This window comes from Staphylococcus massiliensis (assembly GCF_043186315.1).
Lineage (GTDB): Bacteria > Bacillota > Bacilli > Staphylococcales > Staphylococcaceae > Staphylococcus > Staphylococcus massiliensis.
In genome coordinates this window covers 1,210,960-1,441,645 of sequence record NZ_CP171119.1, presented here as the reverse complement: position 1 = coordinate 1,441,645, position 230,686 = coordinate 1,210,960, and the positions used below count along the sequence as shown (strand labels likewise).

General features: G+C 36.7%; 205 protein-coding genes, 35 tRNA genes, 3 rRNA genes, 3 pseudogenes and 2 riboswitches (2 of these 248 running past the window's edge). Of the genes and pseudogenes, 75 read left to right on the top strand and 171 right to left on the bottom strand.

The features are described from left to right. Together ACF3N8_RS07040 and ACF3N8_RS07035 are read left to right on the top strand one after the other, a co-directional pair. Window positions 1-99: the final stretch of a Xaa-Pro peptidase family protein gene (locus ACF3N8_RS07040; protein WP_238101819.1), read on the top strand. 954 nt of this gene lie to the left of the window's left edge; only the last 99 of its 1,053 coding nucleotides appear in the window; the start codon falls outside the window, past its left edge; it ends in the stop codon at window positions 97-99. Continuing rightward, the gene (locus ACF3N8_RS07035) at window positions 96-725 is read left to right on the top strand and encodes a copper homeostasis protein CutC (RefSeq protein ID WP_238101820.1); all 630 of its coding nucleotides are present in this window, start codon (window positions 96-98) and stop codon (window positions 723-725) included. Before ACF3N8_RS07040 ends, ACF3N8_RS07035 begins: the two co-directional genes overlap by 4 nt. 178 nt (window positions 726-903) lie before the next feature. On the opposite strand, the gene ald is transcribed toward ACF3N8_RS07035, so the two are convergent. After that, a complete protein-coding gene (gene ald, locus ACF3N8_RS07030; RefSeq protein WP_009381928.1) occupies window positions 904-2,019 on the bottom strand; it encodes an alanine dehydrogenase in 1,116 nt (371 codons plus the stop codon). Between the two features lie 136 nt (window positions 2,020-2,155). Between ald and ACF3N8_RS07025 the strand changes: the two genes are divergently transcribed. Continuing rightward, window positions 2,156-2,656 (top strand): universal stress protein, encoded by a 501-nt coding sequence (locus tag ACF3N8_RS07025; RefSeq protein ID WP_392449779.1) that lies wholly within the window; start codon window positions 2,156-2,158, stop codon window positions 2,654-2,656. Between the two features lie 1,308 nt (window positions 2,657-3,964). Here the strand turns inward: ACF3N8_RS07025 and ACF3N8_RS07020 are convergent. From ACF3N8_RS07020 to ezrA, 8 genes are all read right to left on the bottom strand, one after another. Beyond that, on the bottom strand, window positions 3,965-5,164 hold the full coding sequence (locus tag ACF3N8_RS07020; RefSeq protein ID WP_009381930.1) for an acetate kinase: 1,200 nt from the start codon (window positions 5,162-5,164) through the stop codon (window positions 3,965-3,967). 89 nt (window positions 5,165-5,253) lie between these two features. Beyond that, complete coding sequence (locus ACF3N8_RS07015) at window positions 5,254-6,195, bottom strand: class I SAM-dependent methyltransferase (protein WP_009381931.1); 942 nt, start codon at window positions 6,193-6,195, stop codon at window positions 5,254-5,256. Between the two features lie 157 nt (window positions 6,196-6,352). Next, the gene (tpx, locus tag ACF3N8_RS07010) at window positions 6,353-6,853 is read right to left on the bottom strand and encodes a thiol peroxidase (protein WP_009381932.1); all 501 of its coding nucleotides are present in this window, start codon (window positions 6,851-6,853) and stop codon (window positions 6,353-6,355) included. A gap of 73 nt (window positions 6,854-6,926) precedes the next feature. Then, a complete protein-coding gene (locus ACF3N8_RS07005; protein ID WP_009381933.1) occupies window positions 6,927-7,472 on the bottom strand; it encodes an RDD family protein in 546 nt (181 codons plus the stop codon). Window positions 7,473-7,483: 11 nt separating this feature from the next. Next, window positions 7,484-8,479 carry a signal peptide peptidase SppA gene (sppA, locus tag ACF3N8_RS07000; protein WP_009381934.1) on the bottom strand — a complete coding sequence of 332 codons (996 nt, stop codon included), beginning with the start codon at window positions 8,477-8,479 and terminating at the stop codon, window positions 7,484-7,486. A gap of 147 nt (window positions 8,480-8,626) precedes the next feature. Next, window positions 8,627-9,847: a tRNA uracil 4-sulfurtransferase ThiI gene (gene thiI / locus ACF3N8_RS06995; protein WP_009381935.1), complete on the bottom strand. Its 1,221-nt coding sequence runs from the start codon at window positions 9,845-9,847 to the stop codon at window positions 8,627-8,629. Then, complete coding sequence (locus ACF3N8_RS06990) at window positions 9,844-10,983, bottom strand: cysteine desulfurase family protein (RefSeq protein ID WP_238093322.1); 1,140 nt, start codon at window positions 10,981-10,983, stop codon at window positions 9,844-9,846. Before ACF3N8_RS06990 ends, thiI begins: the two co-directional genes overlap by 4 nt. Before the next feature lie 261 nt (window positions 10,984-11,244). After that, window positions 11,245-12,948, bottom strand: a complete 1,704-nt coding sequence (ezrA, locus tag ACF3N8_RS06985; RefSeq protein ID WP_238100985.1) for a septation ring formation regulator EzrA — start codon at window positions 12,946-12,948, stop codon at window positions 11,245-11,247. Window positions 12,949-13,086: 138 nt separating this feature from the next. Between ezrA and ACF3N8_RS06980 the strand changes: the two genes are divergently transcribed. Both ACF3N8_RS06980 and rpsD read left to right on the top strand, forming a co-directional pair. Further along, window positions 13,087-13,542 carry a GAF domain-containing protein gene (locus ACF3N8_RS06980; RefSeq protein WP_238101821.1) on the top strand — a complete coding sequence of 152 codons (456 nt, stop codon included), beginning with the start codon at window positions 13,087-13,089 and terminating at the stop codon, window positions 13,540-13,542. 212 nt (window positions 13,543-13,754) lie between these two features. Next, window positions 13,755-14,357, top strand: a complete 603-nt coding sequence (gene rpsD, locus ACF3N8_RS06975) for a 30S ribosomal protein S4 (RefSeq protein WP_009381939.1) — start codon at window positions 13,755-13,757, stop codon at window positions 14,355-14,357. Between the two features lie 179 nt (window positions 14,358-14,536). Here the strand turns inward: rpsD and ACF3N8_RS06970 are convergent, their stop codons facing one another. After that, window positions 14,537-14,893: a hypothetical protein gene (locus tag ACF3N8_RS06970; RefSeq protein ID WP_238101822.1), complete on the bottom strand. Its 357-nt coding sequence runs from the start codon at window positions 14,891-14,893 to the stop codon at window positions 14,537-14,539. Window positions 14,894-15,183: 290 nt separating this feature from the next. On the opposite strand from ACF3N8_RS06970, the gene ACF3N8_RS06965 reads away from it, so the two are divergent. Next, on the top strand, window positions 15,184-16,134 hold the full coding sequence (locus tag ACF3N8_RS06965) for an ornithine cyclodeaminase family protein (protein WP_009381941.1): 951 nt from the start codon (window positions 15,184-15,186) through the stop codon (window positions 16,132-16,134). Window positions 16,135-16,246: 112 nt separating this feature from the next. Here ACF3N8_RS06965 and ACF3N8_RS06960 read toward each other — a convergent pair whose 3' ends face one another. Continuing rightward, a complete protein-coding gene (locus ACF3N8_RS06960; RefSeq protein WP_009381942.1) occupies window positions 16,247-16,993 on the bottom strand; it encodes a glycerophosphodiester phosphodiesterase family protein in 747 nt (248 codons plus the stop codon). A gap of 81 nt (window positions 16,994-17,074) precedes the next feature. Here ACF3N8_RS06960 and ACF3N8_RS06955 point away from each other — a divergent pair, with 81 nt between their 5' ends. From ACF3N8_RS06955 to serA, 3 genes are all read left to right on the top strand, one after another. Further along, the gene (locus ACF3N8_RS06955; RefSeq protein WP_009381943.1) at window positions 17,075-17,515 is read left to right on the top strand and encodes an SACOL1771 family peroxiredoxin; all 441 of its coding nucleotides are present in this window, start codon (window positions 17,075-17,077) and stop codon (window positions 17,513-17,515) included. Between the two features lie 102 nt (window positions 17,516-17,617). Next, on the top strand, window positions 17,618-18,778 hold the full coding sequence (locus ACF3N8_RS06950; RefSeq protein ID WP_238101823.1) for an alanine--glyoxylate aminotransferase family protein: 1,161 nt from the start codon (window positions 17,618-17,620) through the stop codon (window positions 18,776-18,778). Then, window positions 18,768-20,366 carry a phosphoglycerate dehydrogenase gene (gene serA, locus ACF3N8_RS06945; protein WP_238101824.1) on the top strand — a complete coding sequence of 533 codons (1,599 nt, stop codon included), beginning with the start codon at window positions 18,768-18,770 and terminating at the stop codon, window positions 20,364-20,366. The genes ACF3N8_RS06950 and serA overlap by 11 nt, the downstream gene beginning before the upstream one ends. 178 nt (window positions 20,367-20,544) lie before the next feature. Here serA and ACF3N8_RS06940 read toward each other — a convergent pair whose 3' ends face one another. From ACF3N8_RS06940 to ACF3N8_RS06930, 3 genes are all read right to left on the bottom strand, one after another. After that, entirely contained in the window at window positions 20,545-21,666 is a 1,122-nt protein-coding gene (locus ACF3N8_RS06940) for an HAD family hydrolase (protein ID WP_238100981.1), read from the bottom strand. A 105-nt stretch (window positions 21,667-21,771) separates the two neighbouring features. Then, window positions 21,772-23,238, bottom strand: coding sequence for an N-acetylglucosamine-specific PTS transporter subunit IIBC (gene nagE / locus ACF3N8_RS06935; protein ID WP_238101825.1), 1,467 nt, complete (start codon window positions 23,236-23,238; stop codon window positions 21,772-21,774). A gap of 95 nt (window positions 23,239-23,333) precedes the next feature. Then, window positions 23,334-23,942: a 1-acyl-sn-glycerol-3-phosphate acyltransferase gene (locus tag ACF3N8_RS06930; protein ID WP_238093315.1), complete on the bottom strand. Its 609-nt coding sequence runs from the start codon at window positions 23,940-23,942 to the stop codon at window positions 23,334-23,336. Window positions 23,943-24,102: 160 nt separating this feature from the next. Here ACF3N8_RS06930 and ACF3N8_RS06925 point away from each other — a divergent pair, with 160 nt between their 5' ends. The 6 genes from ACF3N8_RS06925 to ACF3N8_RS06900 all read left to right on the top strand — a co-directional run bounded on the left by ACF3N8_RS06925 (window position 24,103) and on the right by ACF3N8_RS06900 (window position 29,609). Continuing rightward, on the top strand, window positions 24,103-25,287 hold the full coding sequence (locus tag ACF3N8_RS06925) for a S1C family serine protease (RefSeq protein WP_392449778.1): 1,185 nt from the start codon (window positions 24,103-24,105) through the stop codon (window positions 25,285-25,287). A 149-nt stretch (window positions 25,288-25,436) separates the two neighbouring features. Continuing rightward, the gene (locus tag ACF3N8_RS06920) at window positions 25,437-25,949 is read left to right on the top strand and encodes a DUF4242 domain-containing protein (RefSeq protein WP_009381950.1); all 513 of its coding nucleotides are present in this window, start codon (window positions 25,437-25,439) and stop codon (window positions 25,947-25,949) included. 138 nt (window positions 25,950-26,087) lie between these two features. Continuing rightward, a complete protein-coding gene (locus ACF3N8_RS06915; protein WP_238101827.1) occupies window positions 26,088-26,828 on the top strand; it encodes an ABC transporter ATP-binding protein in 741 nt (246 codons plus the stop codon). A 19-nt stretch (window positions 26,829-26,847) separates the two neighbouring features. Next, a complete protein-coding gene (locus ACF3N8_RS06910) occupies window positions 26,848-27,789 on the top strand; it encodes an ABC transporter substrate-binding protein (RefSeq protein ID WP_238100978.1) in 942 nt (313 codons plus the stop codon). Window positions 27,790-27,792: 3 nt separating this feature from the next. After that, on the top strand, window positions 27,793-28,551 hold the full coding sequence (locus ACF3N8_RS06905; protein ID WP_009381953.1) for an ABC transporter permease: 759 nt from the start codon (window positions 27,793-27,795) through the stop codon (window positions 28,549-28,551). A 14-nt stretch (window positions 28,552-28,565) separates the two neighbouring features. Beyond that, the gene (locus tag ACF3N8_RS06900; protein ID WP_238093310.1) at window positions 28,566-29,609 is read left to right on the top strand and encodes an acyl-CoA dehydrogenase family protein; all 1,044 of its coding nucleotides are present in this window, start codon (window positions 28,566-28,568) and stop codon (window positions 29,607-29,609) included. Between the two features lie 338 nt (window positions 29,610-29,947). Here ACF3N8_RS06900 and tyrS read toward each other — a convergent pair whose 3' ends face one another. Continuing rightward, a complete protein-coding gene (gene tyrS / locus ACF3N8_RS06895) occupies window positions 29,948-31,210 on the bottom strand; it encodes a tyrosine--tRNA ligase (RefSeq protein ID WP_009381955.1) in 1,263 nt (420 codons plus the stop codon). Window positions 31,211-31,590: 380 nt separating this feature from the next. Between tyrS and ACF3N8_RS06890 the strand changes: the two genes are divergently transcribed. Continuing rightward, a complete protein-coding gene (locus ACF3N8_RS06890; RefSeq protein ID WP_017176454.1) occupies window positions 31,591-32,472 on the top strand; it encodes a transglycosylase domain-containing protein in 882 nt (293 codons plus the stop codon). Between the two features lie 202 nt (window positions 32,473-32,674). Beyond that, window positions 32,675-33,988, top strand: coding sequence for an ISL3 family transposase (locus ACF3N8_RS06885; protein WP_009385730.1), 1,314 nt, complete (start codon window positions 32,675-32,677; stop codon window positions 33,986-33,988). Between the two features lie 267 nt (window positions 33,989-34,255). Here ACF3N8_RS06885 and ACF3N8_RS06880 read toward each other — a convergent pair whose 3' ends face one another. Both ACF3N8_RS06880 and acsA read right to left on the bottom strand, forming a co-directional pair. Next, window positions 34,256-35,923 carry a formate--tetrahydrofolate ligase gene (locus ACF3N8_RS06880; RefSeq protein ID WP_238100977.1) on the bottom strand — a complete coding sequence of 556 codons (1,668 nt, stop codon included), beginning with the start codon at window positions 35,921-35,923 and terminating at the stop codon, window positions 34,256-34,258. A gap of 450 nt (window positions 35,924-36,373) precedes the next feature. Beyond that, window positions 36,374-38,072: pseudogene (gene acsA, locus ACF3N8_RS06875) on the bottom strand (acetate--CoA ligase). A gap of 172 nt (window positions 38,073-38,244) precedes the next feature. Here acsA and ACF3N8_RS06870 point away from each other — a divergent pair. After that, entirely contained in the window at window positions 38,245-38,877 is a 633-nt protein-coding gene (locus ACF3N8_RS06870) for an N-acetyltransferase (protein ID WP_392449777.1), read from the top strand. Window positions 38,878-38,891: 14 nt separating this feature from the next. Then, window positions 38,892-40,055 carry an acetoin utilization protein AcuC gene (locus ACF3N8_RS06865; protein WP_009381959.1) on the top strand — a complete coding sequence of 388 codons (1,164 nt, stop codon included), beginning with the start codon at window positions 38,892-38,894 and terminating at the stop codon, window positions 40,053-40,055. A 42-nt stretch (window positions 40,056-40,097) separates the two neighbouring features. On the opposite strand, the gene ccpA is transcribed toward ACF3N8_RS06865, so the two are convergent. The 10 genes and pseudogenes from ccpA to ACF3N8_RS06815 all read right to left on the bottom strand — a co-directional run bounded on the left by ccpA (window position 40,098) and on the right by ACF3N8_RS06815 (window position 53,149). Next, complete coding sequence (gene ccpA, locus ACF3N8_RS06860; RefSeq protein ID WP_238100975.1) at window positions 40,098-41,090, bottom strand: catabolite control protein A; 993 nt, start codon at window positions 41,088-41,090, stop codon at window positions 40,098-40,100. A gap of 399 nt (window positions 41,091-41,489) precedes the next feature. Beyond that, the gene (locus ACF3N8_RS06855; protein ID WP_009381961.1) at window positions 41,490-42,581 is read right to left on the bottom strand and encodes a bifunctional 3-deoxy-7-phosphoheptulonate synthase/chorismate mutase; all 1,092 of its coding nucleotides are present in this window, start codon (window positions 42,579-42,581) and stop codon (window positions 41,490-41,492) included. Window positions 42,582-43,005: 424 nt separating this feature from the next. Continuing rightward, window positions 43,006-44,112 carry a hypothetical protein gene (locus ACF3N8_RS06850; RefSeq protein ID WP_009381962.1) on the bottom strand — a complete coding sequence of 369 codons (1,107 nt, stop codon included), beginning with the start codon at window positions 44,110-44,112 and terminating at the stop codon, window positions 43,006-43,008. Window positions 44,113-44,350: 238 nt separating this feature from the next. After that, window positions 44,351-44,806: pseudogene (locus ACF3N8_RS06845) on the bottom strand (DUF948 domain-containing protein); the annotation flags it as partial. A gap of 83 nt (window positions 44,807-44,889) precedes the next feature. Continuing rightward, window positions 44,890-46,203 carry a UDP-N-acetylmuramate--L-alanine ligase gene (gene murC / locus ACF3N8_RS06840; RefSeq protein WP_238093303.1) on the bottom strand — a complete coding sequence of 438 codons (1,314 nt, stop codon included), beginning with the start codon at window positions 46,201-46,203 and terminating at the stop codon, window positions 44,890-44,892. A 28-nt stretch (window positions 46,204-46,231) separates the two neighbouring features. Beyond that, on the bottom strand, window positions 46,232-50,062 hold the full coding sequence (locus ACF3N8_RS06835; protein ID WP_392449776.1) for a DNA translocase FtsK: 3,831 nt from the start codon (window positions 50,060-50,062) through the stop codon (window positions 46,232-46,234). Between the two features lie 17 nt (window positions 50,063-50,079). Further along, window positions 50,080-50,679, bottom strand: coding sequence for a YtpR family tRNA-binding protein (gene ytpR / locus ACF3N8_RS06830; protein ID WP_009381966.1), 600 nt, complete (start codon window positions 50,677-50,679; stop codon window positions 50,080-50,082). A 12-nt stretch (window positions 50,680-50,691) separates the two neighbouring features. After that, window positions 50,692-51,558 carry a DUF1444 domain-containing protein gene (locus ACF3N8_RS06825; protein ID WP_392449775.1) on the bottom strand — a complete coding sequence of 289 codons (867 nt, stop codon included), beginning with the start codon at window positions 51,556-51,558 and terminating at the stop codon, window positions 50,692-50,694. 191 nt (window positions 51,559-51,749) lie between these two features. Further along, complete coding sequence (locus ACF3N8_RS06820; protein WP_009381968.1) at window positions 51,750-52,061, bottom strand: thioredoxin family protein; 312 nt, start codon at window positions 52,059-52,061, stop codon at window positions 51,750-51,752. An 8-nt stretch (window positions 52,062-52,069) separates the two neighbouring features. Then, window positions 52,070-53,149 carry a M42 family metallopeptidase gene (locus tag ACF3N8_RS06815; protein ID WP_238101834.1) on the bottom strand — a complete coding sequence of 360 codons (1,080 nt, stop codon included), beginning with the start codon at window positions 53,147-53,149 and terminating at the stop codon, window positions 52,070-52,072. Window positions 53,150-53,231: 82 nt separating this feature from the next. Between ACF3N8_RS06815 and ACF3N8_RS06810 the strand changes: the two genes are divergently transcribed. Further along, window positions 53,232-53,549: a hypothetical protein gene (locus ACF3N8_RS06810; protein WP_009381970.1), complete on the top strand. Its 318-nt coding sequence runs from the start codon at window positions 53,232-53,234 to the stop codon at window positions 53,547-53,549. A gap of 50 nt (window positions 53,550-53,599) precedes the next feature. On the opposite strand, the gene ACF3N8_RS06805 is transcribed toward ACF3N8_RS06810, so the two are convergent. The 8 genes from ACF3N8_RS06805 to ACF3N8_RS06770 all read right to left on the bottom strand — a co-directional run bounded on the left by ACF3N8_RS06805 (window position 53,600) and on the right by ACF3N8_RS06770 (window position 61,794). After that, window positions 53,600-54,433 carry an MBL fold metallo-hydrolase gene (locus ACF3N8_RS06805; RefSeq protein ID WP_392449774.1) on the bottom strand — a complete coding sequence of 278 codons (834 nt, stop codon included), beginning with the start codon at window positions 54,431-54,433 and terminating at the stop codon, window positions 53,600-53,602. Between the two features lie 173 nt (window positions 54,434-54,606). Next, window positions 54,607-55,248 (bottom strand): tRNA (guanosine(46)-N7)-methyltransferase TrmB, encoded by a 642-nt coding sequence (gene trmB / locus ACF3N8_RS06800; protein ID WP_009381972.1) that lies wholly within the window; start codon window positions 55,246-55,248, stop codon window positions 54,607-54,609. A gap of 12 nt (window positions 55,249-55,260) precedes the next feature. Further along, entirely contained in the window at window positions 55,261-56,052 is a 792-nt protein-coding gene (locus ACF3N8_RS06795) for a phosphotransferase family protein (protein WP_009381973.1), read from the bottom strand. A gap of 227 nt (window positions 56,053-56,279) precedes the next feature. After that, window positions 56,280-57,128, bottom strand: a complete 849-nt coding sequence (gene dat, locus ACF3N8_RS06790) for a D-amino-acid transaminase (protein WP_009381974.1) — start codon at window positions 57,126-57,128, stop codon at window positions 56,280-56,282. A gap of 2 nt (window positions 57,129-57,130) precedes the next feature. Beyond that, the gene (pepV, locus tag ACF3N8_RS06785; RefSeq protein WP_009381975.1) at window positions 57,131-58,540 is read right to left on the bottom strand and encodes a dipeptidase PepV; all 1,410 of its coding nucleotides are present in this window, start codon (window positions 58,538-58,540) and stop codon (window positions 57,131-57,133) included. A gap of 315 nt (window positions 58,541-58,855) precedes the next feature. Further along, window positions 58,856-59,266, bottom strand: a complete 411-nt coding sequence (locus ACF3N8_RS06780; RefSeq protein ID WP_009381976.1) for a YtxH domain-containing protein — start codon at window positions 59,264-59,266, stop codon at window positions 58,856-58,858. A gap of 192 nt (window positions 59,267-59,458) precedes the next feature. Further along, entirely contained in the window at window positions 59,459-60,160 is a 702-nt protein-coding gene (locus tag ACF3N8_RS06775) for a pseudouridine synthase (RefSeq protein ID WP_009381977.1), read from the bottom strand. Beyond that, window positions 60,160-61,794: a polysaccharide biosynthesis protein gene (locus ACF3N8_RS06770; protein ID WP_009381978.1), complete on the bottom strand. Its 1,635-nt coding sequence runs from the start codon at window positions 61,792-61,794 to the stop codon at window positions 60,160-60,162. Before ACF3N8_RS06770 ends, ACF3N8_RS06775 begins: the two co-directional genes overlap by 1 nt. A gap of 122 nt (window positions 61,795-61,916) precedes the next feature. Between ACF3N8_RS06770 and ACF3N8_RS06765 the strand changes: the two genes are divergently transcribed. Then, window positions 61,917-63,176, top strand: coding sequence for an NAD(P)/FAD-dependent oxidoreductase (locus ACF3N8_RS06765; protein WP_238101835.1), 1,260 nt, complete (start codon window positions 61,917-61,919; stop codon window positions 63,174-63,176). A gap of 45 nt (window positions 63,177-63,221) precedes the next feature. On the opposite strand, the gene ACF3N8_RS06760 is transcribed toward ACF3N8_RS06765, so the two are convergent. The 6 genes from ACF3N8_RS06760 to ACF3N8_RS06735 form a co-directional block, all read right to left on the bottom strand. Continuing rightward, complete coding sequence (locus ACF3N8_RS06760; RefSeq protein ID WP_009381980.1) at window positions 63,222-64,400, bottom strand: DUF418 domain-containing protein; 1,179 nt, start codon at window positions 64,398-64,400, stop codon at window positions 63,222-63,224. A 341-nt stretch (window positions 64,401-64,741) separates the two neighbouring features. Beyond that, window positions 64,742-66,592 (bottom strand): Rib/alpha-like domain-containing protein, encoded by a 1,851-nt coding sequence (locus tag ACF3N8_RS06755; protein WP_392449773.1) that lies wholly within the window; start codon window positions 66,590-66,592, stop codon window positions 64,742-64,744. 121 nt (window positions 66,593-66,713) lie between these two features. Then, window positions 66,714-67,988 carry a putative Ig domain-containing protein gene (locus tag ACF3N8_RS06750; RefSeq protein ID WP_238100967.1) on the bottom strand — a complete coding sequence of 425 codons (1,275 nt, stop codon included), beginning with the start codon at window positions 67,986-67,988 and terminating at the stop codon, window positions 66,714-66,716. 300 nt (window positions 67,989-68,288) lie between these two features. Continuing rightward, window positions 68,289-68,600: a rhodanese-like domain-containing protein gene (locus ACF3N8_RS06745; protein ID WP_009381983.1), complete on the bottom strand. Its 312-nt coding sequence runs from the start codon at window positions 68,598-68,600 to the stop codon at window positions 68,289-68,291. Window positions 68,601-68,618: 18 nt separating this feature from the next. Then, complete coding sequence (leuS, locus tag ACF3N8_RS06740; RefSeq protein ID WP_238093294.1) at window positions 68,619-71,036, bottom strand: leucine--tRNA ligase; 2,418 nt, start codon at window positions 71,034-71,036, stop codon at window positions 68,619-68,621. A 268-nt stretch (window positions 71,037-71,304) separates the two neighbouring features. Continuing rightward, window positions 71,305-72,489, bottom strand: coding sequence for an MFS transporter (locus ACF3N8_RS06735; RefSeq protein ID WP_009381985.1), 1,185 nt, complete (start codon window positions 72,487-72,489; stop codon window positions 71,305-71,307). A 99-nt stretch (window positions 72,490-72,588) separates the two neighbouring features. Here ACF3N8_RS06735 and ACF3N8_RS06730 point away from each other — a divergent pair, with 99 nt between their 5' ends. Further along, window positions 72,589-73,542: a TIGR01212 family radical SAM protein gene (locus ACF3N8_RS06730; RefSeq protein WP_238101838.1), complete on the top strand. Its 954-nt coding sequence runs from the start codon at window positions 72,589-72,591 to the stop codon at window positions 73,540-73,542. Then, complete coding sequence (locus tag ACF3N8_RS06725) at window positions 73,539-74,099, top strand: class I SAM-dependent methyltransferase (protein WP_009381987.1); 561 nt, start codon at window positions 73,539-73,541, stop codon at window positions 74,097-74,099. Before ACF3N8_RS06730 ends, ACF3N8_RS06725 begins: the two co-directional genes overlap by 4 nt. Window positions 74,100-74,164: 65 nt before the next feature. Here ACF3N8_RS06725 and ACF3N8_RS06720 read toward each other — a convergent pair whose 3' ends face one another. The 3 genes from ACF3N8_RS06720 to ACF3N8_RS06710 all read right to left on the bottom strand — a co-directional run bounded on the left by ACF3N8_RS06720 (window position 74,165) and on the right by ACF3N8_RS06710 (window position 76,624). Continuing rightward, on the bottom strand, window positions 74,165-74,575 hold the full coding sequence (locus ACF3N8_RS06720; protein WP_009381988.1) for a MarR family transcriptional regulator: 411 nt from the start codon (window positions 74,573-74,575) through the stop codon (window positions 74,165-74,167). Between the two features lie 123 nt (window positions 74,576-74,698). Beyond that, window positions 74,699-75,652 (bottom strand): L-lactate dehydrogenase, encoded by a 954-nt coding sequence (locus ACF3N8_RS06715; RefSeq protein ID WP_238100964.1) that lies wholly within the window; start codon window positions 75,650-75,652, stop codon window positions 74,699-74,701. A 156-nt stretch (window positions 75,653-75,808) separates the two neighbouring features. After that, the gene (locus tag ACF3N8_RS06710; protein ID WP_009381990.1) at window positions 75,809-76,624 is read right to left on the bottom strand and encodes an alpha/beta fold hydrolase; all 816 of its coding nucleotides are present in this window, start codon (window positions 76,622-76,624) and stop codon (window positions 75,809-75,811) included. A gap of 328 nt (window positions 76,625-76,952) precedes the next feature. Here ACF3N8_RS06710 and ACF3N8_RS06705 point away from each other — a divergent pair, with 328 nt between their 5' ends. Continuing rightward, window positions 76,953-78,266, top strand: coding sequence for an ISL3 family transposase (locus ACF3N8_RS06705; protein WP_009385730.1), 1,314 nt, complete (start codon window positions 76,953-76,955; stop codon window positions 78,264-78,266). Between the two features lie 163 nt (window positions 78,267-78,429). Here the strand turns inward: ACF3N8_RS06705 and ACF3N8_RS06700 are convergent, their stop codons facing one another. After that, window positions 78,430-78,765 carry a hypothetical protein gene (locus tag ACF3N8_RS06700; protein ID WP_009381991.1) on the bottom strand — a complete coding sequence of 112 codons (336 nt, stop codon included), beginning with the start codon at window positions 78,763-78,765 and terminating at the stop codon, window positions 78,430-78,432. Window positions 78,766-79,298: 533 nt separating this feature from the next. Here ACF3N8_RS06700 and ACF3N8_RS06695 point away from each other — a divergent pair. Then, window positions 79,299-80,432, top strand: coding sequence for a proline dehydrogenase family protein (locus ACF3N8_RS06695; protein ID WP_238101839.1), 1,134 nt, complete (start codon window positions 79,299-79,301; stop codon window positions 80,430-80,432). A 428-nt stretch (window positions 80,433-80,860) separates the two neighbouring features. Here the strand turns inward: ACF3N8_RS06695 and ribE (ACF3N8_RS06690) are convergent, their stop codons facing one another. The 8 genes from ribE (ACF3N8_RS06690) to ACF3N8_RS06655 all read right to left on the bottom strand — a co-directional run bounded on the left by ribE (ACF3N8_RS06690) (window position 80,861) and on the right by ACF3N8_RS06655 (window position 88,453). Next, a complete protein-coding gene (gene ribE / locus ACF3N8_RS06690) occupies window positions 80,861-81,328 on the bottom strand; it encodes a 6,7-dimethyl-8-ribityllumazine synthase (protein WP_009381993.1) in 468 nt (155 codons plus the stop codon). 12 nt (window positions 81,329-81,340) lie between these two features. Next, window positions 81,341-82,522, bottom strand: a complete 1,182-nt coding sequence (locus tag ACF3N8_RS06685; protein ID WP_009381994.1) for a bifunctional 3,4-dihydroxy-2-butanone-4-phosphate synthase/GTP cyclohydrolase II — start codon at window positions 82,520-82,522, stop codon at window positions 81,341-81,343. Window positions 82,523-82,533: 11 nt separating this feature from the next. Then, on the bottom strand, window positions 82,534-83,166 hold the full coding sequence (gene ribE / locus ACF3N8_RS06680) for a riboflavin synthase (RefSeq protein ID WP_009381995.1): 633 nt from the start codon (window positions 83,164-83,166) through the stop codon (window positions 82,534-82,536). Window positions 83,167-83,171: 5 nt separating this feature from the next. Further along, window positions 83,172-84,215: a bifunctional diaminohydroxyphosphoribosylaminopyrimidine deaminase/5-amino-6-(5-phosphoribosylamino)uracil reductase RibD gene (gene ribD, locus ACF3N8_RS06675; protein WP_238101840.1), complete on the bottom strand. Its 1,044-nt coding sequence runs from the start codon at window positions 84,213-84,215 to the stop codon at window positions 83,172-83,174. 118 nt (window positions 84,216-84,333) lie between these two features. Continuing rightward, window positions 84,334-84,463: riboswitch (FMN riboswitch) on the bottom strand. A 163-nt stretch (window positions 84,464-84,626) separates the two neighbouring features. Continuing rightward, on the bottom strand, window positions 84,627-86,351 hold the full coding sequence (locus ACF3N8_RS06670) for an FAD/NAD(P)-binding protein (protein ID WP_009381997.1): 1,725 nt from the start codon (window positions 86,349-86,351) through the stop codon (window positions 84,627-84,629). Window positions 86,352-86,705: 354 nt separating this feature from the next. Continuing rightward, the gene (locus ACF3N8_RS06665; protein WP_238093286.1) at window positions 86,706-87,584 is read right to left on the bottom strand and encodes an N-acetylglucosaminidase; all 879 of its coding nucleotides are present in this window, start codon (window positions 87,582-87,584) and stop codon (window positions 86,706-86,708) included. Between the two features lie 183 nt (window positions 87,585-87,767). Continuing rightward, window positions 87,768-87,989: a hypothetical protein gene (locus ACF3N8_RS06660; protein ID WP_009381999.1), complete on the bottom strand. Its 222-nt coding sequence runs from the start codon at window positions 87,987-87,989 to the stop codon at window positions 87,768-87,770. Window positions 87,990-88,213: 224 nt separating this feature from the next. After that, complete coding sequence (locus ACF3N8_RS06655; RefSeq protein WP_009382000.1) at window positions 88,214-88,453, bottom strand: hypothetical protein; 240 nt, start codon at window positions 88,451-88,453, stop codon at window positions 88,214-88,216. A 339-nt stretch (window positions 88,454-88,792) separates the two neighbouring features. On the opposite strand from ACF3N8_RS06655, the gene ACF3N8_RS06650 reads away from it, so the two are divergent. Next, complete coding sequence (locus tag ACF3N8_RS06650; RefSeq protein ID WP_009382001.1) at window positions 88,793-89,263, top strand: sigma-70 family RNA polymerase sigma factor; 471 nt, start codon at window positions 88,793-88,795, stop codon at window positions 89,261-89,263. Window positions 89,264-89,268: 5 nt separating this feature from the next. After that, window positions 89,269-89,712 (top strand): competence protein ComK, encoded by a 444-nt coding sequence (locus ACF3N8_RS06645; RefSeq protein ID WP_009382002.1) that lies wholly within the window; start codon window positions 89,269-89,271, stop codon window positions 89,710-89,712. Here the strand turns inward: ACF3N8_RS06645 and ACF3N8_RS06640 are convergent. Further along, window positions 89,702-90,142: a hypothetical protein gene (locus tag ACF3N8_RS06640; protein ID WP_009382003.1), complete on the bottom strand. Its 441-nt coding sequence runs from the start codon at window positions 90,140-90,142 to the stop codon at window positions 89,702-89,704. The two genes, ACF3N8_RS06645 and ACF3N8_RS06640, sit on opposite strands and share 11 nt — an antisense overlap. 147 nt (window positions 90,143-90,289) lie before the next feature. Here ACF3N8_RS06640 and ACF3N8_RS06635 point away from each other — a divergent pair, with 147 nt between their 5' ends. Together ACF3N8_RS06635 and ACF3N8_RS06630 are read left to right on the top strand one after the other, a co-directional pair. Then, complete coding sequence (locus ACF3N8_RS06635) at window positions 90,290-90,700, top strand: YolD-like family protein (protein WP_009382004.1); 411 nt, start codon at window positions 90,290-90,292, stop codon at window positions 90,698-90,700. Between the two features lie 133 nt (window positions 90,701-90,833). After that, entirely contained in the window at window positions 90,834-91,178 is a 345-nt protein-coding gene (locus tag ACF3N8_RS06630) for a hypothetical protein (RefSeq protein ID WP_009382005.1), read from the top strand. Between the two features lie 73 nt (window positions 91,179-91,251). On the opposite strand, the gene ACF3N8_RS06625 is transcribed toward ACF3N8_RS06630, so the two are convergent. Next, a complete protein-coding gene (locus tag ACF3N8_RS06625) occupies window positions 91,252-91,962 on the bottom strand; it encodes a transaldolase (RefSeq protein ID WP_392449772.1) in 711 nt (236 codons plus the stop codon). Between the two features lie 195 nt (window positions 91,963-92,157). Here ACF3N8_RS06625 and ACF3N8_RS06620 point away from each other — a divergent pair, with 195 nt between their 5' ends. The 3 genes from ACF3N8_RS06620 (at window position 92,158) to ACF3N8_RS06610 (ending at window position 93,348) form a co-directional block, all read left to right on the top strand. Continuing rightward, complete coding sequence (locus ACF3N8_RS06620; RefSeq protein ID WP_009382007.1) at window positions 92,158-92,463, top strand: hypothetical protein; 306 nt, start codon at window positions 92,158-92,160, stop codon at window positions 92,461-92,463. Window positions 92,464-92,627: 164 nt separating this feature from the next. Beyond that, window positions 92,628-92,999, top strand: a complete 372-nt coding sequence (gene crcB / locus ACF3N8_RS06615; RefSeq protein WP_238101841.1) for a fluoride efflux transporter CrcB — start codon at window positions 92,628-92,630, stop codon at window positions 92,997-92,999. After that, complete coding sequence (locus ACF3N8_RS06610; protein ID WP_009382053.1) at window positions 92,992-93,348, top strand: CrcB family protein; 357 nt, start codon at window positions 92,992-92,994, stop codon at window positions 93,346-93,348. Before crcB ends, ACF3N8_RS06610 begins: the two co-directional genes overlap by 8 nt. A 59-nt stretch (window positions 93,349-93,407) precedes the next feature. On the opposite strand, the gene ACF3N8_RS06605 is transcribed toward ACF3N8_RS06610, so the two are convergent. Further along, entirely contained in the window at window positions 93,408-94,313 is a 906-nt protein-coding gene (locus tag ACF3N8_RS06605; protein ID WP_009382054.1) for an NERD domain-containing protein, read from the bottom strand. A gap of 176 nt (window positions 94,314-94,489) precedes the next feature. Continuing rightward, entirely contained in the window at window positions 94,490-95,692 is a 1,203-nt protein-coding gene (gene metK / locus ACF3N8_RS06600; RefSeq protein ID WP_009382055.1) for a methionine adenosyltransferase, read from the bottom strand. Between the two features lie 111 nt (window positions 95,693-95,803). Next, window positions 95,804-95,917: riboswitch (SAM riboswitch) on the bottom strand. A 157-nt stretch (window positions 95,918-96,074) separates the two neighbouring features. Here metK and pckA point away from each other — a divergent pair. After that, the gene (pckA, locus tag ACF3N8_RS06595) at window positions 96,075-97,664 is read left to right on the top strand and encodes a phosphoenolpyruvate carboxykinase (ATP) (protein ID WP_009382056.1); all 1,590 of its coding nucleotides are present in this window, start codon (window positions 96,075-96,077) and stop codon (window positions 97,662-97,664) included. Between the two features lie 44 nt (window positions 97,665-97,708). On the opposite strand, the gene ACF3N8_RS06590 is transcribed toward pckA, so the two are convergent. Together ACF3N8_RS06590 and ytkD are read right to left on the bottom strand one after the other, a co-directional pair. Further along, entirely contained in the window at window positions 97,709-98,479 is a 771-nt protein-coding gene (locus tag ACF3N8_RS06590; protein ID WP_009382057.1) for a S9 family peptidase, read from the bottom strand. Continuing rightward, window positions 98,460-98,927 carry an RNA deprotection pyrophosphohydrolase gene (gene ytkD, locus ACF3N8_RS06585; protein ID WP_009382058.1) on the bottom strand — a complete coding sequence of 156 codons (468 nt, stop codon included), beginning with the start codon at window positions 98,925-98,927 and terminating at the stop codon, window positions 98,460-98,462. Before ytkD ends, ACF3N8_RS06590 begins: the two co-directional genes overlap by 20 nt. A gap of 64 nt (window positions 98,928-98,991) precedes the next feature. On the opposite strand from ytkD, the gene yidD reads away from it, so the two are divergent. Continuing rightward, a complete protein-coding gene (gene yidD / locus ACF3N8_RS06580) occupies window positions 98,992-99,225 on the top strand; it encodes a membrane protein insertion efficiency factor YidD (protein ID WP_009382059.1) in 234 nt (77 codons plus the stop codon). Here yidD and menC read toward each other — a convergent pair. Next, window positions 99,222-100,217, bottom strand: coding sequence for an o-succinylbenzoate synthase (gene menC / locus ACF3N8_RS06575; protein ID WP_009382060.1), 996 nt, complete (start codon window positions 100,215-100,217; stop codon window positions 99,222-99,224). The two genes, yidD and menC, sit on opposite strands and share 4 nt — an antisense overlap. After that, complete coding sequence (gene menE / locus ACF3N8_RS06570; RefSeq protein WP_009382062.1) at window positions 100,207-101,610, bottom strand: o-succinylbenzoate--CoA ligase; 1,404 nt, start codon at window positions 101,608-101,610, stop codon at window positions 100,207-100,209. The genes menC and menE overlap by 11 nt, the downstream gene beginning before the upstream one ends. Before the next feature lie 223 nt (window positions 101,611-101,833). Here menE and ACF3N8_RS06565 point away from each other — a divergent pair. The 11 genes from ACF3N8_RS06565 (at window position 101,834) to ACF3N8_RS06515 (ending at window position 104,554) form a co-directional block, all read left to right on the top strand. After that, a tRNA-Glu gene (locus tag ACF3N8_RS06565) sits at window positions 101,834-101,905 on the top strand. Window positions 101,906-101,987: 82 nt separating this feature from the next. Then, window positions 101,988-102,061 (top strand) — tRNA-Met (locus ACF3N8_RS06560). Window positions 102,062-102,071: 10 nt separating this feature from the next. Continuing rightward, a tRNA-Asp gene (locus ACF3N8_RS06555) sits at window positions 102,072-102,147 on the top strand. 10 nt (window positions 102,148-102,157) lie between these two features. Further along, window positions 102,158-102,230: transfer RNA gene (locus tag ACF3N8_RS06550), tRNA-Phe, on the top strand. 14 nt (window positions 102,231-102,244) lie between these two features. Beyond that, window positions 102,245-102,320, top strand: a tRNA-His gene (locus ACF3N8_RS06545). Between the two features lie 17 nt (window positions 102,321-102,337). Continuing rightward, window positions 102,338-102,411, top strand: a tRNA-Gly gene (locus tag ACF3N8_RS06540). Between the two features lie 11 nt (window positions 102,412-102,422). Next, window positions 102,423-102,497, top strand: a tRNA-Asn gene (locus ACF3N8_RS06535). Window position 102,498: 1 nt separating this feature from the next. Next, a tRNA-Glu gene (locus ACF3N8_RS06530) sits at window positions 102,499-102,570 on the top strand. Between the two features lie 43 nt (window positions 102,571-102,613). Then, a tRNA-Ser gene (locus ACF3N8_RS06525) sits at window positions 102,614-102,703 on the top strand. Between the two features lie 546 nt (window positions 102,704-103,249). After that, window positions 103,250-103,645, top strand: coding sequence for a hypothetical protein (locus ACF3N8_RS06520; protein ID WP_392449771.1), 396 nt, complete (start codon window positions 103,250-103,252; stop codon window positions 103,643-103,645). A gap of 21 nt (window positions 103,646-103,666) precedes the next feature. Then, on the top strand, window positions 103,667-104,554 hold the full coding sequence (locus ACF3N8_RS06515; protein WP_392449770.1) for a TrkH family potassium uptake protein: 888 nt from the start codon (window positions 103,667-103,669) through the stop codon (window positions 104,552-104,554). Between the two features lie 42 nt (window positions 104,555-104,596). On the opposite strand, the gene ACF3N8_RS06510 is transcribed toward ACF3N8_RS06515, so the two are convergent. Genes ACF3N8_RS06510 through hemE form a run of 4 tightly spaced genes read right to left on the bottom strand, consistent with a single transcriptional unit; the run spans window position 104,597 to window position 108,607 of the window. Then, window positions 104,597-105,148: an alpha/beta hydrolase gene (locus tag ACF3N8_RS06510; RefSeq protein WP_009384115.1), complete on the bottom strand. Its 552-nt coding sequence runs from the start codon at window positions 105,146-105,148 to the stop codon at window positions 104,597-104,599. 59 nt (window positions 105,149-105,207) lie between these two features. Further along, window positions 105,208-106,608 carry a protoporphyrinogen oxidase gene (gene hemY / locus ACF3N8_RS06505; RefSeq protein ID WP_238093275.1) on the bottom strand — a complete coding sequence of 467 codons (1,401 nt, stop codon included), beginning with the start codon at window positions 106,606-106,608 and terminating at the stop codon, window positions 105,208-105,210. A 16-nt stretch (window positions 106,609-106,624) separates the two neighbouring features. Then, window positions 106,625-107,548 (bottom strand): ferrochelatase, encoded by a 924-nt coding sequence (gene hemH / locus ACF3N8_RS06500; protein WP_238100959.1) that lies wholly within the window; start codon window positions 107,546-107,548, stop codon window positions 106,625-106,627. Window positions 107,549-107,572: 24 nt separating this feature from the next. Continuing rightward, window positions 107,573-108,607: a uroporphyrinogen decarboxylase gene (gene hemE, locus ACF3N8_RS06495; RefSeq protein ID WP_009384119.1), complete on the bottom strand. Its 1,035-nt coding sequence runs from the start codon at window positions 108,605-108,607 to the stop codon at window positions 107,573-107,575. Window positions 108,608-108,867: 260 nt separating this feature from the next. On the opposite strand from hemE, the gene ACF3N8_RS06490 reads away from it, so the two are divergent. Further along, on the top strand, window positions 108,868-109,371 hold the full coding sequence (locus tag ACF3N8_RS06490) for a hypothetical protein (RefSeq protein WP_009384121.1): 504 nt from the start codon (window positions 108,868-108,870) through the stop codon (window positions 109,369-109,371). Window positions 109,372-109,444: 73 nt separating this feature from the next. Here ACF3N8_RS06490 and ecsB read toward each other — a convergent pair whose 3' ends face one another. Then, window positions 109,445-110,659: an ABC transporter permease EcsB gene (gene ecsB, locus ACF3N8_RS06485; protein WP_009384123.1), complete on the bottom strand. Its 1,215-nt coding sequence runs from the start codon at window positions 110,657-110,659 to the stop codon at window positions 109,445-109,447. Continuing rightward, the gene (gene ecsA, locus ACF3N8_RS06480) at window positions 110,656-111,393 is read right to left on the bottom strand and encodes an ABC transporter ATP-binding protein EcsA (RefSeq protein WP_017176443.1); all 738 of its coding nucleotides are present in this window, start codon (window positions 111,391-111,393) and stop codon (window positions 110,656-110,658) included. The genes ecsB and ecsA overlap by 4 nt, the downstream gene beginning before the upstream one ends. A gap of 127 nt (window positions 111,394-111,520) precedes the next feature. Between ecsA and ACF3N8_RS06475 the strand changes: the two genes are divergently transcribed. The 5 genes from ACF3N8_RS06475 (at window position 111,521) to ACF3N8_RS06455 (ending at window position 114,879) form a co-directional block, all read left to right on the top strand. Next, window positions 111,521-111,943 (top strand): HIT family protein, encoded by a 423-nt coding sequence (locus ACF3N8_RS06475; protein WP_009384126.1) that lies wholly within the window; start codon window positions 111,521-111,523, stop codon window positions 111,941-111,943. Between the two features lie 56 nt (window positions 111,944-111,999). Further along, window positions 112,000-112,386 carry a hypothetical protein gene (locus ACF3N8_RS06470; protein ID WP_009384127.1) on the top strand — a complete coding sequence of 129 codons (387 nt, stop codon included), beginning with the start codon at window positions 112,000-112,002 and terminating at the stop codon, window positions 112,384-112,386. Between the two features lie 195 nt (window positions 112,387-112,581). Beyond that, on the top strand, window positions 112,582-113,115 hold the full coding sequence (locus ACF3N8_RS06465) for an HTH-type transcriptional regulator Hpr (RefSeq protein ID WP_009384128.1): 534 nt from the start codon (window positions 112,582-112,584) through the stop codon (window positions 113,113-113,115). Between the two features lie 54 nt (window positions 113,116-113,169). Further along, a complete protein-coding gene (locus tag ACF3N8_RS06460; RefSeq protein ID WP_009384129.1) occupies window positions 113,170-113,709 on the top strand; it encodes a DUF3267 domain-containing protein in 540 nt (179 codons plus the stop codon). Window positions 113,710-113,856: 147 nt separating this feature from the next. Continuing rightward, entirely contained in the window at window positions 113,857-114,879 is a 1,023-nt protein-coding gene (locus ACF3N8_RS06455; protein ID WP_009384131.1) for a foldase protein PrsA, read from the top strand. Between the two features lie 780 nt (window positions 114,880-115,659). On the opposite strand, the gene yhaM is transcribed toward ACF3N8_RS06455, so the two are convergent. From yhaM to ACF3N8_RS06410, 9 genes are all read right to left on the bottom strand, one after another. Further along, window positions 115,660-116,598 carry a 3'-5' exoribonuclease YhaM gene (gene yhaM / locus ACF3N8_RS06450; RefSeq protein WP_009384132.1) on the bottom strand — a complete coding sequence of 313 codons (939 nt, stop codon included), beginning with the start codon at window positions 116,596-116,598 and terminating at the stop codon, window positions 115,660-115,662. Continuing rightward, entirely contained in the window at window positions 116,595-119,531 is a 2,937-nt protein-coding gene (locus tag ACF3N8_RS06445) for an AAA family ATPase (protein WP_392449769.1), read from the bottom strand. The genes yhaM and ACF3N8_RS06445 overlap by 4 nt, the downstream gene beginning before the upstream one ends. Beyond that, the gene (locus ACF3N8_RS06440; RefSeq protein WP_009384135.1) at window positions 119,528-120,718 is read right to left on the bottom strand and encodes a DNA repair exonuclease; all 1,191 of its coding nucleotides are present in this window, start codon (window positions 120,716-120,718) and stop codon (window positions 119,528-119,530) included. The genes ACF3N8_RS06445 and ACF3N8_RS06440 overlap by 4 nt, the downstream gene beginning before the upstream one ends. A 719-nt stretch (window positions 120,719-121,437) precedes the next feature. Continuing rightward, window positions 121,438-121,782, bottom strand: coding sequence for a YlbF/YmcA family competence regulator (locus tag ACF3N8_RS06435; RefSeq protein WP_009384137.1), 345 nt, complete (start codon window positions 121,780-121,782; stop codon window positions 121,438-121,440). Window positions 121,783-121,853: 71 nt separating this feature from the next. After that, window positions 121,854-122,984, bottom strand: a complete 1,131-nt coding sequence (locus ACF3N8_RS06430) for a DUF445 domain-containing protein (protein ID WP_009384139.1) — start codon at window positions 122,982-122,984, stop codon at window positions 121,854-121,856. A 174-nt stretch (window positions 122,985-123,158) separates the two neighbouring features. Continuing rightward, window positions 123,159-123,623, bottom strand: coding sequence for a helix-turn-helix transcriptional regulator (locus ACF3N8_RS06425; protein ID WP_009384141.1), 465 nt, complete (start codon window positions 123,621-123,623; stop codon window positions 123,159-123,161). Window positions 123,624-123,958: 335 nt separating this feature from the next. Then, on the bottom strand, window positions 123,959-125,230 hold the full coding sequence (locus tag ACF3N8_RS06420) for a dicarboxylate/amino acid:cation symporter (RefSeq protein WP_238093271.1): 1,272 nt from the start codon (window positions 125,228-125,230) through the stop codon (window positions 123,959-123,961). 212 nt (window positions 125,231-125,442) lie between these two features. Next, window positions 125,443-126,066 carry a response regulator transcription factor gene (locus ACF3N8_RS06415; RefSeq protein WP_009384142.1) on the bottom strand — a complete coding sequence of 208 codons (624 nt, stop codon included), beginning with the start codon at window positions 126,064-126,066 and terminating at the stop codon, window positions 125,443-125,445. A 1-nt stretch (window position 126,067) separates the two neighbouring features. Further along, window positions 126,068-127,189, bottom strand: coding sequence for a GAF domain-containing sensor histidine kinase (locus ACF3N8_RS06410; RefSeq protein ID WP_009384143.1), 1,122 nt, complete (start codon window positions 127,187-127,189; stop codon window positions 126,068-126,070). Window positions 127,190-127,326: 137 nt separating this feature from the next. Between ACF3N8_RS06410 and ACF3N8_RS06405 the strand changes: the two genes are divergently transcribed. Continuing rightward, window positions 127,327-128,157: an RluA family pseudouridine synthase gene (locus tag ACF3N8_RS06405; protein WP_017176440.1), complete on the top strand. Its 831-nt coding sequence runs from the start codon at window positions 127,327-127,329 to the stop codon at window positions 128,155-128,157. Window positions 128,158-128,503: 346 nt separating this feature from the next. Here the strand turns inward: ACF3N8_RS06405 and ACF3N8_RS06400 are convergent, their stop codons facing one another. From ACF3N8_RS06400 to ACF3N8_RS06385, 4 genes are all read right to left on the bottom strand, one after another. Further along, on the bottom strand, window positions 128,504-130,681 hold the full coding sequence (locus tag ACF3N8_RS06400) for an RNA degradosome polyphosphate kinase (RefSeq protein WP_009384147.1): 2,178 nt from the start codon (window positions 130,679-130,681) through the stop codon (window positions 128,504-128,506). Between the two features lie 84 nt (window positions 130,682-130,765). Beyond that, window positions 130,766-132,298 carry an exopolyphosphatase gene (ppx, locus tag ACF3N8_RS06395; protein ID WP_238101845.1) on the bottom strand — a complete coding sequence of 511 codons (1,533 nt, stop codon included), beginning with the start codon at window positions 132,296-132,298 and terminating at the stop codon, window positions 130,766-130,768. Window positions 132,299-132,308: 10 nt separating this feature from the next. Continuing rightward, window positions 132,309-133,694 (bottom strand): class II fumarate hydratase, encoded by a 1,386-nt coding sequence (gene fumC, locus ACF3N8_RS06390; protein WP_238100956.1) that lies wholly within the window; start codon window positions 133,692-133,694, stop codon window positions 132,309-132,311. Between the two features lie 108 nt (window positions 133,695-133,802). Further along, entirely contained in the window at window positions 133,803-134,210 is a 408-nt protein-coding gene (locus ACF3N8_RS06385; RefSeq protein ID WP_009384152.1) for a hypothetical protein, read from the bottom strand. Window positions 134,211-134,454: 244 nt separating this feature from the next. Here ACF3N8_RS06385 and ACF3N8_RS06380 point away from each other — a divergent pair, with 244 nt between their 5' ends. Beyond that, complete coding sequence (locus tag ACF3N8_RS06380; RefSeq protein ID WP_238101846.1) at window positions 134,455-136,017, top strand: M4 family metallopeptidase; 1,563 nt, start codon at window positions 134,455-134,457, stop codon at window positions 136,015-136,017. 387 nt (window positions 136,018-136,404) lie between these two features. Here the strand turns inward: ACF3N8_RS06380 and ACF3N8_RS06375 are convergent, their stop codons facing one another. The 46 genes and pseudogenes from ACF3N8_RS06375 to ACF3N8_RS06150 form a co-directional block, all read right to left on the bottom strand. Further along, a complete protein-coding gene (locus ACF3N8_RS06375) occupies window positions 136,405-136,581 on the bottom strand; it encodes an SAS053 family DNA gyrase inhibitor (protein ID WP_009384155.1) in 177 nt (58 codons plus the stop codon). Between the two features lie 17 nt (window positions 136,582-136,598). After that, window positions 136,599-137,195 carry a 6-phosphogluconolactonase gene (locus ACF3N8_RS06370; RefSeq protein WP_009384156.1) on the bottom strand — a complete coding sequence of 199 codons (597 nt, stop codon included), beginning with the start codon at window positions 137,193-137,195 and terminating at the stop codon, window positions 136,599-136,601. A gap of 38 nt (window positions 137,196-137,233) precedes the next feature. Next, entirely contained in the window at window positions 137,234-138,388 is a 1,155-nt protein-coding gene (gene nagA / locus ACF3N8_RS06365; RefSeq protein ID WP_238100955.1) for an N-acetylglucosamine-6-phosphate deacetylase, read from the bottom strand. A gap of 12 nt (window positions 138,389-138,400) precedes the next feature. Further along, window positions 138,401-138,871 carry a tRNA (uridine(34)/cytosine(34)/5-carboxymethylaminomethyluridine(34)-2'-O)-methyltransferase TrmL gene (trmL, locus tag ACF3N8_RS06360; protein ID WP_009384159.1) on the bottom strand — a complete coding sequence of 157 codons (471 nt, stop codon included), beginning with the start codon at window positions 138,869-138,871 and terminating at the stop codon, window positions 138,401-138,403. A 4-nt stretch (window positions 138,872-138,875) separates the two neighbouring features. Next, window positions 138,876-140,003 (bottom strand): tRNA epoxyqueuosine(34) reductase QueG, encoded by a 1,128-nt coding sequence (queG, locus tag ACF3N8_RS06355; protein WP_017176439.1) that lies wholly within the window; start codon window positions 140,001-140,003, stop codon window positions 138,876-138,878. Between the two features lie 360 nt (window positions 140,004-140,363). Further along, entirely contained in the window at window positions 140,364-140,648 is a 285-nt protein-coding gene (locus ACF3N8_RS06350) for a hypothetical protein (protein ID WP_392450435.1), read from the bottom strand. Between the two features lie 3 nt (window positions 140,649-140,651). After that, window positions 140,652-141,085: pseudogene (locus ACF3N8_RS06345) on the bottom strand (amino acid ABC transporter ATP-binding protein); the annotation flags it as partial. After that, window positions 141,078-142,544, bottom strand: a complete 1,467-nt coding sequence (locus tag ACF3N8_RS06340; protein ID WP_392449768.1) for an ABC transporter substrate-binding protein/permease — start codon at window positions 142,542-142,544, stop codon at window positions 141,078-141,080. The gene ACF3N8_RS06340 and the pseudogene ACF3N8_RS06345, both read right to left, overlap by 8 nt. A 191-nt stretch (window positions 142,545-142,735) precedes the next feature. Beyond that, a complete protein-coding gene (locus tag ACF3N8_RS06335; RefSeq protein WP_238093265.1) occupies window positions 142,736-143,791 on the bottom strand; it encodes a PTS transporter subunit IIC in 1,056 nt (351 codons plus the stop codon). A 100-nt stretch (window positions 143,792-143,891) separates the two neighbouring features. Continuing rightward, on the bottom strand, window positions 143,892-144,155 hold the full coding sequence (locus ACF3N8_RS06330; protein ID WP_009384165.1) for a hypothetical protein: 264 nt from the start codon (window positions 144,153-144,155) through the stop codon (window positions 143,892-143,894). An 85-nt stretch (window positions 144,156-144,240) separates the two neighbouring features. Next, window positions 144,241-144,323: transfer RNA gene (locus tag ACF3N8_RS06325), tRNA-Leu, on the bottom strand. Window positions 144,324-144,819: 496 nt separating this feature from the next. Beyond that, the gene (locus tag ACF3N8_RS06320; protein WP_009384169.1) at window positions 144,820-145,086 is read right to left on the bottom strand and encodes a hypothetical protein; all 267 of its coding nucleotides are present in this window, start codon (window positions 145,084-145,086) and stop codon (window positions 144,820-144,822) included. Between the two features lie 202 nt (window positions 145,087-145,288). Beyond that, window positions 145,289-145,552: a hypothetical protein gene (locus ACF3N8_RS06315; protein ID WP_009384170.1), complete on the bottom strand. Its 264-nt coding sequence runs from the start codon at window positions 145,550-145,552 to the stop codon at window positions 145,289-145,291. Between the two features lie 189 nt (window positions 145,553-145,741). Next, window positions 145,742-146,902 (bottom strand): MFS transporter, encoded by a 1,161-nt coding sequence (locus tag ACF3N8_RS06310; RefSeq protein ID WP_238100954.1) that lies wholly within the window; start codon window positions 146,900-146,902, stop codon window positions 145,742-145,744. A gap of 172 nt (window positions 146,903-147,074) precedes the next feature. Beyond that, on the bottom strand, window positions 147,075-147,542 hold the full coding sequence (locus ACF3N8_RS06305; protein WP_238093261.1) for a hypothetical protein: 468 nt from the start codon (window positions 147,540-147,542) through the stop codon (window positions 147,075-147,077). Between the two features lie 291 nt (window positions 147,543-147,833). Next, window positions 147,834-147,908, bottom strand: a tRNA-Gly gene (locus tag ACF3N8_RS06300). 14 nt (window positions 147,909-147,922) lie between these two features. Further along, window positions 147,923-147,997: transfer RNA gene (locus tag ACF3N8_RS06295), tRNA-Gly, on the bottom strand. 11 nt (window positions 147,998-148,008) lie between these two features. After that, window positions 148,009-148,083 (bottom strand) — tRNA-Cys (locus ACF3N8_RS06290). Window positions 148,084-148,088: 5 nt separating this feature from the next. Next, window positions 148,089-148,160: transfer RNA gene (locus ACF3N8_RS06285), tRNA-Gln, on the bottom strand. Between the two features lie 12 nt (window positions 148,161-148,172). Next, a tRNA-His gene (locus ACF3N8_RS06280) sits at window positions 148,173-148,245 on the bottom strand. A gap of 2 nt (window positions 148,246-148,247) precedes the next feature. After that, window positions 148,248-148,321, bottom strand: a tRNA-Trp gene (locus ACF3N8_RS06275). An 11-nt stretch (window positions 148,322-148,332) separates the two neighbouring features. Then, a tRNA-Tyr gene (locus tag ACF3N8_RS06270) sits at window positions 148,333-148,413 on the bottom strand. A gap of 4 nt (window positions 148,414-148,417) precedes the next feature. Then, window positions 148,418-148,493 (bottom strand) — tRNA-Thr (locus ACF3N8_RS06265). 5 nt (window positions 148,494-148,498) lie between these two features. Then, window positions 148,499-148,571: transfer RNA gene (locus tag ACF3N8_RS06260), tRNA-Phe, on the bottom strand. A gap of 10 nt (window positions 148,572-148,581) precedes the next feature. Next, window positions 148,582-148,657: transfer RNA gene (locus ACF3N8_RS06255), tRNA-Asp, on the bottom strand. 11 nt (window positions 148,658-148,668) lie between these two features. After that, window positions 148,669-148,742, bottom strand: a tRNA-Met gene (locus tag ACF3N8_RS06250). 21 nt (window positions 148,743-148,763) lie between these two features. Continuing rightward, window positions 148,764-148,856: transfer RNA gene (locus tag ACF3N8_RS06245), tRNA-Ser, on the bottom strand. Between the two features lie 10 nt (window positions 148,857-148,866). Next, window positions 148,867-148,940: transfer RNA gene (locus tag ACF3N8_RS06240), tRNA-Ile, on the bottom strand. Between the two features lie 26 nt (window positions 148,941-148,966). Then, window positions 148,967-149,040 (bottom strand) — tRNA-Met (locus tag ACF3N8_RS06235). A 32-nt stretch (window positions 149,041-149,072) separates the two neighbouring features. Further along, window positions 149,073-149,148: transfer RNA gene (locus tag ACF3N8_RS06230), tRNA-Ala, on the bottom strand. Between the two features lie 18 nt (window positions 149,149-149,166). Continuing rightward, window positions 149,167-149,240, bottom strand: a tRNA-Pro gene (locus ACF3N8_RS06225). Window positions 149,241-149,250: 10 nt separating this feature from the next. Beyond that, window positions 149,251-149,324: transfer RNA gene (locus ACF3N8_RS06220), tRNA-Arg, on the bottom strand. A gap of 18 nt (window positions 149,325-149,342) precedes the next feature. Further along, window positions 149,343-149,431 (bottom strand) — tRNA-Leu (locus ACF3N8_RS06215). Window positions 149,432-149,438: 7 nt separating this feature from the next. Further along, a tRNA-Gly gene (locus ACF3N8_RS06210) sits at window positions 149,439-149,513 on the bottom strand. Between the two features lie 3 nt (window positions 149,514-149,516). Then, window positions 149,517-149,598: transfer RNA gene (locus tag ACF3N8_RS06205), tRNA-Leu, on the bottom strand. Window positions 149,599-149,603: 5 nt separating this feature from the next. Next, window positions 149,604-149,679 (bottom strand) — tRNA-Lys (locus ACF3N8_RS06200). Window positions 149,680-149,685: 6 nt separating this feature from the next. Then, window positions 149,686-149,761, bottom strand: a tRNA-Thr gene (locus ACF3N8_RS06195). Window positions 149,762-149,772: 11 nt separating this feature from the next. Next, window positions 149,773-149,848: transfer RNA gene (locus ACF3N8_RS06190), tRNA-Val, on the bottom strand. Between the two features lie 11 nt (window positions 149,849-149,859). Next, window positions 149,860-149,974: ribosomal RNA gene (gene rrf / locus ACF3N8_RS06185) — 5S ribosomal RNA — on the bottom strand. A 73-nt stretch (window positions 149,975-150,047) separates the two neighbouring features. Then, window positions 150,048-152,971: ribosomal RNA gene (locus ACF3N8_RS06180) — 23S ribosomal RNA — on the bottom strand. 146 nt (window positions 152,972-153,117) lie between these two features. Next, window positions 153,118-153,193, bottom strand: a tRNA-Ala gene (locus tag ACF3N8_RS06175). Between the two features lie 9 nt (window positions 153,194-153,202). Beyond that, window positions 153,203-153,279: transfer RNA gene (locus ACF3N8_RS06170), tRNA-Ile, on the bottom strand. 104 nt (window positions 153,280-153,383) lie between these two features. Beyond that, window positions 153,384-154,933: ribosomal RNA gene (locus ACF3N8_RS06165) — 16S ribosomal RNA — on the bottom strand. The 16S, 23S and 5S rRNA genes sit together here with 25 tRNA genes alongside, the layout of an rRNA operon. A gap of 643 nt (window positions 154,934-155,576) precedes the next feature. Next, window positions 155,577-156,029: a peroxide-responsive transcriptional repressor PerR gene (gene perR, locus ACF3N8_RS06160; protein ID WP_009385257.1), complete on the bottom strand. Its 453-nt coding sequence runs from the start codon at window positions 156,027-156,029 to the stop codon at window positions 155,577-155,579. Window positions 156,030-156,123: 94 nt separating this feature from the next. Then, the gene (locus ACF3N8_RS06155) at window positions 156,124-157,077 is read right to left on the bottom strand and encodes a phosphoglycerate dehydrogenase (RefSeq protein ID WP_009385259.1); all 954 of its coding nucleotides are present in this window, start codon (window positions 157,075-157,077) and stop codon (window positions 156,124-156,126) included. Window positions 157,078-157,081: 4 nt separating this feature from the next. Beyond that, on the bottom strand, window positions 157,082-157,540 hold the full coding sequence (locus tag ACF3N8_RS06150; protein WP_009385261.1) for a peroxiredoxin: 459 nt from the start codon (window positions 157,538-157,540) through the stop codon (window positions 157,082-157,084). Between the two features lie 80 nt (window positions 157,541-157,620). Between ACF3N8_RS06150 and ACF3N8_RS06145 the strand changes: the two genes are divergently transcribed. Together ACF3N8_RS06145 and ACF3N8_RS06140 are read left to right on the top strand one after the other, a co-directional pair. Continuing rightward, window positions 157,621-158,907 (top strand): glutamate-1-semialdehyde 2,1-aminomutase, encoded by a 1,287-nt coding sequence (locus tag ACF3N8_RS06145; protein ID WP_392449767.1) that lies wholly within the window; start codon window positions 157,621-157,623, stop codon window positions 158,905-158,907. Between the two features lie 66 nt (window positions 158,908-158,973). Continuing rightward, window positions 158,974-160,071, top strand: coding sequence for an aromatic acid exporter family protein (locus ACF3N8_RS06140; protein WP_238101240.1), 1,098 nt, complete (start codon window positions 158,974-158,976; stop codon window positions 160,069-160,071). Between the two features lie 180 nt (window positions 160,072-160,251). Here ACF3N8_RS06140 and ACF3N8_RS06135 read toward each other — a convergent pair whose 3' ends face one another. Beyond that, window positions 160,252-161,877 (bottom strand): FMN-binding glutamate synthase family protein, encoded by a 1,626-nt coding sequence (locus tag ACF3N8_RS06135; protein ID WP_238101241.1) that lies wholly within the window; start codon window positions 161,875-161,877, stop codon window positions 160,252-160,254. Window positions 161,878-162,073: 196 nt separating this feature from the next. Between ACF3N8_RS06135 and ACF3N8_RS06130 the strand changes: the two genes are divergently transcribed. Then, window positions 162,074-163,408, top strand: a complete 1,335-nt coding sequence (locus tag ACF3N8_RS06130) for an IS1182 family transposase (protein WP_103370597.1) — start codon at window positions 162,074-162,076, stop codon at window positions 163,406-163,408. A gap of 198 nt (window positions 163,409-163,606) precedes the next feature. Here ACF3N8_RS06130 and ACF3N8_RS06125 read toward each other — a convergent pair whose 3' ends face one another. The 3 genes from ACF3N8_RS06125 to mutY all read right to left on the bottom strand — a co-directional run bounded on the left by ACF3N8_RS06125 (window position 163,607) and on the right by mutY (window position 167,097). Next, complete coding sequence (locus ACF3N8_RS06125) at window positions 163,607-165,346, bottom strand: ABC transporter ATP-binding protein (protein WP_392449766.1); 1,740 nt, start codon at window positions 165,344-165,346, stop codon at window positions 163,607-163,609. A gap of 83 nt (window positions 165,347-165,429) precedes the next feature. Beyond that, on the bottom strand, window positions 165,430-165,972 hold the full coding sequence (locus tag ACF3N8_RS06120; RefSeq protein WP_009385401.1) for a DUF402 domain-containing protein: 543 nt from the start codon (window positions 165,970-165,972) through the stop codon (window positions 165,430-165,432). Window positions 165,973-166,056: 84 nt separating this feature from the next. Then, window positions 166,057-167,097 carry an A/G-specific adenine glycosylase gene (gene mutY, locus ACF3N8_RS06115; protein WP_009385399.1) on the bottom strand — a complete coding sequence of 347 codons (1,041 nt, stop codon included), beginning with the start codon at window positions 167,095-167,097 and terminating at the stop codon, window positions 166,057-166,059. Between the two features lie 89 nt (window positions 167,098-167,186). On the opposite strand from mutY, the gene ACF3N8_RS06110 reads away from it, so the two are divergent. After that, window positions 167,187-168,161 carry a metal-dependent hydrolase gene (locus ACF3N8_RS06110; protein WP_238102057.1) on the top strand — a complete coding sequence of 325 codons (975 nt, stop codon included), beginning with the start codon at window positions 167,187-167,189 and terminating at the stop codon, window positions 168,159-168,161. Between the two features lie 607 nt (window positions 168,162-168,768). Here ACF3N8_RS06110 and ACF3N8_RS06105 read toward each other — a convergent pair. The 5 genes from ACF3N8_RS06105 to sgtB form a co-directional block, all read right to left on the bottom strand. Further along, window positions 168,769-169,539: a sugar ABC transporter permease gene (locus tag ACF3N8_RS06105; RefSeq protein WP_392449765.1), complete on the bottom strand. Its 771-nt coding sequence runs from the start codon at window positions 169,537-169,539 to the stop codon at window positions 168,769-168,771. A 9-nt stretch (window positions 169,540-169,548) separates the two neighbouring features. After that, window positions 169,549-171,081, bottom strand: a complete 1,533-nt coding sequence (locus ACF3N8_RS06100; RefSeq protein ID WP_238101032.1) for an ATP-binding cassette domain-containing protein — start codon at window positions 171,079-171,081, stop codon at window positions 169,549-169,551. 14 nt (window positions 171,082-171,095) lie between these two features. Continuing rightward, the gene (locus ACF3N8_RS06095) at window positions 171,096-171,410 is read right to left on the bottom strand and encodes a YfhH family protein (protein ID WP_039990825.1); all 315 of its coding nucleotides are present in this window, start codon (window positions 171,408-171,410) and stop codon (window positions 171,096-171,098) included. Beyond that, the gene (recX, locus tag ACF3N8_RS06090; protein WP_009384021.1) at window positions 171,400-172,203 is read right to left on the bottom strand and encodes a recombination regulator RecX; all 804 of its coding nucleotides are present in this window, start codon (window positions 172,201-172,203) and stop codon (window positions 171,400-171,402) included. The genes ACF3N8_RS06095 and recX overlap by 11 nt, the downstream gene beginning before the upstream one ends. Before the next feature lie 146 nt (window positions 172,204-172,349). After that, on the bottom strand, window positions 172,350-173,162 hold the full coding sequence (gene sgtB / locus ACF3N8_RS06085; protein ID WP_009384022.1) for a monofunctional peptidoglycan glycosyltransferase SgtB: 813 nt from the start codon (window positions 173,160-173,162) through the stop codon (window positions 172,350-172,352). 249 nt (window positions 173,163-173,411) lie between these two features. Between sgtB and ACF3N8_RS06080 the strand changes: the two genes are divergently transcribed. Then, window positions 173,412-175,151, top strand: coding sequence for a pyruvate oxidase (locus tag ACF3N8_RS06080; protein ID WP_238094248.1), 1,740 nt, complete (start codon window positions 173,412-173,414; stop codon window positions 175,149-175,151). 57 nt (window positions 175,152-175,208) lie between these two features. Here the strand turns inward: ACF3N8_RS06080 and ACF3N8_RS06075 are convergent, their stop codons facing one another. The 3 genes from ACF3N8_RS06075 to ACF3N8_RS06065 all read right to left on the bottom strand — a co-directional run bounded on the left by ACF3N8_RS06075 (window position 175,209) and on the right by ACF3N8_RS06065 (window position 177,910). After that, window positions 175,209-176,960: a 5'-nucleotidase C-terminal domain-containing protein gene (locus ACF3N8_RS06075; RefSeq protein WP_238094247.1), complete on the bottom strand. Its 1,752-nt coding sequence runs from the start codon at window positions 176,958-176,960 to the stop codon at window positions 175,209-175,211. Between the two features lie 194 nt (window positions 176,961-177,154). Continuing rightward, window positions 177,155-177,673 (bottom strand): type 1 glutamine amidotransferase domain-containing protein, encoded by a 519-nt coding sequence (locus tag ACF3N8_RS06070; protein ID WP_009384025.1) that lies wholly within the window; start codon window positions 177,671-177,673, stop codon window positions 177,155-177,157. 72 nt (window positions 177,674-177,745) lie between these two features. After that, on the bottom strand, window positions 177,746-177,910 hold the full coding sequence (locus tag ACF3N8_RS06065; RefSeq protein ID WP_009384026.1) for an SE1561 family protein: 165 nt from the start codon (window positions 177,908-177,910) through the stop codon (window positions 177,746-177,748). Between the two features lie 113 nt (window positions 177,911-178,023). Between ACF3N8_RS06065 and yfkAB the strand changes: the two genes are divergently transcribed. Then, window positions 178,024-179,166 (top strand): radical SAM/CxCxxxxC motif protein YfkAB, encoded by a 1,143-nt coding sequence (gene yfkAB, locus ACF3N8_RS06060; protein ID WP_193765465.1) that lies wholly within the window; start codon window positions 178,024-178,026, stop codon window positions 179,164-179,166. A gap of 78 nt (window positions 179,167-179,244) precedes the next feature. Here yfkAB and ACF3N8_RS06055 read toward each other — a convergent pair whose 3' ends face one another. From ACF3N8_RS06055 to ACF3N8_RS06045, 3 genes are read right to left on the bottom strand one after another with little or no spacing between them, the layout of a single operon-like run. Next, window positions 179,245-179,769 (bottom strand): acyl-CoA thioesterase, encoded by a 525-nt coding sequence (locus tag ACF3N8_RS06055; RefSeq protein ID WP_238101031.1) that lies wholly within the window; start codon window positions 179,767-179,769, stop codon window positions 179,245-179,247. 30 nt (window positions 179,770-179,799) lie between these two features. After that, complete coding sequence (locus tag ACF3N8_RS06050) at window positions 179,800-181,029, bottom strand: aminopeptidase (protein ID WP_238101030.1); 1,230 nt, start codon at window positions 181,027-181,029, stop codon at window positions 179,800-179,802. Window positions 181,030-181,041: 12 nt separating this feature from the next. Then, window positions 181,042-181,245, bottom strand: a complete 204-nt coding sequence (locus tag ACF3N8_RS06045; RefSeq protein ID WP_238094244.1) for a DUF1128 family protein — start codon at window positions 181,243-181,245, stop codon at window positions 181,042-181,044. Between the two features lie 143 nt (window positions 181,246-181,388). Here ACF3N8_RS06045 and ACF3N8_RS06040 point away from each other — a divergent pair, with 143 nt between their 5' ends. The 4 genes from ACF3N8_RS06040 to ACF3N8_RS06025 all read left to right on the top strand — a co-directional run bounded on the left by ACF3N8_RS06040 (window position 181,389) and on the right by ACF3N8_RS06025 (window position 183,956). Next, a complete protein-coding gene (locus ACF3N8_RS06040; protein ID WP_009384031.1) occupies window positions 181,389-181,862 on the top strand; it encodes a low molecular weight protein-tyrosine-phosphatase in 474 nt (157 codons plus the stop codon). Then, entirely contained in the window at window positions 181,847-182,146 is a 300-nt protein-coding gene (locus ACF3N8_RS06035) for a YtxH domain-containing protein (RefSeq protein ID WP_009384032.1), read from the top strand. The genes ACF3N8_RS06040 and ACF3N8_RS06035 overlap by 16 nt, the downstream gene beginning before the upstream one ends. A gap of 116 nt (window positions 182,147-182,262) precedes the next feature. Continuing rightward, window positions 182,263-183,369 carry a YihY/virulence factor BrkB family protein gene (locus tag ACF3N8_RS06030; protein WP_009384033.1) on the top strand — a complete coding sequence of 369 codons (1,107 nt, stop codon included), beginning with the start codon at window positions 182,263-182,265 and terminating at the stop codon, window positions 183,367-183,369. Window positions 183,370-183,383: 14 nt separating this feature from the next. After that, window positions 183,384-183,956 (top strand): beta-class carbonic anhydrase, encoded by a 573-nt coding sequence (locus tag ACF3N8_RS06025; protein ID WP_392449764.1) that lies wholly within the window; start codon window positions 183,384-183,386, stop codon window positions 183,954-183,956. Between the two features lie 665 nt (window positions 183,957-184,621). Here ACF3N8_RS06025 and ACF3N8_RS06020 read toward each other — a convergent pair. The 5 genes from ACF3N8_RS06020 to map form a co-directional block, all read right to left on the bottom strand. Further along, window positions 184,622-185,251 carry a response regulator transcription factor gene (locus ACF3N8_RS06020; RefSeq protein ID WP_009384035.1) on the bottom strand — a complete coding sequence of 210 codons (630 nt, stop codon included), beginning with the start codon at window positions 185,249-185,251 and terminating at the stop codon, window positions 184,622-184,624. Beyond that, a complete protein-coding gene (locus ACF3N8_RS06015; protein ID WP_009384036.1) occupies window positions 185,241-186,284 on the bottom strand; it encodes a sensor histidine kinase in 1,044 nt (347 codons plus the stop codon). Before ACF3N8_RS06015 ends, ACF3N8_RS06020 begins: the two co-directional genes overlap by 11 nt. Beyond that, a complete protein-coding gene (gene liaF, locus ACF3N8_RS06010; RefSeq protein WP_238101028.1) occupies window positions 186,281-186,982 on the bottom strand; it encodes a cell wall-active antibiotics response protein LiaF in 702 nt (233 codons plus the stop codon). The genes ACF3N8_RS06015 and liaF overlap by 4 nt, the downstream gene beginning before the upstream one ends. A gap of 14 nt (window positions 186,983-186,996) precedes the next feature. Then, on the bottom strand, window positions 186,997-187,383 hold the full coding sequence (locus tag ACF3N8_RS06005; RefSeq protein ID WP_017176866.1) for a hypothetical protein: 387 nt from the start codon (window positions 187,381-187,383) through the stop codon (window positions 186,997-186,999). Window positions 187,384-187,485: 102 nt separating this feature from the next. Then, a complete protein-coding gene (gene map, locus ACF3N8_RS06000) occupies window positions 187,486-188,244 on the bottom strand; it encodes a type I methionyl aminopeptidase (RefSeq protein ID WP_009384039.1) in 759 nt (252 codons plus the stop codon). A 186-nt stretch (window positions 188,245-188,430) separates the two neighbouring features. Between map and ACF3N8_RS05995 the strand changes: the two genes are divergently transcribed. After that, complete coding sequence (locus ACF3N8_RS05995; protein ID WP_009384040.1) at window positions 188,431-189,459, top strand: aromatic acid exporter family protein; 1,029 nt, start codon at window positions 188,431-188,433, stop codon at window positions 189,457-189,459. Window positions 189,460-189,641: 182 nt separating this feature from the next. Here the strand turns inward: ACF3N8_RS05995 and ACF3N8_RS05990 are convergent, their stop codons facing one another. Next, window positions 189,642-190,364 carry a type 1 glutamine amidotransferase gene (locus ACF3N8_RS05990; protein ID WP_009384041.1) on the bottom strand — a complete coding sequence of 241 codons (723 nt, stop codon included), beginning with the start codon at window positions 190,362-190,364 and terminating at the stop codon, window positions 189,642-189,644. Window positions 190,365-190,370: 6 nt separating this feature from the next. After that, entirely contained in the window at window positions 190,371-191,678 is a 1,308-nt protein-coding gene (locus ACF3N8_RS05985) for a Mur ligase family protein (RefSeq protein ID WP_009384042.1), read from the bottom strand. Between the two features lie 360 nt (window positions 191,679-192,038). On the opposite strand from ACF3N8_RS05985, the gene ACF3N8_RS05980 reads away from it, so the two are divergent. Together ACF3N8_RS05980 and ACF3N8_RS05975 are read left to right on the top strand one after the other, a co-directional pair. After that, on the top strand, window positions 192,039-192,542 hold the full coding sequence (locus tag ACF3N8_RS05980) for a ferritin (RefSeq protein WP_009384043.1): 504 nt from the start codon (window positions 192,039-192,041) through the stop codon (window positions 192,540-192,542). A gap of 249 nt (window positions 192,543-192,791) precedes the next feature. Next, window positions 192,792-193,349: a 3'-5' exonuclease gene (locus ACF3N8_RS05975; protein ID WP_238094239.1), complete on the top strand. Its 558-nt coding sequence runs from the start codon at window positions 192,792-192,794 to the stop codon at window positions 193,347-193,349. On the opposite strand, the gene dinB is transcribed toward ACF3N8_RS05975, so the two are convergent. The 6 genes from dinB to gatC all read right to left on the bottom strand — a co-directional run bounded on the left by dinB (window position 193,346) and on the right by gatC (window position 200,691). Further along, window positions 193,346-194,416: a DNA polymerase IV gene (gene dinB, locus ACF3N8_RS05970; RefSeq protein ID WP_009384045.1), complete on the bottom strand. Its 1,071-nt coding sequence runs from the start codon at window positions 194,414-194,416 to the stop codon at window positions 193,346-193,348. The genes ACF3N8_RS05975 and dinB overlap by 4 nt on opposite strands. A gap of 123 nt (window positions 194,417-194,539) precedes the next feature. After that, window positions 194,540-195,907: a 23S rRNA (uracil(1939)-C(5))-methyltransferase RlmD gene (gene rlmD / locus ACF3N8_RS05965; protein ID WP_238101027.1), complete on the bottom strand. Its 1,368-nt coding sequence runs from the start codon at window positions 195,905-195,907 to the stop codon at window positions 194,540-194,542. A 33-nt stretch (window positions 195,908-195,940) separates the two neighbouring features. Further along, window positions 195,941-196,861, bottom strand: coding sequence for a diacylglycerol kinase (locus ACF3N8_RS05960; RefSeq protein ID WP_009384047.1), 921 nt, complete (start codon window positions 196,859-196,861; stop codon window positions 195,941-195,943). A 630-nt stretch (window positions 196,862-197,491) separates the two neighbouring features. Then, a complete protein-coding gene (gene gatB, locus ACF3N8_RS05955; protein WP_009384048.1) occupies window positions 197,492-198,919 on the bottom strand; it encodes an Asp-tRNA(Asn)/Glu-tRNA(Gln) amidotransferase subunit GatB in 1,428 nt (475 codons plus the stop codon). 12 nt (window positions 198,920-198,931) lie between these two features. Continuing rightward, on the bottom strand, window positions 198,932-200,389 hold the full coding sequence (gene gatA, locus ACF3N8_RS05950) for an Asp-tRNA(Asn)/Glu-tRNA(Gln) amidotransferase subunit GatA (protein WP_238102053.1): 1,458 nt from the start codon (window positions 200,387-200,389) through the stop codon (window positions 198,932-198,934). Next, window positions 200,389-200,691 (bottom strand): Asp-tRNA(Asn)/Glu-tRNA(Gln) amidotransferase subunit GatC, encoded by a 303-nt coding sequence (gatC, locus tag ACF3N8_RS05945; protein ID WP_017176864.1) that lies wholly within the window; start codon window positions 200,689-200,691, stop codon window positions 200,389-200,391. The genes gatA and gatC overlap by 1 nt, the downstream gene beginning before the upstream one ends. A gap of 477 nt (window positions 200,692-201,168) precedes the next feature. Here gatC and putP point away from each other — a divergent pair, with 477 nt between their 5' ends. Continuing rightward, the gene (gene putP, locus ACF3N8_RS05940) at window positions 201,169-202,710 is read left to right on the top strand and encodes a sodium/proline symporter PutP (protein ID WP_009384051.1); all 1,542 of its coding nucleotides are present in this window, start codon (window positions 201,169-201,171) and stop codon (window positions 202,708-202,710) included. 982 nt (window positions 202,711-203,692) lie between these two features. On the opposite strand, the gene ACF3N8_RS05935 is transcribed toward putP, so the two are convergent. The 10 genes from ACF3N8_RS05935 to ACF3N8_RS05890 form a co-directional block, all read right to left on the bottom strand. Next, window positions 203,693-204,904, bottom strand: coding sequence for a CamS family sex pheromone protein (locus ACF3N8_RS05935; protein ID WP_392449763.1), 1,212 nt, complete (start codon window positions 204,902-204,904; stop codon window positions 203,693-203,695). Between the two features lie 11 nt (window positions 204,905-204,915). Further along, window positions 204,916-206,919 (bottom strand): NAD-dependent DNA ligase LigA, encoded by a 2,004-nt coding sequence (gene ligA / locus ACF3N8_RS05930; RefSeq protein WP_392449762.1) that lies wholly within the window; start codon window positions 206,917-206,919, stop codon window positions 204,916-204,918. A 3-nt stretch (window positions 206,920-206,922) separates the two neighbouring features. Continuing rightward, entirely contained in the window at window positions 206,923-209,106 is a 2,184-nt protein-coding gene (gene pcrA / locus ACF3N8_RS05925) for a DNA helicase PcrA (RefSeq protein ID WP_009384054.1), read from the bottom strand. A gap of 5 nt (window positions 209,107-209,111) precedes the next feature. Then, the gene (locus tag ACF3N8_RS05920) at window positions 209,112-209,795 is read right to left on the bottom strand and encodes a heptaprenylglyceryl phosphate synthase (protein WP_009384055.1); all 684 of its coding nucleotides are present in this window, start codon (window positions 209,793-209,795) and stop codon (window positions 209,112-209,114) included. Window positions 209,796-210,326: 531 nt separating this feature from the next. Beyond that, window positions 210,327-210,629: a YerC/YecD family TrpR-related protein gene (locus ACF3N8_RS05915; RefSeq protein WP_009384056.1), complete on the bottom strand. Its 303-nt coding sequence runs from the start codon at window positions 210,627-210,629 to the stop codon at window positions 210,327-210,329. Window positions 210,630-210,700: 71 nt separating this feature from the next. Then, on the bottom strand, window positions 210,701-211,996 hold the full coding sequence (purB, locus tag ACF3N8_RS05910) for an adenylosuccinate lyase (RefSeq protein WP_009384057.1): 1,296 nt from the start codon (window positions 211,994-211,996) through the stop codon (window positions 210,701-210,703). A 212-nt stretch (window positions 211,997-212,208) separates the two neighbouring features. Beyond that, complete coding sequence (locus ACF3N8_RS05905) at window positions 212,209-212,379, bottom strand: NETI motif-containing protein (protein WP_009384058.1); 171 nt, start codon at window positions 212,377-212,379, stop codon at window positions 212,209-212,211. Beyond that, window positions 212,369-212,938 carry a DUF2179 domain-containing protein gene (locus ACF3N8_RS05900; RefSeq protein WP_009384059.1) on the bottom strand — a complete coding sequence of 190 codons (570 nt, stop codon included), beginning with the start codon at window positions 212,936-212,938 and terminating at the stop codon, window positions 212,369-212,371. The genes ACF3N8_RS05905 and ACF3N8_RS05900 overlap by 11 nt, the downstream gene beginning before the upstream one ends. Window positions 212,939-213,014: 76 nt before the next feature. Continuing rightward, a complete protein-coding gene (nadE, locus tag ACF3N8_RS05895) occupies window positions 213,015-213,860 on the bottom strand; it encodes an ammonia-dependent NAD(+) synthetase (protein ID WP_392449761.1) in 846 nt (281 codons plus the stop codon). Beyond that, window positions 213,853-215,322 (bottom strand): nicotinate phosphoribosyltransferase, encoded by a 1,470-nt coding sequence (locus ACF3N8_RS05890; RefSeq protein ID WP_009384061.1) that lies wholly within the window; start codon window positions 215,320-215,322, stop codon window positions 213,853-213,855. Before ACF3N8_RS05890 ends, nadE begins: the two co-directional genes overlap by 8 nt. Before the next feature lie 178 nt (window positions 215,323-215,500). Between ACF3N8_RS05890 and ACF3N8_RS05885 the strand changes: the two genes are divergently transcribed. Both ACF3N8_RS05885 and pheA read left to right on the top strand, forming a co-directional pair. Continuing rightward, on the top strand, window positions 215,501-216,571 hold the full coding sequence (locus ACF3N8_RS05885; RefSeq protein ID WP_392449760.1) for a nitric oxide synthase oxygenase: 1,071 nt from the start codon (window positions 215,501-215,503) through the stop codon (window positions 216,569-216,571). Window positions 216,572-216,583: 12 nt separating this feature from the next. Beyond that, window positions 216,584-217,393: a prephenate dehydratase gene (pheA, locus tag ACF3N8_RS05880; protein ID WP_238094232.1), complete on the top strand. Its 810-nt coding sequence runs from the start codon at window positions 216,584-216,586 to the stop codon at window positions 217,391-217,393. A 52-nt stretch (window positions 217,394-217,445) separates the two neighbouring features. On the opposite strand, the gene ACF3N8_RS05875 is transcribed toward pheA, so the two are convergent. Together ACF3N8_RS05875 and ACF3N8_RS05870 are read right to left on the bottom strand one after the other, a co-directional pair. Beyond that, window positions 217,446-218,999 carry an SLC13 family permease gene (locus ACF3N8_RS05875; protein WP_392449759.1) on the bottom strand — a complete coding sequence of 518 codons (1,554 nt, stop codon included), beginning with the start codon at window positions 218,997-218,999 and terminating at the stop codon, window positions 217,446-217,448. A gap of 87 nt (window positions 219,000-219,086) precedes the next feature. After that, on the bottom strand, window positions 219,087-220,217 hold the full coding sequence (locus ACF3N8_RS05870) for a hypothetical protein (protein WP_009384065.1): 1,131 nt from the start codon (window positions 220,215-220,217) through the stop codon (window positions 219,087-219,089). A 76-nt stretch (window positions 220,218-220,293) separates the two neighbouring features. Between ACF3N8_RS05870 and ACF3N8_RS05865 the strand changes: the two genes are divergently transcribed. From ACF3N8_RS05865 to ACF3N8_RS05850, 4 genes are all read left to right on the top strand, one after another. Next, on the top strand, window positions 220,294-220,845 hold the full coding sequence (locus tag ACF3N8_RS05865) for a cysteine hydrolase family protein (protein WP_009384066.1): 552 nt from the start codon (window positions 220,294-220,296) through the stop codon (window positions 220,843-220,845). Window positions 220,846-220,903: 58 nt separating this feature from the next. After that, entirely contained in the window at window positions 220,904-221,839 is a 936-nt protein-coding gene (locus ACF3N8_RS05860) for a manganese-dependent inorganic pyrophosphatase (protein ID WP_009384067.1), read from the top strand. A gap of 30 nt (window positions 221,840-221,869) precedes the next feature. Further along, window positions 221,870-222,151, top strand: a complete 282-nt coding sequence (locus tag ACF3N8_RS05855) for a GNAT family N-acetyltransferase (RefSeq protein WP_009384068.1) — start codon at window positions 221,870-221,872, stop codon at window positions 222,149-222,151. A gap of 126 nt (window positions 222,152-222,277) precedes the next feature. After that, window positions 222,278-223,657, top strand: a complete 1,380-nt coding sequence (locus ACF3N8_RS05850) for an aldehyde dehydrogenase (protein WP_009384069.1) — start codon at window positions 222,278-222,280, stop codon at window positions 223,655-223,657. A gap of 1,722 nt (window positions 223,658-225,379) precedes the next feature. Here ACF3N8_RS05850 and ACF3N8_RS05845 read toward each other — a convergent pair. The 3 genes from ACF3N8_RS05845 to ACF3N8_RS05835 all read right to left on the bottom strand — a co-directional run bounded on the left by ACF3N8_RS05845 (window position 225,380) and on the right by ACF3N8_RS05835 (window position 227,320). Further along, on the bottom strand, window positions 225,380-226,420 hold the full coding sequence (locus ACF3N8_RS05845; RefSeq protein WP_017176858.1) for a lactonase family protein: 1,041 nt from the start codon (window positions 226,418-226,420) through the stop codon (window positions 225,380-225,382). Window positions 226,421-226,483: 63 nt separating this feature from the next. Beyond that, window positions 226,484-227,053: a hypothetical protein gene (locus tag ACF3N8_RS05840; protein ID WP_009385044.1), complete on the bottom strand. Its 570-nt coding sequence runs from the start codon at window positions 227,051-227,053 to the stop codon at window positions 226,484-226,486. 93 nt (window positions 227,054-227,146) lie between these two features. After that, on the bottom strand, window positions 227,147-227,320 hold the full coding sequence (locus ACF3N8_RS05835; protein ID WP_017176857.1) for a hypothetical protein: 174 nt from the start codon (window positions 227,318-227,320) through the stop codon (window positions 227,147-227,149). Between the two features lie 178 nt (window positions 227,321-227,498). Here ACF3N8_RS05835 and ACF3N8_RS05830 point away from each other — a divergent pair, with 178 nt between their 5' ends. Together ACF3N8_RS05830 and ACF3N8_RS05825 are read left to right on the top strand one after the other, a co-directional pair. Next, window positions 227,499-227,786: a hypothetical protein gene (locus ACF3N8_RS05830; protein ID WP_009385040.1), complete on the top strand. Its 288-nt coding sequence runs from the start codon at window positions 227,499-227,501 to the stop codon at window positions 227,784-227,786. Window positions 227,787-228,191: 405 nt separating this feature from the next. After that, window positions 228,192-229,232 (top strand): C45 family autoproteolytic acyltransferase/hydolase, encoded by a 1,041-nt coding sequence (locus ACF3N8_RS05825; RefSeq protein WP_009385038.1) that lies wholly within the window; start codon window positions 228,192-228,194, stop codon window positions 229,230-229,232. Window positions 229,233-229,287: 55 nt separating this feature from the next. Here the strand turns inward: ACF3N8_RS05825 and ACF3N8_RS05820 are convergent, their stop codons facing one another. Together ACF3N8_RS05820 and ACF3N8_RS05815 are read right to left on the bottom strand one after the other, a co-directional pair. Beyond that, window positions 229,288-230,130 carry a DUF4097 family beta strand repeat-containing protein gene (locus ACF3N8_RS05820; RefSeq protein ID WP_009385036.1) on the bottom strand — a complete coding sequence of 281 codons (843 nt, stop codon included), beginning with the start codon at window positions 230,128-230,130 and terminating at the stop codon, window positions 229,288-229,290. Continuing rightward, a protein-coding gene (locus ACF3N8_RS05815) for an HAAS signaling domain-containing protein (protein WP_238102087.1) crosses the window boundary here: on the bottom strand, window positions 230,127-230,686 show its 3' portion. 1 nt of this gene lie beyond the right edge of the window; only the last 560 of its 561 coding nucleotides appear in the window; the start codon is cut by the window's right edge — 2 of its three bases fall inside, at window positions 230,685-230,686; the stop codon is at window positions 230,127-230,129. The genes ACF3N8_RS05820 and ACF3N8_RS05815 overlap by 4 nt, the downstream gene beginning before the upstream one ends.

The following is a 230,686-nucleotide window of genomic DNA, read 5'->3' as shown; positions in this document are numbered from 1 at the left end:
CCAGGTATTTATAAACCAGGTGTTGCTGGCGTTCGAATTGAGGACGATATTCTCGTAACGAAAGATGGTTACGAATCTTTAACAAGGTACGCGAAATGATTAAAGAAGCCGTTGTAACGTCAATAGAGTCGGTAAAGTATGCGATAGAACACGGTGCTGATCGAATCGAATTATGCGACAACCTTGATGTTGGAGGCACGACCCCGAGCTACGGTATGGTTCAAACTTGTATTTCTTTGTGTCACATGGAAGGTGTTGAGGTAGCGGTTATGATTCGCCCTCGTGGTGGTAACTTTGTCTATGACCTTTATGACTTCGAAGTGATGCAACAAGATATTAAAGCGTTACGTCAACTTGATGTCGATTACTTCGTCTTTGGTTGCCTTACGAGAGACCATACGATAGATAGATGGCAAATGGAGACGCTTAAGGATTTATGCGTTGATATCCCTGCTGTGTGTCATATGGCGTTTGATGAGGTGCATGTGCATCAGCAGCAAAAGGCCTTACAAACCTTAATCGAGCTTGGGTTTAGACGAGTTCTAATGCATGGTGGACCTGCATCTTCAAGCGTATTTGATAACTTGAATCACATAGCGAAGCTCGTGATGTTTGCTAAAGGTGCTATTGAAATTATGCCAGGCGGCGGTATTACGAAAGATAACTTAGATGCCCTACTAGATGCCTTTCCATTTCAAGAGGTACATGGTAGTAAAATCGTGTAAAGATTGAGTGGTTGTCGCGTGGGTGAAGCGTGCCTCCCCTATTAAGGGCGTACGGCTTTTAAAGGGCTTTTCAAGAAGAGGAAGAAATGAAGGTATAATGACTTGAGAAAAAGTTGAATAGATATAAAAAAAACGTGAGATTCGTAAATGGTCTCACGTCTTAATGATTGAATATCGATTAGTTCAGTACTTCGAATACTGGCTTATATTCGTAACCAAATGTTTCTGCTACTGCTTTGTTTGTCACTTGGCCTTCAAATGTATTTAAACCTAAAGAAAGTGGTTGGTTATCTTTTAACGCTTGACGATAACCTTTGTTCGCAAGTTGAACTGCGTAAGGTAGTGTTGCGTTATTTAAAGCGATCGTTGACGTTCTTGGTACTGCACCAGGCATGTTCGCTACCGCGTAATGAACGACACCGTGTTTGATGTAAGTTGGGTCGTCGTGTGTTGTGATGCGGTCTGTTGTTTCGAAAATACCACCTTGGTCGATTGCGATATCAACGATTACTGAACCATTCTTCATTTGCTTGATCATGTCTTCAGTAACTAATTTAGGCGCTTTAGCACCAGGAATTAATACGGCACCGATAACTAAGTCACTTTCTTTTACTTGCATTTCAATGTTTAATGGATTTGACATAATTGTGTGTACGCGTCCATCGAATAAATCTTCTAATTCTTGTAAACGTTTAGGGTTTACGTCTAGGATCGTAACATCTGCGCCTAACCCAAGGGCGATTTTAGCAGCGTTTGTACCCGCTTGGCCGCCACCAATGATTGTTACTTTACCTTTAGATACACCAGGTACGCCTGCTAATAGGATACCCATACCACCGTTTAATTTTTGTAAGAATTGTGCACCAACTTGTGCTGACATACGTCCAGCTACTTCACTCATTGGTGTTAATAGTGGTAATGAACCATCAGGTAATTGTACTGTTTCATAAGCAATTGAAGTTACGTTATTTTCTGTTAATGCTTGTGTAAGCTTCTCTTCGTTTGCTAAGTGTAAGTACGTGAATAAAATTAAATCTTTCTTGAAGTATTGAAATTCTTCCTCTAGTGGTTCTTTAACTTTAATCACCATGTCAACATCCCAAACTGAAGCGGCATCGTCTAAAATTTTTGCCCCTTGAGCTTCGTAATCTTTGTCTTCAAAGTAAGAACCGATTCCAGCTTGTGTCTCAACAAGTACTTCATGACCTTGCTCAATAAGCGCATGAACACCACTTGGTGATAAACCTACTCTGTTCTCGTTATTTTTAATCTCTTTTGGAATTCCAATTCTCATTTATCCCACCTCCAGTATTCAGTTTAACGCATACGGGCATGTAAGCGCAATCATATTTAATTTTTATGTAAAAGTATTTTATAAAATATCTAAAAAATGTGATATAATAGAATTGAATAGAAAAGGGGGAATTGCGATGTTTTCTTATAAAAATATATTAATCGCAGTCGATGGTTCACATGAAGCAGAATGGGCTTTTAATAAGGCAGTAGCTGTCGCAAAACGTAATGATGCGAAGCTTACTGTAGTTAATGTTGTTGATTCAAGAACGTATACATCTTATGAGTTTTATGACTCTCAATTTACGGAACGTTCTCGCGAATTTGCGACAAAACTTTTAGATGGTTATGAAAAAGTTGCTAAAAATTCTGGTGTTACTCAAGTAGAAACACGCTTAGAATTCGGTGCTCCAAAAACGATTATCCCTAAACAACTTGCGAATGAAATTGAAGCGGACTTAATTATGTGCGGTACATCAGGCTTAAATGCGGTAGAACGCTTTATCGTAGGATCTGTGTCTGAAGCAATTGTAAGACACGCTGAATGTGACGTGCTTGTAGTACGTACTGGCGAGATTCCAGAGCACTTCGAACCAGAAGTTGCAACGAAAGAATTCTTAAAAGATTATCAAATTTAATATGTAGTTGTGCGATTTGTAGATGGAGAGGTACTCAGGTACCTCTTCTTTTTTATGGGGTGTGTAGAGTGGGAAGATTTAAGGAGGGTTTGTGCGAGAGGTTCTTTACGGTCGGCTGGCGGATTTATGGGTTAGCGTCGGTGTCAAAGGTGCATTCCGATGTTAATCGGCTTTTGCGTCGGTTTCAGTGTTCCATTCCGAGGCTATTTAGATTTTGCATCGGTTTCGATGATCCATTCCGACACTATTTGACTTTTACGTCGGTTTCGTTGCTCCATTCCGACGCTATTTGCCATTTGCGTCGGTTTCAGTAATACAAACCGATGTAATATGTACAACCTAATAAAATATTTCGTGAATGAGACCACTTTTAACAACTTGTCGTTTAATCACTAGTTGGCGACGGCGCTCTTAACAACTTGTCGTTTAATCACTAGTTGGCAACGGTGCTCTTATCAACCTGTGGCTTCGTCACTAGTTGGCAACGGTGCCCTTAGCAACTTGTGACATCTTCACTAGTTGGCAACAAGCCTCTTAGCAACTTGTAACAATTGGACTAGTTGGTATGGTTGAATAATCACTTATTCTTACTTATCAATTATATCCATGTGATAGGCTCACATGGATATTATTTCTGTTTTAGAGCCATGTCGCATCTTCATTTGGCTCTTATCATCGTTTTACAGCCATGTCGCGAATTCACTTGGCTCAAATCAACGTTTTACAGCCATGTCACCACTTCACTTGGCTCTTATTCCTGTTTTAGAGCCATGTCACCACTTCACTTGGCTCTTACTCCTGTTTTAGAGCCATGTCGCCTCTCCACTTGGCTCTTATCACCGTTTTATAGCCATGTCGCCTCTCCACTTGGCTCTTATCGCCGTTTTACAGCCATGTCGCGACTCCACTTGGCTCTTATCACCGTTTTATAGCCATGTCGCCTCTCCACTTGGCTCTTATCGCCGTTTTAGAGCCATGTCGCGTCTTCACTAGGCTCTTATCATCGTTTTACAGCCATGTCGCGACTCCACTTGGCTCTTATCACCGTTTTACAGCCATGTCGCCTCTTCACTTGGCTCTTATCACTGCTATACTATCATACACACCGGTAATTATAACTATATTTCAACAATCCCCTAACAAGTAGTATCGCACATAATCAATCTAGCTAAATCGACGAGTCTCCTCTATCTCGACACCGTACCCAATGGCAAGACTAAACCGACGAACCCCCGCCACACCGACTCCGTACCCCTCAAACCACAAAAAAGCTAGGGCCATGCCCTAGCTTCATTTTCAAATAAGGAATTATTTTAATTCACCGAATTTCATTACGTCGCGAGCGATCATAACTTCTTCGTTTGTTGGAACTACTAATACTTTAACTGGTGAATGTGGGTAGTTTAAGAACGCTTCTTTACCTCTTAAACCTTCGTTCTTCTTAGGATCCCAGTATACGCCCATGAATTCTAAGCCTGTTAATACTTTTTCACGAACAACGTCTGAGTTTTCACCAACACCAGCAGTGAATACGATTACGTCAACACCGTGCATACGAGTAGCATATGAACCCATGTATTTGTGGATACGTGATGCAAATACGTCTAATGCTAATTGTGCACGTTCGTTACCTTCAGCAGCGTCTTCTTCGATGTCACGAAGGTCGCTTGAAGTGCCAGTGATACCTAGTAAACCTGACTCTTTATTTAATGTGTTTAAAACTTCGTCAGCTGTTTTACCAGTCTTTTCCATGATGAATGGGATTAATGCAGGGTCAATGTTACCTGAACGAGTACCCATTGTTACACCAGCTAATGGTGTGAAGCCCATTGAAGTATCAACTGATTTACCGTTTTCAATCGCTGCGATTGAAGCACCGTTACCAATGTGGCAAGAGATGATACGTAAGTCTTCGATTGGTTTGTCTAAGATTTCAGCTGCACGTTGTGATACGTATTTGTGGCTTGTACCGTGGAAACCGTATTTACGTACGCCGTAATCTTCGTAGTATTGGTAAGGTAAGCTGTAAAGATAAGATTCTTCTGACATTGTTTGATGGAATGACGTATCGAATACCGCAACATGTGGAATGTTTGGTAATAATTTTCTGAATGCGCGGATACCCATTAAGTTAGCTGGGTTGTGTAAAGGCGCTAAGTCAGTTAATGATTCGATTTGTTTTTCTGTTTCATCTGTAACTAATGCTGAAGATGGGAATAATTCACCGCCATGTACAACACGGTGACCTGTACCATCAATGTCGTTAATGTCATTGATAATACCATGTTTTTGTAAGCTATCTAACATGATATCAACCGCTTCAACGTGATCTTTGATATCTTTCGTTTCTTTAACTTTTTCACCATTTACTTCAATTGTAAATACTGAATCGTTAAGACCGATTCTTTCGATTAACCCTTTAGTTACTAATTTTTCTTCTGGCATTTCGATTAATTGGAATTTTAATGATGAACTACCAGCATTAATCGCCAAAATTAATTTTGACATAACATACGTCCTCCAGTATAAATATTTATTGATTTCAATACTATTTAACCATTAATACAGTTCGATTTCAAGTGTATAACAGATTAATTTTATGAATGATTTTTGTCATACCATTCCGTTAATTCTGCTAAGAAATTTTGGAATAATTGAGGGCTTTTGAAATCAGGAATATTAGCTAGAAATACTTCTACTGCTCTTGTTTTGCCAGGTGTCTTTTTCTGAAGAATAAGAATTGATTTCTGTGCGCGCTCACTCTTGAAAAGCGATTTAGGTAAATGTAGAAAAGCTTGCATTTCGGTTTCTGTTGCAATGTATTTTTCTAACTGTTTCACATTCTCCCCTTCGAAAAGCTGACTCGGAACTACTAAGAATGCATAGCCTTCGTCGCGTAACGTATCGATAGCTTGTTCGATAAACAGATAATGCGCATAACTATGCCCTTCTTCAAAACCGAGCTTATAATCTTGACTGCGCTCATCAACAGGATAGTAGCCAATCGGTAAATCACCGATAACCATGTCCGCCTCTTCGAATGGAAGTGGCATTAAAACATCTTGCGGATAAACATCGAATGGAATTTCTAAGAAGTTCGCAAGGTGCACACTTACACGTGACAATACAGGGTCAACCTCAACTAAGTGATGCATGATCGTTGTTTCAGTTAAAATTTCATGAACCGCAGCACTTAAATGACCTGAACCAGCTCCTAAGTCTGCAATGTGAAGTTCGTCTCGATCTTTAGAGAATTGCTTCACGAGATAACCAAGAATTAAGCCAATAGAATCAGGCGTAATTTGATGATTCGCTTGAATTTCCTCTTCTTGCATTAAACTTAAGTAAGCGAATTGGAAAGCTTTACGACGATCCTGTAGTGTCGCTTGTTCTAACATATCACGATGGTTCTTATATACATCTTCCATCGCTAAGCCTAAGTTCTCCATAAAACTTTGACCGTTCTCTTTATTATAAGCCTTCGTTCTATCATCTAAATGTTGAAATAATCGTTCCATTATTGTTTTCTCTTGTGACATCTATAAAATCCTTTCGTTAAAAAAACTGCCCATGTATTCAGAATTTAAGTTCACGTGTCACTTATGGTATACCCATAAACACATCATTGCATCTATTCTGAAAGTTACATGGACAGTATGATCTCTATTTTTTAAAAATCAATCATATTTAAAATGATTATTTAATGTTGTTATAAGCTTCTAGTGCTTTATCGAAATCTGGGAAATCTGTACCTTCTGATACGATTTCAGCGTGAACGATTTCGTTGTTTTGATCTAAAACAAATACTGAACGTGCTAATAAACGTAATTCTTCCATAACAACACCATAGTTCATACCGAAGTCTAGGTCTTTATGGTCACTTACTGTTAATACGTTGTCTAAGCCGCTTGCTGCACACCATCTTTTTTGAGCGAATGGTAAGTCAGCAGAAATTGTTAATACAACACCATTTTCGTCAGTTGATGCTTCTTCATTAAATTTACGTGCTTGTTGATCGCAAACTGGCGTATCTAAAGAAGGTACTACGTTAAGAATTTTTTTCTTACCATCAAAGTCTTTTAAAGTAACTTCTGATAAATCATTGCCTAAAACTTTAAAATCTGGCGCAGTGTCACCTTGTTTAACTTCTTCACCTTTTAATGTGATAGGTTCTTGTTTAAATGTTACTTTTGCCATTTATAATGCCTCCTTAAAAGTTTACGTTATACAATGTCTCACCTAAAATACTACCATTTAGGTCAACTTTCTATCAACGATTTTGTAATTGCTTCAAATATTTTTGTTTCACCACTACGGTATCCGCGAAGAAGTCATGAATACCTTCATGTCGATGAGTAAATAATACTACAAGATACGGCAATCCTAAAAAGATATTGCTTATAATACGACCAGGCCATTCACGTATGAGTACATCGCCCCATTTAAGCTTTCTAAAATCTTTGCGTTGTACAGATATACCGAGAATCATTTTACCAATCGTTTGCTTAAAGAAGTATGTCATGAGTATAAAATAAAGAAAATAGAATAAGGCATCCATAATATGATCAACACTTAAATAATCAATGAAAAACTTCGCTTCGTTGACTTTCGTAAGGCTATATATCGGTTTTAAGATAATCGATGTGATACCCCATAACATCAATAAATCTATGATATAGCTTAAAAAGCGTAAACCAAAGCCTGCATAATAAATAGATTCAACTTCACGCTCGAAGTCTGATTGGGTGTTTTTAGGTTTAGAAGATGAATGCGCAGTAGGATTATAATTTGGAACTTCTGTTTGTGAATCGTACATCTTCATCACACCTACCCTTCATATAAATACATTGGCTGTGTTTTCGTATCATTTTTAAGGATTGAACGCACGTCATTAAACGTTGCTTTAATTGAATCGAACGTTGCATCTAAACCGAATAATGACCCTAAGCCTTTACCTGACTCTTCAAATGAAACAACTTGTGCATTTTTAGATTTAACTTCTTTCTTTAAGTCTTTTATGATTTTATCTTCTAATGCGATCTCATCAATTAAACCGTTCTTTTCAGCTTGTTGAGCTGAATAAATGCGACCATCTGCAAGTTTACGAACTTTCTTCTCAGGCATGTTACGTCCTTCTTTAACCACATCTACAAAACGGTCGAAGCTGTCATCAATCACGGATTGCATAATGTCCTTCTCTTCATCAGACATCGGACGACTAGAGCTTAAGATATCTTTATGTTCACCTGACTTAATGGTGTTCGATTTAACGCCTAGTTTCTTTTGTAAACCTGAATAATCCATGCCGTGCATAATAACACCGATTGAGCCTGTTAGTGTTTGAGGACCAGCATAAATTTTGTCTGCAGGTGCTGAAATATAGTAACCACCTGAAGCTGCCATAGATTTCATATTCACGTAGACTTTCTTACCTTTGGCTTTTAACTTAAGAATCTCTTCGTGGATTTCATCAGTTGGGTACGTTGCCCCACCCGGTGTATTAACGTTAATTAATACACCTTTAATTGATTTGTCTTTCTCAATGGCTTTTAAATAAGACATGAAAGCTTTGTGATTATATGTATTTCCTCCACCAAAAGCGCTTGGCGCGGCGCTGTCCATAATTTCACCATTTAAGTTTAATTTCGCAATCTGCTTCTGTGTATTACCACTTTTAACAACTGTTGGCGTAGGTTCCATAAGCGTCTCTTTAGATTTATCGGCATTCATAAATGACCCTATCATGAAGGAGCCGATGCTAACTAATAAGCCACCAAATACGATGACAACTGCGAGAATTATCGCGACGATACGTTTAGACATAACCTCATTCCTTCCTAAAAGATATATCTTCATGATAACAAAAAAATTTTAAAATTTGTTTTAATTGTAATAAAAAAACGTTGATGAACTGATTTTTTCATCAACGTTTAAAGTCAAAATTAAATTGTATATCATCGACCCACACTACTAGAATAAATCGGACATCCAGTCTGCTTTCTCATCCTTATTGACATCATAATCTTTGTCGATTTCAAGTGTTTCAATGTTGTCCACTGCGCGGTCGATCATTTCATCAAAGTTATACACTGATTCATACTGAACTACTTTATCAAACTGAGGCTCTGTTACAGGGTTTTTAGGCGTAAAGATTGTACAACAATCTTCAAATGGTTGAATTGACGTCTCGAACGTACCAATGGCTCTCGCCTTTTCAACGATTTCATCCTTATCTAAAGTAAGTAACGGGCGTAACACAGGTGTAGACGTCACGTTGTTGATCGCGTACATACTCTTAAGGGTTTGACTCGCAACTTGGCCTAAGTTCTCACCATTAACAATCGCATCCGCTTCAATTTGATGCACGACTTTATCAGCGATGCGCATCATCATTCTACGCGTCGAAGTCATTGTATAACGCTCGTGTACCACTTTATGGATTTGTTTCTGCACCTCAGTAAAAGGCACGATGTGCAGTTTAATCGGTCCTACACGAGATGCCATAATTTTCGTAAGTTCAATGACTTTCTCCTTAGCCTTTTCACTGGTGAATGGTGGACTATGGAAATGAATCGCTTCAATCGTCACGCCACGACGCATAACTTCCATACCAGCAACAGGTGAATCGATACCGCCTGAAAGCATTAATAACGTCTTACCGCCAGTACCCACAGGTAAGCCACCTACACCTTTAACAATCGTGTCATACATGTAAATTGCATCAAGTCGAACTTCAACCTTTATCGCATGATCAGGGTTCTTAACGTCAACGGTTAAATTTTCATTAGCCTTTAAGACTGCGCCACCTACTTGACGCTGAATTTGAAACGTATCGAATTCAAAGTTTTTGTCTGAACGCTTTACCTCAATCTTAAACGTATCTCCAGCATTAAACGTTTGAGAAAAGGCAACCGCTTGCTCATACACCGCATCCATCGTCTTTTCAAGTTTGACAACCGGGCTCGCCGAACGCACACCATATACGTTTGTCACACGGTTAATCATTTCATCAACATCTACATTGTCATCGATTTCAATGTACATGCGGTCACGGTTCGCTTTAACTTCATAGCCCTTCAAAGGGATGAGAGCTTGTCTGACATTTGAACGTAATTGATTCACAAACATTTTACGATTATTTTGCTTTAACGTCAGTTCACCGTAACGCACTAATATGTGGTCGTACTTCATTTTCTTAACAACTCCTCTACTTCTTCATATATTTCTTCAAAGGCCTTTTTAAATGGTTCAAGTTCTGCCATCGTGTTGAGTGAACCGAATGATAACCGAATACTACCTTCAATGTTCTTCTCATCGATACCCATCGCTAATAACACTTCATTAAGACTGCTATGTTTAGATGAACATGCACTTGTTGTTGAGATCATGACATCCCTCTTTGAAAAGGCATTCACGAGGACTTCGCCTTTAACGCCAGGAAATGAAAGGTTTAAAATATGTGGTGACGCACTTTCGTCCGAATTGATGACAATACCTCTAAATTGCGATACATAATCACGAATCGCTTGATTTAGTTCAGAAAGCGTATGTGATAGCTCGGCTTGGTTTTCTAATGCGAGTCGAATCGCTTTAACCATAGCTACATTAGACGGCACATTCACAGTTCCACTTCGTAAGTTTAATTCTTGACCCCCACCATGAATAATAGGTTCAAGTTGATGGTAATTTTGCGTGATAAGCAAGCCTTGACCTTTTAAACCGTTAAATTTATGGCCGCTGACACTTAAAGTATCTACACCTTCCGTAATAAGCGGTACTTTACCTAGCGCTTGAACGGCATCAACATGAAAATGCACTTTAGGATATTGTTTTAACATAGATGCTATCTGTGCAACTGGTTGAATTTGACCCGTAATATTATTAACGTGCATGCATGAAACAAGAATGACATCTTGCGTTAACAAGCTTTCAAGATGCTCAAGGTCAATGCGCCCTTCCTTCGTAACGTTCACAAATTCTAAGTTAAACCCTTCATCAGCGAGCGCGCGCATCACTTCGAGTACCGAAGGATGTTCTAGCTTCGACGTAATAATCGTTTTACCAAATGCTTGTTTATGACGCGCGATGCCTTTTAATGCCATATTATTCGATTCAGTGGCACCACTCGTAAAGATCACTTCAGTTTGGTCGTTTAATTGAAGTAATGATTTAATTTGTGCTTTAGACTGGGTCATGAGACGTGCAGTTTGGTCACCATTTTGGTGCGGACTATTCGGATTAAAATATAAATGTTCATTAACTTTGACAAACGTGTCTAAAACCTCACGATTAGGCTTTGTTGTCGCAGCATTATCGAAATAAATCATCCATGTCACTCCTCGATTTCTCAATTATACTATTCTAACATACACCGATTGATTTGGTGTAGACCCTTTTGAAAAGACACAAAAAAAGAGCTTAGGACATATTAAACAATTCCCTTAAAACAGCATGCTTTCCTGGGGCGTGGCCTGAGCCTGTAGTCTCAGGACGCACGCTACTCCCCTAGGAGTCAGCTGTTTTTGAGAATTGTGTGAAATAAAGTTTAAAAACTCTATGCCACAATATATGTCTCAAGCTCATGTTCATTAGAATGATTGTTGCTTATGAACTTCGTCTTCAAGTTGTGCACAAACACCTGGCTCAACTTGTTCTAACGATTGTTCAGCTATTTCAATAGCACGTTTATAGCGATTATTCTTAAATAAGCGTTCTGCTTCATTAAGACTTTTATCTACGCTTGCATCGTCCTTACGATAACGGTTACCATATTGAATTAACTTCTCAGCGTAAACCGCGTTTACAAGCACATCCGTTGCTTCGTCTTCAAATTTATTCATTTGAAGTACGATTTTATTTACTTTATCTTTTAAGTGTTGAACATTGATTGGACGTTCACTAAATTGTGCGTTCACATCACGAACTTCATAATCAATTTCATTCTTCATAATAATGAAGCGTTCTGGTACACTTTGTAAGTTAGAAGCTAGTAAACGACGATAAACTTCTTCTTTCTTAGATTGAACACGTAGGATGTTTTCTTCAGCCTCTGCTTCGTCTTCACGAAGTGAAATCAAGTGATTTTGTAGTTTCTCTTGCTTCTCGTTAATCACTTTCACATGATCTTCGATGTATTTTAAGTTATCTTGAACTTCACTATAACGTACAGCTGATTTGGCCATTTCTCTAAGAATTTCGTCATAAACTGAAATCAAGCTTTGAATTTCATTTTCAAATTGGCGAACACTTTGAATGTCACTTTCATTGATGTAGTAATTCTCTTTAACGTACTCGATTTCAGTTTGTAGCGTATAGTTCATATCTTTCGCTCTAAATAAATCATCTGTAATGACTTCTTTAGATTCTTCTACTTTATTTTTAGACTTAACTTCATGTTCAATTAAATCATACATTTCATCTAACTTATCATTAATTCCATTTAATTGTTGGTTCGCATTATTTAATTCAAGACGACTAATCATAGGTTCAACGAAACTTAATTCTGCTTTTAAATCTTGTAGCGTATGCTCCACTTTAACGTGGTCAAGGTCATAACCTTCAACTTTTAAATCACGGCAACCGTATTTTAAATCTTGGAATTGACCTGGTAATTCTTTTTGCGCTTCACGGATTAAATCAGGAATCTCTTTCATATCTTTTTTAAGGTAATCCATGTCACCATGTAATGTAGAGATATGTTCATGCGCTTCTCTGTAGTTACCTTCTGCTTTAAGTTCTTCGTAACGTTTCATTTCAGGTTCGAACATTTCAATTTCTTGTTCAAGTGATGGTGCTGCTTCACCAAACTGATGGCGGTTGGCTAAAACATCACGTTTCATTTCACGATAGTCGTTCTGACATTTTTTATACTTACGGTCACTATCGTTATGTATTGAAACCATTTCTTCAGCATCACTTGAAAGTTTCTCATGTTGTTGTTCATATTTATCCATTAAAGCATGCGCATCATCAATTTCCGTTTGAGCCTTAGAAAATTTGAATTTATCTAAGTTAACTTCAGCTTCGTGAATCTTGTCTTCAACTGGTGATAAGTTTTTTTGTTTGTTCTCATCCCATGAACGTTTTAACGAATCATATGTAGACTTTGTTTCACCAGTTAAGTTTAAGTGTTCTAATTGGGATAAGCTTTCTCTAGAAGATAGTCCTTCAATCTTTTCTTTTCTTGCTTCGGCTTCATCTACAATCGAGCGCTTTTTCGAACGAATGAAGAATAGAATACCGATCGCAATCAAAATTAGTAATATAATACCTACAACGATATACAAAATCATGCGTCTTCTCCTCCTAATTACTCATAGTTATTATAACGTACTTTAGTCAAGCTTTAAAATGAAAATATGAGATAAATTGAATGATTTTGCAATTTTGTTTATAATAGCTTTTAATTTTAAATATATAAAGGGGTAATCATGGTGACGAATTATAAAATTTTAAATCAACAACTTACTGCACTTATCGAAGATGAACCAAATATCATCGCAAACTTAAGTAACGCAGCTGCCCTGCTTTTCACTACTTTAAAAGACATTAACTGGGCTGGCTTTTATATATTAGATGAAGAAACGCTCATTCTTGGTCCTTTTCAAGGGAATCCGGCATGCGTGCGTATCAAGGTTGGTTCAGGTGTGTGTGGTACTGCTATAGAAAAAGGCACGACGATGCGCGTAGAAGATGTAAATCAATTTGATGGCCATATTGCGTGTGATGCAAATAGTAAATCAGAAATAGTGATTCCGATAAAAGGAAAAAATGGCTATTATGGCGTACTTGATATTGACGCGCCTATCACAAAGCGCTTTTCAGAGGAAGACCAACGTGGACTTGAAACATTTGTAGACCTCTTAGAACAACATTTGAAATTCTAACTTGACTTTATCTACCAGAATGATATAATGCTCTTTGTGTGAATAAACGAAAATAGCAGTTGAATATTGTCTAGCTCTATACTGTTCCCAAAGTGGACGTGTCGCGTAACCGTAGCTATGAGGTGAAGACACATAAAACTTTATATCTAGATGAGCATTCAACACTCTTTTTTGTTTTTTCATAACAACAAAAAAGAAAAGGAGGAGTCATTATGGCTCGATTCAGAGGTTCAAACTGGAAAAAATCTCGTCGTTTAGGTATCTCTTTAAGCGGTACTGGTAAAGAATTAGAAAAGCGCCCTTACGCGCCTGGTCAACACGGACCAAACCAACGTAAAAAATTATCAGAGTATGGTTTACAATTACGTGAGAAACAAAAATTACGTTACTTATATGGTGTAACTGAAAGACAATTCCGTAACACATTCGAAATTGCTGGTAAACAACACGGTGTTCATGGTGAAAACTTCATGGCATTATTAGCAGGTCGTTTAGACGCTGTTGTTTACTCATTAGGTTTAGCACGTACTCGTCGTCAAGCACGTCAAATCGTTGGCCACGGTCACGTTGAAGTTGATGGTGTTCGTACAGACATCCCATCTTACCAATTAAAACCAGGTCAAGTTGTTTCAGTACGTGAAAAATCAAAAGACTTAAACATCATCAAAGAATCAGTTGAAATCAACAACTTCGTACCAGAATACTTAGAATTCGACGAAGAAAACTTAAAAGGTACTTTCGTACGCGTTCCAGAACGTAGCGAATTACCAGCTGAAATCAACGAACAATTAATCGTTGAGTACTACTCAAGATAATAGCATTTATACGTGTAGTAAGAACGGGATCCTTAAATTTAAGGGTCCCGTTTTTTTGCTCTTTGTCAAATTCGTTTGGTAATACGAATATAAATGTGCTTAATCAAACCAATTTAATGCAAGCTTTTAACGCTCAAGTTGAAGATAACATTCATACCTAATCATCTATTTATCCCAACTTATTTAATCATGCCTGCACGGATTAGAAGTGCTCGTAATGTTTCGTCATCCGTTTTATCTAAAACTTCTTTAAATTTCTCATAGTCTTCTAACTCTTTAGCTCTTTGCTTGATCAGACGTTTAAGCTCATTTTGTCGTTCATCTTTTTTCATATTTTCCAAATATTGATCGATATCATGCTCTATATTCGCAACAATGTATTTGTTAATACCTTCAAATTTAATTTCGTTTAAATCCTTGCCTTCAATAAATTCATCAATATTCTTAAAGACTTTCTCAACAGCAACAGTTTTAAGCCTGCTCGCTACGATATGCTTGTTAACATGTTCATCGTTACTATGAACTGAAACGAGCACTTTATCCCTTTTTTAAATGTTTCAAGCGCAGAAGCTTTGTAATAATAAACGCGTTCATCAAGATCATTGTTAGATATACTAATAAAAAAGCGCACCCCTAGTATTTGATCGTTATACATGTTAATTCCCCCTTTTCTAGCAATAGGACGCTGCATCGTGGCCATTACGATATTTGTATAATGGATTAAAATAATCGTACACTTTTTATTCACAATTAGTCAATTAAACATAGATTTTGAGCCACCTTAATAAACGTGCTAAAGTTAGAATTAAATTAAGGAGGTTATGTCATGCTTATTTTATCTGAACATGAAGTTCAAGAAAGATATAAGATGTCTAACGCGATTGAAGACATTGAAAACGTATTTAAAACCTTAAATAACGATAAGATTAAACTTGAACAACGTACAGTCATTCCTACTGGCGAAGATTCAAAGTCCATGCTTTATATGCCAGCTGTGAATTTAGAAGCACAGCTTGGAATGATTAAAATTACATCAATCACACCCAATAACCCTAAACATCAACTACCTACGACTCAAGCTAAAATCGTGATAACAGATTTAGAGTACGGTGAACATAAAGCTGTGATCGATGGTAGTTACCTTACGCGCTTACGAACAGGTGCTTTAAGCGGTATCGCAACTAAATATTTAAGCCGTGAAGATAGTCATACGCTAGGTATGATTGGTACGGGTGGCATGGCTTTTGAACAATTATTAGGTATCTTGGAAGTAAGAAATATCACAACGTTACTACTTTACAATCGTACGACAGAGAAAGCGGATGCCTTTAAAGAAAAGGTTCAAGAATCGTTCCCAAATTTAGATATTCAAGTGGTTGAAGATACGGATGAATTATTAGAACATGCCGACATCATTAACTGCCAAACACGTTCTGACGTAGCGGTCTTTAACGGTGAACATGTTAAACCCGGCACGCATATTAACGGCATCGGCTCATACCAGCCGGAGATGAGAGAAATTGATGTTAAAGCGATAGAGCGCGCGTCGAAAGTTGTATTTGACGACGTTGATGGTGTTTTAGAGGAAAGTGGCGAAATGATTGAAGCCATGGATCAAGGTGTCTTCAACGTTTCTGATTTATACGCAAGCTTAAACGAATTATCAACGAAACAACTGAAACGAGATAATGATGAGGAAATTACAGTATTTAAATGTGTGGGCGCTGCATATTATGATCTTGCTGTAGCGCTAGGTGTTTATCAGAACGAAGCTTAGTTTTGAAAAGCCCTTTAAATTTAACAAGGATGAAGCTCGCATCACTCGAGTTTCATCCTTAATTTATAGCTATTATGTATTTTTCATTGATATTCCTAATAACCTAGCCAAATTAAATATCAAAAAGTGCTTCTGGTCGGTCGGATATGACCCCATCAACCCCGCATTTAATAACACGTTTGACATCTTTAGGTAAATTAACCGTATAAGGCATCACTTTTAATTGATGTTCATGCGCTTTTTTTACGAAACGTTTATTAATCATCGTAAATCTCGGATTAACGTAATCGGCATATTGACTAATTGACTCAAAGTCTGGCATTGAGAATATATGATTACTTGCACTAATAAGGACGCCTAGTCGAAACGTTGGATCAAGCTCTCTCACCTTTCGTATCGAATCCGCGTTAAATGATTGAATAACAACTTGATCTTTATTAAAATCGCATGCTTCAATATCCTTAATGATTTCAGCCTCGATACCTGGATATAGACGTGGTTTCTTAATCTCAACCAAGATGGATTTATTATATAATTTGAATATAGCTAAGATTTCCTTAAAAGTTAGGATGCGTTCATTTTTAAACGTTTCATTCTTCCAACTTCCAATATCCATATCCTTCAATTCTTCAAGCGAATACGTAGAAATTTGACCACTATGCGCTGTAGTACGATCAACATCTTCATCATGCATCGCAACAAGCACACCATCTCTAGATAAATGTAAGTCTATTTCTACAAAATCTACATCACGCATGAGTGCCGCTTTGTAACTGATACCTGTATTTTCAGGAAAAGCTTCTGACAACCCTCGGTGGGCTACGATTTTAAAATCCTCATGTGGTTTCGACAATTTCATGTGAGACTATCACCTTTCTTTATTATTGGTCCTTAATCAACTAAACTTAATTTAACACACTTATAACGGAGGTTCATATTTATGATAACACATGATTTTCATATTGAGACGAAATGGTCTGGCGGTCGTAATAAAATCGGATCATTTAAAAGCGAACATCTTGATGGCAATATATCAATCCCTACAGAACTTGGAGGCGTAGGCGAAGCCTCAAATCCAGATGAATTATTGATTTCAGCTGCCAGTTCTTGCTATATCATATCATTAGCTGCGGCTTTAGAGCGCGCACGCTTTGAACAGGTAGAGATACACATGAAATCAATTGGCACGGCCACTTTAAATCACGGTGAATTTCGTATGAAAAGCATCACTCACTACCCTAGTATCAAGGTGGATGCATCAAATCATGACCGTTTAGAAAAGCGTTTACCATCTTTAATTGAAATTGCAGATAAACATTGTATGGTCTCACAAGCCATAAAAGGTAACGTTGAAATTCAAATAGATCCACAAATCGATTAAATTACAATATGTAAACGTTTACATATCAAAACTTATCATTTCCACTGTTAATTTTTCTGAATATTTGCTAAAATTGAAAATCATACAACTGGAGGTTTTGATATGTATTTGCACCACAATTTATTGTTAACACCTGGCCCTACACCTGTTCCAAAAGAAATAGAAAATGCTATCAACTCGCCCCTTCTCGGTCACCGTTCTAAGGACTTCGAAACATTAGCTGACCAAGCTTTTAAAGCAATGAAACCTATATTTGGTACGGAAAATGATGTCCTGATTTTAACGTCCAGTGGTACTAGCGCGCTTGAAGCAAGTATGCTTAACATCGTTAATCCAGATGATCACTTTGTAATCATTGTATCTGGCGCATTTGGTAATCGCTATAAACAAATTGCTGAAACGTACTATGAACATGTTCATGTTTATGACGTTGAATGGGGTCAAGCCGTAGACGTGAACGCGTTCAAATCCTATTTAGAAAGTTTAGACGTCGAAATTACGGCTGTGTTTACTCAATTTTGCGAAACCTCGACAACCGTTTTACATCCAGTTAAAGACCTTGGCCAAGCTATCAAAGATTTCAACGATTCGATTTACTTTGTAGTTGATGGCGTAAGTTGTATCGGAGCGGTTGATATCAACATGGCTGATAGTCAAATAGACGTATTAGTATCTGGTAGCCAGAAAGCAATTATGTTACCACCTGGTATTGCGTTTGTCGCTTATAACGACCGTGCTAAAGCACGTTTTAATGACGTTACAACCCCTCGCTTTTATTTAAATTTAGATAAATATATTAAGTCTCAAGATAAAAGTTCGACACCATTTACGCCTAGTGTATCCCTCTTCCAAGCCGTCATTAAATATGCAGAAATCGTAGAACGAGAGGGCTTTTCAAAAACGATCGCACGCCACAACACGATTAAAGATGCGGTTCGTAAAGCTCTAACTGCGCTCGATTTACCATTACTTGTGGAAGATGCTTACGCTTCTCCAACGGTTACCGCCTTTATTCCAAAGGATAAAGATGAACTCAACTTTATTAAGAATGAGCTTAAATCGCGCTTTAATATCACGATTGCTGGCGGACAAGGTAAGTTGAAAGGCGAAATTTTGCGTGTAGGTCACATGGGTAAAGTGAATCCATTTGATATTTTAACGTTTGTCGGCGCGTTAGAAATACTCTTAACAGAATTCCGTAACACGTCTTATTTAGGTAAAGGTACTCAATCATATCTGGAGGTTATACAAAATGACTTATAATGTTCTCGTAAGCGACCCGATTTCAAAGGAAGGTTTAGAAAGTTTACTACAAGATTCAGATTTTAACGTCGATGAAAAGACTGGTCTATCTGAAGCTGAAATTGTCGATATTATTGGTGACTATGATGCATTAATCGTCCGTAGTCAAACGAAAGTTACAGAAAATATCATCAAGCATGCTTCAAAATTACGCGTGATTGCGCGAGCTGGTGTTGGTGTTGATAATATCGATGTTAATAGCGCTACCAAACAAGGTATCATCGTCATCAACGCTCCTGATGGCAATACGATTTCGGCGACCGAACATTCTATGGCGATGTTATTGTCGATGGCACGTAATATTCCATACGCACATCAATCCCTTCAGAACGGCGAATGGGACCGTAAAACATACCGCGGTACAGAACTTTATCAGAAGACTTTAGGTGTTATTGGTGCGGGTCGTATCGGTTTAGGTGTTGCGAAACGTGCTCAAAGTTTTGGCATGAAGATCCTAGCATTCGACCCCTACCTTTCTCAAGATAAAGCTAGGAAATTAAATGTAACGCTAGCTTCAGTTGATGAAATTGCAGAACAAGCCGACTTTGTGACGGTTCATACGCCACTTACTGAGAAGACGAAAGGTATCGTTGGCGAATCATTTTTCAACAAGGCAAAGCCAAACTTACAAATCATTAACGTTGCGCGTGGCGGTATTATCAATGAGGCTGCTTTGTTAAAAGCCCTTGATGAAGACAAAATCCTTAAAGCTGCGCTTGATGTGTTTGTAGACGAACCTGCGACAAATTCTCCGTTAACGAAACATAAGAAAGTCATTGTAACTCCGCATTTAGGTGCTTCTACAGTTGAAGCTCAAGAAAAAGTAGCGGTTTCAGTGTCTGAAGAAATCATTGATATCTTTAAGGAAAATGATGTTAAACATGCGATTAATGCACCTAAGATGGTATTTGATGATAATGAAGAAGTTCGCCCATTTGTAGAATTAAGTCGTATCACAGGTGAAGTTGGTATTCAACTCATTCAAAAAGTACCTCGTAAATTAAAGATTAAATACAAAGGTGATATCGCATTAGATGATACGAGTATCATCACGCGTACACTTGTTCAAGGTGTGTTACAACCTGAAATGGGTGATCACGTGAACTTAATAAACGCGTTAGTGCTTTTAAATGAGCAAGGCGTGACTTATACGATTGAGAAGGATTCTAAAAAACGTGGCTTTAGTAACTACATTGAGTTAGAACTTGTAAATGATGACGAGTCTGTAAAAATTGGTGCGACGGTATTGAATGGCTATGGTCCAAGAATTGTGCGTATTAATGACTATCCTTTAGACTTTAAGCCAGAAAAGTATCAACTTATTATTAACCATACGGATAAACCAGGCATCGTAGGTCAAACTGGCCAAATTTTAGGTAACCATCAAATCAATATCGCTTCGATGTACCTTGGACGTACGAACGAAGGTGGTAAAGCGATTATGGCTTTAACAGTTGATAATCAAGTAACGGATGCGGTCATTGAAGATTTAATGCAAATTGAAGGCTTTAGACGTGTTCAACCTGTAACATTAGATAATTTAAATTAAATAGAAGGGTCTTAGACATAAATCGTGAAATAGAGCATTAAAGCTTTATTTCATACAATTCTTAAAACAGCTGACTCCTAGGGGAATAGCATGAGACCGGAGACTACAGGCTCCGGCCATGCCCCAGGAAAGCATGCTGTTTAAGAGAATTGTAGTAATATGTCCTAGACCCTTTATATTAGTCTAATATGCGCTCTAGTTCGCCCACATTGTTGATAATGTGGTCTGCCCCATTTTCAACGAGTTCGGCTTTAGCGTCTTGGCCTTTTAATCCTGTTAACGGACCAATGAATGTCGCATTAATTTTTTTAGCACTTAATAAATCAGCTAATGAATCACCGACGATGAATACGTCGTGTTTAGAAACACGATTTTCTTGGTTTGTACTATATGCGTGATATTGAGATTCATCATTACCATTTAAAGCCGCTAAATAACTAAATGGATTAGGTTTACCTAAAGGTTTTAGTTCTGGATAAGCCGCTTCAACCTTCATCACTTCACTCGCCGTAACAATATGATGCTCATCAAAGTACTCAAGTAATCCTGCATCCTTGAAAGGCACAATCGTTTCTGTACGCGAACGTCCAGTCGCTATCGCAATCATATAGCCTTTATCTTTTAAACGCTTTAATAAAGCCTTAATTTCTTCTAAAGGGATGATAAATGTTTCATCATAAATAAAGCCCTCTTTAAAAGATGTCTTACGCGGCTTTTGCTCGATTTCTTCGAATAACGCGACACCTAAATACCACTCTTGATAAATCTCTTGCGCTAGGTGCCATAACGGGCTATGAATATCAAATAGCGCTACATCCTCAATATGTAATACTTGTATAGCATAATCCTTTAATGCGGTATAGATATTTTCTTTACCACTTGGCACTGTTTGTAAGAATTCTAAAGGCAACTTATGATCAATTGTTACTTCATTCACATCTTGATGCACGTGCTTTAAAGTTTCTAAGTCGAATAATGTGCTATCTGTGTATCTTTTGATTTGATCATCTTTTAGCGTTTTAAGTATTTGTATAAAATGAATTGAAAAGACAACAAATAACATATCCCAGTTAGAATTTAATCCTAAAGATTTTAATTGGTTTAAAGTTTGATCCTTTTCAAATAATTCATTACGAATTGATGTCATATCTTCATTCGTTAATGTATGTAATGGTTTAATATCTTTTAAATTTAAATAATCTTCACTATATAAAAGTTCGTGTACCGTAAGCGCTGATACATCAAAGCATCGCTCCTCACTTAAGAATACACCATCTACATCAAATAAAATTGATTTCATTGTGTTCACACTCCATGCCCCTGATAGTCTTATTTCCTATATTATAATCAAAAAAAGACGTTCTTACCATTTAGTCTAATCACTATTGATAAGAACGTCAAAACTTTATTCTTCTAATTTACGCTCCATCGCATCGCTAACTTGTTGAACTTGTGGTCCAATAATAACTTGCGTTTGATGCGCGCCACTTTGTTGAACACCTATGGCTCCTGTTGACTTAATCTTAGTTTCATCAACTTTATTGTTATCTTTTAATTCCAAGCGTAAGCGTGTCGCGCAATTTGTAAGCACAGTAATATTAGATTTACCACCTAATCCTTCAATGATATTTATAGACATTTGATCGTATTTTGATTTTTTGTCAGTACCCTCAACACTTTGACTATCATTGGCTGGCGTATTAACTTTAGCTTTGCCTCGACCTGGTGTATTTAGGTTGAAGATTTGAATCGCAAATCTGAATACGAGGTAGTAAATCACAAAGAACACTAGCCCTTGGACAATTAACATCCATGGCTTATTTGCGACGGGATTAAGTAACGACATGATCATATCTAATAACCCTGCGCTAAACGAGAAACCTGCAGTCCATTGAAACGATGCTGCGATAAACATGGATAAGCCTGTTAATACAGCGTGAACAACGAATAATGCTGGCGCCGCGAACATGAATGCAAATTCGATCGGTTCTGTAATACCTACAACAAATGCAGAGATACTACCTGCTAACATTAAACTCGCGACTTGTTTCTTTTGTTTAGATTCAGCTGTATGGTACATTGCGAGTGCCGCTGCTGGAATACCAAACATCATTACAGGATAGAAACCTGCCATATAACGTCCTGTTTCCCCTTTTACAGCACCATCACCAGATAAGAACTTATTAATATCATCAACACCTGCAACATCAAACCAGAACACAGTGTTTAAAGCATGGTGTAATCCAGTAGGAATTAATAATCGGTTGAAGAAACCATAGATACCCGCGCCAATAGGACCGAAGTTAAGAATCCATTCTCCGAAATGAACAAGACCTGTAAATAAGTATGGCCATATAAAGAAGAACAGTATTGCTAATCCCATTGAGAAGAACGCTGTTAAAATCGGAACTAAACGCTTGCCACTAAAGAATGAAAAGGCTGTAGGTAGTTCCGTTTCGCTAAATTTATTATAAGTAAATGCGGCGATTAAACCGACAAAAATACCAAGTAAGACGTTACCGTTATTTATCTTTTCAAAACCAGGATTTATTAAATCTACTTTAGTTTGAAGTAATTTCGCTAAACTTTCAGGGTCAAGTATGGACGTTACCATGAAGAACCCAACCACTGCAGCAAGTGCTACGGCACCATCATTCTTCTTGGACATTCCAATCGCAATACCAATCGCAAACAATAATCCTAGTTGGCCAAGTATCGCGTTGCCACCGTTTTTAAAGAATTCGTACACAACTGGGGGAACCATACTTGTATATTCGAGCCCGTTACCTATAGCCATAATAAGTGCAGCAGCTGGTAATACTGCTACTGGAAGCATCAAGGAACGACCTAATCGTTGAATAAAATTGTACATCTTATCACTCCTCTTTCTCTTATCATTACATAAAAAATACTGAAATAAAGGTTCTAGTCCCCTTATTCCAGTACCTTACGTTTATTCAATACAATTTAAGCTAAACGTTCATTTAATTCTCTTTGTAAACGACGCGTCTCACTTTCAACTTGCTTCATAATATAATCAATTTTTTCAGCACGTTTTAAATCTTTAGGTAAGTTCGTTGTATCAATCGGTTCACCAAAACTGATATAACTCTTATCTGTAATAAGTCCTTTAATCGTATTCGGACCAACGTATGCTGCTGGTAAGATTTGAGCTTTTCCTAACATCGCAATCGTAGCAGCGCCACGCTTTAGAGGAACTTCTTCCTTAGTACGATGACCTGACGGAAACATACCAACAGTGCGATCTTGATTTAAATGTTTAACTGGAATTTTTAAAGTACTTGGTCCTGGATTTTCACGATTTACTGGGAAAGCATTTAAGTTTCTAAAGAACTTATCAGCCCACTTATTTTCGAAAAGTTCTTTTTTAGCCATGAAATGAATCTGATTCGGATGTAGTGCCATGGCTAACATAATAATTTCATTATAACTTTCATGCGTACATGTCACGACATAACGGTTATGTTTCGGAATGTTTAAATTTCCAAATACAACAAGATTCTTTCTCATTTTAACTAAAAATTTGAATAAAACCGTACTTACAATTTTATACATGGTCACACCTGCTTTAATCTCTAGTTTAATCAGTTTAAATTCTATCACTAACTTTCGTTTTGAACAAGATAACGCGCGAAGTTCTTCATTATCAAATTATTGGAAAAACTCTGTGTATGATTGCATAATATATTTAGCAGTCATATAAGGGAGGTAACATATGTATAATCGAGATAATCAACGGCATTATTATCGCCCAAGATTTCCTTGGTTTCGTGTCTTTCTAATTGCCTTGATTGCCGGTATCATTGGAACAATGCTTGTGTTAGGTGTCTCTCGCCTTTTCCAAGCGGCAACAAGTTCTAATGAAGGTGGCGAAACGGTTAACGAAACACAGAACCAAAAAGGCGGCAATGTGTTTGATGGCAAAAGTGAAAAATATGATTCAGTCAATCAAATGATTAATGATACGTCACCTGCTATCGTTGGTGTGATTAACCAACAACGCGCACAAGGTTTAGGTGATTTACTTCAAGGTCGCACGGGTCATGAGGAACAATCAGGCATCGGTTCAGGTGTCATTTATCAGAAGAATGATGATAACGCATTTATCGTCACAAATAATCATGTTATTGAGGGTGCGTCTTCTTTAAAAGTCCAATTACATAATTCAAAACAAGTAGACGCTAAGTTAGTTGTTAAGGACGCTCTAACAGATCTAGCGGTACTAAAGATTAAGAATCGTGAAGATATAAAAGAAATGAAATTTGCTGACTCTGCAAAAGTTAAAACTGGGGATAGCGTGTTTGCTATGGGTAATCCCCTAGGTTTAGAGTTTGCGAATACGGTTACATCAGGAATTATTTCAGCTAATGAAAGAACAATTGAAACAGACACGTCAGCTGGTAGTAATGAGGTCAAAGTACTTCAAACTGACGCAGCAATTAACCCTGGTAACTCAGGTGGCGCCCTGGTTGATAAAGACGGTAATCTCATCGGTATCAACTCTATGAAGATATCAAGCCCACAAGTAGAAGGTATTGGTTTCGCGATTCCAAGTAATGAAGTGAAACTTGTTATCGAACAACTTGTGAAACATGGTGAAGTTGAACGCCCTTCTCTTGGTATCGGTATGATTAATTTAGATGATATTCCACCTCACTACAGAGATCGCTTAGGTATTGAAGACGAAGAAGGCGTTTATGTCGCACGTATTTCACGCCCAGGTCTCAAGCTAAAAGAAGGCGATATCATCAAAGAAGTAGATGGTAAACGTGTTAAAAACGATGCTACGTTACGCGACATCATTTATAAAAAGTCACCAGGTGATACTGTAGACATTAAAGTACTTCGCGATCACGAAGAAAAGACGGTTACAGTAGAATTAACTGGTAAAGCGAGATAATAACAAAGACTTAAGTAAGCATGAACGACTATGCCTTACTTAAGTCTTTTTTGATTAAAGTAAATATTCTAAATTTTTAGGCTAAATCCCTTGTATTCCAATATGAATTATAATATTATTTAAGCAACACAAATTTGGAGGTAATTTAAATGACATTATTTTTACTCGAAACGCGCAACAACCAAATTGCTAAAGATAAACAAGAACTTGAAGCTAAAGCTCAAGAATTAAAAACTAACGACTTCCCAACATTAATAGAAGTCCAAGCAACGGAAGATTTAAACCATGCGTACTTCATCGTTGAAGCAGATTCAGAAGATGACGCGAAACAATTTTTAGATGCTCAAGATATCCAAATCGACCTTATCAAAGAAGTTCGTTTAGTTGGAAAGGACCTAGACGAAGTTAAATCATCTCAACAAGGTGTAGATTATCTTGTAACTTGGAATATTCCAGAGGGTATTACAATGGATCAATATTTAGCACGTAAGAAGAAAAATTCAGTGCACTATGAGGAAGTACCTGAAGTTACATTCCAAAGAACATACGTATGTGAAGATATGTCTAAATGTATCTGTTTATACGATGCTCCTGACGAAGATGCAGTTAAGCGTGCACGTAAAGCAGTAGATACACCAATTGATGAAATCGAAAAACTATAATCTATAGTAAAGATTGAAATAGCCAAAGCAACAATGCAGGGTGTGACAAGCAACACTTTTCCCAAAGTCGAGCGCCCACACCCTCATTTTTTAATATGAAATCATAGTAACTTAGTAGGAATAAGGTGGTGTCTTACCTTGATTCAACTTGAAGATATATCGCATCAATTTAATGAACATCGAGTTATCGAAAATTTTAATCTATCCATTCCTAAAGGGAAGATTGTGAGCCTTATTGGTAAAAGTGGTTGCGGGAAATCAACGTTACTTAACATCGTTGGAGGTTTTATTCAACCTACTCACGGTAAAGTTATGATAAACGAACAACTAAAGCTAAAACCCTCACCTGATTGCTTAATGTTATTCCAACATCATAACTTATTGCCTTGGAAGAATATCTATAAGAACTTAACCATTGGCTTGAATCAAACGATGTCGAGAAAAACGCTAGATACATACTTACAATCTGTCGACTTAGGTCAAATTGGTACGCATTTTCCAGACCATTTATCAGGCGGTATGAAACAGCGTGTCGCGATTTGTCGTGCATTGATTCATAAACCTCAGGTCATTCTTATGGATGAACCTTTAGGTGCTTTAGATACATTCACGAGATATAAACTACAAGATGCGCTACTTACTTTAAAGTCTAATGCCGCTTCTACGATTCTACTCGTAACACATGATATCGACGAAGCGCTTTATCTATCTGATGAAATTATTTTACTTGGTGATAAGGGCTCTATCATCAATCAATATCAAGTTACAGAACCTCACCCTAGAAATCGAAACCATTCGACATTAATTCATCTCAGACAACAGATCATGGAAGATTTTTCACTGCTTCATCAATCCGTTGAACCAGAATATTATATTTAAGCGATGTGACTTTTAACAAATGAGACGTATCATAACACTATTAATCACAATAAGTTTAATTCTAACCATGGCAAGTTGCGATTCTGAAGGTCCTCACAAATCTAAGAAACAAACGATAAAGATTGGTTATCTACCCGTCACACACGCCGCGAATCTCATGATGACGAAGCAACTTAACGAAGCGCGTGATTCGAACTACCGAGTTGAACTTGTAAAATTTAATAACTGGCCAGATCTTATGGATGCCTTGAATAGTGGCAAGATCGATGGCGCGTCTACACTGATTGAACTCGCGATGAAATCAAAGACTAAGGGTTCAAATATCAAAGCAGTTGCCCTATCGCATCACGAAGGTAACGTCATTATGGGTAAAGATGATACATTCCCATACCCGAACCAATCTTCTTACAATTTTGCGATTCCGCATACGTATTCGACACATTATCTCCTCATTGAAAAGCTACGCCAGAAACATCATATTGCTAAGGATGATGTAAGTTATCGTGAAATGGCACCTGGCGAAATGCCTGCAGCTTTAAATGAAGGTCGCATCGACGGCTATTCTGTAGCTGAACCATTTGGTGCACTTGCAACTAAGTTGAAAAGAGGTCACTTAATCAATCATGGACATGATGTCATGCCTGATGCGTATTGCTGTGCGCTCGTGCTTAGAGAGGATCTCATAAATCAACATTCAAGTTCCGTGAAATCTTTTATGAAGGATTATAAACAAGCTGGATTTGAAATGAATGATAAGGATAAGAGTGTGGCTATTATGAAAAAGCACTTTAAGCAAGATGAAGCTGTCTTAAGGCAGTCGGCTGAGTGGACGAGTTATGGAGATTTAACGATTCGTAAACAGAAATATCAATCTTTATCAGATGAAATCCGAAAGCAAGATCTATTCAATCCCCCATCTTTCGAACATTTCATCGATACATCTTTTTATAAGGAGGCTTAATTTATGACGAAATCTATCACTAAAATCACATACCCTATTATCGCACTTGTGATACTTGTAGCAATATGGCAACTTATTGTCGTCATTGGAAATTATCCTCCTATTTTATTACCTAGTCCGATATTAGTCGGCAAACGCATTATTACGATGTTGTTAAACGGTGAAATCATTCAACATATCGGTATCAGTTTATTTAGGTTCGTGATTGGCTTTATTGTGGCGCTTATCGTTGCGATATTAAGCGGATTTCTATTAACACGCTCAACGATACTCATGAAAATGATTGAACCATTGCTACAAATCATTCGCCCAATATCTCCAATTGCTTGGGCACCTTTTATCGTGCTTTGGTTCGGTATCGGAAACTTACCAGCTATAGTCATCATATTTATCGCAGCATTCTTTCCAATTGTATTCGCGACAATTAAAGGCTTGAATAATGTAGATGCACATTACCTACAAATTGCAGATAACTTAAATATTAAAGGTTGGCAACTTTATAAAGATTTCTTATTTCCAGGGGCTTTTAAACATATGATGAGTGGTATTCATGTTGCAGTTGGTACGAGTTGGATATTCTTAGTATCTGGCGAAATGATTGGTGCTCAATCCGGACTTGGCTTTTTAATCATGGACTCAAGAAACATGCTAAACCTAGAAGATGTTCTTGTAGCAATATTTTATATCGGTATTATTGGCTTTATCATTGATCGTTTAATTACATTAATTGAGAATCAAACTTTAAAACATTTTGGCGAATAAAGGAGTTTAATACGATGACACAAGATACATTAACGCAACTGATTGAATCTGATTTAGAACCATATGTAAAAGAAATTGATAACGGCTCATATTACCCTGAGTCATTTATTAAATCTTTATTTAAAGCACAACAATTTACTGCAGACGATTTCGTTCATAACTTGAAAGTAATTGAAAAGGTTGGAGAGACCTGTTTAACGACAGCATTTTGTATTTGGTGTCAATGGGCGTTCACCACTTATTTAAAACATTCGAGTCATAATAGTGAAGCTCGAAAACTTTATGATCAGGTCTTCAAAGGCGATATTATTGGTGCAACAGGCTTATCTAATCCAATGAAATCGTTTAGCGATTTAGAAAAAGTAAATTTAAACCATTACTATAAAGACGGCGAATTATATGTAAACGGCACCCTTCCTGCGATAAGTAATATTCAAAGTGATCATTACTTCGGTGCTATTTCACAAGATGACGAAACAAATGAAACAGTGATGATGATTCTAAAAGCTGATCAAGAAGGTGTTTCTATATCAGAAATGTCTAATTTCTTAGGCGTCAACGGTTCTGCGACATACCGTGTTAACTTAGATAACGTACAAGTTCCATCTAATAGAGTACTCTCTAAAGACGCGAAAGCCTTTGCGAGCGCGATTCGACCAGAGTTCATATTGCTTCAGATACCGATTGCTTTAGGCGCCATTCAATCATCTTTAAATCATATTGAATCGTTTAAAGACCAAACGGCTCAATCACATGTATTTATCGAATATAACGTTGAAAAATTTCATAAGCAGTTTGAACAGTTACACCAAGAATTTTATGAGAAAGTGACAGCTCATCTTGATAATCTAGACCAAATTTTACTAGATGCTGTACGCATTAAGAAAGAACTAGGTTATTTATTACTTGAGATCAATCAGGCAGCAATGGTTTATGGTGGTTCTCGCGCTTACATTGAAGACAGTAAACCTGCGATCAAATTAAAAGAAGGATTCTTCTTCGCTGCTTTAACACCTACCCTTCGTCACTTAGGTAAATTAGAACAAGAATTAGGATAAAGAAAAACCTGTGCAGTTAGCGTTTTCTGCACAGGTTTTGTTTAGTTCGGATTTTTTAACGTAGAAAGTTATGGTGCTAATTGTAATGTAGTATAGAGTCGGTTTCAGTCTTTCATTCCGACGCTATTCGGGTTTAGCATCGGTTTCAATCTTCCATTCCGACGCTATTCAGGTTTTGCGTCGGTTTCAGTCTTTCATTCCGACGCTATTCGACTTTAGCATCGGTTTCGTCCTTTCATTCCGACGCTATTCTCATTTTACGTCGGTTTCGTCCTTTCATTCCGACGCTAACCACATACAATGCCTGTTTGAACCTCTCACATTGCACTAACCAACAATTACTTATAATTCACCATAAAGTATTTCTTCTTACCGCGACGAATAATCGTAAAGCTACCTTCATATTTATCTTCATCAGATAAATCATATTTTAATTCCTGAACACGTTCACCGTTAATGTAAATCGCACCGTTTTGGATATCTTCACGTGCTTGACGTTTAGAAGAAGAAATTTTAGTTTCTACGATTGCTTCAACTAAGTTCGTTGTATTCGCATCTAGTTCAACTTGAGGTACATCTTTAAAGCCAGCTTTAATTTCTTCAGCCGTTAATGATTTTAAATCACCACTAAATAAAGCTTGTGAAATACGCTTTGCTTCTTCTAATGCTTGTTCACCATGAATAAATGACGTCACTTTTTCAGCTAAAGCTTTTTGGGCTTTTCTTAAATGAGGCTCATCTTTAACAGATTGCTCAAGCTCAGCGATTTCATCTTCTTTAAGGAATGTGAAGTATTTAAGGAACTTGATTACATCTTCATCGCTCGTATTGATCCAGAATTGATAGAACTCATAAGGGCTTGTTTTCGTTTCATCTAACCAAACAGCGCCTGATTCTGATTTACCAAACTTCTTACCGTCAGCTTTCGTAACAAGTGGAATCGTTAAACCATACGCTTCTGTTTGACCATACATTCTGCGCATTAGTTCAATACCACTCGTAATATTACCCCATTGATCAGAACCACCTACCTGCACTTTACAATTGTAATTTTGGTTTAAGAAACCAAAGTCAATCGCTTGTAAAATTGTGTACGTAAATTCTGTATAAGAAATACCATGTTCTAAACGAGTTTGAATGGAATCCTTACCTAACATATAGTTCACGCCAACATGTTTACCATAGTCACGTAAGAATGAAATTAACGAAATTTCGCCTAACCAATCTTTATTGTCTACAAGTACAGCGCCTTCGTTACCTTCAAAGTCGAACAATTTATGCATTTGATTTTGAATACCTTTAACATTCGCTTCAACTTGAGCTTCAGTTTGAAGTTGACGCTCTTCAGATTTACCAGACGGGTCTCCGATCATTCCTGTTGCTCCACCGACTAACACGATTGGACGATGACCAAACTCTTGGAAACGACGTAACGTTAAGAAAGGTAATAAGTGACCGATGTGTAGACTATCTGCCGTTGGATCCGCACCACAATAAAGTGTTACTTGTTCCTTATTTAAAAGTTCTTCAATACCAGCTTCATCTGTTTGTTGGTAAATTAAACCTCTCCATTTAAGTTCTTCAATAAGTTGATTTGCCATGATTTTCCCTCCTATTAAAATAAAAAAAGCACCGCTTACTCATGTAAGGGTGCGATTTATGTATGATATCACCACTTACATACGTAAGGGCGCAAATGTGCACGGTACCACCATACTCTAAACTCTATTGATGAAACGTTCACCAATTAAAACGTAGGATCCTTTATAAAAAGGTGTATTCGCTATACATTGAATATTAGTTCTCAGCACCACTAACTCTCTTAAATTCAAACGATATAACTACTTCTCCTTCAATCCTAAAATATGAAGATTTGCTTTAATTATAGAAAAGCCTATATCACTTGTCAAATATCATTTTTTAACTACTCACGCACTTATAAAATTGTGTGATATACTACAATTATTATTGGAGGAAGCATATGAACACGAAACTATCATGGTCTCAATTTATCAAAACCTTCGAACGCATCTACAATATCATTAAACGTGTTGTCTTCTATTCAACAGTCGGCCTATGTTTGATTCTTTCACTAAGCTTCGGTATCGGCATTGGTTACTTTGTAAGCTTAATTTCAACATCACAACCCGTGAGTGACCAAGAACTGAAGACACACATTTTAAATATTCCTGATCATCATAAGCTTGATTTAAAGCATCGCACACTAATTGAGGCATACAACGAAGCCGATAGTACAGTTATCGCAGGGCCCGAAAACGTTAGTCCATACGTACCGAAAGCCTTAACCGCTTCGGAGGATTCAGACTTCTACCGTCATAACGGCATTTTACCAAAGGCCATTTTACGCGCGATGTATCAAGACATATTTAACTTACAATATGGAACCGGTGGCAGCACGATTACGCAGCAACTTGTTAAGAACCAACTTTTAACAAATGAACAAACGTATAATCGTAAGGCTCAAGAGATTACACTTGCGCTCCGCACTGAAAAGCTCTTTTCTAAGGATGAAATCATGTTCACATATTTGAATATTGTACCGTTCGGACGTGATACAAATGGCGCACATATTACAGGTATTTCAGCCGCAGCGTATGGTATCTTTGGTAAGTCATCTCAATATATCAATTTAGCTGAATCCGCGTATCTCGTTGGTTTACTTCAGAGTCCTTATTTCTATACGCCGTATTTAGAAGATGGTTCATATAAGCCAAAGAGCGCTATTAAGATGGGTATTTATCGCCAACATTATGTGCTGAAACGTATGCGTGTTGAAAAGCTCATTACTAAAGCAGAGTACGAAGCAGCTATGGCTTACGACATTGAAAGCGCAATTCGTTAAACTGACCTTTTAGCCACTGAATTAACCAATATGCCCTCCCACTATACGACCACACCTCCACATCACAAAAATAGGGCTCTATAATAAATTCGGTTGGTGACCTCATTCGAGGTCATTAGCCGAATTATTTTTTGTACTAAAAGAGCGCATTTATCTCTATAATTGTAAGTGACCAAACTAACAAAAAGGAGATAATGCGCCTGTGAATAATTTTATAACAGAACTCTTAAGATTGAAAGAACCAAATTTAGTCATCGAGGAAAAGACTGATGAAAAAGAAATAAAAGGAAGAATCTATATAATGCTTTATGGGGTTCTCTCTTCCAAAGCTGATAAGTGTCAACACTGTGGTATCACTAATCATCAACGCACTATTATAAAGCATGGATTTCGAGTAATTAATGTTAAATTACCACGCCTAAGTGGGTTTCCATGTCTACTAGAATTAAAGAAGCAACGCTATTTGTGTCACAATTGTAATCGAACTTTTGTAGCTGAAACATCTATAGTAGATAAGTATTGTTGCTTATCTAACAACTTGAAAATGTTTATAGCTGACAAAGTTAGAGAAGTACGTTCCATTAAATCTGTTGCCGAATCTTGTTGTGTATCATCACCTACGGTGGTTCGAATCATTAAACAAACCGTTGATGAAATTAGACATAAAGTAGGTTCGCATTTGCCTGAGCACATTATGATGGATGAGTTCAAAAGCGTTAAAAATGTTGATGCTTCAATGAGTTTCATCTATTGTGACAGTACTTCTCATCAAATTATTGACATTGTCAGTGATAGAAGAAAGTTTAACCTCAAAAACTACTTCATGAAGTTTGATCTTTACGCAAGAAAGCGCGTTAAGACAGTATGTATAGATATGTATGAACCATACATGGATCTAATATCAGATGTTTTCCCTAATGCTTTAGTTATTATTGATAGATTTCATATCGTTCAGGCAATTAATCGTGAGATTAACCGTACCCGAGTTAAAGTCATGAATCAAGCTAGACGTAATAGGCGCCCACTTTACAATAAATATAAACGGTATTGGAAACTACTTTTAAAACCTAAGTTAAATCTTAACGCTATAAACTATAAATATCATCGATTATTCAAAACTTTAATTACTGAAAAAGACATCGTTTCGTACTTATTATCTAACGATAATACGCTCAATAACACTTACGAGATAGGACAAGAATTAATACTGGCATTGAAGCATAATGATATTGATTTATTTCGATCAGTACTGTATAAATCTCGTCAAAACCACATTTCAGAAGGTTTAATGAGAGTACTGCGATCATTTATGAAGTATTTACCCTTCATATGTAATACTTTAAATCACCCTATGATAACTAACGGTCCGATTGAAGGCATAAATAATAAAATAAAATTACTTAAAAGAAATGCTTATGGTTATAGAAATTACGCAAACTTTAGAGACAGAATATTACTCATGTCACGCTTATATAAACTTAGACAAAGAAAAACACCTATGCATGAAGTAGCATAGGTGTAGAATGATTGCTTGAAGACTCCCGTGGCTCTGTGAGTAAGGGAGATCCAAGCGAAGCTTTAGCTCCCAACGAGCGCCACAGGAAAGCGAAAAGCAAATCATTCGTCTACGGTTTTACCAACCGAATTTGACGTAGAGCCAAAAATAGCCCCAAATGGTTGCGCAAACCAACCATTCGGGGCTACATTTATGTCAATATAGCACGGCCCAACTCACAAAAGTTAAGCCTCGCGAGTTTCAAAAACCCGCTCATACCTTTATTTATTAGAATAAACCTTCAGCTTTACCGTCATCCGTTACATCCATATTTAATGCAGCCGGTTTCTTAGGTAAGCCAGGCATCGTCATGATAGCGCCAGTTAACGCTACGATAAAGCCTGCACCTGTTTTAGCTTCTAATTCACGGATAGTGATTTCAAAGTCTTTTGGTGCACCTAGTTGAGTCGCATCATCACTGAATGAATATTGCGTTTTCGCCATACATACTGGGTAATTGTCCCAACCATTTTCTTTAAATTGTTTTAATTGTTTTTGGGCTTTTGAAGTGAAAGAAACTTTAGAACCACCATAAATTTCTTTAACGATTTTTTCGATTTTTTCTTCGATAGGCATATCTAAATCGTATAAACGTTTGAATTCTTTAGGTTGTTCGATAACTTCAAGTACGTTCTCAGCAAGCTCGATACCGCCTTTGCCGCCTTTTTCCCAAACTTCAGTTAAAGCAAGGCGCACGCCTTTTTCTTTAGCCCAAGCTTGTAATGCTTCAACTTCAGCGTCAGTATCGTGTACGAATGCGTTTAATGCGATAACAGGTTCAACGCCAAATTTATTAATATTATCAACGTGACGTTCTAAGTTTTCAATACCTTGTTTTAAGGCTTCTACGTTTTCTTCTTTTAAGTTATCTTTAGCTACGCCGCCATGCATTTTTAACGCACGGATTGTCGCAACTAATACAACTGCGTCTGGTTCAAAGTCAGCTTTACGAGATTTGATGTTTAAGAACTTCTCTGCACCTAAGTCTGAACCGAAACCAGCTTCAGTAACAACGATATCAGCTAAGTTACGTGCTGTTTCAGTTGCCATAATTGAGTTACAACCATGTGCAATGTTCGCGAAAGGACCACCGTGTACAAGTGCAGGTGTACCTTCAATAGATTGTACTAAGTTAGGCTTCACAGCATCTTTTAAGATCATTGCTAAAGCACCTTCGACTTTAAGGTCTTTAACTGTAACAGGTTTCTTATCACGTGTATAACCAATCGTGATTTTAGAAATACTTTCTTTAAGGTCTTTAATACCAGTACATAAGCATAAAATCGCCATGATTTCTGATGCTACTGTAATATTAAATCCATCTTCACGTGGTACCCCTTTAGTTGGACCACCTAATCCTACAACAACGCTACGTAACGCACGGTCGTTCATATCTAATACACGTTTCCATTCAATACGACGTTGGTCAATACCTAATTCATTACCTTGGTGAATATGGTTATCGATAAACGCTGATAATGCGTTATTCGCTGTTGTAATTGCATGGAAGTCTCCGTTGAAGTGAAGGTTAATATCCTCCATTGGTAATACTTGAGCATAGCCACCACCAGTAGCGCCACCTTTAATACCAAAGATAGGTCCTAGTGCTGGTTCACGTAATGCCACCATTACATTCTTTTTAAGTTGGTTAAATGCATCTGATAAACCAACTGTTACAGTAGATTTACCTTCACCAGCTGGCGTTGGACTCATTGCTGTAACTAATACCACTTTACCTTTTTGATCGGCTTCTTTTACTTGGTTAATATCAATTTTAGCTTTATATTTACCATATAATTCTAAGGCATCCTCAGGAATACCCACGTTTTCAGCAATCTCAGCAATTGGTTTTAATGTAGATTGATTAGCAATTTCTAAATCTGATAAATGACTCAAGTCTTTCAACCCCTTATTTGTTTTAGTGTTTGCGACTTATCTGTAAGCGCATTCAACTTCATTATTGATATATTTCGTGCTATCTCTATCATAACGAACCACGTTTCTAATGTCGATTTAAATGGATGCGGCGCATGATACCGAGTCTAATATTTTGCCAAATTTTTGACATTCTTTACCATACTTCACGCGTGAACCTATTTTGCCACTGGTCCCCCCTCTTTGAAAAGCCCTTTCAATAACATTACATAAAATAAGAGGCTGAGACATAAGTTGTGAAATAGAGCATTAAAGCTTTATTTCATACAATTCTCTAAACAGCTGACTCCTAGGGGAATAGCATGAGACCGGAGACTACAGGCTCCGGCCATGCCCCAGGAAAGCATGCTGTTTATGAGAATTGTAGTATTATGTCCCAGACTCCTATTATTGAAAAGCCATTTAAAATTTTTAATCTTCCATTGTACTTAAGTCACCTGTTGGTAAATCAAGCTCCCAAGCCTTAAGTACACGACGCATAATCTTACCAGAACGCGTCTTAGGTAATTTATCTTTAAACTCAATTTCACGTGGTGCCGCATGCGCAGCTAAACCTTCTTTAACAAACTTACGAATGTCTTCTTTTAACTCATCAGACGGCTCATAACCTTGTCTTAAACCAACGAACGCTTTAATAATTTCACCACAGGCTTACCAATAACACCCGCTTCAGCTACAGCTTCATGTTCAACGAGTTTAGATTCAACTTCGAAAGGTCCTACACGTTCACCAGCAGTCATGATGACATCATCCACACGACCTTGGAACCAGAAGTACCCATCCTCATCTTGATACGCTGAGTCTCCTGAGATATACCAGTCACCAATAAAGTATGAATCGTATTTTTCAGGGTTCTTCCAAATTTTACGCATCATAGACGGCCAACCTTTTTTGATCGCTAAGTTACCCATTCGATTAGGTGGTAACACTTTACCTTGGTCGTCGATAATTGCCGCTTCAATACCTGGTAGAGGTTTACCCATTGAACCTAACTTCACGTCCATAGATGGATAGTTTACAATCATATGACCACCAGTTTCCGTCATCCACCATGTATCTAAAACGCGCTTATCAAATACTTTCTTAGACCATTTAATAACTTCAGGGTTTAATGGTTCACCAACTGATAGAATACTTCTTAAAGTTGATAAATCATACTTATCAACCACATCATCACCAGCACTCATTAACATTCTGAGTGCAGTAGGCGCCGTATACCAAATCGTAACGTTAAACGTTTCAATCATCTTATACCAAGCTTCAGGTGAGAAACGTCCACCTGCGATACAGTTTGTAACCCCATTTAACCATGGCGCGAAGATACCGTATGACGTACCAGTTACCCAACCTGGGTCAGCCGTACACCAATATACGTCATCCTCTTGTAAATCAAGCACATACTTACCCGAAATATAGTGTACAAGCATCGCTTCTTGAACATGTAGCACACCTTTAGGTTGACCTGTTGAACCTGACGTATAGTGTAAGATTAAGCCATCTTCACGGTCTAACCATTCAATTTCGAATGGTCGCTAGCGTTCTCTAACGCTTGATTGAAGTCAACGTATTCACTATCAACTTCATCATCAACGACTACAATTGTTTCTAAGTTAGGTAATTTATCTTTAGGAATACGTGGAAGTAGGTCATTCGTCGTTACAATCACCTTCGCATCACTATTTTCAAGTCGGTCACCTACTGCTTTCTCCATGAAAGCTTCAAATAACGGTCCAACAATCGCACCAATTTTTAAGATACCAAAGAATGCGAAGTATAATTCTGGTGTTCTAGGCATAAAGATAAACACGCGATCCCCTTTTTCGACATTCGCTTTATCCTTAAGCACATTTGCAGCTTGGTTTGATTTTAATTTTAATTCTTCAAATGTATAACTTTCCGTACGTTCATTATCTTTATAATTTAAAGCAATTTTGTCCCCTTTACCATTATCGACATGGCGATCAATACATTCATAGGCCATGTTCATTTTACCTGTTTCGCTCCATGAAAAGGCCTGCTCAACTTCTTTCCAATCGAAGTTTTGATACGTTTCTTGATAATCTTTTAAGTTAAAATTTCCTTGTTCCCCTTTATAAACTTCTACTTTCATTTTGAGTCCCCCTTGTTTGAAAAAGAAATCGCTTCTTTCATATCATCATTATATCTAAATCTTTTGAAATATTCAAAATAAATAAATAATTCTGATAACTATGCATGAAATTTGGCCTTTTTTACTATATAATTTAATTAATAAATGTTTATAGAAAGGAGTGACATCCCTAATGGATCACATTAAAACTTTCATAAAAGAAACCTACGAATTCGATGAAGGTACGTTTGTGATTGAAGGTCCACTTACAAGCGGTCAACTTTCTGACATGACTTTTGATGAAGGGTTAGACGCATTCAGAATTCCAATCGACCAATTTCAAGCTTTATTAGAAATCGCTGATTTACCCGAAGGTCGCATCTATGTGATTCGTAAAGATATGCATATCGTTGGTTATGTAACGTACCACTACCCTGATCCGCTAGAGCGATGGTCAAACGGTAATTTACCGTATTTAATCGAACTCGGTGCTATTGAATTAAGTCTGCCTTATAGACACTTAGGACTTGGTGGTGAACTCATTCGACTTAGCACATCTACAAAAGAAATCGAAGACTATATTATTATCACGACAGAGTATTATTGGCACTGGGACCTTAAAAACACTGGCCTCAATGTCTTTCAGTACAAGGAACTGATGCAGAAGCTGATGTTTAAAGGTGGGCTTGAGGTCTTTTCAACAGATGACCCAGAAATTACCAGTCATTCTGCGAACTGCTTGATGGCACGTATTGGTAAAAATATAGATTTAAAACAGATGAACGCATTCGATAACGTGAGATTTATGAATCGCTTTTTCTTCTAAAGGGGGCAAACGGGATGGATCGAAATTTAACAATAAATAAAACAGGATATGTCTACGCGACGTCGTTACTCCAATATCGCTTTCATGATAAGCATCCGTTTAATCAAATGCGATTAAAACTCACAACTGAATTGTTACTTGAAACTGGACATTTAAATACATCACATATTATCACGCCTCGTATCGCAACGGATGATGAACTCGCATTGATTCATAAATATGATTATATTGAAGCTATCAAACGAGGTTCTAGGGGTATTCTCGCATTTGACGAGGCGGAAAAATATGGCCTTGGTTCGGATGATACGTCGCAATTTAAAGATATGCATGAACACAGTGCACGCATTGTAGGAGGCGCCTTAAGTTTGGTCGATGCGATCATGAATGGAGAAATTAAAAATGGTTGTCACTTAGGTGGTGGCTTACATCATAGCCTTCCCGGACGTGCGAACGGGTTCTGTATTTATAACGATATTGCTGTTGCGGCGAAATATTTAGAAACGAAATTTAGTCAACGCGTGCTTGTGATTGATACGGATGCCCATCATGGCGATGGCACGCAGTGGTCTTTCTATACAGACGAAAAAGTACTCAATTACTCGATTCATGAAACAGGTAAGTTCTTATTCCCTGGTTCAGGTCACTATACGGAACGTGGTAAAGATAAAGGGTTTGGTTATTCTATTAACCTACCACTCGAACCTTATACCGAAGATGAGTCATTTATGGAAGTATTTAAGAGTACGTTACATAACGTTGCTGCGTCGTTTAAACCTGATATAATTTTAAGCGTTCATGGTTCTGATATTCATTACTCAGACCCACTTACGCATCTCCACTGCACGTTAGATACGTTATACCATATTCCATACGTCATTAAAGAACTCGCTGATACCTATACAGATGGTAAAGTTATCATGTTCGGTGGTGGCGGTTATAATATTTGGCGTGTCGTACCACGAGCTTGGAGTCACGTTTTCTTAAGTTTAATCGATGAACCTATCCAGCATGGCTTGTTACCACCAAGATGGGTGCACAAGTGGCACCATTATTGTAAGACCGACATGCCTACTGTTTGGGAAGATGAGCGTTTAGATTACCATGAGATTCCGAGAAAGCATATCATCTCTGAAAAGAACCGTAAGACAGCATCAACGATTAATAGTTGGTTTGTATAATTAAAAAAGTCTAACCCGCAACATAGCGGATTAGACTTTTATTTATGACTTCGTTGTTTCACGGTATTCGATTCGATGTGGTAATACAACATTTTGATCTTCAATGGTTTCATTGTTCATAAATTTAGTGAGTAAGCGCATGCCAACCGCACCAATGTCATATAACGGTTGAACAACTGTAGATAACTTAGGTCGAACCATTTCTACAAGACGTGTATTATTAAAGCTGATGACTTGAAGGTCTGAAGGTAAATCAACGCCATCATCAATCGCGCTATGAACAATACCTATCGCTTGTTCATCACTGATACATAATATAGCGTCAGGGTTGTGACCTTTTAGCGCATCGTACGCTTCTTTACCATCTTTATAAGTTTCATTACCTACAAATCTTAATTCATCATCAAATTTAATGCCGTTTTCATTAAGCACTTCTTTCAAGCCTTGAAAAGCATCGGTCTCAGCCTTTTTAGAATAGCCACCGCCGACAAAACCAAAGCGCTTTGCGCCCTTTTCAATGAGATGACGCGCAATTTCTTTCGACGCTTCAGTGAAATCAATATTTACAGAAGCAATATCGTCATCCTTGCCATCTGTTCCTGATACCACAACAGGTACTGAAGATTGATCAATTAAAGATTTAATTTCAGTGGTTAAAGTACCACCTAAAAAGATGATGCCATCAACTTGTTTACTAAGTAAATTATTAAAGATTTCTTTCTCTTTTTCTGAATCATTATCTGAATTGGAAATGATCGTATGATATTTGTACATTGTCGCAATATCTTCGAGTCCACGTGCGAGTTGAGAATAGTAAACGTTTGAAATATCTGGTATGATAACCCCTACAGTTGTCGTTCGTTTACTTGCTAGACCTCGTGCCACAGCATTCGGTGTGTAACTTAAACGTTGAATAACTTCGTTAACTTTATCTCTCGTTTCAGGTTTAACATTTTGATTACCGTTTACGACACGAGAAACAGTTGCCATAGAAACACGGGCTTCTCTCGCAACATCATATATCGTTACTGACATCTTCTTCCTCCTTGTAAACGCTTTATTATTTATTATATAACGTTTTCATAATGCTTTCAAAGTTTAACACAGATGAATAAAGAAAGAAATAAGTTTAATCTCAAATTTAATTAAAAACGATTAATTTTGAATAATTTGTGAATGAATGTCGATTTTTCAAACATTTTTACATATTCAGGAAAAGCCCTTTTAAGCATATAGGCAAAATATGAAGGTCACCTTGTCTACTAAGAAAACTAAAAAATGAGATAACAGCTTACCTACGAATAGATAAACGTTATCTCACCCTTACACAGTGACCTATTAGAATGTGTTGTGCGTGTATTTTATAGATTACCTGTGCCTAATCATTATATTAAAATACTTATATATTGTCTACTTTTAAATTTTGATTAAAATCTACTTTAACTTTTTCTCATTATACATTTGAGCTAAAGGATTTAATTCATCGTAGAACTTATCAAATTCATTTAAATCCATTTGTTGACCACTGTCACTTAAAGCAACAGATGGATCAGGATGTACTTCAGCCATAACACCGTCAGCCCCAACTGCTAAGGCAGCTTTTGCTGTAGGTAACATGATGTCTTTACGACCCGTACTATGCGTGACATCAACGAGTACCGGTAAGTGTGTTCCTTGCTTTAAGATAGGTACTGCTGAAATGTCTAATGTATTACGTGTTGCTTTTTCATAAGTGCGGATACCACGCTCACATAGAATGATGTTTTGGTTACCTTGAGAGGCAATGTATTCAGCAGCAAAGATAAATTCTTCAATCGTAGCTGACATACCGCGTTTTAATAAAATTGGTTTATTCGTGCGACCAGCTTCTTTAAGTAATTCGAAGTTTTGCATATTACGTGCACCAATTTGGAAGACATCTAAATATTGATCTGCTAATTCAAAATCGGCTGGATTTACAATCTCACTTACTACGTTTAAACCGTATTTATCTTTTACGTTCTTAAGTATTTTAAGCCCTTCTTCGCCTAAACCTTGGAAATCATAAGGTGACGTACGTGGTTTGAAAGCACCACCGCGGATAAATGTTTCACCTTTCGCTTTAAGGTTTTCAGCTACTTTATCCACTTGCTCTTGTGATTCAACTGAGCAAGGACCAAATACAAATGACTTGTTACCATCACCAATGATGCCACCGTTATCAAATTTAACTATTGTATCTTCTGGCTTAAGTTTTCTAGAAACATATAAGTGCTTTTCATTTTCAGATTTTTGAAGATCTGTAGAGGCTTTAAATATTTCTTTAAATAATTGTTTAATCACATTATCGTTAAACGGACCTTCGTTTTTGTCTAATAACGCATTAATCATATTTTTTTCGCGTTCAGGATCATAAATTACAGTACCCTGTTTACGTTTTTCCTCGCCAATTTTTTGAGCGAGCTCACCTCGTTTAGTTAATAATTCTAATATCTGTTCATTAATATCTTCAATTTCAGCACGGAATGTTTCGAGTTTGTTTGTCATAATGATTCACCTCTAAGCTATTATTTTAAATCGATTGTTACACTTTAAAGGGTTAAAATAAAAGTGATTATTCGGTATTTTACCAGTATAGATTTAATTTATCAAGGACTTAACCTTAAATTTTCAGAAAAATCTATCAATTGAATTATACGCTTGTTCGACATTTCAACTTTTTTAAAAGCCATCCGTAAATAAGCGATTAATTTAATTATATATCATATTTTATTTGAATACGAATTTTTTTAATTTTGCGCATTTTGAAAAGCACTACTATATCGAAAGCCTTATTATAACACGTTAAAGATATGTAAGTTAACATCACACTTCATACTCGATTATTCAAATTCTCGACGCTTTAATCGCAATAAAAAAGCTATAACATAACCTACTTGGTTATGCTATAGCTCGTTCTAAAACTTAATTATTAGTCATTAAAAGTATGTTTTTCTACTTTACTTTTAGACTTAACTTTTTCATTCTTAGGTAAGCCTTTATCAATTTTTTCTACTTCTTCTTTTTTTACAGAACCTTTAGTAATAGTATCGTTTGATGAAGTAGATTGATCTGGGCGTTCATTAGTAGTTATACCTTTTTCAACACGCGTAGCATTGTTATTATCATCTACACGTTTTTCTTCAACAGTTACTGTTCTTTCAACGGTTTGTGCTTCTTTGTTTTTACGGCTTGGTTCAGTTTTGTTTTCAACTGCACTAGATTGACTAGCTGCCGCTAAGCCAGAAGCTGAAACAGCTTTCGTATTTTTACCAGCTGTTTTATCTTGTGTAGGGTTGTTAGAATCAGCTGCTTTAGCTACACCTTCACTTGATACTTCACGCGTATTTGAACCTGCAGTACCTTGTTGTGTTAAGTTGTTTGATTCTGCAGCCTTAGCTACACCTTCACTTGATACTTCACGCGTGTTTGAACCTGCAGTACCTTGTTGCGTTAAGTTGTTTGATTCTGCAGCCTTAGCTACACCTTCACTTGATACTTCGCGTGAATTAGTACCTGCAGTGTTTTCACCATGTTTACCTTTATATGCTTCTTTTTCAACGTTTGATACACGGTCATTTGAAGAAGTTGAATCAACATCATTTGTGCGTGTAACTGTGTTGAAGTCGTTAGCAGTTGGAGCAGATAAATCATCTTGATCGACTTCAGATTGGATAGCACGTTTTTGAGCAGCGATTTCACTACCTGAAACGTCATCTGAAGAAGACTTAGTTTTGTTGTCTTTCATGTCACGAGCTTGTGCTTTTAAGCGGTCAGCTTTTGCTTTAGCTTTCGCTTTAAGTGACATAGACTCTTGTTTCGTTGAGTTTGTGTAATTAACTTTATCTTTATCAATGTTTTTAACTTTTTGTTTCTTACCAGCCATTGGCCCAAGAATTAATCCTAAAGCTGAACCTAAGATAGCGCCTGTTACAAATCCGAATACAAAGTCGATGCCGTTATTATTCTCGTCATATTCCTGAGGTACTTCATACGTTTCTAAACCATGTGTGTATAAATCACGATTATAATTTTCCATTGAAAATACCCTCCTACAAATAAGGCACTTAAATAAGGTAGAAACTTATTTAAGTGCGCTTTTGTTGTTATATTAAACCTTATTTACGATTTAAAGTTCTGTTTAAATCTTGGTTGTTTGTTAATGTATCTTCTGAGTTATAGTTACCACCTGAGTAATCATTTTCATGGTTATCAGTGTTTACGTGGTTAGAGTTAACTGTGTTGTTTGAAGCTGAGTTGAAGTTACTGTTGTTAACGTTTTGTTCATTAGCTACATTGTTTGTTCTATAACCAGCTTTGCGTTGGCTTCTGTTTTGCCATTTGTCAGCAATTTCCATAGCAACATTTGACCATTGAATAACTTGAGAAATCTTGTCTTCGTTTTGTGAAATGTTGTGTGTAATTGAATGCGTAACACGGTCAACTGAACCGTTAAGGTTTTGTACAGAATCACCAATTGATTTAACTGCATCTACAACTGAATTTAAACGGTTTGATTTGTCTTGGATGTCTTCTGTTAAACGGTTAGCTTTGTGTAATAAATCAGTAGATTCACGAGTGATACCTTGAACCTGACCTTCAACACCGTCTAAAGTTTTTGCCACATTGTCTAAAGTCTTCTTAACTGACATTAAGATTGCAACGATTCCAATACATAAGATTAAGAATGCGATTGCAGCAATAATACCAGCTATTGGTAAAATCCACTCCATTAAAAAACGCCTCCTATAAGCTATTAAATAAATAAATGTTATTTATTTTTTATTAATACCCAAAACGCTTATTTATAAACATGTTAAAACTCTTTAATTGTGTCAAGTTCATTTATGTACGCTTTTAATACTTTTTGAATATCACCAGCACCCATAAATAGAATGACTGCATTATCATGTTTATGTAAAACGTTTACAGTATTTTCATCGATTAAGGTAGATCCATCGATGCGATCCAATAAATCTTGGATAGTTAAATCACCTTGATTTTCTCGAATCGAACCGAAGATTTCACATAAGTATGTGTGATCTGCCATACTTAAACATTCCCCAAATTCATCTAAAAATGCCTTAGTTCTTGAAAAAGTATGCGGTTGAAATACTGCAACAACTTCCTTGTTTGGATATTTTTTTCGTGCTGTCTCAATTGTAGCACTAATTTCACGTGGATGGTGAGCATAATCGTCAACTAATACTTGATTTTCTACAACTGTTTCGTTAAAACGACGTTTAACCCCACCAAATGTTAGAAGTGCTTCTTTAATATTTTCAACGTTAAGCTTTTCAAGATAGCAAATTGTAATAACGGATAAGGCGTTTAAGATGTTGTGATCACCATATTGAGGTGATACGAAGTGATCGTAGTATTCACCTTTAACATATACATCGAACGACGTGCCTTTTTCAGAGACTTCAACGTTCTCGGCGTATACGTCATAATCTTTGCTAAAGCCGTAATAATATACTGGAATATCAGCTTCAAGCTGAGTTAAGTATGGGTCGCCACCCCAAGCAATAATCGCTTTCTTTACATTATGCACCATTGATTGGAACGCACTTACAACGTCATCGATGTCTTTGAAATAATCAGGGTGATCAAAGTCGATATTCGTCATAATCGCATAGTCTGGATGATAACTTAAGAAATGGCGACGGTATTCACATGCTTCAAATGCGAAATAATCGCTAGCAGGAATGCCCATACCAGTACCATCACCGATTAAGAATGATGTCTTCTTATCACCATTCATTACGTGTGACAGTAAACCTGTAGTTGATGTCTTACCGTGCGCTCCAGTAACCGCAACTGATGTATATTGGTTAATGACTTCACTTAAAAAGTCATGGTAACGTTTAACTTCTAATCCTAATTCATTCGCTCTTTCTATCTCTTCATGGGTATCTTTAAACGCATTACCTTGAACTATAATAAAATCTTCTTTGATGTTTGATTTATCGAAAGGAAGGATTGAAATACCTTTATTTTCTAATGCTACCTCAGTAAATACGAATTGTTCTATGTCAGACCCTTGGACCTCGTGCCCTAAATCATGAACGATTTGAGCTAATGAGCTCATACCTGCACCTTTTATCCCAACAAAATGATACTTTGTCATGACAACACTTCCTCTCTAAATATTACGATTAAATTTCTTCTAAATCAGACTCAGATATATAAACCTCTCTAGGCTTAGAACCGTTTTGACCTGAAATGTATCCTAATTGTTCTAATTGACTCACAATTCGTGCAGCACGATTGTACCCAATTTGGAATTGTCGCTGAATTAATGAAGTTGAAATGTTATTTTCCTGAACCATAAAGCGACACACTTCATTGAACAATTCATCCTTAGGTTGTTCATGTGTCTTCTTAAGTAGTTCTTTCTCTTCAAATTCATAATTAGGCTTACGTTGTTGCTTAATATAGTCAACGACACGGTCTATTTCATCATCTGATACAAATGTACCTTGAACACGAATAGGTTTATTCATGCCATTTCCTAGATATAACATGTCACCATAACCAAGTAAGCGCTCAGCGCCACCACTATCAAGGATAGTTCTTGAGTCAACGCTTGATGAAACCATAAATGCGATTCGTGTTGGAATGTTAGCTTTAATCAGACCAGTTATAACATTAACAGACGGTCTTTGTGTTGCGACTAACATGTGGATACCACAAGCTCTGGCTTTCTGCGCTATACGTGCAATGGATTGCTCTACGTCTTGTGGTGCCATCATCATTAAATCAGCAAGTTCATCTATAACGATAACAATTTTCGGTAATCGATCCTCATATTTTGCTTTTTTATTGAAAGCCGTAATGTTACGCACGTGATAATGTGCAAATAATTTATAACGACGTTCCATTTCATCTACAGCCCATTTTAAACTTTGTGTAGCTGCTTTCACATCTGTGATAACAGGTGAAATAAGATGTGGTAGGTCATTATATGGCGCTAATTCAACCATCTTAGGATCAATTAATAATAAGCGTAACTCTTCAGGGTGGTTACGGTATAATAACGAAACTAAAATACTATTAATACATACTGATTTACCACTACCCGTTGCACCTGCGATTAATGCATGTGGTGTCTTCTGAATATCCATTAATAACGGATCATTATTAATACGGTTACCCATCGCGACAGTTAGCTTAGATTCAGCTTTCTTAAATTTATCGTCATCTACGATAGATTTAAGATTTACCTTTGTAGGTGTTTGGTTTGGTACCTCAATACCAACTAAGCTTGTACCAGGAATTGGTGCTTCGATTCTGATGTCTTTAGCTGCAAGTGCCATTTTAATATCATCTTGTAAGGCTGTTATACGAGATACCTTGACACCTTTTTCAACAGATAACTCAAATCGAGTAACACTAGGCCCTCTTACAACATTAACGACCTCTGCAGGTACATTAAAGTAGTAAAATGCTTCGTTTAATTCTGTCTTCTTCTCATCGATAAATGATTCATCAACTTCTTGAACTTCAGGTTCATCTAAGAGTTTCATCTCAGGTAGCTTCAAGTTAGGACCGCTTCGAATGGTACGTTTTTCATCTGCGGGTTTAGTTGCTTGTTGCTCGGTTTGAGCTACAGCGTGGTTCATACCTGATTGAGCATCTTGATGATTTGATTGAGGTTGTGTCACATCATTTGGTTCTTGTGAATGAGCTACGGGCTGCCCTTCCTGAGCTTGGGTGATATGATTATCGCTCGGTTGTTGCGATGCTTGCGCTTCTGACGCTTGTTCTGATTTGGCTTCAGACGTTTGTTGTGAAGGCGCTTTTTCTTTAGAAGTATCATGCGATGAATCAAATTTTTGACCTTCAGGTTTTAAAGGCGGAACCATTTGTTGTTGTGCTTTCTTTCGATCCATCATGCGTTTTTTATCAGATGGTGTCATCACAACGTTAAATGGCTTGCTGCCTTTACGAATTGGTGTCTTAAAGGCATTATTTTGAACATTTTGTGCAGTTTTTGTTTCTTGTTGTGATTGCCCTTCTGCTTCAGACGTTTCGCCTTCATTCACTTGCGTATCTTTAATTGGCTTTTCAGAAGTGTGAGATGAAACATCATAACTTGAATGAGTACCTTGAGATTCAACAATCTCTTGATCCACACCATGATTTGAGTCGTCATGCGCATTGCTATCATCATCTTGATCTGAAGCGTCAGTTTGAGTAGCCGACTGACCCTCATTCATCTCATCTACTGCATCATCACTATCAGAATCTTGGTCACTTGATTCAGATTCATCAGCTTCATTGATATCTGAAGTAGGAACCGTAATATTACTTTCAGTCGTAGGCTCAAAGTTGTCGTCTTTGAATAATTGAGTCTCATCTTCTACTGGTACCGTCGCACCTTGTAAATCAGATGCATCTGAAGCTGGAGGTGGCGTTACATTAACCTCAGACTCTGACTCAGATTCATACTCTGGTAAATTTTCAGTGTCGTCTGCTTCGTCGTAATCCTCAGAAGAAACCTCTGGTCTTGAGTCCGCCGACTGTTCATACATCATTTGAACATCGGATAACGTATCATCGTGAGACGCTTCTGCCTCATTAAAGTGACTTTCTTGAGTTTGATTAGAATCGTGTTCTTCAGGCGTCTCAGTGCTCGCTTCACGATCGCTTTCAGCTTCATCGTCATCTGACAATGTATCATTATGAGAAGACGCATGTTCTAAACCAGCTTCACTTTGAGTCTCATCATCTAGTTGTGTTTGACCTTCTTCTTGATTCACGTCCTGATACGTAATCGTTTCATTGTCCGTTTCCTCAGTAACTTCCTTATTAGGAATTGTTTCCGCTTCTTCACTAGAATGAGCGTAAGTAGTATCATGTTTCGTTTCTTCGCTGTCAGCTTCATGAGTTGATTCTGAAACATCCGCATCAAGATCAATTTCTTGATACGTATATGTATCATTTAGGTCTAATGCTTCAGAGTCTGAAGCATTCACTTGATCCTTACCATCTGAATCTTCGTTGTCAATTTCAACTGACTCTAAAGGTTCATAGTCATCAGATGATTCACCTAAATAACGCTTTGCTTGTGCGCGATGCATTTCATCAATAGCACGCTGAATCGCATCATCAGAATCTTTATTTTGTTGACGCTTCTCTTCAAGTTGAGCTTTATAGCGACGCTTTTGTTGCACTTTTTTCTCGCGCTCACGTCTAATTTCAGCAACAATTTGAGAAGCATAAATGTTATCGATATTGATTGTATTATTTGGTTTCGATGACTTCTGTTCTACGTTCTCTGCTGATTGCGACGTGTGTTCACGCTTAGTAGTTGATTCCTTTGAAGGTTCATGATTTTGAGATTGGTTCGTCATCGTATCTTGTTCTTCATCATCATGTTGGTACTTAGGTCGATTTAATCCTGAATTGATAAATTCTCGACGCGTCTTCGTACCGAAGATTGCTGAAGGTACTTCACTCGCCTTAAACTCTCTTTCATGAAAGTTTGCTTTTACAGGCTGAGAATATTTTTTCTGCTTACTTGATGTACCATATGGCGCAATTGGTGATGATGGTTGAGGTGTATAACGTTGTGACTTATAGCGCTCTTTAGTTTGAGGCTTTGAAGTCTTCTTATCATTGCTAGGTACGTACGTTTCAGTAGTTTCATGCTTCTGCTGATTAGAATCAACCTTATCGCGTCTTCTGTTTCGACGACTGTTAATTTCATCTCGTCTTTGAAAAGATGGTTTCTCAAACTGTTGTTGTCTTGGTGCACGTTCATCTTGCTTTGGTTTAAACGTTTCTGGTTCTTGTTGTTTCTTTTCAAGTTCTTTCATCTCTACAGGGAAGCGAAACTTCCCTTTTGGACGTTGGTACACATCATTATGTTGAGGAAGTAGTGTGTGATCATGTTGTGATTGACGTCTCATTTTACGACGGCGATTAGGCGATGGTTCATTTGAATTGTCATCTTCTCCAAATAACTTATCAAACCAATTCATATATACACTACCTTTCTTTATTCTTCAAAAAATGGTTGTCCTACAGTGTAGTCGTCAGAAAGTACCATGATTCCTTTTTCTTTAGGTGCATTAGGTAGATCTAATTCTTTCATTGAACAAACCATACCGTATGAAGGTACACCTCTAAGTTCAGCCTCTTTGATCACCATACCGCTTGGCATCACTGCGCCTACTTTTGCGATAACGACCTTTTGACCTTGGTCAACGTTAGGTGCGCCACATACGATCTGTAACTGCTCAGTTTCAACATCAATTTTTAAGACACTTAATTTATCCGCGTTTGGATGTTTGTCCTTTTCCATGACATAACCCACGACGAATTTAGGTGATAAATCAACATCAAGCTCGTAGTCAAACCCAGCATCTTTAATGGCTTTACGGCTAGCATCAACTAAATCGCTCGTCACTTTAATATGACCATTGCCTTCAATCGTCATCGTGTTTGAAGCGTCAAAAATATTAAAGCCTACTACGTCGTTATCTTTAGTAATTTTTACAACATTGCCCTTTTTCTCATAGTCAAAAGGACCTTCTACAGGTTCAATTTGTAGAAATAAGACGTCTCCAACCGCTTCTTTATTGTAGAAAATATTCATTTAAATAACTCCTTATTTATCTTCATTTTCAAATTTTTTACGATTTTCTTCTAAACGTTTAATCACTTCAGGATTACGTTTTTGCTTGTTATTTTTACCAAGTATAAAGATAGGCTCTAAGTGGCCTTTTTGATAGCCAAATGACAGACTTGTAATCGGTACTAAGCCTTTTGTGAAGAATTCCATTGTTAAGTGAGCCATCACGTCATAACCTGTATTATTGCGAATATCTGCAACAATAAGTACATCTTGGTGTGGCACTGCTACAAGCATTTCACCTTCACACTGCGCTTCAAATTCATTTAAGAATAACGTATTCGTGATACGGCTTGCATCATAACCGTCATTAGTATTAATAAAATAGAATAAATTACCTTTTACTTCATCTGTTTTGTACGCATTTTCAAGTTTACGTACATTAAAGAGCGCCATTTCCTTAACTTGTTGTTTCGTTACATTTAAAGATTTTAGCATGTCTTCATCTAATAACTTATATGATTTACCTAAATCAACTGCATAGTAAATTCGCGTCTCTGCAGTATGTTCGTCGGTAACGAAAGGAATGCCCTCTTTAGTCTTCGTATCAAAGCTCGCTGCACGAATAACAGGCATTAATTTAACATCATTACCTGCGAGCTTATTTAATGCATGATCACACATTTGATAAATGGTTTCTTCTACATAATAAACAATTTCGTCAACAATTTGATCTTTTTGTTCTTTATATTTAGCAACAATCGGTGTGAGTTTTACAGTTACACCTTTATTGTTGTCTGTTCTTGCAATTCTTAAGCTTTCTTCATCTCTATTATAAGAAAAGTTAACATCTAAGTGATTTAATCTTTCCTTTAACATATCGCGCATTGAAAAGACATTCATAATTAACACTCCTACTATTCCATGCCTTATTTTAGTTTACAATAATTATACCCTTAGGACTAGAAAAAAACATAATTCCTAAGGGTATTTTTTATGAAATATTATCAATATTAATAATTATAAACCAATTTCTCGAATAAATTAATTCAAACTTCGTTTAAATGTGATTAAACACTAAGTCATGCCTTTAATCACACGTACTTTTGCATAAATGCATCAATTTGTTCAATGGATTTACGTTCCTTACCAATGTAGCTCCCTTGTAGCTTTCCATCTTTGAAAAGTAAAAAGCTAGGGATTCCCATGATATCATGCTCAACTGCTAAATCAATGAACTGATCGCGATCGACTGAAATAAAATTATATTCCGGGTATTTGCTTTCTAAATTTGGAAGTTCAGGTTCGATAACACGACAATCTGGACACCATCCTGCCGTGAACATAAATACCGTTTGTTCATTTTTTAACGTTTCAAATTGTTGTTCTGATTCTAAAGCTTTCATACTTTTTCCTACTTTCCATATTGTAATGTTTTAATTGTATCATCATTTAAGTTTAAAATGGCATGTTGCAAGAGTTGTCTCGCAGCAAAGTAATCTCTTAAATCAAATAAAGCATCTGTACTATGAATGTAACGTGCACATACACCTATTACAGCTGTTGGGACACCAATATTAGATTTATGAATTTCTCCGCCGTCTGTACCACCTGGTGACATATAATACTGATGCGGAATATTTTCGTTGTTTGCGATATCAAGTAAATAGTCACGGAACTCTGGTTTAAGCATCATTGTTCCATCTTTAATACGGATTAAAGTCCCCTCTCCTAGCGCGCCAGAAAGTCCACTTTTACCTTTCATATCATTTGCAGGCGAACAATCAACCACAAATGATACATCTGGATCGATTAGTTCACTAGAAGCACGCGCGCCTCTCAATCCTAGTTCTTCTTGAACATTAGCGCCTACGTAAAGGTCTACGTCTAAGTCGACATCCTTTAATAAATCTAAGATTTCTAATGCAAGTACACAACCATAGCGGTTATCCCAAGCCTTTGCGAGGTAGCGATGCTCGGTCAATTGTTTAAACGTCGTATCAGGTACAATCGAGTCACCGATTTCTACACCCATCTCACGTACCTCTTCTGGGCTAGCACAACCTATATCAAGCATTAAATCTGAAATTGCAGGTGCCCCTTCCTTTCCAGTACGATAGTGCTTAGGAATGTTTGAAACAACACCAGTAAGCTCCTTATCATCTCGCGTACGTACACGCAGACGTTGACCTTGCCATATATCATTCGCAACACCACCTAAGTTCGTAAACTTAAGTAGGCCTTCTTTCGTAATTTCAGTGACCATAAAGCCAATTTCATCCATATGAGCTGCGATCATGACACGTTTCGCACTAGGCTTATTGGACTTTTTCACACCGAAGAAGCCACCCATACGGTTATCTACAAATTCATCTACATACGGTTCCATTTCTTTCTTTAAATAAGCTCTAACTTTATCTTCAAAGTTAGGTGCACCATGTAATTCGGTTAAAATTTTAATACGTGCTATCGTTGTTTCATTACGAATCTCCATAACTGTCGCTCCTTCTGATTTAGTATCTAAACGTGATTGTGGTAAACTTAAATTAATTCATTATTGGAGGAGAATTCTAAACATGATTAAACGTAACATCATGCTATTATCCGGTCTATCTGTCGTTGTAGCAGGTGGTGCAATTACTTCCTTAATCCTTTTACGTGAAAAGAATTATCAAATGTATAATCCTGATAAAATTATTAAAGAAGTAAAGTCGACATTTCATGATGTTGAAGCATCATACATCGTCAAACAGCCTTCCACATACTCTAAATTCGGCATCGAATATGAAGTTTTCCAAGGCGGTATCACAGCTAGACTTAATAACAAACTCACGCATTACGAGTTCATCGCAGACGCCTATAGCGGACAACTCATCGACATTAAAGAAATTTAAAGCTCTTCTTAATTTCCCTATTTCAAAAGTCCTTTTGAAGTAGGGTTAATTCATTTGAGCGCGTCTTGACGCTTAATAGCCTCTTTCACTGTCTTAAAGTCAACTTGGAACTTAGCCGCAAAATAACTTTCATCATGATAATATAAGAACCAATAATCTTGTTGAATAAAGTTACGAATCAAGCGTTCCTTCTCACGAATCGATTGCATTGGATAATCATCGTAAGCGGTAACCCAAAGTGGATTTAAATGTGCAACGGTTGGAAAAATGTCTGCCATATGAACCGCTTTCTCACCATCACTTTCAATCATTACCATACTATGTCCATAACTATGGCCGCCTGTATGCACTAGACGAATACCTTCGATAACCTCAATTGCTTGATCGAATAGAATCATGTGGTCTTTAAAATCTCCTTGATTCTTCTCCCAATATGTTGCTTTACTACGTATATTTGGACTTAAAAATTCATGCCATTCATCTTGCTGAATGAAATGTGTCGCATTTTTAAAGATGCGTTCTCCGTTAGTATTTGTTAAACCTACTGCGTGATCAAAGTGTAAGTGAGTCATAATAACAATATCAATGTCATCTACTGTGAGTCCGTAATGTTCAAGACTTTGATGAATACGACTTTCCTCAACACCGAAAATTTTGATTTCTTTTTCAGTAAGTTTGTCATTACCCATACCTGCATCAATCACAATATTATGATCAGGCGTTTGAATTAAAATCGGGTGCGTAGGTAAATGAACTTGGTTTTTGTCATTTACGTCATATTTTTTCGTCCAAAGCGGCTTTGGTACAACACCAAACATTGCACCGCCGTCCATCATTGTAGCGCCCCCATTTAACGGGTTAATCGAAAATTGACCTAATTTCATCGTATATCCCCTTTCGATAAATACTTTGTCATTACATTCATTTTAACAAACTTTGCCGTCTATCGTTATGAAATCGCACGACGCTAAATGAATGTGCTTAGTTTCTAAAGTCCTTTTCATGAAAAGTAAAAAAGAGCTAAGACATAACGTCCTAGCTCTCAAAGTGTAGCGATTTACTTCTTATGAAAACGTGCTTCCATTCTATAGATGCGTGAACCTTTATCGGAGAACTTCTGCTCATACTCTGTATGCACATTATCACTTGGTTCGTCCTCGTGTAAGTTTAAATGTAGCTTTGTAAAATACATGCCGTACTGAGACATGCTTTCTAAACTATATGAAAATAGACCTCTATTATCTGTCTTGAAATGAATTTCGCCATCTTCTTCTAAAATATATTGGTAAATTTCTAGGAATGTCTTGTATGTTAAACGACGTTTGGTATGTCTCTTCTTAGGCCAAGGATCTGAAAAGTTTAAATAGATACGTTCAACTTCATGTTGCTTAAAGTAATCTTTTAAATCAACGGCGTCATTACAAATCAATTTGATATTTGTCAGCGATTTATCACGTACTTTATCTAGTATACGAATCATCACGTTTTTATCACGTTCGATTGAAACGTAGTTAATATCAGGGTTTTGTTCAGCTAAAGTTGTAATAAATTTACCCATACCTGAACCGATTTCGATGTGAATCGGTTTATCGTCATCAAACCATTCACCGATTTGACCGACACGTTGACCATCTGTATCTACAATGTCACTGTGCTCATTTAAATAATCAAGCGCCCAAGGCTTATTTCGCATTCTCATTGAAACTTCTCCTTAAATAAATACGTTACGCTTCATGACGTCGTCTAAAAATTGAAGCCAAGTATTCATATCTTTAAAACGTTTTTGTTCCTCATACCATTGAACCATACCGATGGATTGAATGACCGTATACCACTTCATTCTCTTTTGAAGATTTAACGATGCATCAACGCCGTATGTCTCAAACCATGCTTCCCATTGTGATTCATGAACGTAGTTGTAAAGCAGCATACCAATATCGATAGCTGGATCAGCAATCATAGCGCCTTCCCAATCGACTAAATAAAGTTCATCTTGATCAGAAAGTAACCAGTTGTTGTGATTCACGTCGCCATGTACAACAGTAAAGAATCCTTTATCAAGTTCTGGTTTATTATCTTCTAAATACGTGAGTGCTTTACGAATAATGTGATGTGTTAAGACATCTCTTGATAAAGAAGCATTAATCTTACGTAACATAATATGCGGTGTAATAGGTTCCATTTCCATACGTTTTAACATGTTGAGTAACGTTTTAGATTGATGAATACGTTTTAAAAGTCGTGCCACACGAGGTTGTTTCATTTCATGAGACTCAAGTTCGCGACCATTTTTCCAATGTTGTGCTGTAACAACTTCACCTGTTTCAATACGTTTCGTCCAAACTAGTTTTGGTACGATATCCTCTGCTGATAACGCAGCGATAAATGGGTTAGAATTACGTTTTAAAAATAACTTTTGCCCATTTTGTTCAGCCATATATGCTTCTCCAGAAGCACCCCCTGCTGAATCTAATGTCCATCCCAGCTGATAAAACTGCTCCAACTCGTTCACCTCGCTTTCCAATAGAAAATGGCTCTAGAAATAAGATTCAAGAGCCATATTTCAAAATTTTCTATAGTTATTTAATCCGTTCACTTTTAAAGACTTAATTACGATTTTATAATTTTTGGGGTTTCTTTTCAACCAAAAATCAGAAACTAAAAGTGTCATTTTTCTTAAAATGAACAGATTAACAGGCTCTTTAATAAATAATTTTTTGAACGAAAAATTTAAATGCTGTGTGAACGAATATAACGGTCGAAACCTTCTTGTAATTGCTTCGTAATCGGGCCTACTTTGCCATCATTAACGCTTTCACCGTCTACTTTAATAACAGGCATCACTTCTACTGAAGTACTTGAAACGATCACTTCGTCCGCTTCTTTTAAGAAGTCTGTAGTGATAGCTTCTTCAACAAACGGGATACCTTCATCTTCAGCTACCCATTTGATGACACGTCTTGTAATACCATTTAAGATATAGTTGTTTACAGGATGCGTATATATTTTGCCATCTTTAACTACTAATACATTCGTTGAAGCACCTTCTGTCACAGTGTCTCCACGATGTTGAATGGCTTCTTTAGCGTTATATTTTACAGCTGCTTCTTTAGCTAACACGTTTCCTAACAAATTCAAACTTTTAATATCACAACGTAACCATCTAATATCTTCAGTAGTAATGGCGTTGATACCATTTTCTAAATCTTGATAAGGTCGATCATATGACTTAGTGAAAGCCATGATAACAGGTTTTACATCACTATTAGGAAATGCATGGTCTCTAGGCGCAACACCTCTTGTCGCTTGAATATAAACACCACCATTTTTGATGTCATTACAAGCAACAAGTTCACGACATAATTCGATTAAGGCATCAACAGAATATTCCAAATCTAACCCAATTTCAGTTGCACTTCTTAAAAAGCGTTCAAAATGCTCTTTTACCGTAAATAACTTATTGTCATAAACGCGGATATATTCATAAACGCCGTCTCCAAATACATAGCCACGGTCTTCGTAAGATACTTTAGCGTCTTGTTCATCGATTAATTGTTCGTTAATAAGAACTTTAGCCATACTTAGTCCTCCACACATACTGCATGTATTGCTTCTAAATAAATACTTGTAGCGTCAAATAATTGTTTCTTCGTAATATATTCACCCTTTTGATGCATTAAGTCCTCAGAATCTTCGAACATTGCACCAAATGCAACACCTTTATCTAAATTACGTGCATACGTACCGCCGCCAATTGTGAATGGTTCAGACATATCTCCAGTTTGGTTACGATAAGCTGACAGTAATTGGTTCACAAACGGGTCGTTTTTGTCTACATAATGCGGTTGTTGCACTTTCTTAACTTCAATAGCATAACCTAATGGCTTAATTTCATCTTCGAATTGTTTGATAGCCGCGTCAAAATCAAATCCTTCAGGGAATCGAAGGTTAACTCCAAAACGTGCTTTTTTATTTTTGTCATACTGCATTGTACCAATATTAGTTGTTACGTCACCCATAACTTCACTATGGAACTTCATACCCATCTTCTCACCAAAGTCTGATTGATAGAGGTACTTTTCACTGAAGTTAACCATATTTAAAGCTGTTTGATCTAAATTCAAGCCGCTTAAGAAATGCATTAAATGTAATCCAGCATTTACACCAATAGATGGATCCATACCGTGTACAGCTTTACCATAGACTTTGAGTTCTAAGATACCATTGTCAATGAGCGTTTCGCCTTCAAGCTGATAATCATTTAAGAATGATTCGAAACGTTGGATGCAGTCTGTCATATTCTCTTTTACAAGTAAATGCGCAATGGCTACATCAGGTACCATGTTATAGCGTTCACCTGATTTAAATGATTTTAATTCGAATTCTGGTTCGTCTTCATCTTCAAAAGACTTTTCCTGAATTAAATCAAATGTCGTGATGCCCTTTTCACCATGAATAAGTGGGAACTCAGCATCAGGAGCGAAGCCTAGTTGAGGCATTTCTTCAGTATTAAAGTATCTATCTGTACATAACCAATCTGATTCTTCATCAGTACCAATAATAATATGTAAACGTTTCTTCCAATTAACGTTCATATCGTTTAAGATTTTAACGGCATAATAGGCAGCAATTGTTGGCCCTTTGTCATCAAGCGTACCACGCGCAATAATACGGTCGTTAGTAACGACAGGTTTGAACGGGTCTTGATCCCAATCATCACCAGCTGGTACGACATCAACGTGACATAAAATACCGAATAAATCATCACCAGAACCAACTTCGATGCGACCTGCAATATTGTCGACATCATATGTATCAAAACCATCACGTTCAGCAAGCTTGTACATGTAATTTAAAGCTTCTTTAGGTCCTGGTCCAACGGGATTCGATGCGTCGCTTTTAGAATCCTCACGTACACTTTTTATCTCTAATAATCCGTTTAGGTCTTCTATAATTTGACTTTCATATTCCTTAACTTTGTCTCTCCACATTGGTGATCAACTTCTTTCTTAATTAGTCATTATGTTTTATATTTTACATCAAATTTTGGATAAACTACAGTGAGATGAGTGTTAATTTTTTTAAAATTTCGTATATTGTAACAAAGGTTTGTCATATCAAGCTTTCTTGACCTCAAAATGAATTGTACACGCTTTTATAAGCGAATTTACCTAGTTTTAGTCTCGCTCTTATACCCCTTCAAGATTGAATTTAGCACTTCTTTTCGAATAAAAAAGAGGGCATAAAATTGCCCTCTTCATATAATAGGTACGTTAAATGTGTATTAACGTTATTTTAAGTTAGAGTTACTTCTTGTTTTTTAGTTCTTCTTCAGTTACAACATGTAAATTCTTAGATGGGTCGCCGCCACCTTCATCTACAAATTGACCAGTACGTTCTTCAGTCGTTTCTTGTTTCTTAGTTGCTTGAGTGAATTCACCTTTCTTTTGGTTCACAAAAGCTTTAGGATCTTTCTTAACTTCTTCCATATACGTTTTAGGGTCTTGTTTAACACGGTTAAATTCTTCTGTAGCTTTAGAGCTTAAGTCAGTTGCTTTCTTCTTAGCATCTTGTTTATAGCTTTCTGGATTTTCTTTGTATTTATTATATTCGTTTTTTAACATGTCTCTGTTTTCTTTTTTAGAAAGTACTGTAGCAGCTACTGCGCCACCTACTCCAATTAATAAACCTAATAAGTTTGTATTTTTCTTAGCCATTATAATCACCTCTGTTAATTTATAAATGTAATACCCTACTAAATATAATTTAAACACACTTCATACTTCAAATGAGCTTAAAAACCGTGTGCACATCGTTCACATTTACATTACTTATACTTACACCTAATTACGTGTCCATAAACGCGTATTTAGAGATTGTAACTTGATTGACATCTTTTTTAATGTTCCTTAAATTTTGTAATTTAGTAGATTCATTTCTTTATCAGTAAGCTTACGGTATGCACCTTCTTCAAGCGATGCATCGAGTTCGAGTTCACCTATTCGCTCACGATGTAATGCTTCTACTTCATTGTCTATAGCGTGAAACATGCGTTTAACTTGATGATACTTACCTTCAGTAAGCGTGACATAAGCTAAATTAGAATCGTCACCTATTGTTAATTTAGCAGGCTTAAGCTTACCTTCCTTTAACGTGATCCCTGCTTTAAAAGCCTCCACGTCTTGATCACGAACAGGTTGTGCCGCTTCAACTTTGTATACTTTTTCAACATGTTGCTTTGGATTCATTAGATGATGGTTAAACTTACCGTCATTTGTAATAAACAATAATCCAGTAGTATCTTTATCAAGTCGACCTACTGGAAAAATATCCAAATGCTGATATTCAGGAATTAAATCAATAACGGTTGGATGTACATCATCTTCAGTTGCGGACACATAGCCCTTTGGTTTATGAAGCATGATATAAACAAAGGGTTCGTAAAGAACCCTTTCATCGTTAACACGTATATCATCTTGTTCAGGTCGGACTTGCGTTTTGGGCGTTTTAACTTTGTCACCATTTAACTTAACAAGCCCTTTTTTAATGAATTGTTTAACTTCACTTCGTGTGCCAATACCCATGTTGCCTAAAAATTTATCAATTCGCATTATAAAAACCTAACTTTTCTTCTAATTTTATTTGGTATATCACCTAAGAACTTATCTGCAAGTCCAGTCTTCATTGTAATGATACCGTAGATAAGTCCACCAACTGGGACACAAATTGCTAACATAATCATGGCACCAATTGTTGTCTTAGGATCAATTATAAATTTAAGTAGGAAGTATGCTAACTCTACACCTAACATCATTAAAAAGCCATAAATAAAGATTTTACTAAACTGCATCCACGTTTCTTCAAAGTTAAAGCCAGCATGACGTTTCAGAATCGCAAAGTTACAAATGATGGCTGCGAGTAAAGCAATTGAAGTACTTAGGATGGCACCTGCTGTATGGAATAACATAATTAATGGAATATTTAATAACAATTTAAGTAGTACTGCACCAATAATAATAAACACTGTACGTTTTTGCTTGTTAATACCTTGAAGCATAGATGCCGTAACACTTAATAATGAGATTAATATAGCTACAGGTGCATATAAGAATAAGAGTACGATACCATCAAAACGGTATTCGTAGAATGCTGTGTAAAGCGGTGTTGATAATGCCATAATGCCTAAACTTGCTGGCACCGTGATAAACATTAAGACACCTAATGCCGTACGAATTTGATTATGCATTTCAACATGATTACCACGTTCATACGTTTTCGTTATGTATGGAATTAAGCTGATTGCAAACCCTGCAGCTAGTGACGTAGGTATCATAACGATTTTATTAGTCGTCATATTTAACATCGTAAATAAACTATCTTGAACTTCCCTGTCGACATTAACCATACTTAAAGCTTTGTTATGTGTGAACTGGTCGACGATATTAAACAGTGGAAAATTTAAACTTACAATAACAAAAGGAATACTATAAGCGATTAATTCCTTATACATGTTTGTATATGGTACATGTATATCAGTTTTATCTTGTTGAATCATTTCTTGCATAAATGGTTTACGCTTACGCCAGTACCACCATAAAGTAAGTAAACCGACAATGGCACCTATAGCTGCTGCAAAAGTTGCGATACCGTTAGCTAATAATAATGAACCATTAAATACTTTTAATACAAGATAACTACCACCTAATATAAAAGCAATACGCGCAATTTGTTCAGTTACTTCTGAAACTGCTGTTGGTCCCATTGATTGATAACCTTGGAACACACCTCTCCACGTCGCAAGTAAAGGTATGAAAATAACAACAAAACTAATAATACGGATAATCCAAGTGATATCTTCAACTGTCCAACCACCTTCACCTTTAGAACCACTTGCTAAAGTAACACCTGCGATAGTTGGAGATAAGAAAAAGAGTATTAGAAATCCTAAAATACCTGTAATACTCATCACAATAAAACTTGATCGATATAATTTTTCACTAACCTTATAAGCACCGAGCGCATTATACTTCGCGACGTATTTTGATGCAGCAAGTGGCACACCTGCCGTCGCTACGGCTATTGCGATATTGTATGGTGCATAGGCATAGTTAAAAGGCGCTAAGTTCTTTTCATCACCCATGATGGCGTAGAATGGAATAATGAAGAACACACCTAGTAACTTGGTAATCAGTACACTAAACGTTAATAAAAACGTTCCTCTTACTAATTCTTTGCTTTCACTCATAGTTATCTTCCTACCTCAATTTTATATTTTATTTAATCATAACACCGATATGTATTTAGATACTACTTTTTTTCCATATCACATTACTATAAAATAACATTATATAGAATGGAGGACAAAAAATGTATCAAACTATAGTCATAGGTGGCGGACCCAGTGGACTTATGGCAGCTATAGCTGCAAGTTCAAGCGGTCAAAGTGTCTTGCTTTTAGAAAAGAAAAAAGGACTTGGTCGTAAACTGAAAATTTCTGGTGGTGGTCGTTGCAACGTAACCAATCGTTTACCTTATGATGAAATTATTCGCCATATCCCTGGAAATGGAAAGTTTCTCTATAGTCCCTTTTCCATTTTTGACAATCATTCAATCATCGACTTTTTCGAATCTCGTGGTGTAAAGCTAAAAGAAGAAGATCATGGTCGTATGTTTCCAGTTTCAAACAAATCTCAAGATGTTGTAGATACGCTGATTCAAACTCTAAAGCTTCAAAATGTTGAAGTGATTGAAGAATGCACCGTTGCGAAAATAAAACACCATGAAGGTCAAATCCAAGGTATAGAAACTATAGATGGTCAGTTATTCGAATGTCGCACTGTCATTATAGCAACTGGTGGTACCAGTGTCCCCCATACCGGTTCAACTGGTGATGGTTATCAATTTGCTCAATCACTTGGTCATACGATTACTGAGCTTTTCCCAACTGAAGTGCCGATAACATCGAGCGAGCCTTTTATTAAAGACAAACGTCTTAAAGGATTAAGTCTCAAAGATGTTGGCGTATCCGTCCTCAAGAAAAATGGTAAAAAGCGAATCACACATCAAATGGATATGATTTTTACACACTTTGGAATTAGTGGTCCCGCTGCATTAAGATGTAGCCAGTTTGTTTATAAGGAACAAAAGAATCAAAAGAAACAAGACATTAATATGCAGATCGATGCTTTTCCAGAAATGAACCTTGGTCAATTACAAGAAGAAATTACGAAACGCCTTAAGAATGATAAAGACAAATACATTAAAAATAGCCTTAAAGGATTTATCGAAGAACGCTATTTAATGTTTATGCTCGAGCAAGCTGATATTGATCCAAATACTACGTACCATCACCTTTCCCCTCGTAAAATCGAGGACCTTTCGAAAATGTTTAAGGGCTTTACCTTTACAGTGAATGGTACCTTATCTATTGAAAAAGCCTTTGTAACTGGCGGTGGTGTTTCAATTAAAGAAATTGAACCTCATACGATGATGTCTAAAATCACACCTGGCTTATTCTTATGTGGTGAAGTATTAGATATTCATGGTTACACAGGCGGCTATAATATTACGAATGCGCTCGTGACTGGTCATGTAGCCGGTTATTTCGCAGGTTTATATGAAGATTAAATGAAAAGGGTCAGTGACTTAAGTTTAAGTCGCAGACCCTTCTTTTTATGCTTGCTTATATTTGTCGACGCCCTTCTTCATGAGTTTACGCGTAAATGTTTCAAATGGACCTTTGATACCCTTTTTCTCCATAAAGTAAGCGAGTGCAATTGTACAACACCACATTAAAAAGCTAAAAGGTAATAGCGTGATTTTATTTAAGTATTGGCTTAAGTTTAAGCCTAGAGGTGATAGTAAAATAACGATAATCGTTTCATGTAAGATATAGAACGTTAGAGAACGTTTACCCATGGCTGCGATTGCAGTTGGGATAACTTTAGACATATTCACCTTAGGACCTATAAGTCCGAATAATGAAATAAAGAATAACCCACACGCATAACCCGTTACGACTTGGAGTCCAAATAAGAAACCAACATAATATAAACTAGAATCTGTAGCGCGCTCAACAAATACCAGTGGTAAAGCACCTATAACAGTAATCGCTAAACCGATAAGCATGTACTTTTTAAGACGTGATTGGTTCTCTTTAGAGTAAACTAATAATTTTTCTTTAGCCATCCACATCCCTATTAAAATCGGTGGAATGACTGGTAATAAAACATGAATAACAATCGGAGTCATTGGTACTGCTAATAAACGCATACCAAATGTTGTGAAATATGTATCTTCTGGTGCGAAATCAATATTTAATTTAAAGTTTCCTGCTAGATGAACGTAGAAACTCCAAATGATAGGTACATAAATCGCTGATATAACAGTTGTCCAAATAATTAATTTCTTAATTTGTTTCGGACTCATTTTTAATACACCAAGTAAGATTAAACCAGCGATTCCGTAAGACATTAAAATATCTAGACCACCAACGAAAGTGATTAATAAAATACCCATTACAATTAGGATGTACGATCTAATTTGGATACCTTTCGCATTAAGCATATGACCATCTAATCGGTCTTTATGCCTTTTGTTGTAACTTAGAATTAAACCATAACCAAATAAGCAAGCAAATAAATTTCGCGAACGGTTTGTAACAAATGCATACATAAATAAATCAACGAAATTTTCAACCACATTGTGGTTAGCTGCTAAACCTATAGCATATGGATTTAAAACATAAATAGGAACATGCGCAAGTATGATAAAAAGCAACATGGTACCTCTTGCTAAATCAAGCCCATGAATGCGCTTGTTTTTCTTTAAGTTCTTTTCAGAAGTAGTCAAGGCTTTTCTCCTCTTTCACAAAAGATTTTATTATTCAGTTGTAATATGTTGGAAATTTCAAATATTTAAATAAAAAAAATATTTGGGCTATGTATGTGTATTTGAAATTAAATCTTCCTCCAATCACTCTAACACGCTAACTTTTAGGCTTTCTATACTGAATATGAAGATTTTGTTAAGTTCAAATACTAACACTTACATGCTAATAATATTTTGTTCCTTTTTTTCCAAAATAAAACATTGCACAAAACAAAAAAAAGCCTTATTAAATGCGTGCTGATGCACTGCACTTAATAAAGCTATTTAATACATTTGGGCGTAATGAATTGACCAATTCACGATTAACGATCGAATGGTAAAACTTTAACGTATATATAATGTGTCTCAACGCTACCATTTGGAAAGGTTACATCAATACCTAGACAGTGAAGACCAATAGCCATTGTTTCTGTATCTACCAAGAATTCAAAATGATAACGATCATTAAATGTCTTAAAATTTTCAACGACATCTTCAATCTTTAATCTATCACCTTGATAAAGCATCATCCCCTCTTTAAAAATCGGTTTTAAATAGGTCTTAGACTCTGGTTCTTGAATGAGTTCTGAAACGTCTATTTTATCTATCGAGCAATCTGGATAATTTACAACAACCTTTAAATCATCTTTGAAGTCAAAGGTCGTGCCCTGAGGTAAGTAGGGATTTAAATAAGCCACATCTTTAAGAATACGATTGATTTCATCTTGTTTTAATGACGAGCGAGATTGAACTAAGTATGACCGTTCTGGTTTCAAGATGTGATAAATCTTATTGTAAGGTATGATGGTAACTGTCGCTTTATGATAGCGTTCACTATGATCTGGAAATACAACTTTTACTTCAACCAATTTATCACCTGGCGTCGTTACATCAACCACGTTATTAATGCGAGCTTCAGTACCATAAGTCAAGACCTCAGAATTAAATATAAACCATCTCACATCAAGCTCATTACTTATATGAGATGTGATATGATCTTCAAATTTAATTTTTATTTTCTCACTTAAAAGCCCTTCCTTAATAAGCAAAGATTTATTAATCGTCGTCATGGAATCATCATGATATTGAATGTTTAAGTTCAAATCGTCATCTATTTCTAAAGTAGCTTTATGACGTAATTCAGGATTCTCAGATAAAAAGTGTTTTACTACTTGCTGCTGTTCGCTAACCGTTAGAATTTCTAAATTATCAACGATTGTTTTTGTTGGTATTTTGAGTGGCGTACTTTCAGCTAACGTCATCGCTTGAATTAACTTATTATGCTCAATATTTAATATTGAATCATCATTAAACGAAACCGTAATACTACCATCAACTTCTACGATAACCTGACTTTCATCTAAATGATGATTTAACGCTAAGAAATGATGCAAGATGTCATGTTTTTCTTGAAGCGAAAGATCCCCTAGTTGCTTAACTTTTATCTTAGAAGGTATTCGGATCGTCGTCATTTCCGCTATCGATTTAGCTTTGAACAGTCTTTGATGCCCTAAATTGATAGTCGATTGGTCATGGAACTTAATACTTAAATTACCGTTCATATGAAAGATGAATTCACCCTTATGAAGTAAATGAGGGTTCTCCTCAATAAATCGCGCTCTAACATCATCAATATCTTTTACAGATAAGTGATTAATATCTTCTACTTTTAATACTTCTGGAAAAGTAAAATCTATCGACTCCGCCATAGTAATGGCTTTAATATAGCTCTTATTCTTTAAATACTTATAAGACATATCTTTAAATTTAACTAATAATGAGCCATCTCGTTCAACATAAACTGTAGAGCCTTCTGGCAGGTGTTCATTTCGACTTAAGAAAGCTGTGTGAACCATGTTACGTTCTTCTTGAGACAGATAATTAATATTTTGCACTTTTACTTCTGTAGGCATATTAAGATGAACTAATTCAGCATGTGTCTTCTTGATAAATAATTTCTCAGCACTAATTGTTATTGTAGAGAAGTCAGGAAACGTTATCGTAATAATACCCTTCTCAGAAATGACAGTTTTGGTTCCATTAAGAAAATGCGGATTAGCATGTTTAAAACAGGCAAGAACGTGGTCTAAATCATGTTCTTGAAAATGGTGTAAACTCCCTACTGGCAAAGGATTTGAATAATGTATTTTTATAGATTCATTCAATGGTTTCATGTTGTTTATAGCTACCACATCCTTAGTCGTACATACATATCCCTTAGTTGGATTAGGATGTACGTGCTTAATAAAAAAGCTAGAAGGCTAACATAGACCCTCTAGCTTTAAAGTGTATGGATTAGTTCTCTTTACGACGTTTAGATAAAAATACTGCACCCGCTACTAAAGCTGCAATTCCAAATACCGTAGCATTTGAAGAAGTTTCTAAACCTGTCTTAGGTAACATTTTCTTAGCTTTTTCTTCTTTAGAATCTTTCTTCATGTCTTTAGATTCTTTCTTAGCTTCTTTAGTCGATTTATCTGTTACAGAACCTTTACCAGACTGAGCTTCTTTTTTAACTTGTGCTTCGTAAATACTGTCTGTTCTTGTAGAGTCTTTCATATCTTTGAACGTACCGTCTTCGATGTCGTCATACTTCATAAGTTTTTCTTTGTCTACTTTAACAGCTGTAGATGGTTTAGATTCTAAGCCATCCTTATCGTAAGTAACGGCTGTAATTTCTTTGTCATTTCCGAGTAAAGTAACTTCAAACTTAGCTTTGCCTTCTGTATCTAGTAAACCTTCGGCAATTACGACGTCATCCTGATTGAAGATAACTACATAAGCTTCAGGTACTCCTGAAACAGCTATATCAGCAAGTCCTTCTTTATCTTTGAAAACGACATCTGTAATTTTAGGCGCGTCAATTTTACCATCTCCGACTTGGATTAAGAATGATTTACCTTGCAATCTATCCTTAGTTAAAGACGCAGTTACTTGTACTGTAAATAAACCTTCTTCAGTTGGTGTACCTTCAATGATGCCTGTAGCTTCAGTAAACGTCACACCTTTAGGTAAACCTGTTACTTTAGCAGATAGAATCTTTTTAAGATTTACGCCTTCTTTATAAATGTTTACTAACTTAATTGGCTCACCTTTGTTAACTTTCATAAATGGAATATCAGCAAGTTTAGATACACTCTTACTTTCTGGAGCAACCTTTAAAAGAAATTGGTGAACATCTGATTTATTACCAGCTTTATCATTCACCTCGACAGAAACCGTGAAATCACCTTGAACTACTGGTGTACCTATGATCGTAGCATTTTCATTGTTATAAACGACACCACTTGGTAGACCACTTACTGCAATGCCTTCAACCCCTACATTGTCTGTAGCTACAACGTTAATTGGTTTAAGATCTTCTCCCACTTTACCAGTTTGCTCACCAATAGCTTGTACGACTGGTTTTTCAGTATCCGTTTGTTTAACAGTAGGGTTATCTTCTGCCGCTTGTGCATCGTTAGCCACACCTAATCCTCCAATAAATAATACTGACGCTAATACAGTTGAGAAAGTGCCGATTTTGTACTTACGAATTCCAAAAGTGTTAATGTTTTGTTTACCTTTCATGTTGATCTCCTCACTCTTAAGATGTTGATTCTAGGTATAACTGATGCGTAAAAATTGATTTACAGCAGTATAAAGGGATGAATGGCTATAGAAATTAAATACGTATCGAAATTAATTTTCACCGCAATCAAATTATATAACAATAGTATATTATGTTATGAAATAAATCAAGCATTTATTTTAGAAATGATTATTTGTGCTAAAAATTTAACAACTTTACAAATGAAGCCACAGTATTCACGCCAAAAAAAGAACACACTGCAATGATTTGCAATGTGTCCTCTATAATATAATCAAATATTAAACGCCTTTTACTTCAAGGCCTTCATCACCGTATGCCTTCATGCCACCTTCAACGTTAACAGCATCGATACCTTTATCGTTAAGGTAGTCAACGACTTTAGCACTACGCACACCGCCAGCACATACGATATAATAAGTGTCCTTTTCATTAAATTCGTTTAGGTTGTCAGGAATCTCACCCATCTTAATATGCTTAGCATCTGGAATCATACCCATTTGAACTTCCTCATCCTCACGTACATCTACAATATTAACTGGAGCGTTATTGATGATTTTATCTTTAAGTTCATCTGCAGTAATAGATTTCATAAATAAACATCCTTTCTATTATTTTGCTACAATATTGACAAGTTTTTGAGGAACTGCAATAACCTTCTTAATATCTTTACCCTCTATAGCTTGTTTCACATTCTCATTTTCTAAAGCAACTTGTTCCATATCATCTTTAGAAAGATCTTTGGCAATTTGTAATTTCGCACGGACTTTACCATTAACTTGAACAACAATTTCTACTTCATTATCTACAAGTAAGTTTTCATCAAATGAAGGCCATGGTTCATAAGCAATTGTTTCACTATGGCCAAGTAATGACCATATTTCTTCACCAATGTGCGGCGCGATTGGTGCAAGCATTTTAATGAAACCTTCAGCGAAATCCTTGTTAATTTCGTTCGCTTTATTGCCCTCGTTCACGAACACCATTAATTGACTGATTGCCGTATTAAACTGAAGTTGATCGAAGTCAGACGTTACTTTTTTAACTGTTTGATGGTACGTTTTTTCTAACTCTTTTCCACCATTTGTAACAATCTTATCTGAAAGTGTGCCATCTTCTTTTACGAAAAGACGCCATACACGGTCTAAGAAACGTCTTGAACCATCTAATCCTTTTTCACTCCAAGCGATTGAAGCATCTAAAGGACCCATAAACATTTCATAAAGACGTAACGTGTCTGCACCATGAGACTTAATAATATCATCAGGGTTTACAACGTTACCTTTAGATTTACTCATTTTCTCGTTACCTTCACCAAGAATCATACCTTGGTTAAATAATTTTTGGAATGGTTCTTTAGTAGGTACAACACCAATATCATAAAGCACTTTGTGCCAGAAACGTGCATACAATAAGTGTAATACAGCGTGTTCGACACCACCAATATATAAGTCAACTGGTAACCAGTGTTTAAGTTTTTCAGGATCAGCTAACATTTCATCATTATCAGGGTCGATGAAACGTAGGTAGTACCAACAACTACCCGCCCATTGTGGCATCGTATTTGTTTCGCGACGACCTTTCATACCTGTTTCAGGATCTTCCACGTTGATAAATTCATCAATGTTCGCAAGTGGTGACTCACCTGTACCTGATGGCGCGATATGATCTGTCTTAGGTAGTATCAATGGTAATTCATTTTCAGGAACTGTTGTCATAGAACCATCTTCCCAGTGGATAATCGGAATTGGTTCACCCCAATAACGCTGACGGCTGAATAACCAATCTCGTAATTTATAGTTAACTTTCTTCTCGCCTTTACCTTTTTCTTCAAGTAAAGTAATTGCTTTAGAAATAGCCGCTTCATTTTCTAAACCGTCTAAATCACCAGAGTTAACGTGTTTACCATCACCTTGGTAAGCTTCTTTAGAAACGTCTCCACCTTCAATGACTTCCTTAATAGGTAAGTCGAATGTTGTCGCAAATTCGTGGTCACGTTCATCATGTCCTGGAACCGCCATTACAGCGCCTGTACCATATGACGCTAATACATAATCAGCAATCCAAATAGGTAACTTCTCACCAGATAGTGGATTAATACCATAAGCACCAGTAAAGACGCCAGTCTTCTCTTTAGCTAAATCCGTACGTTCTAAATCTGATTTTTTAGCCGCTTCATCACGGTACGCTTGTACTTTATCCATTTGATCTTCACTCGTAATTTTATTTACAAGTTGATGTTCAGGACTTAATACTAAGAATGATGCACCATAAATCGTATCAGGACGTGTCGTAAAGACTTCAATATTTTCATCATGGCCATCTACATCATATACGACTTTCGCACCTTCAGAACGACCAATCCAATTACGTTGCATATCTTTAATAGATTCTGGCCAATCAAGATCTTCTAAATCTTCAAGTAAACGGTCAGCGTATTCTGTAATTTTAAGTACCCATTGTTTCATTGGACGACGAATTACAGGATGACCGCCTCGCTCAGAAACGCCATCAATGACTTCCTCGTTAGATAACACTGTACCAAGTTCTGGACACCAGTTAACTGGAATCTCGTCTACGTAGGCTAAACCTTTTTTATAAAGTTGGATGAAAATCCATTGCGTCCATTTATAGTAGTTAGGATCAGTGGTACTTACTTCACGACTCCAATCATAACTAAAACCTAGCTCTTGGATTTGACGCTTAAACGTTTTAATATTTTCTTTCGTAAATTCACTTGGATCGTTACCAGTATCTAGCGCATATTGTTCAGCTGGTAAACCAAATGCATCCCAACCCATAGGATGTAACACGTTATAGCCTTGCATACGTTTATATCTTGAAACGATATCTGTCGCTGTGTAACCTTCAGGATGTCCAACGTGTAATCCAGCACCTGATGGATAAGGGAACATATCTAAGGCATAAAATTTCTTTTGACCTAAGTTATCTTCCGCTTTGAAAGTTTGATGCTTTTCCCAATAGTCTTGCCATTTCTTTTCAATTTCATTATGGTTGTAATTCACCACTTGTCCTCCTATTCAATAAAAAAATCACCTCAAACTATTTAAGTATTCAAAGGGACGATGAAACACCGCGGTACCACCCTTTTTCACATATGTGCACTCAAACGTTTAAGATGATTTTAGACATTTTATTTCGATTGGTAAGTTCACCTAAAAGAATACGCTAGTTTACACCACCACTAACTCTCTAAAGAATTCTCTTTAAGTTACTACTCCTATACAATTAATATCTTATTTTAAAACATTTCATATTTCAAGTATTGAAATTGGTTTAAGATGATTTAAAGTCTGAAGGTGAAAGTTTTCTGTCGAATATTTGTATGAATATAAATGAGATAAGCAATAACCCAATCATACTAAAGAACATGATTTGCATGTTAAATGCATCAACTAAGACACCGCCAATTAGTGGTCCGAATGCTTTTCCTATAGTAGAAGCCGAGTTCGTGATACCTTGATAAACACCCTCACGACCTTTAGGCGCTAAATAGTTCGCAATCGTAGGTACTGCTGGCCAAACAAACATTTCAGCAAACGTCATGATCACCATACCGACAACGAAGATACTAAATTGCTGAGCAAAACTTGTTACGATAAACGACAGAATAAAGATGAAGATACCAATCGTCATTTGTAATTTCAGTCGATGCTTCAATCTTGAAACGACCGGTGCAATAATCGGTTGCCCTAGTAAAATTAAGCCACCATTAATCGTCCATAATAAACTATATTGACTCATTGATATATTTAGCGATTGTGTAAATGATGCAATTGTTGTTTGCCATTGTACATAACAAATCCAACATAATACGAACATGACACACAATGTAATCAAGGCATTAAAACGCTTTTTGTTTTGTACGTGCGTCATTCCTTCAAACGTTTCATTCTGCTTGACAGTGGCGTTGTACTTAATTCTAAATTTAAATAAAGCGATAAAAAAGAAAGTTACATACATGAGCAAGTTAGCCATAAAGATATAGTTAAAGCTAAGCTCTGCTACGATACCTCCGAGTGCTGCACCTAATGCAACGCCGATGTTCTGCGCGAGGTAAATCGCATTAAACGTTGTCCGTCCACCTCTTGGCCAAGAAGCTGCAGCTAAAGCGAATATTGCTGGAACAATCATACCGCCACCAAAGCCAAGTATAATCAGCCATATCGCATACCATGGCCAACCGTGGAATAGATTAAGCAATATCGTACTCATCAAACTTAAACTGGTTCCTAACATAATGGTAAAGAAACCACCTATTTTGTCGAAAAGCGTGCCACCAAGTAGATTACCAACGACCATTCCTAATGAATTGACCATCAATACAACACCAGCTGTACTTAAACTCTTACCGAGTTCTTCTTTCATGTATATGGTATTTAATGGCCATAGAAAGCTTGCACCAGTGATATTAATGGCCATACCAATTACGAGCCACCAAACACTCTTAGGCATATTCATGTGTATGACTCCTTTCTCTTTTTTGTCGATTCATCCCCACTATACCATAATATATGTTAAAATCTTGAAATAGTATATCACAGAAAGGAATATCAAATTATGGGAAATCATTTTCCTTATGCTTTTGAAGATAAACGCTATCATACATGGAATTATCACTTAAAAAATAAATTCGGTCAAAAGATATTTAAAGTAGCTTTAGATGGCGGTTTCGATTGCCCTAATAGAGATGGTACTGTTGCCCACGGTGGTTGTACATTCTGTTCAGCTGCAGGTAGTGGTGACTTTGCAGGTAATCGTGCAGATCCAATCGAAGTTCAATTTAAAGAAATTAAGTCTCGTATGCATGAAAAGTGGCACGAAGGTCAGTATATTGCTTATTTCCAAGCATTTACGAATACGCACGCACCTGTAGAAGTACTTCGTGAAAAATATGAAGCCGCTTTAAGTGAAGAAGGCGTAGTCGGCTTATCTATCGCAACTCGTCCTGACTGCTTACCAGATGATGTTGTTGAATATTTAGCAGAACTTAATGAGCGTACGTATCTATGGGTTGAACTCGGCTTACAAACAGTGCACCAAGAAACATCAGATTTAATTAATCGCGCCCACGATATGGATTGTTATTACGAAGGTATCGCCAAGTTACGCAAACATAACATCAATATATGTACACATATCATCAACGGTCTACCTGGCGAGGACTACGATATGATGATGGAGACTGCTAAAGAAGTTGCGCAAATGGATGTCCAAGGCATTAAGATTCACCTTCTTCATCTTTTAAAAGGCACGCCAATGGTCAAACAATATGAAAAAGGCATGCTACAATTTATGACTCAAGATGAATATACGAACTTAGTATGTGATCAACTTGAAGTTTTACCTAAAGAAATGATCGTACATCGTATTACAGGTGATGGACCAATCGATTTAATGGTCGGACCAATGTGGAGTGTCAATAAATGGGAAGTACTAAACGATATTGATAAAGAATTAGCAAACCGTGATTCAGCTCAAGGTGCTAAATTCGAGAAAAAGGTAATCCAATGATTGTTGAACGCATTCTTCCCTTTGCTAAATCTTTAATCACATCACATATTTCTGAAGATAGTATTGTTATCGATGCAACTTGTGGTAATGGTTTGGATACACATTTTTTAGCTCAACAGGTTCCTGAAGGACATGTTTACGGCTTTGATGTGCAAGAAGTTGCGATAAAGTCAACTCAAGTCAAAGTATCCTCATTTGAAAACGTTACCCTATTCCAAGAGAGTCACGAGCACGTAAAATCATGTATTCCGCATCACGATCACCAAATTAACGCTGCTATCTTTAACTTAGGTTATTTACCTAAGGGCGACAAATCCATTACGACTAAGAGCCATTCAACTATAGAGGCGATTAAAAACATTTTTGATATCTTAACGGTAGAAGGCATCATAGTTATCGTGATCTACCCAGGGCACGACGAAGGTAAAATTGAAAAGGATGATGTACTTCAGTACCTTGAGTCATTACCACAAGATAAGGCACACGTACTTAAGTACGCATTTATTAATCAGAAAAATAACCCGCCATTTGTTTGCGCCATTGAAAAGAGAGCATAAAAAAACAGGGTCGTTGACGGTTTGGATGTCATATTCCAAATCATCAACGACCCTATTTGTATGGCTTATATTTTACAAGTATCGATAATTGCTTTTAAGTTATTGACTAAGGCATCTTCTTGAGATTTAATCTCTTCACAAGTATACGTAACAAGGGCATCTTTTTTATCTTTAAAGTCTTCATTGAAATGAATAATAACTGTACGCTCGTCGTTTTCAGGGCGTTCTTTATAAATCCATTTCTTTTCTACTAAATCATTAAAAGTGCGTGTACGTTTATATGATTTAACCTTAACATACTTATCCATTTCTTTTAGTGTCATTGAACCCTTGTGCCATAATGTTATAAGTATTAAGAATTCGTCTTTAGTTAATTTATATTCTTTTTCAATACTCTCAAAGATTGTATCGATATCTTTTTGTAATTCGTCAAGTAATACGACATCACTTACGTTATATTTTGGTGTACTTGCCATACTTAGCCCTCCCTATAAAGCATATATATAGGTTTATACCCCAAAATAATATTTTTTAACCATGATATTTATTTAAATAATTAATTTTAGGCTACATTTTAGTAAATTATACTAAGTAAGCTTTTATACAAGGTGTGAAACTGAATCTTGAATTTCTTTTAACACACTTACAGAGTGATTGAATTGTTCTGTTTCTTTTTCATTAAGTGGTACCTCAATAATATTACGCGCACCATTTTTGTTAACGACAGTTGGAACACCTACATAAACATCTTCTTCTCCATATTCACCTTCTAAATAACTTGAAACCGTTAATACGTGATTTTGGTTACGTAAGATTGCTTTAGTGATGTGCATTAAGCCCATAGCTACGCCGTAGTACGTCGCGCCTTTTGCTTTAATGATGTCATAAGCTGCATCGCGCGTCTTAACAAAAATTTCATCAATGAGTTGAGATTTCTCTGGATCGTTCTTTAAGATATCATATAGTGGTTGGCCAGCGATATTCGCATTTGACCAAACTGGTAATTCTGAGTCACCATGCTCACCAATAATTTGCGCGTGAATACTTGATGGTGATACGTTAAATGTCTCACTTAATAAATACTTAAATCTCGCTGTATCAAGAATAGTTCCTGAACCAATAACACGTTCTTTAGGTAGTCCTGATGTTTTTAAAGTTACGTAAGATAACACATCTACCGGGTTTGTAGCGATTAAAAAGATACCATCAAATCCGCTTGCCATGATTTCAGAAACGATTGATTTAAAGATCTTAGTATTTTTTTCTACTAATTGAAGGCGTGTTTCACCAGGCTTTTGAGCTACCCCTGCACAAATGACTACTAAATCTGCATCCTGACAGTCTTTATAGTCACCCGCTTTAACTTTCACAGGTGACATGCCGTAAGGTGCACCATGATTTAAATCCATTACATCCCCTAATACTTTCTCTTTGTTTAAATCAATGATAACAAACTCATCTGCAACACCTTGGTTGACCATCGCAAATGCATAACTTGATCCAACAGCACCATTACCTACTAATACAACTTTTTTACTTTTTTGTGACTCCATACTTACTTTCCTCTCCCATTCACATATAGTTATGTGATTTATTTCACAAACTAATTATAACAAGTATCTTTTGCTTTTTCAATGCTATTCAAATAAAATTTTAAAACATAAAAAAATAGGCGAGAACATTAAATTCTCACCTATTCATGACATACTTTATTTAACTTCTTCCGCTGAAAAGCCAATTGAATAAATACGATTATTTAAGAATGATAGGATGTATCTTAGGACATAATCCCTTTCTGGTTCGTTATGTATTTCATGGAATAACCCTTCCCAAACTTTGAAGTACATTTCGTTCGTTTTTAAGACTTTAGGAAGGCGCGCCATCGCTTTAACATCAGAGATTTCATCTTCACTACCATACATGATACACATTGGAATTGGCGGGACGTCTTTTAAATGATCCATCGTGTCTTTCATCTTGTGAATAACTTCTTTAAACCAATGATAACTTACCTTACGAATCATTAAGCTATCATCTTTCGCATCTTCAATGACATCTAAATTACGTGTTAAATCGTGTAATTCAATACCTATATCAAATTTAGCATCTTTATTTAAACTTCCAAAATTTGATGCAAGTGCTTTCTTTCGGAACTTGTTACTTTGGTTAAATGAAACAAGTGGTGATATTAAAATAACGCCCTCAAGGTTTAATTTAACGCGTTCTAATAAATTAAGTAAGATTAAACCGCCTAATCCAACCCCTAATACAAACACTGGTAATTCATATTCTTCAGCGATTCGAACCCAATCAAGCACGCGTTCGTGATACACTTCGAACTTTTCAATTTGCCCTTTATTCATACGAGAAGTTTGGCCTTGTCCTGGTAAATCTCCCATAATCACGTGAAAGCCATTTCTACGTAATTTCGTAATTAAATAAGCATAGCGCCCAGTATGCTCTAACATATTATGTGTAATGACGATTACGCCTTTAGCTTCTTTTTCAGCTTCCCATTTCCACATCTCTAAAGCCCCTTCTATAAGAAATTCATACATTTTTATTGTATCAAAATTTATATGTTAAAAACCATTTTAAAGTTTAGGTACTTTACTATTATTATCACAAATTTACTGGTCTAAAACTCATCATTAGATAAGGATTCTTCACATTTCCCCTTTTTGAAAAGCCAAATAAAAAACCACAGCATTCACTGTGGTTTTAAGGCTCTATAATAAATTCGGTTGGTGACCTCATTCGAGGTCATTAGCCGAATTATTTTTTGTACTAAAAGAACGCATTTATCTCTATAATTGTAAGTGACCAAACTAACAAAAAGGAGATAATGCGCCTGTGAATAATTTTATAACAGAACTCTTAAGATTGAAAGAACCAAATTTAGTCATCGAGGAAAAGACTGATGAAAAAGAAATAAAAGGAAGAATCTATATAATGCTTTATGGGGTTCTCTCTTCCAAAGCTGATAAGTGTCAACACTGTGGTATCACTAATCATCAACGCACTATTATAAAGCATGGATTTCGAGTAATTAATGTTAAATTACCACGCCTAAGTGGGTTTCCATGTCTACTAGAATTAAAGAAGCAACGCTATTTGTGTCACAATTGTAATCGAACTTTTGTAGCTGAAACATCTATAGTAGATAAGTATTGTTGCTTATCTAACAACTTGAAAATGTTTATAGCTGACAAAGTTAGAGAAGTACGTTCCATTAAATCTGTTGCCGAATCTTGTTGTGTATCATCACCTACGGTGGTTCGAATCATTAAACAAACCGTTGATGAAATTAGACATAAAGTAGGTTCGCATTTGCCTGAGCACATTATGATGGATGAGTTCAAAAGCGTTAAAAATGTTGATGCTTCAATGAGTTTCATCTATTGTGACAGTACTTCTCATCAAATTATTGACATTGTCAGTGATAGAAGAAAGTTTAACCTCAAAAACTACTTCATGAAGTTTGATCTTTACGCAAGAAAGCGCGTTAAGACAGTATGTATAGATATGTATGAACCATACATGGATCTAATATCAGATGTTTTCCCTAATGCTTTAGTTATTATTGATAGATTTCATATCGTTCAGGCAATTAATCGTGAGATTAACCGTACCCGAGTTAAAGTCATGAATCAAGCTAGACGTAATAGGCGCCCACTTTACAATAAATATAAACGGTATTGGAAACTACTTTTAAAACCTAAGTTAAATCTTAACGCTATAAACTATAAATATCATCGATTATTCAAAACTTTAATTACTGAAAAAGACATCGTTTCGTACTTATTATCTAACGATAATACGCTCAATAACACTTACGAGATAGGACAAGAATTAATACTGGCATTGAAGCATAATGATATTGATTTATTTCGATCAGTACTGTATAAATCTCGTCAAAACCACATTTCAGAAGGTTTAATGAGAGTACTGCGATCATTTATGAAGTATTTACCCTTCATATGTAATACTTTAAATCACCCTATGATAACTAACGGTCCGATTGAAGGCATAAATAATAAAATAAAATTACTTAAAAGAAATGCTTATGGTTATAGAAATTACGCAAACTTTAGAGACAGAATATTACTCATGTCACGCTTATATAAACTTAGACAAAGAAAAACACCTATGCATGAAGTAGCATAGGTGTAGAATGATTGCTTGAAGACTCCCGTGGCTCTGTGAGTAAGGGAGATCCAAGCGAAGCTTTAGCTCCCAACGAGCGCCACAGGAAAGCGAAAAGCAAATCATTCGTCTACGGTTTTACCAACCGAATTTGACGTAGAGCCGGTTTTAAAGTCCCTTATTTTTAAGCTAAATTAAATTTCTTACGCATAAACGGTAAATTTGTAATTAACATTGCTAATAAAATTTCATAGAACATTGGGAATAATTTTGCTAAGAATAAAGTGAACCAATTTTTGAAGAATGCGCCGATTCCTTGGCCACCTGCGTCAAAGTTAGCAATGATCGTGATATCGATTAAGTTTAATACGATAACTACTGCAAAGATAACCCATGCCTTCTTAAGAAAGATTGTAGCAATAACTGCTAATAGCGTAATAATAAGAAGTTCGAAAATAAAATATTGAATAAATTTATCCAGTTGATGACCGAATATGTAGAAACCTAAATCTCTAAACATAACCTCAAAACTCCTTTTTCCAATCTACATTCATATTTTACCATGGTTAACACGATTTAATTTTAAAGATATAGTAAATTTTACAAGGTGTTATTTACACTAAATTTACATTACTAAGGCGTTATTTACTGGAACAGTTAGATGTATTTACATATTGTTTCTTATAATAAGTGAACGATTCTTAAACACTGTCATAATGGTTAAAAGGACTTTTAAAATAAATCAATATAAATTTACAATAGATTATCATGGCATTCACATATACATGATAAGTTGGAATTGAATACGAATACGATTAATAGGAGTTAACTATGAAATTTATCTTAAAATGTATTTTCATAATCTTATTATTATGTGGTGCACCTGTTGTAAACAGTGTATTGCAGCAACCTATTGATGCGAAGGCAAACGCGGTAAATGTTAAGTAATTGTCTAAAAATTATCAATAATTTGAAATAAAGTATGTGAAAACGTTTTCCTCATTTCTGAATCGTGATACACTAGTAAAAAGAAAAGAAATGGGAGGAATTTTCATGGGCTTATTTAAGAGCTTTTTTATTGGTCTTTCTAACAGTACCGCGTTAAACGAGTTAGCTAGAAAGTTTGGCCCGAGTTTGGGGGCAAACAAAGTAGTTGCTGGAGAGACTATCGAGTCTGTTATTGAAACTATCAAGGAGTTAAATCAAAAGAATATCTCTGTATCTGTAGATAGCTTAGGGGAGTTTGTTAATACCAAAGCGGGTACTATTGAATCTAAAAACAAAATCATTGAAGTGATTAACGCGATTCATGAACACAATGTAGATGCACATATTTCTTTAAAGATTAGCCAACTAGGTAGTGAATTCGACAAAGAACTTGCATATGAAAATTTAAGAGAAATTTTATTAGAAGCACACAAATGTGGTAACATCCACATCAATATTGATACTGAAAAATTTGCAAGCTTACATCACATCCTTGAAACATTAGATCGCTTACGCGGCGAGTTCAAGAATGTAGGAACAGTAATTCAAACATATTTATATGACGCTGAAGCAATTGCAGATAAATATCCTGACTTACGTTTACGTATCGTAAAAGGTGCTTATAAAGAATTACCTTCTATTGCATATCAAACTAAAGAAGAAATCGATCAAAACTATATCCGTATTATCGAGAAACGCTTATTAACTGCGACTAACTTAACGTCAATCGCAACACATGACCACGATATTATCAATCATGTGAAACAATTTGCTAAAGATAATAACGTTAATAAAGATCACTTTGAATTCCAAATGTTATACGGTTTCAGAAGCGAGTTAGCTGAATCTATTGCTAGAGAAGGCTATAATTTCACGATTTATGTGCCATACGGTGACGATTGGTTTGCATACTTCATGAGACGCTTAGCTGAAAGACCTCAAAACATTAACTTAGCATTCAAAGAATTTGTAACACCTAAAACTTTAACTGTCGTTGGTTCAGCAGTTGCAGGTGCAGTGGCCGTTGGTGGTTTAATCGCTGGTGTTGCTTCATTATTCGGTAAGAATAAGAAAAAAGACAATAAAGACGAACAACTTCATAAATACGAAGGTTACAACAAATCAAACCAAGCTCACGAACAAGTGAATGGCGAGTTATTTGTAACACCTGATTTTGATAACAATCAAAAATCAAGCTAATTAGATGATAACTAGGGATGCGTGCATCCCTAGTTTTTTCATTTTTAGAAATTTTGAGATATTTCAAGCTTTAGGGTGCACTTGAAACTTGATGACGTGATCCTAATCAAGTCTCAGACCGATTTAAACTTGATGCGTAAATGCTAATCAAATTTCAGACCGTTTCAAACTTGATGCGTAAATGCTTATCAAGTTTCAGACCGTTTCAAACTTGATGGCGAATATCTAATCAAGTCTCAGACCGTTTCAAACTTGATGACGAATATCTAATCAAGTCTTGCACCCTACTCCCCTCATCATACTTAATCCAGGATATACCTAGTCCACTAAATCCATCACATATAGAAATTACAAAAACCCCCCAAGGGAGCACGCTTTCTCCCTTGGGGGGGTTCATTATTTCAACTATCGTTATTTCAAATTACAACTTATGCTTCAGGTAAACTTTTTAATAAGTTTGCCATTTCAATAGCACCTGTTGCAGCTTCAGCACCTTTATTACCAGCTTTCGTACCTGCGCGTTCTACTGCTTGTTCAATTGTCTCAGTTGTAATAACACCGAAGATAACTGGCGTATCAGTTGATTGGTTCGCATGAGAAACACCTTTCGCAACTTCATTACATACGTAGTCGTAATGCGTTGTTGCACCACGAATGACACAGCCTAACGTAATTACTGCATCATATTTATTACTTTTAGCTAATTTTTTCGCTACGAGTGGAATTTCGAATGCACCTGGTACATAAGCGACATCAATGTCATCTTCTTTAACATCATGACGCACTAATGTATCTTTAGCACCATCAAGTAAGCGACCCGTAATAAAATCGTTAAAACGGCTAACCACGATTGCTACTTTTAATCCACTACCTGTTAATTTACCTTCAAAATTCATCTAAATGACCTCCTAAATTAAATGTCCCATTTTTTCTTTTTTTGTAATTAAATACTCATGATTATGTTCATTGTGCTTTGTTACTAATTCAATTCTCGAATTAATATTTATGTCATAGGCTTCTAAACCAGTAAACTTATCAGGATTGTTACTTAATAAATTAACCGATTTAATACCTAAGTGACGAAGGATTTGGGCAGCTACACCGTATTCTCTTAAATCCGCTTCAAAGCCTAAAGCTTCATTAGCTGACACTGTATCATGTCCTTCTTCGATGAGCTTGTATGCTTTAAGTTTATTCATTAAACCAATGCCACGGCCTTCTTGAGAGAGATAAATGATGGCGCCTCCGTGTTCATTAATATACGACATCGCTGCTTCAAGTTGGTCGCCGCAATCACAGCGTTCACTATGGAAGATATCTCCCGTTACGCAAGACGAATGAATACGGACATTTTCAACTTCTCTTAAATCCCCTTTACTAATGACAACATGTTCTTGATTATCAATTATAGAAGTAAAGCCATACATTTCAAATTCGCCAAATTTAGTAGGCATTTTAACTTTAGCTTCTTCTTGAATTAAAGCGTCATATTTTTTACGATACTTAATTAAGTCTGTGATGGTAATCATTTTTAACTGATGCGTTTCTTTAAACTTTTGTAGGTCCTCGCCTTTAGCCATCGTGCCATCCTCATTCATGATTTCACAAATAACACCTGCTGGCTTAGCACCTGATAAACGCGCTAAATCTACACATGCCTCGGTATGACCTTCTCTTTCAATCACACCACGGTCTTTTGCAATCAATGGAAATAAGTGACCAGGTTGATGAAAGTCTACAGCTTCGGATGCATCATCAATTAATGCTCGAGCTGTTAATGTGCGTTCGTGTGCACTGATACCTGTAGTCGTAGATTTATGGTCTATACTAGCTGTAAAGTTAGTCCCATATACATCCCTGTTATTTTGTACCATTGGATTTAAATGAAGTGACTCAGCTATTTTACGTGATATCGGTGTGCAAATTAATCCTCTACCATTTTTAGCCATAAAATTAATCGTATCGTCTTTCATATATTCAGTGACAGCAAGTAAGTCACCTTCATTTTCACGATCTTCATTATCAAGAACGATAACCATGTTGCCCGCTTTCAAGGAAGCAATCGCTTCGTCTATTGTGTCAAATTTCATTCTCATACACCTCAGAAACCATATTTTAATAATTTTTCTTTAGTTAGTTCTGAACCTTTTTGTTGAGATAACTTTTCTACATACTTGAAAAGCATATCCGTTTCTAAATGCACAGGATCGCCAGTTGATTTGTCTTTTAAAATAGTGGCTTTACGCGTTTCAGGAATTAAATGAATTTCAAAATAAGTTTGAGTTAATTTAAAGATTGTTAAACTTATACCATCGACCGCTATGGCACCTTGTTGCACCATCTGATTTAAAAGTTTCTCATCGCATTTAATGGTGTAAATCCATTCGTTCTCTGACGCTTTAATACTTGCAATCGTCCCTTGTCCATCAACGTGTCCTTGAACAAAATGACCACCTAAGCGTCCGGTCGCAAGTAGCGCACGCTCTAGGTTCACGCGGTCACCTTGTTTCAATTTGGCGATATACGTAATCGATTCTGTACCTTGAATCATATCGACAGTAAAACTTTCATTTGTAAAAGACGTCACAGTTAAGCACGTCCCATTTACACTAATAGAATCACCGATATGCATATCTTCAAGGATTTTATCACAGCCTATTGTTATCTCAACGACAGGACCACTTTTATTCATACGTTTTATTTCACCGACTTCTTCGATAATACCGGTAAACATACGTATCACTTCCTTTTTAAAGTGAGTTTGACATTATCATCCAACATTTGGGTATTCATAATTTGAAATTGAGGTGTTTGGTCAAGTGGATTCACATTATCAGTCTGATAAAACTGATATTGACCAGTTCCACCTATGAGTTTCGGGGCATAATAAAGAATGAATTGATTGGTAAATGAAGAAGTAAGAAATTGTGAGGATACATTAGGGCCCGCTTCAACAAGCACACGACCAATGCCTCTTTCGAAAAGCACATTCAAGATCTGTTCTACTTCACATTTAGGTAAATATATAATTTCTATATGTTCATATGGCGATTTCAAGTTTTCATTCTCAGTAATAATAGTTACTGGATGAGTTGGATCTTGGTAAATTTGCTGGTCGAATTGGATATCACTTTTACGCGATAAAATAAATCGCTTAGGATTTTTACCCTCTTCAATACGTGTCGTTAAAGTTGGGTCATCCGCTAAGACAGTTTGGTGACCTGTTAATATCGCATCATGTTCATGACGTAATCTAAAGACATCTTGTTTAACTTTCTTGTTCGTAATCCACTTACTCTCACCATGGTCATTCGCTTGTTTACCGTCTAGCGAGCATGACACTTTTACCGTAACAATTGGCTTTTGTTGAGATTTAGATTTGAAGAAACTGTCATACAATCGATGCGCTCGATCACTTGGACGATACGTCACATCAATCCCGTGGTCCTCAAGTACATCGTGACCTGTTTTCTCAAGAGAAACGTCTTTGGTCGCATAAACGACCTTTGTAATACCAGCCTCGATAATCTTAAGCGCACATGGAGGCGTACTACCATAGTGTGAACAAGGCTCTAAAGACACATATATCGTCGCACCTTTACAGCGTTCAGAGGCCATATGTATCGCTTGAACTTCAGCATGGGCTTCACCTTGTTTCAAATGGCTACCGATTCCGACAATATTGCCATCTTTAACAACAACCGCGCCTACAGGTGGATTTTGACCTGTTTGACCGTCTACCATTTCTGCCAATGAAATCGCATATTCTAAATAATTCGTCATGTTATCACCTCATAAAAAAACACCCGACGTATAACAGGTGATGGTTTGAAAAGTATAACAAAGTAAGCCTTTCATTCTATAAAAAGGCACACTTAATACAATGCTACAATGAGCATCTTCATTCTTTCTCCCATCCAGACTTTAACTGTCGGCTCTAGATTCTCACTAGATCAGCCACATAAAGATTATGCAGGTCGCAGGCTTAACTTACTGCCGGTTAGGAATTTCACCTTGCCCCGAAAGAATTCTATTCAATTATATTTAAACCCTATTAGGTGATAAATCAGAAATATTCTGATATCAATATCATACCTTATTCATAGGTTATTTACAATTCTAAAATATCATCACGTTAAACAATAAAAAGGTTACGACGATTGTAACCGCCGCAACCTTTTAAAATTATTTATCTTATTTCTTTTTCTTATCTTTCTTTTTACTGTCTTTCTTAGACGCTTTCTTCTTATCGTCTTTTGATTTCTCTTTTTTCTTTTTGTGTTTCTTATCTTTCTTCTTGTCTTTCTTGTCTTGTTCTAAGTCGTCATCTTTACGCGACTTTTTACTTTTCACTTTTTCGTCTTTTTCAGATTTTTTCTTTTTAGCTTTCTTTTTCTCTTTTTTCTTAGATTTGTCATCTTTAGATTTTGACTCAGAAACTTTCTCTTTAACGTCTACTGTTTTGTATAAGGATTCAACAGCGGTTCTTACTTGTTGTAGGATCATTGTCACACTATTACGTTGGTAGTTCACACCATTCGTTAACTGACCAATCACTCTAAAGTCACTTAGCGTTCCGTATTTAGAACTAATGACCTCATTCGTAGCTGGTACAATTTGTACACCGCCCATTGGATGTGGTTGAACAATTTGGCGGTTATAAATGTCTTGAACGAGCGCGTCATCACTATCTAACTCATCTAAATGCGTCTTTGGACCCGTCGCATTAATTAAGACATCATAGCGAACTTCATCTCGAACGCCTTTATATTTGATTCTAAACTTACCATAATAATGTCTTACATTCTCGACACCTTTTTTAATAGACAGTCGACCCATTTGAATTTCATCGATTAATAACTTAGCTGTAGACGTAGGCATAGGGTTCGCATTGTCTTTTAAATAACCATTATATTCAGTGTGAAATAATTTTTGATCCTCTTTCGATAAACTATTCCAAATCCAATTCATATTTTCTTTAATTTCTTCAATCAAGCTTTGGAAAAGCCCTACCTCATCTGCGTGTCTTAAGTCGTAGTTTAAGTCACGCACTGGATTACCCTGTTTACGGTGTAGTAATTTTTTAAGCGGAATACCTAATGTATCACATTCTTTCTTAAATAAATCTAAAACTTCATTTAAAGGTACGACGCCAAAGTTCTTAAGTTTAAGTTTTTGGAAGTTGTCTTGTGTTAAATGTTGTAATTCAATATCATATTTTGTTCCACGTACACTAGGTAATTTACCTCCGCGACTCGCAATCGTAACTGGCATTTTGTCATGATGCTTTAACACATAACGTACAACGTCAATACTCGCTAAACCAGTTCCAATTACAGCTACACGGTCTCTATCTTTAACGTCATCAAGCGTTGAGATTGTTGGATATGGCGACGGAATAAAACCTTTTTTCCCTTTTAAATTGTAAGGATCTTTGTATGATAGTGAACCAACCGTAAAGAACACATAATCGTATTGCTTACATAAACTGTGATCGTTATTCGTACAAACATTATAAATAATTGCCTTTAGCGATTTATCTTCTTCAATAAATATTTGAGTGACTTCTTCTTCTACTATATTAATATTTTTGTAAGTTTCAGTTATTTCGCTTAAATAATGTCTCATATATTGACCGAATAAATAGCGTGGTAAGTAAGTGGCATCCCCATATTTTTGTTCGGTTTTATTTTCGTACCATTCGCGAAATTCGTACGGGTTCTCTAAGTTTAAAGACATTTGGTCAGCCGGTAAATTAATTAAAAGTTCTTCGCTATCATTTTGGAAAGGCACACCCTGCCCCATATTGCGAGAATTATCATAAACATCAATTTCTATATCTTCAAATTTATCGTACTTCACCATTTCTCTAAGAATACTGACGCCTGCAGTACCTGTCCCAATAACGGCTACCTTCATATATATCATTCCTTTATAAGCTTTTTCGTTTTTTATTTACGTTTATTATAATACCAAACGTTCATTCACATTATTTATACCCTTTTCAAAAGCATTCAAATTCAGAATTTCAAATATCTTACATTGATTCTGAATTTAAGATATAGTAAAATTACAAACTATTATAAATCCTGACAACAAACGGAGTGATAATCTTGAAATTTATACTAAAAGTTATCTCAGTGATGATCGTCATTTTTGCTTTCTTATCTCGCAAAAACGTTGCTAAATAAATTACCCTTTAATCGTAAAGTTAGAACGTATAGAAAAGGTAGTTCAGACGTCTTATTGACCTGAACTACCTTCTCTTTATATCTAGTTGTCTTTAATAGATGCTTTCTCTTTTTCACCATCACCATCGCCAGACTTATAATGAAAGACTGTGAAGTACTTACCTTCTGTATTAATATCTTCATAGAATTCTGAGATTAAAGAAGCATTACTTTCTGCCCATTTAATATCCGTAGCGTATTGATGTTCCCCAGGATTTTTAGGGTTCCATCTCATACTATATAACGTATTTTGACCAGTACGTGATAGGAAATGTTTGTGAATGAATTCTGCGCCACCTTCGATAGCTTTTTCAGGTGTGTCCCAACCTTTTTTCTTAGCGTACTCTGAACCAGTCTTAATTGGTGCTTCGTCTCTAGCGCCTACGCCAAAGAAGTTATAGTATTTTTTACCATCAATTTCAATACCTTTAGAAAGTTCACTTTTATTATCGCCTGTTTCTAAGATTGCATGAGAAATTAAGTAAACTTCATTAATATTGTATTTCTTTGAGGCTTTTACAAAATCATCCGTATGATTTCTAAGCATTTCACGGTCACGTAACATACGCTTGATTCTATTTTCTTTAATCCCTTGGTATTTTGAGAGATTTAAAAACTGATACTTTTGCTCTTTATCATCAGCAATACGTTCGGTATCAAGCATTTCTTTTATTTCTTCACTATCAGCATCTCGCCAAGTTTTGTTTTTATCATCAGATGTTTGTTGACTTGTGTGATTATTGATTTGTTTCTTCGCTGCTTTATCTAATGTTGTATCTAACTGCTCAACTTTAACGACCTCTTCAACATCTTCAAAGAAGATTTGATCTGCAATCATCATGAAAAAGATAATACCTGCTATTAATACTGCAAGTAACAATCCGACGATTGCCAACTTTGAGCCTGATTTCTCTTGTTTCATATCTACACCTCTCAAATACTGAAATCCAACTTTCAAAATATGTATGATAGAGCTTAATTTTATCACTCTACTATTGAATCATCAATTTATTACTTAATTTAACATTTCATTGCAAACAAACGGAAATATTTCAATAAAAAAACGATAAAACTTAATCCTCTTTAAAGTTTTATCGTCACTTCGTTACTCTTCTCTTTTATAATCCATCATGATGAAACTCATAGCTTGTGAGCGATTTTTATAATAGTAACGATTTAAATCTATGGAACCTTCGACTTGACCATCACGGTATTGCATTTCATTCGTTAGATTATTAATCATTACAAAATCTGATTTATCTTTAATTCTGTCTAATTCGTCATTACGCGCGAAGAAATGTTCTAAATTTAAGTGTTCGTAATCCATTGAAACCTCCTCATATCTGAACCTCTATATAAATGATGGATTATATGCTACAAAAATGTTAATTTTTACGATTCTTCTACACCCTTATTTAACACCAATTTGCGTGTTTTCGCAAATGCTTTGTTACTTCAAAAGCATGTTAGTGCTAAAGATTTAACGCATGTAGCTCAACTTTTCTCTGAACTAAAATGAGGTTGAGTTACCCTCAACCTCAACCTTTAGATCTATTGTTTTTGATTTGTCTTTCGATTTTTTAAAAACGAATCAAAATCAAATATATCTAATTCAAATACAACAGCGTACACAAGGCTACCAATAATTAGACCTGCAATAACCGCAACAACGATTGGTGTAAATAAGCTTAATACCAACGCAGTAATAAACATGCAATAAATTAAAAATATGAAGTCCTCTAAATACCAAGTCTTTTGCTTGAAGTGACTAAAAATAGTGTTCATACGCATTGCATTTCGATCTCCTTTTATTTTATTTAACTGCTTATAGATTATCATGAGGCATGGTGCCTTTAAATCCTTTTATAAATAGTCACAATACTCTTTTTCTTCTAATAATTCGATTTAATTTGAGAAACCTCTTTTATTAATTTTAATTTATTCTTTTGAAAAACCTTATCTATTACTTAAGTCCTTTTAAACGTTCATATTGAATCATAAATGATGTTTAACTTTACTATCGAACATGAATAATATCAATTCGCAATATGACACCAAATTCTGTTTTATCTATAATTTGGTTAATCCGGAAATACGAATTGTGGCTCACAATAAAAGGACAAACGCTCTATGAATTTCAACCAAATTTACAATAAATATAATAAAATGATACATCATCTTCTCCATAAGTATCATATAAGGTATAATTATGATGAATATGAACAATTACTCTCTATCAAGCTTTGGCAACTTTATCAAAACTATGATCCTTCTAAAAATGATAACGAAGCACGTTACTACTACCACTTCCTAAACTTCTATCTCATTGATTTACTACGCAAACAATATCGTGAACCTTTATTAGAAGATATCTATGATTCTACTTTAAACCTTCCAGAACCCTACTCCTTTAATCATGCTGAATTTAATGCATTTATCGACCAACTCTCAATAGAGGAAAAACAATGGCTTATCTTAAGGTCACAAGGCTATAAGCTACACGAGATTGCTAAATTCATGCACAAATCTCCAAATACCCTACGTAAATACAAGCGCCTCTCTCAACTTAAATACCAGGCATTCTTCAATGAAAGGACTTGATTCCTATGCATGTTCCAACTCATTCTTTGTTGTACTTCACTACTTCATACAGTCAAGACTTCCAATTTGATCTATACTACATGCAACAACCTCAGCCTGTTCAAGTCGATATGACACATGTAAACCTTTTAAACATGCTCCTCCACAAACATCAAAAGTCTTTAAAAACACAAAAAGCCATCGCTAAACAAATATTGAATATTAATAAACTACTTCCAATATTTGTACACAATGACCTTTTGTTACTTCCTTTATTTGCTAAGCGTTCACCTATCAATACCTATATCAATTTATGTAACGTTGTAGGTTTATCACAACAATCTACAAATGAAACTACGATTCATTTTAAAGGTAATGTTCAGTTAAGTGTTAATCTTCCCTACCAATTATTGTCTAAAAAGTGGAAAGAAGGCTTAATGTTATATTTTTTAAGTTATGCTATTGATTAAACTTATACATTAATAGCTTTTTCGTAAAATAACCAATCGTAACTTTTAAGAAAAAGATACTAACCAACATGATGATGACCGACCCGAGCAGAATCAACGTATTGTTCATAACACTTAAATCATTCATCGGTCTTATAAAATGGTGCACGCTATTTAACAATGTTATTAATCCGAACAAGAATAATCCAAGTCCTAATATATTAGAAATAAACAGTCCAACTAACGCGGAAATCAAATTCCCTTTTGTAACTGGTTTATCTTTAAATATATATGTCTTGAGAAAGTTCTGAGCATAAGCATTCGGATTTTGATGCTCCACCTTTTCACCAGTTTTGTCATGCTGAATGACAGTTTTAAGCTTTTGCTTTTCTTTAAAATTTAAAAACCATAATTGTTTTTGCACGTGCTTATAAAATGCTTCCTTTTCCATTACGTCACCCTTTTTTATTAAACAATCATTATGTTCATATTTTATAGTTTTTGGTTGGTTTAAACAATCTTAATTTAATTTTTACATGAAAGATATAGACAAACAGAACATATGTTCTTATAATAAGTGATGACGAGGTGATCAATCATGCATACTACTTTCCAAAATCTACCAGATGCATATAAAGATGAAACGGATTATCGCAATATTCCAAGGCAATATTTAAACCCTAGAATTCCTAAAGGACGCGGTATGGTTAAATGGGCACCGTTCGCCACGATACCAGAACAGTTTGATGCTATCCAAAACCACATCGACGATCAAAGTAAGATTACAAAGCCGCTTCTAAGTGAAGATCAGTTAGCAGAGTTAAATCATATGTTATGTTTTAAGCTTTTCCACGAACCTAGATGTAAAATTAAATATTTTAGCGAGGGAGAAGTCAACCAACTTGAAGGATCACTTTCTAAAGTGTATCATCACGAAAATTTAATTATCGTGAAAGTGAACAACCAAACACAGAAACTCCGCATAACAGATATTTTAGAAATAATATGACACCTCATATACGATTAAAAAAGTGATAATCGCAAGCAATTCAACAACAAATGTAAAATATTTACATTTTTTATCTAAATTAGGCTATAATGTAATTGTTAATGCTTACTTACATTGGAGGTGCCGACTAACTATGAGCAATCGTAAAACAATCTTTTTGAGACGCAAATTCTCCCAAGTGGATGAGCATATCTCTTTTTTAATGAAGAAAGTAAGAAACACCAAAGAAAACCCTTTTAACTATAAAGATTTAAACGATGTTCAAAAAATTTATACATTAAACTTACACATTGAATTCTTTATATTTACAAGCGAAGAGTTTGCTGAAAAGAACTTAGAGCACTTAGTCACACGTATTTATGCGATTCATGAAGAATTAGAACATTTGATCATAGATAATAATAAGAATTTAGATACTTTGAATGCGGCATATCATAAATATTGCGAGAGTCGTAATATAGCCAAACAATATATTTAAGTGCATGGTTAAATGATAAAAGCCTTGAATGACGGTACCTCAACCATCATTCAAGGCTAATTTTTTTAGTTTTTTATAAAATACTTAAACCACTCTTTAGAATATCTTTTTCAAACCCTTTAACTGTATCAACTGACAGTTCATCGATATTACGACCAATGTTCGGGATCTTTTTAACAACGTCAGCTGGGCAAGTGATAATGTCAGCGCCGATTTCATCAGCTTGAATGACGTTAAATAATTCTCGGCAACTCGCCCATAATAACTTAACGCCTTCTTTTTCATGCGTCACTTTAACCGATTCTTTCATTAAAGGTAGCGGATCAACACCTGTGTCTGCGATACGTCCCGCAAATACTGAGACGTATGTAGGTACACCTTCTTTAACCGCTTCAGTGATAGCTTTCACTTGTTCAATCGTGTAAACCGCAGTGACATTAAGTTTTACATCTTTGTGTGAGAGCTTTTCAATAAGTGGAATCATGGATTCACCATTCGTATTCACAACAGGAATTTTTACGAACACGTTGTCACCATATTCCTTTAAAATCTCAGCTTCTTTCTCCATTGTTTCCATGTCATTCGCGAACACTTCAAATGAAATCGAAGCATCAGGGATTGCTTGAACAACTTCACTCGCAAAAGCCTTATAGTCCGTAACACCAGCTTTAGCCATTAAACTAGGGTTAGTCGTAAAGCCATCTACCTCTTTGTTTTGGTAAGCTTGTTTCATTTGCTCGATGTCTGCACCATCCGCAAATACTTCAACATTTAAATTAGACATACTTATTCCTCCTATCCTATATGAATCGTGTTACTGTTTAAAGTTGATTTACACTAGGTATGTATATAAATAAGTTATACCATTTTTCGTATATGATAGCTATTTTAAGGGGCTATCTAGAAATTTATTCATGAATATTAGATAAAAAGAAATTATTTGTGCTATGATGTATGTTGAGAATTATAGGAGGATATTATGAATACATCTAAAAAATACTTTTTTCTATCCTTAATATTAATTTTAATTAGTTGTTACTTTAATACGTTAAATCCACTATTAGATTTTCACTTTAAATCAATCATTTTACTTATATTAATATGTAGTATCGTGAATACGATTATCATACTACTTGCCATACATTTTAACGATAAATCGATTAAATCACTACATTCTCATAGTGGATGGGTACGCGGTGCGTCACGTATATTACCTTTCATAATCATGATTGTAATTGCCTTACATATTTTAGCAGCTTTATACACATTCGGTATATTTAATTAATTACGTATTCAATCAAACGAAATTAGCACGACTTTAGTGTTATTAAGATGATTTATGGATTCAATTTAATTTAGTTCGATTAAGGCAAATTGCCAGAGTGAGATTAAGAAATCTTTGAACCACATCGGGTTTCTGCCTCACTCTTTTTTTAATGAGGTGACAATATGCAATATGTATATATTTTTATAGGAGGCGCGATTGGTGCCTTGCTTCGCTACCTTCTTTCATTTCTCCACGAGCCTACAGACCTTCCAGTTGGTACCTTTATCGCAAATATAATCGGTGCTTTCTTAATGGGATACCTGTCCCATGCTGCGATACAACTATTTCAAGATCATCCTAATGTAAAGAAAGGCGTTACGACAGGGTTTGTCGGCGCACTAACAACCTTTTCAACCTTTCAATTTGAAATCGTTCAAATGCTTAATCATCATCAAATTTGGCTCGCACTTTCATACGCAATTTTAAGCTTTTTAGCGGGACTTACATTTTGCATGAAGGGTTTTGCGTTAGGAGGTAAGGTTAAACATGATTAAAATCTTACTCGTGCTACTAGGTGGTGGCGTCGGAGCTGTTTTAAGAGGATTGATTACGAATCTTTTTAAAAAGTCCTTCCCTAAAGTAACCTTTCCTTTAGCAACAACTGTTGTTAATTTAGTGGGATGTTTTTTAATTGGATATATATCGCAGTTCGATTTAAATGATTCATTAAAAACTTTAATTGTCACAGGCATGTTAGGTGGTTTAACAACATTTTCTACAATGATGTACGAATTGATTCAAATGTTAAATGACGATAATAAACCTTCACCTTACTTTTATATCTATGCTTTGGTGCAATTTGTCCTAGGATTATTATGTTGTCTATTGGGATACTACGTGTAAATAGGGTTTAAAAAAAGCACTATAGCGTACCTATTCGGTATCGCTATAGTGCTTTCAATTTAATTGAAGCTTTCAATTTTATCCATAATTTCTTGCAGTTCTTCAACATTGTATTGAATACGTCCGTGGAAGACGAACTTATTAAAGTATTCATTAAGTTGTTCAGGTCCAACTAACGCGCGAGTATGAGACGTCTCTTGGAAATTAGAGATTGTTACTGCGCCATCATATTTAGGGTTAAAGTATAAAAGCGTTGTTGGTAGGTATTTTAAATCTAATTCACGTTTTAACGTTTCAGCTAAACGTTCAACTTTCGTAATATGTGTTGTGTAATCAACTACAGATAAAGAATGTTTATCATCATTTTGATCTAAAACAATCGTATGTGGTGCAGTTATTTCTAAATCAAGCGTGTTGAAAACTTGTTCCATAACTGGAAGCTTTCCAAATTGAGACTGATTAACACCGTAATACACATGTCCTTTTAAAAGTTGAGAATCGATTAAATAAAGACCCGTACGTGTAAGTACTAAGTGACTGATTCTAGAAACATCTTCAAAGTTTTGCTTTGGTAAAAAGATGTTTGCCATAATATGCATATCTTCAGGACGGATACGCTTTTCATTTACTAAGCGTTCACGAATACCTAAAAGACGCATGTCAGTGATATACTCACTTTTATTTTTAGAGAATAATTTTAAAGCATCAATTTCTCTATCTTTTGAATTTACCGTAGCTTCGTAATCTTCTTTTTGTTTCGTAATCGTTTTCTTATTTTCTATTCTTTCTTTCTCTAGAGCTTCTTCATGATTCTGATGTAATTCTGAATGTTTAGAGTTATATTGATCCTCTAATTTTTGTTTTGCTTTCTTTTTGCTGCTAAGCGCAACGAGAAATAGGATAAAGAATATAATTGCAAGTAGTGTTGCTACAATTAAACTAATGCTTATTGCATCTAAAGCCATATGATAAAACGCTCCCTTTCTTCTACAATCAGACAAACAGAAATATTCAATTTACAAAGTAAACTATGTATGATGTTTCTATTTTTAACGGCTCAATCTGATTTAAAATAAGCTATACCCTATTATAATAGAATATAGCTTATCATTCGATAGTTTCGTATGATTTTTTGTTAAAACTATTTAACTTTTTCTATAAAAGCATTTAATGCATCAACTTTATCAATTTCTTCCCATGGTAATTGGATGTCAGTACGTCCAAAATGACCATATGCTGCAGTCTGCTTATAGATTGGTTGACGTAAATTTAACATTTCAATGATACCTGCTGGTCGTAAATCAAAGATATCTCGAACCGCTTCAACAAGTAACGGCTCAGGAACTTTGTTAGTGTTGAATGTATCAATTGAAATAGATACAGGCTCGGCCTTACCAATTGCATAAGCGAGTTGAACTTCACACTTATCACTTAAACCTGCTGCAACGATATTCTTAGCTACATAACGTGCTGCATATGAAGCAGAACGGTCAACTTTAGTTGGATCTTTACCACTGAAAGCACCGCCGCCGTGTCGCGCATAACCACCATAAGTGTCTACAATAATCTTTCTACCTGTTAAACCTGCATCACCTTGTGGCCCACCAATTACGAAACGGCCAGTAGGATTAATGTAGAATTTCGTTTCTGCATCAATTAAGTTTTCAGCAACGACAGGATAAATAACATGTTCTTTTATATCATTTTCAATTTTACTTAACTCAATATCTTCATGGTGTTGAGATGACACAACAATCGTATCTACACGAACTGGTTTATGATTTTCATCATATTCAACAGTAACTTGTACTTTACCATCTGGACGTAAGTAAGCTAAAGTACCATCCTTACGTACATCGCTTAAACGTTTAGATAATTGGTGTGATAAATAGATAGGTAAAGGCATGTATGTTTCAGTTTCATTCGTCGCGAAACCGAACATTAAACCTTGGTCACCAGCACCAGTTGCTTCAATTTCTTGTTCTTTATCGTCATCACGGTATTCTAATGCGCGATCAACACCTTGAGCAATATCAGGTGATTGCTCATCAATTGCAGTTAATACAGACATTGTTTTGTAGTCATATCCATACTTAGCACGTGTATAACCAATGCCTTTAACTGTTTCGCGTACAACTTTAGGGATATCGACGTACGTTGATGTAGAAATTTCTCCTGCGATTAGCGCCATTCCTGTTGTTACTGTCGTTTCACAGGCAACACGCGCATTCTTATCGCCTTTTAAAATTTCATCTAAAACTGCATCGGAAATTTGGTCAGCAATTTTATCAGGATGTCCTTCAGTAACAGATTCTGACGTGAATAATCTTCTGTTAGTAGTCATTTTATACTCCTTTAAAATTTATATTACGAAAATTCTCTTTGATTTTATAGAGCTAAATAAAAAAACCTTCTTCACTATTAAGATAGAGAGAAGGCTTAATCCGTCCATTCGCTCTTATCGTTCAGACTATTGTCTGCAAACGGTTTGGCACCTTTCTTTTATATAGGATAAAAGAGGTTGCTGGGCTTCGTTGGGTCCATGTCCCTCCACCACTCAGGATAAGAGAATCCGTTAGCTACATACTACCTAAGTTTATTAAGCTTGTCAATTTTATGAAAATCTTTAAAATCTCTAGTAATAGCATGGAATAATAATACAAATGTGTTATACTAATTTCATGTAAATGCTTACATTACCGTAATAACTATTGGAGGGATTCTATATGACAATTGACATGGGGACGAATAACACGAAGATTGATGACATTATAGCAAAAGACACGTCTCATTTTCAATTAAGCACAACGGAATTATATAACAAAATTTTAGAAAGAGATGAAGGTGAATTAACAGAACTTGGTGCTATCAACATGAAAACTGGTAAATATACTGGTCGTTCACCTAAAGACAAATTCATTGTAGATGATCCTGAAATCGCTGACGAAGTAGATTGGGGAGATATTAACCAACCTATCTCTGAAGAAGTTTTCTTAAATCTTTATGATAAAGTCGTTAATTACCTAGATGAAAAAGATGAATTATTTGTTTTCAATGGTTATGCAGGTAGTGACAAAGACTCTGAGCTAAAATTAACTGTTGTTAATGAACTTGCTTGGCATAATTTATTTGCAAAAACAATGTTCATTCGCCCAGAAAGCGTAGAGGAAGCAGAATCTATTAATCCTGAATTTACAATTATTTCTGCCCCTACTTTTAAAGCAGACCCTGAAGTAGACGGCACGAAATCAGAAACTTTCATTATTACATCATTCAAACATAAAACAATCTTGATCGGCGGTACTGAGTACGCTGGTGAAATGAAAAAAGGTATCTTCTCAGTAATGAATTACTTATTACCACAAAACGATATCATGAGTATGCACTGTTCAGCTAACGTTGGAGATAAAGGCGATGTTGCTTTATTCTTCGGTTTATCAGGTACTGGTAAAACAACACTTTCAGCTGATCCAGATCGTAAATTAATCGGTGACGATGAGCACGGTTGGAACGAAAACGGTGTATTCAATATCGAAGGTGGTTGCTACGCTAAAGCAATTAATCTTTCAAAAGATAAAGAGCCACAAATTTATAGTGCTTTAAAATATGGTACAGTTTTAGAAAACGTTGTAGTTGATGAACATGGTGACGTTGACTTTGATGATAATAAGTACACTGAAAATACACGTGCTGCTTACCCTATCCACCATATTGATAATATTGTGGTACCATCAAAAGCTGCACACCCTAACACAATCATCTTCTTAACTGCAGATGCATTCGGTGTGTTACCACCTATCTCTAAATTAACTAAGAGCCAAGCTATGTATCACTTCTTAAGTGGTTTCACTTCTAAATTAGCTGGTACTGAACGTGGTATTACTGAACCAGAACCATCATTCTCTACTTGTTTCGGCGCTCCATTCTTACCATTAAACGCGAAAGTTTACGCTGACTTATTAGGTAAATTAATCGACGAACACGAAGTTGATGTTTACTTAGTAAACACTGGTTGGACTGGTGGTAAGTATGGCGATGGTAAACGTATCGACTTAAAATATACACGTCAAATGGTTAACCAAGCTATTAGCGGTGAACTTAAAGACGCTGAATATGAACAAGACGACATCTTTGGTTTAAATATTCCAAAAGAAATCGAAGACGTTCCATCTAAAATCTTAATGCCTAAGAACGCTTGGTCAGATGCAGAAGCTTATGATGAGCAAGCTAAAGACTTAGTAAACCGTTTCAAAGAAAACTTCAAGAAATTCGGTGAAGAAACTGCTGATCTTGAAAAAGACGGTGGCTTTAAATAATTCAATCATAATTAAACCGAGGCGCGTTATGCGTCTCGGTTTTTTTAAATTTCTGATTCTGTTTGTGCCATCCAATCTTGTATGTAATTGAGTACATCTTTTAAAGCGCTTGGACGAGGCACATGTCCTTCTTCCAATTGATATAACGTATCATAAGTAGCGCCTACTTGTTTTAAGTGCTTTTCCAAATGATAGGCTTGATGAATCCCCACTTGTTCATCCGCACCACCATGTACGATTAATATCGGAGGGCTCATCTGTGTTATTGCGTTCAGAGCTTCACGCTCATCATAAACTGAGCTTTGCTTCTTAGGGTGACCAATCATGCGTCTCATCATACCTCGCAAATCAACGCGCTCTTCGTACATTAAACGTAGGTCCGACACGCCTCCCCATATGATATAGCTTGTTGCACCGACTTCTTGAAATGTTAATAAGCCTTGAATACCACCTCTTGAGAATCCGATTAAATGTAGTGGCGTTTCGGGATACATCTCCTTTAAAATATGTGCCGCTTCTATAACGTCATTTAAGTCCGCGCCAGCAAAGGCGTCATGCCCTTCGCTACCATTATTACCTCTATAGTAAGGCGCAAATACAACCGTTGAAGCATTCATAAATTGCATCATGCGCGCAGGTCGAACTCTACCAACCTGACCTTTACCACCCCGCAAATACATTACGATACGACGCGCTTCCTTTAAAGGCTTGAATAATAAACCTTTGACGTGAAACCCATCGACCTCATATGTAACTTCGTATGCTTCATGCGTAGATAATGCGATTGGCATTTTCTTATATTTTGTAAAAGCCAAGCTCAATCACTCTTTCTAAACATTTTAGAATCGCTTTATCTTCTATTAAGAAACTGCGTTCTTCATGGGGTACGTCGTCAGGTGACTTAAATAAAATTGGACCGGACGTTTCTAAATAATCCGCTTTGTCTACGATCTCAGATACCAGCACTACATAGACATCTTTTTTAAAGGGCTTTTCAGCGAGGACCTCATACTGTGCGATAAAATAATGTGCCTCAATAGTCGCACCGGTTTCCTCAAACAGTTCCCGCTTCAAAGCTTCAATGCTTGATTCACCCGCCTCACGTTTACCGCCTGGAAATTCAATGCCGCGTTCAAGATGTTTCGTAAACAAAAGTTGATTCTGATAAATTGGAAATGCTAAGACGTGATCACCGTCTGAAGGCTCGGAATCGGACTTAAATGTCACATGAACTGGCGTATTGTCTTTGTCTTTAAAAATCACATCAGCACCTCCTAAAATAATTTTATGGTATGATTGGTTTGATTATAATTCATGGAGGCATAATATGAAACGTGTATTCTTATTTCTAGTTTATATCTATCAACACTATATTTCACCATTAACGCCGCCTACATGTCGTTTCTATCCCACATGTTCAGAGTACACGCGCCAAGCAATCGTAGAACATGGTGCGATTAAAGGCACTTGGTTAGGTATTAAACGAATTGGTAAATGTCACCCATTTCATAAGGGTGGCTTTGACCCAGTACCTCCGAATAAAAAGAAACATCACCATTAGACTTCATCGTTTAATGTGCGTGCATCGACCTTTGGTGGCTGAAATTGGATGTTACCGTTAGAAAGCACGCCTGATTCATGTACGATATCTTCTTTAAAGTAATACCCAGCTGGCGTAATGTCACCTGGGTATTTTGTATGACTTGCGAGAAACGCTGTGAAATAGCGGCTTAAACCTAGTTCGTACATGCCACCTACTACAACTTGAACGCCCTTTTGTTGAAGTGTTTGAATAAGTTCAAGTGCAATATCATTGCCGCCAACTCGAAAAGGTTTGATGATCACCGTATTAACTTGCGGGTACTTTAAATAGTTCATTATATCTTTATAGCTTGAAGCATGTTCATCTATCGCAATGTTGTAATCTTTCGAGATATGATTTAAGTCATCTAAATGCTTGAAAGGTTCTTCTATATATAATATCTCTCGATTGATTCGGTCGATTGTGTGAAAGTTGCTGATTGAAAGCGTTTGGTTCGCATCTAGAATGATTGGACAATGGATGTGATGGTGATCAAGTAACGTTAAATCGTCTTGTATGTCATCATGCCACTTCAATTTAAGTCGTTGCGGTTTAAGCTTCTTAATTGTAGAAACGTGTTCCTCTAAATTTCCACTTACCGTTGCACCAAAAGGCACTTTAAACGTAGGCATCTCATGAAATGCTTGATATAACGCCATTACAAGTGTTGCGCGCGCTGCTGGAAAAGCTTCTAAAGATACTAACGCTTGCTGCACATCTTGAAACGAATCAAATGTCAGGTGCTGATTTTTATTAAGCCATTCCGTTAATTTAGAGCGAACATCCTCAATCGTTTCATTTAAATACCAATCCGTTTCAAAGGCATTACATTCACCATAATACACCTTATCGTCAGTCGTGATTACTTCAAGTATGAGCGTCTTTCGATGCGTCATTTCAACTTTACGAGTACGTATTTGATGCTTAAATTGAGGTGAAACCGTGTGAAATTGAAAGCTTTTAATCTTCATGAATCGTATCCTCCAAGCGCTTACGAATCAGTTTACCTGTAGAGGTATAAGGTAATTGACGAACCCGCTTAAATTGTTTAGGGCATTTATATTTAGCGAGATAGTGACTTAAGAAAGAACGTAACGCTTCCTCACTTAAATCCTTTTCAGAAATATAGTACATCATCGGTACTTGTCCCCAGGTGTCGTCATTGATACCAATACACATCGCATCATCAACGTCTGCATGTAATTTCAGCACATGTTCCAGTTCATTTGGATAAATATTCTCGCCGCCACTGATAATTAAATCCTTTCGACGATCATAAATATACACAGCTTTATCATAAGAGATACGCGCGATATCTCCAGTATGAAAGTATCCATCCTCAGAAACCGCTTGATAATCATTCGGGTAGAGATAGAGGTCGATCACGTTGTCGCCTTTAATGAGCAACTCGCCATGCCCTTGTTCATTCGGTTGATAAATTTTCACCTCTACGTTCTCACTAGGTTTACCAACAGTTTCGTTATCTTCTTTAAGTAATGCCGGTGAGGCAGTTAAGAATTGTGAACAGGTTTCAGTCATCCCAAACGAATTATAAATAGGCAAATGATATGCTAGCGCTTTATCAACAAGGTGTTGCGATAACTTAGCACCACCAAGCAGAATTTTTTCAAGTCGATAAGGTTCAGTTAACCCTGCATCCATAAGCCATTGTAGCGTTTGCGGTACCAACGAAATGTGTGTAATGCGTTTCGACTTAATTTCGTTTAAGATGTGGTGAACGTCGAATTTAGGTTCTATTTGGACAGCGAATCCATATAACACACTACGTAACAGAATACTTAGCCCTGATATATGATAGATCGGTAATACCGCTAACCAAACACTATCTTGTTCGAACCCTAAACTCTCTTTACAACCTATTGCACTTGCTTTATGGTTCTTGAAAGTTTGCGGCACTGCCTTTTGAGGTCCTGTCGTGCCAGATGTGAACATTATCGATGCTATGTCCCCTTCTGAAAAGCCACTTATATAAGTATGTTCATTTATTTTCTTAATTAAAGTACGATAATGAATGACGTCAATTTCTTCTATTGAAAAGTCGTTTGTTGTGACAATTGTTGTTACGTCAATTGAATGCATTTGATTGATAATTTCATATTCCGTTAAACGGTTATTGATTAACGCAACTTCGATACCAGTAAGAATAGATGCATGTAATAAAACAACCGATTCTACTGAATTGTTGATATGTAAACCAATGCGTTTTGTATGTAATTGTTTTAAAACATAAGCGAGTTGAGAAGCTTTTTGGTACAATTCTTTAAATGTTAATTGAATATCTTTATGATATATTGCTGTATTATGCGGATTTTTCTCACTTTGTAATTTAAGCCAATGTTCCAAAATACTCCCTCCGTTCTCATCTATTATAACTTGAATAACGCGTATAATCAGTAGAAATAGCGATAAAAGTGCTGCTATGATTTACAATTTACTAAAGAAAGTCAATTTATGTTTATTTAGTTATCAATATATTAAAATTACACGGATAAATTTTAATAAACGTATTGACCTTTTCACAAAATATTTATATACTAAACAAGTCGTTAATAATCATTTAATAAATGGCTCCTTGGTCAAGCGGTTAAGACACCGCCCTTTCACGGCGGTAACACGGGTTCGAGTCCCGTAGGAGTCACTTACTTTTCTTTTAATTAATGGTTGACCTGATATAGTCAATTATGATATATTAGAATGGTAGCCGAAAAAAATAGTATTAGCGCGGGATGGAGCAGTTCGGTAGCTCGTCGGGCTCATAACCCGAAGGTCGGTGGTTCGAATCCGCCTCCCGCAATTACATATTAGGTCCCGTAGTGTAGCGGTTAACACGCCTGCCTGTCACGCAGGAGATCGCGGGTTCGATTCCCGTCGGGACCGCCATTATTAATATGGTTCAGTAGCTCAGTCGGTAGAGCAAAGGACTGAAAATCCTTGTGTCGGCAGTTCGATTCTGTCCTGAACCATTACAACCATTGAGGCGGTTGTGGCGAAGTGGTTAACGCACCGGATTGTGGTTCCGGCATTCGTGGGTTCGATTCCCATCAACCGCCCCATATCGATTGAACTATATGCGGGTGTAGTTTAATGGCAAAACCTCAGCCTTCCAAGCTGATGTTGTGGGTTCGATTCCCATCACCCGCTCCATTTATTATTAATCCACAGTAGCTCAGTGGTAGAGCTATCGGCTGTTAACCGATCGGTCGTAGGTTCGAGTCCTACCTGTGGAGCCATGGCTCCTTGGTCAAGCGGTTAAGACACCGCCCTTTCACGGCGGTAACACGGGTTCGAGTCCCGTAGGAGTCATACAATCAGAAGTGAAATATCGCTTCTGATTTTTTTATTATGTGGAGAGTTGTCCGAGTTGGCCGAAGGAGCACGCCTGGAAAGTGTGTAGGCGTCATCATGCGTCTCGAGGGTTCGAATCCCTCACTCTCCGTTTCATAGGGTTTTTTTAATTGTTTTCGTTATTTACCGTAAACTAAAACCCCATAACGACGCGGTTTGTGAGATGTCGTTATTTTCCGTTACTTATCGTAAAATATTTTTACTGCACCAGAACTTCACATATTTATCTATGCATAAAAATGAGAACCCCGTTAATTCGGAGTTCTTTTTTTATGTATTATTCTCTAACACTATTAATAATACTTCACTTCAATGCGTTCAATCTTACTATTACGTACTTATTTATATTTTTTAGTGTACTAATGTTTATACATATCATATTTAAGATAGTCTTGCTCTTCAACCTATATACGATTAATTTAAGTTTGCTGTGGTGTTCATTGTTTTAGCGAAACGTGTAATGAGTGATATTTCTACTAACCACCTTGAACTCAGTAATACTTCTTTCGTGTTGTAAAATTTTACCTCTCTTAAACTTGTATATTGCCTTGAAAAGTTTTAAGATACAATAGTCAATTCAATTAAAACTTTTAGTAATTTGGATTTAAAACTAATTTCTAAATGAGAAGGTTAGGCTATGAAAGGTTTTAAGAGGTTAATTATTATTTATTTATCTGTTTTTCTAATTACAACACTTATTGGCAGTATATTGCTTTATATACCATGGTCTGGTAAAACACATATTTCCTTTATTGATTCGTTTTTCTTAGCGACTAGTGCTTTTACTGTAACGGGATTATCAACTGTAGATATGCCTCAAACGTTTAATGGCTTAGGAGAAATGGTCATTCTTATACTCATTCAAATTGGTGGCTTAGGAATTATAACCGTTATGTTGTTTGCTTTCGCGATTACACAAAGGCACATTTCATTGCAGTCCCGAAGCTTGCTCATGATTACTTGGATTGAAGATCAATCTGGTGGCGTGGTTAGAATGCTGTATCAATTGATCATTTATAGTTTGGTTGTTTAATTTTTTGGATTTTTATTTCTTATGTTAACGTTTGTGCCTGAATATGGTTTAGCTAAAGGGAGCTTTATCAGTTTATTTACGTCAGTTTCAGCGTTCAATAATGCAGGGTTTTCGCTGTTTTCAGATAGTTTAATGCCGTTTGTAAGCGATCCTATTGTTAATATCGTCGTAAGCTTACTAATTATTCTAGGTGGCTTAGGCCCTTTAGTTGTATTTAATTTAGCTACAACTAAACGCTTTTCGAAATTAACATTACACACGAAAGTCGTGTTAACGATGACAGGTGTGCTCATTCTTATTGGCACGTTCTTCTACTTCGTGCTTGAATATTCAAATACATTAGAAGGCATGGGTTTACCTGAAAAGTTATTAGCGTCATTGTTCCAATCGGTATCAACGCGTACAGCTGGCTTTAACACGATTGACATGGGTGCTCTAAACTCCCCTACTTATCTCATAACGTTTATTTTAATGTTTATCGGGGCAGCACCAATCAGTTCAGCAGGTGGTATTAAAGTTACATCGTTTGCTTTAATTCTCTTATTCATGTGGTCGACAATTAATGGTACAAAACGTCCGCATATGTTTAAAAGAACGATTAATCAAAACGTCATTAATAAGGCATTGTTAATCGGTATGTCGTCACTATTTTTAATCTTTATAATGACCATACTCGTCGCATCCTTCGAACCTAAATTTAATCTCATGCAGATTATGTTCGAAATCGTTTCCGCATTTGGTACTGTTGGTTTATCAACTGGTATTACACCAGATCTTACTTTACCTTCTAAAATATTAATTATTATTTTAATGATTATCGGTAAGATAGGTATCTTAACGTTTTTAAATTTATTAAAAGAACCACAGAATAATCAATATTATTATTCTGAAGGTAAATTACATCTCTAATCAATATAAAAAGGACTGAGCATCATCGCTCAGTCCTTTGTTCTATATAATAGATAAAACGAGATCTTTTTTAAGCGCTAAGAAGGTCGTATAACCATCTCGGCCTAGAAAGTGTCCACCTTTATCTAATAACAGATAAGGTGCATCGAGTTTTTTACATAATGTTTCAGTAAACGTCCAGGGTACGACGTTATCATCTTTAGCTGTTAATCCTTTGATTTGAGGAATTAATCTCTTTAATTCGTCGTAATCAAGCTTAGGTTCTACAAAGCCATCAAGGTCTTTAAGATCGGGTAGCTTTTCGCAGAAGCCTGACACTAAATAAGCGCCATACACTTGCTTTTGATGACGTTGAATAAACTGAAGAATGGTGATGCACCCTAAACTATGTCCAATGAATATCGTCTCATTATTAAAATGTTTAATATGTACTTCCATGTAATCGAGCCATTCATTCAAGTCAGGTTGTGACGAGTTCGGTAATGAAAGTACTTCTACTTCGTAACCTTCTAAGGTGAGACTTCTTTTTAGCCATTGGAACCAATGGTCATCTGCCGTAGCTTGATATCCATGTACAATGTATACGTGTGACATGACCTAAAAGAACCTCTTTTCTATTTATGCGATTTCCTTATTATGTCATAGGATAGCTACTATTTCGTTTTTAGTGTCATCATTAAACTTTGTACAGCTTGACTTGCTTGTGATATACAATCAGGTAAGCCTACTGCTTCAAAGGAAGCACCTGTCATTTCAATATTAGGATATGTCTCTTTAACGTGATGCTTAATTGCTTTAATTTCATCTCGATGCCCTACTAGATATTGAGGCATGCTGTTAGGCATCTTCGTAACGAGTTCTAAAACAGGTCTGCCTTTAATATTCATCATTTTAGAAAGGTCTTCTAGAACGAGTTCAACTAACTCAGCTTTAGAAGAATCTTCAATAATAGTTTCGCCAGGTTTACCTACATAAGCACGTACTAAAACTTTGCCTTCTGGTGTTGTATGCGGCCATTTTTTTGACGTCCATGTACAAGCCGTAATGTTCGTATTACTAGAGCGCGCAATTACAAATCCCGTGCCGTCGTACGTATTCTCAATGTCCTTTTCATCAAAGGCCAATACAACTGTCGCAACGCTTGTAGAAGGCATTGTCTTGAAGTAATCCATCTTAGGATCATCTTTAAACCAATCAATAAATGCTTGATGAGGCGTCGTGATAATCGTACCCTCAAATGATTGTACATCACCGTTATTTAGAGTTAAATCTACGCCCTCTTCCGTATGGTTAAGCTTCTCGACTTTCGTACCAAACATGAAGTTGACGCCTTCCTTTCTAAGGTATTCAACGAGTTTATCAATAAACGAACCTAAACCATTCTTAAATTGATTGAATTGACCTTTAGGAGCGCCCTCTTCCTTATTCTTTTCACGTTCTTTTTTAACCTGACGCATACCTTTAATTAGGCTGCCGTAACGTTCTTCTTGTTCTTTAAAGTTGGGAAAAGTACTCATTAAGCTTAACTCGTCGATATTCGCTCCATAAATACCACCCATGAGTGGTTCAACAAGATTTTCGAGTACTTCATCGCCTAAACGCTTTCTAAAGAATGTTCCAACTGACATATCTTTATCCATAGCGAGCGGTCTAATGAAAAGTTCACGACCAGCACGCATTTTACCTTTACGAGAAATGAGTTTAGATTGGTAAAACGGTTTCCAATCTGTTGGAATACCTAAGATAGAACCGCCTGGGATTTTGTATAATTCGTTGTTAGCGTAAATATAAGCTTGGCCGGTTTCATTCGTAACAATCTCATCTTCCATGCCTAATTCTTTAGCGATGTCTGTCATGATATGTTTACGACCAAGATACGATTCTGGTCCTAGTTCAATCGTAAAACCATTGCGTCGAACAGTATGAATTTTACCTCCAGTATGAACAGATGCTTCATAGATCGTTACATCATACTCTGGAAAGTTTTTCTTAAGATAATATGCACTTGTAAGCCCTGAAATACCTGCACCAATAATTGCGATTGATTGTGTCATAACATTCACTCACTTTTTATAAAAGACTTTTAATTTCATCAACAATTGCTTCGATGAATAATGGATTCGTATTTGGCATATTTGGACGATAATAGTTAACACCTAAATCATCACATACATCTTTACATTCAACATCATTGTCGTATAAAACTTCTAAATGGTTACACACAAAACCTAAAGGTGTGTATATATAATGTTTATACCCTTGAGATTCATATAATGAACGTGTTAGGTCTTGAACATCTGGTCCAAGCCATGGTGTGCCTGTGTTACCTTCTGATTGCCAACCTATCGCAACATTTTTAATGTTAGAAGCTTGTTCTAACATATTTGCTGATGACTCAAGTTCACTAGGATATGGATCATTGCTTTCCATAATCATACGTTCAGGTAAGCTATGTGCTGAAACAATAAGTACAGTGTCCTCATGTTCAGATTCAGGAATTTCAGTTAACGTTTCGTTAACTTGTTCTTTCCAGTACTGAATAAATTTATCTTGATGGTAGTAGTGTTCTACGTGTGTTAATGAAATACCGAACGATTTGGCTTTTTCTTGAGCACGCTTGTTATAAAAACCTACAGAGAAGTTAGAATAGTGCGGCGCAAGCACGACTGTAACCGCTTCTTCAATGCCATCTTGATGCATATCTTCAACAGCATCCTCGATAAATGGATGGATGTGTTTTAAACCAATGTATAATTTAAATTCAATATCGTCATAAACTTCATTGAGTCGTGTTTGGATCGCTTTAGCTTGATCTTGAGTCACGCCAGCTAAAGGGGATAAGCCACCAATTGCTTCATATCTATCTTTAAGGTCCTGAATTTCAGCTTCTGACGGCTTTTTACCGCGTCTGATGTCCGTGTAATATGGTTCAATATCACTTTCCTTATAAGGCGTACCATATGCCATTACAAGTAGTCCCATTGTCTTAGTCAATTTAAAAACCTACCTTTATTTAAATTATTGCTTCGTGTATTCATGTACGAATGATGCGACTTTACGTAACGTTTCTGGTTTAACTTCTGGGAAGACACCGTGACCTAAGTTAAAGATATGTGGACCTTCTGCAAGACCTTGGTCTAAAACTTCTTTTAATCTTTCTTCGATCACAGGCCATGGCGCTAAAAGTACTGCAGGTTCTAAATTCCCTTGAAGTGTCTTATTTACACCCATTTGGCGTGCTTTTGTGATTGGTGTTCTAAAATCTAAACCTAATACATCTATAGGCAGTTCGTTCCATTGGTGAATTAAATGATGCGCACCAACGCCAAATAAGATAACAGGCACATCATTTTCTTTAATGCCTCTTACTAGTTTATCCATAGACGGTTTGATGTAGTACGCGTAGTCCTTTTCACTTAAGGCACCTACCCATGAATCAAAGATTTGAATGATGGATGCCCCTGCTTCAATTTGAGCTTTCGTATAATTAATTGAAACGTCTACAAGATGATCCATAAGTTTGAACCACGTTGCCTCGTCACGATACATCATTGCTTTCGTTTGGTTATAATTCTTAGAAGGGCCACCTTCAATCATGTAACTTGCTAAAGTAAAGGGTGCGCCCGTGAATCCGATTAATGGCACGTCGAGCTTCTCTTTAGTTAAAAGCTCTATCGTGTCTAAGACGTACGGCACATCACGCTTAGGATCAATATGTGCAAGCTTTTCAACGTCTTGATAGCATGTAATTGGATTTGAAATAACAGGTCCTATACCTGATTTAATTTCAACGTCAACACCTATCGGCTTTAAAGGTGTCATAATATCTTTATATAATACTGCTGCGTCGGTGTTGTATTGATCAACTGGTAAATGCGTTACATAAGCAGCGAGTTCTGGTTGATGCGTTATATCAAATAATGAGTATTTTTCCTTTAGTTTACGATATTCCGGTTGAGAGCGTCCTGCTTGTCTCATAAACCATACAGGTGTGTGAGACGTTTCTTTACCTTTAATCGTATCTAAGATTGTAGTATTCTTAATCGTTCTCATTATATCCTCCTAGATTATAATCATTCTTAACAATAATATCACACAAAGGTTTCATAGGCTTTTGACATGCTTATTCTTCACAAAAATGACAAACCCTCTCACTATGTTTTGTGACGCCCTTTTTATGTTAGATAGGTACGCTTAAAGGTTATAAATATACATAACGGGATATATTAGGATTCAACATTCGATTATGATAATATTTAAATCATAATGAGCGTCGAAACGACATGCTATTTAATTAAATGGAGGGGTCTAATATGAATTTATATGCAACATTTGGTACGTTCGGATATTTAAGCTCTTTAAAAGAGAAATATTCAGAACGCAACTTATTACAGTATTCAACTACAGATAGTTCAGCTTTAATTGAAATTACTAATGAAGATACTGTTTTCGCCGCGCCAATGGCATACGACATCATCGAACAAAAAGGCGACTTAACAGGCGAAGAATTTATCGCAATTATCAAGATTCCTACTTCGGAAGATCACCAATATCAACTTGAAAAGAAACTTGCGAATACTCCGTTTGATTTAGAGAAATATGAAGGTTTCTCTTCAGCATTCTTATTAAAACCAAAACACGGTGCCACTTATAAAGTTTATCTTGGTTTCACTGACCGTACAGACTATGAAGATTTCAAGAAGTCTTCTTTATTCCGAGATAACTTAAGTAAAGATGCGTTAAAACAGTTCTTTGGTGGTAGTACGCAACATTCAAGTTATGTAGAACAGTACTTATATCCAATCGACGATAAGTAATAAAAATAGCCTGGTACGCGATTTGAGTCACGTATCCAGGCTAATTTTTTATTATAAATACTTTTGAGTGTCATTAATCTTTAAGTAATGTCTCATGATATTTAAGCTTCTTAATTGTAGACTGAATAGTTAAATAGCCTACTATAAAGAAGATAATTGCTAGGAAAGCCATTTTTAAATTCACAATACTATATGTGATAGTTAGAATGATGCCAACTACAATCATCAGTCTTAGTAAGAATTTCTTATACCCTTCAATTACATCCATCTCAGGTGTCGGCCAAACTTGCGGCCATAAACCATAAGCCTGTTGTGTGTAGAATTGAGACATCTGTAAGATGATAATATACATACTTAGTGAACCAATTACAGCGCCAACGATTGGATGATTTAACCAAACGATTAATAATACGGCGATAAGTAATAATCGTAGGATTAAGTGAAAGGCATCTTTACCTCGTACAAAGCTTCGTTTGAATAAGTAAAGGTATACTTGCTTAGAATTGAATTTACTTGGCGATGGGACTTTTAAAAATGGATCCAGATAACGTCTTCTAACCGCCTGTGTCTTAAGATGCTTCACATCAACAAACATGTTCACGAACTTGTAATAGTTCATATGATGTTGTTGTTCTTTCTTAATCATACGTTCCCATGGGAATAGATGTTTCTTCGTAATCATTGAAAGTAAAATCGTTAAACCAGCTAAGATGACGACCATAGATAAACCATAGAAAAGATTTAATTTGAGCGTCATTTGATAACCGGCCACGAAGATAATAAATAATAATATATGAATAGACCATGTATTTAACCCATATTTATACCATAACCACTTAATTAAAAGCCCTAAAAATGGATAAATAAACGCTAGTACAATCACTGTGATAAAGCTAGCTGATATGCCTTGAAGCTTGTTAAACAACGGAAATATAATAAGCAACACAATGAGTTGTAGCGGTATTCGCATCAAGTAGCTATACATTAAACTTTGTCTCATATATTGCATCATGTGCTTTTCATAAGGTAGTAAAAAGAGCTTATCCGCATCCTTTAATAAAGAACGAATCGGGAACAATGACGTTATGGCTAATGCGATACTTGAATACAACGCGTAATGAATGCCTTTCGGGATGTCTTTCAACCATTCGCCGTAACCTAGTATGAAAGCACCAAATAAAATCATCAGAAACATTAAGAAATGTCCGTTAAAGATGAACTTATTGTAGTACATTTGCTCTTGTTGAATTTTTCGACGTCTCTCTTTAAATAACTTTACTGCATTCATGAGTTTACCCTACCTTGAGTAACGTGGATGTAGATATCATCAAGCGTTTGACCAGGCATGTTCGTTTGTTGTTGCAATGACTCTAAATCACCGAATGCGACGATTTGACCTTTATCTAGGATAATAAAACGGTCACAATAACGTTCTGCTGTTGATAAGATATGCGTACTCATGAGAACTGTCTTATCTTCATTTTTCTTTTCAACCATTAAATCAAGCATAGATTGAATACCAAGTGGATCAAGACCTAAGAATGGTTCATCAATGATATAAAGATCTGGTTCGACAATGAATGCACAAATAATCATCACTTTTTGTTTCATCCCTTTTGAAAAGTGACTTGGAAAAGTCTTCAGTTCACTTGTTAGACGGAACGTTTTAAGTAGTGGTTTCGCACGATTCATCGCTGTATCTCTATCAATATCATAAGCCATTGCGGTCATATGTATATGTTCTTCAAGTGTGAGTTCTTCATAAATGACTGGCGCTTCTGGAATATACGATAACTTTCTGCGGTATGCTTCAATATCTTCTTTAATGTTAATTCCAGAAATCGACATGTCACCTGACATCGGATTTAATAACCCTAAAATATGTTTAATCGTGGTACTTTTACCAGCACCATTTAACCCGATTAATCCTACAATTTCACCGGGCTGCAATTCAAAACTTACATCTTTAATAATCGGATTACGGCCGTAACCACCCGTTAAATTCTTAACATTAACTGTCATATTGCACCTCCGTATTGATATTGTATCAGATTTTCATAGCACACTCCCCTAATAAACTTTTCTCAGATGACGATTGTAAAAGCAAAGTGCTATAATAAAGCTAAATACCTATAAAGGAGCGATATGCATGTCTGAAACAATTTTCAGTAAAATTTTATCAGGAGATATCCCGAGCTTCAAAATATATGAAAATGATTACGTTTATGCATTCTTAGATATTTCTCAGGTCTCTAAAGGTCATACATTACTTATCCCTAAAAAGCCATCAGCAAATATCTACGAAACTGATCCTGAAACAATGAAACACATTGGTGAAGCCTTACCAATCGTTGCGAACGCGATTAAAGAAGCATTTAATCCAGACGGTTTAAACATTATTCAAAATAATGGCGAATATGCATCTCAATCGGTATTTCATATTCATTTCCACTTTATTCCACGCTATGAAAATGACATGGATGGTTTCGGTTATAAATGGGAAACACACGATGTAGACGATGCTGAAAAAGAAAAAATTGCACAACAAATTAACAAGCACATTAATGCATAATAAATCAATTTTTGGGTATATAATTATATAATAATGTATTCATGAGGAGGAAAACGATGAAAGCAGTGCGCATTTTATTAGGCCTTGGTGCTGGATTAGCCACTGGATTAGGTGTTTCTTTAATGAAAAGAGATTACCTACCATATACTAATGCTGCTAACGCGCCAACTACTTCTAACCAGCAACCATCTGAAACTGAAAAAGAATTTGACTTCATTAAAGCTAATGTCAACAATATCGTTGATAACGTAAACAAAATTCAAACTGAAGGTAAAACTTTAGGTTCTACTTTAGGCGAAGAAGTTAAGACTATGATTGAAGCGTTTAAATCAGATATCGATCCTAACATTAATAATCTTAAAACTCACGTTGAAGACTTGAAGAGTCGTGGCGAAGTCATTCAAGAAGAAGTTTCTGATATTACGAATAAGAAAAAGAAATAAATTTAATTACATGATATTAAATTAAGCGTAACTGAATGAGTATTATCGTAAAGCATGATACTATTAAGAGTGTCATGCTTTACTTTTTTGCATAAAATTACCAATTGCAAATTATGTAAATACTAAATAATTACTTTTCAAAAAGCCACAAAGGTTTAAAGTAATTAAAATAGAATTGTTATAGGAGCGTTTTTTATGACTAATGATAAGATAAAAAAAATCGACAGTTTGCTCTATACTCACCGCATAGCCTTGTTATCTAAAGCGGCTTGGAAGACTGCTGAAAAAGAATGGGCTGACTGGATAACAGACTACAATATCAGTATTAATGAACATTTAATCTTGATGACCATACAGTCTCTAGGTAAAACGACCATCTCAGATGTTTCACGATTTGGAATCATGCATGTGTCGACCGTGTACAATTTCGCTAAAAACTTAGAAAAGAAAGAACTCATCAAACTTGAAAAGGATCCGAGCGATAAACGTAATACATACTTATATATTACGGATAAAGGGCTCGAACTCATTGATGAAATCCTGTCGCTTTATGAAATTGAGACAAACCTTATTTACAATGCCGCTGAATCTTATAAAGAAGAACTATATAGCTACCCTTCCTACAACGACCTAACGTATCTTGTTGGAAAGATACACGGTAAACCTTTCTTAGACTCTATTGAAAAGAGTCATAATCAAATCAGAAAACATCTTCTTGACAAAAAATAACATTCGGTCACATAATACTATAGTAGTTTGTAAACTTTTAAAGGAGTTTCTGATATGTTTTTGTGCTTACGTACTATAGATATTCATGCTCGATTCGGGTTACCACGTATAGCTTTTATTAGTGTAGTAACAACAATTGTTACATTTTTAATAGGTTTTGAGATATTCAGATACTTCACGCATGCAAATTTCTCAGATCAATTCTTTTGGGCTTTAATTATTTTTACAATCTTATTATATCCTTTGCATAAGTTATTACATCTTATAATACTAATTCCTTATTATAAGTATTTTAAAGTTTATCGACTCGTAAAGAAGAAATGGCTACCTTATTATAATATCTTCGTTGATACGCCAGTTAATAAGTACTACTTTTGTTTAGCTTTAATCTTGCCACTCGTCATACTAACTATCCTTAATATTTGGTTATCATTAATGTTCCCTACTTATGGTCATTATTTCGTATTTTTACTAGCCTTAAATGCAGGATATTCAGCGCTAGATATTTTATATTTAAAGGTTATATTGGCTTATAACAAAGGTAAGTATGTTGAAGAACATATCACTGGTTTCAACTTATTAAAAAAAGTATAACGTAAATTGAACTCGCGATTCTTTATTTTAAGAGTCGCGAGTTCTTTTATGTCTCATACCTTGGTTCTATATTTACCCTTTCTAATTGGTGGAAATGCATATTTATGTTATATTATCCTTGTTATTTTCTAAAAAGGAGCTAAGTTCATGAAATCAATTAAAAAAATAATTATTCCAGTAACAGCAAGTGCACTTTTATTAGGAGCATGTGGCAATGATTCATCATCTTCAAAAGATAGCAGTCTTATTACATCAAAAGCCGGCGACGTTAAAGTCCAAGATGTTATGAAAGAATTAGGCGACGATAAAGTTGCAAATGCTTCTTTTAAAATTCTTTTAGATAAAATATTAAAAGATAAATATGAAGATAAAGTCGATACTAAGAAGATCGAAGAAGAAACTAAAAAAGAAATGGAAAAATATGGCGGCGAAAAGCAGTTCAAAAAAATGGCTGAACAACAAGGTATGTCTATAGACGACTTTAAAGAACAAAAGAAAACTCAAGCCTACCAAAAAGAAATGCTTAAAGATAAAGTAGATATTAGCGATAAAGAAGTTAAAGAAAAAACGAAAAAAGCATCTCATATCTTAATCAAAGTTGATGATGGTAAAGGTTCAGAAGGCCAAAAAGGTAAAGAAGATAAAGGCAAGAAATTAAGCGATAAAGAAGCTAAGAAAAAAGCTGAAGAGATTCATAAGAAAGTCGAAAAGAATCCAGATAAATTCGCAGATATCGCTAAAAAAGAATCTATGGACGACGCTAGTAAGAAAAAAGGCGGTAGCTTAGACTATGTTATTAAAGGTCAAATGGTAGAAGACTTCGAAAAACCTTTATTCAAACTTAAAGAAGGCGAAGTTTCTGATGTAGTTAAGACTGAATTCGGCTACCACATTATCAAAGCGGACAAAGCTGATGACTTTGATAAGAAGAAAGATGACTTAAAATATCAAATCATTCAAGAAAAAGTTCAAAAAGACCCTAAATTAATGACTGATGCATTTAAAGATTTACTGAAAGAATATAAAGTTGATTACAAAGATCGTGATCTTAAAAAAGCAATTGATGAATCATTCTTAGATCCTAAGAAAATTAAAGAACAACAGCAACAGCAGCAACAACAACAAGCTATGCAAGGCGGTATGTCTGGCGGCGCTCAAGGCGGCATGTAATATAGCTTTAGTTGATATTTTAATATAGGTGTTATGCCTACCCCTGGAAGTTAGATTTAAATTATTTAACTTTCAGGGGTTTTTTGGTTTTAAAACACCACATGGTCTCATTCCATCTATAAGAGCCATGTCGTCACCTCACTTGGCTGTTAAACGGCGCTAAGAGCCATGTCACCTCTCCACTTGGCTACTAATCCAACATAAGAGCCATGTCGCTCCTCCACTTGGCTGTTAAACCTTTGTAAGAGCCATGTCACCTCTTCACTTGGCTACTAATCCTTCATAAGAGCCATGTCATAACCTCACTTGGCTGTTAAACGGCGCTAAGAGCCATGTCACCTCTCCACTTGGCTACTATTCCACCGTAAGAGCCATGTCATCCCTCCACTTGGCTACTATTCCACCATAAGAGCCATGTCGGCATCTCACTTGGCTACTAATCCCTCACAAGAGCCATGTCACCTCCCCACTTGGCTACTAATCCAACATAAGAGCCATGTCACCTCTTCACTTGGCTACTAATTCTTCATAAGAGCCATGTCACCTCTTCACTTGGCTACTATTCCTCCGTAAGAGCCATGTCGCTCCTCCACTTGGCTCTACCAACACTCTAACTACTGCTACTAACCCTAGCTGCCCGATTTTCATATATTTCCTTACTACCTACATCCGCCTCATACAACGCCACACCCTCGCACAACCTCGTCACATACCGTAATCCCCCACTAAATTAAAAAAGCTAGATAGTATCTCGTACATACTACCTAGCTTTCACGCAAATTATAAATTTTCAGGATTGTAAAATTGACGGCCTTCTAAGCCAAATACACGCTCTGTATATTGACCTTTATCCGTTTTCTTAAAGGCTTTATCAAACATATTCATACGAGCATCAATATTATCAATAAAGAACAGAATTTCTGCTTCTTTTAATTGAGGTAATTTTGGAGAACCGAACTCCATTTTACCATGATGCGCGAGAATCATATGTCTTAAAAGCATCACTTCTTCGCCATCAATACCTAACTCTCGTGCAGTTTGCGCGATTTCATCGCTCGCGATTGAGATGTGACCAAGTAAGTTACCTTCGACCGTGTATGAAGTCGCAATCGGACCTGATAACTCTTTGACTTTTCCCATATCGTGTAAAATAATCGCACTATATAACAAGCTTCGGTTTAAAGAACTATAGATATCGCATAAGTTCTTCGCTACTTCAAGCATTGTAAGAACATGATAACTTAGGCCATTTACGAAGTTGTGGTGATGCGAACTCGCTGCCGGATAAGAAAAGAATGCTTCATGATATTTCTTTAAAATTTGGCGTGTTATACGTTGTAAGTTCGCATTCTCAATCTCAAGTACATAATGCGAGATTTCCTCTTTAATTTGGCTAACAGGTATTGGTGCACCATCAACAAAGTCCTCAGTTTGAACGCCATCTTGTTCAGTGGCTAATTCAAAACCATTCATCTTCATTTGTTTACGGCCACGGTAATTAATGATATCACCTTTAGCTCGAATAATGATTTCAGGTTTTAGGACTTCCATATCTTCCTTGGTAACTGTCCAAAACTTAGCCTCTAAATCACCACTTTTGTCTTGAAGGTAAAGCGTCATATAATCTTTACCTTGAGCAGTGACACCCTGAGTGGCACGGTGGATTAAGAAGAAATGATCCACCGAATCACCAGGATTGAATTTTTCTACATTTCTCATTTCTTAACGCCTTCCTCAACTTTATTTAATACGAGTAATTGTTTTTGCGGAATAGTCTGATCCTTCGTACAAGTAAAGTATAGAATTTGATATACATTAGACATATTTCTTAAATACTTAAGTATTCTTTCTTTACGGAATTTATCAAGATGTACAAACGCATCATCAATAATGATTGGGAATGGATAATAAGGTTTTAACGTCTTGATTAAACTTAAACGTAAAGCAAAGTATAATAATTCTTTAGTTGACTGACTGAGCTCGATTGGATGGAACATTTGACCGCTTCGATGTTTAACCATAACATTTTCATTCGCATACGTCACTTGAATGTAATCGCCATTTGTTAATTCATTGTAAATGGATGTTGCTTCATTGACAACCTGAGGTAAACGTTCATCTTTAATTTGCTTAATATGCGCATGAACGAGCGTCTCTAAATAACTTAAGCTCGCCCAGTTTTTCGCATTTTCATTAAGCTGATTCTTAAGCATGTGATAACGATGTCTTAAGTCTGTTAGCGTGCTATCTGTTTCAAGATGATTGATTTGAGCATTTAATTCACTCACTTCACTTTGCATTTCAAGATAACGGTCATTATATTCATCAACTTGTTGAGATAACCGATCCGCTTCAGTATTAAGCTGTGCTTCAGATTTGTCGCTTAATCGTGAAGAATTTTCATAGTTATAATCTTGATTTTCTAGGAAATGTGTTAAATCATTAAAGCGATTTAACTTCTTATGGTATGTTTGGTAACGATCGAAATGTCTGTAGTAGCTTTCTTCATTAAGCACACCAATAAATCCAAATAACTTTTCAATCACTTCATTATTATGCGTTAATCTACCTTTAAGTTGCTTAACCTCATTATTGATTAGCTCAATTTGTTCTTGATTACGATTATACTTCGTCGTCATCGCATCATTCTCTTTAATCCATTGTCTCACATCATGGAAAAGTGAAATATCTTCATATTGACCAAGTTCATCTTTAACAAGCGTACGTGCTTCGTCATAGAAATGCGCAAGCTCTAGACTCAGTTCTTCATGACGGGCTTTTAATTGATTTAAATAACTACGTGTTTCTTTGATCTTTTGAATTGTTGAAACAGCATCAATTAATAAGCCATCAGACATCTTAGGTGAGATATTTAATTCCTTCTTAACGTCTTCAATAGCTTGATACGATTGGTTGTAACCATCTTTCGTAGTTACTAAAGTCTCAGTTAAATGTTGATGCTTTGTCGAGAGAACTTCTTTATTCTTAAAGCTATTTTGAAGTTGTTCACGTAAACGATATTGCTCATCTAAATCAAAGTCTAAGTCATAATTACTTTCAAGATGATTAACATCATGTTCAAGTTGACTGATCTCATCTGAAAAGGCCTCATCGTGCCCTACCTCTTTTGATTTCACAAAGAAGATTCCGATGATAAAGAATAATGCTAATAAGCCAAAAGCAATGGTAAATGGTAATATCTTCAACATGAATGAGAATACTGCACAAACAATTGTAATCAACGCAAGAATAACCATACTCACACGTACAATATTTTGACGCTTCTCTTTATCACGTTGCTCTTTATCAAAAGCATCTTTCATCTTCTGATACAGATTTTTCTTTTCCTTAAGTTCAAAAGCTTGTCGCTCGTGAACTTTCTTCTTCTCAAACGTCTCTTCAGGTACAATATGTTGTTCTAACGCAGTTTGTTCTTCGTCATATGATTGTTGCTCAATCTCATTTTCATTGATGTTTCGCTCAAGTTGTTGCACGTATAACGCTTGATCTTCTTTCTTAGTTGTATGATCACTAATGTAACTCTTCATACCTTCAGATGAATCCACATCTAAGTGTTCGTCTTGCCAGCCAATATTTGATTTAAGTCCTTCAATTTCTCTCTCTCGGTCATCAATATCACGTTTCACATTCTTAAGCTCAAATTCCTTTTGCTTAATGCCATCCTCTTTCTTACTAATTGATTCGAAAGCATTCACCGTATCCGCTGACGGAATGTTATACATTTTATTTTCACGTTGAAGTTGATTGAGCTTTTCAGTACGTAAACCGATATCGCGCTGCAATTGACCTGTTTGTAACTTAGCCGATTCATAGCGATTAATACCTTGTTCAGGGAACTCAAGTGGTTCAACATTTAGTGATGTTTCAAGCTGTTTCCATTCCTGCACAGTAGAATGTAATGATAATTCTTTTTGTTTAGAGGCACTCATATTAGATAACTGTGCGAGGTTATTTTTAAAGTGATCTAAACGACGCTCAGCTTTATCGCGGTCATCGACTAAACGATGGTAAGATTCAAGTTGTGCTTCCTCTTGGCGAATACGTGTTTCTATATCTTTTAGTTGATCGACCTGCTGATTAATTAAAGGATATTTACCATTACGCTTATAGTACTCACGTTTCTTCGCATGAAGTACATCACGCATGCCAGTAAACTCAGTCGAACCTAGCGCACCTGCTTGTAATAAATAATTCTGAAGTTGCGCTTCGTCTAAATGACGATGAATATCTTGTAGACCAAGTACACTAAATGAAAAGATACCTTGGTATGTACGCTTCGTAATGTAATTCAAACGGTCATTTAGCCAGCTTTCATCCTTAATCAAACCATTTTGAAGGTAAACCTTGACGTCACCTTTCGAAGCTCCTTTGACACGCTCTACAACAGCCTCTGAGCCATCATCAAGAATAAGCGTTAAATTGCCACCATATTGATTACCAAGTCGTGGTTCAAGTCTTGGTTCATTCTCCTTCTTAGTAGGAAAACCGAATAATATCGAATGAATAAATGCTTGGATCGTTGATTTACCCGCCTCATTTTCACCAAAGATTTCAGTGAAATGCGGACCAAATTCAATTTTACGATGCGTAAACTGACCGTAACCATAGATTTCAAGTGATTTTATCTTCATTTAGATTCACCTCGTAACTCTGACTTAAGTAAGGACTCAGCATGGTCAATCAATGTCTTGCGATCAAATTCTTTATAAGAATCTAAGAATCTTGTAATTTCAGGATTTAAGTATAAATCTTGGACAGCATCATAAAACACTTTGTCGTCCTTAATTAATTCATTAGGAAATTCATTGATAATCGCACGACTATCATCATTTACATAATCAAACGTGATTTGTTCAATCACAATGAAGTTCAGTTCATTCTCCTCATTTTGCATGAGCAGATCCTCAACCTGAATAACATCTTGTGTGTCAAAGCATTCGTCACTTGTCACGTTCACTTTCAATTTGTAAAAGGCACGTCCGAACTTACGCTTATGTTCTTTAAACTGATGAATCGCTTCATATAAAGCTTGTTTATTAACTGAATCAATTTCAATAACCGCTTCATCAAAACGAATCGAGTGCGTTGGGAAGAAGCGTGTATATAATTCAGTCGCATCACCTTCAACAAGTAAGCACCCTTTATCACCTTGTTCTTTGAAATGACGCCCTTGAATGTTACCTGGATAGTGAATATGAGGTAAATCACTAAGTTGTGTACGTTCATGAATATGTCCAAGCGCCCAGTAATGATAAAGTTTACGATTTAAATCTTCAATTCGAAATTCTGTATAACGATCTTTGGTTTGAGATTTACTATATGTCCCATGAAGTATCCCAATATGTATACCTTTGTTGAATTCACTAGCGGGATATTGATCAATCTTATTCTCATAGCTCTCACTATTTTGATAACTAAAGCCATGTAAGTAAACAACTTCCCCATTCTTATTAATCGATTGATACGTCTCAACCTCACTATTAAAGACCGTTACATTCTTAGGCCAAGAAGTTGAAACCGACTCTGATAATGGGTCATGATTGCCGTGAATAATATATACAAAGATTTGTTCCTTTTCCAAGCGCTCAAATTGCTGCTTTAAGAATACCTCAGCGCGAAGTGTACGGTTCTCATTATCAAATAAATCACCCGAAATAATTAGGAAGTCTACTTCTTCCTTAAGCGCTAAATCAATAATACGCTTAAAACTATCAAACGTACTATTTTCAACATCTTTAAAAATGGCAGGACTTAAATACTTACGCGATTTAAATGGGCTATCTAAATGCAAGTCTGCACAATGAATAAATTTAACCATAAACATGACTCCTTATTAACAAGGTTTTATTGGAAATGTTGTAATTCGATATCTATTAGAGTAAAACTCGTATAAATCGAGATTTTACATATGTAACATTATCTTAAGTAATTTACTTGAAGTGATAAATTTTTCCACCTTTATCTTACCATATTGGCAGTTGAGACGTCGAAAGTTAATATATTAATTGCAGAATTAAATTGATTTTAAGAAAGATGTATTAAAGTTCAGCTTTTTTAAGCGCCCCTCCTTGAAAAGCCCTTTATTAAAGGCATACGAAATTGATAAGAATCGGTACCTAGCCCTATGTGAGTTATAGAGATTTCTTGACCTGGTACCCTTACCTCTAAAACGTGCTCAAGCAAGTAGACTCGGTAGCCTTATCATAAAAACTGAGGTAAACAATGTGACAAGGGCTCCTTATTACTAAGACCTACTCAAACAATGTAACATAGCTCCCTTGTTACAAAGACCTACCCAAACAATGTGACAAGGGCTCCTTGTTACAAAGACGCAACCAAACAATGTAACATGGGCTTCTTATTACAAAAACGCAACCAAACAATGTAACATGGGCTTCTTATTACAAAAACGCAACCAAACAATGTTACAACATTGTTCATGTTCAGCCAGACCCTCGTAACCCAGCCGTACCACGAGCACAAAAAATAGGACGTGCGCTTGTAACGCACGTCCTACTCTATATAACGCTTACTAAATTATTCAGCGTAGATTTCATCTAATGGTTTAACGATGATTTGGTTGATTTCTTGGAATACTTGGCTCATTTTTTGCTCAGCATTCATTAAGTCAGCGATATTTTGATCGTTTTCGATTTTTTGAGCTTGTTCTTGAGCTTTTTGTAAGTCTTCCTCAGGGATTTCTTCACCTTGCATTTGTTTTTGTTGGAAGTTTAATTGAGTTTCACGGAACTCATCGAATAATTTTTTAGATTCTTCGTTTTCTTTTACTTTAGCGTAAGCATCTTTAATAGCTTGGTATTCATCACTTTCTCTTAAAGCTTGTTCTAATTTGTTTGCATAATCATGTAAATTTACTGCCATTTTATAATACGCTCCTTCATGTAAATTATGGTCGAAACCACATCAACCATACTCTACCACATTTTATTTCATTAAACAAAGATTGCAATTATACCTTGGAATAAGCCTATTATGCCACCTAATAAGAAGCCTAGTAAGGTAATTAATTTCAACTCTTTATTCGCGATATCGATGATAAGTTTTTCAATGTAATCTAATTCAAATCGGTTAATTTGAGTTTCAATTAGCGATTTAATATCGAAGTGCGCTAAGACCGTTGAAATATGGTTCGTCGCCTCTTGAACAATCGTATCGGTTAATTGGATACTTCCCTTTGATTCAAGATGCGCTAACTCATTCGGTATTAAAGCGTTTAAAGGTCGATGTGTGAACTTAGATAATTGAGCCTTACTTAATAACGACGTAATCAACTGATTCGTATAAGCACTTTTTTGTTCATGAGAAACGACTTCACCTAACTTTTTAGCTTTAATCATCTCGTACGTCGTTTCAATTTGCTCGTTTAGAATATGAATCGCTTTAGGATGATGCGTTAATCGTATTAATTCAGTTTGGACACGCTCTGCAATAGCTTCTCTCGTCATGAACATTTGTAACAAGCCTACGATTTTGCCCTTTTCTAAAAAGAAAGTATCCAGCATCTCATTGATGTCTTCACTTCCTTTTGATGAGGATAAGTAATCCTCGACACGCTTTCTTAAAAGCGGTGAAATCTTATCAACTTGAGTGTCCATTTCTTCTAAAGCAACACGAGGAAGCAATGATTCTAAAGTATCGTTCTGATGGGTTTCATAGTACGTCTCAATCTTGTCTTTAACAAAATGCGTGCTCTTAGCGTGTAAAAACGTTGTAACGTCAAAATTGAATTTATTGCCTAGATATTGAGGCGTTACATGGTCTTTCTGTAATTTAGCGATTTGAAATTTGATTTCATCATGAATGATGTCATAAACTTCCTGAGACTGGATCTTTTCTTCAAGTAATGAAGGTGTCAGTAAGTGCTCTTCAATAACTTGACCAATTTTAGTCGCGATTTCACCACGACGCTTTGGAATTAACCCTGGCGTAAAGGGCAATTTCTTTCCGAAAAGATACATCGGTTTATAAGGGTGAAAAAGCATGCGTATTGCAATGATATTTGTGATACCACCAATAATTGACCCTAGAATCATCATAAATAAAAGTGTCAGTACAATTTTCATGAAATGTCCCCTTTTTTTAAAAAAAGGGCTAGGTTAGACCTGAGTTCGAACGTGCATCCTTGCATATTTGCAATTCTTGATGTGCACATCACTTTCATCTAACCTAACCCAATATGTTTGTATCAACGGTCGGATACATAAAGATATGTTCTTTAAAGTAGCGATATAATTCAATTACGCATGAATCGGTTCATCTTTAGAGATACGGCTGAAATATGTTTCTGCCTCTCTTAATTTAGCAGTACCAAAGATAGGTTGTTTATCTTGGTCTAATACGCGGTAGATTTCACTAACTTTATTGCTTTGTAACATGTAGCCATTCTTAGTGCTAATAACATGCCAATAGATATCACTAGTTGTAGGATAATTTGGGTAAGCACAATGACTTCTAGAAATTGTTTGAACGATTTCAAGTGGATCGCATCCAAACATGCTGTTTAATACATCTGAATCTCTGAACAATGAACAAATAGCAATACATGTTGTCCAGTTAGGTAATACACGTTCTTTTTCAATTTGAACAAGTGTCTTCTTTGATAAGCCAATTGTTTGAGCCATTGTATCTTGAGTAAAGCCCGCTTCAATTCTTACCATTTTAAATTTAGTTTGAATCACGTCTGTAAATTCTTGTTTATCCATTCTATGATCTACCTTCCTTGCATAGTAATTTCCAGTACACAAGAAATTGCAAATATACACATTTCTTGAAACACAAATAACATCTTAATATAAAATGGGCAAAATTAAAAGAGCGAATCTTACTTTTATGCGTATTTATCAAAAGCCATAATAGTCATAATTATCTAAAAACATGTTTTTATCGAAATAATTGGTAAAAGTATATCAATATGACGGAATAACGCGTATGCAAGTTTGACCATATAACCCCACAATTACGCGTTTCTTTCTTAGAGGACTTTTCATAATGAAAAAGACCAAGACAGCTTAGTCGTCTTGGCCGAATTAATTACAATTTATAAGCGTGCTTTACGTGTTTCTTGGTTAGAGATAATAAGTGCACATGCCGCGTCGCCTGTGATGTTTACCGCTGTACGCGTCATATCAAGTAAACGGTCGATACCTAAGATAATACCAATAGCTGCTGGATTTAAACCAACTGCAGTTAATACCATCGCAAGCATGATGAGACCGACACCAGGAACCCCTGCTGTACCGATCGATGCAATTACCGCAACCACTACTACCGTAACTAACTGAAGTACACTTAAATCAGCGCCTGAGATTTGTGCGATGAATATAGTCGCCACACCTTGCATGATCGCTGTTCCATCCATGTTAATTGTCGCACCTAAAGGTTGAACGAAAGATGCTACAGCTGGTTTAACGCCCATCTTCTTCGTACATTCCATCGAAACGGGAAGTGCAGCACTTGAACTTGAGCCACCGAAACCAACTGTAATCGCTGGAATAAATCCTTTGAAGAACTTGATTGGACTTTCTTTCGCTAAAAACTTAACAGCGCCACCATATACCACGAAGAAGTGAATGAATAACGCTACGAGAACGACGATAAAGTAGAGTCCTAATTGTTTAATCGCACTGAAACCAGCTCCAGTGAACGCGTGTGCAACGAGACCGAACGTACCTATCGGCGCGAATACGTTCATAATCATCGAAATAATATACATCAAGACCTCATTGGTCTGCTCGAAGAATTTATGTACCACTTCTGCCTTTTTACCGACGACCATTATACCGATACCTATAAAGATTGCAAAGGTAATGACTTGTAACATGTTACCTTCAGTCATCGACATAATTGGATTTTTAGGAAATAGATTGATTAATGTTTGATCAAACGTTTGCTTTGCTGGTGCATCCTCAGCCGCATTTTGATCTTTTAAAGTCTTTTCATAAGCAGTCACTTCTTTACTATTCAATAAGTCAGAGTGACCAGCACCAGGTTTCACAACTAAAGCAAGTAACATCGCAACTGTAATCGCGATTGCTGTAGTTGTTAAGAAGAATGCTAATGTTTTTGCACCAATGCCCCCTAATAACTTAGGATCGCCTACACCAATTACCCCAAGTACAATCGATACAAAAACGACTGGTACCACTAGCATGAAAATAAGATTTAAGAAGATTTGTCCAATCACATTGAAGATATATTGATCAATAAATCCTACAAAAGCTTCTTTCGCAAACATATTAAAGATTGAACCAATAACAATACCTAATATTAAAGCGACAACTATTTTTATCGTTAAACTTTTAGATTTCATATTAAATTTTCCCCCTTTGTTTGAACATTCAATTCATTATAATCTTAAAGGTTGCGATTTGTAAATAACAATTTTGAAAATTCAGATATCTAAACGCGAATTAACGTCCAATCATGTAACTTTATTTTGAAGTATTTAGAATTTACAACTAAAACTTCCAAACAAAAACCCCGAGCTATCAATGCTCGAGGCCTCTAGTGTGTAATGAACTTTTAAATGAGTCGATTTTCCATCGCGTAAATGGCTGCCTTCGTACGATCCGTCACTTGTAGCTTATGAAAGATATGACTGACATGTGTTTTAACTGTTTTTTCCGACACGAAAAGCGTTTCCGCGATTTCTTTATTCGTCTTACCTTTAACAACTTCCGTCAATACTTCAATTTCACGCTTAGACAATTTATTCACTTGGTGCGGCTTATTCATGTCATCGTCTAATATTTTTTGAGCTTCTGGGTGGATCATTTTCTCATCATTTAACACACGTTCTATCGTTTCAATCAACTGATCGGGTTCAACATCTTTCATTTCATAACCATCAGCACCATTATTAATTGCAGAAATAACATGCTCATCATCGACATAACTCGTTAGTACTAAAACCTTAATATCCGGATAGTACTTTTTCAGATAACGCGTCGTATCAATGCCATTTAATTTCGGCATCACTAAGTCCAAGAGGACGATGTCAGGTGGTTCATTCGTTTTAAGATATTCAATAAAGTCTTCCCCATTTGAAAAGCCCTCTAAGACCTTAAAACTCTCTTTAGTTGATAATAGAAATTCGAGCCCTTGTCGAACAATATAATGATCATCAACAAGTATAATGCGATGCATATTATCCCTCCTCTTTCAATGGAATCTTAAGATGAATTGAAGTACCTTCTTGCTTAGTCGAAGCGAGTTTCATTTGACCATGAATCATGTGCGCACGCTGTTTCATATTATTAATACCGTGCGACTCGTATAAATTCTTGCTTGAAACATCGAATCCTTCACCTTGGTCGATAATGTCAACGATTAATTCGGTTTCAGTTTGTTCCAATTTAAGCTTAATATGGTTGGTGTTCGTATGTTTACGCGTGTTGTTCATAGCCTCTTGTATAATGCGATAAATATTTTCTTCAATACTGTGCGACACATCGATTAACCCGCTCACCTCAACATCTAGCGACATATCGAGCATCTTCGCATATTGCTTTAACGCCTGAACTAGACCATGTTCAAGTCCGATTGGTTTTAATTGCCAAATTAACGCACGCATTTCATTAACGGCTTGTTGGCTCGTTGATTCAATCGTTTTGAATGCTTTTAAACTCATCTCTTCTTGAGTTAAATTTTGCGCAGCGTGAGCAGTGACCTTCAATGAGAATAACATTTGATTGACGGAATCATGTAAATCACGTGCTAAACGGTTGCGTTCGCTAATTCGCGCAGCTTCCTTTTCCTGATCGGTTAAATAAATACGTTTAATGGCTGACCCAATTTGAAAAGCCACCGACTCAAGTAACTCTAAATCTTCCTCAGAATAACGCTTCGTTTCAGGCGTCGCAACATTTAATAATCCAAATTGTTCATTTCCTGAGCGGAGTGGAACGGTCGCATGGTGAGTAATATCATCCGTTTCATCCACATATTTCTTATTCGCAAGATTGATACGTGAACAATTGATAATATTAGACGCTTTCGTAAGTTTCTTTTTATGATAGGCCTGAACACACCAACAAGAACCCTCTTTCATATACTGGCAGTCCTTTTTCAAAAGAGCACCCGGTAAATGCACATCTGATACGAGTTCGTGATGTCCCTGATCATCTATAAAGAAAACCCAACCTGTCGTGAAATCACTGCCATCGACAAGAAGTTCTAGAGCGCCATGCAACATACTATATATTTCAGTTTCTTCATTTAAAAATTCAGCAATTTCCTTTAATAAGGCTAAACGTGTTGGTTTCTCCATAACCATGCTCCTAATAGATAAGTTCTATTCCTTCATTATACAATTAAAATATATTTAATGAAATCGTAGGAATTTAAAGTAATCTCACTTTCAAGATAGTGAATATGATAAAATATGTGAGTGATAAGGAGGCTATTATGAAGTTTAAAGTACCAGAGTCTTACAATAACTATACAATTAGAGAAATTTTCCAAGAATTAAAACTTCCTAAAAAGGCATTGCATGAATTAAATATGTCTAAAGACATAACAATTAATGATAACGCCGCTAAACTTACAGATAAAGTTGAAACTGGCGACAACGTATTTGTACCAAACCCAGAGGATAAAAGTAATTATTTACCAAGTTACCGACTAGCGAATATTATGTATGAAGACGATGACTTAGCCATTGTTAAGAAACCTAAAGGTGTTAAAACACATCCGAATGATTTAAAAGAAAGTAATACGCTCATGAACCATCTTATCTATACAATGGATACGGATTATGTTGAGCCTATCCATCGTCTAGACCAGGAAACAGTTGGCTTACTTATCGTCGCTAAAAATCCGATTATGAAGAAGATTCTTGACCGCATGCTAGAAGATAACCATATTAATCGTATTTATAAGGCGCATGTGAAAAGTCTATTACCAATAAAACCTCAAACAATCAATAAACCGATTGGTAAAGATAAATTCCATCCAAATAAGAGACGTATTTCAACTACGGGTCAAGCAGCCATCACTCATATCCTTGATTCTAAGATGATTAAAGAAGGTGTTTGTGAGGTTGATTTAAAGCTTGATACAGGACGAACACACCAAATACGTGTACATCTAGCCGACTTAGGTTATCCGGTCCTTGGTGACCCTTTATATGGCGACTCAACGCTAAGAAAGCTTAAACTTAACAGTCATCAAATCGATTTTACACATCCTTTAACTAAAGAACGCATATCCGTTTCGTTAGACGATACGAAAAAATAAATTTGAAGCTAGGAATAGCGAGATGAGATTTATGAACGCACATAAACCTATTTTACGTGAAGCAATCTCGTACTCGATAGCATCGTAAACGAATTTGTTAGAGAACCATATTTTAGACCTAAATTAAAAAGCTCACCTTAACCACATCATGTGATTAAGGTGAGCTTATCTTATGAGTTCTTGTTTAATAATAAAGTAATTTCCTAACAGCTGACTCCTAGGGGAGTAGCGTGAGTCTGGAGACTACAGGCTCCAGCCACGCCCCAGGAAAGCATGCTGTTAAGGAAATTAACTTATTTAACACTATTCAAGTCGAAAGAAGAACTATGGTCATAGATATAATGTCTTATTTACGATTGAAACGGCTTTTAAGCTTGTGTACCCAAGAAGAACGCTTAGGTTTCACAGGTTGACCTACAGAAGTCGTACCTTTATTTCTTAACTTTTCACCATACTCCATAGCTTCATTCATTAAATAAAGTTGAGAGTTTAATGGCTGACGGTCATTCTTATTGTAATGATACTTACCTTCTTTGTCCATGTAACGACCTTTTTGGTTATCAGAAAGTTGTAACTCTAAGAATTCTTTTAAGCGATTCGCAATTTTAGGATCATGTACAGGGAATAAAATTTCAACACGTTTAATCATGTTACGTGTCATAATATCCGCTGAAGATAAGTACATTCTTGAGTCACCGTTGTTATGGAAGTAGTAGATACGAGAGTGTTCAAGTAGACGACCTACTACACTTACTACTTCAATGTTCTCACTTACACCAGGGATACCTGGTTTTAAACAACAGATACCACGGACAACAAGCTGTACTTTAACACCTGCTTGAGATGCTTCAAATAATTTTAAGATAATAGCTTTATCAGTTAATGAATTCATTTTCATCATCATTTTACCATTACCATGTTGTCTATGACTTTCGATTTCTTTATCGATGCGTTCAATGAATTTATCACGAATATCAAATGGTGCTACGATTAATTCGTTGTAATCAGGTTTAACTGAATAACCACTTAAGTAGTTAAAGAAGTTCATCGCATCTTCACCGATTTGTTCATTTGTAGTGATAATACCCATATCAGTGTATAACTTAGCCGTTTTATCATTGTAGTTACCAGTACCAAGATGTACATAAGGTACCATCTTACCGTTCATACGTTTAACTACAAGCGTAATTTTACTGTGTGTTTTAAGATGCGTCATACCATACATAACGTGGCAACCTGCATCTTCTAACATTTTAGCCCAGTGTACGTTATTTTCTTCATCGAAACGCGCTTTTAACTCAACTAAAACTGTTACCTGTTTACCATTTTCAGCTGCATTTTTTAATGCTTCGATAATTGGTGAATCACTACTTACACGATATAGTGTTTGTTTAATCGCCATCGTGTTAGGATCTTCTGAAGCTTCACGAATGAAATCAACGATTGGTTCAAAAGATTCATATGGGTGATGGAAGAAAATATCGCGTTGTAATGATAAATCATAAACATTTTCATTGCCTAATGATTGTGGTGGTTGTGGAATGTATTTTTCGTATTTAAGATGTTTAAGTTTATTAGATAAATGACCAACTAAATCAGATACCATAGTTAAGTCTAATGGGCCATCTACATAATACACATCTTCATCAGAAACTTCTAATGTGTCGATTAACCAATCAATGCTTGTTTGGTTATCGTTTTGACGTCTATTATCGATTTCAAGACGTACAGCAGCACCACTTTTACGTTCTTTTAAGAATCGTTCGATTTCAATTAATAAGTCTTCGGCACCATCTTCATGGATAGTTAAATCTGCATTACGCGTAATGCGGAATGTATAAGTACTTAAGATGTCAAAACCTCTAAATAAATATTCAATGAAATGCGTAATGACATCTTCAATTAAGACGATATACTGCTTGTTATCATCATTGATTGGAATAAAACGGTCTAATAATGTAGGAATTTGAACGATAGCAGAGTTAATTTCTTCATCTGTATCGATATCCACGAAAATATTTAACGTTTTATTGTTTAATTTTGGGAATGGACGATATGCATCAATACCTAATGGTGTTAAAGTAGGTAAAATATCATTCTTGAAAATTTCTTCTAATTGTTGAAGCTGTGCTTCAGAAAGTTCTTCCGGGCGCACCATTTCAACCTGGTAGTTACGTAATTCATCTAATAATTCATTGTATCTTTCATATTGTTTTGTAACGTTTACACGATTCTTTTTCTCGATTTCAGTTAATTGCTCCTCTGGCGTTAACTGAGCTTTATTTTCAGGTTTGTCATATCCAAGTTTAACTTGGTCTTTTAAACCAGCGACACGAACCATAAAGAATTCGTCTAAGTTAGAACTTACAATAGAAATGAAGTTTAATTGTTCTAATAGAGGATTTGATTCATCGTAAGCCTCTTGTAAAACACGATAGTTAAAATCTAACCAACTTAATTCACGGTTGTTATAGTATTTAGGATTATTAATATCTACAGAATTGTTATTTGATGCATCTTTCACTATATTCCCCACCTTATCATACTTATATTTAGCTCTGTATAATTACAGAATATCATAAATGCATTCAACTTATTAATTGCCCAATTATAAAGTTTTTGTAAAGGTTATATTCATGTCTTCTTTTAAAATACGTTCAATGTGTTTTTTTTGTCTATTAGCTTGATACTCCTCAGCAACTGGTTCACCTTTGTAGTGAACAAACAAATTAAAGCCTTTCTTCTTAGCAGGCTGTAAATCAAGTTGACTTACAGAATTAATATTAGAAACATTCATCGCATTAACGAACTTAATAATACCGCCTAATGCTTGAATTTCATCAATTTCCTTACTGTCAAACCAGCCGATTTCATGACTATAAAACTTAAGTAATGTCTTGTTCTTGAAGCTTGCTAACAACGCGAGCTTAACACGATTCTTATGAGTAAAGCCATTGATGCTTGAATTAGAGATAATATAGAACGTATGTTGAGAACTTGAATCAGCATCTATAAAGGACCCTAAATAGTATAAGTATGCACCCTTTAGGAAAAGCTCTTTAAGATTATCTGAAACTTTAAGTTTCCCAAGATCATGCAACTGATTAAAAAGCATTTCTGCTAATCGAACACGTTGCTCAGCGCCCTTACTCTCAATTTTATATTCATTAGCTAAATGAAATAGCGCATCTTGTCTGACCTTTTTAGAATCGAATTCATCCTTATACGTTTTACTCAACTCGCTCATTACATACCCTTCCCTCAATCCTTTTCGAGAAAACGTGAATTGAGTAGCATCAATTTCTTCATACAACGTTTTAAATACGCTAACAGCTGGAAGGATAATATCCACGCGGTCTTGACTTAAACCATCTAAATTCGTTAAGTCATCTCGAGAACTTTTACGGATCATATCATAAACTTTTTGGATGTCCTTTTTATCCATCGTGTAGCCATGTACCCCCGCAATTGGGTAACTTAAATTTGACTGATGGATGCGCGCAACGTTACGCGCAGACCCACCAATCCCTACTAATGGAATGTCTTGATCTTGAATCCAGTCTAATGACTTAAATTGTTCAGATAGGAATTTTTCCATCTTTTTAATACTATTCTTATCATTATGAGGTTCACCGTTGAAGAATTTACGTTTTAACGTCACGACACCAAATGGAAAACTATGTGCGTGAATTAGCTTTTTATCTTTGAAAAGAGTAATTTCAGTAGAACCACCGCCAATATCTACTGTAACCCCATCAGGTACACTAGTTGTGTGGGTTACAGCATAATAACCGTAGTAAGCTTCATCTTCTTCAGGTACGATTTGAATATCAACATCAATCGCATCTTTAACCCTTTGAAGAATGACATCTTGGTTAGCAGATTGACGGATTGCTGCAGTTGCAATTGGATAAAGCGCATCGACTTTATATTTATCTGATACCTTTTTAAAGCTTTTTAAAGTGTCTGTTAATACATCAATACCTTCATCAGTCATTTGTTGATCATCTGTGAGATACTGACTTAACCTTGCAGGCGTTTTAATATTTTGTATTTCATTTAATCCAATCATGCGATTGTATTCAAATATTACTAAACGAATCGTATTGGAACCGATATCAATTAAAGCAATGCGTTCCATAACTGCCTCCTTATTTTGGGTGTACCATGTCTTCAGGATTGATCCATTCATTGAATTGTTCTTCTGTTAAATGACCTGAAGCTACTGCTGCTTCTTTTAATGTTAAGCCTTCTTTATGTGCTTTTTTAGCAATAGAAGCTGCTTTTTCATAACCGATGTGAGGGTTTAATGCTGTTACTAACATTAATGAACGGTTTAAGAATTCATCAATGTGTTCTTCAATTGGCTCAATACCAACTGCACAATTGTCATTAAATGTGTTCATACCATCAGCTAATAAATAGATAGATTGTAATGTGTTGTGTAAGATAACTGGCTTGAATACGTTTAATTCGAAGTTACCTTGAGAACTTGAGAAGTTCACTACTGTTTCGTTACCCATAACTTGAACAGCTACCATAGTTAACATTTCACATTGTGTTGGGTTAACTTTACCTGGCATGATAGATGAACCTGGTTCATTTTCAGGAATAGAAATTTCACCTAAACCAGCACGTGGACCTGAAGCTAACCATCTAATGTCATTCGCAATCTTCATTAAATCACCTGCTAATGCAGATAAGCCACCATGTAATTGAACTACTTCATCATGCGCTGTTAAAGCGTGGAATTTGTTCTCAGAAGAAACGAATGGGTAACCAGTGTTTTCTTTGATATAAGCAGCAACTTTATCCCCAAATTCTGGGTGCGCGTTAATACCTGTACCAACGGCAGTACCACCAATTGCAAGGTTTAAGATGTGCTTTCTTGATTCGTTAAGTAGTGTTTCACACTTATCTAACATATAGCGCCAACCACTGATTTCTTGACCTAATGTAACTGGCGTAGCATCTTGTAAGTGCGTTCTACCAATTTTAATAATATCTTGGAATTTGTCTTCTTTTTCTTTTAAAGTGTTGCGTAATTTATTAATCGCAGGTAGTAGTTTTGCTTCTACTTCGTGATATAAAGCAACATGCATTGCTGTTGGGAAAGTATCGTTAGAACTTTGTGACTTATTCACGTCATCATTAGGATGAACCGTTTCGTCGCTACCTTTTTCTTTTAGGTATTCATTCGCAACATAGCTCACAACTTCGTTAACGTTCATGTTACTTTGAGTACCACTACCTGTTTGCCAAACTACTAATGGAAAGTGCTCATCTAGCTCTTTATTGATAATACGATCACATGCTTGTACAATCGCATCTTTTTTATCATCGCTAAGTTTACCTAATTCATTGTTTGCTTTTGCTGCTGCACGTTTTAATTGTGCGAAGCCATAAACAACTTCTAAAGGCATACGTTCTTTACCTACTGGAAAGTTACGTTTACTTCTTTCTGTTTGAGCACCCCAATACTTGTCTGCAGGTACTTCGATTTCACCAAATGTATCATGTTCAATTCTTACTGACATCATAAAGCTCCCCTTTTTAATTAATAAATTGCTTACTTTAATTATACCATTAATTAAATTCAACCTTCAATGTACGAAAAACGTGTATGCTTCATTAAATTTCACAGTTTATTCTTTTAATGAAAACTTATCTTTAGCACGTTGAATAACCGCAATTGCAGTAAGTATGTAAAGAATGGCAGCGATTATTAAAGTAATTGGACTAAGTGTTACTAATGTTCCTAATAGACCGTTCAGCCCATTATAAAACGAACCTAATACATTAAATAGTATCGCTGTAATGATAAAGATACATACAACGCTCACTACAACACCCGTTTGGTTACTTTTAATAAAAGTATGTGCAGGAACATCTTCTTTAGTAAGCCCTTTAGATAAGTTCATTTGAAGCTCGACAACTTTAAAGAACACCGGTAGATATAATGCGCCTAAAGCAATCGGAAATCCCTTAATAGATAGCAGACTCACAATGACCGTTAGAATCATCAGATGTATCCAAAAACGTTTTAGTTTCATAATAAACTCCTTTTAATTCTTGTTAGTAAGTATTTTATCACAACTTGGTTTTGAAATTACATCAAGCTTGATATATCTGAGAAAAAGCGCAATTGTTAAAATTTCTAAAAAATTTTAAATATTTTGTTTTGGTTATTGAAATAGTTTTGATTACATAATACAATCATTACTGAATGATTTTGGTTTTTAATTTTTATTAATTATCAATTTTATTTAAAATTATTTTTATGTAGGAGGACATTTAATGAACAAGAAACTTATTTTAACTTTAGGGGTAGCGACATTAGTTTCTGCGCCGCTTTCTACTCAAGCATTACATGCCAAAGAGGACACTAAAGAACGTACATCATTATTACAATCAGCTAATAAAGATGTAGAACAAAAAACAGTTACATCTAATGCTGATGCTAAAAAAGCACTTCAATCAATTGGTAATAACGGTGGTGGCACAAGCTCACGTTCTAAAACTTCAAGTGTTGCTGGCTACAAAAACTATGAAGTAACAGAATCTAAAAAAGACGAACAAGGTTTCACTCACTACACACTTAAACCAAAAGTAAACGGTGTTGAAGCTGATAACGAAATCAAGCTACATACGAACAAAAGTAATAAAGTTGAAATGATTAACGGTTCAGTAGACAAGAAAAACGTTACTGTATCTAATCAACAAAAAGTTTCTAAGCAACAAGCAATCAAAAGTGCTTTTAAAGGTATCGGAAAAAAACAAAGCGAAGTAAAAAATATCAACGGCCATAAAGTTGTTGATGAGGCTAAATTACAAATCGACTCAGACAAAAATAAATTAGTTTACAATGTTAAAATTAATTACATTAAACCTAATTTAAAGAGCTGGGAAGTTAAAGTAGACGCTGAAACTGGTGAAGTTCTTTCTAAAGCAAACAACCTTAAAGAAGAAAACGTTCAAGGTTCAGGTACTGGTGTTAAAGGTGACACTAAAGAACCATTAAACGTATTCAACAACAATGGTACTTATGAACTTAAAGATACAACTAAACCAACAGTAATCGAAACGTTCGACGCTCAAAATACTAACGGTATCCAATCTAAAATTACAAATGATTCTCCTAACTTTACTAAAGAGAACCACCGTGCTGGTGTAGATGCGCATTACAATGTAGATAAAACTTACAAATACTATAAAGATACATTTAATCGTGAAAGCTATGACAACAATGCTGCTCCAATGGAATCAATTGTTCATTACCAATACAACTTAAACAATGCGTATTGGAATGGTCAATACATGATCTTTGGTGACGGTGATGGTCAACGTTTCACTAGCTTAGCAGCTTCTGATGACGTAATTGCTCACGAATTAACACACGCTGTAACTGATAAAACAGCTAAACTTGTTTATCAAAACCAACCAGGTGCTTTAAATGAGTCATTCTCTGACGTATTTGGTTACTTCGTTGACGATGAAGATTGGTTAATGGGTGAAGATTCTTATACACCTGGTCAAGAAGGCGATGCTTTACGTAGCATGTCTAACCCTCGTCAATTTAACCAACCAGATCACATGGATAGGTACCAATATACTTCTCAAGATAACGGCGGCGTTCATATCAACAGTGGTATCCCTAACAAAGCTGCTTATAATACAATCAATGAAATCGGTAAAGAGAAATCAGAAAAGATTTACTACCGTGCATTAACTCAATATTTAACTGGTAACTCTCAATTTACAGACGCTAAACAAGCATTAATTCAATCTGCTGAAGACCTTTATGGTCCAACTGAAGCTCAAGCAGTTGAACAAGCTTGGAACCAAGTTGGCGTTAACTAATTAGAGCTAAAATGCTCAAAAAGCTGGGAACTTAATGTTCCTAGCTTTTTTAATGCCTACAATTCATTAAATAGCTAAAAAATTGGCTTAGCCTTATAATAATCACCTAATAGCTGAATCCTAGGGGTGGGGTCCCCGGCACATATAAAAGAACAAAGAAGCTCATACTTCTTTGTAAGTTCAACTAACGAATTGAAAATTCGAGTTGAGCTTTATAAGTAAAATTTCAACAATTACGTCTATAGGGCTTTTCAAGAAGTATTCATGGTCACCTTAGAGATCACTTTCCTCCCCTAACCTTTGAAAATCCCTCGATTCCCCCGCTTACACTAATGCCTCAAAAACACAAAAAAACTCAACCACTTTCGTGATTGAGTTCAATACGTATTATTGTTCGTCGTTTTCATCTAAGTCTGAACGAACCGCTTCTTCATGCTCTTTATCATATTTCGCTTCATCGTTCTCTTCAGAAATTTGTTCCATTTCTTTTCCTAGTTCTACGACTTCATCGTAACCATCAACCATTTCATTCTCATGGTTAATATGTTTATCCTTCTCTGACATGAAGGTCATCTCCTTAATTAAGCAAAGTGTTGCGTAAAGTATGTTTTCACATCTTCAGGTAAGCCGCGTGCTGCTTCTTCGTCTAAAATAACATTAACCATACGGTGGTTATTAAGGCCAGCTGGTTCGAAGCTACTACCATTCTCTTCATATAATTTCTTAATGAAGTCAGCTTTGTTTGCACCAGTTGCAACAACCATAACCTCGCGCGCATTCATTAAGTTAGAATCAACTTTTAGGTTTAAACTGCCTTTTGCATCAACTGAAACAACTTGAAATATTAATTTACCTTTGTTGTCTTTAGTCTTAACTTTGTCCTTAATATAATTTTCAACGTTTTCATTATATTGAAGTGAGTGAATTTGTTTATTCGGTACACCTAGTGCTTTGTAGAATGAACCATTATTGTCGTAATCTAAAATTTCGATTTGGCTGAAATCAACTGGATGTCTATCAACATCTTTTTTTAATTCGTCTAAAATATGCATATCTTCTTCTTGAATGTGCACACCTACGATAGAAGTTGGATTATTATTAAATTGTTTTCTCATAATGTCAGCTACGTATGCTGTTGTTAATTCTTTGTTTCCAAAGACTTTAAAGTTCATTGCCATGATATACACTCCTCTTATTTCAATCAGTTTCAGTTTTGTCACTTATTATAAGCTATATACCCATTTTTAATAGTTTTTAAAACATTAATCTCATCATCTAATACGACAAGGTCTGCATCTTTACCTACTTCAATACTACCCTTTTGATGATGAATATTTAATGCCTTGGCTTGATTATAACTTGTTACGCGCCATAAATCTTCTAAAGATGCATGTGTGAAACGCATTAAATTCGCTAATCCTTCATTCATCTTTAAGATACTACCGGCTAATGAACCGCTTTCTAAGCGTGCTTCGTTATTTTTCACGATCACGTTTTGACCGCCTAAGTCATATTCTCCATCTGGCATGCCTTTTGCGCGCATCGCATCGGTAATTAAATAAAAGCGACGGTTCGTTTTCATTTGATACGCAATGTTCACCGCTTCAGGATGGGAATGTACACCATCAACGATTAATTCCGTATGTGCTAGAGGATTCGTCCAAGCCGCCCCGAAAAGCCCTGGCGCTCTATGATTGAATCCTTGGCCTGCATTGTATAAATGCGTGATATGTCTTGCACCTTTCGCAATCGCAGTATTCGTCTCTTCAAACGTCGCTACAGAATGTCCTAATGAAAAGATGATACGATCACTTAAATGTTCAATCGTTTCAATCGCACCTTCAACCTCAGGTGCAATCGTTACAATCTTAATCATTTGTTTCGACACATCATATAAATGTTCTAAATCATTAACACTTGGTCGTCTGACGAATTTAGGATTTTGTGCACCAACTTTATGTTCTGAAATGAACGGACCTTCTAAGTGAACACCTAATATTTCTGCATGATCCACTGGTGCTTGCTCGTGATAACTAGCAATGGCCGTTAAGGCCTTTTCAATGGCATCAAACGATTGCGTCATGGTAGTCGGTAAATAACTTGTTGTCCCTTCTGAAAGTAACTGTTGAGACAAATGCTTTAAACCAGCCGCGTCGGCATCCATCGCATCGTGACCATAGCCACCATGAATATGAATATCGATAAAGCCAGGCAACACGTGGTGACCTTTAGCATCCACGACCTCTAAGTCACCGTTGTAGTCACCTTCTGCGATACGTTTAATAGTACCTTGTGCAATTTCGATGTAACCGTGATGGATCGTCTTATATTCTGTGTAAATACGCGCATTGGCAATGACATAATGATTCATAAATAGGACTCCTTATTGAATTTCTGGATAGTCTTGTTGGCGTAAAGCTTCATAGATTAGAATAGCTGCAGTATTCGATAAGTTTAATGCTCGTACATTGTCTGTCATCGGTAGACGTAAAGCAGTATTTTCATACTTCTCTTTCACCCAACTTGGAAGACCTGTCGTTTCCTTACCAAAGATAAAGTAATAATCCTTTGATACGTCACCAAAGTCTTGAGTCGTATGTGGCTTAGAACCAAATTTCGTTAATAAGAAATAGTCGCCATCTGTTTGTTCAAAAAATGCTTCAATACTATCATAATACGTAATATCAACAAATTTCCAATAGTCTAACCCTGCACGACGTAACATTTTATCATCCGTACTAAAACCGAGTGGCTTAATTAAATGTAGTTTCGTATTCGTCGCCGCACACGTTCTCGCGATATTACCTGTATTCGCTGGAATTTCAGGTTGATAGAGTACTACATGATTTGTCATAAAACTAACTCCTTTTTTGTAATCCTTTTAACATTTCAGTTTGAACTTCTTCAATTTCATTATCATACTGTGAATCGATGTAACCTTTCGCATCATCACCTAGTATTTGTCCAATCGCCCAGTAAGCGGTAGCGCGTATCATTGGACGTGCATCGTTTTCTGCCACGCCCTTTAAAGTAGGAACCGCGTCCACTTCTTTAAAATGCGCGAGCGCTAAGATCGCATTACGCTGAATCGGTTTCTTACCGCGCCACGCACCTGCTAAATGACCATACGTCTCCTTGAATTCGCGATTAGACATTTGAAGTAACGGAACAAGACGGGGTTTCAATGTTTCAGGCTCAAGCACAATATCTTCTTGCGTCGTATTAATACCTCTATTCTTCGGACACACTTGCTGACACGTGTCGCAACCATAAAGACGGTTACCGATCTTGTAACGATATTCATCAGGCATGTAACCTTTCGTTTGCGTTAGAAAGCTGATGCACTTCTGACTGTTTAATGACCCGTCACCTACTAAAGCACCTGTCGGACATCGGTCGATACAAATCGTACAGTCACCGCAACTATCCATAATAGGATCATCCGGTTCAAACGGAATACTCACGAGCATTTCACCGAGATACGTCCATGTACCTAATTTCTGATTTAGAATGAAACCATTTTTAGCGGCATAACCAAGTCCAGCACGTTCAGCAACAGCTCTGTCGGATAACACACCCGTATCAACCATAGACTGAATATCAACATCAGGCACGCGCGCTTTAATAAAGTCAGCTAACTTATTTAAGCGAATACGCATGATACTATGATAGTCCATACCCCAAGACGCACGCGCAAACATACCACGACGATCACCACGCTTACTACGTGGTGCGTTCGGTAATTTATTCGGATAGCCTACCGCAATCGCGATAATTGAACGTGCAGTTGGTAGACTAAACTTAGGATTCGTTCTTAACTCAATATCATCCGTTGCTTCAAATCCTGAAGCGTACCCTTTTTCATGATATGCCTTTAACCGTTGTTTCAGCTCATCAAATGGATCCGCAGTCGTAAAACCAATCTCATCGATCCCGATTTCATGTGCATATGCAATGATTTCATCCTTCAATACACGAGTATCCATCTTATCCCTCCGTAGAAATTGACGTATTAATTTTATCATATTTTACAGTGAGCGTATGTATCGTTACAGACTTTTTCTCCATCCCCACTTGAAAAGCCCTTTAAGAAATTGATGCCCTTTCGAATCTAAATAATTTGTTTAGCTTGAGACATAAGTTGTGAAATAGAGCATTTAAACTTTATTGTTTGCAATTCTCAAATCAGCTGACTCCTAGGGGAATAGCATGAGACCGGAGACTACAGGCTCCGGCCATGCCCCAGGAAAGCATGCTGTTTAAGAGAATTGTTTAATAAGTCTCAAGCCCTTTTCAAAAAGAAGAACCGTTCGAATAGTTTAACTACCCTAACGGTTTTCATATGCTTATAAAACGCGATTTAGAAATTGCTTCGTTCGTTCATGACTCGGTTTCATAAATAGCGACTCTGGTTCACCCGCTTCAACAATTTGGCCATCTGCCATAAAGATTACTTTGTCACTAACCTCTCGCGCGAATGTCATCTCATGGGTTACAATAACCATCGTCATACCTTCTTTCGCAAGTTGCTTCATAACGGCTAAAACTTCGCCTACGACTTCAGGGTCAAGTGCTGAAGTTGGTTCATCAAATAGAAGTACCTCAGGATTCATCATTAACGCTCGTGCGATTGCGACAAGTTGCTTTTGCCCACCGGAAAGTGTAGAAGGATAACTATCCGCCTTATCTTCTAAGCCGACCTTCTCAAGAAGTGCGAGTGCCTTCGTCTTAAGTTCTGACGTTGAAGCCTGATTCAATAATGTTGGTGCTAATACAAGATTTTCAACCACGGTCTTATGTGGGAAGAGATTAAAGTTCTGGAATACCATACCGAGCTTCTGACGGAGCTTATCGATGTTCGTCCCTTTAACGTTACATCTTGACCATTTATAATGACCTGACCTTTAGTCGGTGTTTCGAGTAGATTCATGCAGCGTAATAGCGTACTTTTACCACTACCTGAAGGTCCTATAATCGCTACGACTTCCCCTTGATGAATATCTAAATCAATCCCCTTTAAAATCGCGTTCGTTTGAAATGATTTGTATAATTGGTTAATTTTAATCACTGACACTCATTCTCCCTTCAATATAAGCTAGTAATCGAGATAGTGTGAACGTTAGTACAAAGTAGAATAATGCCGCAATTATGAGTGGTGTGAAAGGATCAAAAGAGGCACCTTGAATGACTTGGGCGTTATACATAATTTCGCTCACACCTATAATTGAAACAATGGATGATTCTTTAATGACTGTGACGAATTCATTACCAAGTGCAGGTAAGATATTCTTGATTGCTTGTGGCATGATGACCGCTTTCATAGATTGTTTATAATTGAGCCCTAAACTACGTGCCGCTTCCATTTGACCTTTATCAACTGCGTTAATACCAGCACGTATAATTTCCGCGATATATGCGGCACTATTGATAATTAATGCGATAATCCCACATACGAGTGCTGAAATATCTAAACCAAGTACCGCTGTCGTTCCGAAGAACACTAAGAATACTTGAACGAGTAACGGTGTCCCTCGAATAAATTCGATGTATACGACTGCTAGCCATTTTAAAGGTATGAAAGGACTTAATTTCATTAAGGCAATGAGCCCACCTAATATTGCACCTGCAAGTACACCTATTATAGAAACGATGATCGTGTTCTTTAAACCTGTTGCTAAGAACCCGCCGTACTTCGCCAAGAACGAACCATCATCTAACATTGCTTTACCAGCCTTTTCCTTATATTGATCAATGAGGCCTTTATCCATAATATCTTTTAGAACTGTATTCACTTTTGCCATTAAGATTGGAGATGATTTAGGCATCGCGATCGCCGTTCCTTTATCTTTCGTATCAAATTCCCCTGGTGCGAAGGTTAATTCTGGATTCTTCATTAAATATGCTTCTGCTACAGGCCCTTCAATTGCTAAACCGTCAATTTTCCCTGTCTTTAATGACAGTATAAGTTCAGGTACACGAGCTAGAGCTTGAAGGTCTGAGTCAGGTAACTCATTCTTAACAAGTTCTTCTTGGGTCGATTGCTTTTGCGCACCTACCTTCTTGCCATTAAAGTCTTTGATATCTTTGAACGTATCCTTATCTTTCTTTTTCATGATCATCTTCTGTGGAACTTCCATATAATCTATGGAAAAGTCCACTTCCTTCTTACGTTCGGCTGTAGGCGTTAATGCTGAAATTAATAAATCTACCTTGCCTGTTTTAAGTGCGCCGAGTAACGTATCGAATTGCATATTCACGATTTGAAGTTCAACACCTAAATCCTTTGCGATACGTTTCGCTACTTCAATATCAATACCTACATATTCACGTTTACCATTAATTTGTTTCTCAAATTCATATGGCGCGTAATCAGCGGATAATCCGACACGTAAGACCCCTCGTTTCTTTATATCTTCCCATGTTTTGTCCGTTTCTTTTCCTAAAGCTTGACTTGTTAATGAACTCACGATGAGCAGTAACATTAATATGACTGACATAATCTTGGTGTAAATTCGTGATGTTGTCATGGCAGCCCCTCCTCTATTATGATTAATGATTATACAACCACATGAATTATTATGCAATATTTAATTCATATTTTTTTAAATTCCCTTTTCATATAGAAAAAGACCTGAGATGCTAAGATCTCAGGTCATCTAAATCAGACTTATTAAACGCACGTGGCTTTTCAAAAGGGAAAATCGATGGTGCATGTAGGTTATTTAACTGTTTCGAATTTAAATATCTTGTCATCGTAGCCTGGTAACCACTTCTTACAAACCTGGTGGACAATAAAGCCGCACACGAAAGGTATAATGAAATAACCAAAAATGAGTAAGATGATATTCATAGTCGTATCCCCGTCCATGCGATTTAATGCATTGAGTGGACCGACTAATCCAGTATAACCAAAGCCAGCTGACATTGGCGTTCCTTTAATGCCGATTAAATAGGTGATGATACCGGCGATGACACCATTTATAAATAATGGCACCGCGATAATTGGATGTTTAAAGTAAACAGGAATCATCATCTTAGCTGCACCGACAATAAGGATCAGGTTAATACCTGTAGCATTAATACGTAGTGAACCGAATATAAACGTTACGCAGGCTGCAACAATACCCATATTGGCAGCACCACTGCCTAGCCCTGTTAAACTAATCGCAGTTGCGATAGCGACTAAAGAAATCGGTGTCACCATAAATAATGAGTAGAATACAGCGATTAGAATACTCATTAATAACGGATTAAGTTCTGTGAAACCATTGATCAGTTGACCTAGCGCTTTCGTTACCTTTGAAACATGTGGCAACGTAAGCAGCCCTATTACAGCACTGACAACTGGTATTAAGACAGGCAAGATAATCATATCAAATGAGCCGAACTTTCCATTTAAGAACATATATAATAAACAAGCAATCGTAAGTACGATAATTAAGTTAATAATATCGCCTATACCTTTTAAAACAATCGCCCCATCTTGAAAATGAAGCGCACCAGAACCAATCATACAAGCAGTTCCTACCATTGCTGAACCTGGACCACCGAATTTAAGCGCATTCGCAGCAAGCACACCAATAATGAATGACATAAAGAATTGAATAACTGTAACGATTTGGTAAATTAATTCTAAAAAAGGTTGCCCTTCCTTAAAGAACTTCAGCAATTCACCTAGCAAAGCATTTGGTAATAATGCGATTACTACCCCAGCACCAATGGCGTTTAGTAAATTGTTGAAGAAACTTTTGAAGGAAAACTTCGATTCTTCCATTGTTAATAATCTCCTTCTATTTGTTTACAATATCTATAATCATAGTATAAGGCAGGTAAAACTACAATAGGAGATTGCATATTTCGGTATCTTATTGCACTTAGAACGGAAGTCCGTTCCAAGCGATGATCCATACAAGCGGTGTTAGTATCGCAAAGCCTATCGCATTAAGCATAACGATTGGTTTCCAGCTACGATTATGAAGCATAGGTATAAACGTTAAAAGGATTAAAATTAAGCATATCGCCGGGAAAATAGTCATAGGTATGAGTGCTTTGTGCGTATCTAATATAAAGTGCGTACTTTGTGAAATGATAAAGTAAATATAATTAAGCAAACTGATAATCGTGAAAAACGGTTTCATAATGCCTTCCTTTCTCTTTATGGCTATTGATAATAGTTTTAACAAAAAAAGACGTTTCCCCATTAAATGAGGAAACGTCTCTTGATACCAGTGGCCGGGCTCGAACCGGCACTCTTATTCAGAACTAGATTTTGAGTCTAGCGTGTCTGCCAATTCCACCACACTGGCTAACCTTTAGAAGTTCAAAATATTAATCTTGTATCGATTAATATTTTATTGATTTAATATATTATACTATTAGTTAGACGTTTCGTCAATATGGTGCGATTGCTTAGTAATCAAACTACATGATAAAAAATCGAGCGAGTATATAGGCTAATACGATATTAACTATATTTAAGATCGCACTAATTTTCCATATCTTATGATGGCTTTTTAACGTCTTTGATAGACCCGATGAAACTAAGGCTAATATGAAGGATGTTGCTACGAATAGCGGTACCCCAATCAAACGCCAAAACGCATCTTGAAAAATAACCATCGTAAACGAGAGTTGCGTATAATTCAAAATATTTAATATCCAGCATATATGACGATTCATAACATCACCTTCCTAAGCAATTGCTAAAGATATTCAATGTTTGCTCTTACATTGTTGAAAGTGACCACTTTAATCTATACATTTCTAACTTAGTATGAATGTATGAATTAACCTTTATAAAATTTAAAAGCCTACCCACATGAAATAAAAAATAATTGGGATAATAATAACTAAATTTAATACACAAAGTAGAATGTTTCTTACAAAGCTACTATCCGAGATTTTCTTAGCGCGTCTAAGTATAACATCTACAATTAAAATGATGATTGACGTACCGGCGAATAGAGCCACAAGGCTAAAGCCATCAACGACCTTGTTGTAACTTGCGACAATTAATAGTATAAGAAAGATGTAATTTAATATTTGCAGTAATCGCATTACGTTTTTCATCGTCGACACTCCTTTCTAATTTGATAAACTAAGTAAGTTTTTAAGTGTTTATTGAACTTTTTTTAAATGCCTTGCAATTAAGCATTAATCGAAATTCAACTCATTTCGTAAAACTTTTCTAAAGGGCTTTTCAAAGGTAAATAAAGGTCTTAACTGTGATGTCTTGATAATAATGTAAAAAAGCACTCAATTTGAATAGACGTTATTGTAAAGCAAACATGACGAACGTAGTTGTAAGCGTAACTAGGACATTTAAACCATTTAGGATCATGCTTACCAACCACAAGCGTTTGTGGTTCGTTGTATAGCTATGCATAAGTACTGAAACGAATAGTAAAACGACTGACGTTATCGCTAACACAAACATTCCAGCGAATAAGTTGCTTAAGCTATTAAATAAGATGATGAGTACGAATAAAGGTAAGTAGTTAAGTATATTGATACCAATTCCTACGATACGTTCCATATAATCACCTCTTGAGCGTTTCGTTTATAAACTATGATTAGAACCCCAAAAACGTTTCATTTAACATAACATAATGATATATTTTATATAAGTTTCTTTTAGTAAATAAGCATACTTAAATACGATAACATAATTTATGAAATAATTGCATATAAAAAAGAACTAGATCATATCTAGTTCTTGAATTTATTATCTAATTTTAGGTAAGCAAGTTGACGCGATAAAGCCTATGAATAGTAGTGCCCCTATCGACGTAAACATGATTGTATAATTGCCAATCGCTTGGATGTAACCAATGATAATTGGAGATACTGCTGTACCTAAGAATAATAAGAAGGTATTAACTGAAAGGAAGAATCCTTTGTTTTCTTTAGTTAATAAACCAATCTTAGAAATTAAGCTTGGAACAGCGAATGAAACACATGTAACGAATAAGACACTTAATGTCCCTATTATAAGAATGTTTTCAGAAAGTCCTAGTAGAATTAAGAAGACACTACCAAATAATAAGGCAAAGAATAAAACTGTTTTAACACTGTAACGGTCACTTAATCTACCTGAAGTTAATGATAGTATCATACCAATGACACCTAATAATTTAATGATATATGCGACTTCAGTACCTGCATTAATCTGAGGTGAGTTTAAGTAAAGATTTAAAACGGCATACATATTAACGAAACTCATCAATAATAGAAATGCTATAATATACGTTAAAATGATGCTTTTATTTTTACTAATTGATTTAAAATTACTAAAGAAGCTAATGATATCAATGTCAGCTTGTTTGTATGGACTTTTAGGTATAAAAAAGATTACTGCGATTAATGATACTAAGTAAAGTACACTTAAAATAAGAAAGACATATTGCCAACCTAGTGAAGAAGCGATAAGCTCACTAAAAATTTGTCCGATGACACCTGCTAAAAGGAAACCAGTACTAATAAAACTAATTGCTGTAACACGTTTACGTGCAGGAAACATCTCTGTGACATATGTTAAAGCGACTGGTGAGAATGTCGCTGCAAATAGTCCTTGTAATGATCTTAAAATAATGAAGTATTGGAATGATTGCGCGAATGTAATCGCGAGCGTCATAATAGTTAAAATAAGTAAACCAGCTGAAATGACAACTTTTCGTCCGAATTTATCAGAAAGAATACCATAGAATAAACAACCTATCGCAAATGACAGTGAGAAACATACACTTGAAAGCGCGATACTACCCTTGTCTACGTGCAAACCTTCAGCAACTTGTTGCTCTATAGGAATCGCACAATAAAGACTAATCATCACGAAAAGCCCTATAAAGAAAAGGATAGTAGTTATCCTGTTATATCTTAATGACATGATTAACCTTCTTTCTTATAGAATTCAATATCCTCTATATTAGTTTTAAAGTTAATATTTGTAAATATATATTCTAAAATATGTAATATTAGTAATTTTCTTTTAATTAGGGGATAAACAAAAAGCACTGGACGCGATGTCCAGTGCTTTTAATCTATGTTAAATGATGATATTAATAGTAATAATTGTTATTCGTTACGTTAACAGATGTAACGGCAGTTTCGTTATCACCATAGTGGTTAACTGCTTGTTGTTGAGAAGGATTAGCTTGTCCAGTCTCGTTTAAATTAGTTGGATTGGCTTTGTTGTGTGTAGCTTGTTGACTGACTTGCCCTGAAGCGTTTTGCTGCTCTGAAATTTGAGTTTGAAAATTAGTAGACTGTTTAACACTGTAGTTGTCAGTAGGTTGACCTTGGTCTACTGAATTCGTTAAGCGTACAAGTTCAACGCGTTGTTGATTAGAATTCACTGCTGAATCGATGTGTTGAACAACTTGATGATCACTTACACTACTTTTCAACTCATTTATAGAATCGGCATAAGGAAGTTCAGCTGCTTGAGCAGATGAATTACTCATTAAGAAGAACATGCCGGCTATAATTACAGAAAAGATTAAAGAGCTCAGCGCTTTAAGTTTCATCTATAACCCTCCTATTCAATTATGTTGTCTTGCAAATTAATTATAGCATACTTAATTAGTAAAATTGAAGAAATTTAATACACTTAATCAAATATTCATATTAATTTAACTATGAGTTAATAAACATCTTGAATATAGAGTATTTATAGTTATAACTGATACATATAATTTTAACATTTAAAATAACTGGTTGAATTAAACTATTGAGATTTGAAAAAGAAGGTTTGTTAACTTGAATGGTAGATTTCTAAAAAAAGGCATAAAAAAAGCTTCCATTCTGGAAGTAATAATTGGAGCGGAAGATAGGACTTACACCTATATCTCATTCCGGGAAGGAATGTGTTCTAAGAATTAAACTACTCCCGCATATGAAATTAAAATGGAGCGGAAGATAGGACTTGCACCTATATCTCATTCCGGGAAGGAATGTGTTCTAAGAGTTGAACTACTCCCGCATAAATATCAATGGAGGCGGCAACCGGATTTGAACCGGTGAATAGAGGTTTTGCAGACCTCGGCCTTACCACTTGGCTATGCCGCCAATAACTGGGCTAGCTGGATTCGAACCAGCGCGTGACGGAGTCAAAGTCCGTTGCCTTACCGCTTGGCTATAGCCCATTAATAATAAAGGGCGGTTGATGGGAATCGAACCCACGAATGCCGGAACCACAATCCGGTGCGTTAACCACTTCGCCACAACCGCCATGGCAGGGGCAGTAGGAATCGAACCCACATCAAAGGTTTTGGAGACCTCTATTCTACCGTTGAACTATGCCCCTATTGATATGAGTGGAGGGGGGCAGATTCGAACTGCCGAACCCGAAGGAGCGGATTTACAGTCCGCCGCGTTTAGCCACTTCGCTACCCCTCCAAGATGGTGCCGGCCAGAGGACTTGAACCCCCAACCTACTGATTACAAGTCAGTTGCTCTACCAGTTGAGCTAGGCCGGCCAATATGGTTCAGGACAGAATCGAACTGCCGACACAAGGATTTTCAGTCCTTTGCTCTACCGACTGAGCTACTGAACCATAATAACAATGGCGGTCCCGACGGGAATCGAACCCGCGATCTCCTGCGTGACAGGCAGGCGTGTTAACCGCTACACTACGGGACCTAAATATAAAATTGCGGGAGGCGGATTCGAACCACCGACCTTCGGGTTATGAGCCCGACGAGCTACCGAACTGCTCCATCCCGCGATAATAGTATTTAAATAAAAATGGCGGAGGAAGAGGGATTCGAACCCCCGCGGGCCGTTAAGCCCCTGTCGGTTTTCAAGACCGATCCCTTCAGCCGGACTTGGGTATTCCTCCAAAAATTATATGGACCTTGCAGGATTCGAACCTGCGACCGAACGGTTATGAGCCGTTAGCTCTAACCAACTGAGCTAAAGGTCCTAAATATAATCCGTAATTAATATTAGTGGCGGCGGAGGGGATCGAACCCCCGACCTCACGGGTATGAACCGTACGCTCTAGCCAGCTGAGCTACGCCGCCCTATTATCTATTTCTCTTTATTTTCATTTAAATGGTGGAGAATAGCGGGTTCGAACCGCTGACCTCCTGCGTGCAAAGCAGGCGCTCTCCCAGCTGAGCTAATCCCCCATTACTAAAACTTAGTAGTCGGGAAGACAGGATTCGAACCTACGACCCCTTGGTCCCAAACCAAGTGCTCTACCAAGCTGAGCTACTTCCCGTATAAATGAATGCGCCCGATAGGAGTCGAACCCATAGCCTTTTGATCCGTAGTCAAACGCTCTATCCAGTTGAGCTACGGGCGCATATATTTTAATGAATAATGGTGCCGAGGACCGGAATCGAACCGGTACGGTAATCTCTTACCGCAGGATTTTAAGTCCTGTGCGTCTGCCAGTTCCGCCACCCCGGCAAAATAATGGAGCAGAAGACGGGATTCGAACCCGCGACCCCAACCTTGGCAAGGTTGTATTCTACCGCTGAACTACTTCTGCATATGCGGGTGAAGGGAGTCGAACCCCCACGCCGTGAGGCGCTAGATCCTAAGTCTAGTGCGTCTGCCAATTCCGCCACACCCGCTTAAATGGTGAGCCATAGAGGATTCGAACCTCTGACCCTCTGATTAAAAGTCAGATGCTCTACCAACTGAGCTAATGGCTCTTGAGATGGTGCCGGCCAGAGGACTTGAACCCCCAACCTACTGATTACAAGTCAGTTGCTCTACCAGTTGAGCTAGGCCGGCTAATATTTAAATGGTGGAGAATGACGGGTTCGAACCGCCGACCCTCTGCTTGTAAGGCAGATGCTCTCCCAGCTGAGCTAATTCTCCTATATGTAATAGCTTGGCAACGTCCTACTCTTGCGGAACGTAAGTCCGACTACCATCGGCGCTAAAGAGCTTAACTTCTGTGTTCGGCATGGGAACAGGTGTGACCTCTTTGCTATTGTCACCAAACTATAAGAATGTAACTTATACATTCAAAACTAGATAGTAAGTAAATGATAAAACCAAGACAAAACATTTAAAATTGATTAAGTCTTCGATCGATTAGTATTCGTCAGCTCCACGTATCGCTACGCTTCCACCTCGAACCTATTAACCTCATCATCTTTGAGGGATCTTATAACCGAAGTTGGGAAATCTCATCTTGAGGGGGGCTTCATGCTTAGATGCTTTCAGCACTTATCCCGTCCATACATAGCTACCCAGCTATGCCGTTGGCACGACAACTGGTACACCAGAGGTATGTCCATCCCGGTCCTCTCGTACTAAGGACAGCTCCTCTCAAATTTCCTACGCCCACGACGGATAGGGACCGAACTGTCTCACGACGTTCTGAACCCAGCTCGCGTACCGCTTTAATGGGCGAACAGCCCAACCCTTGGGACCGACTACAGCCCCAGGATGCGATGAGCCGACATCGAGGTGCCAAACCTCCCCGTCGATGTGAACTCTTGGGGGAGATAAGCCTGTTATCCCCGGGGTAGCTTTTATCCGTTGAGCGATGGCCCTTCCATGCGGAACCACCGGATCACTAAGTCCGTCTTTCGACCCTGCTCGACTTGTAGGTCTCGCAGTCAAGCTCCCTTATGCCTTTACACTCTATGAATGATTTCCAACCATTCTGAGGGAACCTTTGAGCGCCTCCGTTACACTTTGGGAGGCGACCGCCCCAGTCAAACTGCCCGCCTGACACTGTCTCCCACCATGATAAATGGTGCGGGTTAGAAAGCCAACACAGCTAGGGTAGTATCCCACCAACGCCTCCACGTAAGCTAGCGCTCACGTTTCTAAGGCTCCTACCTATCCTGTACAAGCTGTGCCGAATTTCAATATCAGGCTACAGTAAAGCTCCACGGGGTCTTTCCGTCCTGTCGCGGGTAACCTGCATCTTCACAGGTACTATGATTTCACCGAGTCTCTCGTTGAGACAGTGCCCAAATCGTTACGCCTTTCGTGCGGGTCGGAACTTACCCGACAAGGAATTTCGCTACCTTAGGACCGTTATAGTTACGGCCGCCGTTTACTGGGGCTTCGATTCGTGGCTTCGCAGAAGCTAACCACTCCTCTTAACCTTCCAGCACCGGGCAGGCGTCAGCCCCTATACATCACCTTACGGTTTAGCAGAGACCTGTGTTTTTGATAAACAGTCGCTTGGGCCTATTCACTGCGGCTCTTCCGGGCATACACCCCAAAGAGCACCCCTTCTCCCGAAGTTACGGGGTCATTTTGCCGAGTTCCTTAACGAGAGTTCGCTCGCTCACCTTAGAATTCTCATCTTGACTACCTGTGTCGGTTTGCGGTACGGGCACCAAGTATCTAGCTAGAGGCTTTTCTTGGCAGTGTGAAATCAACGACTCGAGGAAACGTATTTCCTCTCCCCATCACAGCTCAACCTTATGAGTGCCGGATTTGCCTAACACTCAGTCTTACTGCTTGGACGTGCACTCCAACAGCACGCTTCGCCTATCCTACTGCGTCCCCCCATCGCTTAAAACGATAATAGGTGGTACAGGAATATCAACCTGTTATCCATCGCCTACGCCTGTCGGCCTCAGCTTAGGACCCGACTAACCCAGAGCGGACGAGCCTTCCTCTGGAAACCTTAGTCAATCGGTGGACGGGATTCTCACCCGTCTTTCGCTACTCACACCGGCATTCTCACTTCTAAGCGCTCCACATGTCCTTGCGATCATGCTTCACCGCCCTTAGAACGCTCTCCTACCATTGTCCGAAGGACAATCCACAGCTTCGGTAATATGTTTAGCCCCGGTACATTTTCGGCGCAGTGTCACTCGACTAGTGAGCTATTACGCACTCTTTAAATGATGGCTGCTTCTAAGCCAACATCCTAGTTGTCTGGGCAACGCCACATCCTTTTCCACTTAACATATATTTTGGGACCTTAGCTGGTGGTCTGGGCTCTTTCCCTTTCGAACATGGACCTTATCACCCACGTTCTGACTCCCAAGTTAAATTATTTGGCATTCGGAGTTTGTCTGAATTCGGTAACCCGAGAGGGGCCCCTCGTCCAAACAGTGCTCTACCTCCAATAATCATCACTTGAGGCTAGCCCTAAAGCTATTTCGGAGAGAACCAGCTATCTCCAAGTTCGATTGGAATTTCTCCGCTACCCACAGCTCATCCGCTCACTTTTCAACGTAAGTCGGTTCGGCCCTCCATTCAGTGTTACCTGAACTTCAGCCTGGCCATGGGTAGATCACCTGGTTTCGGGTCTACGACCAAATACTATCTCGCCCTATTCAGACTCGCTTTCGCTACGGCTCCACATTTGCTGCTTAACCTTGCATCAGATCGTAACTCGCCGGTTCATTCTACAAAAGGCACGCCATCACCCATTAACGGGCTCTGACTATTTGTAAGCACACGGTTTCAAGTTCTCTTTCACTCCCCTTCCGGGGTACTTTTCACCTTTCCCTCACGGTACTGGTTCACTATCGGTCACTAGAGAGTATTTAGCCTTAGGAGATGGTCCTCCTAGATTCCGACGGAATTTCACGTGCTCCGTCGTACTCAGGATCCACTCAAGAGAGAAAACATTTTCGACTACAGGATTATTACCTTCTTTGATTCATCTTTCCAGATGATTCGTCTAACATTTTCCTTTGTAACTCCGTATAGAGTGTCCTACAACCCCAATAGGCAAGCCTATTGGTTTGGGCTCTTCCCGTTTCGCTCGCCGCTACTCAGGGAATCGATTTTTCTTTCTCTTCCTCCGGGTACTAAGATGTTTCAGTTCTCCGGGTCTGCCTTCTGACATGCTATGAATTCACATGTCGATAACACAACATAACTTGTGCTGGGTTCCCCCATTCGGAAATCTCTGGATCACAGCTTACTTACAGCTCCCCAAAGCATATCGTCGTTAGTAACGTCCTTCATCGGCTTCTAGTGCCAAGGCATCCACCGTGCGCCCTTAATAACTTAATCTGTTATTAATCATGTGTGTTACTGACCGTTGGTCAATAACTAGCGATTATTTTTTGAATTCAAGCTTAATTAAACTCTTATTCACTCGGTTTTGCTTGGTAAAATCTATTTTACTTACTTATCTAGTTTTCAATGTACAATTATAATGGTGGAGAATAGCGGGTTCGAACCGCTGACCTCCTGCGTGCAAAGCAGGCGCTCTCCCAGCTGAGCTAATCCCCCATATTCGAATGGTGGGCCTAAGTGGACTCGAACCACCGACCTCACGCTTATCAGGCGTGCGCTCTAACCAGCTGAGCTATAGGCCCATCTCACATTTGAATGCTATAAACATTCAAAACTGAATACAATATGTCACGCTTTCTTGTTTATCATTTCAACTTCTTAAGAAGTTGTTCCGTTATATCCTTAGAAAGGAGGTGATCCAGCCGCACCTTCCGATACGGCTACCTTGTTACGACTTCACCCCAATCATTTGTCCCACCTTCGACGGCTAGCTCCAAAGGTTACTCCACCGGCTTCGGGTGTTACAAACTCTCGTGGTGTGACGGGCGGTGTGTACAAGACCCGGGAACGTATTCACCGTAGCATGCTGATCTACGATTACTAGCGATTCCAGCTTCATGTAGTCGAGTTGCAGACTACAATCCGAACTGAGAACGGCTTTATGGGATTTGCTTGACCTCGCGGTTTAGCGACCCTTTGTACCGTCCATTGTAGCACGTGTGTAGCCCAAATCATAAGGGGCATGATGATTTGACGTCATCCCCACCTTCCTCCGGTTTGTCACCGGCAGTCAACTTAGAGTGCCCAACTTAATGATGGCAACTAAGCTTAAGGGTTGCGCTCGTTGCGGGACTTAACCCAACATCTCACGACACGAGCTGACGACAACCATGCACCACCTGTCACTTTGTCCCCCGAAGGGGAAAACTCTATCTCTAGAGCGGTCAAAGGATGTCAAGATTTGGTAAGGTTCTTCGCGTTGCTTCGAATTAAACCACATGCTCCACCGCTTGTGCGGGTCCCCGTCAATTCCTTTGAGTTTCAATCTTGCGATCGTACTCCCCAGGCGGAGTGCTTAATGCGTTAGCTGCAGCACTAAGGGGCGGAAACCCCCTAACACTTAGCACTCATCGTTTACGGCGTGGACTACCAGGGTATCTAATCCTGTTTGATCCCCACGCTTTCGCACATCAGCGTCAGTTACAGACCAGAAAGTCGCCTTCGCCACTGGTGTTCCTCCATATCTCTGCGCATTTCACCGCTACACATGGAATTCCACTTTCCTCTTCTGCACTCAAGTTCCCCAGTTTCCAATGACCATCCACGGTTGAGCCGTGGGCTTTCACATCAGACTTAAGAAACCGCCTACGCGCGCTTTACGCCCAATAATTCCGGATAACGCTTGCCACCTACGTATTACCGCGGCTGCTGGCACGTAGTTAGCCGTGGCTTTCTGATTAGGTACCGTCAAGGTGCGCATAGTTACCTACGCACTTGTTCTTCCCTAATAACAGAGCTTTACGATCCGAAAACCTTCATCACTCACGCGGCGTTGCTCCGTCAGACTTTCGTCCATTGCGGAAGATTCCCTACTGCTGCCTCCCGTAGGAGTCTGGACCGTGTCTCAGTTCCAGTGTGGCCGATCACCCTCTCAGGTCGGCTACGTATCGTCGCCTTGGTAAGCCATTACCTCACCAACTAGCTAATACGGCGCAGGTCCATCTATAAGTGACAGCAAAACCGCCTTTCAATGTTGAACCATGCGGTTCAACATGTTATCCGGCATTAGCCCCGGTTTCCCGGAGTTATTCCAGTCTTATAGGTAGGTTACCCACGTGTTACTCACCCGTCCGCCGCTAACGTCAAAGGAGCAAGCTCCTCGTCAGTTCGCTCGACTTGCATGTATTAGGCACGCCGCCAGCGTTCATCCTGAGCCAGGATCAAACTCTCCATAAAAATGTTTGTTTGATTGACTCTAAAATTTAAGCAATTGATTGCTTGGTTTGTTGTGTGACTAACTGTCACAGCAACGTTTATCAAGAATTAACGTTGACATATTGTCATTCAGTTTTCAATGTTCATTTTTTGTCGCTACAATTAATTACTATAACAAAACTAAAATGTAATGTCAAGAACTTTTTAATTTTATTTATTAGGAATTAATTTGTTTAGTTAGTGTTAACTTTGTTGCGTCAACATTAACTATATTATTACGTTATTAATAAGAAATCAAGAGTTAAAATTACACTTTCAAAAAGAAATTTATTAATAACGTTTTATGTGTCGTCCGTTTTTGACGACTTTTATATCATAGCAAATACTTCTTAATACCGTCAATCACTTTTTAATTAAATTTTTGGTTAATTTTTCACCTAAAAATTAAATTTTCTTATATCATATTAAATTTCCTTAAATATGATATAACACCGTGGTTGATTATGTCCAAATGAGACAATATTACTATAGTTATTACACGAAAACCACTTCTTAAACTTAAATTTACAATAGCTTTCATATAAAAAAGTCGAGACTCAGAAAGTCTCGACCTAAAATAAAATGATAGTAATGAATTAACCTATATAGTTTAAATAAATAGTAGTTATTGATTGTTATCTTGACAAGATTGACAAACACCGTAAATTTCCATGCGATGATGCGTCACATTAAAATCTGTTACATGTTGTGCAAGCTGTTCTACTTCATCTAACTGAGGGTAATGAAAATCTACTATTTTACCGCACTTTTCACAAATAACATGATAATGATTATGAGTTTCAAAATCGAAACGACTTGAAGCGTCACCGTACGTGAGCTCTTTAACAATTCCAGTCTTTTTGAAAACGCGTAGATTGTTATATATTGTCGCTACACTTATATTAGGAAAATCAGGTGAAAGTGCTTGGTATATTTCATCGGCAGTTGGATGTGTATCAGAAGCAATGAGAAATTGTAAGATTGCTTGTCTTTGAGGTGTGATACGAACACCAGCAGCTCTTAAAGAAGCAATTGATTCTTCAAGTTGATGCTCAACTGACTCTAATTCTGCACTCATTAGGTTCACCGTCTTTCTATTTAAGAATTATTCTTACTTAATATAAATATAATAGTAAATAACGGAAATTGTCAATCATAAAACGGTGATTCCTTTAATAACCCTTATTTAAGTCAACGACATTCTCAATTAGACCATCCTTATTGAGAAAATGTTTTAAGTTAGTTGCAAATATATGCGCAGCCTCTGTTTTATTATGGGTGCCGTTTCCAGTAATATGTGCTGTTAGGAATAAATTTTGTGTCTCAAATAATGGAGAATCTTCATTTAATGGTTCATTTTCGAATACATCTACATATGCCTTTCTGATTTCCTTTGATTCTAAAGCGTCAATAAGTACTTGTGTTTCGACTATTGTACCTCTTCCTACATTAATAAATAACGTATGATCATTCATCGCTTTAAAGTCATCTGATTTCAGCAAATGAATTGTTTCGTTTGTTTCAGGTAAAACATTCACGATTATATCTGCCTTATGATAAATATGATGTCTTTCTTCTATAGAATATGTTTCTTCAAAACCCTCTACAGAATGACCATCTGTATTTAAACCAATTGTATGCATACCTAATACGTTTAAAATCTTAGCAGTATGTTTAGGTATCGTGCCAGTACCTAAGAATAGTACTCTTTCACCATCGACTAAAGTAGGTTGCATCTTATGGTCATAGACATGCTTAGTTTGATTTTCATATGATGCTTTCATTAACTTGTAATCATCTAAGATATAAGCAAGTATGAATTCCGAAAGTTGACGCTTATGTACCCCTTTCGCATTAGTAAGTTGAATGTCCTTTTCCTTGAGCACATCCATAGGTAAAGAATTAACCCCTGTAGCAAACCAGGCAATCCACTTCAGATTTGGACATTCATTGATAAATGTTTCATCTACCGCTTCATGGTAAGAAATTAAAATGTCCATATCTTCTTTATCCGCTTCATCTAATACAGCGGGATGCTTATAAAACTTAAATGTAACGTTATCAAAATTCTCTTCTAATTCGTTTTCCACGTCGCCTAGTCGCATGAGCGATACTACCTTTAACATCTTATCATCCCCCTATTATAGATTTAATCTCATCGATTTGTGTTTTAACTTTAACTTTCTCTATGACATCCATTATTACGCCATCTTCATCAACAATAAATGTCGTTCTTACGATCCCCATAGATTCTTTACCAAACATTTTCTTTAATTGATAAACACCTGTAGCTTCCGAAAGTTTATAATCTTTATCTACGAGTAGATCAAAGTTAAGGTCTAACTTATTTACAAAGTTTTGATGTTTACGCTTCGTATCACCACTAATACCATACACTTTAATGTCTAAATCGTTGAAGTATGCGAGATTATCTCTAAAGTCACAGGCTTCTTGAGTACATGTTGGCGTATTGTCTCTTGGGTAAAAGTACAATATCGCTTTACTTCCTTTAATTATTTCATTCGATATCATGTCCCCGTCTTGATTCTCTAATTTAAAATCAGGGAATAAATCACCTTTTTGTAACATATATCTCACTCATTTCTTATAGATATTACTTTTATGATACGATAAGTAGTGAAAATATTAAATTAAAAGAGGTTGTTATGATGAAGTTTACAGAAAGTGAACGCTTGCAAGAATTATCAAATGAAAACATTTTAGGCGGTGTGAATTCACCTTCTAGATCTTATAAAGCTGTGGGCGGTGGCGCTCCTGTTGTAATGGATCATGGTCAAGGTCAATACTTATTTGATGTAGATGGTAATAAATACATCGATTACCTACAAGCATATGGTCCGATTATTACAGGTCATGCACATCCTCATATTGCAAAAGCTATCGCAGATCAAGCGCACAAAGGTATCCTATATGGTACGCCTACAGAGCTTGAAATTACTTTTGCTAAAAAATTAAGAGAAGCCATTCCTTCATTAGAAAAGGTAAGATTTGTGAACTCTGGTACTGAAGCTGTTATGACAACAATTCGTATTGCTCGTGCTTACACAAATCGTAATAAGATTATTAAATTCGCTGGCTCTTATCATGGTCACTCAGACCTTGTATTAGTTGCAGCAGGAAGTGGTCCATCTCAATTAGGTTCTCCTGATTCTGCAGGCGTACCTAAAAGTGTCGCGCAAGAAGTGATCACAGTACCTTTCAATGACATCGATGCTTTTAAAGAAGCAATGGAACATTGGGGTAGCGAAGTTGCTGGTGTCTTAGTTGAACCTATTGTAGGTAACTTTGGCATGGTAGAACCTAAACCTGGCTTTCTAGAAGCTGTAAATGAAATTACGCATGAGCATGGCGGCTTAGTTGTATATGATGAAGTTATTACAGCTTTTCGTTTCCATTACGGTGCGGCTCAAGATTTATTAAATGTGTATCCTGACTTAACTGCGTTCGGTAAAATTATTGGCGGCGGTTTACCTATCGGTGGTTACGGTGGTAAACAAGATATTATGGAACAAGTTGCGCCGCTTGGACCTGCTTATCAAGCGGGTACGATGTCAGGTAACCCACTTTCAATGCGTGGCGGCATCGCTTTACTCGAAGTATTGTCTCAACCTGGCGTTTATGAAAAGCTCGATAAGTTAGGTGAACGTCTTGAAGATGGTCTCTTAGAATTAATCGATAAGCATAACATCACAGCTACAGTGAACCGAGTTAAAGGTGCTTTAACGCTATACTTTACAGATGAAAAAGTAACGCATTATGACCAAGCTGATAATGCCGATGGTGAAATGTTTGCTAAATTCTTTAAACTTATGTTGCATCAAGGTATCAACCTAGCCCCTTCTAAATTCGAAGCTTGGTTCCTGACAACAGAGCATACTGAGCAAGATATCGACGAAACGCTTAAAGCAGTTGATTATGCCTTTAGCCAACTATAAAGCATGATGACGTGTAAAGTTGTATAATAGATTGCGATTACAGTTAATGATAAGGGGGCGATAAGAATGAAGTTAGGCGCAAGGATATTAAAAACTGGAATTGCCATTATTTTAGCTGTTGCAGTTGCGTCCCTTTTACCACACAACCCTTCAATGACAGCAGTAGCAGGTATCTCAGCTGTAGTTGCGATGCAACCAACTGTGTACCGGACACTTAAAACGATAGTCGACCAATTTCAAGGTAACGTGATAGGTGCCATACTAGCCGTCATAATGGTTACACTATTTGGAAGCAATTTTGTAATTATGGGTGCAACGGTGATCTTATTAATCGCAATTTTATATAAAATGAAAATCGCGCACGTTGCAACGCTTGCTTCTGTAACGGCTCTCATTATAATGGGTCAACATGATGGTTCGTTTTACATGTCAGCATTCTTTAGATTCGTGCTCGTTATGATCGGTGTTTTAAGTTCGTTTATCGTTAATTTAACGTTCTTACCACCTAAGTTTGAAACAAAGTTGTATCATAACTCCATGAATATCTCGACAGAAATCTTCCAATTATTTAAGTTAGTGTTAAATGAATCCATGGAGTTTCATCATATTAAGGATGATGTACAAGCGATTAAGACAAGAGTTAACAAACTTGATCAATTGTACTTACTATTTAAAGAAGAACGACGTGGCTTTTCAAGGAAGAAATCATTTGAACAAACTCGAAAGAAAGTGTTGTTTAATCAACTTGTGTTAACGACGAGACGCGCGTATGATGTATTGAGGAAGATGCATCGTTATCAAAATGATTTGCATTTGCTAGGACCTGATTTATTGCTTCAAGTTCAGCTTGAAATTCATGATTTGATTACGTATCACGAACAAGTGCTCATCAGTATTAGTAAAAACTCGCACTTCGATGTCATTGAAAATCTAACGTATATTAAAAACCCACAGAAGACACCGTTGTTTGAAGCATTTAAACACGAGCTCATTGATCATCCTGATCAAGATGCGTATAGCTATGAAAATATTATGCAAATTATCGCATCTATTGAAGAGTACCGTAATCACATTGAACATTTAGATGTGATTCGCTTGAGTTTCTTCAAATATCATCATTCAGACCGCGAATTAAATATTGTCGAAGAAGATTACGACTTATAAAATAGAAAAAGGGTACGAGACAATTTATCAAATTCAACTTAAAGAGTGAATTTGAATTAATTTCCTAACAGCTGACTCCTAGGGGAGTAGCGTGAGTCTGGAGACTACAGGCTCCAGCCACGCCCCAGGAAAGCATGCTGTTAGTAGAAATTAATTAAAGTCTCGTACCCTTCTTTTATATTATTGATGGTCGGATGATTGTTGTGGATGTCTATGAACATCTTCAATATCATCTACTAAATCAAGTTTGTAATCATAAATGGATGAAATTTGGCCTGTGCGACTCTTATAAATAATATGTTCTTGTCTAATTTCTGTTGGGCTTTCAACACCTACTGCAGCAGCGATATTGAATAAACCTTCGTGTAAACTTGTAATATAGTTCGTTACACGATACTCTTTCTCTTCAACAACTAAGGCTTTTTCTTTCTTAGGATCAGTTGTTGCTACCCCAACTGGACAAGTATTTAAGTGACATTGTTGACTCATGATACAACCAACACTGATCATCATACCACGAGCAACGTTGATTAAGTCAGCACCTAAACCTAAAGCAATCGCAATTTTGTCTGGCGTAATTAACTTACCAGAAGCAAAGATTTTTACTTTATCACGGATTCCATATTTTTGAAGTAAACCATCAAGTAATGGTAACGCTGTGAATAACGGTAAACCTACACCATCTTGTAACTCTTGGAATGTAGCACCTGTACCGCCTTCACCACCGTCAATCGTAATAAAGTCAGGAAATTTATTCTGTTCTGCCATCGTTTTAACCATATTTTCGATGTCATGTGTGTTACCGATAACAATTTTAAAGCCTACTGGTTTTTGACCAAGTTCTCTTAACTTATGTACAAAGTTAAGTAAATCATTCGTACTATTAATAAATTCAAAACGGTTTGGTGAATTAATAGTTTTATGTGGTTCAACATTACGGATTTCAGCAATTTCTTCTGAAACCTTTTCCCCTTCTAAATGTCCACCACGAGTTTTTGCACCTTGCGCAAGTTTTAATTCAAATGCACGAATATTTTTATGTTCTGCTTTTTTAATAAATTCTTCCTCTTTGAAGTTACCTGCTTTATCTCTGACACCAAATAGACCAGGTCCGATTTGATAAATAATATCAACATCGCCAGCTAAATGGTGTTTAGACATGCCACCTTCACCGGTATTCATCCATGTAACAGCTCTAGCTAAACCAAGTGATAGAGTTGTGATAGCCTTACCACCTAAAGCACCGTAACTCATACCAGATTGACCTACTAAACGGTCTGTCACAAACGGATGTTTAAGGCTTTCACCAAGGACAATCTTATGTTCATCCCCTAGTTTAAATGGATCGATTTCTGCTTTTTCTCTATGCTCGTCACGATCAAATAGTCTTTCATTATCGATTTTATACAAGAATGTTGAAATCATTTTATCTTGATTGATATCAAGTTGATTTGCTTGTTTAGGATAAAGCGCATTTTGGATAAAGAATCCATATTTGTAATCATGCGTAGTACCAAAACTTGCCATGCGTGAATTGTACTTACCTGCTTTAACAATATTTGTGTAATCACTTCTTGAAAATGGGCGACCCTGATGGTCTTCCGAGAATAGATATTGTCTGAGTTCCGGACCTATCTTTTCTAAAAAGTAACGCACGCGCGCAAGTAACGGATAGTTTCTAAGCACACTATGTTGCTTTTGGCGTCTATCAGTTACAAGTAACGTTAAACCAATGATAAGTAACACTAATACTACTGCGACTAATACGATATTAACGATTAGTTGTAGAATTGTAAGTAACGTCATTGTATATTCCCCCCACACCTAATATATTTTGATAGTAAAAAATCCATAAAAAAAGAAAGACACTAGTAGTGTCTTTCCCAGACTGTCGACAAAGTCCTACGGACTTGTCGGCATTTTTTATTTTTCAATATTTTACATAACAACCTGTTTGCCCATTTCTAGTATAATAATAGTAATAAGATATTGAGGTGATAGTATGCTAAATAAATCTTCCAATAACAGAGAACAATTTGAAATGATTTCAATATCTCAGTTAGTTCCTGATGATCACTTGTTACGTAAAGTTGAAAAAGTCTTAGATCTTAACTTTGTTTATGATTTAGTGAAAGATAAATACTGCTTAGATAATGGCAGACCTTCTATAGACCCTGTAATTCTAGTAAAAATCCTTCTAATTCAAAAATTATTCGGTATTAAATCTATGAGACAAACTATAAAAGAAATTCACACTAATGTAGCGTACCGATGGTACTTAGGTTATGGATTCTTTGATAAAGTCCCTCATTTCGGTACTTTTAGCAAAAACTATACCCGCCGATTTTATGATAATAAGGTATTTGAAGAAATCTTCCAACACATCTTAGAAATTGCTTTTGAAAATGATCTTATTAATACCGAGCAAATTTTTATCGATTCAACTCATATTAAAGCCAATGCCAATAAAAATAAATATATTAAGAAAGTTGTTCAAATTGAAGCCAAAGCATACCAAAAAGAATTGGATGATGAAGTAAATCTTCTAAGAAAAGCCGATGGAAAAAAGCCTATAAAAAAGAAAAAGGAAGTGAAAACTAAATATATAAAAGAAAGTAAAACTGATCCAGAGTCTGGTTATTATGTGAAGAGCGAGAGAGAAAAGCAATTTGCCTATTCGCTACATGCATGTGTCGATAGACACGGCTTCATTTTAGATTCACATGTCACTCCAGGAAATGTCCATGATAGTACACAATTGAAACCTATGATAGAAAGAATGGAGAAATTAGGTTTAAAGGCGAGATATGTAGCAGTTGATTCTGGTTATAAGACTCCAGCTAACGCACACTATCTTATTGAAAAATTAATGATACCCGTGATGCCGTATACTCGGCCAAAAGGAAAAGAAGGTTTCTTCAAAAATCGCGATTTCATCTACGATGAATATTATGATAGTTATATTTGTCCTAATGATGAGTTTTTAACTTACAAAAGAACTATGCCCACTGGACACAGACTATATATGTCAAGTTCTGACACATGTCGTGAATGCCCATTATTGAGTAAATGTACCGAAAATAAACAGTTTCAAAAACAAATCCAAAGGCATGTATGGCAAGATGATTTGGATATAGTTGAAGACTTAAGGTTTATGGATTCAATTAAAAAAATATATAAAATGAGAAGCCAAACAATAGAAAGACGATTTGGTGATGCTAAAGAGCAACATGGTATGAGATGGACACGTTTTCGAGGTTTAGGAAAGGTGACAATGGATACGATGTTTACTTGTGCTGCGATGAATTTGAAAAAAGTAGCTACGTGGCTTACATAAGAGTCCGTGAGGACTTCTATTTTAAAGAATTTTATACATATTTTCGAAAAAATCATAAAAAAACAAACTACCGTTACACTTTTTATATGCTATAACGATAGTTTGTCTACAGTCTGAGAAAGACACTAGTAGTGTCTTTCCCATTTTCTCTAGGCATTCAAACAATTTAAACGTACATTATCATATATTTAATGAAACTTATGACAAGTTTTGAATGTTGAATAGTCGAGCGTAAGCGCCCTCTTTTTGAAGTAGCGTCTGATGGTCGCCCATTTCAACGATTTCACCATTCTCAATGACAACAATTTTATCTGCGTGAGTAATCGTAGATAAACGGTGCGCCACGATTAATGTCGTACGGTCTCGACTTAAGATATTTAATGCTTCTTGAATAATTGCTTCACTTTCAAGGTCTAATGCACTTGTTGCTTCGTCTAGAATTAATATTGGCGGATTATTTAAGAAGATACGCGCAATTGATAAACGTTGTTTTTGACCGCCTGATAATTTAACGCCACGTTCACCAACTTCTGTATCATAGCCATTCGGTAAACTCATGATAAAATCATGCGCATTCGCCATTTTAGCCGCTTCAACGATTTCATCATCGCTCGCATCAGGCTTACCAAGTAAAATATTCTCTTTTACGGTATCCGAGAATAAAATGTTATCTTGCTGTACGAGACCGATTTGGTGACGTAAGCTTTCAGTGAAGAAGGATTTTATATCATGATTATCAATCGTAATATAACCTTCTGTCGTATCATAGAATCTCGGTATTAAGTTAATTAATGTCGACTTACCGCCACCACTCATACCAACGAATGCGACAGTTTCACCTTGATGAATGGAAAGATTAATGCCGTTAAGTACGTACTTTTCATTTTGATTGTATTTAAATGAAACGTCATGTAACTCGATATTACCTTCTTTAATTGGAATCTTCTTAGCGTCATGCTCGTTTTTAATATCATACTTTTCATCAAATAATTGGAACACACGGTCCATTGACGCAAAACTTTGTGTAAGCGTCGTGAATGATGATACAAGTCTACGAAGTGGACCAAATAGTTGTTCAAGGTAACTTACGAATGCTGCAAGCGTACCAACTGTAACGGAACCTGTAATTGCTAAGTAAGCACCGTAACCAATAACGATTAATGGGCCAACATCCGTAACGGTGTTAATAGCTGAGAATGAATACGCATTCCATCTCGTATGCTTAAAGGCCTTTTCAAGGAAGTTACGGTTTTTACGATCAAAGTTCTTAGCTTCGTTACGTTCAATGGCGAAGCTTTTAATTACAGACATACCTTGAACGCGTTCATGTAAGAACCCTTGTACTTCAGCTAATGCTTGAGAACGTTTACGTGTTAAGGCACGTAAACGACCGAAGAAGAAATATACGGTTAAAATGTAGAATGGGAATATGATCATCGCCGCGAAAGTAAGTCTGATGTCCAAGAAGAACATGACTGTCAGTGCGATACCAATCGTAATACAATCTAGCCATATATTCATGAGACCAGTTAAAATGAAGTCTTTAGATTGCTCGACGTCATTAATGACGCGTGAGATGATTTCCCCTGCCTTGTTATTCGCGTAATAACGAGTACTTAAGGCTTGTAAATGACTATATAACTTCTTACGAATGTCATATAAAATTTTGTTACTTGTCCATTGCGCGAGATATTGTCTTAAATATTCAATCGGCGGTCTAACAATCACGAATATAAACGTCGCAATGGATAGTGCTATAATTAAACGTTGAATTTTTTGATCGACGACTAAATCTGGATTATTAATGACGCCATCAATCACGTACTTGATCAGTAGTGGAATTAATAACGGAATCCCAAATTTTATGATGCCGACGATAATCGTACCAACAATGAGCCATTTGTAAGGTTTAACGAATTGTAGGTAACGTCTTATCATATTCTGCTCCTTTCTCGTCTCAAAACGAAACAGCCCAAGACAAAACGCTTAGGCTGTTGATGACTTAATATGAACAATCTGATTTATTGGTTATGAATTTTTTTGAAGCGTTCACGCCATACTTTAATAAAGTCAGGCGCAAATGGACCTTTCTTTTGTTCGATCCATTGTTGTAAGATATCAACACTTCGTCTCAAAATATGATCAATGTCCTTTGGATAATTCATTTGTTTCATATGTTGTTCGTACTCATCTTCGTCGAGTAGATGGTATTTACCATTCGGATATACTTTTACATCTAAGTCATAGTCGATGTATTTTAAAGCTTCTTCATCACATACGAATGGTGAAGAAAGGTTACAGTAATAATACACACCATCTTCACGGAACATACATATCACATTAAACCAATATTCAGAATGAAAATACACAATAGCTGGTTCTCTAGTTATCCAAGTGCGACCATCACTTTCTGTGACAAGTGTATGATCATTTCCTCCAATAACGACATGGTCAGTTCCTTTTAGAATCGTTGTTTCAGACCAAACACGGTGTAAGCTACCATCATGTTTGTAACTCTGAATTTTAAGTACCTGACCTTCCTCTGGTATGGATTCTTTGACCACTTTCCACACCACCTTTATATTTAGTATTCCAAAATTAGTATATCATGAGCGTCAATTTTTCATAAATAGTATGCCTATAACTTTTTACGTGTAAAAGTGATTGAAAACCTTCGTCATAGACACTGGGAAATTAAACGTTTCTTTATCCTTTTTAGGCATGTATGTCATGTTTTCAGGCAAACTTCGTTGTGTCACACGTGTATCTTTTAGCTGAAATACATACATATGCCATGTTAAGTGTGTAAACTGATGCTTCAGTTTGAAATCAGGTTCACGGTCAACATGAACTTGTATATCAAGCTCACTATCAAGCAATGCTTCCGCATAATCATGTTCATACATTGGAAATTGCCACATATCTTTAAGCAAACGTTCCGTACGCTTCTCTACAAGCAGGTCGCCTTGTTCATTTTCAATGAGAAATACATATTGTGTGATCGATTTCTTCTTCTTTAACTTAGATTTAACCGGCAATTCCATGACGACGCCCTTGTCAAATGCTTCACAATGTGATTGTATCGGACAGAATAAGCATAAGGGTTGCTTTGGCGTACACACCGTTGCGCCGAGTTCCATCATCGCTTGGTTAAATTCACCTGAACGATCTTGAACATATGGTTCTAAGTCACGTTCAAACATTTTACGCGTTGCAGGCTTTTTAATATCCTCATAAATCGTATTAAGACGTGACCAAACTCTGAACACATTTCCATCGACGGCAGGAAGCGGTTTGTTAAACGCGATACTCAATACCGAAGCTTTCGTATAAGGACCTACCCCTTTTAAGTCGCCGAACTTTTTCGCATCACTTGGTACCACACCATCATAGTGGTTCACGACATCTTTCACAGCGTGATGAAAGTTTCTTGCTCGACTGTAATAGCCGAGACCTTCCCACATTTTAAGAACATCATCTTCTTTTGCTTCGCTTAAAGCTTCCATTGTAGGAAAAGCCCTTGTGAAACGATGATAGTAATCAATGACCGTATTCACTTGTGTTTGTTGTAACATGACTTCACTAAGCCAAATATAATAAGGATTCGACGTATTGCGCCACGGCATTTCTCTTTTATTTTCGTCATACCATTTCAACAAGTCTGACTTAAACGTTGATGCATCATACATAAAATCACTACTTTCAATATGTGTTAATTTTGTTATCGCCCTTTTTCGATTATAATAAGTTATAACAACTTATAAAGTGGGTGTATAAAATGGATACTGCGACACACATAGCTATCGGTGTTGGCTTAACCGCAATAGCTACCCAAGACCCAAGTATGCATGATAACTTTCCAGCGATCATGACGACTTTAGTGGCAGGTTCATTAATTCCTGATATTGATACCGTTACGAAACTTAAAAATAATGCAACGTATATATCAAACCATAGAGGCGTCACACATTCAATACCTTTTACAATCTTATGGCCCTTAATCTTAACATTGCTCATTTTCACATTCTTTCACGATGTACATCCAATGCATGTGTGGTTATGGGCACAACTCGCTGTATTCTTACATGTCTTTGTAGACATCTTTAATTCATATGGTACGCAAGCATTAAGGCCTTTATCAAATAAATGGATACAACTCGGCATCATCAACACGTTCGACCCAATTATTTTTATTATCTTACTCATCGGAATCGTGTTATGGAGTATTGGCTTCCATCCATATCTCGTGTTCTTTCCGATACTCGGAATCTTAGTGGCATACTACATCATACGTTATATCATTCAACAATCCATCCGTAAAAAGGCACTAGGATTAATTGATAATAGTGATAAACCGGTTAAAGTTTTCGTCATACCAACGTTACGCTTTATGCAGTGGCGTGTCGCAATTCAAACAATTGAAAACGATTATGTTGGCCGAAGTTATGGTGGCAATATCGTATTCAGTGATAAAGTAAAACGCCAGCCTTATCCAAGCGAATCATTGATGCATGACGCTAAGAACGATGCGAATATTAAAGCATTCCTTAACTTCTCTTCAATTTATAGATGGCATACAAGACGTGTAGATGACGAGACCATTGAATTAAGATTCATCGATTTAAGATATTTAAACGATGATCATTATGCGTTTACGTCGATTGCGCACTTAAACAACGATCGTAAGGTATTGAATTCATATACAGGATGGGTCTTTACCGAAGATAAATTACAACGTAAGTTACATGTATAATTCCTTTATTCCTATTTTTGAAAAGCCACATCGTACCAATTAAATGAATTTAGGTTCATTTTAGATTGGTAAGTTAGTACAGATTTCCTTAACAGCATGCTTTCATAGATTGCGGCTGGAGCCTGAAGCCTTACTCAAACTTTCAGTTTGTTAGTAGGACAAGGGCTTAGGACATATTACACAATTCACTTAAAACAGCATGCTTTCCTGGGGCGTGGCTGGAGCCTGTAGTCTCCAGACTCACGCTACTCCCCTAGGAGTCAGCTGTTTTGAGAATTGTGTGTAGTAAAGCTTAAAATCTATATTTCATTACTTTTCAATTAGCTTAATTCGCTCAAGCCCCGGCTATAATAGCTTGATAATTTGAATGCGTGTAAAGTTCAACTCGAATTTTCAATTCGTTAGTTGAACTTACAAAGAAGCACGAGCTTCTTTGGTCTTTAATAACTGCCGGGCCCCGCCCTCTGAGTCAGCTGTTAGGAAATAAATTTACTTTCGTAACTCCATATTGAGAACCACAAAAAGTCCAACTCATATTAAGTGAGTTGGACTTTTCTTATGTGTATCTTATTTAAAAAGCGACTGGTAATACTAGCGCTTCACAATTTTATTTCTTTTGAGGCGTTTGATTCACATCAAAGATTGTAACTTGCTTTTTAATCGCGTATATCAACATCGTAATTAAACCTAAAAAGCTTAAGAAATATAAATGATAAATGACGTTACCTATACTGCTTCTACCAATAAGCGTTGCTTTTTCAACACCATCTACGAGATAAAATAAAGGATTTATCATCAGTAAGTGTGTAATTAACGCATTCTCATTATCTAAAATGAAAAGTATTGGCAGTGTGAAAAATGATAACACCGCTAAACCAATGAAAAAGTAATGAATCTTTTTAAATTTAAGCGATAGTCTACCGAATAAAATTGAAATCAATGTCGCAAATAATAACATCATGATGTGATATAAAATCATACTTAAAATAGAACCATCTGCGTTCGCTGGTTTTAGTACTAAAATCACAAGATGTATAATAAATGAACTTATGGTAAATACAAGTGCTGTCACAAAGTTTTTAACTGATGGTGACACATTCAGTAATCGCGTTACCTGAAAGTCCTTTCGGAATGACTTGATATTTTTATAGATGGCTAGTGTCGTAAACATAAACATTGTTAATCCACTTATTCGATAGAACATTGTAGCTGAAAGTATTTCAGTTGAATTGAACTTCCAAAAAATCAATCGAATCACAAATGCGAGTAATAACCCTACTAATAACGGAACTAAATAGTATGCCCAATTGTTCTTAACACTTTGCAGTGCGTGTCGAAGTAATTGCGGTGCGTTTTTAATATAGTTTTTTATTTCCACTCTTTTCACCTACATTTCTATATAAGTCCATTTATCATTTTCAAAGTCCGCTAGTAAGTATCCGTCTCCAGACTTCGTAATCCAAATGTCGCGATCGATATTAAATTTATCCTTTAATTTCTTTTCATCAACAATCGGGAACGTGAAACCAATCACTTTATTCTGATCATCGAAAAGCATATTGATTGGTTGCTCTGTTATCGGTACGTTAAAGCGGTTATCTTTGTCCTTTTCAGGCACTAATGAGTCCGTAACTTCTTTATGTTTCTTATGCAAGTGACTATTGAAATATGAGAATGAGTCGACATAGTTTCGTTTCATATAAGGATGTAAGTCTTCTACATCGTGTTCTGCATAGAGACCTGCAGGATTGAAGAATCGGATTGGATTCTTCTTAACGGTATACTGCTTACCATCAACTTCTACTTGGTATCGTTTAGAGTTCTCAGCAACAATTGAAAGGACACTGCTTTCTGGAACAGTTAGACCTTTACCACCTTTAGTTGGCTTTAGCTTAACATTTTTAGCTTCTACTATACCGAAAGCAAGTTTTTCTTCATAAGGGTCCTTTTGCTCAGTAGAAATTGCAGATTCATTCATTTCTTGCTCGATATCGACTTTTCCTAAATTGTTAAAGAACAAGAGACCTGTTAAAAACATGCCACTTAAAAATAAGAATGACCATAGCCAAATTGTCATTAAGAATTTAGGTGGTTTCGCATGGTTATAACGTTCAATACGTTTAAAGTTATAGTCCTTTTCAGGAAGACGCGTGCGCCCATTCTTCCAATCCATATCAAAGCGTGCTTTCTCTTCATCTGTTTCAAGAGATTGACGATCCGCTTCATGGTCTTTAAACATCGGGATCACTTCACTAAGAGGTCCTTCTTTACGCAGTTGTCCGTGTGATATCCATGCAGCGTAGTTACTCACCTTAACGACACGATCTATATTATCGTCAACATTAACGAACGTCTGATTTAAACTGATATATTCATGCACAAGACGCTTTAATTCAGAGAAGTACTTTTCAGGGAGAGACGATGCAACCTGATTAAGAATGATGATCTTCGCTTTAGATGCACGTGCTAGGACGAATAATAATGTACTATACGCTTCGTCTGATAAATCACTAATATATGTATGCTTATCCTTATCAAGTTCCGCTTCCTTTAATAACTTCGTAATCTTACGCGTGCTCACGCGCTTATCATACAAACTCAGCGCATTACGCACAAAGCTCGACACCTTGATGTCTTCATGAATCTTATCCAAAGCATTCGCATAGAAGACTTGTTCACGACGCGTCACTTTCCCTTTATCAGGCTGAATTTGACCAGCAAGTAAGCGTCCGATTAAAGTCTTTGAAGAACCAGGTTCCCCTATAATACCAAGCGCCTCACCTTGATAAATATGTAATGTAACATTATTGATATCAATATCGTCTTCACCATAGCCAAATGGTTTATACCATGGTCGTGTCTTATTATTACGATAATAATGTGTAACATCTAACAGCTTTAATACAATTGAACTCACCATTTATATTCATCCTTCTATATTTTTAATAATGCAATAGGGATTCCTTCTTCACGCTCGCTACTGTTAATTCTAAACCCCCAAGCAAACACACCTTTCAACCTTTCCACCTTGAAGAAGCCGTCCGTACCGTCATCGAGTGGATAAATGCGACCAATTTCAATTTTAGAACGATCGATTAGGTAGCTATTTGCAACGATGAGCTTACTTTGATAAACATCATACTCATTTAATATCCCATTCATTTCTGCTTTACGCATTTTCTCGCGATATTTACCGATTTCATCTCTAATTTCGTGTTCTGTCATCTCACTAAGCTTTTTATTCATCATCAACTCCACTTTCTTCTAAGATTTGATTAATTTGTTCCATTTGATACCCTTTTCGAAATAGCGCTTCTTTCGTCTTCAAATTAACCATTGCACCATCATATTTCTTAGCGTATTTCTTGTAATATTTTTCGAGGTCCTTCTGAAGCATTTGCTTCACAATATCTTCATCCATTGAAAAGTCCAATGCGTTCATAACCTCATTTATCGTTTCAAACGTGTAACCTTTCTGAATTAACGATTGTTTCACCTTAGTCTCAACCGTTTTAACAGGTCCTTTTTTCTGCTTTTTAATTTTTTCTGCTATGCTTACTATTTTATCAAATGGTTGTTCTTGTTCATATTTATTTACATACAAATCAACTAAATGATCTTCAATACCCGCTACAATCAACTTTTGCTTAAAGATTTGAGGACCTTTGTCCGTAGTATTAATCATCGTACGCATTAAACTTTGCGTATAATCATCATGGTTAATGTAACCTTCTTTAAGACATGTATGATTAACAGAATCTATAATCGACGGGTCGAATTCCTTCTTTAGGAGGTGCTGTTCAACCTCTTTAAGCGTACGTTTACGAATGGAGATATAATTAATGGCAGTATTGAGCGCCTTACGATACGTATCATGATGCTTGATATCTTGTAATAAAGCTTGATCAACATCCTGACCTTTACGTAAATTAAAGTGAACATATGTATCCATGTCGATACCAGTTACAAATTCACCATCAATATATAAATTAAAGCGTTCCTTATTACGCTTCTGAACTTCAATTTTAGTTAACTTTCCCATCATATCACTCCACTATAAAGGATAACTTATTATAAAGATAATTTAAATGTATCTTTTTTAAAAGCCCTTTAAATAACTATAGCCTAACTCAATTGAGATTCGAGTTAGGCCATAGACAACTTCTAAGAATGCATATGGCTCTCGCCTTATACGCCAAGTTGTTGTAACGCTTCGGTATACTGTTGATCATTAATATATTGTTCTTGCTTCATCTTCTCTAATGTAGATTTAACCCGATTGATGAAAGCTGGTGAATATTCTTGACTATCATATACGCTTGGTGCATTGATTTTACTTGCTAGAATCGCACTTTGTAGCACTGTGACTTTTGGTAACGATGGATTATTCTGATTCACCGTTGCACCAAAGTAATAGTTTGCTGCGGACTCTATGTCGTATTGATTATTACCATAATAAATATTATTCATATAATAACTTAGAATTTCGTTCTTATTATATTTCCGTTCAACACGAAGCGCTACAAAGAATTCTTTCAGTTTTCGCGTAATCGATTGTTCGTTATCATAGTAATAATTTTTAACTGTTTGTTGTGTAATCGTACTGCCACCTTGTAGGTTCTGAGTACGCACTGTCGTGAATAACGCTCTAAAGGTACCTCTTAAATCAAACCCGTTGTGGTCATTAAAGCGTCTATCTTCAAGCGCAATAAAGGCCCCTTTTGTATAATGCGGCATATCTTGGCTACTCACGAAGTTGGGCTTTTCCTCAAGGGACTTTAACTCATCCACATCTGCACGCAATGATAATAAATACATCGCGCCAACAAAGATGAGTCCTAGTATGAAGATAACTGCGAAGATACCGCCTAGAAATTTCATACCTCGCTTCTTACTAGGTGGTTGCCCTACTGGATGTTCGTACGTGTTGTAGTACGGTTCATCATAGCGCGCATCGTATTGTGCACGTGACGACTTGGCATATTTTTGTGATCGTTTCATGATTCGTCTCCTTAACGTAAGCTTTAACTTACGAACAATTTTCCCTTTTGTTAAAAGTCAAATCCTGTCAAAATGTAAGTTTCCTAAAATTTACATATTGTTGCTAATTTGTCATTTAAAACCATGTTTAGTTCCTCTCATTATAGGTAACTTTACCAGTAGTTAAGTGTATTTTCTATAGGAAATGAGAAATATCGGTCTATAGAACGAGCAAAAATTTAACTACACTTTCGGAAGGAGATTATTTAAATGGCTAAAATAAAAGCAAACCATGCTTTAATTAAAGCGCTTAAAGCTTGGGACATCGATCAAATCTTCGGTATTCCTGGCGATTCTATTGATGCTGTCGTTGACGGGTTAAAAGCGGCAGAAGAAGATATGAACTTTTATACAGTGAGACATGAAGAAGTAGGCAGTTTAGCTGCTGCAGCTTATACTAAAATCACTGGTAAAATTGGTGTTGCACTTAGTATTGGTGGACCAGGTGCAATCCATTTATTAAACGGTATGTATGATGCGAAATTAGACAACGTACCTCAACTTATCCTAGCTGGTCAAGCTGATAGCGATGTACTTGGCACTAAGGCTTTTCAGGAAGTGAATTTACCTAAATTATTCGAAGATGTAGCTGTATATAACAAGCAATTAAGTGATTCATCAGACGTGTTCGAAATTGTTAACGAAGCAATCCGCACAGCTTATGAGAAAAAAGGTGTGGCCGTGTTAACGTTACCAAACAATCTACTTAACACGAAGATTAAAGATACGACGCATCAAATGGTTGATAAATCATTTAAAGAACCTAAAAAACCTGAAGTGAGCCAAATTGAGAAAGCATCTGAACTGCTAGCTCAAAGTAAAAAACCTGTCGTATTAGTTGGTCAAGGTGTGGACCATGCACGTGACGAGGTTAAAACGTTCATTGAGAAGTTCAAGATTCCAGCTATCGTATCTCTACCATCTAAATGTATCATTTCAGATGATCACCCTTATAAATTAGGTAATCTCGGTAAGATTGGTACTAAACCTTCTTATCAAGCCATGCAAAGTGCCGACTTACTTATCTTAGCGGGTACCAACTACCCTTACGTTGATTACCTACCTAAGAAAGATATCCCTTGCATTCAATTAGACATTAAAGAAGAAGCAATTGGTCATCGCTTCAATGTAGATGCGCCTATTGTAGGAGATGCTAAAGTTGGACTTCAAGCGCTAATTGAAGCGACACCAGAAGTGCCTGAACGCGATTTCTTAAAAGAAATGGTGAACCATAAAGTAACTTGGGATAAATGGATGGCTGAAGATATGAAGAGTGAAGCTGAACCTATTCGTCCTGAACGCTTAATGCATGCCATTAATAAAGTTACGAATAAGGATACGATCTTCTCTATCGATGTTGGTACAGCAACAGTTTGGTCTACGCGTTATCTACAATTAGATGTAACGAATAAGTTTATTCTTTCTAGTTGGTTAGGTACGATGGGTTGCGGATTACCAGGTGCGATTGCGGCTAAAATCGCACATCCTGAACGCCAAGCAGTTTGTATTAGTGGTGACGGCGCATTCGCGATGGTTATGCAAGATTTCACAACTGCAGTTGAGTATCGTTTACCAATGGTTATCTTCGTACTTAATAACCAAGAGCTATCATTCATTAAGTATGAACAACAGGCTGCAGGTGAGTTAGAGTATGGCGTTGATTTCCATGACTTAGACTTTGCTAAGTTCGCTGAGAATTGTGGCGGTATTGGTTATACGTTAAAAGACCCTAAAGACATTGATGCAGTTGTTCAAACAGCATTCCAACAATCTAAACCAACGATTGTAAATGTTCATGTGGATCCTAATGCTGCACCACTTCCTGGTAAAATTCTTCCAGAAGAAGCTAAGAACTACATGAAGTGGATGTATCGTTCAATCACTGAAGATAAAGAACTTAAGATTGATGAACTACCTCCAATGTCCGAAGCAGTAAAACGCTTTTTATAAGTGAATTAAGAAAAAAATCGGCGGAACGCATGACGCGTTCCGCCTTTTTCAATGTCATTATTTAGTTGATTGACGTCTACTTAAAGCTACCATAGAGATACCTGCAATTAATAAGAAAGCACTAGCACCTACAAACCATGGTGTTACATGTTCACCTGATTCAGGTAATGTTTTATCTTGAGCTTGTTTCATTGCAGCATCGTCATGTATTGAAATTGAACGTTCAGCAACTGTTGTCTCATATTGGTCAAGTTGTCCTTTTTTAAGGTAATCCATAAATGCCTCGTTCATAGATTTTCCTTCTTTAAAGTTACGCTCAAACATATCGTAGCCGCCACCACCGCGAGCTGTAAAGTCGTCTGTAGCAACTTTATACGTACGCTCTAAGTTAAGTGGTTCAAAAGTGTTTGTTTCTTTATTTAATACTTCAATTTGGTTAACGCGTTCGCCGCTTGGTTTAGAGGCATCGTATTTAACGCGAATTGATTTAGAAATCTGTAAGAAGCTTCCGCTACTTTTTAGTTTAGGGTTGTCTAAGATGTTATGAACATCAGCATCTAAACTATGTTCGAATGCTTCTTTAACCGTTGAACCTTTTACGTCCATTTGAAGTACAGATGAACTACCATACGGCATGACATCTAATACGTCTTTCTTCGTGATATCACCAGGTTCGATGTTCTTTTGGATACTACCGCTTGTCATAAATGCAAAGTCAGTAGGTTCTTTAAATTTAACGTCTTCCATTGAATCTGCAATTGCGTTACCTAAGTTCGTTTCATGAGAGAAGCCTTTATCTTCTGGCTTCTCGAAAAGCACTTCATTACCCTTAACAAGAACTTCTGACGCTTCTTTTAAAAATGCTTTGTTAGCTTTATTAACTTGTTGTTCTAATTTCTTGTTAGGTTTGATATCACGTGTTTCAGCTTCTGGAATTAATGAAGCTTCTGGGTTCGTTGCTTGATCATTTTTGAAATCAAAATCAATTAAGCCAACGTTTGATAACCATTTGCCTGTTTGAACTAAAGGGTTACCTTTATAATATTCACCATTTTTAAGTACTGTGTGTGAATGACTGTCAATGACGTATACAGGCTTCTTGATTTCAGGATTATCTGTAAGGGCTTTTAATAAATGGTCACCGCGCTCGGCCTTTTCAGACGTATCGTTCACACCTAGATGAGATAACACGACGATGACATCAGATTGATCTTGGATATTCTTAATTTCTTCCGTGGCACTTTGAACAGGATCTTTGAATTCAACCCCTTCTAAACTGTCTAGACGTGTTAAATTTTCAGTTTCATCAGATGTTACACCAACAATACCGTAGTCTACATCGTTTTTATTCACGATTGTTGATGGCTTGAATGGACGCTTACCATCTTTATAAACATTTGTACTAATCATTGGTGCATTGATATTGTTCTTGATTTCCATTAAACGATCGAAACCAAAATCAAATTCGTGGTTACCTGGCGTAATCGCATCATAACCAATTTGATTGAATGCTTTAACCATTTCACGACCTTCTGTAGCATCTGATGGTGCATAACCTTGGAATGTGTCACCAGCACTTACCATTAAATCTGGTTTAACTTGCTCTTTCATTGTCTTAAGTTTAGGCATACCAATCACTTCGCCCTCTTCACTTAAGAAGTGACCGTGAATATCATTTGTATGCATGATGGTATGTTCGTCTTGAGACGCACCTTTTTCACTAGCTTCTGTGTATGTAATCGTTTGAGTTGATGCAAGTGCTAGAATCATTGCTGAAGAAGTTACAACTTTACCAATATTAGATTTCATAATGAACCTCCCAAAATTGTATTTCCAACTATCATTCTAGCACCATATAATTTATAAAATTTGTTTTTTAAGTTAAAAAGTTGTAAAAATCAAAATATCTCATTTATTGGTATATTAATCAAATATATAAAAAACTAGGGTTAAATGAGTTTATCTCATCTAACCCTAGTGGAATAATCTAATTTTTAATTTAATTAAGCTTCTAATTGTTTAGCAATTTCATGATTGAAATCATCTAAATCGTCAGGTGTACGGCTTGTTACTATGTTTTTATCTACAACTACTGATTCATCAACAACGTGCGCTCCTGCATTTGATAAGTCTTTACGGATGTTTAATACAGCAGTCATTGTACGTCCTTCTAGGTCATCTGTATCGATAAGAATTTGAGGACCGTGGCAAATTGCGAATACTGGTACATCATTAGTTGTGTAATATTTAGCAAAAGCACCAAAGCGACCTTCACTGTCACCACGTAGTAAGTCTGGCGCAAATCCGCCTGGTAATAATAAAGCGTCATAATCTTCTGCTTTAGCATCTGCAATACCTACATCTACTGTTACTTTTTCACCATGTTTACCAGTAACTTCTTCATTAGCGTTCTTACCAATCACGACAACTTCGTGACCAGCGTTTTCAATAGCTTCTTTAGGACTTGTAAATTCGATATCTTCAAATTCGTTATCTAATAATACTGCTACTTTTTTAGCCATTATAAAATCACCTTTCGTTTTAAAGTCTTACTATATAATTTTCCGTTAAAAGTGATTTCAAAACATAAGAAATTATGAACGACGTACGTGACTCATCTTTTCCTCTAATTGATCGAGTAATTTAATCCATTCATCAATATCATCAACATTAACTTGGTCAGGATCGACATGGTCGATATCCTCGATAAATTGGTTTAATTTCGTTTTAACTTGATCAATCGTTTGTGGTTCATCCATTTATGAACGCTCCTTTTTCTAGAATATACACTATCTTAACATGAATTTGACAAAAACGTACAAAATCCTAATAATTATCTGTGTAATTTATATTTAGGAGAATGTTCATGCCAATTAGAAATAAAAAACCGATTTCAATTTCAAATGATCCTTGGGAAGCTTATGTGGATCTTGAAAAGTACGGGGAACTTACGTTAAGTAACATTGAATTTACAACGACTAACCTGTGTAACATGCGTTGTAGTCACTGTGCGGTCGGTTACACGTTACAAACTAAGGACCCTGAATCCTTACCTATGGATTTAATATTTAGACGCTTAGATGAAATTGAAACATTAAGAACGATTTCTATAACTGGCGGGGAGCCAATGTTTTCAAAGAAATCAATTAAACAAATTGTTAAACCTTTAATCAAATATGCATATGAACGTGGCATCTATGTACAAATGAATTCAAATTTAACGTTGCCACTAGATCGTTACTTAGATATTGCTGAATATATTGATGTTATGCATATTTCACATAACTGGGGAACAATCGATGAATTTACTGAGGTCGGGTTTGGTGCTATGGACAAGCAACCCCCTTTAAAAGCAAAGTTAAAACTATATGACCAAATGTTATCGAATGCAAGTACATTATCAAGCCAAGGTATGTTTATTTCAGCTGAAACAATGTTAAACCAAAGTACGAAACCATATCTTGAAAAGATTCATAACGAAATCGTACACGATATGAAATGTAGTCGTCATGAGGTACACCCTATGTATCCAGTAGACTTTGCGAGTCAGTTAAATGTACTAAGTTTAGATGAAATGAAGGATTGCATGCATCATTTATTAGATATTCGTGACGAAGATGTATGGATGTTATTTGGGACGCTTCCAATTTATCCTTGTATCGATAATCCAAGTGATCAAGCATTAATGAAACGTTTAAATGAAGCGAAAAACGTTACTGTACGTAATGACCCTGATGGCAGAAGCCGTTTAAACGTGAATGTATTTAGCGGGGATGTTATTGTGACAGATTTCGGAGATGAAACAGGTTCAATTTCAAATATCCAAACTGATAATTTAAATGATGTCTTCAATAAGTGGCTAGCATCACCACTTTCTAAATCATTAAACTGTCATTGTCCAATGGTGAAATGCCTAGGACCAAACCTTTTAGTTAAAGATATGTATTACAAAGATACAGACTTTAAAGAAAAAGAACGCAAGATGCATGATAAATACCAACTTCAACATCATTAAACAAATAAAAGACGGTACCAAGATCCATTGCCAACAAACTCAACGAGTTACTAAGGCATATCTTGTACCGTCTTAATTTTATTCTTCTTGTGCTTTTGATTCAATTTCAGTTAAGAACTTAAGCGTCTTTTTACTTTCTTCACGACGTTCTTTGCGTCTTTTAACACGTATATCTGCTGTTTCATGGAACCATCTTTCAACTTCATTTTCAGGATAAACATCCGGAACTTCAGTCGGTTTACCATCTTCACCTAAAGCTACAAATGTTAGAAAGCTTAATGCTGCTAACTTTTTAACATCCTCTTCTACATCTTCAATAAAGATTTGAACACAAACTTCCATAGAAGATGTACCAGCATAAGAAACCATGGCTTCATATGAAAGGATATCACCTGTCATAATCGGTTTTAAAAAGTCTACAGAATCTGTTGAAGCCGTAACCACTTGATGACTACTATGCTTCATAGCAGTAATTGCTGCGATTTCATCGATATTTTCCATTAGTGTACCACCAAACATCGTGTGATGGTGGTTCGTATCTTGTGGAAATACTTGTCTACTTTTATAACTCTTTGCTGCTTTCATAGATTTACGTTTAGTCATCGTTTTCCCCCTATTTGCTATATGAGACAATTATGCCCAGTTACCTTTTACAAAGACAGGTTCTTCAGAGCCATCTTGTTTAACTCCGTAGATATTTAAATCTTGACTACCAATCATAAAGTCTACGTGAACAAGTGAATCATTTAAACCATGCTCAACCTTTTCATCTTCAGACATTTCAGTTCCGCCTTTTAAATTAAATGCGTAAGCAGAACCAAGTGCAATGTGGCATGAGGCATTTTCATCAAATAATGTGTTATAAAAAATTGTATTACGGTTTGAAATTGGTGAATCATCAGGTACTAAAGCAACTTCCCCTAATCGTTTAGCACCCTCATCAGTTTCAAGTAAATTTTTTAACACGTCGTAACCTTTACCCGCTTTATAATCAATTACGACACCGTCTTTAAATGTTAATTCAAAATCATCTATAATATTTCCATTATGGCTAAGTGGCAGCGTGTTTCGAACGACACCATTGACGCGCTTAACATCAGGTGCTGTAAATACTTCTTCTGTCGGTATATTAGCAACGAATGGTACGCCATTATCTAAATAGCTCGTTGCATGTTCCCATAAATGACCTTTAGGTAAACCAATCGTTAAATCAGTACCTGGACCTTCGTATCGTAATGCATCATATTCTTTTTCTTGAAGTTGATTCGCACGTGCTTTTAAGTTCTCAGCGTGCTTTTTCCAATTTTCGACTGGGTCATTACCGTCAACACGTACAATTTCATAAACATCTGCTAAAAACGTGTCGAACGCATCTTGATCGTCTTTTTCTGGATACACACGCTTAGCCCATTCTATAGATGGATAAGCAGCTACACACCATGGGAAATCATTACGCTGAGTCATCAACATAACTTCTTTAAATGCTTGTGCGCCACGCATTTGGGCTTTTGCTAACTTGTCTTGATCAATACCATTAAGTAAATCTGGATCTTCAGTTAGAATCGCTAAGTTAGCGGCACCTCTCTTGGCATAATCCATACGTTCATCTACGACATAATCCTTAACCTCTTGGTCAAAGAATGATACGTCCTCATATTCAAATTTAAGTCGTCCTAATTTACCATCTGCGTATTTAACCGCTACGTCCGAAGCACCTTTCTTATATGCTTCTTCAACAATGCGTCTTGTTAAATCTATTGCATCAACTGATGATCTAATGTAAACAGGTTGACCTTCTTGTACATTTAAACCTACATTAACGAGCAGTTCTGCATATTGTTGTAATTTATCTTGAGTTGCCATATGAAACCCCTCCTATTTTCTAAGTTGGCCAAGCGCTTCAGTAATCGCTGACATTTCACTTGGCGTAAAGTTATCCTTTGAAGACACAAATGAATGAATTTCTTCGATTTCACCTTTGTCTTCTTCTGAAAAGCTCTCTGGATCAAGTACGCCTTGATTAACGAGATTTAGACGTTCTCTGATATCAATAATCATATCTTCTATATTTTTAGCCATAAACGATCACCCTTTCAACGAATCATTTTACCAAAATGCACCACTTTTGAAAAATTTTTGTATTATTGACACATTTCTAGTTTGTATTTGGTTTAAAAAGACTTAAAATGGGGATATAAGTACATATGTATGGAGGATAATAAATGGTTACAGTAGCTTTTGTATGTCTTGGAAATATTTGTCGTTCTCCAATGGCTGAAGCAATTATGAAACACCGTTTAAAAGAAAGACATATAGATGGTATTCATGTTGAATCTCGTGGCACTGGAGAATGGAACTTGGGAGAACCGCCCCATCAGGGTACGAAAGACATTCTTGATCAACATCATATTTCTTACGATGGTATGATCAGTGAGTTGTTCCAACCTGATGATGACTTTGATTACGTTATTGCGATGGATCAAAGTAACGTTGACAACATTAAACGTATTAATCCATCACTAAAAGGTAAGTTATTTAAGCTTCTAGAGTTTAGTGACATGGATGAAACAGATGTTCCAGATCCATATTACACAAATAATTTTGAAGGTGTCTATGAAATGGTACAATCATCTTGTGACCATCTCATTGATTTCATAATAGAAGAAAGGGGAAAATCATCATGCAAAACAAATTAATTCCAGGAGTTGTAATTGGTGCGATTGTCGGAGGTGCGATTGCATTAGCTGACAAAAACACACGTCAATCTCTTCAAAAAAATTACAAAGACATTAAAGAAGGTAACTATGCTAAAAGTAACTCACAAGGTCCTTCTAAATTAACTCAAGTTAAAGATGAAGTTTTATATTGGAAAGATACTATCGAAGAAATTCGTCGTAACAATCCTGAATTAGAACGTTCAATTAAAGATGCTAAAGATACTTTCATCGAACGTAAAAACAACAAACAAATTGGTCTTTAATTTTTAAGTAATAAAACTATAGTTATGAGCAAGTAAAGGGTCAAGGCTTTGTTGTCTTGACTCTTTTGCATTGTCTATTTCAATAGTTTTTTTAAAATATTGAAAGGAGATAAAATATGTCGAAAGATAAATATGATTCGCATATAGACAGCAACAATGAAAGCAACATCAATGAAGGTAATAATCAAACACAAACTTTAAGCGACGAAGAAAAGAACAAAAAAGAAGGCCCTGAAAAAGGCCTTGAAACTAAAAAACGAATGGTATATCCAATTAAATTTAATACGAAAACATCTAAGAAAGATGATATTACATTCTTTACATCTAAGATTAATAAACCCGCTAAATATAAGCGTGGTTCAGGTATCTTACCTACATTAATTTATCGTATTGGTAAAGATGATGTATCAGGTTTAGCAGCTCAACTTGCTTATTACTTTATGTTATCGCTATTCCCAATGCTTATCTTCTTATTAACGTTACTACCTGTATTTCAGGTGGATACAAAGAAGATTACGAATTTAATTTCAGAAAATGCACCCGCTGATACAGCGAGCTTACTAACAGGTATTATTGAAGACGTTATGCAAAATGCTAGTGGTGGCCTATTATCATTTGGTTTAATCGCGGCACTTTGGTCTGCATCTAACGGTATGACAGCTTTAATGAACGCATTTAACGTAGCATATGATGTTGAAGATAACCGTAATCCTATCTTACTTAAGTTATTAAGTGTTGTATTTACTGTTATCATTAGCTTAGTATTAGCAGTTTCAATGGTTCTACCAGCATTCGGTCAACAAATCGGTGCCCTTTTATTCGGTCCGTTAGGTCTTGACTCAGCGGTTAGATGGGTATTTAGTATCGTGCGATTCTTATTACCATTTATCTTATTACTTGTAGTATTCTCAACACTTTACGCTTTAGCACCTAACATTAAAGTTAAATTACGTTCTGTATTACCAGGTGCCCTATTCACAAGTGTAGTTTGGATCTTAGCTACATTAGCATTTGGATTCTTCGTATCAAACTTCGGTAACTATTCTAAAACTTATGGTAGTATCGGAAGTATAATCGTTCTGATGTTATGGCTATACTTAACAGGCTTTATCATTATCTTAGGTGCTGAGCTTAATGCAATCATCCACCAACGTAAATATGTTAAAGGTAAAGTTCCTGAAGAAGAACAGTTTGATGACATCCTTAAGACATATAAAAAATAATTGGAGGAATCAAAATGACTTTACTTGATAGCATATTATCTTTTAATGAAAAGTTTGTTTCAAGTGGTGAATACAAAAATTACGTTACGAGTAAAAATCCAGATAAAAAGGCTGTACTCCTTACTTGCATGGATACACGCCTACTCGATTTATCAACAAAAGCACTTGGTTTTAACAAGGGAGATTTAAAAGTAGTTAAAAATGCCGGTGCCACAATTACGCACCCTTATGGTTCTACTATGCGCAGCTTACTCGTTGGAATTTATGCGCTAGGTGCCGATGAAATTATCATCATGGGTCATAAAGATTGCGGTATGGGTAACTTAGATGCCGATGCTATCATGAAAACAATGAAAGATCGTGGCATTAAAGACGAAACCATTCATACCTTAGAACATTCTGGTATAAGTGTTTACAACTTCTATCAAGGTTTTGATGATGTTGAAGATAATGTCCGTTCAAATATCAATATGGTACTTAATCATCCATTATTTGATAAAAAAGTACCTGTACATGGACTAGTTATTGATCCACATACAGGTCAGTTAGATTTAATTCAGAATGGTTATGACCATATTGAAAAGTAATTTAAAAAAATAGACCCGGAATCCTTTGTTTAAGGACTTCGGGTCTTTTTTGTGTGTTGTAAGAGCCATGTTATATGCTCACTTGGCTCTTATGACCGTTTTACAGCCATGTCGACTCTTCACTTGGCTCTTATGACCGTTTTATAGCCATGTCACATCTTCACTTGGCTCTTATTCCTGTTTTACAGCCATGTCACATCTTCACTTGGCTCTTATTCCTGTTTTAGAGCCATGTCGACTCTTCACTTGGCTCTTATTCCTATTTAACAGCCATGTCACGTCTCCACTTGGCTCTTACAGCCGTTTTACAGCCATGTCGACTCTTCACTTGGCTCTTATTCCTATTTAACAGCCATGTCACGTCTCCACTTGGCTCTTATTCCTATTTAACAGCCATGTCACGTCTCCACTTGGCTCTTATTCCTATTTAACAGCCATGTCACGTCTCCACTTGGCTCTTATTCCTATTTAACAGCCATGTCACGTCTCCACTTGGCTCTTATTCCTATTTAACAGCCATGTCACGTCTCCACTTGGCTCTAATTCCTATTTAACAGCCATGTCACGTCTCCACTTGGCTCTTACAGCCGTTTTATATCCAAGTGCGATGACCACTTGGCTCCAACTCACATAAGCCGATCCTTATCTCAACTCCACAACCACATTTACTGAATTAAGTTATGTTGGAAAGCATAAATTACCGCCTGCGTACGGTCTTGAACCTCAAGCTTACTTAATATATTACTAACATGCGTTTTAACTGTCTTAATCGTAATGTGAGAGGCACTTGCAATTTCCTGGTTAGAGTACCCTTTTGCGATTAACAACAGAATTTCCATTTCACGTTCAGTCAGCATTTCATATAGTTCAGCACGTTGCTTCATACGGTTACGCATTTTAACTAAAACTTCCGCTTCAAACACGGATTCACCTTCATACGTCTTACGAATCGCATTCGCGATATCACTAGCGCTCGTAGTTTTGAGAATATAGCTATCAACGCCAGCATCAAGCGCGCGGTATACTTCTTGATCTTCAATGTAACTTGTAAGCATCAACACTTTTATATGAGGCATTTCCTTTTTAATATGAGTCGTAGCTTCAACTCCATCCATATCGTTCATAACAAGATCCATCAAGATTAAGTCAGGCTTTAATGTCTTCGCTTTTTCAATCGCATCGTTACCAGATTCACCTTCACCTACAACCTCAATATCAGATTGTGTCGATAAGTAACTTGATATTCCAATTCTAACCATTTCATGATCGTCTACAAATAATACTTTAATTGGCATAATTTTCCTCCTTGGTAAACGGTGCTTTAACTTCGATTCGTGTACCAGAATCAGGTAGTGATACGATGTGGAATGTTGCACCGATTTCTAACGCGCGTTCTCGCATATTCTTTAAACCATAACTTTGTTCGAGTTTATCATCAACATTAAATCCAATTCCATCATCATGAATACGTAATAGAATATAGTCTTCTCTATTTAAAAGCTCTATTGTAACTTTGGTACCTTTAGCATGACGTAAAGTGTTCGATATCGCCTCTTGTGTAATACGGAACAAGTGGTCTTCGATACCTTTAGGTACATCAAATTCTTCGATATCTTTCACTACTTTCATTGGTACTTTCTTCTGAAGGTCCGTTACTAAGTCTTTAATACCTTCACCTAGTGACTTATTATTTAAGCCAATTGGTCTTAGGTGTAAAAGTAGCGCACGCATTTCAAGTTGAGAATCTTGAACCATCTTTTCTAAAGTGACAATTTGTTGGTCTAATGGTGGCTCGAGTTTCGTTTCTTTGATTGCAGACAACATTAAACTTGCTGCGAAGAGTTGCTGACTTACAGAATCATGCAATTCTCTAGCAAGTCTTTGTCTTTCATCTTCTATTATTTTCTTAACCTTAACATCATTCAAGTTATAAGACTCATTCGTTAAATCTTGCGTCTTTAAACGCATCTTGTGTAGCTCTTGATTTAGAGGAACAAGTACTTTATATAAATCAATTGTTTCATGATAAAGTTCAATTTGTCGATCATTAATTCCAACCGTTTCCCCTTCAATCGCGCGTTCAATTTGACGTTTAATCCAATCATTTTGTTGATTGATTTTATACGCTAAAATACTACCAAATACAATGCATAGTAGTATTACTAAGATATTTAGAAATAAAAATACTGGAAGTCCAAAGATTTGTTGATAGAACATCCCTTGGAAATAAATGATATTTGCAAATACCTTATCTATGAAAAAGAAAGCAATAAAAACGCTATAAACAAGTATCAAGAGACTTCCGATAGATCGCACATAGTGGTTCATCGATAAACCACCTCGACATCTCCGATAAAGGTAGAAACGTAAACGTTAATATTATAGTTTTCTTCTTTGATTTTTTCATCAACTTGAATATGACTATTCTCGATTTTATATTGATTATCACCGATATGAGCTGTTCCATAAAAGGCTGCTACATGTAAATTCACATTATAATTAAGCGGTACGATGATTTTAACTTTACCGATCATATGACGCGTAACGATCGTGTTATTTTCCTTTATGTTCGCTGCTTTCGTCATATCAATATGAATATCACCGATACCGTGTTGAATTTGGACATCTTCCCATTTATACACATAAACAGGAGTCTTTTGATCACCAAACCACTTCTGCTTTATAAATTTAGGTGATTGAATCGCTTCATCAGATGATAAAACCTTTAGCGGTTTCCTTTTATAAATAATATAACGAATCACCACTATAATGATGAATGCGAATAAAATGATAATCGTATATTTATTGGACAGCAATGTAAAAGCTACAATCAATACACCGATCCAAAAGGACAAGAGCCCCCGAACTTTGTGGAAATAAATTACACCCACATAGATTAAAATACTACCTAATAATAAAACGAGTAAGAATCCTATCTTTTCAAAAAAGATATAATAGAAATTCGCGATTATCATCAAGGCAGTAAATATAATCAACATCTCAGTGGAAATGTATTTCTGATTCATGCTTCACAACCTTTCTAAGATACAACAGCAATACGTTCTAATAAATCACACTCTTGTTCCATTGTTAACTTGCGACGGTTTTGTTCTGATAAATGATCTTCTAAGCGCGCATAATCCGCTTCGATTTCATTTAAATGATGTTTCATGGATTCAATATCTTGGCCGCTAAGATTCTCTGCATAACGAATTTGATGTTGTTCCATCATATCAATATATTTATTTTCTAATTCAATCGTTAAACTGTCAATTATTTCTTTGATATAGTCTTTTTTATCTTTCAAGTAATTTATATAATCATTAATATTCTTCAATTTAGTATCTAATACGTCTTGGTAATGATAAATGCTCTCTTGATACCATGACTGCATTAGTTTTTGTAAGTAGATTTGCATAAAATTCATATCTATCACCTCAAGCCTAGTACCTCCATTATAAAATGGTTCCGAAACCATCGTAATAGGCTCCGGAACCATTTCAGTTTAAGACTTAAGTCTTAAGATATATTATGCTTCATCAAGCTTAGTTGTAAGTAAAGGACCATCTTTCGTCACGATAACAGTATGCTCAATTTGAGCAACGAAACTTTTATCCTTCGTTTCAAAAGCCCAATCGTTCTTACCATCTGTCACGAATGTCGCGTTAGTTGAAATAAATGGTTCTACCGCGATAACAGTACCTTCTTTAAGTAACGTTTTGTCTTTAGGGTCAAAGTAATTCGTAATATAACTAGGTGATTCATGAAGTGATTGTCCCACACCATGACCAGTTAAATTTTTAATAACTGTCAGTTCATTTTTACGCGCAGTAGCGTGAACGGCACGACCAATTTGGCTTAACTTCGTACCAGGTTTGATTTTAGTCATCGCTGCTTCAAAAGCCTCTAAAGCAACGTCACAAACCTTTTGTTTAAGTGGATTATCAGGTTCACCTACTACAAATGAAATACCTGTATCTGCATAATAACCATCTTTTAACGCAGAAACATCGATATTAACTAAGTCACCTTCACGAATGATACGTTTACCTGGAATACCGTGCGCAACTTCTTCATTCACACTGATACAGGTTTGACCAGGGAAGTTTTCATCATGAATAGGCGCTGAAATCGCACCATGCTCTTCAAATAGTTTCTTAGCGATATCATCTAATTCTTTAGTAGTCACACCTGGAACTGTCGCTTTTTTCATTTCTTCACGAACAAGCGCACAGATTTTACCAATTTCTTTAAGAGCTACTAGTTCTTCTTCAGTTTTAACAATCATTCTATCCCGTTCCTTCTCTGAGTTTTAATATACTTTCATTATTATAACAAAAACGCGTTAAAATCACATACGCATTAAAACATTTAACAAAGCCTTATTTCGTTCTTCTCTAAATAACTTACCCTACTCAACTTAAATCATTTACAGTATAATGGAGACGAATATTTTTAAATGGAGTAGGCATATATGAAACAGAAATGGTATCACAATTTTATTGGCGCACGTACACTTAAGACCGGTGTCGCAACATTTTTAACGGCATTGTTTTGTCTTTTGCTAGATCTGAATCCTATCTTTGCGATACTCACAGCTGTCGTAACGATCGAACCTACAGCAAAAGCATCGCTAAGAAAAGGCTACAAAAGATTACCAGCAACTGTAATAGGTGCTTTAGTAGCAGTCGTAGCAACGTTCTTCTTCGGCGACGACTCTGCACTCGCATACGCGCTAAGTGCAACGCTAACGATTCTATTATGTACGAAACTTAAACTAAATGCGGGTACAACTGTTGCTACATTAACATCTGTAGCAATGATTCCAGGTATCCATGATGCTTACGTCTTTAATTTCGTTTCACGTTTATTTACGGCTATCATAGGTCTTATCACTGCTGGGTTAGTTAACTACTTATTATTCCCACCTAAGTATTATAATCAACTTCATGAAAAGATTAAGGAATCAGAATCACATCTTTATTTATTATTTGATTCGCGCATGAAAGAGTTAATGATTGGACTTTACAAATCGAAGTCATCTGATAAAAAACTTGAAAAGCTACTTAATCTGAACACTAAAATTGAACAGTTAATCGGCTATCAACGTGACGAGTTAAAGTATCATAAACATCAAAAATCTGATTGGGTTAATTTACGAAAGATCACAAACCGCGCGCATGAAAATCGTATGTTAATGACCCATCTATCCAATATCATTTATTTACCAAATGACACCGTGCTTCATTTTACTGATGAAGAAAAGGTCGCTATTATCGAAATAGTCGAGCACGTGGCGGAAATTACAACAACAGAGCGCTTTGTTCCAACACCTACAGCCGCTACAACTTTGAAGAATTCGGTAAAAGGTTTAGAAGAATTCGATAATCACCAACTTAAAAGTCATGTTATCTATGAAATACTATTACTTTATCGTATTCTCTTACAACGCTATAACCCTAAAACCTTATCAAAAGAGAGCGTCGGCCCTCACCACGATTAATGATCTAAAAAAGCCCTTGCTAAATTACCTTAGCAAGGGCTTTAATTCATACAATTCTCATAACAGCTGACTCCTAGGGGAATAGCATGAGACCGGAGACTACAGGCTCCGGCCATGACCCAGGAAAGCATGCTGTTTAAGAGAATTGTAGTAATATGTCCCAGACCTTTAATTCATATAATTTATTTTTCTTTACTTACGCGTTTGATGATATATTGTTTGGCCGCTTCTTCTTCTGTATTATCCAGTTCTTTTGGCTCAAACGGAATGCCTTTACGCTTACAAGCTTGTTCTAAAAGGTAATCTGAAATTTCATGGTTCTTAGGTAAAATTGGTCCATGTAAATACGTACCTAATAAATTCTTATAATGTAAGCCTTCTTTTTTATCATCATCGTTATTACCGTATCCGTTAACGACAGATCCTAGCGTATCAAAGTTGTGATACGTACGACCACCGTGGTTTTCAAAGCCAACGATTTCACCAAAAGTCTCACTTTTAATGACGATATCTCCGATTAGACGGCCTGGCTTTGATTCTGTATAGAAATCAAGAATATTGAGACCTTCTAATTCAGAACCATCAGCTGAGATGTACTTTTTACCAAGGAACTGATAACCACCACAAATTGTTAATCCTGGCATACCATCTTCAATCGCCTTTTTAAGTTCATCTTTTATTTTACTAAGTTCTCTAGTTGCGATAGCTTGTTCGCGGTCACTACCACCACCGATGAAGAAGATGTCACAACCATCAAGTGTTACACCTTCTGTTTCATTAACTTCAACGACATTAAGTTTTATGTTTCGTTTCTTAGCGCGTTGCTTTAAAGCTATGATGTTCCCAATATCACTATATAAGTTAAGTTTATCTGTCATGAAATGATAGATTGTTAATTCATTCATGCTGCTTTACACCTCCGAAAACGAACGATTCAATTGATCGAGCATTGGTTCTAATGACGTATAGTTAGGAATCGCTACTGTGAAGCTAGCGTATTTCATACTTAAAGCTGTAGCTTTATGAATGTCATGTTCTAACGTAATTGGGAAATCAACCTCTGCTAATTTCAAGCGTAATTGTAATTCCGTAGCGCGCGTACCTGTCACGATAATGTGTTCTATATCTTGTTGGCTTAACTTTTCAAAGTCAGCATCATAAATCCAAGAAATGTCACGTCCGTCTGCTGCATTATCGTTTAAGCTAATCAGATAAACTTTTTTACCCTCAATTTGGTCACCTACTGATAAACTCGCGTTCATACCAGCAGGGTTTTTAGCTAAATTAATCATTGCTTTCTTATTTGGCTTTTCAAAATATTGCATTCGACCGTTATCTGACGTGTACGTTTCGAAGCCTTTACGGATACTATCTGCATCTAAGCCGAGTTCCTTAAGAACGCTATATGCTGCGAGCGCATTATATGCATTAAAATCTCCAGCGATTTTCATATTGTAGCTTTCATTGTTAACTTTGAGTTTGATGAACGGTGAGGTTTCAAAGTGTTCAACTTCGTATTGAGGTGTGTCACGTTTAAAGCCACATTCGCACTGATAGTGACCGATTTGATTGTAATGAATATGACTGTAGTTCAGTAAACGACCGCAATCAGGACAGTATTTACTTTCATTCATCGTACTTTGTTCGAATTCGTGAGCGTCCTTCTGCATGCCGTAATAAACGCGCGTTTGACTTGCGATCTTAAGGCGACTTACGAAAGGATCATCTGTATTCAAGATTAATTTGATACCTTTATTCTTAATTGCGTCCGCAATTTGGTTCACCATAATATCAATTTCACCAAAACGGTCCATTTGGTCACGGAAGAAATTCGTAAAGACCATCATTGTTGGTGTCACTTCTTTAAGCACACGAGGGATTGACCCTTCATCTATTTCAATTATCGCAATACGTGTATTATCTTTAAGTTGCATAATGAACGAAGATGTAATACCCGCTGCCATATTCGCACCCTCATTATTATGTATAATTTCGATGTTATTTGCTCTTAAAGTGTGACCGATGAGATTAGAAGTTGTTGTCTTACCATTTGTACCGCTAATAAATACGATATCATCAACTTTAGTAGCTAGATTTTTTAATATATTAGGATCCACTTTTCTAGCGATTTGACCTGGTAAATCTGTTCCGCGTTTACCTATAGCACGACTAGCCATACGTGCCATCTTCGCTAGGTGGATTGCAGTCCACTGTCTCATGTCTTTCCTCCTCAAAATTTCACGTGATAATTATAACACGGTAAAGTAAGCTAAAAAAGTAGAAATATTGTGTACGACGGCTCATACTTTAGACCTACTGATTGACAATAATTCTCAATTAGACGTGAGTATTATTAATTAGTTTTACGTTTACTATTGCTCATGTGTGCGCATTCTAACCTTTCGCCAAAATTCCTATATCACTATTATCATAGTATTTTATTTATGTTTCTAAATTTAATTTAAATATATATATAATGATAATCATTCTCTCTAGATTATAATAATTATCGTTTATTACTTGAGTTCTTTAGTCGAATTCGTTATGATATATGTATCACTTAAAAGGAGGCATTAATCATGTTAAATAAACAATTATTAGATGCACTTAATGACCAAATGAACCACGAATTCTACGCAGCACATGCGTATATGGCTATGGCTGCTTATTGCGATAAAGAATCTTATGAAGGTTTTGCTAACTTTTACATCCAACAAGCTAAAGAAGAACGTTTCCACGGTATGAAGATTTATGATTACATCAACGATCGTGGCGAGCATGCTGAATTTAAAGCAATCGAAGCACCTAAAGTAGAGTTTAATTCTATTTTAGAAACATTTGAAGACGGTTTAGCTCAAGAAAGAGACGTAACACGTCGTTTCTACCATTTATCTGAATTAGCGAACGAAACGAAAGACTTCGCTACTATTTCATTCTTAAATTGGTTCTTAGATGAACAAGTTGAAGAAGAAGCTACGTTCGATACGCACATCGATTACTTAAAACGTATTGGCGACGATTGCAATACATTATACCTTTATGAAAAGGAATTAGCGAATCGTTCATTTGACGAAGAAGCGTAATTCTTCTCATAACGGCACTTAAATTGAAAGTGCTTTTGAAAAGTAAGTTAAGTGAACCATAACTTGACCTACTCTTTATAAGACATGTCGATAAGACGTGTCTCCTACATAGGATGAAATCCTTAATTCATAATTCATATTTAGACTAATCTGCACATATGAAACCTATCATGTTAAATGGTGGGCTTTGTATGTGCTTTTTGATATGATGAATCTTAACTCTAATATTAAAAGATGGGTTGTTAGACGATGGAGAAACAGACATTTATCGCGCTAGATTTTGAAACTGCAAATTATAAAAGAACGAGTATTTGTTCTGTTGGCATGGTTAAAATTGTCGACAATGAGCTCATGGAATCGTTCTACACGCTCGTTAATCCTAACGATTACTTTTCACAAAATAATATTCGCGTACACGGCATTAGACCTAAGGATGTGTTCAACGCGCCAACATTTGATGTGGTCTTTCCTCACATGTTGGATTTTATCGACGGCCATCCAGTTGTTTGTCATAATGCAGCATTTGATATGGGGGTCTTACATCAAAGCATCAAGGCGCTTAATCTAAAGACGCCCGATATTACGTATTTCTGCTCCGTGCAGCTCGCTCGTAAGACACTTCAAATGCCTCGTTATGGTCTGAGTCATGTGATGAAATTCTTTAATCTCGATTTCAATGGTCACCATAATGCGCTAGCGGATGCTAAAGCGTGCGCCATGATAACGTATCGCTTATTACGTCATTATCCGAGCTTGGATGAGGTATTACTCATTTATGGCGAATCGCTTCAAGATAAGGATTACTAAAGGTAGTCAAATATCGTTAAGTTTTTAAAATAATGCGGTCTTAGATTCCCTACTGTTACGCCAACTAGCCGAATTGGAATGTTTGGATCTTTGACTTCGTTGTAAAGCCCATAGGCTATGTTGTAGATATCAATTTCATCCGTTACTGGCTCAGGTAAGGTACGCTGCTTAGAAATGGTCTCATACTTATATGTTTTAATCTTGACGGTTACCGTACCCGCAGATTTCTGCAATTTACCTAAGCGTTCCGATGTCTTGTGACTGAGCTCCCTGATCTTTTGTAGGATTAAAGCATCGTCATTTACATCCGATTGAAAGGTTCTTTCCGTACCTACTGATTTACGTATGCGTTCTGCTTTTACTTCCCGGTGATCGATGCCTCTGACTTTATTATAAAAGCCAACACCCCTTTTACCGAACCAACGAATTAACTCATCCATAGACTTTTGGTATAAGTCAGCACCTGTATAGATTCCGTGGTGATGCATCTTTTCTTTACTTCTCGATCCAACGCCAGGAAAATCTCCGATATCTAAATTCATCAAAATCTCATGAACATGATTATAGTCGATAATCGTTAAGCCATTGGGTTTATTCATACCACTCGCTAATTTAGCTAAGAACTTGTTGTAAGATACTCCAGCTGATGACGTTAGCTGTGTCTTGTCATAAATATCTCTACGTATATATTCCGCTATGTGTGATGCTGGTAAATCAGGGCGTACAAGCTCGGTGATGTCGAGATAAGCCTCATCTAGTGATAGCGGTTCAACTTTCTCTGTATAACTCTTAAAGATATCCATGATGATACCAGAAGCTTCTCTATAGGCTTCGAAACGAGGTTGCACGTAATAGCCGTTTGGACATAATTTATGCGCTTGAACCATAGGCATCGCAGAGTGTACGCCATATTTCCGTGCTTCATAAGAAGCTGTTGAAACAACCCCGCGGTGACTTGCTTTACCACCTACTATCACAGGTTTTCCACGTAATTTTTCATTATCTCTCACTTCAACTTGTGCGAAAAAGTAATCCATATCTATATGAATAATACGTCTTTCACCCACGCGTTTTCACCTTCTTTTTCTCTTAAAAAAGAGCGGTAACTGCTCGTTTCCGCTCGTTTCGTATGAATCTATTTAACCACATTGACTTTAAAGGGCTTTTCAAGGATGAGACAAAACTATAAACTAAGCGTCTTTACGCTCGAATAACGCAACCGTCTCAATATGCGTTGTATGCGGGAACATATCAACAGGCGTAATCTCCTGTAAATCGTATGAATCGCTCAAGCGTTCCGCATCTCGAGCCTGGGTACTCGGATTGCATGAGATGTAGACAATACGTTTAGGTTGTAATTCGAGTAACGTGTTAATGAACGTTTGGTCACACCCTTTACGAGGCGGGTCGACCATCACTACATCAGGCTTTAAACCTTCTTGTTGCCATTTAATAATAATTTCTTCAGCTTTACCCGCTTCAAAGTCGATGTTCTGAATGCCATTTCGCTCACGATTGAGTTTCGCATCTTCAATTGCGCTTTCAACCACTTCAACACCGTAAACATGGTTGGCATGAGGCGCCATATAGAGCCCGATTGTACCAATGCCGCAATATGCATCTATAACTATTTCATTACCCGTAAGACCTGCATATTCGATAGCCTTACGATAAAGTTTCTCCGTCTGTGTAACATTAATTTGGTAGAAGGAACGATCGCCAATCTCAAATGTTAAGTTGTCTAGGTCGTCCTCGATAACAGAATCGCCGTACATGACTTGAGACTTCTTGCCCATGATGACATTTGAATGTGAGGTATTGATGTTATGGATGATGCTTTTCACACTAGGATAATGCGTTGAAATACGCTTTATCAGTGTATCGAGGGCTTTAAACTTCTTACCATTCGTTACGAATATCACCATTTGAGCGTCCTTATAATGACTCGCACGAATAATGACATGGCGTACTAAACCTGACTTAAGTTGTTCATTATAAATACTCACGTTTAATTCATTCAGCCACTTCTTAATGCTCACCATAAGCGCGTTCTGAACATCGTGTTGAATGAGACATGTATCCATATCAATAATGTCGTGACTGCGTTGTCTGTAAAAGCCCATTTTAACATCGCCTGATTGGTCAGTACCTACTGGAATTTGAGACTTGTTACGATAATGCCATGGATGCTCCATACCAATCGGTTGATTAATTTTAAGGTCCTTAAACGAACCCTTTCTTGTAAAGAGATTATAAACTTGGTTAAATTTCATCTCGAGTTGAGACTCATAGTTCATATGTTGTAGCTGACAACCACCGCACTTTGAATAGTACACACATGGCGGTGTTACACGGTTGTCGCTCGCTGTTGTAACTTCATTTAGTTTTCCTATCGCAAAGTTTTTCTTAACTTTGATGACTTTAAATTCTATATCTTCATCGATTAATGCATGTGGCACAAATATCGGGTATCGATCAACTTTAACAACACCATGTCCTTCGTGCGTTAAGTCTACGACCCTACCTTGCATGACATCGTTCTTTTTAATTTCGTTCAACTAGGTCACTCCATGAAAATGCGCGTTTACGCATTATTTTTGTTCTAACGATTCATTATCGTCATTGTTAGGTGTAAAGATCTCAATATGACGTTTTAAATTTAAGAAATTCGCTGGTAAGTTACCGCCATATTCACCGTCTACATTAAGTTGCATTTCTGCAAGTGAGGAAATGTTTACAGATTGTGCTTTAATATAATGCACTTTAGGGTGAGAAGTATGTTCACCTCTAGAAGCAAGCGACATAATGTGTCCAAGTTCCGCTAGGTTTGCCTTTTCAACGATAATTAATGTGAAATAACCATCATCGAGTTTCGCATCAGGCACAAGCTTCTCAAATCCTGCCATTGAGTTCGTTAAACCTAATAAGAAGACCATCACTTCGCCTTGAAATACCTTATCGTCATATTCAATGCGCACGTCTACCGCTTTCATCTCTGGTAACATTTCAAATCCTTTAATGTAATAAGCAAAAGGCCCCATTAAGGATTTCAACTTACTTGGCGCTTCGTATGATACTTCAGTTGGCTTACCGCCACCTGCTAGGTTAATGAAATAACGACTATTCATCTTACCGATATCGACTTTAACAGGCGTACCATTTATGATGATATCAACGGCATCTAAGATATCGTTAGAGATATTAAGCGCACGGCCAAAGTCATTAACAGTACCTGCTGGAATTAAACCGATTCTTGGTCGATTTTCCTTCTCAGCGATACCATTTACAACTTCGTTTAACGTACCGTCACCACCAGAAACTACGATGAGGTCGTAGTTCTCTTCGTCTACGATACGTCTCGCTTCTACAGTAGCATCTCCCTCTTTTTCAGTGACGTAGGTACTTGTTTCATAACCTGCTTTTTCCATTTTAGCGAGTACATCTGGCAATGCACTTTTAAAGGCTTCCTTCCCTGATGTCGGATTATATATAATTCTTGCACGTTTTCTCATTTTCATCCCTCAATTTTATTAGAATCATCTGTAATAACAATTTATCTCTTAACATCAATGTTTATTTGCATTTCGAAATGCGTTGTCATGTGAGTTTCATTTTAAAAGTTGATGCATACTTTGCACATTTACAAAATTTTATATCATTTAAAATATAACACATTTTTCGAGTAGTTTAAGAACAAGATGATTAGTCTCGCTCTCAAGATAAAAGAGTTAGTAATCCTATTACAATTATATCCATAATTGACAAATTGTAACAATCATACTAACTCTATTTGAGATAATGATTAATTTAGTTTTGAGTTGTCGTTTTAGTGATCCTGAATGCCTACATCGAGACTCCCATGGCACTGTGAGGAAGGAAGATCCAAGCGTATTAGTTATTAAACAATTCCTATAAACAGCATGCTTTCCTGGGGCGTGGCTGGAGCCTGTAGTCTCCAGACTCACGCTACTCCCCTAGGAGTCAGCTGTTTAGGAATTGTTAGATCTATAATTTTCCAACTCACTGGCAAAATTCTTATATACTCTTGGGTCCCTTGCACAAAGGATTACGTTGGCAATCCTACAAGCTAAGAAAGCAAGGCATAGCGAGATGTATAAGCATGCTCAAATATATTTAAATGATTATCGATTCTCTAATTCTTGTTTTAGTAATTGATTTACTTTTTGAGGGTTAGCTTGACCTTTAGAAGCCTTCATAATTTGACCTACTAAGAAGCCCATTGCTTTACCTTTACCATTTTTAAAGTCTTCAACTGATTGAGGGTTGTTGTCAAGTGCTTCGTTAACGAATTTCAGTAACGTTGCTTCATCAGAGATTTGTACTAAGCCTTTATCTTCCATAATTTGCTTAGCGTCCCCACCATTTTCAGCAAGTTCAGGGAATACTTTCTTCGCAATCTTACTACTCATCGTACCGTCTTCGATTAACTTAATCATACCTGCAAGATTTTCAGGTGTTAATTGTGTATCTTGTAGCTCAACTTGATGCTTATTCAGATATTCGTTAACGCCACCCATTAACCAGTTAGAAGTTAATTTAACGTCGGCACCGTTGTCTACTGCACCTTCGAAGAAATCAGACATTTCTTTCGTAAGTGTTAGTACGTGCGCATCATATTCTGGTAAGCCATATTCAGATACATATTTCTTTTTACGTGCATCAGGTAATTCTGGAATTGTTTGACGTACGCGTTCTTTCCATTCTTCATCAACATATAATGGAACGATATCTGGTTCTGGGAAGTAACGATAATCATCTGAACCTTCTTTAACACGCATAAGAATTGTTTTACCAGTTGATTCGTCGAAACGTCTTGTTTCTTGTAAGATTTCGCCACCATTTAAAAGCTCATCTTCTTGACGTTTTTCTTCATATTCAAGACCTTTTTTAACGTAAGTAAATGAGTTTAAGTTTTTAAGCTCGGCTTTCGTACCGAATTCTTCTTGGCCTACTGGACGTAATGAAATGTTGGCGTCACAACGTAGTGAACCTTCTTCCATTTTACAGTCTGATACGCCAGTGTATTGAATAATAGAGCGTAACTTTTCAAGGTATGCATACGCTTCTTCTGGTGAACGGATATCTGGTTCAGATACGATTTCAATTAAAGGTGTACCTTGACGGTTTAAGTCTACTAAAGAGTAACCTTCTTTATGCGTCGATTTACCCGCGTCTTCTTCCATGTGTAAACGTGTAATACCGATACGTTTTGTTTCACCGTTTACTTCAATATCAATATAACCATTACTACCGATTGGTTGGTCGAATTGAGAAATTTGGTATGCTTTAGGGTTATCTGGATAGAAATAGTTTTTACGGTCGAACTTAGATTCTGTCGCGATATCCATGTTTAATGCCATAGATGCACGCATTGCCCAATCTACTGCACGTCTGTTTACTACAGGTAGTACACCTGGGTAACCTAAGTCAATCACATTCGTATTTGAGTTAGGTTCTGCACCGTAGCCTACTGGTGATGATGAAAACATTTTAGAGTCTGTTTTCAACTCAACATGAACTTCAAGTCCAATTACTGTTTCAAAATGCATGTTTGCCACTCCTTATAAATTTTGGTATTTATCGTGTAAATTAAATTTCGTCTCATATTGATAAGCTACACGGTATAATGTCTTTTCATCGAATGGCTTACCGATAAATTGTAATCCAATCGGACGATTGTTAGCCATACCACAAGGTACTGAAATACCTGGTAAACCTGCTAAGTTAACTGGTGTAGTTAATAAGTCATTTGCATACATTGTTAGTGGATCGTTAATTTCTTCACCAATGTTGAACGCAACTGTTGGTGTAGTTGGTCCTACAACCACATCGTAGTCTTTAAAGATACGATCGAAGTCATTTTTAATTAACGTACGCACTTTTTGTGACTTTTTGTAATATGCATCATAGTAACCTGAACTTAATGCGAAAGTACCTAATAAGATACGACGTTTAACTTCTTTTCCGAAACCTTCACTACGAGATTTCTTATAGAGTTCTTCTAAGTTAGTCGCATCTTTTGAATGGTAACCATAGCGAATACCATCAAAGCGTGCTAAGTTAGCTGAAGCTTCTGATGACGCAATAACATAGTATGAAGGGATACCGTATTTAGTATTAGGTAAGGAAACCTCTTCTACAGTTGCGCCAAGTTCGCGTAGTGTTTCAGCCGCATTTAAGACAGCTTCTTTAACTTCATCGCGAACACCTTCGCCAATATATTCTTTAGGTAATGCTACTTTAAGGTCTTTAATGTCTTTTCCAATATCAGATGTAAAGTCACAATCTTCGACTGGCGCACTTGTAGCGTCATGCTCGTCAACACCAGTAATAGATTCTAATACGATAGCATTATCTTTAGCATTTCGAGTTAATGGTCCGATTTGGTCTAATGATGACGCGAAAGCTACTAAACCGAAACGAGAAACACGGCCGTATGTAGGTTTCATGCCGACGATACCGCAATATGCTGCTGGTTGTCTGATTGAACCACCAGTATCTGTACCTAATGAAAATGGAACAAGACCTGCTGCAACTGCCGCTGCTGAACCACCTGAAGAACCACCAGGTACTGCTTTATGGTCGAACGGGTTCACTGTTTTCTTGAAGTAAGATGTTTCAGTAGAACCACCCATTGCGAATTCGTCTAAATTTAATTTACCAATTAGAACGGCATTTTCATCATGAAGTTTCTTCATTACAGTTGATTCGTAAATCGGTACAAATCCTTCTAGCATTTTGCTGGCACATGTCGTTTCTAGGCCTTCTGTAATGATGTTATCTTTGATACCCATTGGAATGCCAAATAACTTACCTTCCATTTGATCTTTTTCTTGTAATTCATCTAATTCTTGAGCTTTTTTAAGTGCGTTCTCTTTATCTAAAGCTAAGAAAGATTTGATAGTAGGATCAACTTCTTCAATAGCATCATAAATATCATTTACGATTTCAGAAGGTTTGATTTTTTTGTCTTTAATCATTTGTGTTAAATTCTCAATCGATTCGAAACGGATGCTCATTATTTTTCCTCCTCTTTCATTACTGAAGGTACTTTAAATTGTCCGTCCTCTGTTTCTTTAGCGTTCTTAAGCGCTAATTCTTGAGGAATACCTGATACCGCCTTATCTTCTCTAAGAACGTTTTGTAAATCTAATACGTGATAAGTTGGCTCAACGTTATCCGTATCACATGTATCATTTTGATGCGCGAAATCAAGTATACTTTCTAAGCTTGATTTCATTTCTTCAGTTTCTTCAGGAGATATTTCTAATTTCGCTAAGTTCGCGATATGTTCAACATCTTCACGTGTAACTTTTGTCATCAATAAAAGCCTCCTTAATATTCATTCATCACAAAATTGTACCAAATTTTCCCCTAAAAATCTAAAGTTTGATGGAATTTTCTCGTTTTATTTCCCTTGAAAAGCAACACCCCTTTAGTAAAGGTTTTAATAGATGTAACATATCTATTTCGCTTTAACGTGCCAAATTGTACGTATTTTAAGCGTTTTAGCGACTTTATGTAACTCATTTATAATATTTAAGTTAAATAGTGGGTATCTTATTCAGTTATCGTATAAACATAGGGCTTTTCAAGAAAGTAGAAGAAATCTTACAAAAATTTAAAAATTCTAAAAAATTACTAAAAACGCCTTCATTTAGGTCTTTACAAACGATTGCGAAATATGCATAATTGTAATTATACATTTATGATGAAAAATCGAACTTTCATTCTAGATTCATTCATGTATAATACGGTATGTAACAAAATAATTAAACAATTTGGGGGGTGAGGAGAAATGTTTACACTAGGTTCAACATTGTCCAGTCAAGTAAACCCGGACTGGCAAACTTACGTGATGATTGCAGTGTACTTCATTATCCTTTTAGCTATCGGTTGGTATGGTTACAAACAATCAACTGGTGACCTAAGCGAATACATGCTTGGTGGCCGTAGCATTGGACCATGGGTAACAGCCTTATCAGCTGGTGCATCTGACATGAGTGGTTGGATGATTATGGGGTTACCAGGTGAAGTTTATTCAACTGGTTTATCAGCAGTTTGGTTAGCTATAGGATTGACAGTCGGTGCATACATAAACTATTTACTTGTGGCACCAAGACTACGTGTTTACACAGAAATCAGAGGGGATGCAATAACCTTACCAGACTTCTTTAAGAATCGTTTAGATGATAAAACGAATCTCATTAAGATTATCTCTGGTGGTATCATTGTAGTATTTTTCACTTTATATACGCACGCCGGTATTGTATCAGGCGGTAAACTTTTTGAAAGTGCGTTCGGCTTAAACTATCATTGGGGACTCTTGTTTGTTACTGCTATTGTGATTTTATATACATTCTTTGGTGGTTATTTAGCCGTATCGATTACGGACTTTTTCCAAGGGGTAATCATGCTTATCGCAATGATTATGGTACCAATTGTTGTAATGCTTAAATTGAATGGTTTAGACACATTTGGCCAAGTTGCAGAAATGAAACCTTCTAATTTAGATTTATTTAAGGGGACTTCTATAATTGGAATTATTTCATTCTTTGCATGGGGACTTGGTTACTTTGGTCAACCACATATCTTAGTACGTTTCATGTCGATTCGCACGCATAAGCTTTTCCCTTTTACTAGAAGAATCGGGATTGGCTGGATGGCAGTCGGCTTAATTGGATCATGTTTAGTTGGTTTACTTGGTATCGCTTTCGTTCCAGCACAAGGCGCGAAAATTAAGGACCCTGAAACATTATTCATCTTAATGAGTCAGGTTTTATTCCATCCATTAGTTGGTGGTTTCTTACTAGCTGCTATTTTAGCTGCCATCATGAGCACGATTTCATCTCAATTACTTGTAACGTCTAGTTCATTAACTGAAGACTTCTACAAGTTATTTAAGAAGAATAAAGATCCTAACAAGAATTACGAGAAAGAATATGTATTAGTTGGTCGTATTTCAGTAGTTGTAGTTGCGATTGTTGCGATAGCGATTGCTTGGAATCCTAACGATACAATTCTTAACTTAGTTGGTAATGCTTGGGCTGGTTTCGGTGCTGCATTTGGACCACTTGTAATTTTATCGCTTTACTGGCGTAAACTTACAAACATTGGTGCTATCGCAGGTATGGTTGCCGGTGCATTAACAGTTATCATTTGGATCGCATTTGTTAAACCTCTTGGTGAAAAGGTAGAATTCTTTAATCTGTACGAAATCGTTCCAGGTTTCTTAGTAAGTTTATTAGTTACAATTATTGTAAGTAAACTTACGAAAGCACCAGGTGACTTCGTAGATAAAGATATTACTAAGATGAAACATATCTTAAGCGAAAAGTAACGCTTAATTCATATAGTTATTGAGGGACGCTTCGAGAGTCTGAATTGGGTTCAGATTTTCGGAGCGTTTTTTTGGGTTGTAATGTAGCGATGTGGCGATTTCGCATATGTGGGATTACTATTGGGAAATTTAGTTGCGAGGCCGTTTGTAAGAGCCATGTCGTTAACGCACTTGGCTGTTATACGGCGATAAGAGCCATGTCAGTACTCCACTTGGCTGTAATACTGTGATAAGAGCCATGTCAACTCTTCACATGGCTGTTAATCGCCTATAAGAGCCTTGTCGCCTCTCCGCTTGGCTGTTAATCGTCTATAAGAGCCATGTCGCCTCTCCGCTTGGCTGTAAAACGGCGATAAGAGCCATGTGGTCACCTCACTTGGCTGTTACACGACGATAAGAGCCATGTGGTCACCTCACTTGGCTGTTACACGGCGATAAGAGCCATGTGGTCACCTCACTTGGCTGTTGCACGGCGATAAGAGCCATGTGGTCACCTCACTTGGCTGTTATATTGCGATAAGACCGATGTAGTAATATGACATAGCTCTTCCGTCGATTTCAATAGGTAGTTCGACGCTATTCAGCTTTTGCGTCGGTTTCGACTTTTCATTCCGACGCTATTCGGCTTTTGCGTCGGTTTCGACTTTTCATTCCGACGCTATTTGGCTTTTGCGTCGGTTTCGGTCTTTCATTCCGACGCTAGCGCCTCTCTTACCAACTTGTCACTCCTCAACAAGTCGGCAACAACACTTTTACCAACTTGTTACACCTCCACAAGTCGGCAACAACGCCCTTAGCAACTTGTCGCTCCTCAACAAGTTGGCAACACCCCCTTTAACAACTTGTCACACCTCCACTAGTTGGCAACGCCCCCAATGTCTACTACTATTACTTTTACCGTACGCCCTATCCACTCTAAATAACCTCCCTCACACAAAAAAGCAATGAAACGCGGTACACGTCCCATTGCTTTTCAATAGAATTAATTATTATTGTAAATATGAACTCGAGGCTCTTTATCGTCTTTAGATTTATAAATAAGTGCTCTCGATTTACTACCATCTTTAATATGGATCTCGTAATTGTTCAGACCACTGAAGTTTTTATCCGCAAGCTGCGTCACATATTGCGTAATACCAATTAACTCGGCTTGACCGTAGTAGTCGATTGGAACATCAATGCTCAGTGATTTCGCATCGTTACCAACGAACTTCGCTTTACCAACCGCTTGAGTAAAGTTAGAGAAGTAAGATTGTAAGTTATCATTAAACTCTTTAAAGCTGTTATTCAAGCCTTCATCTTTTTCCTTAGCTTCACTAGATGGAACGAGTACGGTTTGCTCATTAATTTGATTCCACTTCGTTAATTTCGTTTTATCTTCATCCGCAGTCGCATAAGCAACAAAGTGACCTGGTGTAATAGAGTTCTGGCCTGACTGCATATAAATCGCAAAGTTGATTGGAATATCATTTAATTCATTATGTTCACGTAAACGAGACAGAATCTCTTCGGCCATACGTTTACCTTCCTTTTCAACTTTCTTCTCATCAAGTTTCTCACTGTACGTTTCACCAAAGTCTTCCTTTTGGTAATAGTGCGTACTATTCATCGCAAGGCCGATTGTCATACCTTTAATCTCTTTACCTTTACTATCACTATTTTTGTAAAAGTCCTGCTCTAAAATATTCGATAAATAAGTAGGAGATTCTTTCGCAATTTTCTTAGGATCATCTTCACCTTTATAAGATGGGTTTAAACCAAGATTCGCTGTCGCTTTCTTTTGTTCTTTTTCTTCATCGTCCATTTTTTCAATTTCTTTTTTCGTAAATTTCGGACGTAAGTATGCTTTGATCGTATCTTTATCTAAGTATTGACCATCTTGGTATAAGAATTTATCAGTTGGGAAAACATTTTTACTGATATCTAATAAACCACTTTCGAAGTTTTCGCCGTTATAGCTATTCGCCATCTTTTCCTGAATTAAGCCACGCGCGGCACTTTCTTTAAAAGGTAAAATCGTTCTGTAATTATCACCAGACACGTTTTTATCTGTTACAATTTGTTTAATTTTGCTAGAACCATCTGATGTATCATTCTCTTGTGCTTCTTCTTGCTTTTGGCTATCTTTTTCTCCGCTTCCACAAGCTGTAAGTATTAATGATAATGAGAGAAGTACAGTTAATGATTTTTTCATGTCCCAATCTCCTATTCTTTAATCTCATTTTGCTTTGTTACAAATTCATCTTCAGACCAAACTTCAATTTCGAGTTCTTCTGCTTTAGACAATTTTGACCCAGCATCTTCACCTGCTATAACAAGATCAGTCTTCTTGGTAACACTGCTTGTAACTTTTGCCCCTTGCAGTTTTAACCATTCCGATGCTTCCTTACGTGTCATTTGATGTAATTTGCCTGTAAGTACAATCGTTTTGTCTTTAAAGTCTTCATGTCCTTCAACTTCGTTGTATTTTGGTCCTTTAAAAGTCATATTAACATCTTTATCTTTAAGTTTTTGAATTAAAGCTTTAATGTCCTCATTTTCAAGATAAGTCACAACAGACTGCGCAAGTTTCTCACCAATATCATGAATTTCAAGCAATTCTACTTCAGATACTTCCATCAAGCACTCGATTGAATCATAACGTTCAGCAAGAACACGACTCGCTTTAACACCTAAAAGTCTAATGCCTAATCCAAAGAGGAGTTGTTCTAAGGAATTTGACTTCGATGTTTCAATGGCTTTTAAAAGATTCGTCACTTTCTTTTGGCCCATTCGCTCTAATGGTAACAAATCTTCTTCTGTAAGGTAATAAATATCTGCGATGTCCTTAATACAGCCTTGTTCGTAAAGTTGTTGGATAATCTTTTCACCAAGACCATCGATGTTCATGGCTTGGCGCGACACAAAGTGAATAAGCCCTTCTACAAGTTGCGCTTGGCACTTCGGATTAATACATCTTAATGCAACCTCGCCTTCGATACGCACAAGTTCATGGTCACAACTTGGACAATGCGTTGGCATATGATACGTCTTCGCGTCGTCTTTACGTCTATCTTTAATTCTCTTAACAACTTCTGGGATAATGTCGCCAGCTTTTTTAATGACAACACTGTCCGAAATGCGAATGTCCTTTTCATGGATGAGGTCCTCATTATGTAACGACGCACGAGAAACGGTTGTGCCTGCTACACGAACGGGTTCAAGGATTGCTGTTGGTGTAACCACACCAGTACGACCTATACTAAGTTCAATATCAAGTAACGTCGTAACCACTTCTTCTGCTGGGAACTTATAAGCAATTGCCCATCTCGGTGATTTTGCAGTAAAGCCAAGCTCATCTTGTGTATCAAGTTGATTCACCTTAATCACGATACCGTCGATGTCATAAGATAGCGCCTCACGTTTATCCGTCCAATAGTCAATATATTCAATCACTTCATCGATGTTATTCACACTGCGACGTTCTTGGTTCGTTTTGAAACCTAGCGCATCTAATTCATTCAACGCTTCTTCTTGTGTTTCAGCATCAAGCTCCGTTAAGTCATTGATACTATACAAGAAGACATCAAGCTTACGTTTCGCAGCGAGTTTTGGATCAAGTTGACGTAAGGAACCAGCAGCCGCGTTTCTAGGATTCGCAAATGGTTGTTCCTCATTCTGTTCCTTTTCTTCGTTTAATTTAAGAAAGGACTTTCTCGGCATAAAGGCTTCACCACGGACTTCAAAGCTAATGTCCTTTTTCAAAGTGAGCGGAATCGCATGAATCGTTTTAAGGTTCTCAGTAATATCTTCACCCGTCGTACCATCGCCGCGCGTCAAACCTTGAACGAATTTACCATTCTCATACTTTAGTGAAACGGCTAACCCGTCTATCTTGAGCTCACACATATAATTGACGTCGCCCACTTTTTCTTGAATGCGTTGGTCAAATTTGCGTAAATCCGCTTCATTAAAAGCATTACCAAGACTTAACATCGGTGTTTCGTGCTGTACCTTTTCAAATGAAGACTGAACCTCAGCACCTACACGTACGGTCGGAGAATCATCCGTTTTTAACTCAGGATGTTCACGTTCAATCTCAATTAACTCATGCAAAAGCTTATCATATTCACTGTCCGGTACACTTGGATCGTCTTTAACATAATATTCATAGCTATAACGATGCAGTAATTCGTGCAGTTCTTCTACGTGTTTTTTAACTTCAGACATGGTTTAGTCCTCCTTTTTTTCGATAGGTGCGAAAGATGCAAGTAAACGTTTAGGTCCCTCTTTTTTGAAAATGATATCAAGTTCAACTGAGCCATTCTTCTCATTAACTTGGCTGACCATGCCTTCACCCCAGCTCTTATGAACCACTTTATCACCGACATTCCAATTCGTTTCAGTCGTTTGACCTTTTGTTACACGCTTACTAAATCCACGTTTTTGAGGTTTTTTCTTTTGACCGATTTGAACACGATCTGACTGAGATGGTTTATTCATAAGGTCTTCAGGTATTTCATTTAAGAATCTTGAACGCATGTTGGATTGTGTACGTCCATATAACATACGGTTGGTAGCATGTGTTACATATAATTGTTCTTCAGCACGAGTAATCGCAACATACGCGATTCGGCGCTCTTCTTCCATCTCATGATCATCATCACTCTTAATTGCTCTGAAATGTGGGAAGATGGATTCTTCCATACCTATTATAAACACGACTGGATACTCTAAACCTTTAGCTGAGTGCATTGTCATCATTGTAACGCCACTCTCAGTATTCGCTTCATCAATATCAGCAACGAGTGATAAATCTGTAAGGAAGTTAATCAATGATTGTTCTTCTAGCGGTGTATTCTCTTCATAATCCATTGGAACAGATTTAAATTCATCAATGTTTTCGAGACGACTTCTTGATTCCAATGTTTGGGCCTTTTCAAGCATGGCACGATAACCTGATTTATCAAGAATCTCATCCACAATTTCAGTGATTTCTAAGAACTCTTGTTGTTTCATCAGATCATTAATCAGTTGATAGAATGACATACACGCTTGTGCCGCCTTTTTCGAAACGCCGATAAAATCTATCTCAGCAAGCGCATCAAACATACTGATGTCGTGTTCCGCCGCATACGCCGCAATCTTATCTACAGTTGTAGGACCAATACTACGTTTCGGCACGTTGATAATACGTCTAAAACTGATATCATCGTTACTATTCGCAATCAAACGCAGATAACTTAGAAGGTCTTTAATTTCCATGCGGTCATAGAACTTCTGTCCGCCAACCATCGTATACGGAATATTCGATTTCATAAACGTTTCCTCTAGCACACGAGATTGCGCGTTCGTTCGGTAAAGAATCGCCATATCATTGTAGTCCTTACCATTCTTACGATGCTTCATGACCTCGCGTACAACGTACTCACATTCATCACGTTCAGAAGTTGCTTCGTAGTATTGAATCTTCTCACCCTCAGCGTTCCCTGTCCAAAGTCCTTTAGGTTTACGCTCAGTGTTATTACGAATCACTTCATTCGCCGCATTAAGAATTGTCTTAGTTGAGCGATAGTTTTGCTCTAGGAAAATGGTTGTCGCATTCGGATAATCTTCTTCAAAGGATAAAATATTCTGAATGTCTGCACCACGCCAACCATAAATCGATTGGTCAGAGTCACCTACAACGCAAATATTCTCAAATTTCTTCGCAAGTTGATTCACTAGCGTATATTGCGCTTTGTTCGTATCTTGGTACTCATCAACATGTATGTATTGGAATTTATTCTGATAGTATTCAAGTACATCTGGTACGCGCTCAAATAACTTGATCGTCGTCATAATCAAGTCATCGAAATCAAGCGCTTGGTTTCGAAGTAACTGCTTTTGATAAGCGCTATAAACGTTCGCAACCATACTTGTGTAATAATCATTCGCTTCACGAGATGCATCATCAGGTGTTTTAAGCTCATTCTTAAGATTACTGATTGCACCGATAAACATACGCGGTTCAAACTTTTTACTATCGATATTCTTTTCTTTAAGTACTTGCTTGATTACCGACTTCTGGTCAGTAGGGTCTATAATTGTAAAATTACGTTCAAATCCAATGCGGTCAATATCTCTACGTAGGATACGTACACACATAGAGTGGAACGTTGACATCCATATCACTTCAGCCTCTTCGCCTACTAAAGATGCAACACGTTCTTTCATTTCTTTTGCTGCTTTATTCGTAAACGTAATCGCTAAAATATTGTAAGGAGATACATCCTTTTCATCCAGTAAATAAGCGATACGATGTGTAAGGACTCGTGTCTTACCTGAACCAGCACCAGCCATAATTAATAATGGGCCTTCTGTCGTGCGGACAGCTTGGCTTTGTTCATTATTCATATTTTTAATTAATGGATTCATTTATGTTACTCCTTTATTTTGACAGTTTTTAATGCATGTTTGATGTCGTCATAAATGACATTACCCACGATAATCGTATCCGCAATTTCAAATACTTCCTTTGCATCATCTAGATTGCGAATACCACCACCATAGAATAATTGTGTTGATTGAAGTTTTGATTTCGCTGCTTTGACCATTTCCATGTCGCCATAAGTACCACTATATTCAAGGTACAATATCGGCAACTTATACATCTCTTCAGCCATAAGCGCATAAGCTTCTAAATCTTCTGTAGTTAAGTCACAATTGGCTTTCGTCACTTGGCCAACTTTACTATCTTGATTCAGTACGACATAACCTTCAAATATCATCTCATCAAAGTCAATCGCATGTCCATATTCCTTCAACGCTTTATGTAAGATACCATTATGATATTGAACATCCTGACTATTTAAAACGGTAGGTACGAAATAGAAATCAAATCCAGGCATGACACTTTCAACATTTGCGATTTCTAATACAAGCGGCAGTGGATAACGTCTCACACGACTCATCAAATGAATCACATTATCAAGCGTAATATCATCCGTTCCACCAATCATAATCGCATCCGTATTGGACATGCAGATCTTATCTAAATCCTCATCAGATATCGTTTTAGCAGGGTCTAATTTAAATATATGTTGCCATTTTGTAATATCGTACATACGTCTTACTCCTTTAAATTTCGTACACATCATTATATCATTTTTACGATTTGAATTCTAAATGCGTGAGTCCAACTTCTCATCCCTTTTGAAAAGCCCTTTAGAAAAGCGACCCCAAAGAAGCGTTGGCTTCTTTGACCCGAATTGAAGTGAAATACCCTTCTATGCGTGCGTATAGATAACTGAAGAAGTAACAATGTATGAACCAAAACTTGATCACAGTTCGCTCATCACGTTTTATCAGTCCTGAGACTTGATCACAGATTGCTCATCAAGTTTCAACCGGTCTGAGACTTGATCACGATTTCACCATCAAGTTTCAAAAGCCCTGAGACTTGATCACGATTTCACCATCAAGTTTCAACCACCCTGAGACTTGATTACGGTTCGCTCATCAAGTTTCAACCATCTTGAGACTTGATGACGATTTCTCCATCAAGTCTCAACCTCACCCTGTATCACCACCGAGGCTCACCCCCAAAAATAAAAAAATAGATGACCGCAATCGGTCATCTCCACAGATGAAATCATTTATGATTCAGTTTCAATATTTAATCGATCTAGAATCATTGTATATGCATCATTTCCCCATTGTAACGAACGTTTCACGCGAGAGATTGTTGCTGTCGAAGCACCAGACTCTTCTTCAATCGTTGCATACGTATACCCTTGTTTAATCATTTTAGCGACTTGAAGCCTTTGAGATAATGACTGAATTTCATTCACAGTGCATAAATCATCAAAAAATTGATAACATTCTTCTTTTGTTTCTAAAGCCAAAATCGCTTCAAATAATTCGTCTAAGGCTTTGCCTCTTAATTTTTCGATTTGCATGTAAACAACCCCTAATTCGCATTTGACTATCTCTATTCTAACTTAATCACGGGTTTAAGTGTAGTGAAATCTTATTCAAGGCCTGCGCGCTTAAAGATTGTATCCACTTGATTTAAGTGATGTTTAGGATTGAAACACTCGTCTAATTCATCTTTAGTAAGTACGTCTGTAATCTTAGAATCCGCTTCAATTAGCGTTCTAAACGGTGTTTTCGTTTCCCAAGATTCCATGGCTTTTGGTTGAACAGTATCATACGCTTCTTCACGCACCATACCTTTATTGATTAACGCTAAAAGAACACGTTGAGAATAAATTAAACCAAATGTTTTATTAATATTTGCTTCCATATTTTCTTCATAAACTGTTAAACGGTCTACGATATTTGAGAAACGGTTTAGCGCATAGTTTAAAGCGATTGTAACATCAGGTAACATAATACGCTCAGCTGAAGAGTGAGAGATGTCTCTTTCATGCCATAACGCCACGTTTTCATAAGCAGTTGTGATATAACCGCGAATCACACGCGCGATACCTGTAATATTTTCAGAACCGATTGGGTTACGTTTATGCGGCATTGCTGAAGAACCTTTTTGGCCTTTTGCAAAAGCCTCTTCAACTTCACGTGTTTCAGTTTTTTGAAGGTTACGGATTTCTACAGCGAACTTTTCAAGTGAAGTCGCAATTAAGCTTAATGTCGCGATATAGTATGCGTGACGATCACGTTGTAACGTTTGAGTTGAAACTGGTGCTGTACCAATTCCTAAACGTTCACACACATGCGCTTCAATTTCAGGTGGAATGTTCGCAAACGTACCAACAGCACCACTCATTTTACCAACTTCAATTTCTTCACGAACACGCTTGAAACGTTCTAAGTTACGTTTCATTTCTGTATACCATAACGCCATTTTGACACCAAATGTCGTTGGTTCAGCATGTACACCATGTGTTCTACCCATCATTAAAGTATTTTTATATTTTTTCGCTTTTTGTTCTAAAACTTCAATAAATCTTTCAAGGTCTTTTTCTAAGATATCATTCGCTTGTTTCACTACATAACTTAAAGCAGTGTCGACAACGTCCGTAGAAGTTAAACCGTAGTGTACCCACTTACGTTCTTCACCAAGTGTTTCTGAAACTTGACGTGTGAATGCGACAACATCATGACGTGTTTCTTCTTCGATTTCTTTAGCACGATCCACATCAACTTTAGCGTTCTCTCTAATTTTCTTCACATCTTCTTCAGGAATAAAGCCAAGTTTACTCCAAGCTTCACAAGCTAAAATTTCTACTTCTAACCAAGCCTCATAACGATTTTGGTCTGTCCAAATTTGAGACATTTCTTCTCTTGAATAACGTTCAATCATGATATAAGCTCCTATCTTTTATGGATTAAGTTAATTATAACAAATTCCCAAAACATGTACATTAAAATTTTAAATACTTTAAAAGTTCGTCTTTTACTTAAAAAGCCCTCTAAATTCTATCACTTCAAGATAAATATTCCCTAAATCCTAAAAAAATAGAGCTCAGATTCTAAAGTAAATTTACTTAAAACCCAAAGCTCTAAACATTTCAATTACATTTTCTTGCCGGTAAAGACAATTTGCTGTCTCATAACTTCTACTGAACCATCCTTATTCTCTTTGAACACCGGCTTTTCAAAGCGCTTCACAGGCATGTAACCCGCTTCACGCATGCGTTTCAAACAATCTTGAATCGATTCATTCTCTTGTACTTCAAATTTCATCTGTATCATACGCCTTTAATCGTTTACTTCTAACACCTTTCACCCAGAAACCGCCGTGCAACGTTCTTGCTTCATAAGCGATAACAAACGCCTTCTCATCAAGTTGCTTCACGGTATCCATGAGTTTTCGTTCGTATTTTTTAGGTGTCAAGATATGCATCACGAGACGTTCACCATCTCGACCATGTGCTAAAAAGTGCGTTACACCATAACCTAAAGTTCTTAATTGACTCGGTATATCAGAATCATATCGCGTCGTCGTCACGTTGACAACCGAATATCCTAAAGCAAGCATTTCTTCAATCTTCATGCCTACGATGATCCCCACTGAAAAGCCAAATGCATACGCGATTACATTTTGAATCTGATCTAAACCTGACATAACTAAGCCTAAACCTACAACATAAATTATGACCTCAATAAAACTTACAATCGCGGCCATATAACGATAACCTTTCAATGTAAGAATCATACGCATGGTTAAACAAGTGACATACACAACATTAATTGTAAATATCGCAAGTATCATTAACCAAGGATTGTCATTAATATAAGACATAACATCCCTTCTTCCGTTAGTTAATTTTAAATTCAAGATATTTTACCAATTTAATTGTTAAATGTCACTAACTTTTTTATTGTTCGAACTCAGGTCCTTTATCATGCTTTGGCCAAGTATAACGTGTGTAAGCAAGTTCACGCTTATGCGCATTACGAATGTAATGCTTTTCAATCGTATCTTGATCTGCTTGACTCACGCATTTACCCTCAAGATAGTCATCAATCGCATGATATGAAACACCTAACGCTTCCTCATCTGGTAATTGAGGTTTGTCGTCTTCTAAATCCGCTGTCGGAACCTTTTCATAAAGGTGCTTTGGCGCTTCTAAATATTCAAGTATTTGACGTCCTTGACGTTTATTCAGGCCAAATAATGGTGCAATATCTGCTGCTCCGTCACCATGCTTCGTGAAAAAGCCCGTCACGTTCTCAGCCGAATGATCCGTACCAACTACGATACCTTTCGTATTCGACGCAATTGAATATTGAACTTTCATGCGTTCTCTTGCTTTTTCATTTCCTTTTTCAAAGTCACTTAACGTAATACCCGCTTCTTTAAGCGATGCGACGCTTTGGTCGACAGCAGGTTTAATGTTTACTGTTACCGTTTCATCAGGTTCAATAAATTTAAGCGCATCTTCGACTTCATCTGCATCTTTTTGCGTACCATATGGTAATTTCACAGCCACAAACTTATATTTACGACCTTCATCCTTAAGCTCGTTGACTGCTAATTGGACAAGTTTCCCTGCTAATGTAGAATCTTGCCCGCCAGAAATACCTAAAACGAGCGATTGAATGAAATTATGCGTCACCACATAATCCTTAACAAATTGGATAATATCTCTAGATGTCGTTTTAGCGTCAATCTCAGGCTGAACTTTCATTTCCTTTACAATAATAGATTGAAGATTATTCATGTTCTTCCTCCATTTCTTTCACTTGTTCAGCAACTTCGAAGATACGTTTATGTTTATTCTCCCAACATGCTGTACTTAAATCTACAGGATAGTCTTCAGGATTTAAATAGCGTTTATTTTCATCCCATAAATAATTTAAATTATCTTTTAAATACATTTGTGATTCACGTTCAGTTGGCATATCGTAAATCAGTTTACCATCTAAAAAGATGTCGTGATGTAAATCAATCGCATCGAATTTCTTAATAAATTTCATTTTATATGTGTGTACAGGGTGGAACATTTTAAGCGGTGCGATTTCATTCGGATTTTCATGATCCAGCGTGATGTAATCCCCTTCTGACTTATTTGACTTGCGATTGATAATTCGGTAAACGTTTTTCTTACCTGGCGTCGTTACCTTTTCAGCATTATTAGATAATTTAATACGATCGATGTATTCGCCGTTTTCATCTTCAATAGCCGCAAGTTTATACACTGCACCAAGAGCAGGTTGTTGGAATGCTGTAATTAATTTCGTACCAACACCCCATGAATCAACTTTGGCTCCTTGGGCTTTTAAACTGGTGATAGTTTGCTCATCTAAATCATTTGAAGCAATGACTTTAGCATCCGTGAATCCAGCTTCATCAAGCATTCTACGTGCTTCCTTAGAAAGATATGCGATGTCACCTGAATCTAAGCGAACGCCGATAAAGTTAATCGAATCACCAAGTTCTTTCGCCACTTTAATCGCATTTGGCATACCTGACTTCAACGTGTGGAACGTGTCGACTAAGAACACACAATCTTTGTGGCGTTCTGCATATTTTTTAAAGGCCACATACTCATCACCATACGTTTGAACCATCGCATGTGCATGCGTACCTGATACTGGAATGTCGAACATTTTACCAGCACGTACGTTACTTGTAGAGTCAAAACCACCGATAAAGGCTGCACGCGCACCCCAAATCGCAGCATCAAGTTCATGCGCACGTCTTGTACCAAACTCCATTAACGTATCATCAGGCGCAATTTGCTTAATACGACTCGCTTTAGTCGCAATTAACGTTTGGAAGTTAATAATATTAAGCAAAGCTGTTTCAATGAGTTGTGCTTGAATTAACGGTGCTTCTACACGCAGTAATGGTTCATTACTGAAACACAACTCACCTTCTTGCATCGAACGAATATTACCTGTGAATGTTAAATCTTCTAAATAACTTAAGAAATCATCTTGATAACCTAATGATTTTAAATAGTCGATATCTGACTCTGAAAAATGAAAATCTTGAATAAACTCGATTACGCGTTTTAATCCATTAAATACTGCATACCCACTATCAAAAGGCATTTTACGAAAGTATAAATCAAATATTGCCTTTCTTTCATGAATCCCATCATTCCAATATGTCTCAGCCATATTAATTTGATATAAATCATTATGCAACATTAAACTATCATCTTTATATAGCGCCATTTTTATCTCCCCAAATACCTATTTTTCTCAATCATACCATATTCATTTTAAATGTTTTAACCAATGGGTTTATTGCTTTCAATCTTGAAAATATAAGTTACGACAAAATCATGACAATTCTACGATTTATTCCTACAAAAATTTATTTCTAATATAATAGTGTTGAGGTGGCATATATATGTATAAAGAAGCAAAAGCTTTCATTAAAGAAATGTATAACGAACGTGGCTTTTCAAAACAAGATATCAAATCGCGTCTTAAAGCGATTAAGAAAGAAATTCGTAAGGCTGGTACGTACACGCATACTAAGGAAGAATTGACGTACGGGGCGCAAATGGCTTGGCGTCATTCGAATCGCTGTATCGGACGCTTCTTCTGGTCAACGCTCGAAGTTGCCGATCACCGTGATGTTCAAACAGAGGACGCGTTTATCAAAGCCATCGAATCACATATCGTGAACGCTACAAACAATGGTCGCATCAAGCCTTATATTTCAGTCTTCTCACACACGCAACCACCTAAAATTCATAACAACCAATTAATTCGTTATGCAGGCTATGAGGATTGCGGGGATCCTATGGAGAGAGACGTTACCCAACTTGCAGAACAGCTTGGGTGGCAAGGACAGCACACGGACTTTGACGTCTTACCGCTCATCTATCAAGTGCCAAACGGTGACCTGCATTATCATGAATTTGATTCGTCTATTATTAAAGAGGTACCGATTACGCATCAACGTTTCGAGAAAGTGAGTCAACTTAATCTCAAGTGGTATGCGGTCCCAATCATTTCGAACATGGATCTTAAGATTGGCGGCATCACGTACCCTACCGCACCTTTCAATGGTTGGTACATGGTTAACGATATTGCGGTCCGTAACTTTACCGATACGTATCGTTACAACCTGATGGAAAAAGTTGCGCACGCAATGGAATTTGATACACTTAAAAATAATACATTTAATAAAGACCGTGTGTTAGTCGAACTCAATGATGCCGTGTATTATTCCTTCAAACAAGCTGGCGTATCGATAGTTGATCATCATACCGCTTCGAAACAGTTTGAACGATTTGAAGATCATGAACATCAAGCAGGCCGTAAAGTGACAGGTAAATGGTCATGGCTCATTCCTTCTTTATCACCATCACTTGTTTCGAACTATCATCATGGTTATTCAAATGAAATGCGTGACCCTAACTTCCATTATAAAAAGCCCTCTAAGAAAAGTCGTTGCCCATTTCATTCATAAAGGAGTAACATCATGAATATTTATTACTTAGGTCCTAAAGGTACGTTTTCATACCTAGCCTGCCAAAAATATATGAAACAAACAGACGTTTCGAGTACGTTGTCACCTAAGACGAATCTTTATGAAGTGATTAAAGCTACAAAACACGATTCGAATAGTATTGCGATTGTCCCGATTGAAAATTCGATTGAAGGTACGATTAACCTTGTGATAGACCGCATTACTGAAGAGGCTTTATATGTTTACGATGAAATTCATCTAGATATTCAATTTGCCTTGTATGGTAGAAAAGGCGCAACGTTGAACCAAATCAAGCACGTTTATTCCATTGCACCGGCAATTAGCCAAACCCAACATTTTATACATGAACATCAACTTTCATATGATTATGTAAATAGTACGGTTCAAGGTTTAGACTTGGTATCTGATACAGTTGGTGCCATTGCCCCACTTGGTAGTGGTGAAAGTATGGGATTAGAACCCCTTGCGAAACATATAGAAGATTATCCACATAATGTAACGCGCTTTTTAGTTATCGGTAACAAAGCGAAACATGTCGAAGCAGCGACGGATACGATTTTACTTGTGACGCCAAAGCAAGATAAACCTGGCCTACTCGCAAGCATATTAAACACATTTACATTATTTAATATCAACCTGTCTTGGATAGAGTCTCGTCCGCAAAAGACAGAACTTGGCATGTACCATTTCTATGTACAGGCTAAAACACCTGTTAACGACGAACTACGAAAAGTCATTACCATTCTAGAAACACTTGATTATCAAGTTAAATTAATAGGATCGTTCCAAAATCATAATTAAATTAAGCGAGGCTAGTTGGCAATTACGCCATCTAGCCTCGCTTTTTAAAAATCTATTTAAGTGGTAATGGTTTCATGATATCAATGCCAAGAACTGGCGGTAAGATAAAGTAAACGACAAGTACTAATAAAACGGCACTAATTAAGTTTAACCAAAAACCTGTAGTCGCCATTTCTTTAATGGAAAGCTTTCCTGTACCAAAGGCAATCGCATTAGGCGACGTACCTACAGGCAGCATAAAAGCACAATTTGAAGCCATAGCGGCAGGTACCATAAGTAATAGCGGATGCACGTTGATCGCTACAGAAAGAGTAGCTAGTATTGGTAATATCATTGTAGCTGTCGCAGTATTTGATGTAATTTCAGTTAAGAATAAGACAAACACCGCAATTACGATTACGATAATTAACGGACTAACGCCATTTAACAATGACAATTGCTCACCTAACCACTTAGCAAGTCCACTTTCTTGGATGCCTTTTGCTAAAGCGAGACCCCCACCAAAGAGGATCAATACGCCCCAAGGTAGATCTTTCGCAATGCTCCAGTCAACAATTCTCGTATGCTTGGATTTATTTTTAGCAGGAATTAAGAATAGTAGAATAGCGATAAACATCGCGATAGTTCCATCAGCAACTTGACTCGTTACACTCCAATTCTTAAGTAAAAATTCTCTTGAAATCCAAAGTAAACTCGCTAAGATGAAGACCGCTTGAACAACCTTCTCTTCGTATTGCATTTGACCTAACTCATGAAGTTTATCTTGAATAATTTTCTTACCACCTGGTAAGTCCTTCATATCATGTTTATACGCAACATGTTTTAAATACAACCAAGCTAACGTTAATAACACGATAACGGTAGGAATACCAATGATCATCCATCTTGCAAAGCTAAGCTCTTCACCAAATGATGCATGGTATTGACCTTTTAAAATAATAAGAGGTGGCGTCCCTATTAAAGTACCAAGGCCTCCTATTGTCCCTGCGTAACCAATCGCAAGTACTAAAGCACGTTCGAATTTACTCAAGGACTTTTCATGAACGCTATCATCCTTCAGTGCACGCGCCTCTTTAATTATCGCGAGACCAATTGGAATCATGATCATAACTGCAGCAGTGTTAGAGACGAACATAGACAGAAAACCTGTCGCGAACATGAAGCCTAATAAAATTCTTCCTGTACTCGTCCCTATCGCATTAATGATGTTTAGTGCGACACGTGTATGCAAATTCCATCTTTCCATCGCAATCGCTAGAATGAAGCCACCTAAGAATAAAAAGATAATGTCATTACCATACTGACTTGCGACGACTTTCGAGTCCATCACATGTCCAAGTGGTAATAAAACAATTGGTAACAAACTTGTTGCGGCAATCGGAATGGCTTCCGTAATCCACCAAGATGCAATCCAAGCCGTTATCGCAAGCACAAAGACCCCTTGTGATGATAGTCCTTCAGGTTTGAACAGCGTCAGAATTAACGTGAATAAGATTGGCCCGAGTAACAACCCAATCAGTTGCGCCTTCGTATAAGACGGTTTATCATCATGCTGCTTTGAAAAGAACGTGAGATATGCGTGGCGTCCCAATTTCTCATTCCCCATTTAAGTTCCCCCTTAAATAAATAAACGAAATATTAAGAAAATTATACCACATTACATATCTCTGTTGAATATGACAAAAATTAAAATTTATATCATTTGGTCACTTCTAAATGGTTCATCGTTTACATGAATATCTTTAGTATATGACTGTTTGAGATTTTGAATATGACGGTTCCCTACCACGTAACCGGTATCGACATTAGCTAACGTGATGTTGCCGTTTTCAGCATCGAATTGATTATTAACAATATACACTTCTTTATGATAGGCATCTAAGTAACTGCGACAATGTATCGCATCATGCACCATAGGACCTTCGAAGCGATTATTTTCAAACCAAGCAAAATAACCCGCTTCAGCACCTCTATCGACATTATTACCATCAAACGCATTCTTACCAGTCTTAACACCTAAATAACGAATACCGCCTTTGCAATTTAAAAACGTATTATCTGAGATAACTAAATGGTCGCATTTGAGTGGCGTGACACCAAATTCACCTATCTCTTCAAACGTATTATGGCGTATAAAGATATTCTCGTAGAATTTTTGATGACGACTCGCATGAGACCCGATACCGCGATTCCAAGCTTTGAAATCCTTGTTCGTTGAAGGACCAAAGTAATTATGTTCAATCACGACATTCTTCGTAATCGTGTGATCGTTCACACCAAATTTTGGGAAAGCACCTGGGACATGTAAGTCGAGTTGCACCGCTTCTGAAAAGCCACGTTTACCCGTAACGTCTTTAAAACCTAAAAAACGACATCCTGAGATATGTAAGCCATCAATACCACACGCATCAATCGCATGCCCACCTACAACATCTTTAAAGGTAACGCCTTTAATCGTAATATGTCGCGTGTGTCCGATACTCATCGCTGTATTATTGTATGGAAAAACGTCCCCATTCATATCAAATGTACCGCCTTCAATGTGAATATTACCGTTACCGTCATGACCATAATATTTCTTCTTACTAGATCCATTTTTAAGTAACGCATCTTTACTACATCTAAGAAGCGTCGCATTATCATGAAGTATCATCGTAGCACCTTCGTAAATCTTAACCGCATGTCCAATATGATACGTACCTTCTGGTATATAAAGTGTGACGTGCGGATGTTTCTTTATGTATTTAAGTGCCTTTTGAAGACCAATCGTATCCTTACGTTTATGATGGCCTACCATTCCGAATGCACGACCGTTGATATGCATAAATCAAACCTCCATCAATCAAATATGTTTCGTGTTATATTAAGAGTATACCCCAATCGTTTAGGAGGAAATGTTTATGTCACAAAAAGCATTAATTGTTGTTGATTACTCTAACGACTTTATCGCTGATGATGGTAAATTGACATGTGGTGTAGCTGGTCAAGCCATTGAACCTTTTATTTTAGAACGCCTGAATGTTTTCAATGATGCGAAGGACCACATATTTTTTATGATGGATTTACACAACGAGAATGACCCTTATCATCCAGAGACCAAGTTATTTCCACCTCATAATTTAAAAGACACAACAGGCCGTGAGCTTTTCGGTCGAGTTAAGGACTTTTACGATGCACACGAAGACGACCAAAACGTGCATTACATCGATAAAACACGCTATGATTCATTCTATGGTACGAATCTTGATAGTTTATTACGTGAACGTGGCATCACTGAAATCGAAATTGTTGGCGTATGTACAGATATTTGCGTCTTACACACTGCAGTAAGCGCCTATAACCTCAATTATAAAATGCGTATTCCTAAAAATGGTGTCGCATCATTTGATCTAACTGGGCATGAATGGGCGCTACAACATTTTAAAAATAGTATGGGCGCTCAAGTGGATTAACGCTTTCATATCGTGATAAAATAGAATTAAAACACAATGACAATAAGGAGTATCAATCATGGCAAAAACTTTTATCTTTGGACATCAAAACCCAGATACTGATGCGATTTCATCAGCTATTATTATGACTGACTTTGAACAATCTTTAGGTAACAAAGAAGCTAAAGCTTACCGTTTAGGTGAAGTTGGCCCTGAAACACAATACGCTTTAGATTATTTTAAAGTAGATGCACCAGAACTTTTAAATGAAGATTTAACAGACCAAGAGGTTATCTTAGTTGACCATAATGAATTCCAACAAAGTGCTGAAACAATCGAAAAAGCAAACATTAAGCATGTTGTAGACCACCACAGAATCGCTAACTTTGAAACAAGTGCGCCATTATACTACCGTGCTGAACCTGTAGGCTGTACAGCTACAATCTTATATAAAATGTATCGCGAAGAAGATGTAGAAATTAAACCTGAAATCGCTGGTTTAATGGTTTCTGCAATTATTTCAGATAGCTTATTATTCAAATCACCTACTTGCACAAAAGAAGATAAAGAAGCATGTGAAGCGTTAGCTATAATTGCTGACGTAGACTTAGAACAATATGGTTTAGAAATGCTTAAAGCTGGTGCTTCAACTACAGATAAATCAGCTGAAGAATTACTAGACATGGACGCTAAGTCATTCAACATGGGTGACTATGTTACTCGTATCGGTCAAGTAAACACTGTAGATATCGATGAAGTATTCGACCGTCAAGACGAGCTTGAAAAAGCAATGCTTAAAGCAAGCGCTGAAGAAAAATATGACATCTTCATCTTATTAGTTACAGATATCATTAACAGTAACTCAAAAGTATTAGTTGTCGGTTCTGAAAAAGACAAAGTCGCTAAAGCCTTCAATGTGAGCTTAGAAAACGATACAGCATTCTTAGAAGGTGTCGTTTCTCGTAAGAAACAAGTTGTACCACCTGTTACGGATGCATTAACAGAAGAGGCTTAATCTTTTAGCGATACGTAAGGAGGCATTCCGATGAGTATTGAAGTTAAAGAAGGTCACAATAAATTTTATGTAGGTGACGAGTCAAACCCTACAGCAGAAATAACGTACGTTCCTTTAAACGACGAAGTTTGGGAAGCAGACCACACTTTTGTTGATGAATCACTTCGTGGACAAGGTGTTGCAGGTCAACTTTTCGATCACTTAATTGAAAAGGCCAAAAAAGAGGACGTTAAAATTAAACCTTCATGTAGTTATGTCGATTTAAAATTTAAGAAGGACCCAAGTCTTCAAGATTTACGTTACGAATCTTAGAGATTGTCAAAAATTGTTTATGACTCTATCCGACTTGGGTATGAGAAAAGTATCAATTGACTATTTTGCTATTGGGGAGATACATGTTTACATGTCTCCCCTTTTTTTAATAAGGAGGGCTAATTCATGACCCCTATTGAAAATGATTTCGACAATTTGAAAGCTTATTTTCAAACAGACGAAACAAAGGGTATTAAATTTAGAAAGAAGAAATTAAAGCAACTCGCTAAGTCGATTAAAGCGCATGAACGCGATTTATTAGATGCGCTTCAAACTGACTTAGGTAAGAACAAAGTCGAAGCATTCGCAGCAGAAATTGGTTTCACATTGCATAACCTTCGTCACATACGTAAAGAGTTACCGCAATGGGCGAAAACAAAGCAGGTTAACACGCCTGTATACTTATTCCCTGTTAAAAGTTACATCTATAAAGAACCACTTGGTACAATCGGTATCTTCTCACCATTTAATTATCCCGTTCAGTTAACATTCGAGCCATTAATTGGCGCGATTGCTGCAGGTAACACGGCGATGGTGAAGCCGTCAGAATTAACACCTAATGTCGCGAACGTCATTAAAGAAATAATTGAAGAAACGTTCGAACCTAACTACGTAAAAGTTGTATTAGGCGACGGTGAAGTTGCCGCACAAATGTCTCAGTTACCTTTCGATCATATCTTTTTCACCGGGAGCCAAGACATTGGTCGTAAAGTATATGAAGCAGCAAGCCGTAACTTAACGCCTGTAACGCTCGAGCTTGGTGGTAAGTCACCTGTAATCGTGGATGAAACCGCGAATATCAAAGTCGCAAGTGAACGTATTTGCTTCGGTAAATTCGTAAATGCCGGTCAGACGTGTGTAGCGCCCGACTATGTGCTTGTGCAACGTAACGTTAAAGATGACTTAATTAAAGCAATCCGTTCAACGATTAATGAATTCTATGGTAAACACATTGCGACGAACAAGGACTACGGGCGTATCGTGAACGATCGTCATTTTATGCGCCTAAATCAATTACTTGAAGCTCATCGTGACAAGATTATTCTTGGTGGCGATACGAATCGAGACGACCGTTTCATCGAACCAACAGTACTTGATCACGTAACTAACGAAGACGAAGTAATGGCGTCTGAAATCTTCGGACCAATACTGCCTTTAGTCACATATGACGAACTCGATGAAGCAATTCAATTCGTTAAGTCTAAAGATAAGCCGCTCGCGCTATACTTGTTCAGCGAAGATGAAAACGCTACGAACCGCGTACTCAAAGAACTCTCATTCGGCGGCGGCGCAATTAACGACACCTTACTTCACCTAGCCAATCACAACCTTCCATTTGGCGGCGTTGGTGGCTCAGGATTCGGCCGCTATCACGGTAAATACACATTTGATACCTTTACACACGAGAAATCCTACATATTCAAGACAACACGACTCGACTCAGGATTACTATTTCCACCATACAAAGGCAAATTTTCTTATATCAAACGATTCTTAAAGAAGTAATATCGCGGTTCATAAAGCTGTAAGAGCGGTGTCACCGGCATCGGTTTTACAGCTTTTTTTGGTTCGTGTCGGCAGTCGTTTTAGATTCGGTACGTCGTGCTATCGGTAACCGTTATCAAACTTGTTTATATAGCTTTATTATTTCGACCCATTACCGGTTCCCGTAATCATACTCTATTATATAACTTTATTATTTCGACGCATTACCGTCGCCCGTAATCATACTCTATTATATAACTTTATTATTTCAACCCGTCATGTTATCTTCTAGGAAAAGTCCTTTAAGTTGGAGTCGACTTCTTTAGCAAAGTCAGTTATCACGTTTGGATTAACGTGATAATCCTCGGCTCTTCGTTTATCAAGACTGATCAAACGTGATAATCTGAGCCACTTCGTTTATCAAGACTGAACAAACGTGAGAAACAAAGGCTCTTCGTTTATCAAGATTGATCAAACGTGTTAATCTAAGCCACTTCGTTTATCAAGACTTAGCAAACGTGATAATCTGAGCCGCTTTGTTTATCAAGACTACTCAAACGTGATAATATAAGCCACTTCGTTTATCAAGACTGAACAAACGTGATAATCTAAGCCACTTCGTTTATCAAGACTGAACAAACGTGAGAAACGGAGCCACTTCGTTTATCAAGACTGAACAAACGTGAGAAACAAAGGCTCTTCGTTTATCAAGATTGATCAAACGTGTTAATCTAAGCCACTTCGTTTATCAAGACTTAGCAAACGTGATAATCTGAGTCGCTTTGTTTATCAAGACTACTCAAACGTGATAATATAAGCCACTTCGTTTATCAAGACTGAACAAACGTGATAATCTAAGCCACTTCGTTTATCAAGACTGAACAAACGTGAGAAACGGAGCCACTTCGTTTATCAAGACTGATCTAACGTGAGAAACAGAGGCTCTTCGTTTATCAAGACTGAACAAACGTGATAATCTGAGCCACTTTGTTTATCAAGACTACGAAAACGTGATAATCTAAGCCACTTCGTTTATCAAGACTTTGCAAACGTGATAATATAAGCCACTTCGTTTATCAAGACTGAACAAACGTGATAATCTGAGCCGCTTTGTTTATCAAGACTACGAAAACGTGTAATTCAAACCGCTCCTAATTTACAAGAAATTAGAAACGTGTAATTCAAACCCCCTCAAATTTACAAGACTAAGAAAACGTGTAAACCAAACCACTCCAAATTTACAAGACTATAAAAAACGTGTAATTCAAACCCCCTCAAATTTACAAGACTACGAAAACGTGTAATTCAAACCACTTCAAATTTACAAGACTACGAAAACGTGTAAAACAAACCACTTCTAATTTACAAGACTATAAAAACGTGTAAAACTAACGGCTCTTTATTTACAAGACTGCATAAACGTGTAAACCAAACCACTTCTAATTTACAAGACTACGAAAACGTGTAAAACAAACCACTTCTAATTTACAAGACTATAAAAACGTGTAATTCAAACCACTCCAAATTTACAAGACTAAGAAAACGTGTAAAACAAACCACTCCAAATTTACAAGACTAAGAAAACGTGTAATTCAAACCACTCCAAATTTACAAGACTAAGAAAACGTGTAATTCAAACCACTCCCCCTACAACTAACAAACAATCATAACCACCTCATCTCTCCCAATAATGAAAAAAGTCTCGAGGCACTCCGCCCCGAGACTTTCCTTTTATTAAAAAAATTAATCTTGTAAAAACGTAACGCAAACGCCTTCGTTAGCTGTGTGCGTACGGTCTGTTAAAGTAAGTCGGCCTGAATCTTTGTCGCGCTTAAAAACTGTCACGACACTATCCGCTTCTTGATGCGCGACCACGATATAATCGTCAGATGGCGTAATATTGAAATCACGTGGGAATTCTCCCTCAGTCTTCACGATTTCTACAAGCTCTAAGTGGCGACCCGCTTCAAGCACTTCGTAAACCGCTATACTATCGTGACCACGGTTACTTACGTAAATAAAGTTGCCGTCATGCGACATACGAACCGCCGCTAATTTAGATTCACCTTCAAACGACTCAGGTAATGTTGAATGACGCTTAACCGCTTCAAATCGACCATCTTCGTATGTCATAACAACTACCGTGTTCGATAATTCATTTACTAAATACGCATAGTCGCCTTTACCTGAGAAGGTTAAATGACGTGGTCCGTCTCCTGCTTCAACTTCCGTAACATATTCCTCATGTAATCCTTCTTCGTCAAAGGCATACGTCACAACTCGATCCGTACCTAAATCGCAAGCTACTAAATAGTTACCATCAGGCGTCGTATCCGCATAGTGCGCATGAGCATGATCTTGACGTTCTTTCGGACCTAAGGGAAATTGATGCCATATTTCATCTACTAAACCTTCGATTTCACCTGTACGCTCGTTTAATTCATACTGTCTTAAAATGCCATTACCATAAACAGACTCGAATAAATACTTACCATCTGGTGAAATTGAAATATAACAACCTGTCCCGTCTTTAGAGGCAAGACAATCATTTAAATACGTTAAAGATGCATCTGCCTCTATTTTAAAAGCAGCGATACCGCAATCTTCGCCTAATTTCGTAATCGCATATAACGTTTCATTGTTATGTGCAAGGTATGTAGAAGCTTCGATTTCGTAACCAACGTCTATGCGATTAATCTTACCTTTAGCTTCATCTAATGAAAATTGGTAGATACCTTTACCTTCTTTCTTCGTGTAACCACCAATAAAACCTTTCGTAGTCATAAGCGTCCTCCTCAAAATAATCGTATACCTATCATATTAAATTTTAGGACAGAAACACAATAGTTATGATGTCGAAACATGGATACGACCTTGTTTAACGCGCCAAGTTAATTGATCCATCGTTAAACCTTGTATCCCCTCGAAGTACTTAGGTCCCACTGTCTGAATCATCGTTTCAGAACATAGCGGCCCAAAGCAATATGTACGTTTAGGATCAAATCTTTCGTTGCGGTATAGCCTCTTTAATAATCGGCTAAATCCTAGTGGACGTCCCATCACAATCCACACGTCAGGATCATACTGAACAAAAGATTTTTCAAATTTCTTCATAGATGTACTGTTTTCTTTCCATTTCACAATGTGAACCACACTTCCTTGAAAATCCTTGTCATTTAAAACATTTTCAAAAAGATGTTTAAACTGCTCTGCTTTTTCTAATAAAACAGGATCATCTGAAACGCCAATCGTGATATTTCGTATAAACGGGTAAGTTTCTTGAAGCTCTTGAACTAAGCAATAAATATCCGTCATCATTGGCACATCATTCGGTTTGTTACGATTTAAATCATTTAAAGTAACAACCTCATCTTGATTCAAACGATACGATAAAAGTGCATTGTCATTGTGATACAATCAAAAATCACCTATCCCCTTGTTTATTTTTAATCCCAATGGAAAAGCCCAACAGCAAAATAAAAACGAACACTAAGAAGTGTTCGTCCTCATTTAGGCATTATTTGATTCAATTTCTGCCACAATTTTTTTAGTTTTATTTTCGATATCTTCAAAGTCTTTTTTGAAGATATATGCAAATACAACTGCTAAACCAGCTACTACTACAGATGTGATTGCAATAAAGCTTAAAATAAATGTTAATAGTCCTTTAATAAACTTGCACATGTTATCATTCACCTCAAATAGTTATAGTATACTTTATTATTATAATAGCATACTCTTTCAATACATTAAATCTATACCCTTTATTCATGTTTTTCATTCACCTATATATGGATTTCTGTTATAATGTGGTAAATTATAACTAATAATAGACTTTTATAATTAAAGAGAGGTTTTTATTGTGCCATATATATCATTTCTAAATGCTTGGCAACAAAACAACATTGATAAAGTAGATGATATGTTAGCTTCTGACGTTGTGTGTTATAAAATGGATAAGTCAAGAAAGAGTCAAATTTTGTCTAGAGAAGAACTCTTAGACCTATTTAAAACACGATTGGAAGAAGTTGAAAAAAGTGATTTGAGTTGGAGTTTCGATGTCATTCACAGAGCACGACTAGAAAATGAACAGCTAATCTTGTTTTATGTCTATGCAAATGATTTTACAGATCATCAAAAAAGACATTAATCACATGTACATTTAACTCTGAACAAAGCGCTGAACATCACAAAATTACATCTATCTACATTACTCAAAATGTTGAAGACATTTACGGAACACACTAAAAAATAAGCAAAGACAATAGTAACTGCACTATATGTCCTTGCTTATTTTCGTTTAAAATGATTATAGTAAATGTCCATGATTATTAGCTATACCACCATAAAATAATTTCTCTTTCAGCTGTGTTCCATGCATCTTGAAACATAGTAATCACCTCTTCCAAAATAGATTATCTCATCGTAAGTTAGTTTTATTTCGTTACATTCTAATTATATAATTTTTAAAAGTGCAAAGTCTATTAACTTAGTGTTACAAATTATTAAGATAACATTTTAGATGTAACTATTATTTAAGAAAGGATTACAAATCATGCAGAATGTTAAAGTCGATATCCAAACCCATCGTGGCTCGCATTATGATCTAGGTGTTGAGACAGCTAAATGGATGGAGCAAACTCGAATGTTACGTAACCGTGAAAAGGAATGGAAGAAACGTAACCCACGTTTCGATATAGATATTAATGAAACTTTTGATATATACCAACACTTTGCACCTCAAATATGGGAGGAAATCATGGCACTACGTGATGTGCTAAATATACCTACTAAACAAGCGATATTAAACTTCGCGCACTATCGTTTCACTGATTTAAAGGATAGCGGCTGTACAGTTTATGTAGGCGATGATTACCTTGTTCGTAATTATGACTACCACCCTGCCACATACGATGGTCGTTATTTGCTTTTCCAACCGAACGATGGTGGATATGCACAAATAGGTCCCATTTCAAGAATTACAGGACGCATGGACGGTATGAACGAACATGGTCTTGTAATGGCTTATAATTTCATGCATCGTAAAAAGCCACAGAACGGATTCGTGTGTTATATGATAGGTCGCTTAATCTTAGAGTTATGTAAAGATGTTAATGAAGTAATTGCTTTTCTCAAAACGTTACCACACCGCAGTTCATTCAGCTATATCGTTCAAGATAAACAACTCAATCACGCAATTGTAGAAGTCACGCCTAGAGGTGTAGAAGTTAGAAACCATCAAACGTGTACCAATCACTTTGAAATTTTAACCCATGAAAACCGTAACTATACGAAAGAATCTAAAGAGCGCCTGGCTCAATTACACGAACATTTAAAGGAACCACATCAACAATTCAATGTATATCGCATGTTTAATGATCCTAAGTACAATCTATATAGTAAACTTTTTAAGAGCTGGTCAGGTACGATTCATACGTCTATGTACGAACCAACTCGTTTGAAAGCATGGTTTGGACTTGGTGAAAACAGCACACCAACCTCAATCGACTTCAAGTCTTGGCTTAATGGACATCCTTTAACAATCGATCATTTCGAAGGTGTTATCGAGACTGACATCACCTTTGCTTCCCATTAAAAAAGCCCAGTGGCTAAAGCTTTGTTTGTTAGCTTTAACTACTGGGTTTCTTAGATTAATAGAGTTTAATATCACCATCGTGCGTATAGAATTCTAAGATATGTTTCGAGTATTTATCATCGCGTTTACGTAATGCCTCATTCTTAATATACGTTTTACCATTTTCAGGACTTAATTTAAGTTTGACGGATTTAGGTAGTCGATCATATGAGTAATAAATATTACCTCTTTTAGAGGAAGCTTTAACGGAAGTATCAGGGTGCATTTTATTTAATCTCAGTGGTCCTGAATTAATTACTACGATTCCACTTTGAATTAGCGAATTTGTTACATTAATTTCACCTGCATCGATATTTAACGATGTATCCTTCATATGACTATCATCAAGTTTTAAAGCACTACGTTTACCTTTGATGTCTGCTGAATCACAATTTAAGTGACTTAAGTCTAGTTTACCTGTACCACTATTCCATATAGTCAATGATTTGCTTGATGCGCCATCTACTACAACTTCACCTGTAGCAGTAGATAAATCAATTTCTTTTAATTTTTTTGGTGGTACTGTAATAGTTAAATGTTTATGTCTCGCATCAAAAGGATTAAAGTTCGCACGTCCTTTAAGCTTTTGTTCTTCATCATTTAACTTAAACGTACCATTTTTGGTTGAAATTTCAGGTTCAATACTACCTTGATATTTAAATTTAAAGCGTTTCCCTTTTTTCAAATGAATAGAAACATTGTTAGAATCGACTTCGATTTTATTGAACTTATCGGGGTCATACGTCTCACTGTATTTAACAACATCTTTATTTGGTTTATCAATTAAAAACCAGGAAAGTGTTCCTAATGCAAAGAAAGTCACGAACATGCCAATCCCGAATAAGAGTAATTTCTTCATGAGGATCTACTCCCTCTGATCATCTTAATATTCCATCTTAAATACTTTAGCGTTAAGCCATAAATGACATCGAATACTTTTAGCACAAGCACCATAAATACGATGCCTAAACCGCATAAAGATAAGCTAAATAAAATGTTAGAAAGTAACCCAAATGTTACACCAGAAAGAAATATATTAATGACAAGAATCGCAGGACTGAGTAACAAAACCAAAGAAATTAGTAATATTAGTACCATAAAAATTATCACGAAAAACATCGGAACGACGACGAAACATAAAGTAAACAAACTAATACCTAGTGTAGCGATTACTGCCTTCATAATATTTCGAGCTGTAGGGACATCTTCTGCATTATGAATGGTATGTTTGGCATAAGCGCGTTTAGCTACAAGCTTAGGTTTATCTAATTCCTTTAAGATCGCCGATTCACTTAATCCTTCTTGCTCTTTTTCATAGAAAAATTGTTCATAAGAAAACATGATATTATCTTGTTTATCTCGTGGCAGACGTTTTAAATGGTTCTCAAGTTCTGTTAAATATGTAATTTTATTCA

What these genes read in the sequence shown, in the direction of transcription:
- ACF3N8_RS07035 (WP_238101820.1), top strand. Translation starts at nt 96, where the DNA reads ATGATTAAAGAAGCCGTTGTAACGTCAATAGAGTCGGTAAAGTATGCG.
- ald (WP_009381928.1), bottom strand. Translation starts at nt 2,019, where the DNA reads ATGAGAATTGGAATTCCAAAAGAGATTAAAAATAACGAGAACAGAGTA.
- ACF3N8_RS07025 (WP_392449779.1), top strand. Translation starts at nt 2,156, where the DNA reads ATGTTTTCTTATAAAAATATATTAATCGCAGTCGATGGTTCACATGAA.
- ACF3N8_RS07020 (WP_009381930.1), bottom strand. Translation starts at nt 5,164, where the DNA reads ATGTCAAAATTAATTTTGGCGATTAATGCTGGTAGTTCATCATTAAAA.
- ACF3N8_RS07015 (WP_009381931.1), bottom strand. Translation starts at nt 6,195, where the DNA reads ATGTCACAAGAGAAAACAATAATGGAACGATTATTTCAACATTTAGAT.
- tpx (WP_009381932.1), bottom strand. Translation starts at nt 6,853, where the DNA reads ATGGCAAAAGTAACATTTAAACAAGAACCTATCACATTAAAAGGTGAA.
- ACF3N8_RS07005 (WP_009381933.1), bottom strand. Translation starts at nt 7,472, where the DNA reads ATGTACGATTCACAAACAGAAGTTCCAAATTATAATCCTACTGCGCAT.
- sppA (WP_009381934.1), bottom strand. Translation starts at nt 8,479, where the DNA reads ATGTCTAAACGTATCGTCGCGATAATTCTCGCAGTTGTCATCGTATTT.
- thiI (WP_009381935.1), bottom strand. Translation starts at nt 9,847, where the DNA reads ATGAAGTACGACCACATATTAGTGCGTTACGGTGAACTGACGTTAAAG.
- ACF3N8_RS06990 (WP_238093322.1), bottom strand. Translation starts at nt 10,983, where the DNA reads ATGATTTATTTCGATAATGCTGCGACAACAAAGCCTAATCGTGAGGTT.
- ezrA (WP_238100985.1), bottom strand. Translation starts at nt 12,948, where the DNA reads ATGATTTTGTATATCGTTGTAGGTATTATATTACTAATTTTGATTGCG.
- ACF3N8_RS06980 (WP_238101821.1), top strand. Translation starts at nt 13,087, where the DNA reads ATGGTGACGAATTATAAAATTTTAAATCAACAACTTACTGCACTTATC.
- rpsD (WP_009381939.1), top strand. Translation starts at nt 13,755, where the DNA reads ATGGCTCGATTCAGAGGTTCAAACTGGAAAAAATCTCGTCGTTTAGGT.
- ACF3N8_RS06965 (WP_009381941.1), top strand. Translation starts at nt 15,184, where the DNA reads ATGCTTATTTTATCTGAACATGAAGTTCAAGAAAGATATAAGATGTCT.
- ACF3N8_RS06960 (WP_009381942.1), bottom strand. Translation starts at nt 16,993, where the DNA reads ATGAAATTGTCGAAACCACATGAGGATTTTAAAATCGTAGCCCACCGA.
- ACF3N8_RS06955 (WP_009381943.1), top strand. Translation starts at nt 17,075, where the DNA reads ATGATAACACATGATTTTCATATTGAGACGAAATGGTCTGGCGGTCGT.
- ACF3N8_RS06950 (WP_238101823.1), top strand. Translation starts at nt 17,618, where the DNA reads ATGTATTTGCACCACAATTTATTGTTAACACCTGGCCCTACACCTGTT.
- serA (WP_238101824.1), top strand. Translation starts at nt 18,768, where the DNA reads ATGACTTATAATGTTCTCGTAAGCGACCCGATTTCAAAGGAAGGTTTA.
- ACF3N8_RS06940 (WP_238100981.1), bottom strand. Translation starts at nt 21,666, where the DNA reads ATGAAATCAATTTTATTTGATGTAGATGGTGTATTCTTAAGTGAGGAG.
- nagE (WP_238101825.1), bottom strand. Translation starts at nt 23,238, where the DNA reads ATGTACAATTTTATTCAACGATTAGGTCGTTCCTTGATGCTTCCAGTA.
- ACF3N8_RS06930 (WP_238093315.1), bottom strand. Translation starts at nt 23,942, where the DNA reads ATGTATAAAATTGTAAGTACGGTTTTATTCAAATTTTTAGTTAAAATG.
- ACF3N8_RS06925 (WP_392449778.1), top strand. Translation starts at nt 24,103, where the DNA reads ATGTATAATCGAGATAATCAACGGCATTATTATCGCCCAAGATTTCCT.
- ACF3N8_RS06920 (WP_009381950.1), top strand. Translation starts at nt 25,437, where the DNA reads ATGACATTATTTTTACTCGAAACGCGCAACAACCAAATTGCTAAAGAT.
- ACF3N8_RS06910 (WP_238100978.1), top strand. Translation starts at nt 26,848, where the DNA reads ATGAGACGTATCATAACACTATTAATCACAATAAGTTTAATTCTAACC.
- ACF3N8_RS06905 (WP_009381953.1), top strand. Translation starts at nt 27,793, where the DNA reads ATGACGAAATCTATCACTAAAATCACATACCCTATTATCGCACTTGTG.
- ACF3N8_RS06900 (WP_238093310.1), top strand. Translation starts at nt 28,566, where the DNA reads ATGACACAAGATACATTAACGCAACTGATTGAATCTGATTTAGAACCA.
- tyrS (WP_009381955.1), bottom strand. Translation starts at nt 31,210, where the DNA reads ATGGCAAATCAACTTATTGAAGAACTTAAATGGAGAGGTTTAATTTAC.
- ACF3N8_RS06890 (WP_017176454.1), top strand. Translation starts at nt 31,591, where the DNA reads ATGAACACGAAACTATCATGGTCTCAATTTATCAAAACCTTCGAACGC.
- ACF3N8_RS06870 (WP_392449777.1), top strand. Translation starts at nt 38,245, where the DNA reads ATGGATCACATTAAAACTTTCATAAAAGAAACCTACGAATTCGATGAA.
- ACF3N8_RS06865 (WP_009381959.1), top strand. Translation starts at nt 38,892, where the DNA reads ATGGATCGAAATTTAACAATAAATAAAACAGGATATGTCTACGCGACG.
- ccpA (WP_238100975.1), bottom strand. Translation starts at nt 41,090, where the DNA reads ATGTCAGTAACGATATATGATGTTGCGAGAGAAGCCCGTGTTTCTATG.
- ACF3N8_RS06855 (WP_009381961.1), bottom strand. Translation starts at nt 42,581, where the DNA reads ATGACAAACAAACTCGAAACATTCCGTGCTGAAATTGAAGATATTAAT.
- ACF3N8_RS06850 (WP_009381962.1), bottom strand. Translation starts at nt 44,112, where the DNA reads ATGGAAAATTATAATCGTGATTTATACACACATGGTTTAGAAACGTAT.
- murC (WP_238093303.1), bottom strand. Translation starts at nt 46,203, where the DNA reads ATGACAAAGTATCATTTTGTTGGGATAAAAGGTGCAGGTATGAGCTCA.
- ACF3N8_RS06835 (WP_392449776.1), bottom strand. Translation starts at nt 50,062, where the DNA reads ATGAATTGGTTTGATAAGTTATTTGGAGAAGATGACAATTCAAATGAA.
- ytpR (WP_009381966.1), bottom strand. Translation starts at nt 50,679, where the DNA reads ATGAATATTTTCTACAATAAAGAAGCGGTTGGAGACGTCTTATTTCTA.
- ACF3N8_RS06825 (WP_392449775.1), bottom strand. Translation starts at nt 51,558, where the DNA reads ATGAATGTCTTTTCAATGCGCGATATGTTAAAGGAAAGATTAAATCAC.
- ACF3N8_RS06820 (WP_009381968.1), bottom strand. Translation starts at nt 52,061, where the DNA reads ATGAAAGCTTTAGAATCAGAACAACAATTTGAAACGTTAAAAAATGAA.
- ACF3N8_RS06815 (WP_238101834.1), bottom strand. Translation starts at nt 53,149, where the DNA reads ATGGAGATTCGTAATGAAACAACGATAGCACGTATTAAAATTTTAACC.
- ACF3N8_RS06810 (WP_009381970.1), top strand. Translation starts at nt 53,232, where the DNA reads ATGATTAAACGTAACATCATGCTATTATCCGGTCTATCTGTCGTTGTA.
- ACF3N8_RS06805 (WP_392449774.1), bottom strand. Translation starts at nt 54,433, where the DNA reads ATGAAATTAGGTCAATTTTCGATTAACCCGTTAAATGGGGGCGCTACA.
- trmB (WP_009381972.1), bottom strand. Translation starts at nt 55,248, where the DNA reads ATGAGAATGCGAAATAAGCCTTGGGCGCTTGATTATTTAAATGAGCAC.
- dat (WP_009381974.1), bottom strand. Translation starts at nt 57,128, where the DNA reads ATGGCTAAAGTTCTTATTAACGAACAATTAATCGATGAACAAGACGCT.
- pepV (WP_009381975.1), bottom strand. Translation starts at nt 58,540, where the DNA reads ATGTGGAGAGACAAAGTTAAGGAATATGAAAGTCAAATTATAGAAGAC.
- ACF3N8_RS06780 (WP_009381976.1), bottom strand. Translation starts at nt 59,266, where the DNA reads ATGGCTAAGAAAAATACAAACTTATTAGGTTTATTAATTGGAGTAGGT.
- ACF3N8_RS06775 (WP_009381977.1), bottom strand. Translation starts at nt 60,160, where the DNA reads ATGCGAATTGATAAATTTTTAGGCAACATGGGTATTGGCACACGAAGT.
- ACF3N8_RS06770 (WP_009381978.1), bottom strand. Translation starts at nt 61,794, where the DNA reads ATGAGTGAAAGCAAAGAATTAGTAAGAGGAACGTTTTTATTAACGTTT.
- ACF3N8_RS06765 (WP_238101835.1), top strand. Translation starts at nt 61,917, where the DNA reads ATGTATCAAACTATAGTCATAGGTGGCGGACCCAGTGGACTTATGGCA.
- ACF3N8_RS06755 (WP_392449773.1), bottom strand. Translation starts at nt 66,592, where the DNA reads ATGAAACCATTGAATGAATCTATAAAAATACATTATTCAAATCCTTTG.
- ACF3N8_RS06750 (WP_238100967.1), bottom strand. Translation starts at nt 67,988, where the DNA reads ATGAAAGGTAAACAAAACATTAACACTTTTGGAATTCGTAAGTACAAA.
- ACF3N8_RS06745 (WP_009381983.1), bottom strand. Translation starts at nt 68,600, where the DNA reads ATGAAATCTATTACTGCAGATGAACTTAAAGATAAAATCATCAATAAC.
- ACF3N8_RS06735 (WP_009381985.1), bottom strand. Translation starts at nt 72,489, where the DNA reads ATGAATATGCCTAAGAGTGTTTGGTGGCTCGTAATTGGTATGGCCATT.
- ACF3N8_RS06730 (WP_238101838.1), top strand. Translation starts at nt 72,589, where the DNA reads ATGGGAAATCATTTTCCTTATGCTTTTGAAGATAAACGCTATCATACA.
- ACF3N8_RS06725 (WP_009381987.1), top strand. Translation starts at nt 73,539, where the DNA reads ATGATTGTTGAACGCATTCTTCCCTTTGCTAAATCTTTAATCACATCA.
- ACF3N8_RS06720 (WP_009381988.1), bottom strand. Translation starts at nt 74,575, where the DNA reads ATGGCAAGTACACCAAAATATAACGTAAGTGATGTCGTATTACTTGAC.
- ACF3N8_RS06715 (WP_238100964.1), bottom strand. Translation starts at nt 75,652, where the DNA reads ATGGAGTCACAAAAAAGTAAAAAAGTTGTATTAGTAGGTAATGGTGCT.
- ACF3N8_RS06710 (WP_009381990.1), bottom strand. Translation starts at nt 76,624, where the DNA reads ATGTGGAAATGGGAAGCTGAAAAAGAAGCTAAAGGCGTAATCGTCATT.
- ACF3N8_RS06700 (WP_009381991.1), bottom strand. Translation starts at nt 78,765, where the DNA reads ATGTTTAGAGATTTAGGTTTCTACATATTCGGTCATCAACTGGATAAA.
- ACF3N8_RS06695 (WP_238101839.1), top strand. Translation starts at nt 79,299, where the DNA reads ATGGGCTTATTTAAGAGCTTTTTTATTGGTCTTTCTAACAGTACCGCG.
- ribE (WP_009381993.1), bottom strand. Translation starts at nt 81,328, where the DNA reads ATGAATTTTGAAGGTAAATTAACAGGTAGTGGATTAAAAGTAGCAATC.
- ACF3N8_RS06685 (WP_009381994.1), bottom strand. Translation starts at nt 82,522, where the DNA reads ATGAAATTTGACACAATAGACGAAGCGATTGCTTCCTTGAAAGCGGGC.
- ribE (WP_009381995.1), bottom strand. Translation starts at nt 83,166, where the DNA reads ATGTTTACCGGTATTATCGAAGAAGTCGGTGAAATAAAACGTATGAAT.
- ribD (WP_238101840.1), bottom strand. Translation starts at nt 84,215, where the DNA reads ATGACGAATTATTTAGAATATGCGATTTCATTGGCAGAAATGGTAGAC.
- ACF3N8_RS06670 (WP_009381997.1), bottom strand. Translation starts at nt 86,351, where the DNA reads ATGAAGGTAGCCGTTATTGGGACAGGTACTGCAGGCGTCAGTATTCTT.
- ACF3N8_RS06665 (WP_238093286.1), bottom strand. Translation starts at nt 87,584, where the DNA reads ATGAAACAAGAGAAATCAGGCTCAAAGTTGGCAATCGTCGGATTGTTA.
- ACF3N8_RS06660 (WP_009381999.1), bottom strand. Translation starts at nt 87,989, where the DNA reads ATGGATTACGAACACTTAAATTTAGAACATTTCTTCGCGCGTAATGAC.
- ACF3N8_RS06655 (WP_009382000.1), bottom strand. Translation starts at nt 88,453, where the DNA reads ATGCGTATGAACACTATTTTTAGTCACTTCAAGCAAAAGACTTGGTAT.
- ACF3N8_RS06650 (WP_009382001.1), top strand. Translation starts at nt 88,793, where the DNA reads ATGAATTTCAACCAAATTTACAATAAATATAATAAAATGATACATCAT.
- ACF3N8_RS06645 (WP_009382002.1), top strand. Translation starts at nt 89,269, where the DNA reads ATGCATGTTCCAACTCATTCTTTGTTGTACTTCACTACTTCATACAGT.
- ACF3N8_RS06640 (WP_009382003.1), bottom strand. Translation starts at nt 90,142, where the DNA reads ATGGAAAAGGAAGCATTTTATAAGCACGTGCAAAAACAATTATGGTTT.
- ACF3N8_RS06635 (WP_009382004.1), top strand. Translation starts at nt 90,290, where the DNA reads ATGCATACTACTTTCCAAAATCTACCAGATGCATATAAAGATGAAACG.
- ACF3N8_RS06630 (WP_009382005.1), top strand. Translation starts at nt 90,834, where the DNA reads ATGAGCAATCGTAAAACAATCTTTTTGAGACGCAAATTCTCCCAAGTG.
- ACF3N8_RS06625 (WP_392449772.1), bottom strand. Translation starts at nt 91,962, where the DNA reads ATGTCTAATTTAAATGTTGAAGTATTTGCGGATGGTGCAGACATCGAG.
- ACF3N8_RS06620 (WP_009382007.1), top strand. Translation starts at nt 92,158, where the DNA reads ATGAATACATCTAAAAAATACTTTTTTCTATCCTTAATATTAATTTTA.
- crcB (WP_238101841.1), top strand. Translation starts at nt 92,628, where the DNA reads ATGCAATATGTATATATTTTTATAGGAGGCGCGATTGGTGCCTTGCTT.
- ACF3N8_RS06610 (WP_009382053.1), top strand. Translation starts at nt 92,992, where the DNA reads ATGATTAAAATCTTACTCGTGCTACTAGGTGGTGGCGTCGGAGCTGTT.
- ACF3N8_RS06605 (WP_009382054.1), bottom strand. Translation starts at nt 94,313, where the DNA reads ATGGCTTTAGATGCAATAAGCATTAGTTTAATTGTAGCAACACTACTT.
- metK (WP_009382055.1), bottom strand. Translation starts at nt 95,692, where the DNA reads ATGACTACTAACAGAAGATTATTCACGTCAGAATCTGTTACTGAAGGA.
- pckA (WP_009382056.1), top strand. Translation starts at nt 96,075, where the DNA reads ATGACAATTGACATGGGGACGAATAACACGAAGATTGATGACATTATA.
- yidD (WP_009382059.1), top strand. Translation starts at nt 98,992, where the DNA reads ATGAAACGTGTATTCTTATTTCTAGTTTATATCTATCAACACTATATT.
- menC (WP_009382060.1), bottom strand. Translation starts at nt 100,217, where the DNA reads ATGAAGATTAAAAGCTTTCAATTTCACACGGTTTCACCTCAATTTAAG.
- ACF3N8_RS06520 (WP_392449771.1), top strand. Translation starts at nt 103,250, where the DNA reads ATGAAAGGTTTTAAGAGGTTAATTATTATTTATTTATCTGTTTTTCTA.
- ACF3N8_RS06515 (WP_392449770.1), top strand. Translation starts at nt 103,667, where the DNA reads ATGTTAACGTTTGTGCCTGAATATGGTTTAGCTAAAGGGAGCTTTATC.
- ACF3N8_RS06510 (WP_009384115.1), bottom strand. Translation starts at nt 105,148, where the DNA reads ATGTCACACGTATACATTGTACATGGATATCAAGCTACGGCAGATGAC.
- hemY (WP_238093275.1), bottom strand. Translation starts at nt 106,608, where the DNA reads ATGACACAATCAATCGCAATTATTGGTGCAGGTATTTCAGGGCTTACA.
- hemE (WP_009384119.1), bottom strand. Translation starts at nt 108,607, where the DNA reads ATGAGAACGATTAAGAATACTACAATCTTAGATACGATTAAAGGTAAA.
- ACF3N8_RS06490 (WP_009384121.1), top strand. Translation starts at nt 108,868, where the DNA reads ATGAATTTATATGCAACATTTGGTACGTTCGGATATTTAAGCTCTTTA.
- ecsB (WP_009384123.1), bottom strand. Translation starts at nt 110,659, where the DNA reads ATGAATGCAGTAAAGTTATTTAAAGAGAGACGTCGAAAAATTCAACAA.
- ecsA (WP_017176443.1), bottom strand. Translation starts at nt 111,393, where the DNA reads ATGACAGTTAATGTTAAGAATTTAACGGGTGGTTACGGCCGTAATCCG.
- ACF3N8_RS06475 (WP_009384126.1), top strand. Translation starts at nt 111,521, where the DNA reads ATGTCTGAAACAATTTTCAGTAAAATTTTATCAGGAGATATCCCGAGC.
- ACF3N8_RS06470 (WP_009384127.1), top strand. Translation starts at nt 112,000, where the DNA reads ATGAAAGCAGTGCGCATTTTATTAGGCCTTGGTGCTGGATTAGCCACT.
- ACF3N8_RS06465 (WP_009384128.1), top strand. Translation starts at nt 112,582, where the DNA reads ATGACTAATGATAAGATAAAAAAAATCGACAGTTTGCTCTATACTCAC.
- ACF3N8_RS06460 (WP_009384129.1), top strand. Translation starts at nt 113,170, where the DNA reads ATGTTTTTGTGCTTACGTACTATAGATATTCATGCTCGATTCGGGTTA.
- ACF3N8_RS06455 (WP_009384131.1), top strand. Translation starts at nt 113,857, where the DNA reads ATGAAATCAATTAAAAAAATAATTATTCCAGTAACAGCAAGTGCACTT.
- yhaM (WP_009384132.1), bottom strand. Translation starts at nt 116,598, where the DNA reads ATGAGAAATGTAGAAAAATTCAATCCTGGTGATTCGGTGGATCATTTC.
- ACF3N8_RS06445 (WP_392449769.1), bottom strand. Translation starts at nt 119,531, where the DNA reads ATGAAGATAAAATCACTTGAAATCTATGGTTACGGTCAGTTTACGCAT.
- ACF3N8_RS06440 (WP_009384135.1), bottom strand. Translation starts at nt 120,718, where the DNA reads ATGGTTAAATTTATTCATTGTGCAGACTTGCATTTAGATAGCCCATTT.
- ACF3N8_RS06435 (WP_009384137.1), bottom strand. Translation starts at nt 121,782, where the DNA reads ATGGCAGTAAATTTACATGATTATGCAAACAAATTAGAACAAGCTTTA.
- ACF3N8_RS06430 (WP_009384139.1), bottom strand. Translation starts at nt 122,984, where the DNA reads ATGAAAATTGTACTGACACTTTTATTTATGATGATTCTAGGGTCAATT.
- ACF3N8_RS06425 (WP_009384141.1), bottom strand. Translation starts at nt 123,623, where the DNA reads ATGGATAAACAAGAATTTACAGACGTGATTCAAACTAAATTTAAAATG.
- ACF3N8_RS06420 (WP_238093271.1), bottom strand. Translation starts at nt 125,230, where the DNA reads ATGAAATCTAAAAGTTTAACGATAAAAATAGTTGTCGCTTTAATATTA.
- ACF3N8_RS06415 (WP_009384142.1), bottom strand. Translation starts at nt 126,066, where the DNA reads ATGCATCGCATTATACTTGTTGATGATCATTATATTGTTCGACAAGGG.
- ACF3N8_RS06410 (WP_009384143.1), bottom strand. Translation starts at nt 127,189, where the DNA reads ATGGAGAAACCAACACGTTTAGCCTTATTAAAGGAAATTGCTGAATTT.
- ACF3N8_RS06405 (WP_017176440.1), top strand. Translation starts at nt 127,327, where the DNA reads ATGAAGTTTAAAGTACCAGAGTCTTACAATAACTATACAATTAGAGAA.
- ppx (WP_238101845.1), bottom strand. Translation starts at nt 132,298, where the DNA reads ATGGAACGCATTGCTTTAATTGATATCGGTTCCAATACGATTCGTTTA.
- fumC (WP_238100956.1), bottom strand. Translation starts at nt 133,694, where the DNA reads ATGTCAGTAAGAATTGAACATGATACATTTGGTGAAATCGAAGTACCT.
- ACF3N8_RS06385 (WP_009384152.1), bottom strand. Translation starts at nt 134,210, where the DNA reads ATGAAACTAAAACGTTTTTGGATACATCTGATGATTCTAACGGTCATT.
- ACF3N8_RS06380 (WP_238101846.1), top strand. Translation starts at nt 134,455, where the DNA reads ATGAACAAGAAACTTATTTTAACTTTAGGGGTAGCGACATTAGTTTCT.
- ACF3N8_RS06375 (WP_009384155.1), bottom strand. Translation starts at nt 136,581, where the DNA reads ATGTCAGAGAAGGATAAACATATTAACCATGAGAATGAAATGGTTGAT.
- ACF3N8_RS06370 (WP_009384156.1), bottom strand. Translation starts at nt 137,195, where the DNA reads ATGGCAATGAACTTTAAAGTCTTTGGAAACAAAGAATTAACAACAGCA.
- nagA (WP_238100955.1), bottom strand. Translation starts at nt 138,388, where the DNA reads ATGAATCATTATGTCATTGCCAATGCGCGTATTTACACAGAATATAAG.
- trmL (WP_009384159.1), bottom strand. Translation starts at nt 138,871, where the DNA reads ATGACAAATCATGTAGTACTCTATCAACCTGAAATTCCAGCGAATACA.
- queG (WP_017176439.1), bottom strand. Translation starts at nt 140,003, where the DNA reads ATGGATACTCGTGTATTGAAGGATGAAATCATTGCATATGCACATGAA.
- ACF3N8_RS06340 (WP_392449768.1), bottom strand. Translation starts at nt 142,544, where the DNA reads ATGACAACATCACGAATTTACACCAAGATTATGTCAGTCATATTAATG.
- ACF3N8_RS06335 (WP_238093265.1), bottom strand. Translation starts at nt 143,791, where the DNA reads ATGGAAGAATCGAAGTTTTCCTTCAAAAGTTTCTTCAACAATTTACTA.
- ACF3N8_RS06330 (WP_009384165.1), bottom strand. Translation starts at nt 144,155, where the DNA reads ATGAAACCGTTTTTCACGATTATCAGTTTGCTTAATTATATTTACTTT.
- ACF3N8_RS06320 (WP_009384169.1), bottom strand. Translation starts at nt 145,086, where the DNA reads ATGAAAAACGTAATGCGATTACTGCAAATATTAAATTACATCTTTCTT.
- ACF3N8_RS06315 (WP_009384170.1), bottom strand. Translation starts at nt 145,552, where the DNA reads ATGGAACGTATCGTAGGAATTGGTATCAATATACTTAACTACTTACCT.
- ACF3N8_RS06310 (WP_238100954.1), bottom strand. Translation starts at nt 146,902, where the DNA reads ATGTCATTAAGATATAACAGGATAACTACTATCCTTTTCTTTATAGGG.
- ACF3N8_RS06305 (WP_238093261.1), bottom strand. Translation starts at nt 147,542, where the DNA reads ATGAAACTTAAAGCGCTGAGCTCTTTAATCTTTTCTGTAATTATAGCC.
- perR (WP_009385257.1), bottom strand. Translation starts at nt 156,029, where the DNA reads ATGAGTGCAGAATTAGAGTCAGTTGAGCATCAACTTGAAGAATCAATT.
- ACF3N8_RS06155 (WP_009385259.1), bottom strand. Translation starts at nt 157,077, where the DNA reads ATGTTAAAGGTAGTATCGCTCATGCGACTAGGCGACGTGGAAAACGAA.
- ACF3N8_RS06150 (WP_009385261.1), bottom strand. Translation starts at nt 157,540, where the DNA reads ATGTTACAAAAAGGTGATTTATTCCCTGATTTTAAATTAGAGAATCAA.
- ACF3N8_RS06145 (WP_392449767.1), top strand. Translation starts at nt 157,621, where the DNA reads ATGAAGTTTACAGAAAGTGAACGCTTGCAAGAATTATCAAATGAAAAC.
- ACF3N8_RS06140 (WP_238101240.1), top strand. Translation starts at nt 158,974, where the DNA reads ATGAAGTTAGGCGCAAGGATATTAAAAACTGGAATTGCCATTATTTTA.
- ACF3N8_RS06135 (WP_238101241.1), bottom strand. Translation starts at nt 161,877, where the DNA reads ATGACGTTACTTACAATTCTACAACTAATCGTTAATATCGTATTAGTC.
- ACF3N8_RS06130 (WP_103370597.1), top strand. Translation starts at nt 162,074, where the DNA reads ATGCTAAATAAATCTTCCAATAACAGAGAACAATTTGAAATGATTTCA.
- ACF3N8_RS06125 (WP_392449766.1), bottom strand. Translation starts at nt 165,346, where the DNA reads ATGATAAGACGTTACCTACAATTCGTTAAACCTTACAAATGGCTCATT.
- mutY (WP_009385399.1), bottom strand. Translation starts at nt 167,097, where the DNA reads ATGTATGATGCATCAACGTTTAAGTCAGACTTGTTGAAATGGTATGAC.
- ACF3N8_RS06110 (WP_238102057.1), top strand. Translation starts at nt 167,187, where the DNA reads ATGGATACTGCGACACACATAGCTATCGGTGTTGGCTTAACCGCAATA.
- ACF3N8_RS06100 (WP_238101032.1), bottom strand. Translation starts at nt 171,081, where the DNA reads ATGGTGAGTTCAATTGTATTAAAGCTGTTAGATGTTACACATTATTAT.
- ACF3N8_RS06095 (WP_039990825.1), bottom strand. Translation starts at nt 171,410, where the DNA reads ATGATGAATAAAAAGCTTAGTGAGATGACAGAACACGAAATTAGAGAT.
- recX (WP_009384021.1), bottom strand. Translation starts at nt 172,203, where the DNA reads ATGGGAAAGTTAACTAAAATTGAAGTTCAGAAGCGTAATAAGGAACGC.
- sgtB (WP_009384022.1), bottom strand. Translation starts at nt 173,162, where the DNA reads ATGAAACGATCACAAAAATATGCCAAGTCGTCACGTGCACAATACGAT.
- ACF3N8_RS06080 (WP_238094248.1), top strand. Translation starts at nt 173,412, where the DNA reads ATGGCTAAAATAAAAGCAAACCATGCTTTAATTAAAGCGCTTAAAGCT.
- ACF3N8_RS06075 (WP_238094247.1), bottom strand. Translation starts at nt 176,960, where the DNA reads ATGAAATCTAATATTGGTAAAGTTGTAACTTCTTCAGCAATGATTCTA.
- ACF3N8_RS06070 (WP_009384025.1), bottom strand. Translation starts at nt 177,673, where the DNA reads ATGGCTAAAAAAGTAGCAGTATTATTAGATAACGAATTTGAAGATATC.
- ACF3N8_RS06065 (WP_009384026.1), bottom strand. Translation starts at nt 177,910, where the DNA reads ATGGATGAACCACAAACGATTGATCAAGTTAAAACGAAATTAAACCAA.
- ACF3N8_RS06055 (WP_238101031.1), bottom strand. Translation starts at nt 179,769, where the DNA reads ATGACTAAACGTAAATCTATGAAAGCAGCAAAGAGTTATAAAAGTAGA.
- ACF3N8_RS06050 (WP_238101030.1), bottom strand. Translation starts at nt 181,029, where the DNA reads ATGGCAACTCAAGATAAATTACAACAATATGCAGAACTGCTCGTTAAT.
- ACF3N8_RS06045 (WP_238094244.1), bottom strand. Translation starts at nt 181,245, where the DNA reads ATGGCTAAAAATATAGAAGATATGATTATTGATATCAGAGAACGTCTA.
- ACF3N8_RS06040 (WP_009384031.1), top strand. Translation starts at nt 181,389, where the DNA reads ATGGTTACAGTAGCTTTTGTATGTCTTGGAAATATTTGTCGTTCTCCA.
- ACF3N8_RS06035 (WP_009384032.1), top strand. Translation starts at nt 181,847, where the DNA reads ATGCAAAACAAATTAATTCCAGGAGTTGTAATTGGTGCGATTGTCGGA.
- ACF3N8_RS06030 (WP_009384033.1), top strand. Translation starts at nt 182,263, where the DNA reads ATGTCGAAAGATAAATATGATTCGCATATAGACAGCAACAATGAAAGC.
- ACF3N8_RS06025 (WP_392449764.1), top strand. Translation starts at nt 183,384, where the DNA reads ATGACTTTACTTGATAGCATATTATCTTTTAATGAAAAGTTTGTTTCA.
- ACF3N8_RS06020 (WP_009384035.1), bottom strand. Translation starts at nt 185,251, where the DNA reads ATGCCAATTAAAGTATTATTTGTAGACGATCATGAAATGGTTAGAATT.
- ACF3N8_RS06015 (WP_009384036.1), bottom strand. Translation starts at nt 186,284, where the DNA reads ATGAACCACTATGTGCGATCTATCGGAAGTCTCTTGATACTTGTTTAT.
- liaF (WP_238101028.1), bottom strand. Translation starts at nt 186,982, where the DNA reads ATGAATCAGAAATACATTTCCACTGAGATGTTGATTATATTTACTGCC.
- ACF3N8_RS06005 (WP_017176866.1), bottom strand. Translation starts at nt 187,383, where the DNA reads ATGAATTTTATGCAAATCTACTTACAAAAACTAATGCAGTCATGGTAT.
- map (WP_009384039.1), bottom strand. Translation starts at nt 188,244, where the DNA reads ATGATTGTTAAAACTGAAGAAGAACTAGTAGCTCTTAAAGAAATTGGT.
- ACF3N8_RS05995 (WP_009384040.1), top strand. Translation starts at nt 188,431, where the DNA reads ATGAAACAGAAATGGTATCACAATTTTATTGGCGCACGTACACTTAAG.
- ACF3N8_RS05990 (WP_009384041.1), bottom strand. Translation starts at nt 190,364, where the DNA reads ATGAATGAATTAACAATCTATCATTTCATGACAGATAAACTTAACTTA.
- ACF3N8_RS05985 (WP_009384042.1), bottom strand. Translation starts at nt 191,678, where the DNA reads ATGAGACAGTGGACTGCAATCCACCTAGCGAAGATGGCACGTATGGCT.
- ACF3N8_RS05980 (WP_009384043.1), top strand. Translation starts at nt 192,039, where the DNA reads ATGTTAAATAAACAATTATTAGATGCACTTAATGACCAAATGAACCAC.
- ACF3N8_RS05975 (WP_238094239.1), top strand. Translation starts at nt 192,792, where the DNA reads ATGGAGAAACAGACATTTATCGCGCTAGATTTTGAAACTGCAAATTAT.
- ACF3N8_RS05960 (WP_009384047.1), bottom strand. Translation starts at nt 196,861, where the DNA reads ATGAGAAAACGTGCAAGAATTATATATAATCCGACATCAGGGAAGGAA.
- gatB (WP_009384048.1), bottom strand. Translation starts at nt 198,919, where the DNA reads ATGCATTTTGAAACAGTAATTGGACTTGAAGTTCATGTTGAGTTGAAA.
- gatA (WP_238102053.1), bottom strand. Translation starts at nt 200,389, where the DNA reads ATGAGCATCCGTTTCGAATCGATTGAGAATTTAACACAAATGATTAAA.
- gatC (WP_017176864.1), bottom strand. Translation starts at nt 200,691, where the DNA reads ATGACAAAAGTTACACGTGAAGATGTTGAACATATCGCGAACTTAGCG.
- putP (WP_009384051.1), top strand. Translation starts at nt 201,169, where the DNA reads ATGTTTACACTAGGTTCAACATTGTCCAGTCAAGTAAACCCGGACTGG.
- ACF3N8_RS05935 (WP_392449763.1), bottom strand. Translation starts at nt 204,904, where the DNA reads ATGAAAAAATCATTAACTGTACTTCTCTCATTATCATTAATACTTACA.
- ligA (WP_392449762.1), bottom strand. Translation starts at nt 206,919, where the DNA reads ATGTCTGAAGTTAAAAAACACGTAGAAGAACTGCACGAATTACTGCAT.
- pcrA (WP_009384054.1), bottom strand. Translation starts at nt 209,106, where the DNA reads ATGAATCCATTAATTAAAAATATGAATAATGAACAAAGCCAAGCTGTC.
- ACF3N8_RS05920 (WP_009384055.1), bottom strand. Translation starts at nt 209,795, where the DNA reads ATGTACGATATTACAAAATGGCAACATATATTTAAATTAGACCCTGCT.
- ACF3N8_RS05915 (WP_009384056.1), bottom strand. Translation starts at nt 210,629, where the DNA reads ATGCAAATCGAAAAATTAAGAGGCAAAGCCTTAGACGAATTATTTGAA.
- purB (WP_009384057.1), bottom strand. Translation starts at nt 211,996, where the DNA reads ATGATTGAACGTTATTCAAGAGAAGAAATGTCTCAAATTTGGACAGAC.
- ACF3N8_RS05905 (WP_009384058.1), bottom strand. Translation starts at nt 212,379, where the DNA reads ATGAAATTTGAAGTACAAGAGAATGAATCGATTCAAGATTGTTTGAAA.
- ACF3N8_RS05900 (WP_009384059.1), bottom strand. Translation starts at nt 212,938, where the DNA reads ATGTCTTATATTAATGACAATCCTTGGTTAATGATACTTGCGATATTT.
- nadE (WP_392449761.1), bottom strand. Translation starts at nt 213,860, where the DNA reads ATGAATAATCTTCAATCTATTATTGTAAAGGAAATGAAAGTTCAGCCT.
- ACF3N8_RS05890 (WP_009384061.1), bottom strand. Translation starts at nt 215,322, where the DNA reads ATGGCGCTATATAAAGATGATAGTTTAATGTTGCATAATGATTTATAT.
- ACF3N8_RS05885 (WP_392449760.1), top strand. Translation starts at nt 215,501, where the DNA reads ATGTATAAAGAAGCAAAAGCTTTCATTAAAGAAATGTATAACGAACGT.
- pheA (WP_238094232.1), top strand. Translation starts at nt 216,584, where the DNA reads ATGAATATTTATTACTTAGGTCCTAAAGGTACGTTTTCATACCTAGCC.
- ACF3N8_RS05875 (WP_392449759.1), bottom strand. Translation starts at nt 218,999, where the DNA reads ATGGGGAATGAGAAATTGGGACGCCACGCATATCTCACGTTCTTTTCA.
- ACF3N8_RS05870 (WP_009384065.1), bottom strand. Translation starts at nt 220,217, where the DNA reads ATGCATATCAACGGTCGTGCATTCGGAATGGTAGGCCATCATAAACGT.
- ACF3N8_RS05865 (WP_009384066.1), top strand. Translation starts at nt 220,294, where the DNA reads ATGTCACAAAAAGCATTAATTGTTGTTGATTACTCTAACGACTTTATC.
- ACF3N8_RS05860 (WP_009384067.1), top strand. Translation starts at nt 220,904, where the DNA reads ATGGCAAAAACTTTTATCTTTGGACATCAAAACCCAGATACTGATGCG.
- ACF3N8_RS05855 (WP_009384068.1), top strand. Translation starts at nt 221,870, where the DNA reads ATGAGTATTGAAGTTAAAGAAGGTCACAATAAATTTTATGTAGGTGAC.
- ACF3N8_RS05850 (WP_009384069.1), top strand. Translation starts at nt 222,278, where the DNA reads ATGACCCCTATTGAAAATGATTTCGACAATTTGAAAGCTTATTTTCAA.
- ACF3N8_RS05845 (WP_017176858.1), bottom strand. Translation starts at nt 226,420, where the DNA reads ATGACTACGAAAGGTTTTATTGGTGGTTACACGAAGAAAGAAGGTAAA.
- ACF3N8_RS05835 (WP_017176857.1), bottom strand. Translation starts at nt 227,320, where the DNA reads ATGTGCAAGTTTATTAAAGGACTATTAACATTTATTTTAAGCTTTATT.
- ACF3N8_RS05825 (WP_009385038.1), top strand. Translation starts at nt 228,192, where the DNA reads ATGCAGAATGTTAAAGTCGATATCCAAACCCATCGTGGCTCGCATTAT.
- ACF3N8_RS05820 (WP_009385036.1), bottom strand. Translation starts at nt 230,130, where the DNA reads ATGAAGAAATTACTCTTATTCGGGATTGGCATGTTCGTGACTTTCTTT.